The organism is Janthinobacterium sp. NFX145 (assembly GCF_049810325.1).
GTDB lineage: Bacteria > Pseudomonadota > Gammaproteobacteria > Burkholderiales > Burkholderiaceae_D > Janthinobacterium > Janthinobacterium rivuli.
Window position 1 is genome coordinate 456569 of record NZ_CP187360.1, and the last position, 230686, is coordinate 687254.

At 60.6% G+C, this 230686-nt stretch carries 205 protein-coding genes, 2 tRNA genes and 2 pseudogenes (2 of these 209 cut by a window edge); 115 read left to right on the forward strand and 94 right to left on the reverse strand.

The features are described from left to right. The 21 genes and pseudogenes from ACPJXG_RS01965 to ACPJXG_RS02065 all read left to right on the forward strand — a co-directional run. On the forward strand, positions 1-807 hold the 3' portion of the coding sequence (locus ACPJXG_RS01965) for a multidrug effflux MFS transporter (RefSeq protein WP_200880291.1). Its footprint begins 474 nt before the window's first position; 807 of the gene's 1281 nt are visible here — the last part of the coding sequence; the start codon falls outside the window, past its left edge; the stop codon is at positions 805-807. A 203-nt stretch (positions 808-1010) separates the two neighbouring features. Next, complete coding sequence (locus ACPJXG_RS01970; RefSeq protein ID WP_425253244.1) at positions 1011-3173, forward strand: HDOD domain-containing protein; 2163 nt, start codon at positions 1011-1013, stop codon at positions 3171-3173. Positions 3174-3178: 5 nt separating this feature from the next. Continuing rightward, positions 3179-5377, forward strand: a complete 2199-nt coding sequence (locus ACPJXG_RS01975) for an EAL domain-containing response regulator (protein WP_176390843.1) — start codon at positions 3179-3181, stop codon at positions 5375-5377. A gap of 2 nt (positions 5378-5379) precedes the next feature. Then, complete coding sequence (locus ACPJXG_RS01980; RefSeq protein WP_425254699.1) at positions 5380-6969, forward strand: SEL1-like repeat protein; 1590 nt, start codon at positions 5380-5382, stop codon at positions 6967-6969. 182 nt (positions 6970-7151) lie between these two features. Further along, complete coding sequence (locus tag ACPJXG_RS01985; RefSeq protein ID WP_035822663.1) at positions 7152-7853, forward strand: DUF4197 domain-containing protein; 702 nt, start codon at positions 7152-7154, stop codon at positions 7851-7853. A gap of 380 nt (positions 7854-8233) precedes the next feature. Next, the gene (locus ACPJXG_RS01990; protein ID WP_425253245.1) at positions 8234-11140 is read left to right on the forward strand and encodes a YjbH domain-containing protein; all 2907 of its coding nucleotides are present in this window, start codon (positions 8234-8236) and stop codon (positions 11138-11140) included. 55 nt (positions 11141-11195) lie between these two features. After that, positions 11196-13112 (forward strand): SLBB domain-containing protein, encoded by a 1917-nt coding sequence (locus ACPJXG_RS01995; RefSeq protein ID WP_425253246.1) that lies wholly within the window; start codon positions 11196-11198, stop codon positions 13110-13112. Positions 13113-13206: 94 nt separating this feature from the next. Further along, positions 13207-14439 (forward strand): GumC family protein, encoded by a 1233-nt coding sequence (locus ACPJXG_RS02000; RefSeq protein WP_425253247.1) that lies wholly within the window; start codon positions 13207-13209, stop codon positions 14437-14439. 51 nt (positions 14440-14490) lie between these two features. Beyond that, a complete protein-coding gene (gene rfbF / locus ACPJXG_RS02005) occupies positions 14491-15261 on the forward strand; it encodes a glucose-1-phosphate cytidylyltransferase (protein ID WP_425253248.1) in 771 nt (256 codons plus the stop codon). Further along, the gene (gene rfbG, locus ACPJXG_RS02010; protein WP_425254700.1) at positions 15261-16328 is read left to right on the forward strand and encodes a CDP-glucose 4,6-dehydratase; all 1068 of its coding nucleotides are present in this window, start codon (positions 15261-15263) and stop codon (positions 16326-16328) included. The genes rfbF and rfbG overlap by 1 nt, the downstream gene beginning before the upstream one ends. A gap of 30 nt (positions 16329-16358) precedes the next feature. Further along, positions 16359-17684 (forward strand): lipopolysaccharide biosynthesis protein RfbH, encoded by a 1326-nt coding sequence (gene rfbH, locus ACPJXG_RS02015; protein WP_425253249.1) that lies wholly within the window; start codon positions 16359-16361, stop codon positions 17682-17684. A gap of 2 nt (positions 17685-17686) precedes the next feature. Then, on the forward strand, positions 17687-18625 hold the full coding sequence (locus tag ACPJXG_RS02020) for an NAD-dependent epimerase/dehydratase family protein (RefSeq protein ID WP_425253250.1): 939 nt from the start codon (positions 17687-17689) through the stop codon (positions 18623-18625). Between the two features lie 15 nt (positions 18626-18640). Further along, entirely contained in the window at positions 18641-19978 is a 1338-nt protein-coding gene (locus ACPJXG_RS02025) for a hypothetical protein (RefSeq protein ID WP_425253251.1), read from the forward strand. Further along, positions 19950-20936: a glycosyltransferase family 2 protein gene (locus tag ACPJXG_RS02030; RefSeq protein WP_425253252.1), complete on the forward strand. Its 987-nt coding sequence runs from the start codon at positions 19950-19952 to the stop codon at positions 20934-20936. Before ACPJXG_RS02025 ends, ACPJXG_RS02030 begins: the two co-directional genes overlap by 29 nt. Positions 20937-21044: 108 nt before the next feature. Beyond that, complete coding sequence (locus tag ACPJXG_RS02035; RefSeq protein WP_425253253.1) at positions 21045-22178, forward strand: NAD-dependent epimerase/dehydratase family protein; 1134 nt, start codon at positions 21045-21047, stop codon at positions 22176-22178. Beyond that, entirely contained in the window at positions 22175-23056 is an 882-nt protein-coding gene (locus tag ACPJXG_RS02040) for a glycosyltransferase family 2 protein (protein ID WP_425253254.1), read from the forward strand. The genes ACPJXG_RS02035 and ACPJXG_RS02040 overlap by 4 nt, the downstream gene beginning before the upstream one ends. Before the next feature lie 234 nt (positions 23057-23290). After that, positions 23291-23575, forward strand: coding sequence for a glycosyltransferase (locus tag ACPJXG_RS02045; RefSeq protein WP_425253255.1), 285 nt, complete (start codon positions 23291-23293; stop codon positions 23573-23575). Then, the gene (locus tag ACPJXG_RS02050; protein ID WP_425253256.1) at positions 23550-24176 is read left to right on the forward strand and encodes a glycosyltransferase family 4 protein; all 627 of its coding nucleotides are present in this window, start codon (positions 23550-23552) and stop codon (positions 24174-24176) included. The genes ACPJXG_RS02045 and ACPJXG_RS02050 overlap by 26 nt, the downstream gene beginning before the upstream one ends. After that, complete coding sequence (locus ACPJXG_RS02055) at positions 24173-25099, forward strand: glycosyltransferase family 2 protein (protein WP_425253257.1); 927 nt, start codon at positions 24173-24175, stop codon at positions 25097-25099. Before ACPJXG_RS02050 ends, ACPJXG_RS02055 begins: the two co-directional genes overlap by 4 nt. A gap of 178 nt (positions 25100-25277) precedes the next feature. Further along, entirely contained in the window at positions 25278-26495 is a 1218-nt protein-coding gene (locus ACPJXG_RS02060; RefSeq protein WP_425253258.1) for a hypothetical protein, read from the forward strand. A 245-nt stretch (positions 26496-26740) separates the two neighbouring features. After that, positions 26741-27616: pseudogene (locus tag ACPJXG_RS02065) on the forward strand (transposase). Between the two features lie 117 nt (positions 27617-27733). Here ACPJXG_RS02065 and ACPJXG_RS02070 read toward each other — a convergent pair. From ACPJXG_RS02070 to ACPJXG_RS02080, 3 genes are read right to left on the reverse strand one after another with little or no spacing between them, the layout of a single operon-like run. Beyond that, complete coding sequence (locus ACPJXG_RS02070) at positions 27734-29122, reverse strand: hypothetical protein (RefSeq protein WP_425253259.1); 1389 nt, start codon at positions 29120-29122, stop codon at positions 27734-27736. Continuing rightward, positions 29101-30399, reverse strand: coding sequence for a hypothetical protein (locus ACPJXG_RS02075; RefSeq protein ID WP_425253260.1), 1299 nt, complete (start codon positions 30397-30399; stop codon positions 29101-29103). The genes ACPJXG_RS02070 and ACPJXG_RS02075 overlap by 22 nt, the downstream gene beginning before the upstream one ends. Further along, positions 30392-30607: a hypothetical protein gene (locus ACPJXG_RS02080; RefSeq protein ID WP_425253261.1), complete on the reverse strand. Its 216-nt coding sequence runs from the start codon at positions 30605-30607 to the stop codon at positions 30392-30394. The genes ACPJXG_RS02075 and ACPJXG_RS02080 overlap by 8 nt, the downstream gene beginning before the upstream one ends. Before the next feature lie 149 nt (positions 30608-30756). Between ACPJXG_RS02080 and ACPJXG_RS02085 the strand changes: the two genes are divergently transcribed. After that, positions 30757-30918 carry a hypothetical protein gene (locus ACPJXG_RS02085; protein ID WP_425254701.1) on the forward strand — a complete coding sequence of 54 codons (162 nt, stop codon included), beginning with the start codon at positions 30757-30759 and terminating at the stop codon, positions 30916-30918. Between the two features lie 731 nt (positions 30919-31649). Here ACPJXG_RS02085 and rfbD read toward each other — a convergent pair. The 8 genes from rfbD to ACPJXG_RS02125 all read right to left on the reverse strand — a co-directional run bounded on the left by rfbD (position 31650) and on the right by ACPJXG_RS02125 (position 39282). Beyond that, a complete protein-coding gene (gene rfbD, locus ACPJXG_RS02090) occupies positions 31650-32522 on the reverse strand; it encodes a dTDP-4-dehydrorhamnose reductase (RefSeq protein ID WP_425253262.1) in 873 nt (290 codons plus the stop codon). Between the two features lie 31 nt (positions 32523-32553). Beyond that, on the reverse strand, positions 32554-33108 hold the full coding sequence (gene rfbC, locus ACPJXG_RS02095) for a dTDP-4-dehydrorhamnose 3,5-epimerase (RefSeq protein ID WP_425253263.1): 555 nt from the start codon (positions 33106-33108) through the stop codon (positions 32554-32556). 9 nt (positions 33109-33117) lie between these two features. After that, entirely contained in the window at positions 33118-34011 is an 894-nt protein-coding gene (rfbA, locus tag ACPJXG_RS02100) for a glucose-1-phosphate thymidylyltransferase RfbA (protein ID WP_425253264.1), read from the reverse strand. Continuing rightward, positions 34011-35090, reverse strand: a complete 1080-nt coding sequence (gene rfbB / locus ACPJXG_RS02105; RefSeq protein ID WP_425253265.1) for a dTDP-glucose 4,6-dehydratase — start codon at positions 35088-35090, stop codon at positions 34011-34013. Before rfbB ends, rfbA begins: the two co-directional genes overlap by 1 nt. A 108-nt stretch (positions 35091-35198) precedes the next feature. Continuing rightward, on the reverse strand, positions 35199-36662 hold the full coding sequence (gene wbaP, locus ACPJXG_RS02110) for an undecaprenyl-phosphate galactose phosphotransferase WbaP (RefSeq protein WP_425253266.1): 1464 nt from the start codon (positions 36660-36662) through the stop codon (positions 35199-35201). A gap of 76 nt (positions 36663-36738) precedes the next feature. Further along, positions 36739-38157, reverse strand: a complete 1419-nt coding sequence (locus ACPJXG_RS02115; protein WP_425253267.1) for a mannose-1-phosphate guanylyltransferase/mannose-6-phosphate isomerase — start codon at positions 38155-38157, stop codon at positions 36739-36741. A gap of 225 nt (positions 38158-38382) precedes the next feature. Continuing rightward, complete coding sequence (locus ACPJXG_RS02120; protein WP_425253268.1) at positions 38383-38742, reverse strand: diacylglycerol kinase; 360 nt, start codon at positions 38740-38742, stop codon at positions 38383-38385. A gap of 300 nt (positions 38743-39042) precedes the next feature. Continuing rightward, positions 39043-39282: a hypothetical protein gene (locus ACPJXG_RS02125; RefSeq protein ID WP_425253269.1), complete on the reverse strand. Its 240-nt coding sequence runs from the start codon at positions 39280-39282 to the stop codon at positions 39043-39045. Between the two features lie 301 nt (positions 39283-39583). Between ACPJXG_RS02125 and ACPJXG_RS02130 the strand changes: the two genes are divergently transcribed. From ACPJXG_RS02130 to galE, 3 genes are all read left to right on the forward strand, one after another. After that, a tRNA-Gly gene (locus ACPJXG_RS02130) sits at positions 39584-39657 on the forward strand. Between the two features lie 92 nt (positions 39658-39749). Then, positions 39750-40430: a tRNA (guanosine(46)-N7)-methyltransferase TrmB gene (trmB, locus tag ACPJXG_RS02135; protein WP_035822634.1), complete on the forward strand. Its 681-nt coding sequence runs from the start codon at positions 39750-39752 to the stop codon at positions 40428-40430. A gap of 148 nt (positions 40431-40578) precedes the next feature. Beyond that, positions 40579-41598 (forward strand): UDP-glucose 4-epimerase GalE, encoded by a 1020-nt coding sequence (galE, locus tag ACPJXG_RS02140; protein WP_425253270.1) that lies wholly within the window; start codon positions 40579-40581, stop codon positions 41596-41598. Between the two features lie 183 nt (positions 41599-41781). Here the strand turns inward: galE and ACPJXG_RS02145 are convergent, their stop codons facing one another. The 7 genes from ACPJXG_RS02145 to ACPJXG_RS02175 form a co-directional block, all read right to left on the reverse strand. Continuing rightward, the gene (locus tag ACPJXG_RS02145) at positions 41782-43068 is read right to left on the reverse strand and encodes a Glu/Leu/Phe/Val family dehydrogenase (RefSeq protein WP_035822630.1); all 1287 of its coding nucleotides are present in this window, start codon (positions 43066-43068) and stop codon (positions 41782-41784) included. Positions 43069-43229: 161 nt separating this feature from the next. Further along, positions 43230-44207: a LysR family transcriptional regulator gene (locus tag ACPJXG_RS02150; protein WP_425253271.1), complete on the reverse strand. Its 978-nt coding sequence runs from the start codon at positions 44205-44207 to the stop codon at positions 43230-43232. Positions 44208-44251: 44 nt separating this feature from the next. Continuing rightward, entirely contained in the window at positions 44252-44746 is a 495-nt protein-coding gene (locus tag ACPJXG_RS02155; RefSeq protein WP_425253272.1) for a hypothetical protein, read from the reverse strand. Then, positions 44746-46569, reverse strand: coding sequence for a DNA helicase RecQ (recQ, locus tag ACPJXG_RS02160; RefSeq protein WP_035822620.1), 1824 nt, complete (start codon positions 46567-46569; stop codon positions 44746-44748). Before recQ ends, ACPJXG_RS02155 begins: the two co-directional genes overlap by 1 nt. A 6-nt stretch (positions 46570-46575) precedes the next feature. Then, positions 46576-47421 carry an undecaprenyl-diphosphate phosphatase gene (locus ACPJXG_RS02165; protein ID WP_034785863.1) on the reverse strand — a complete coding sequence of 282 codons (846 nt, stop codon included), beginning with the start codon at positions 47419-47421 and terminating at the stop codon, positions 46576-46578. A 153-nt stretch (positions 47422-47574) separates the two neighbouring features. Continuing rightward, positions 47575-48723: an MFS transporter gene (locus ACPJXG_RS02170; protein WP_425253273.1), complete on the reverse strand. Its 1149-nt coding sequence runs from the start codon at positions 48721-48723 to the stop codon at positions 47575-47577. 32 nt (positions 48724-48755) lie between these two features. Then, positions 48756-49526 carry a DeoR/GlpR family DNA-binding transcription regulator gene (locus ACPJXG_RS02175; protein WP_035822614.1) on the reverse strand — a complete coding sequence of 257 codons (771 nt, stop codon included), beginning with the start codon at positions 49524-49526 and terminating at the stop codon, positions 48756-48758. 148 nt (positions 49527-49674) lie between these two features. On the opposite strand from ACPJXG_RS02175, the gene ACPJXG_RS02180 reads away from it, so the two are divergent. Continuing rightward, a complete protein-coding gene (locus ACPJXG_RS02180; protein WP_152598787.1) occupies positions 49675-49911 on the forward strand; it encodes a hypothetical protein in 237 nt (78 codons plus the stop codon). A gap of 36 nt (positions 49912-49947) precedes the next feature. On the opposite strand, the gene ACPJXG_RS02185 is transcribed toward ACPJXG_RS02180, so the two are convergent. Both ACPJXG_RS02185 and ACPJXG_RS02190 read right to left on the reverse strand, forming a co-directional pair. After that, on the reverse strand, positions 49948-50220 hold the full coding sequence (locus tag ACPJXG_RS02185) for a YkgJ family cysteine cluster protein (RefSeq protein ID WP_425253274.1): 273 nt from the start codon (positions 50218-50220) through the stop codon (positions 49948-49950). A gap of 70 nt (positions 50221-50290) precedes the next feature. Beyond that, positions 50291-51160: a head GIN domain-containing protein gene (locus tag ACPJXG_RS02190; RefSeq protein ID WP_425253275.1), complete on the reverse strand. Its 870-nt coding sequence runs from the start codon at positions 51158-51160 to the stop codon at positions 50291-50293. Positions 51161-51479: 319 nt separating this feature from the next. Between ACPJXG_RS02190 and ACPJXG_RS02195 the strand changes: the two genes are divergently transcribed. The 4 genes from ACPJXG_RS02195 (at position 51480) to ACPJXG_RS02210 (ending at position 54768) form a co-directional block, all read left to right on the forward strand. Further along, positions 51480-52130: a TetR/AcrR family transcriptional regulator gene (locus tag ACPJXG_RS02195; RefSeq protein WP_278317179.1), complete on the forward strand. Its 651-nt coding sequence runs from the start codon at positions 51480-51482 to the stop codon at positions 52128-52130. 168 nt (positions 52131-52298) lie between these two features. After that, positions 52299-52949 carry a protein-L-isoaspartate O-methyltransferase family protein gene (locus ACPJXG_RS02200; protein ID WP_425253276.1) on the forward strand — a complete coding sequence of 217 codons (651 nt, stop codon included), beginning with the start codon at positions 52299-52301 and terminating at the stop codon, positions 52947-52949. A gap of 13 nt (positions 52950-52962) precedes the next feature. Continuing rightward, entirely contained in the window at positions 52963-53286 is a 324-nt protein-coding gene (locus ACPJXG_RS02205; protein WP_035822603.1) for a rhodanese-like domain-containing protein, read from the forward strand. A gap of 141 nt (positions 53287-53427) precedes the next feature. Further along, complete coding sequence (locus ACPJXG_RS02210; RefSeq protein WP_425253277.1) at positions 53428-54768, forward strand: TolC family outer membrane protein; 1341 nt, start codon at positions 53428-53430, stop codon at positions 54766-54768. Between the two features lie 67 nt (positions 54769-54835). Here the strand turns inward: ACPJXG_RS02210 and ACPJXG_RS02215 are convergent, their stop codons facing one another. Beyond that, the gene (locus tag ACPJXG_RS02215) at positions 54836-55303 is read right to left on the reverse strand and encodes a DMT family transporter (RefSeq protein WP_035822599.1); all 468 of its coding nucleotides are present in this window, start codon (positions 55301-55303) and stop codon (positions 54836-54838) included. A gap of 91 nt (positions 55304-55394) precedes the next feature. Here ACPJXG_RS02215 and ACPJXG_RS02220 point away from each other — a divergent pair, with 91 nt between their 5' ends. Next, complete coding sequence (locus ACPJXG_RS02220) at positions 55395-56300, forward strand: LysR substrate-binding domain-containing protein (protein WP_425253278.1); 906 nt, start codon at positions 55395-55397, stop codon at positions 56298-56300. Positions 56301-56304: 4 nt separating this feature from the next. Here ACPJXG_RS02220 and gloA read toward each other — a convergent pair whose 3' ends face one another. The 4 genes from gloA to ACPJXG_RS02240 all read right to left on the reverse strand — a co-directional run bounded on the left by gloA (position 56305) and on the right by ACPJXG_RS02240 (position 58978). Further along, positions 56305-56712, reverse strand: a complete 408-nt coding sequence (gloA, locus tag ACPJXG_RS02225; protein ID WP_071653386.1) for a lactoylglutathione lyase — start codon at positions 56710-56712, stop codon at positions 56305-56307. Positions 56713-56825: 113 nt separating this feature from the next. Further along, a complete protein-coding gene (locus tag ACPJXG_RS02230; RefSeq protein ID WP_425253279.1) occupies positions 56826-57248 on the reverse strand; it encodes an OsmC family protein in 423 nt (140 codons plus the stop codon). Between the two features lie 113 nt (positions 57249-57361). Next, complete coding sequence (locus ACPJXG_RS02235) at positions 57362-58675, reverse strand: PQQ-dependent sugar dehydrogenase (RefSeq protein WP_425253280.1); 1314 nt, start codon at positions 58673-58675, stop codon at positions 57362-57364. Positions 58676-58711: 36 nt separating this feature from the next. Then, positions 58712-58978 carry a hypothetical protein gene (locus tag ACPJXG_RS02240; protein ID WP_425253281.1) on the reverse strand — a complete coding sequence of 89 codons (267 nt, stop codon included), beginning with the start codon at positions 58976-58978 and terminating at the stop codon, positions 58712-58714. Positions 58979-59234: 256 nt separating this feature from the next. Between ACPJXG_RS02240 and ACPJXG_RS02245 the strand changes: the two genes are divergently transcribed. From ACPJXG_RS02245 to can, 7 genes are all read left to right on the forward strand, one after another. Next, positions 59235-60206, forward strand: a complete 972-nt coding sequence (locus tag ACPJXG_RS02245) for an NAD kinase (RefSeq protein WP_235211748.1) — start codon at positions 59235-59237, stop codon at positions 60204-60206. A 48-nt stretch (positions 60207-60254) separates the two neighbouring features. After that, positions 60255-61922 carry a DNA repair protein RecN gene (gene recN, locus ACPJXG_RS02250; RefSeq protein WP_425253282.1) on the forward strand — a complete coding sequence of 556 codons (1668 nt, stop codon included), beginning with the start codon at positions 60255-60257 and terminating at the stop codon, positions 61920-61922. A gap of 150 nt (positions 61923-62072) precedes the next feature. Next, positions 62073-63182, forward strand: coding sequence for a ferrochelatase (gene hemH / locus ACPJXG_RS02255; RefSeq protein WP_425253283.1), 1110 nt, complete (start codon positions 62073-62075; stop codon positions 63180-63182). A gap of 345 nt (positions 63183-63527) precedes the next feature. Beyond that, the gene (gene grpE, locus ACPJXG_RS02260) at positions 63528-64064 is read left to right on the forward strand and encodes a nucleotide exchange factor GrpE (RefSeq protein WP_034745977.1); all 537 of its coding nucleotides are present in this window, start codon (positions 63528-63530) and stop codon (positions 64062-64064) included. Between the two features lie 91 nt (positions 64065-64155). Continuing rightward, positions 64156-66099 (forward strand): molecular chaperone DnaK, encoded by a 1944-nt coding sequence (dnaK, locus tag ACPJXG_RS02265; RefSeq protein ID WP_034745982.1) that lies wholly within the window; start codon positions 64156-64158, stop codon positions 66097-66099. 162 nt (positions 66100-66261) lie between these two features. Next, a complete protein-coding gene (gene dnaJ, locus ACPJXG_RS02270) occupies positions 66262-67395 on the forward strand; it encodes a molecular chaperone DnaJ (protein ID WP_034745985.1) in 1134 nt (377 codons plus the stop codon). A 136-nt stretch (positions 67396-67531) separates the two neighbouring features. Next, the gene (can, locus tag ACPJXG_RS02275) at positions 67532-68203 is read left to right on the forward strand and encodes a carbonate dehydratase (protein ID WP_035822585.1); all 672 of its coding nucleotides are present in this window, start codon (positions 67532-67534) and stop codon (positions 68201-68203) included. 18 nt (positions 68204-68221) lie between these two features. Here can and ACPJXG_RS02280 read toward each other — a convergent pair whose 3' ends face one another. After that, entirely contained in the window at positions 68222-68707 is a 486-nt protein-coding gene (locus tag ACPJXG_RS02280; protein WP_425253284.1) for a tetratricopeptide repeat protein, read from the reverse strand. A 210-nt stretch (positions 68708-68917) separates the two neighbouring features. On the opposite strand from ACPJXG_RS02280, the gene ACPJXG_RS02285 reads away from it, so the two are divergent. Genes ACPJXG_RS02285 through ACPJXG_RS02300 form a run of 4 tightly spaced genes read left to right on the forward strand, consistent with a single transcriptional unit; the run spans position 68918 to position 72565 of the window. After that, positions 68918-69802 (forward strand): TauD/TfdA dioxygenase family protein, encoded by an 885-nt coding sequence (locus tag ACPJXG_RS02285; RefSeq protein WP_425253285.1) that lies wholly within the window; start codon positions 68918-68920, stop codon positions 69800-69802. 33 nt (positions 69803-69835) lie between these two features. Continuing rightward, positions 69836-70849: an ABC transporter substrate-binding protein gene (locus ACPJXG_RS02290; RefSeq protein ID WP_425253286.1), complete on the forward strand. Its 1014-nt coding sequence runs from the start codon at positions 69836-69838 to the stop codon at positions 70847-70849. Position 70850: 1 nt separating this feature from the next. Continuing rightward, positions 70851-71696 (forward strand): ABC transporter ATP-binding protein, encoded by an 846-nt coding sequence (locus tag ACPJXG_RS02295; RefSeq protein ID WP_099376347.1) that lies wholly within the window; start codon positions 70851-70853, stop codon positions 71694-71696. Continuing rightward, on the forward strand, positions 71693-72565 hold the full coding sequence (locus tag ACPJXG_RS02300; protein WP_425253287.1) for an ABC transporter permease: 873 nt from the start codon (positions 71693-71695) through the stop codon (positions 72563-72565). The genes ACPJXG_RS02295 and ACPJXG_RS02300 overlap by 4 nt, the downstream gene beginning before the upstream one ends. Here ACPJXG_RS02300 and ACPJXG_RS02305 read toward each other — a convergent pair whose 3' ends face one another. Next, a complete protein-coding gene (locus ACPJXG_RS02305) occupies positions 72566-73453 on the reverse strand; it encodes an HTH-type transcriptional regulator ArgP (RefSeq protein ID WP_425253288.1) in 888 nt (295 codons plus the stop codon). A 141-nt stretch (positions 73454-73594) separates the two neighbouring features. Here ACPJXG_RS02305 and ACPJXG_RS02310 point away from each other — a divergent pair, with 141 nt between their 5' ends. From ACPJXG_RS02310 to ACPJXG_RS02330, 5 genes are all read left to right on the forward strand, one after another. Then, a complete protein-coding gene (locus ACPJXG_RS02310; RefSeq protein ID WP_425253289.1) occupies positions 73595-76024 on the forward strand; it encodes a penicillin-binding protein 1A in 2430 nt (809 codons plus the stop codon). Between the two features lie 4 nt (positions 76025-76028). Next, on the forward strand, positions 76029-76652 hold the full coding sequence (locus tag ACPJXG_RS02315; RefSeq protein WP_035822575.1) for a trimeric intracellular cation channel family protein: 624 nt from the start codon (positions 76029-76031) through the stop codon (positions 76650-76652). 96 nt (positions 76653-76748) lie between these two features. Further along, positions 76749-78644, forward strand: coding sequence for a beta-propeller domain-containing protein (locus tag ACPJXG_RS02320; RefSeq protein WP_425253290.1), 1896 nt, complete (start codon positions 76749-76751; stop codon positions 78642-78644). Positions 78645-78693: 49 nt separating this feature from the next. Next, entirely contained in the window at positions 78694-79260 is a 567-nt protein-coding gene (locus ACPJXG_RS02325) for a sigma-70 family RNA polymerase sigma factor (protein ID WP_425253291.1), read from the forward strand. Beyond that, a complete protein-coding gene (locus ACPJXG_RS02330) occupies positions 79257-80069 on the forward strand; it encodes a hypothetical protein (RefSeq protein ID WP_425253292.1) in 813 nt (270 codons plus the stop codon). The genes ACPJXG_RS02325 and ACPJXG_RS02330 overlap by 4 nt, the downstream gene beginning before the upstream one ends. Before the next feature lie 6 nt (positions 80070-80075). Here ACPJXG_RS02330 and ACPJXG_RS02335 read toward each other — a convergent pair whose 3' ends face one another. Beyond that, complete coding sequence (locus tag ACPJXG_RS02335; protein WP_374106357.1) at positions 80076-81464, reverse strand: MFS transporter; 1389 nt, start codon at positions 81462-81464, stop codon at positions 80076-80078. Between the two features lie 39 nt (positions 81465-81503). Here ACPJXG_RS02335 and ACPJXG_RS02340 point away from each other — a divergent pair, with 39 nt between their 5' ends. From ACPJXG_RS02340 to ACPJXG_RS02380, 9 genes are all read left to right on the forward strand, one after another. Further along, a complete protein-coding gene (locus ACPJXG_RS02340; protein ID WP_425253293.1) occupies positions 81504-82271 on the forward strand; it encodes a gamma-glutamyl-gamma-aminobutyrate hydrolase family protein in 768 nt (255 codons plus the stop codon). Between the two features lie 67 nt (positions 82272-82338). Then, on the forward strand, positions 82339-83709 hold the full coding sequence (locus tag ACPJXG_RS02345; protein ID WP_035822563.1) for a glutamine synthetase family protein: 1371 nt from the start codon (positions 82339-82341) through the stop codon (positions 83707-83709). 12 nt (positions 83710-83721) lie between these two features. Next, the gene (locus ACPJXG_RS02350; protein WP_425253294.1) at positions 83722-85182 is read left to right on the forward strand and encodes an aspartate aminotransferase family protein; all 1461 of its coding nucleotides are present in this window, start codon (positions 83722-83724) and stop codon (positions 85180-85182) included. A 193-nt stretch (positions 85183-85375) separates the two neighbouring features. Then, the gene (locus tag ACPJXG_RS02355; RefSeq protein ID WP_425253295.1) at positions 85376-86524 is read left to right on the forward strand and encodes an ABC transporter ATP-binding protein; all 1149 of its coding nucleotides are present in this window, start codon (positions 85376-85378) and stop codon (positions 86522-86524) included. A gap of 7 nt (positions 86525-86531) precedes the next feature. Further along, complete coding sequence (locus tag ACPJXG_RS02360) at positions 86532-87461, forward strand: ABC transporter permease subunit (RefSeq protein WP_425253296.1); 930 nt, start codon at positions 86532-86534, stop codon at positions 87459-87461. Then, a complete protein-coding gene (locus ACPJXG_RS02365) occupies positions 87458-88303 on the forward strand; it encodes an ABC transporter permease (RefSeq protein WP_425253297.1) in 846 nt (281 codons plus the stop codon). The genes ACPJXG_RS02360 and ACPJXG_RS02365 overlap by 4 nt, the downstream gene beginning before the upstream one ends. 35 nt (positions 88304-88338) lie before the next feature. Continuing rightward, positions 88339-89826, forward strand: a complete 1488-nt coding sequence (locus ACPJXG_RS02370; RefSeq protein WP_425253298.1) for an aldehyde dehydrogenase — start codon at positions 88339-88341, stop codon at positions 89824-89826. Positions 89827-89973: 147 nt separating this feature from the next. Further along, positions 89974-91212 carry a type II toxin-antitoxin system HipA family toxin gene (locus ACPJXG_RS02375; protein WP_402719588.1) on the forward strand — a complete coding sequence of 413 codons (1239 nt, stop codon included), beginning with the start codon at positions 89974-89976 and terminating at the stop codon, positions 91210-91212. A gap of 1 nt (position 91213) precedes the next feature. After that, positions 91214-91540 (forward strand): helix-turn-helix transcriptional regulator, encoded by a 327-nt coding sequence (locus ACPJXG_RS02380; RefSeq protein ID WP_035822549.1) that lies wholly within the window; start codon positions 91214-91216, stop codon positions 91538-91540. Positions 91541-91705: 165 nt separating this feature from the next. On the opposite strand, the gene panB is transcribed toward ACPJXG_RS02380, so the two are convergent. The 6 genes from panB to ACPJXG_RS02410 form a co-directional block, all read right to left on the reverse strand. Then, positions 91706-92581, reverse strand: a complete 876-nt coding sequence (gene panB / locus ACPJXG_RS02385) for a 3-methyl-2-oxobutanoate hydroxymethyltransferase (protein WP_176388229.1) — start codon at positions 92579-92581, stop codon at positions 91706-91708. A 109-nt stretch (positions 92582-92690) separates the two neighbouring features. Continuing rightward, a complete protein-coding gene (folK, locus tag ACPJXG_RS02390; RefSeq protein WP_425253299.1) occupies positions 92691-93167 on the reverse strand; it encodes a 2-amino-4-hydroxy-6-hydroxymethyldihydropteridine diphosphokinase in 477 nt (158 codons plus the stop codon). Next, positions 93167-94543: a polynucleotide adenylyltransferase PcnB gene (pcnB, locus tag ACPJXG_RS02395; protein WP_099376363.1), complete on the reverse strand. Its 1377-nt coding sequence runs from the start codon at positions 94541-94543 to the stop codon at positions 93167-93169. The genes folK and pcnB overlap by 1 nt, the downstream gene beginning before the upstream one ends. Then, the gene (locus tag ACPJXG_RS02400) at positions 94536-95207 is read right to left on the reverse strand and encodes an HAD family hydrolase (protein WP_425254702.1); all 672 of its coding nucleotides are present in this window, start codon (positions 95205-95207) and stop codon (positions 94536-94538) included. Before ACPJXG_RS02400 ends, pcnB begins: the two co-directional genes overlap by 8 nt. Continuing rightward, positions 95207-95875, reverse strand: coding sequence for a DnaA regulatory inactivator Hda (gene hda / locus ACPJXG_RS02405; protein ID WP_034788687.1), 669 nt, complete (start codon positions 95873-95875; stop codon positions 95207-95209). Before hda ends, ACPJXG_RS02400 begins: the two co-directional genes overlap by 1 nt. Positions 95876-96075: 200 nt before the next feature. Continuing rightward, positions 96076-97158 (reverse strand): AI-2E family transporter, encoded by a 1083-nt coding sequence (locus ACPJXG_RS02410; protein WP_035822543.1) that lies wholly within the window; start codon positions 97156-97158, stop codon positions 96076-96078. Between the two features lie 188 nt (positions 97159-97346). On the opposite strand from ACPJXG_RS02410, the gene purM reads away from it, so the two are divergent. Then, positions 97347-98390 (forward strand): phosphoribosylformylglycinamidine cyclo-ligase, encoded by a 1044-nt coding sequence (purM, locus tag ACPJXG_RS02415; RefSeq protein WP_077408694.1) that lies wholly within the window; start codon positions 97347-97349, stop codon positions 98388-98390. Between the two features lie 65 nt (positions 98391-98455). On the opposite strand, the gene ACPJXG_RS02420 is transcribed toward purM, so the two are convergent. After that, entirely contained in the window at positions 98456-99787 is a 1332-nt protein-coding gene (locus tag ACPJXG_RS02420) for an MFS transporter (protein ID WP_425253300.1), read from the reverse strand. A gap of 127 nt (positions 99788-99914) precedes the next feature. Continuing rightward, on the reverse strand, positions 99915-101531 hold the full coding sequence (locus tag ACPJXG_RS02425; protein ID WP_425253301.1) for a GMC family oxidoreductase: 1617 nt from the start codon (positions 101529-101531) through the stop codon (positions 99915-99917). A gap of 163 nt (positions 101532-101694) precedes the next feature. Here ACPJXG_RS02425 and ACPJXG_RS02430 point away from each other — a divergent pair, with 163 nt between their 5' ends. Beyond that, positions 101695-102531 (forward strand): IclR family transcriptional regulator, encoded by an 837-nt coding sequence (locus ACPJXG_RS02430; protein ID WP_099401748.1) that lies wholly within the window; start codon positions 101695-101697, stop codon positions 102529-102531. Here the strand turns inward: ACPJXG_RS02430 and ACPJXG_RS02435 are convergent. From ACPJXG_RS02435 to ACPJXG_RS02455, 5 genes are all read right to left on the reverse strand, one after another. Continuing rightward, on the reverse strand, positions 102528-103754 hold the full coding sequence (locus ACPJXG_RS02435; protein ID WP_425253302.1) for a 6-phosphofructokinase: 1227 nt from the start codon (positions 103752-103754) through the stop codon (positions 102528-102530). The two genes, ACPJXG_RS02430 and ACPJXG_RS02435, sit on opposite strands and share 4 nt — an antisense overlap. Before the next feature lie 86 nt (positions 103755-103840). Further along, the gene (locus ACPJXG_RS02440; protein WP_425253303.1) at positions 103841-105889 is read right to left on the reverse strand and encodes a sodium:solute symporter family protein; all 2049 of its coding nucleotides are present in this window, start codon (positions 105887-105889) and stop codon (positions 103841-103843) included. After that, positions 105886-106200 (reverse strand): DUF4212 domain-containing protein, encoded by a 315-nt coding sequence (locus ACPJXG_RS02445; RefSeq protein WP_099401745.1) that lies wholly within the window; start codon positions 106198-106200, stop codon positions 105886-105888. The genes ACPJXG_RS02440 and ACPJXG_RS02445 overlap by 4 nt, the downstream gene beginning before the upstream one ends. Next, positions 106193-107725, reverse strand: a complete 1533-nt coding sequence (locus ACPJXG_RS02450; RefSeq protein ID WP_425253304.1) for a sensor histidine kinase N-terminal domain-containing protein — start codon at positions 107723-107725, stop codon at positions 106193-106195. The genes ACPJXG_RS02445 and ACPJXG_RS02450 overlap by 8 nt, the downstream gene beginning before the upstream one ends. After that, a complete protein-coding gene (locus ACPJXG_RS02455; protein ID WP_099401744.1) occupies positions 107722-108456 on the reverse strand; it encodes a response regulator in 735 nt (244 codons plus the stop codon). Before ACPJXG_RS02455 ends, ACPJXG_RS02450 begins: the two co-directional genes overlap by 4 nt. 254 nt (positions 108457-108710) lie before the next feature. On the opposite strand from ACPJXG_RS02455, the gene recA reads away from it, so the two are divergent. From recA to ACPJXG_RS02490, 7 genes are all read left to right on the forward strand, one after another. Further along, positions 108711-109814, forward strand: coding sequence for a recombinase RecA (gene recA, locus ACPJXG_RS02460; RefSeq protein WP_034746069.1), 1104 nt, complete (start codon positions 108711-108713; stop codon positions 109812-109814). Between the two features lie 203 nt (positions 109815-110017). Then, positions 110018-110473 carry a recombination regulator RecX gene (gene recX / locus ACPJXG_RS02465; protein ID WP_035822520.1) on the forward strand — a complete coding sequence of 152 codons (456 nt, stop codon included), beginning with the start codon at positions 110018-110020 and terminating at the stop codon, positions 110471-110473. 148 nt (positions 110474-110621) lie between these two features. Continuing rightward, a complete protein-coding gene (locus ACPJXG_RS02470) occupies positions 110622-112160 on the forward strand; it encodes a class I SAM-dependent methyltransferase (protein WP_425253305.1) in 1539 nt (512 codons plus the stop codon). Positions 112161-112438: 278 nt separating this feature from the next. After that, positions 112439-112999 carry a DUF2889 domain-containing protein gene (locus tag ACPJXG_RS02475; RefSeq protein ID WP_035822519.1) on the forward strand — a complete coding sequence of 187 codons (561 nt, stop codon included), beginning with the start codon at positions 112439-112441 and terminating at the stop codon, positions 112997-112999. Between the two features lie 72 nt (positions 113000-113071). Continuing rightward, on the forward strand, positions 113072-114241 hold the full coding sequence (gene sucC, locus ACPJXG_RS02480; RefSeq protein WP_034746081.1) for an ADP-forming succinate--CoA ligase subunit beta: 1170 nt from the start codon (positions 113072-113074) through the stop codon (positions 114239-114241). Positions 114242-114254: 13 nt separating this feature from the next. Beyond that, complete coding sequence (sucD, locus tag ACPJXG_RS02485) at positions 114255-115136, forward strand: succinate--CoA ligase subunit alpha (protein WP_034746085.1); 882 nt, start codon at positions 114255-114257, stop codon at positions 115134-115136. Positions 115137-115349: 213 nt separating this feature from the next. After that, positions 115350-115814, forward strand: a complete 465-nt coding sequence (locus ACPJXG_RS02490; RefSeq protein ID WP_099401742.1) for a pilin — start codon at positions 115350-115352, stop codon at positions 115812-115814. 21 nt (positions 115815-115835) lie between these two features. Here the strand turns inward: ACPJXG_RS02490 and ACPJXG_RS02495 are convergent, their stop codons facing one another. Then, complete coding sequence (locus ACPJXG_RS02495) at positions 115836-116558, reverse strand: flagellar brake protein (protein ID WP_035822515.1); 723 nt, start codon at positions 116556-116558, stop codon at positions 115836-115838. Between the two features lie 163 nt (positions 116559-116721). Here ACPJXG_RS02495 and ACPJXG_RS02500 point away from each other — a divergent pair, with 163 nt between their 5' ends. Further along, positions 116722-117102 (forward strand): DUF6713 family protein, encoded by a 381-nt coding sequence (locus tag ACPJXG_RS02500; RefSeq protein ID WP_425253306.1) that lies wholly within the window; start codon positions 116722-116724, stop codon positions 117100-117102. Here the strand turns inward: ACPJXG_RS02500 and moaC are convergent, their stop codons facing one another. Continuing rightward, positions 117103-117609 (reverse strand): cyclic pyranopterin monophosphate synthase MoaC, encoded by a 507-nt coding sequence (gene moaC, locus ACPJXG_RS02505; protein ID WP_425253307.1) that lies wholly within the window; start codon positions 117607-117609, stop codon positions 117103-117105. It lies immediately after the preceding gene. 153 nt (positions 117610-117762) lie between these two features. Between moaC and ACPJXG_RS02510 the strand changes: the two genes are divergently transcribed. After that, positions 117763-119352, forward strand: a complete 1590-nt coding sequence (locus ACPJXG_RS02510) for a M48 family metalloprotease (protein ID WP_425254703.1) — start codon at positions 117763-117765, stop codon at positions 119350-119352. On the opposite strand, the gene ACPJXG_RS02515 is transcribed toward ACPJXG_RS02510, so the two are convergent. The 4 genes from ACPJXG_RS02515 to ACPJXG_RS02530 form a co-directional block, all read right to left on the reverse strand. After that, positions 119349-119945, reverse strand: coding sequence for a DUF2946 family protein (locus ACPJXG_RS02515; RefSeq protein WP_425253308.1), 597 nt, complete (start codon positions 119943-119945; stop codon positions 119349-119351). The genes ACPJXG_RS02510 and ACPJXG_RS02515 overlap by 4 nt on opposite strands. After that, positions 119938-120963 (reverse strand): YheT family hydrolase, encoded by a 1026-nt coding sequence (locus tag ACPJXG_RS02520; RefSeq protein ID WP_425253309.1) that lies wholly within the window; start codon positions 120961-120963, stop codon positions 119938-119940. The genes ACPJXG_RS02515 and ACPJXG_RS02520 overlap by 8 nt, the downstream gene beginning before the upstream one ends. Then, a complete protein-coding gene (locus ACPJXG_RS02525) occupies positions 120963-121388 on the reverse strand; it encodes a YybH family protein (RefSeq protein WP_425253310.1) in 426 nt (141 codons plus the stop codon). The genes ACPJXG_RS02520 and ACPJXG_RS02525 overlap by 1 nt, the downstream gene beginning before the upstream one ends. 74 nt (positions 121389-121462) lie before the next feature. After that, positions 121463-121657: a zinc-finger domain-containing protein gene (locus ACPJXG_RS02530; RefSeq protein ID WP_034780619.1), complete on the reverse strand. Its 195-nt coding sequence runs from the start codon at positions 121655-121657 to the stop codon at positions 121463-121465. Positions 121658-121915: 258 nt separating this feature from the next. On the opposite strand from ACPJXG_RS02530, the gene ACPJXG_RS02535 reads away from it, so the two are divergent. The 11 genes from ACPJXG_RS02535 to ACPJXG_RS02585 all read left to right on the forward strand — a co-directional run bounded on the left by ACPJXG_RS02535 (position 121916) and on the right by ACPJXG_RS02585 (position 133145). Further along, entirely contained in the window at positions 121916-122650 is a 735-nt protein-coding gene (locus ACPJXG_RS02535; protein WP_035822502.1) for an AzlC family ABC transporter permease, read from the forward strand. Then, positions 122643-122990, forward strand: coding sequence for an AzlD domain-containing protein (locus ACPJXG_RS02540; protein WP_035822500.1), 348 nt, complete (start codon positions 122643-122645; stop codon positions 122988-122990). The genes ACPJXG_RS02535 and ACPJXG_RS02540 overlap by 8 nt, the downstream gene beginning before the upstream one ends. Before the next feature lie 80 nt (positions 122991-123070). Then, positions 123071-124282, forward strand: a complete 1212-nt coding sequence (locus ACPJXG_RS02545) for a phosphoglycerate kinase (protein WP_425253311.1) — start codon at positions 123071-123073, stop codon at positions 124280-124282. A 113-nt stretch (positions 124283-124395) separates the two neighbouring features. Then, positions 124396-125844, forward strand: coding sequence for a pyruvate kinase (gene pyk, locus ACPJXG_RS02550; RefSeq protein ID WP_425253312.1), 1449 nt, complete (start codon positions 124396-124398; stop codon positions 125842-125844). An 82-nt stretch (positions 125845-125926) separates the two neighbouring features. After that, positions 125927-126991: a class II fructose-bisphosphate aldolase gene (fba, locus tag ACPJXG_RS02555; protein ID WP_035822493.1), complete on the forward strand. Its 1065-nt coding sequence runs from the start codon at positions 125927-125929 to the stop codon at positions 126989-126991. A 104-nt stretch (positions 126992-127095) separates the two neighbouring features. Beyond that, positions 127096-127989 carry a phosphoribosylaminoimidazolesuccinocarboxamide synthase gene (locus ACPJXG_RS02560; protein WP_278317147.1) on the forward strand — a complete coding sequence of 298 codons (894 nt, stop codon included), beginning with the start codon at positions 127096-127098 and terminating at the stop codon, positions 127987-127989. 1 nt (position 127990) lies between these two features. Next, positions 127991-128488 (forward strand): 5-(carboxyamino)imidazole ribonucleotide mutase, encoded by a 498-nt coding sequence (purE, locus tag ACPJXG_RS02565; RefSeq protein WP_035822487.1) that lies wholly within the window; start codon positions 127991-127993, stop codon positions 128486-128488. 15 nt (positions 128489-128503) lie between these two features. After that, a complete protein-coding gene (locus ACPJXG_RS02570; protein ID WP_425253313.1) occupies positions 128504-129712 on the forward strand; it encodes a 5-(carboxyamino)imidazole ribonucleotide synthase in 1209 nt (402 codons plus the stop codon). Beyond that, a complete protein-coding gene (locus tag ACPJXG_RS02575) occupies positions 129709-130728 on the forward strand; it encodes an L-threonylcarbamoyladenylate synthase (RefSeq protein WP_425253314.1) in 1020 nt (339 codons plus the stop codon). Before ACPJXG_RS02570 ends, ACPJXG_RS02575 begins: the two co-directional genes overlap by 4 nt. Positions 130729-130969: 241 nt before the next feature. Further along, a complete protein-coding gene (locus ACPJXG_RS02580) occupies positions 130970-132361 on the forward strand; it encodes an SGNH/GDSL hydrolase family protein (RefSeq protein ID WP_425253315.1) in 1392 nt (463 codons plus the stop codon). A 97-nt stretch (positions 132362-132458) separates the two neighbouring features. Beyond that, entirely contained in the window at positions 132459-133145 is a 687-nt protein-coding gene (locus ACPJXG_RS02585; RefSeq protein ID WP_035822474.1) for an OmpW/AlkL family protein, read from the forward strand. A gap of 45 nt (positions 133146-133190) precedes the next feature. On the opposite strand, the gene ACPJXG_RS02590 is transcribed toward ACPJXG_RS02585, so the two are convergent. Next, positions 133191-133697: a flavin reductase family protein gene (locus ACPJXG_RS02590; protein ID WP_035822470.1), complete on the reverse strand. Its 507-nt coding sequence runs from the start codon at positions 133695-133697 to the stop codon at positions 133191-133193. 176 nt (positions 133698-133873) lie between these two features. On the opposite strand from ACPJXG_RS02590, the gene msrA reads away from it, so the two are divergent. Next, entirely contained in the window at positions 133874-134407 is a 534-nt protein-coding gene (gene msrA / locus ACPJXG_RS02595; RefSeq protein ID WP_402719574.1) for a peptide-methionine (S)-S-oxide reductase MsrA, read from the forward strand. Between the two features lie 22 nt (positions 134408-134429). Here msrA and ACPJXG_RS02600 read toward each other — a convergent pair whose 3' ends face one another. Both ACPJXG_RS02600 and pdxH read right to left on the reverse strand, forming a co-directional pair. Further along, a complete protein-coding gene (locus ACPJXG_RS02600; protein ID WP_425253316.1) occupies positions 134430-135677 on the reverse strand; it encodes a class I SAM-dependent methyltransferase in 1248 nt (415 codons plus the stop codon). Positions 135678-135804: 127 nt separating this feature from the next. After that, positions 135805-137004 carry a pyridoxamine 5'-phosphate oxidase gene (gene pdxH, locus ACPJXG_RS02605; protein ID WP_425253317.1) on the reverse strand — a complete coding sequence of 400 codons (1200 nt, stop codon included), beginning with the start codon at positions 137002-137004 and terminating at the stop codon, positions 135805-135807. 112 nt (positions 137005-137116) lie between these two features. Between pdxH and tcdA the strand changes: the two genes are divergently transcribed. Next, the gene (tcdA, locus tag ACPJXG_RS02610) at positions 137117-137962 is read left to right on the forward strand and encodes a tRNA cyclic N6-threonylcarbamoyladenosine(37) synthase TcdA (protein WP_255206137.1); all 846 of its coding nucleotides are present in this window, start codon (positions 137117-137119) and stop codon (positions 137960-137962) included. A 9-nt stretch (positions 137963-137971) separates the two neighbouring features. On the opposite strand, the gene thpR is transcribed toward tcdA, so the two are convergent. After that, positions 137972-138490 (reverse strand): RNA 2',3'-cyclic phosphodiesterase, encoded by a 519-nt coding sequence (gene thpR, locus ACPJXG_RS02615; protein WP_176388205.1) that lies wholly within the window; start codon positions 138488-138490, stop codon positions 137972-137974. Positions 138491-138585: 95 nt separating this feature from the next. Here thpR and ACPJXG_RS02620 point away from each other — a divergent pair, with 95 nt between their 5' ends. Then, positions 138586-139050, forward strand: a complete 465-nt coding sequence (locus ACPJXG_RS02620; protein ID WP_099401727.1) for an FKBP-type peptidyl-prolyl cis-trans isomerase — start codon at positions 138586-138588, stop codon at positions 139048-139050. A 99-nt stretch (positions 139051-139149) separates the two neighbouring features. Beyond that, the gene (cysK, locus tag ACPJXG_RS02625) at positions 139150-140082 is read left to right on the forward strand and encodes a cysteine synthase A (protein ID WP_046684376.1); all 933 of its coding nucleotides are present in this window, start codon (positions 139150-139152) and stop codon (positions 140080-140082) included. Here the strand turns inward: cysK and ACPJXG_RS02630 are convergent. Next, on the reverse strand, positions 140043-141335 hold the full coding sequence (locus tag ACPJXG_RS02630; RefSeq protein ID WP_425253318.1) for an SGNH/GDSL hydrolase family protein: 1293 nt from the start codon (positions 141333-141335) through the stop codon (positions 140043-140045). The two genes, cysK and ACPJXG_RS02630, sit on opposite strands and share 40 nt — an antisense overlap. Positions 141336-141434: 99 nt before the next feature. On the opposite strand from ACPJXG_RS02630, the gene ACPJXG_RS02635 reads away from it, so the two are divergent. Together ACPJXG_RS02635 and ACPJXG_RS02640 are read left to right on the forward strand one after the other, a co-directional pair. Then, the gene (locus ACPJXG_RS02635; protein WP_425253319.1) at positions 141435-142340 is read left to right on the forward strand and encodes a LysR family transcriptional regulator; all 906 of its coding nucleotides are present in this window, start codon (positions 141435-141437) and stop codon (positions 142338-142340) included. An 89-nt stretch (positions 142341-142429) separates the two neighbouring features. Then, positions 142430-142831 (forward strand): DUF2809 domain-containing protein, encoded by a 402-nt coding sequence (locus tag ACPJXG_RS02640; protein ID WP_425253320.1) that lies wholly within the window; start codon positions 142430-142432, stop codon positions 142829-142831. 6 nt (positions 142832-142837) lie between these two features. On the opposite strand, the gene ACPJXG_RS02645 is transcribed toward ACPJXG_RS02640, so the two are convergent. The 3 genes from ACPJXG_RS02645 to ACPJXG_RS02655 form a co-directional block, all read right to left on the reverse strand. After that, positions 142838-145657, reverse strand: a complete 2820-nt coding sequence (locus ACPJXG_RS02645; protein ID WP_425253321.1) for a M16 family metallopeptidase — start codon at positions 145655-145657, stop codon at positions 142838-142840. Between the two features lie 77 nt (positions 145658-145734). Continuing rightward, entirely contained in the window at positions 145735-146076 is a 342-nt protein-coding gene (locus ACPJXG_RS02650; RefSeq protein WP_199534209.1) for a hypothetical protein, read from the reverse strand. Beyond that, positions 146077-146805, reverse strand: a complete 729-nt coding sequence (locus ACPJXG_RS02655) for a hypothetical protein (protein WP_034746168.1) — start codon at positions 146803-146805, stop codon at positions 146077-146079. Positions 146806-146996: 191 nt separating this feature from the next. Here ACPJXG_RS02655 and ACPJXG_RS02660 point away from each other — a divergent pair, with 191 nt between their 5' ends. After that, positions 146997-148769: a GGDEF domain-containing protein gene (locus ACPJXG_RS02660; protein ID WP_369681709.1), complete on the forward strand. Its 1773-nt coding sequence runs from the start codon at positions 146997-146999 to the stop codon at positions 148767-148769. Here ACPJXG_RS02660 and ACPJXG_RS02665 read toward each other — a convergent pair. After that, entirely contained in the window at positions 148759-149241 is a 483-nt protein-coding gene (locus ACPJXG_RS02665) for a CinA family protein (protein ID WP_402719564.1), read from the reverse strand. The two genes, ACPJXG_RS02660 and ACPJXG_RS02665, sit on opposite strands and share 11 nt — an antisense overlap. Before the next feature lie 317 nt (positions 149242-149558). On the opposite strand from ACPJXG_RS02665, the gene ACPJXG_RS02670 reads away from it, so the two are divergent. Genes ACPJXG_RS02670 through ACPJXG_RS02680 form a run of 3 tightly spaced genes read left to right on the forward strand, consistent with a single transcriptional unit; the run spans position 149559 to position 154696 of the window. Further along, the gene (locus ACPJXG_RS02670; protein ID WP_035822448.1) at positions 149559-150080 is read left to right on the forward strand and encodes a YfiR family protein; all 522 of its coding nucleotides are present in this window, start codon (positions 149559-149561) and stop codon (positions 150078-150080) included. Then, positions 150081-152111 (forward strand): ATP-binding protein, encoded by a 2031-nt coding sequence (locus ACPJXG_RS02675; protein ID WP_099401719.1) that lies wholly within the window; start codon positions 150081-150083, stop codon positions 152109-152111. It abuts the gene before it with no gap. After that, positions 152108-154696: an EAL domain-containing protein gene (locus ACPJXG_RS02680; RefSeq protein WP_425253323.1), complete on the forward strand. Its 2589-nt coding sequence runs from the start codon at positions 152108-152110 to the stop codon at positions 154694-154696. Before ACPJXG_RS02675 ends, ACPJXG_RS02680 begins: the two co-directional genes overlap by 4 nt. 1 nt (position 154697) lies before the next feature. Here the strand turns inward: ACPJXG_RS02680 and thiL are convergent, their stop codons facing one another. Next, positions 154698-155678, reverse strand: a complete 981-nt coding sequence (gene thiL, locus ACPJXG_RS02685) for a thiamine-phosphate kinase (RefSeq protein ID WP_425253324.1) — start codon at positions 155676-155678, stop codon at positions 154698-154700. Positions 155679-155767: 89 nt separating this feature from the next. Here thiL and ACPJXG_RS02690 point away from each other — a divergent pair, with 89 nt between their 5' ends. Continuing rightward, complete coding sequence (locus ACPJXG_RS02690; RefSeq protein WP_425253325.1) at positions 155768-156376, forward strand: hypothetical protein; 609 nt, start codon at positions 155768-155770, stop codon at positions 156374-156376. Here the strand turns inward: ACPJXG_RS02690 and ACPJXG_RS02695 are convergent. After that, entirely contained in the window at positions 156373-156894 is a 522-nt protein-coding gene (locus ACPJXG_RS02695) for a MarR family winged helix-turn-helix transcriptional regulator (protein ID WP_425253326.1), read from the reverse strand. The genes ACPJXG_RS02690 and ACPJXG_RS02695 overlap by 4 nt on opposite strands. Before the next feature lie 120 nt (positions 156895-157014). On the opposite strand from ACPJXG_RS02695, the gene ACPJXG_RS02700 reads away from it, so the two are divergent. The 3 genes from ACPJXG_RS02700 (at position 157015) to ACPJXG_RS02710 (ending at position 161124) form a co-directional block, all read left to right on the forward strand. Further along, positions 157015-158217, forward strand: a complete 1203-nt coding sequence (locus ACPJXG_RS02700) for an MFS transporter (RefSeq protein WP_425253327.1) — start codon at positions 157015-157017, stop codon at positions 158215-158217. Positions 158218-158250: 33 nt separating this feature from the next. Beyond that, positions 158251-158607, forward strand: coding sequence for a hypothetical protein (locus tag ACPJXG_RS02705; RefSeq protein ID WP_217916710.1), 357 nt, complete (start codon positions 158251-158253; stop codon positions 158605-158607). A 198-nt stretch (positions 158608-158805) separates the two neighbouring features. Further along, complete coding sequence (locus tag ACPJXG_RS02710; protein ID WP_035822433.1) at positions 158806-161124, forward strand: NADP-dependent malic enzyme; 2319 nt, start codon at positions 158806-158808, stop codon at positions 161122-161124. 51 nt (positions 161125-161175) lie between these two features. On the opposite strand, the gene ACPJXG_RS02715 is transcribed toward ACPJXG_RS02710, so the two are convergent. The 4 genes from ACPJXG_RS02715 to ACPJXG_RS02730 form a co-directional block, all read right to left on the reverse strand. After that, on the reverse strand, positions 161176-162042 hold the full coding sequence (locus tag ACPJXG_RS02715; RefSeq protein ID WP_425253328.1) for a hypothetical protein: 867 nt from the start codon (positions 162040-162042) through the stop codon (positions 161176-161178). A gap of 69 nt (positions 162043-162111) precedes the next feature. Then, positions 162112-162948, reverse strand: a complete 837-nt coding sequence (locus tag ACPJXG_RS02720) for a universal stress protein (RefSeq protein ID WP_425253329.1) — start codon at positions 162946-162948, stop codon at positions 162112-162114. Between the two features lie 312 nt (positions 162949-163260). Beyond that, the gene (locus tag ACPJXG_RS02725) at positions 163261-164274 is read right to left on the reverse strand and encodes a response regulator (protein ID WP_425253330.1); all 1014 of its coding nucleotides are present in this window, start codon (positions 164272-164274) and stop codon (positions 163261-163263) included. Beyond that, positions 164271-167675, reverse strand: coding sequence for an MHYT domain-containing protein (locus ACPJXG_RS02730; RefSeq protein ID WP_425253331.1), 3405 nt, complete (start codon positions 167673-167675; stop codon positions 164271-164273). Before ACPJXG_RS02730 ends, ACPJXG_RS02725 begins: the two co-directional genes overlap by 4 nt. 238 nt (positions 167676-167913) lie before the next feature. On the opposite strand from ACPJXG_RS02730, the gene ACPJXG_RS02735 reads away from it, so the two are divergent. Continuing rightward, positions 167914-168720, forward strand: a complete 807-nt coding sequence (locus tag ACPJXG_RS02735) for a class I SAM-dependent methyltransferase (RefSeq protein ID WP_425253332.1) — start codon at positions 167914-167916, stop codon at positions 168718-168720. Between the two features lie 6 nt (positions 168721-168726). Here the strand turns inward: ACPJXG_RS02735 and ACPJXG_RS02740 are convergent, their stop codons facing one another. From ACPJXG_RS02740 to ACPJXG_RS02750, 3 genes are all read right to left on the reverse strand, one after another. Further along, positions 168727-169227, reverse strand: coding sequence for a hypothetical protein (locus ACPJXG_RS02740; protein ID WP_425253333.1), 501 nt, complete (start codon positions 169225-169227; stop codon positions 168727-168729). 64 nt (positions 169228-169291) lie between these two features. Then, positions 169292-170038 (reverse strand): M56 family metallopeptidase, encoded by a 747-nt coding sequence (locus ACPJXG_RS02745; protein ID WP_425253334.1) that lies wholly within the window; start codon positions 170036-170038, stop codon positions 169292-169294. After that, positions 170038-170454: a GNAT family N-acetyltransferase gene (locus ACPJXG_RS02750; protein WP_278317118.1), complete on the reverse strand. Its 417-nt coding sequence runs from the start codon at positions 170452-170454 to the stop codon at positions 170038-170040. Before ACPJXG_RS02750 ends, ACPJXG_RS02745 begins: the two co-directional genes overlap by 1 nt. Positions 170455-170581: 127 nt before the next feature. Here ACPJXG_RS02750 and ACPJXG_RS02755 point away from each other — a divergent pair, with 127 nt between their 5' ends. Continuing rightward, on the forward strand, positions 170582-170974 hold the full coding sequence (locus ACPJXG_RS02755; RefSeq protein ID WP_425253335.1) for an Imm10 family immunity protein: 393 nt from the start codon (positions 170582-170584) through the stop codon (positions 170972-170974). Positions 170975-171044: 70 nt separating this feature from the next. Here ACPJXG_RS02755 and ACPJXG_RS02760 read toward each other — a convergent pair whose 3' ends face one another. Continuing rightward, on the reverse strand, positions 171045-171410 hold the full coding sequence (locus ACPJXG_RS02760; protein ID WP_099401707.1) for a helix-turn-helix domain-containing protein: 366 nt from the start codon (positions 171408-171410) through the stop codon (positions 171045-171047). Between the two features lie 191 nt (positions 171411-171601). Between ACPJXG_RS02760 and ACPJXG_RS02765 the strand changes: the two genes are divergently transcribed. The 4 genes from ACPJXG_RS02765 to ACPJXG_RS02780 all read left to right on the forward strand — a co-directional run bounded on the left by ACPJXG_RS02765 (position 171602) and on the right by ACPJXG_RS02780 (position 181379). Then, positions 171602-174490: an SNF2-related protein gene (locus ACPJXG_RS02765; RefSeq protein WP_425253336.1), complete on the forward strand. Its 2889-nt coding sequence runs from the start codon at positions 171602-171604 to the stop codon at positions 174488-174490. A gap of 107 nt (positions 174491-174597) precedes the next feature. After that, positions 174598-177144, forward strand: coding sequence for a site-specific DNA-methyltransferase (locus ACPJXG_RS02770; protein ID WP_425253337.1), 2547 nt, complete (start codon positions 174598-174600; stop codon positions 177142-177144). Between the two features lie 127 nt (positions 177145-177271). After that, positions 177272-177958 (forward strand): hypothetical protein, encoded by a 687-nt coding sequence (locus ACPJXG_RS02775; RefSeq protein ID WP_425253338.1) that lies wholly within the window; start codon positions 177272-177274, stop codon positions 177956-177958. Then, the gene (locus ACPJXG_RS02780) at positions 177951-181379 is read left to right on the forward strand and encodes a DEAD/DEAH box helicase family protein (protein ID WP_425253339.1); all 3429 of its coding nucleotides are present in this window, start codon (positions 177951-177953) and stop codon (positions 181377-181379) included. The genes ACPJXG_RS02775 and ACPJXG_RS02780 overlap by 8 nt, the downstream gene beginning before the upstream one ends. 197 nt (positions 181380-181576) lie before the next feature. Here ACPJXG_RS02780 and ACPJXG_RS02785 read toward each other — a convergent pair whose 3' ends face one another. The 5 genes from ACPJXG_RS02785 to ACPJXG_RS02805 form a co-directional block, all read right to left on the reverse strand. Next, a complete protein-coding gene (locus ACPJXG_RS02785) occupies positions 181577-181873 on the reverse strand; it encodes an addiction module antidote protein (RefSeq protein WP_099401703.1) in 297 nt (98 codons plus the stop codon). Positions 181874-181882: 9 nt separating this feature from the next. Further along, positions 181883-182173 (reverse strand): type II toxin-antitoxin system RelE/ParE family toxin, encoded by a 291-nt coding sequence (locus ACPJXG_RS02790; RefSeq protein ID WP_099401702.1) that lies wholly within the window; start codon positions 182171-182173, stop codon positions 181883-181885. Between the two features lie 605 nt (positions 182174-182778). Next, positions 182779-182863, reverse strand: a tRNA-Leu gene (locus ACPJXG_RS02795). Positions 182864-182993: 130 nt separating this feature from the next. Next, positions 182994-184310 (reverse strand): enoyl ACP reductase FabMG family protein, encoded by a 1317-nt coding sequence (locus tag ACPJXG_RS02800; protein ID WP_035822410.1) that lies wholly within the window; start codon positions 184308-184310, stop codon positions 182994-182996. Between the two features lie 273 nt (positions 184311-184583). After that, positions 184584-186941, reverse strand: coding sequence for a DNA polymerase II (locus ACPJXG_RS02805; protein WP_425253340.1), 2358 nt, complete (start codon positions 186939-186941; stop codon positions 184584-184586). A 132-nt stretch (positions 186942-187073) separates the two neighbouring features. Here ACPJXG_RS02805 and ACPJXG_RS02810 point away from each other — a divergent pair, with 132 nt between their 5' ends. Continuing rightward, the gene (locus tag ACPJXG_RS02810) at positions 187074-188753 is read left to right on the forward strand and encodes an AMP-binding protein (protein ID WP_425253341.1); all 1680 of its coding nucleotides are present in this window, start codon (positions 187074-187076) and stop codon (positions 188751-188753) included. Positions 188754-188830: 77 nt separating this feature from the next. Here ACPJXG_RS02810 and ACPJXG_RS02815 read toward each other — a convergent pair whose 3' ends face one another. The 8 genes from ACPJXG_RS02815 to hutC all read right to left on the reverse strand — a co-directional run bounded on the left by ACPJXG_RS02815 (position 188831) and on the right by hutC (position 199339). Beyond that, positions 188831-189811, reverse strand: coding sequence for a choice-of-anchor A family protein (locus tag ACPJXG_RS02815; RefSeq protein ID WP_035822402.1), 981 nt, complete (start codon positions 189809-189811; stop codon positions 188831-188833). Between the two features lie 198 nt (positions 189812-190009). Continuing rightward, a complete protein-coding gene (locus tag ACPJXG_RS02820; RefSeq protein WP_035822399.1) occupies positions 190010-191734 on the reverse strand; it encodes an ArnT family glycosyltransferase in 1725 nt (574 codons plus the stop codon). A 152-nt stretch (positions 191735-191886) separates the two neighbouring features. Then, on the reverse strand, positions 191887-192156 hold the full coding sequence (locus ACPJXG_RS02825) for a type B 50S ribosomal protein L31 (RefSeq protein WP_034746247.1): 270 nt from the start codon (positions 192154-192156) through the stop codon (positions 191887-191889). A 234-nt stretch (positions 192157-192390) separates the two neighbouring features. Continuing rightward, positions 192391-193653 carry a transcription termination factor Rho gene (gene rho, locus ACPJXG_RS02830; RefSeq protein WP_034746249.1) on the reverse strand — a complete coding sequence of 421 codons (1263 nt, stop codon included), beginning with the start codon at positions 193651-193653 and terminating at the stop codon, positions 192391-192393. Between the two features lie 156 nt (positions 193654-193809). Next, positions 193810-194136 carry a thioredoxin TrxA gene (trxA, locus tag ACPJXG_RS02835; RefSeq protein WP_425253342.1) on the reverse strand — a complete coding sequence of 109 codons (327 nt, stop codon included), beginning with the start codon at positions 194134-194136 and terminating at the stop codon, positions 193810-193812. A gap of 303 nt (positions 194137-194439) precedes the next feature. Continuing rightward, positions 194440-194898 carry a response regulator gene (locus ACPJXG_RS02840; RefSeq protein ID WP_425253343.1) on the reverse strand — a complete coding sequence of 153 codons (459 nt, stop codon included), beginning with the start codon at positions 194896-194898 and terminating at the stop codon, positions 194440-194442. Between the two features lie 70 nt (positions 194899-194968). Then, a complete protein-coding gene (locus ACPJXG_RS02845; RefSeq protein ID WP_425253344.1) occupies positions 194969-198289 on the reverse strand; it encodes a PAS domain S-box protein in 3321 nt (1106 codons plus the stop codon). Between the two features lie 330 nt (positions 198290-198619). After that, positions 198620-199339 (reverse strand): histidine utilization repressor, encoded by a 720-nt coding sequence (gene hutC, locus ACPJXG_RS02850; protein ID WP_425253345.1) that lies wholly within the window; start codon positions 199337-199339, stop codon positions 198620-198622. Between the two features lie 181 nt (positions 199340-199520). On the opposite strand from hutC, the gene ada reads away from it, so the two are divergent. The 3 genes from ada to ACPJXG_RS02865 all read left to right on the forward strand — a co-directional run bounded on the left by ada (position 199521) and on the right by ACPJXG_RS02865 (position 202992). Then, positions 199521-200576 (forward strand): bifunctional DNA-binding transcriptional regulator/O6-methylguanine-DNA methyltransferase Ada, encoded by a 1056-nt coding sequence (gene ada / locus ACPJXG_RS02855; RefSeq protein ID WP_425253346.1) that lies wholly within the window; start codon positions 199521-199523, stop codon positions 200574-200576. Then, positions 200573-201262, forward strand: a complete 690-nt coding sequence (locus ACPJXG_RS02860; RefSeq protein ID WP_425253347.1) for a 2OG-Fe(II) oxygenase — start codon at positions 200573-200575, stop codon at positions 201260-201262. Before ada ends, ACPJXG_RS02860 begins: the two co-directional genes overlap by 4 nt. Positions 201263-201336: 74 nt before the next feature. Next, the gene (locus tag ACPJXG_RS02865; protein WP_425253348.1) at positions 201337-202992 is read left to right on the forward strand and encodes a mechanosensitive ion channel family protein; all 1656 of its coding nucleotides are present in this window, start codon (positions 201337-201339) and stop codon (positions 202990-202992) included. Positions 202993-203032: 40 nt separating this feature from the next. Here the strand turns inward: ACPJXG_RS02865 and ACPJXG_RS02870 are convergent, their stop codons facing one another. Genes ACPJXG_RS02870 through ACPJXG_RS02885 form a run of 4 tightly spaced genes read right to left on the reverse strand, consistent with a single transcriptional unit; the run spans position 203033 to position 205540 of the window. After that, entirely contained in the window at positions 203033-203539 is a 507-nt protein-coding gene (locus ACPJXG_RS02870; RefSeq protein WP_425253349.1) for a hypothetical protein, read from the reverse strand. 13 nt (positions 203540-203552) lie between these two features. After that, a complete protein-coding gene (locus ACPJXG_RS02875) occupies positions 203553-204089 on the reverse strand; it encodes a hypothetical protein (protein WP_425253350.1) in 537 nt (178 codons plus the stop codon). After that, positions 204064-204534 carry a hypothetical protein gene (locus tag ACPJXG_RS02880; protein ID WP_425253351.1) on the reverse strand — a complete coding sequence of 157 codons (471 nt, stop codon included), beginning with the start codon at positions 204532-204534 and terminating at the stop codon, positions 204064-204066. Before ACPJXG_RS02880 ends, ACPJXG_RS02875 begins: the two co-directional genes overlap by 26 nt. Beyond that, positions 204509-205540, reverse strand: coding sequence for a hypothetical protein (locus tag ACPJXG_RS02885; RefSeq protein ID WP_425253352.1), 1032 nt, complete (start codon positions 205538-205540; stop codon positions 204509-204511). The genes ACPJXG_RS02880 and ACPJXG_RS02885 overlap by 26 nt, the downstream gene beginning before the upstream one ends. Positions 205541-205735: 195 nt before the next feature. Here ACPJXG_RS02885 and ACPJXG_RS02890 point away from each other — a divergent pair, with 195 nt between their 5' ends. The 8 genes from ACPJXG_RS02890 to ACPJXG_RS02925 all read left to right on the forward strand — a co-directional run bounded on the left by ACPJXG_RS02890 (position 205736) and on the right by ACPJXG_RS02925 (position 216307). Continuing rightward, positions 205736-207409 carry an amidohydrolase gene (locus ACPJXG_RS02890; RefSeq protein ID WP_425253353.1) on the forward strand — a complete coding sequence of 558 codons (1674 nt, stop codon included), beginning with the start codon at positions 205736-205738 and terminating at the stop codon, positions 207407-207409. A gap of 106 nt (positions 207410-207515) precedes the next feature. Beyond that, on the forward strand, positions 207516-209225 hold the full coding sequence (gene hutU / locus ACPJXG_RS02895; RefSeq protein ID WP_099401695.1) for a urocanate hydratase: 1710 nt from the start codon (positions 207516-207518) through the stop codon (positions 209223-209225). A gap of 8 nt (positions 209226-209233) precedes the next feature. After that, positions 209234-210793 (forward strand): histidine ammonia-lyase, encoded by a 1560-nt coding sequence (gene hutH / locus ACPJXG_RS02900; RefSeq protein WP_219308202.1) that lies wholly within the window; start codon positions 209234-209236, stop codon positions 210791-210793. A gap of 20 nt (positions 210794-210813) precedes the next feature. Next, a complete protein-coding gene (hutG, locus tag ACPJXG_RS02905; RefSeq protein ID WP_425253354.1) occupies positions 210814-211617 on the forward strand; it encodes an N-formylglutamate deformylase in 804 nt (267 codons plus the stop codon). Beyond that, entirely contained in the window at positions 211602-212978 is a 1377-nt protein-coding gene (locus tag ACPJXG_RS02910) for a formimidoylglutamate deiminase (protein ID WP_425253355.1), read from the forward strand. The genes hutG and ACPJXG_RS02910 overlap by 16 nt, the downstream gene beginning before the upstream one ends. Next, positions 212978-213553 carry a HutD family protein gene (locus tag ACPJXG_RS02915; RefSeq protein ID WP_425253356.1) on the forward strand — a complete coding sequence of 192 codons (576 nt, stop codon included), beginning with the start codon at positions 212978-212980 and terminating at the stop codon, positions 213551-213553. The genes ACPJXG_RS02910 and ACPJXG_RS02915 overlap by 1 nt, the downstream gene beginning before the upstream one ends. A 12-nt stretch (positions 213554-213565) precedes the next feature. Beyond that, positions 213566-214792: an imidazolonepropionase gene (gene hutI / locus ACPJXG_RS02920; RefSeq protein WP_425253357.1), complete on the forward strand. Its 1227-nt coding sequence runs from the start codon at positions 213566-213568 to the stop codon at positions 214790-214792. 69 nt (positions 214793-214861) lie between these two features. Continuing rightward, entirely contained in the window at positions 214862-216307 is a 1446-nt protein-coding gene (locus ACPJXG_RS02925; RefSeq protein ID WP_425254704.1) for a glycine betaine ABC transporter substrate-binding protein, read from the forward strand. Between the two features lie 11 nt (positions 216308-216318). Here ACPJXG_RS02925 and ACPJXG_RS02930 read toward each other — a convergent pair whose 3' ends face one another. Further along, positions 216319-216498, reverse strand: coding sequence for a hypothetical protein (locus ACPJXG_RS02930; protein WP_034746290.1), 180 nt, complete (start codon positions 216496-216498; stop codon positions 216319-216321). A gap of 14 nt (positions 216499-216512) precedes the next feature. Between ACPJXG_RS02930 and ACPJXG_RS02935 the strand changes: the two genes are divergently transcribed. Next, positions 216513-216854, forward strand: coding sequence for a hypothetical protein (locus tag ACPJXG_RS02935; protein ID WP_425253358.1), 342 nt, complete (start codon positions 216513-216515; stop codon positions 216852-216854). Positions 216855-217075: 221 nt separating this feature from the next. Here ACPJXG_RS02935 and ACPJXG_RS02940 read toward each other — a convergent pair whose 3' ends face one another. From ACPJXG_RS02940 to ACPJXG_RS02960, 5 genes and pseudogenes are all read right to left on the reverse strand, one after another. After that, positions 217076-217582, reverse strand: coding sequence for an N-acetyltransferase family protein (locus ACPJXG_RS02940; RefSeq protein ID WP_425253359.1), 507 nt, complete (start codon positions 217580-217582; stop codon positions 217076-217078). Then, entirely contained in the window at positions 217579-218523 is a 945-nt protein-coding gene (locus tag ACPJXG_RS02945) for a DMT family transporter (RefSeq protein ID WP_425253360.1), read from the reverse strand. Before ACPJXG_RS02945 ends, ACPJXG_RS02940 begins: the two co-directional genes overlap by 4 nt. Positions 218524-218821: 298 nt before the next feature. Then, complete coding sequence (locus tag ACPJXG_RS02950) at positions 218822-219271, reverse strand: glycine zipper 2TM domain-containing protein (RefSeq protein ID WP_035822363.1); 450 nt, start codon at positions 219269-219271, stop codon at positions 218822-218824. Positions 219272-219409: 138 nt separating this feature from the next. Then, positions 219410-219838, reverse strand: a pseudogene (locus tag ACPJXG_RS02955) (DUF962 domain-containing protein). Positions 219839-220020: 182 nt separating this feature from the next. Further along, positions 220021-220968 (reverse strand): XRE family transcriptional regulator, encoded by a 948-nt coding sequence (locus ACPJXG_RS02960; RefSeq protein ID WP_425253361.1) that lies wholly within the window; start codon positions 220966-220968, stop codon positions 220021-220023. A 292-nt stretch (positions 220969-221260) separates the two neighbouring features. Between ACPJXG_RS02960 and ACPJXG_RS02965 the strand changes: the two genes are divergently transcribed. After that, positions 221261-221752 (forward strand): DNA-deoxyinosine glycosylase, encoded by a 492-nt coding sequence (locus ACPJXG_RS02965; RefSeq protein ID WP_425254705.1) that lies wholly within the window; start codon positions 221261-221263, stop codon positions 221750-221752. 2 nt (positions 221753-221754) lie between these two features. On the opposite strand, the gene ACPJXG_RS02970 is transcribed toward ACPJXG_RS02965, so the two are convergent. From ACPJXG_RS02970 to ACPJXG_RS02980, 3 genes are all read right to left on the reverse strand, one after another. Next, positions 221755-222417 (reverse strand): hypothetical protein, encoded by a 663-nt coding sequence (locus ACPJXG_RS02970; RefSeq protein WP_425253362.1) that lies wholly within the window; start codon positions 222415-222417, stop codon positions 221755-221757. A 101-nt stretch (positions 222418-222518) separates the two neighbouring features. After that, positions 222519-223727: a hypothetical protein gene (locus ACPJXG_RS02975; protein WP_425253363.1), complete on the reverse strand. Its 1209-nt coding sequence runs from the start codon at positions 223725-223727 to the stop codon at positions 222519-222521. 106 nt (positions 223728-223833) lie between these two features. After that, on the reverse strand, positions 223834-224700 hold the full coding sequence (locus tag ACPJXG_RS02980) for an HDOD domain-containing protein (RefSeq protein WP_035822356.1): 867 nt from the start codon (positions 224698-224700) through the stop codon (positions 223834-223836). 290 nt (positions 224701-224990) lie between these two features. Here ACPJXG_RS02980 and ACPJXG_RS02985 point away from each other — a divergent pair, with 290 nt between their 5' ends. Further along, on the forward strand, positions 224991-225569 hold the full coding sequence (locus tag ACPJXG_RS02985; RefSeq protein WP_425253364.1) for a DNA-3-methyladenine glycosylase: 579 nt from the start codon (positions 224991-224993) through the stop codon (positions 225567-225569). On the opposite strand, the gene ACPJXG_RS02990 is transcribed toward ACPJXG_RS02985, so the two are convergent. Both ACPJXG_RS02990 and ACPJXG_RS02995 read right to left on the reverse strand, forming a co-directional pair. After that, positions 225566-227260: a methyl-accepting chemotaxis protein gene (locus ACPJXG_RS02990; RefSeq protein ID WP_425253365.1), complete on the reverse strand. Its 1695-nt coding sequence runs from the start codon at positions 227258-227260 to the stop codon at positions 225566-225568. The genes ACPJXG_RS02985 and ACPJXG_RS02990 overlap by 4 nt on opposite strands. 68 nt (positions 227261-227328) lie before the next feature. Continuing rightward, a complete protein-coding gene (locus ACPJXG_RS02995; RefSeq protein ID WP_034780434.1) occupies positions 227329-227787 on the reverse strand; it encodes a cache domain-containing protein in 459 nt (152 codons plus the stop codon). A gap of 281 nt (positions 227788-228068) precedes the next feature. Between ACPJXG_RS02995 and ACPJXG_RS03000 the strand changes: the two genes are divergently transcribed. Together ACPJXG_RS03000 and ACPJXG_RS03005 are read left to right on the forward strand one after the other, a co-directional pair. Beyond that, entirely contained in the window at positions 228069-229433 is a 1365-nt protein-coding gene (locus tag ACPJXG_RS03000; protein WP_425253366.1) for a KamA family radical SAM protein, read from the forward strand. A gap of 2 nt (positions 229434-229435) precedes the next feature. Then, positions 229436-230686, forward strand: the 5' portion of a protein-coding gene (locus ACPJXG_RS03005; RefSeq protein ID WP_425253367.1) for an MFS transporter. The gene runs 99 nt beyond the window's last position; only the first 1251 of its 1350 coding nucleotides appear in the window; the start codon lies at positions 229436-229438; its stop codon lies off the right edge, out of view.

Below are 230686 nucleotides of genomic sequence, written 5' to 3' on the forward strand. Positions count from 1 at the left end.
TCGCTGGTGACGATGATCTTTTCCATCGCCCCGGCCGTGGCGCCGATTCTCGGCGGCTGGATCGTCATCTGGTTCGACTGGCGCTCGATTTTCCTGTTCCTCGCCTTTTACACGGTGGTGCTGCTGGCGTTCTGCTACTGGCGCCTGCCCGAAACCCTGCCGATGGAAAAGCGCCAGCCGTTCAATCCCCGTTTCCTCGCGTCGAGCTATGGCCAGATCCTGCGCTCGCCCCTGTTCCACATCAAGGCCGGCATCGTCGCCCTCAATTTCGCGGGCCTGTTCCTGTTCATCACGGCCGCGCCGGAAATGCTGCCCAAGCAGCTGGGCCTGGGGCCATCGCAATTCGCCTGGCTGTTCATTCCCTGCGTCAGCGGCATCTTCATGGGCGCCGCGGCGGCCAACCGCATCGCTGGCAAGGTCACGTTCGCGCGCCAGATCGGCATCGGCTTTGCCTTCCTGCTGTGCGCCGCCAGCGTCAACGTCGTGTATCACCTGTTCCTGCCGCCATCGCTGCCCTGGTCGGTGCTGCCCCTGTTCTTCTACACATTCGGCATGTCGCTAGTGGGGCCCGGCGCGACCCTGCTGGCGCTCGACCTGTTCCCGCATATCCGCGGCACGGTCGCTTCGTGCCAGTCGTTTGCCAGCACCTTGCTGGGCGCCGTGGTGGCCGGCGTGATCTCGCCGCTGCTGTCCGGTTCCGTGCTGTGGCTGGCGTCGGGCCAGCTGGCGTTTACGGGCCTGGCGCTGGCCCTGTGGCTGATATCGCGGCGCTTCCGCCACCGTTTGCTGGGTTCCTTCAAGGCATAAGTTTCCACTGTAGAACGCTGGATTTATTTCAACTTAATTTTCTATATTGCAAGTAATATCCGGCGCTTATGATAAGATGACTTCTTTCCCGGCATCCTCTCAGGCAATAGATTTTTTGGTTACAGGAGTGGAGGATTCCTCTGAACGTGGCCGCGCTTCGCTGCTAAGCGCTCATCCTTTTCGAACCGGCAATGCCTGATACGATGCATCAATCTGATCAAGATATTCGCAATCGCCTGCTGATTGCCCGCCTGCCGGCCATGCCGCAGATCCTCCTCAAGCTGATCGCCCACCTGCAGGCCGACGATGCCGGCATGCCGGAGCTGGCCGCCCTGATCGCCAAGGATGCGGGCATGACCAGCAAGATCCTCGGCGTGGCCAACAGCTCGGCCTACCATCGCCAGAGCAAGGTCGTCAGCCTGGAGCAATCGCTCGTGTCGCTGGGCACGGACATGATCAAGACCTTGGTCATCAGCGAATCCGTCTTCCAGACCTTCAACAGCTTCCCCCATTCCGGCAGCACGGATTTGCGCGCCTTCTGGAAAAGTTCGCTGTCGGCCGCCGTCATGGCGCGCGCGCTGGCCAAGGCCATGGCCTATCCGCACGTCGAGGAAGCGTATCTGGCCGGCTTGCTGCACAACGTGGGCCGCCTGGCCTTGCTGGCCACGGCGCCGAAGGAATACGCGTTCAATTTCACGGCGCGCGACGATGCCGCCCTGTGCGCGGTGGAGCAGCGCACCTTGCAGATCACGCATGCGGAAGCGGGCGCCTGGCTGATCGAACGCTGGCATCTCGATTCCTTCCTGGCCGACAGCGTGCTGTATCACCATGAACCGCTGGCGCGCCTGGAAGCGAGCCATCCCCTGATCCGCATCGTGCGGCTGGCGCACCTGCTGTGCTGCCATGCCGACGATGCGGACGAGGCCGAGTCCATCGCGCAGGCGGCCAGCCTGTGCGGGCTGGACGTAGCGGTGCTGGATGACCTGGCCGGCAGCGTCGCGCGCCAGGTGGCGCAGGCGGCGCAGCACTTGGGCATCGACCTGGCGGGCGCGGACGATATCGCCACGCCGCCCGCGTATGCGCCGCCCGCCCCCGATCCGGTGCAGCAGCGCTTGTCCGACGAAGTGCGCAATATGGTGCTGGTGTCCGAAGTGGGCCAGACCTTCGCCCGGCAACAGGGCGAGAGCAGCCTGCTCGAAGCCATCACGCGCTCGGCGCGCATCCTGTTCGATTTCGACACCGCCGTCATCCTGCTGCAAAACCCCACCGGCCATGCGCTGGTGGGCGTGGCGGCGGGCGAACATCAGCATCGCCTGGCCGGCTTCTCGATCCCGCTGGCCAAGGGTGGCCCCCTGGCCGCCTCGGCGCTGGAGTGCCAGCTGGCGTTCCTGAAACGCGACATGCCGGCGCTGGGCATCGTCGAGGAGCAGCTGTTCCGCATTCTCGGCACGGACAGCCTGGTTTGCGTGCCGCTGGTGACAGGCCAGCGCAGTCTGGGCGTGCTGATTGGCGGCGTGGCCGCGTGGCAGATTCCTTCTTGCCAGAAGCGCGAGGGTTTCCTGCGCGCCTATGCCAACCAGGCCGCCACGGCGCTGGAAACGGCCCTCAGCGCGCGCGGCCTGGCACGGCGCCAGCTCGATCACGTGGCCGAGGAGTACCGCGCCGCGTCGCGACGCGTCGTGCATGAGGTGAATAACCCGCTGTCCATCATCAAGAATTACCTGAGCGTGCTCGATCACAAGCTGGAGAAGCAGGAGCCGGTCATCGGCGAGATGGCTATCCTGAACGAGGAAATCGACCGGGTCGGCCAGTTGATCGGCGGCCTGGCCGATCTGCAGCCGGTGCCGGCCAGCGGCGTGACCGATTGCGCGCGCGTGGTCGACGACGTGCTGCGATTGTTCCGCGCCACCGACTTCCTGCCGCCGAAAATCGAAGTGGTCACGCGCATGCAGGATGCGCCATGCGAGGTGGAGGCCGATGCCGGCATGCTCAAGCAAATCCTGCTCAACCTGCTGAAAAACGCCGTCGAAGCCTTGCCCGACGGCGGGCGCATCGAAGTGGCGAACCGTGGCCACGTCAACCGCGACCGCCGCCTGTACCTGGAACTGTGCGTCAGCGACAATGGCGCCGGCCTGGCGCCGGAAGTGCTGGCCAATCTGTTTTCCCCTGTGCGCAGCAGCAAGCAAGGCGCGCATCACGGCCTGGGCTTGTCCATCGTGCATGACCTGGTCACGCGCCTGCATGGCGTGATCGGCTGCCGCAGCAGCAAGTCCGGCACCTCGTTTGAAATTTTACTGCCCATTCCCGTGCCGGCGAGCGCTGCAACCGCGCTGCCCGCGCCCGGCAATACCGCCTTGTCTTCGTAACGTCCATGAACTCCTCCGCCATTCCGTTTGACCTGGAAAACAGCCCGCGCATCCTGCTGGTCGACGACGAGCCCCGTTTGCTCGCCTCCCTCCACGAATTGCTGAAGGACCGCGGTTACCAGCTGTACACGGCGACCTGCGGCAGCGAGGCGCTGGCGCAGTTGTCGAAACTGCGCTTCGACCTGATCCTGCTGGACTTGCGCCTGCCCGACATGAGCGGCCATGAAATCATGGACCACATCAACCGGCGCGGCATCGAGGGCGACGTGATCGTCATGAGCGGCGACGTCGGCATCGAGGCGGCCATCGGCGCCCTGAAGCGTGGCGCCTACGATTATCTGCGCAAGCCGTACAGCCGCGAGGAGCTGCTCAAGACGGTGGAGAACGCGCTGCAAAAGCGCAAGCTGGCGCTGGAAAACGAGCGCATCGCGCTGCAGCTGGAAAACTCGGAAAAGATGTACCGCTATCTGGTCGACAGCTCGCCCGACATCATCTATACCCTGAACCATGAAGGCCGCATCACCTTCATCAACGATCGTGTGCACCAGTTGCTGGGCTTTAGCCGCGAAGAGCTGATCGGCAGCCATTATTCCATCCTCGTGCACGATGAAGACCAGGAGCGGGCGCGCTATGCCTTCAATGAGCGCCGCATCGACGAGCGTGCCTCGCGCAATGTGGAATTACGCCTGAAGTGCCATAGCGGCAGCGGCAGCGACCGTACCTTCAACAACACCTTGATGACGGTTCCGCTCAATTCGATCGGCATGCACGATCACGAAGCCCGGAAGCAGGAATACTTCGGCACCTACGGCGTGGCGCGCGACATCACCGACCGCAAGCGCGCCGAGGAAGTCATCTCGTACCAGGCCTATCACGACATTCTGACGGACCTGCCGAACCGCATGCTGTTCAAGGACCGCCTGGGGCTGGCCGTGATCCAGGCGCGGCGCAAGCTGACGGAACTGGCCGTGATGTTCATCGACCTCGATCGCTTCAAACTGGTCAACGACACCCTGGGCCACGTGAAGGGCGACGAATTGCTGCAGCAGGTGGCGCTGCGCCTGAAGGATTGTTTGCGCCGCGGCGATACCCTGGCGCGCCAGGGCGGCGATGAATTCACCATCGTGCTGCCGGAGCTGCGCGACCGCCAGGATGCGCGCCTGATCGCCGACAAATTCCTCGAATGTCTGCACCAGCCCTTCGACCTCGATGGCAACCAGGTGCATATTTCGGCCTCGATCGGCATCGCCATCTATCCGGGCGACGGCGAGACCATCGACGAGCTGCTGCGCCACGCCGACATCGCCATGTACCAGGTCAAGGCACTGGGCAAGAACGGCCACAGTTTTTATCACGAGTCCATGCTCGACGTGTCGCACCAGAAGATCGCGCTCGAGCAAAGCCTGCGCAAGGCGCTGGAACTGAACCAGCTGGAGATGTATTACCAGCCGCAGGTGGACGTGATGACGGGCCGCATCGTCGGCGCCGAAGGCCTGATGCGCTGGAACCACCCGCAACGGGGTTTGCTGACGGCCGGCGAATTTTTGCCGTTCGCCGAGGAAAACGGCTTGATGCTGCCGATCTCGGACTGGATGCTGGGCGCCCTGTGCCGCGACCTGGTGCAGTGGAACGCCGCCGGCGGAGAAGCCGTGCGCCTGTCGCTCAATCTGTCGCCGCAATACCTGGACCGGGGCGACTTTTTCGAGAAGATGCGCGGCGCGCTGACGCGCTATGGCATCGCGCCGGAAAAGATCGAAGTGGAGATCACGGAAAACATCTGCATCCGTAACCCGCAGTATGCGATCGAGCAGTTGAACAAGCTGTGCCAGCTGGGCGTGTCGGTGGCCATCGACGATTTCGGCACCGGTTATTCGTCGCTGTCGTACCTGCACCGCTTCCCCATCCACACGATCAAGATCGACCAGTCGTTTGTGAAGGAAATCCATGACGAGCACGGACACTATCCCGTCATCCTGGCCATCATCTCGATCGCGCGCGGCCTCGGCCTGCACCTGATCGCCGAGGGCGTGGAAACGGAAGGCCAGGCGCGCTACCTGCAGGACAAGGGCTGCACCACGATGCAGGGCTATCTGTATCACCGGCCCATCTCGCTGGGTAGTTTCATCGGCGTGCTGCAGGAGCAAAATCGCCTGATCGCCGATGCCGCCCCCGCGCTGCCCCATGCGCTGGCCATCGAGGCTTGACCGTGCCGCTTGCCGATCCCCGCTCCACGGCGGCTCATTACACAGCTGCTCATTACACAGCTGACTATTTGCGCCTGAAAGGCCTGGCCGAGAAGGGTAATGCGAACGCCCAGCACAGCCTGGGCTTCATGCATTTCAATGGCCAGGGCATCGAACAAAGCTATGCGCTGGCGCTGCACTGGTACGGCCTGGCCGCCGCGCAGGGGCTCGAACATGCGCAGTACAACCTGGGCGTGATGTGCCAGAAGGGGCAGGGCGTGCCCCAGGATTTTGCGCAGGCGGCGCATTGGTACCAGCAGGCGGCCGAGCAGGGTTACGCGGCGGCGCAGTACAACCTGGGTTGGCTGTATGCCAAGGGCCAGGGACTCGCGCAAGATAGCGGGCTAGCCATGCTGTGGTTCAGTCGTGCGGCGGAACAGGGCGACGCCGGTGCACAAAACAACCTGGGCATGATGTATGACAATGGCAAGGGCGTGCCGCAGGACTTCGTGCAAGCCATCAATTGGTACCGCAAGGCGGCAGAGCAGGGTTATGCGCGGGCGCAGTTCAACCTGGGCCTGCGCTACGACAATGGCCAGGGCGTGCGCCAGGATCGCCAGCAGGCGACGGCCTGGATGCGCAAGGCGGCCGAGCAGGGCTATGCGCCGGCCCAGTTCAACCTGGCGCTGCGCTATGAAAATGGCGACGTGCCGCCGCAGGACAGCAAGCAGGCGATCAGCTGGTACCGGCGCGCGGCCGAGCAGGGCCACGCCAGTTCGCAGTTCAACCTGGGGCTGATCTATGACAATGGTCAGGGCGTGCCCTGCGATAAACAGGCGGCGCTGGAATGGTATGTCAAGGCGGCGGGGCTGGGCCATGCGGCGGCCCAGCACAATCTGGGCCTGCACCATGAACATGGCGCCCACGATTACGCGCAGGCGCAAGCGTTTTACCGCCAGGCCGCCGAGCAGGGCTTTCCCGCCGCGCAGTACCAGCTGGGACTGTTGCATGAGCATGGACAGGGCACGCCTGCCGATGCGCAGGAAGCCATCTTCTGGTACCGCAAGGCGGCAGATCAGGGACATGTGCGGGCGCAGTTCGACCTGGGCCTGCGCTATGAACATGGCCAGGGCGTACCGCAGGATCTGTCGCTGGCGCTGGAATGGTACCGCCGCGCCGCCGAGCAGGACTACGCGCCGGCGCAATACATGCAGGGCGTCTTGCATGACCGCGACGACGGTCCCGCGCCCGATAGCCAGCAGGCCTGCGCCTGTTATTGCCGCGCCGCCGCGCAGGGCCACAGCCTGGCGCAGTTCGCGCTGGGGCTGCGGCATGACAATGGCCAGGACGTGCCGCAGGACTATGCCGCCGCCTGGGACTGGTATGCGCTGGCCGCGCGCCAGGGCCATGCGCGGGCGCAGATGAATCTGGGCTTGATGGCGGCCAGCGGCCAGGGTGGCCCGCTCGATTTGCAGCAGGCGTACATCTGGCTGTCGATGGCGGCGGCGGCCGGCGTGGCCGGCGCTGAAAAATCCCTGCGCCAGACGGCGGCGCGCATGCGCGAGACGGATCTGGCGCGGGTGCGCGAACAGCTGGCGGCGATAGCAGGCTGAGCTGCGATGCCCGCGTTAGCGTGCGCGGATACAACAGCAGGTGCTGTATAGTCCTTTCCCTTCGCCATCTGTGGCTCTCCTTGTTTTCCCCAAGACGCAAAAAATTGCTGCGGTATTTGCGGTTTTGATGTGCTAAGGTTCCAGCAGAAGGTGGTCTGTCTATTCTTTAGAAAAGGAAAACTATGCGCCTGAACCCTTCCACTGGCCGTTCGGCCGCCCTCCTGTGCGCGCTGGTGTTGCTGTCGTCCGGCGCCGGCGCCGGCCCCCTGGATGCCCTCAGCAACCAGGATGCGAGCAATGGCTTGAAAGCGGCGCTGGAAGCTGGATCGGCCGCCGCCGTTGCCAAGTTGGGCATCGAAAATGGTTTTCTGAACAATGATAAGGTCAAGATCAAGTTGCCCGGTATTCTGGAGCAAGCCAAGCCCTTGCTGAAAATGACGGGCCGCGGCCAGCAACTGGACGACCTGGTGGTGTCGATGAACCGTGCCGCGGAGTCGGCCGTGCCGATGGCCAAGCCCTTGCTGCTCGACGCCGTCAAATCGATGAGCGTGAGCGATGCGAAAAATATCCTCTCCGGTGGCGATACCTCCGTCACGGATTTCTTCCGCCAGAAGACCTCGGCGCCCCTGGCCGTCAAATTCCTGCCCATCGTGAAATCCGTGACCGACCGTTCCGGCCTGGCCAGCAAGTACAACAGCACCATGAGCCAGATCGGCAAGACGGGACTGGTGCCGCAGCAGCAATCGACGGTGGAAGGCTATGTCACGGACCGTGCGCTTGACGGCCTGTACCTGATGATCGGCGAGGAAGAAAAAGCCATCCGCAGCAATCCGCTCGCTTATGGCAGCAAGATTATCGGCAAAGTGTTTGGCAGTTTGAAGTGACAGTTCAAGCGTGATGCAGGGCTGCAGGCGGCGTTTGCGCTGCATGGATAGGTGTGGCGCAAGGGAAACAAGTTAAGCATTTGCTACAAGAAAACAATGTTAAAATTCTGCGAGATACATTCCTGAGGCATGGTTAAGCAACGATCAATTGCCCGGGAGTGCCCAGTTTTAGTGGCGAACTGATGCGTGGCATTGCAAGATGCCCGTCGGTTGGCCTTTTTTCGTTTCATTCACGTTTCCCCAAGCTCATTGATTTTCTGAATATATTGTCAGGAATTCCAGGTGCAGGATCTTTTAGGTAGCCGGATTTGTTAAGCGTACTCAGAAAATCAATCAAATATACCTGGTGTGGCTGTCTGGTGCTTGGCGCGCCTTCGGTGATGGCCGCGACCCCGAATCATGGTGGTCAATCCGGCTACATCAATATGCCCAGCGCCGTGGTGGAAACGGACGGCACCTTCAGCGTCGGCTACAGCTACGACAGTCCGTATGGCCAGTTGTGGGCGACGGCGAATATCCTGCCTTTCCTGCAAATGACGGGACGTTATGTGTCGATCACGGGCATTCCTGGTTTTACCAATGTGCCCGGTGAATATGGCAGTGGCTATGGCCGCTACAAGGACAAGGTCGTCGACGGTAAATTGCGCCTGTGGACGGAAACGGAGTGGATGCCGTCCGTTGCCGTCGGCATGACGGATTTGTTCGGTACCGAGTTGTTCAAGGGCCAATATGTAGTTGCCACCAAGACATTTGGCGCCAGCAAGAATATCGAAGCGAGCCTCGGCTATGCCCATAAACGCCCGGACGGCGTGTTTGCCGGCGCGCGCTGGACTCCTGCTGCGCTGCCGCGCTGGTCGGTGGTAGCCGAATACGATACAACGAATTATCTGCGCGACTTCCGCGCCAGCGAAACGAGTGCCGGCAAGCGCCGTAAAGGCGCTTCCCTGGGCCTGGAGTACCGCTGGGGCTGGCTTGCCTTGCAAGCGGCACGCAACCGTGACCAGTTCAGCGTGAACGCCTTTATCAGCATTCCATTTGGTGAGCGCGAGTTTGTCCCCAAGGTGTACGAACCGGCGTATTTCGTCGATGACAAGAATCCGCCACCGCTGCCGAGCAAGGAAGAATGGCACCGCGACCCCGTGTATGGCGCCGACCTGGTCAATGCTCTGGTAAAACAGGACTATAAAAATATCCGTGTCGAGCAAGAGGGCAATGTCCTGAGCCTGAGCCTGACCAACAGCCGGATTTCGAACATGGGCCGCGCCGTTGGCCGTGCCGCGCGCACGGCTGTCGCTTTCACGCCGAAGGGCGTGACGACCTTGCGCATCACGTATACCAAGCTGGACCAGCCAATCGCCACCTACGAATTCTTTGATTTGCCAAAACTGAACGATTATTTGGCAGGCAAGATCGACCGCAAGGCCTTCCTCGACGTCGTGCTGCTGCGTTATCCAGAGAAAAGCGATGTCATCCGGGATGATCAGCAAGGCTGGCTGCAGGAATTCCTCGACAAGCCGGCGCCCGTCGTTGCCGCCGCGCCTGCACCAACACCTGCGCCCGCGCCGGTACTTGCGGCGGCTCCCGCCGTTTCCGCACCGGCTCCCGCCAAGGCCAGCAACGTCCTCAAGGACGACGGCAAGCTGGCCGTCGGCGTTGGCGTCGATGGCGACGTGGTGCAAATCAAATCGCTGGACCGGGAGGCGAACCGTTTCAAGATCGCCCCCAAGGTGGGCTTCTTCTTCAATGACCCGAGTGGCGCCTTCCGTTATTCGATTTCGGCCGTGGCCAACTACGACCGCCGCTTGGGCGACGGCCTGTACCTGAATAGCGCCGCCAGCCTGCAGTTGCTGGAAACGGTATCGGGCGTCAAGCAGCCATCGAACAGCAATCTGCCGCACGTGCGTACCGATGTCGCGGAATATTTGCGCGGCGGGCGTTTCTCGCTGAGCCGCGTCTTGCTGAATAAATACAACAATCCTGCCGAGCGCGTGTATACCCGCATGTCGGCCGGCCTGTATGAAGACATGTTCCGCGGCGTGGGTGGCCAAGTGCTATACCTGCCGAAGGATAGCCGCTGGGCGGCCGACGTGGCCGTCGATGCCTTGCAGCAGCGTGGCTACAAGGGCTTGCTCGACTCGCGCGACTACAAGACGGTGACGGCAATCGGCTCCCTGCATTACCGCTTGCCACACGACATTACCGTGACGGCGCGCGCCGGCCGCTTCCTGGCAAAAGACACGGGCGTGCGCATGGAATTCAAGCGCCGCTTCCAGTCCGGCATCGAAGTCGGCGCCTGGTACACGCATACGAACGGTAACGACATCACCAGCCCCGGCACGCCATCGAAGCCGTACCAGGACCGTGGCATCTTCATGTCCGTGCCGCTGAACAGCATGTTGCCGATGGACACGCAATCGACGGCCGGTTTTGCCATTGCGCCATGGACGCGCGACGTGGGGCAGATGGTGGCCTCGCCGGGCGACCTGTACGACATGATCGAGCGCCCGCGCGCAGACATGCACAGCTACGATGGCCTGGGCAACTTTGCCGAGCGCCCGGACGAACAGCATCTGCCTGCCGTCAATCCGCCTGACCGGCCGTTTGTCAGCCCATGGCCCGCCATGCGCGCGCGCCTGGAGCAATCCGCATCTGCTACGCCTAGCGCCCCTGAATGGCTCAAGGCGACGGCGGTGGTCGGGGGCGTGGTGCTGGCATCAGCCCTCAGCGACAAGCCCATCGACCGTTTCGTCAAGAAGCACGAGGATTCCAAGGTCTACCGCAATTGGGATAAGCTGGGCAAGGCCATGCCGTACGCGGCAGTGGGCGCCGCTGCCGCCGCTTTTGCCCTGGGCGATGAGCGCATGCAAAATACGGGACTCATTTCCCTGCAATCGGTTGCCGCGGCTACGGGTTTGGCGGTGGCCGGCAAATATGCGTTTGGCCGCGCCCGTCCAGAGGAAGACCTCGGAACGTGGAACCGCGTCGGCAGCGGCAATTCCCGCTCGAATTCCTCATTCCCTTCCGCGCATGCCGCGATCGGCTTCGCCGCCGTGACGCCGTTTGCCAAGGAATACGATGCGCCATGGCTGTACAGCGTGGCCGCCGTCGGTTCCGCCGGCCGCGTGTTTGGCCGCAAGCACTGGGTGTCCGACACGGTCGCCGGCGGCATCCTCGGTTACGCCATGGGCAGCTGGCTGTGGCACGCGCAGCGCGACCAGAGCAAATCGGGCCTGTCGATCAACCCCGGACCGAAAGAAATCAGCGTGACCTGGCAGGGCAAATATTAAACGCGCATGGCGTCCCTTTACTTATACAACATCATTTATCCAGAAAAAGACCAGCATGAAAAAGCAACTTCGTATTCCCCCGCCTTTCGTGAAACACGTCATCTTCTCGGCTTTCCTGCTGGGCGCCACTTCCGCCTATGCCGTAGAGCAGGAACTTGGCGCGACGGACATGCCTCGCACGGATATTTCCCGTGCACAGGCAAATGAAATGGGCGGCAGCAGCCTGCCCAGCATTCGCAGTGGCCGCGGTGAGCAACGGCAAGTCAAATCTTTGCCAGGCAACACGACCACCAAACGTGGTGTTGCAGATGCCGACATACCAGTCGGTGCTTTCGAAGAGTATGTCGATGGCGTGACGGGCAAGAAGCTGAGCATCTTTGGCAAGGATCTGTTCAGTGACGTGCCGTCCACCTTTGCGCCGCTCGATGGCGTGCAAGTAAACCAGGAATATGTGATCGGCACGGGTGACGAGTTGCAGGTACGCGGCTGGGGCATGGTTGACATCGACGTCAGCGCCACGGTCGACCGCAGCGGTGCGATTTTCATTCCGCGCGTCGGTTCCATCAAGGTCAGCGGCGTGCAGTACAAGGATCTGCAGGGCTACCTGAAGAAAGCCATTAGCAAGATTTACACCAATTTTGACCTGACGGCGAGCATCGCGCAAACGCGTGCCGTGCAAGTGTACGTGGTTGGCCACGCGGTCCGTCCTGGCACCTATACCCTCAATTCCATGAGCACCTTGCTCAACGCCCTGTTTACGTCGGGCGGTCCGGACGCCACCGGCAGCATGCGCAATATCCAGCTCAAGCGCGGCAAGGACACCATCAGCACCTTTGACCTGTATGACATGCTGGTCAAAGGCGACAAGAGCCGCGACGTCACCTTGCGCGACGGCGACGTGATCTATATTCCTGAAGTCGGCCCGCTGGTGGCTTTGACCGGTAGCGTGAAGCAAGCGGCTATTTTTGAATTGAAGGGCAACGCCAGCCTGGCCGATGTCTTGAGCTGGGCCGGCGGCTTCGATTCTGCTGCGGAAACGAAGCAGGTGATCGTCGAAAAGAACATCGACAATCAATACAAGACCGTGCTGGAACTGGTGGCTGACAAAGGTGTCTCCAGCAGCCAGTTGGCCAGCGTTGCCGTCAAACCGACCGATATTTTGCGCGTATTCGCGCCAGGCGCCGTACCTGTGCAGGCACAAATTCAGAATGAATATGTGCGCGTGGCCGGCGAAGCAAAGCAGAGCGGTATCTTCCTCTTGAAAAAAGGCGAAACCCTACGCGAGCTGATCGCCCGTGTCGGCGGCGCCAATGAAAACGGCTACTTGTACGCGACACAGCTGAATCGTGAATCGGTCCGCCGCGCCCAGCAGGTCAAATTGAACCAGGTGGCCGATCGTTTCGAGCGCGACCTGGAATCGAACGCCACCCAGCGCATGGCCGCCACCGGTGACAAGGAAAGCGCGGCAAAAACCGCAGCGGAAGTCGAGCAGCAGCGCCGTATCGTGCAAAAACTGCGTACCGTCAAGGCGGAGGGCCGCATTGTCCTCGACCTGCCAGGCGTCGATACGCAAGTGAAAAACCTGCCCGACCTGCCGTTGCAGGACGGCGACTCGATCCTGATCCCGCGCCGCCCTGGCACCGTGGATGTGCTGGGTTCGGTATTCCAGCAAAACGCCTTTGTGTATCGTCCACAGCGCACGGTCAACGACTATGTGCAGCAAGCTGGTGGCATCACCGCGAATGCGGATAAATCCGAAATGTACGTGATTCGTGCTGATGGCACGGCGCAAAGCGGCCAAGGCACGGGCTGGTTCGGTGGCCTTGGTGGCACGGCGTTGAATCCCGGTGATACGGTCGTGGTGCCTGAAAAAATTGAGCGTAGTACGTTCATGCAGAGCTTGAAGGATTGGACGGCTATCTTTTATCAGTTCGGTTTGGGCGCGGCTGGTTTGAAAGTCTTGAAAGACTAATTTTCTCGTTGGCGTCGGAATTGGTTGCATTCACCATAAATGGTGTTCCTTGGTAACATTTCAAATATGTTGGATTGTCCTTTGAAAGAGCAAGATGATTGAAGAATTAAAAGATAAAGTGGATAATGTGTCGCCAGCAGTGATAAATGAAAAAGATGATGAAATCAGCTTGTTGGATATACTGATGGCGCTGGCTAGGCAAAAAAAGACAATGTTGATTGTTCCCTTAGTAACGGGGATATTGGCGATTGCCATTGCATTCCTGATAGTGCCAAAATTTTCCGCCACAGCAGTTATTTTGCCACCACAGCAGCAACAGAGTTCTGGCGTTGCAGCTATGCTTGGCCAGTTGGGTGGCTTGGCTGGAGCAGCCGGAAGTATTGCTGGTTTGAAAAACCCCAATGATTTATATGTTGGCATGCTGGAAAGTCGCACAATTGCAGATAAATTGATTGGCCGTTTCGATTTAAAGAAACGCTATGATGTTGAGACGCTTGATGAAGCGCGCAATAAGTTGAAATTATTTTCAACAGTGTCCAGTGATAAAAATGGAACCATTTCTATTTTAGTGGAAGACAGGGAAGCAAAATTTGCGGCAGAACTTGCTAATTCCTTCGTGACTGAATTGTCTTATCTGACCAAGGGTCTTGCAATCTCTGATGCTGCACAGCGCCGTCTGTTTTTCGAGAAACAGTTACTAGCGGTGAAGGATGAGCTGGCGGATGCTGAGATTGCACTGCGTAAAACCCAAGAAAGTACGGGCTTGCTTCAGCCGGATGGTCAAGTTCAAGGAATTATTCGTAGTGTTGCGCAACTGGAAGGAACCATCGCGGCGAAAGAGGTGCAATTGAATTCGATGCGCAGTTTTGCGACAAGCAACAATCCAGACCTGATGCGTCTACAAAGTGAAATTCAAGGATACCGTGCGCAACTTGAAAAATTAAAAGTTGGAAAATTATCTGGCGACGGTGATTTGATGGTGCCAACCGGAAAACTTCCGGAAGTGGGAATTGAATATATACGTAGATTGCGGAATGTAAAATATCAGGAGACGATATTTGAACTGCTTTCGAAGCAATATGAATTGGCTAAAATAGATGAGGCAAAAGAATCATCGATCATCCAGATTCTTGATGTTGCAGTTCCAGCGGAAAAAAAAGCTAAACCAAAAAGAAGCATAATTATACTGTTGGGTTTTGTTGGTGGTGTATTTTTGGGTATGCTGATCGCATTGATGCGTGATGCTTATGTTCATTCCATGAAAGACGAAAAAAACAGATATCGTCGGAGTGAATTACGGATGGCTTGGAAGAATAAAAATAATTAGTTTAAATGCCTAGAGTGGCGTGCGTTAGGACTTTGAAGAGTAAGGAAGAAAATGAAAGCTGTTATTCTGGCGGGTGGGCTGGGAACTCGTATTAGCGAAGAAACATCTACAAAGCCAAAGCCAATGGTGGAAATTGGTGGCAAGCCGATTCTGTGGCATATTATGAAGTCTTATTCTGCACATGGTGTCAATGACTTCATTATTTGCTGCGGCTACAAAGGCTATGTCATCAAGGAGTATTTTGCCAATTATTTCTTGCATACCTCGGACGTGACGTTCGACATGCAGAATAATCAGATGGAAGTGCATACGCGCAACGCTGAACCCTGGAAGGTCACTCTGGTTGACACCGGCGATGAAACCATGACCGGTGGACGACTGAAGCGTGTCAAACAGTACCTGGAAGGGGAAGAGGCGTTCTGCTTTACCTACGGCGATGGCGTCAGTGACGTCAATATCACCGAATCGATCGCCTTCCACAAGGCGCATGGCAAGCTCGGGACCTTGACGGCGACCCAGCCGCCTGGTCGCTTCGGTGCACTGAACTTGGACGGGCAGAAAATCAATAGCTTCCAGGAAAAACCACAGGGCGATGGCGCCTGGATCAATGGAGGTTATTTCGTGCTGTCGCCGAAGGTCATCGACTACATCGCCGAAGACAGCACTACCTGGGAAAAGCAGCCATTGGAGCGCTTGGCTGAAGAGGGGCAACTCGACGCCTTTTTCCATCGTGGCTTCTGGCAACCGATGGATACTTTGCGCGACAAGGTGCATCTGGAAGAATTGTGGCAATCGGGCAAGGCGCCCTGGAAGGCGGCTTGATGAATCCCGCATTCTGGCAAGGGAAGCGCGTCTTCCTCACCGGCCACACTGGTTTCAAGGGTGGCTGGCTGAGCTTGTGGCTGCAGCAGCTTGGCGCCGACGTGACCGGTTACGCACTGGAAGCGCCTACCACGCCCAGCCTGTTTGAAGTGGCCAATGTCGCGCACGGCATGCAATCGGTCATCGGCGACGTGCGCGATGGCGATGCCGTCAAACGCGCCATGGCTGCCGCGCGTCCGGACATTGTCATTCACATGGCCGCCCAGCCATTGGTACGCTACTCGTATGTGAATCCGGTGGAAACGTATTCCACCAACGTCATGGGCGTGGTGAATGTGCTCGAAGCCGTGCGTGCCACGCCTGGCGTGCGCGCAGTGGTCAACGTCACCAGCGACAAGTGCTACGAAAACCGCGAATGGCCGTGGGGCTACCGCGAAAATGAAGCCATGGGCGGTTACGACCCCTACAGCAACAGCAAGGGCTGTGCCGAACTGGTGACGGCCGGCTACCGCAGTTCCTTCTTCCATGCGGATAAATACGCCGAGCACGGCATTGCTCTGGGCAGCGGCCGCGCCGGCAATGTCATCGGCGGTGGCGATTGGGCGCTGGATCGGCTGATTCCAGACATGCTGCGCGCCATTGGCGCCGGTGAATCGGTCATGATCCGCAATCCCCACGCCATCCGCCCGTGGCAACACGTCCTCGAGCCGCTGAGCGGTTATCTGACGCTGGCGGAAAAACTGTACACGGAGGGTCCCGTGCATGCCGAGGGCTGGAACTTCGGTCCACACGATACCGACGCCAAGCCCGTCGAATGGATTATCGAGCGGATGACGCAAGAGTGGGGCGCTGGCGCCTCCTGGTCGCTCGATGGCCAGGATCATCCACACGAAGCGACCTATCTGAAGCTTGATTGCTCCAAGGCGCGCGGCCAGCTGGGCTGGCATCCGCGCTGGGACATCGGCCAGACGATCGCCAAGATCGTCGAGTGGCATAAGGCGTGCGACCAAGGGGCCGACATGCGTGCAATGACGCTGGCGCAAATTGCCACCTATCAAAATACCTAATTAATTACCTAATAAATTGAAGGCTGTATCATGAGCGAACAACTGACCCAACAACAACTCCGCGAACAGATCGCCGCCCTGGTGGCGCAATACGGCGCACTGGCCAGCGTGCCAAAACCATTCGAACCGGGCGTGACGGTGATTCCACCGGCCGGCAAAGTCGTTGGCGCGCCTGAAATGGGTCTGATGGTCGAAGCGTCGCTCGACGCTTGGCTGACCACCGGTCGCTTCAACGATGAATTCGAAAAGCGCCTGGCCAAGTTCATCGGCGTCGAATTCCTGATCACCGTCAACTCCGGCTCGTCGGCCAACCTGGTGGCCTTTTCGGCGCTGACATCGCCAAAACTGGGCGCGCGCGCCATCCAGCCCGGTGACGAAGTCATCGGCGTGGCGGCCGGTTTTCCGACTACCGTCAATCCGATCCTGCAATTTGGCGCCGTACCCGTTTTCGTCGACGTCGAGCTGGGCACCTACAATATCGACGCCAGCAAGATCGAGGCGGCCATCACCGATAAAACCAAGGCCATCATGCTGGCCCATACCCTGGGCAATCCGTTCAATCTGGAAGTCATCGTCGCGTTGTGTAAAAAGTACAATCTGTGGCTGGTGGAAGATTGCTGTGACGCCTTGGGCGCCACCTACAACGGCCAGATGTGCGGCACCTTCGGCGATATCGGCACCATGAGTTTCTACCCTGCACATCACATCACGATGGGCGAAGGCGGCGCGGTGTTTACCAATAATCCGGAACTGAAAGCGATTGCCGAATCGTTCCGTGACTGGGGCCGTGATTGCTATTGTGCGCCGGGCAAGGACAACACTTGCGGCCAGCGTTTCTGCTGCAAGCTGGGAACGCTGCCGGAAGGCTATGACCACAAGTATACGTACAGCCACCTGGGCTACAACCTGAAGATCACCGACATGCAAGCGGCATGTGGCTTGGCGCAGATGGACCGCGCGGCGGGCTTCGTTCAGGCGCGCAAGGACAATTTCGACTACATGAAAAACGGTCTGAAAAGCTGCGAGGAATTCCTGATCCTGCCGGAAGCGACACCGAACTCGGATCCATCGTGGTTCGGTTTCCCGATCACTTTGCGCCCTGAGGCTAATGTGGACCGGGTCAACCTGTTGACGTTCCTTGATCAAAACAAGATTGGCACACGCCTGCTGTTCGCTGGCAATTTGACACGCCAGCCCTACATGATTGGCCGCAACTATCGTGTTTCTGGCGAGCTGACGAATACCGACCGCATCATGCACGATACCTTGTGGATTGGCGTATTCCCTGGCTTGACCAAGGAAATGATGGACTTCTCGATCAGCAAAATTGAAGAGTTCTTCGGAGTAAATTTCTAATTATGAGAGTTCTGATTACAGGAGTGACTGGTTTCTTAGGGAGTCATCTCGCAAAATTTTTGACTGAAAATGGTCATTCCGTAATTGGAATAAAAAGGAGGACATCTTCGCTTGAGCGCTTGAATTCTATCGCGGATAATCTGGATCTCCGTGATATTGAGGATGGATTTGAGGATTTTAATTCTGAAGTAGATGCGATTATTCATACCGCCACCTGTTATGGAAATCAGGGCGAATCCGTTAGCGAGATATTGAATTCTAATGTCATATTTCCTCTTTCATTAATTGAAGCGCTGAAAAATAACGAAAAATTGGTTTTTCTTAATGCCAGCACATTCTTTTGCAAAGCTAAAGAAAACTATAGTTATCTAAAAAGTTATATCAAATCAAAAAATATCTTCCACGATATTGCGAAGGACTATTGTCAGGAGCACGAGATATTTTTTGCAAATATCAACTTGGAGCATATGTATGGTCCCGGAGATGCTGAAAATAAGTTTGTCAGCATGGTACTGCGGAAAATTGTCAGCAATGAAAATTCCGTTGCCATGACGGATGGTAAACAATTACGTGATTTTATCCATGTATTTGACGTGATATCCGCTTTTGAAAATATTCTGGTGTATGCGAAAAGAAATGCAGCTGCCGAAGATAAATATATAAATTTTGAACTCGGCACGGGTGCGGCAATTTCGGTCAGAGATTTTGTCGATACGATGCATAGGTTGGCTAAATCGAAAACAATGCTTAACTATGGTGCCTTGAAACATAGAGAAGGTGAGATTATGCATTCGGAAGCGGATATTCGATGTCTCGTAGAAAAGACAGGTTGGCATCCCAAGGTGAATTTAATTGATGGCCTTGGTAATATGATCGCGGAAATGAAATCCATATCAGGTAGTAATTGTGTTGCGCAAAAATTAAGAAATGGGAATGAGTAAAGATTATTTGAGCAGATGAAAAATTTAATATACGCAACTGGCTCAAGGGTCCTTCAAATTGTTTGTAGCGCACTGATAATAATACTGTCTGCAATTTTTCTTACAAAAAGTCACCAAGGATTATTGCTGACGCTAAATAGTATTGCAGCCGTTCAGATATTTTTTGAACTTGGATTTTCTTCAGTTATTCTACAATATGTAGGTCATGAGCGTAGATATCTGGCTTTTGATAGAGTGTCTGGATTCACCGGTCCTATTGAGAAGCTGGAACGGTTAGCAAATATATATAGGCTTGCTAGCACTTGGTTCAACTGGGGAGCAATTGGATGCAGTATATTTTTACTCATCGGTGGTAGTCTATTTTTCTATGATCATAGCAATAGTCAAGACATGCCATGGATGTTGCCGCTTATTTTCCTGTCAATTTGTGTTCCTCTCAGCTTATATTCCCAGCGCTTCTGGGTCGTCTATGAGGGTTTTGGCCATATAAATGAAGTCTATAAATTAAGACTGTGTGCATCAGTTTCAAGTTGCGTGGCCATCATAATTTTCTTTTTATATGGTTACGGTTTGTTCGCCCCAATTATTAGTCCATTTTTTAATTTTGTTTTTTCTCAAGTTTTAAGAATAAGAGAGTACAGCTTCTGGGGGCGTATTAGCGAGATAAAGTTTGCGGTAGATGCTAAAAAAATTATATTTAAAGAAATTTTGACATTGCAGTCTAAAATATCGGTATCTTGGCTATGTGGATTTTTTATGATCCAATCGATAACCCCGATTGTTTATAAATTTAGTGGTCCGGAAAGTGCTGCGGTAGTTGGAATTGGAATGTCTGCAGTATTAATAACCAGCGGCCTTTTGAGCGTGTTATTGCAAGTGAAAATTCCAGAATTGCTGGAGCTAATAAAAGGCGGAGAATTATTGGAATATTTCAGTTTTGGAAAAAAATTGGCTGTTCAAACTTTTTCTGCATCTCTTGTAGTATCGCTGATTGGTGGGATCTTTATTGCTCTGCTGAATATTTTTAATATTAATTGGTTATCGAGTAGGCTACCTGATCTGCACGCGTATACGTTTTTCATGCTGGCAGCAATTGTTAATCAAATTATAGCGACACAAGCGACCCTTACTAGACTGTTTAAAGTTGAACCATATCTCTATCATTCAATTTTAGTCGCAGTATCAACTGTGCTCGTAATAACATTTGCTGCAAAAAATAGCTCTACAGCTGGAATCGCGATCTGCTATTTTCTCATAACATTACTTGTTTCATTACCTTCATCGACATATATTTATTTGTCTGAAAAGAAAAAGAGGATTCCGAGTGCTCACAATTTGCATTCCAACTTATAATCGACCAGATAAAGTTAGGCAACGGATTATTGAATTGTTGCCGCAATTGAGTGAATTTGTAAAAATTTTAATTATTGACAATGCCTCTGTCGAGCCTGTGGTAGATATAATTGAAGATCTAATCACCGGTATTGATAAAGTGAAAGTGGTGAGAAATAAATACAATATTGGCATGTCTGCCAATATTGCAAGATGTATAGAGTATGCCGATACAGATTGGCTGTGGATATTGGGTGACGACGATTTGGTAACCTCGTCCGCGATTGATCGGATAAAGGCTGATATTGCCGCCGCAGATGAAGATGTATGTTGTCTAAAATATTCATCATATTGCAATGAAAATTCACATGATGAAGTTCTCAACATTAAAGAATTTTTATCGCACAAAGCAATGGGGTTCGATTATGTTTCCAATATTTTTCTAATATCTTCATCAATTATAAAGATAAAAAATATATCAGCATTGGATAAGATGATGGATACCATTAATAGCATGGTTCCACATGTTGTTTTGATTTTTCAATTGTTGATAAATGGTGGAAGGATATCATTTATAAAAAATAAAATTGTTGAAAAAACTGATTCTGATATATCCTGGTCCATCATGCAGCTAGAGTTTAATTTAAAACTTGCGCCTCAATTCGCTACAAATGTTGACAATGAAACGTTCAGGTTGGTTAAGAACTTTTTTTGCAATCACATTACATTTTCACCTGCAAGTATTTTTTTACGTGCACACAAAATGTCAAAAAGTAAAAGTCGGGAATATATTTGTTATTTGTATTCTGGAATCGTCTTGCAAAGTTTTTTTTCAAAATATGGATTTTTAAAATTCGTTTCACATGCTTTTTTATATTTTCTATTTCAACTTCGTGTTGATAAATTTCTTCCTATATGTTTTCGTTTGGCAGGGATGAGATTTCATCTGAAATATAATAAATTCATGACAGAAAATTAAAATCGAAATATTTTTTTGCAATGTATTTTATTCGCAAAAAAATTACAATTTTAAGTGTTTTTTAAACTTATTAAGTTGTATCGATAAATATAGCAAAGGCAGTATAAATTGAATATTTTAATTACGGGTGGATCGGGATTCATCGGGTCAAATCTTGCACTGAGCTTGATTGAGCAGGGTCATGCAGTGACGATTTTAGACAATTTATCACCACAAATTCATGGTGAAAATCCAGAGAAAACATCGCCTTTGTATCGCAGTATTAAGGACAAAACAAATTTCGTACTTGGTTCAGTTACCAGCCGGGCGGCATGGGAGTCTGTGCTGCCTGGCCAGGATGCCATTGTACATTTGGCTGCCGAAACCGGAACCGGTCAATCGATGTATGAAATATATCGGTATGTTGATGTCAATATCAGTGGTACGAGCTTGATGCTTGATTTGTTGGCGAATACAGAATATCAAGTTAAAAAAGTTGTTGTGGCGTCTTCCCGTTCTATTTATGGTGAAGGAAAATATTATTCGTCCGCATTGGGAATTATTTATCCTGGTGCGCGTAAGGATGAAGATATGCAGGTTGGGCGCTTTGAACCGCTATGTCCCAAAACAGGCGAACCATTGGAGTTGCTGGCAACGGATGAAGAGTCAAAAATTCATCCTTCTTCAGTGTATGGGATTACCAAGCAGAACCAAGAGCAGATGGTCATGACTGTATGCAGCTCGCTGGGTATTGGTGCGACTGCACTTCGCTATCAAAATGTTTATGGTCCAGGCCAGTCGTTGAGCAATCCATATACGGGGATCTTGTCAATTTTTTCGACACGTATTAAAAATGGTAATGGCTTGAGTATTTTTGAAGATGGCAAGGAAAGCCGCGATTTCGTGTTTATTGATGATATCGTTGCTGCGACGACCTTGGCGCTGACAAAGGAAGAAGCCGATGGTGAAGTATTCGGTATCGGTGCTGGTGTTGCAACCGATGTTTTGACGGTTGCACAGACACTGGTTCAGCACTATGGCATCGACGTACCGATCAAGGTTACTGGTGCTTACCGCCTCGGCGATATCCGCCACAACTATGCGGACCTGTCCAAATCGAATCGTTTACTGGGCTTCCAGCCTAAAGTGAGTTTCAGCGAAGGTATCGCACGCTTTACCGATTGGGTTAACGCACAGGCAATTCAGGCCGATACCTACGATGTCAGTATCGCCGAAATGAAGCAGCGGGGACTTTACAAATGACGGTCAAGGTTGGCCTGGTAACAGTGTTGTTCAATAGCGCTGATGTGCTGCCCGGTTTCTTCGAAAGTCTGAGCCGTCAGGATCTTAAAAATTATTGTCTGTATATTATTGACAACAGTTTGGATGACCTTTCCTATAATACATCGATTCAATTGATTGAACAATATGGCATGAAAAATGTCACCTTGATAAAAAATTCCGATAATGTTGGTGTGGCCAAAGGAAATAATCAGGGCATAGAATTGTCATTGGAAAATAACTGTGAGTATGTACTGCTATTGAACAATGATATTGAGTTCGATGATAGTTCATTAATCAGCAAGATGCTGGCGTTAGCCAAGAATCACAACGAGAAGCTGATTGTTCCAAAAATATATTTTTTTGATTCCGGCAACATCTGGTGTGCAGGCGGTGATATCAGCAATTGGAAGGGTACTACGACACATCGCGGTGAGGGCGAGCCGGATCGCGGGCAGTATGATACGGATGGGCGTGTCAACTATGCCCCGACCTGCTTCATGCTGATCCATAAATCGGTATTTGAAAAAATCGGCGTCATGGATGAAAAATATTTCGTTTATTACGATGATACCGACTTTGTCTGGCGTGCAAATCATTCGGGCTTTGGTATTTACTATTGGGCAGCGGGGGAAGTGAAGCATAAGGTCAGCAGCAGTACTGGCGGCTCCGGATCTACATTCACAACATATTATGCTCAGCGTAACCGCCTTTATTTTATTCGGAAAAATTTTGGATTTCCAATGAAAATGGTTTCATTGACATACTATTTCTTGACCCGATTGCTTAAATTCGATTTCTTTTCGAAAAAAATGCGAAAACCATTTTTTTCGGCAATAAAAGATGGCTTGAAAATGTAGAGAAAGTCTATATGAGTTCATGTACTGCTACTTTAAGTGCAAAAATATGATTTTCTTCTCATATTTTGGTAAATTCGTTTTATGCAATTATGATTGCAGATGTGAAAAGTTGAGAAATTATCATGAAATTGAGCTATGATCCGCGTTGGTTAGGGCCGACAGGTATTGGCGCTGTTGCTGCCGCTTTGATAAAAAGAAAGCCAGCAAAGGTAGAGTTAGTGCCTTTGAAATATGATGGAAAAATTTCAGATCCGCTTTCTCCCCCTGAAGCTCGGTGCAGAGTTGCGCGGTTTGAAAACAGATGTTTTTTGGTCCCCGGGTTTCATTGCTCCTTTTCATCCGAGAACTCCTGATGTTGTCACCGTACATGATTTGATACATTTGCATTATTATAGTTGGGTGCATAAAGCATATTACAATTATATATTGAAGAATCTTTATAAAAAATGCTCAAAAATAATAACCGTCTCGGAATGTACAAAAAAAGAACTGATTGCCTGGGGGGGGCTTCAATCCTGAGAAAATCGAGGTTATATATAATGCTGTCGAGAAATCGTTCAATGTTGATGTTATCCCGGTATCATTAGGTTATCCGTATATATTCTATGCCGGAAATCGAAGGGGGTATAAAAATATATCCCGGATGATAGAAGCATATGCTCTTTCAAAATTACCGTCGCTGGGTATCAAATTATTGCTTTCTGGTAAATTGGATGATGACCTGAGAAAAATGATGCAGCAGTTCGCTGTAAATGGCTTGGTGGAAACATCTGGCTTTATCCAGGATGAGGATCTACCTCGCTACTACAAGGGCGCGACGGCAATAGTCTACATTTCCCTGTATGAAGGGTTTGGCTTGCCAATTCTTGAAGGGATGGCGACCGGTGTCCCGGTGATCACCTCTGATCTCAGCTGCATGCCTGAAATTGCCGGTGGCGCGGCATTGCTGGTCGACCCGCTGGACGTTCGCGCTATTGCCACCGCAATGAACCGAATCGTCGATGACTCTGATTTGAGGGCTAACTTGATAAATGCTGGCTTAAATCGGGCAAAAGATTTTTCATGGAATCAGTCATCAGAGAAATTCTGGAATATCATTGATGAAGTTGGTAAAAAATGAATAGAATTGGTATCGTTATTCCGACTTATAACCCTGGTCCTTTATGGCAGCAGTGGTTGGAGAAAATGAAGGTACAGTCGTTGTTGCCTGATGTACGTCTTATCATCGACTCGGGCTCAAATGATGGTTCAATGACGCAGGCTACACATGACTTATTCGAATTACAGACTATTGATAAGAGTGAGTTTAATCATGGTGGCACGCGGCAGCTTGCTGTTCAGAAAATTGCGAAGCAAGTTGATATTATAATCTTCATGACGCAAGATGCTTTATTGCATGATGAACATTCTTTGCGAAATTTGGTACGGATATTTTCAGAGAATGAAAATGTTGCTGCTGCCTATGGGCGTCAATTACCACATATAGGCAGTCGTCCAAGTGAGGCGCACGCACGCATATTTAATTATGCAGAGCGAAGCCTATTGAAATCACTGGCTTCAAAAAATGAGCTGGGCTTTAAGTCTATATTCATATCCAATTCATTTTCTGCTTATCGGGTAAAAGATTTGATAAATGTAGGCGGCTTTCCTACCAATGTTATTTTAGGCGAGGATACTATAGTAGCGGCAAAACTTTTACTTTCTGGAAGGGTTGTTGCCTATGAAGCTAGTGCTGCCGTTTATCATTCGCATCATTACACCTATGCCCAGGAATTCAAACGCTATTTTGATATTGGTGTTTTACACGCACGTGAACCATGGCTGTTGAAAGAGTTCGGCCAAGTGGGCGGAGAAGGTATTCGTTATTTGCGTTCCGAGATGCAATATGTGAAAAAAAATGCATGGTATCTGATGCCATCATCCCTGATTCGGACGTTCTTTAAATACATTGGTTATAAAATAGGACGTCACGAGCAATATTTTCCTACCCGGATGAAAAAAATGCTGAGTATGTATAAAGGTTATTGGTTAAAAAATAAATAAAGTATTCGCGATAAATTAATGATAATTAAATTTATATTTAGTTATTAATTTTTATTGGGTTGAATTGTAAAATTTTCAATTTAAATTAAGTTTCAATTTAAAGATCCGCAATATTATGCATTTAATACATCCTCTGCGTTGGAGTATACCTGTGTTACCGATAAGCAGACTTAGTAAAATGGATTTTTTACTGCTGATAGGTGTGATAGGGTCAGTTTCCCTTGATTTCTTGACAAACGTCTTCGCATACGCAGGTATTCAAAGTCCGGTTGTAGCTTTGTTGAAAGGGAGCATACTCTTACTAATAGTCGCCAATTATCGAACACTGTATAGTTGGGCGATCACCTTGGCATTTGCAGGAATTTTTTTTATTCGGGAATTTTTAATTGCGACTAATTCTTTGGAATCGTATCTTATGGATGATGCGGTTTTTTTCTCGAGGATTTTTTTCTTTATTGGTTGGTTATTATTGTTTTATGAGCGACGGAATAGGAAAGAATTTTTAAACTGTGTTTTATATGTGGTTGTTGCAACTTTCATTTTGAGCGTAATTTGCCAGTTTGCAGGATATCTATTGAGCCTAAAATTTTTCAAGGCATATGGTGAGCAGCGAGGTGGATACAAAGGCCTCTTTTTCGCTGAAAATGATACTAGCGTATTTTATCTTTTTATTCTAATTTATGCGATGTATCTATGGGGAGTCGGTCGCAAGATCCTTACCTTTATTGCATTGCTGGGTTTGTTTTTTCTTGGATTGGGATCTAAAACCGCACTATTGGGTGCCTTAATTGTTCCTATAATCTATTTTTACTTTACTCATAATTTTTCTTTTCCTATAAATATAAAAAAATTTTCACTTCGGCTACGTCCGTTGATGTATATCAGTATTTTTTTAATTATTGGAATAGGTGTTGGTTATTTTTTACTATTTTATATTGGTAGTTTTCTTGTGGCCTTTAACTATGATCAACTAATCCGTGTATATGAACAAAGTGGTTTGTTGAGTAGTCTGCTATCTTTCAGGGATCTGAAAGTAGCTCTTTATTTTAATAACCTTAACAATTTAAATGATTTAATTTTTGGGCTTCAAATCAAGGAAAAAATAAAAATATTCGGTCTGGAAAGCCCAGGAACATTCATGTATGAAATCGATATTTTCGATTATTTAGGGCGTGTCGGATTGTTGGGGTTGATGTTGACGATCATGACAATTTGTCGCTGTACAGGGCTTCGCAGATGGGGCTCTGCTACACCGGAGTTGAAGACGCTTATTTTTTCTATTATTATTTTGGGGCTTACGGTCGGGCATACGCTTGTTTCAGCCATGAATGGCGTGTGGCTGGGTTTTTGGCTGATTTTATTTAGCCAATTGCGCTACCGACGTATCGAAAATTGAATTGCTGAGTACTGGCCAGAACCAAGTGCAATACCATCAGCTTGTAACGTGACGCCATGTCAGAAACCTATAAGCATTTATAGCGAACGGGAGCGTGCCATCGTCATGTAAGCGCTTCATAAACCACAGCCTTGTGACTTGATTCTGATATCCGCATGCTTGTCGTTTTAATTTTCTAATCCCTCCACCAAATGATCGCGTTTAAAAGTGGAATTTTTCAAACTCAGATTTTGTGAAATTTCTGCATGAAGAGGTCCCGTTTTACCGATAGCCAAATCATCGCCATCTTCACGAAAGCCGAAGGTGGCTCAACAGTTCCAGATCTGTGCCGCGAGCATCGCATCAGCGACGCCGCGTTTCTACAAATGGCACTCAAAGTTCGGCGGCATGGATGCCTCACTGATGGCCCGCATGAAGGAGCCGGAGGACGAGAACTGGCGCCTGAAGAAGATGTATGTCCGAGATCGGTTGACGGTTGAGATCGTTGTGGAGGCGCTGACAAGAGAATGGTAGCGCCATCTCGGCGGCAGGAGATGGCGCAATGGGCCGTAGTCCAGCGCACAGCTACTATAAGACTGTGGCCTGCCAAGCCTTTAGCATCAGTCAGACTTGCTATACGCTATCGCGCCAGGCTCGATGTGAAAAACACCATTGTGGCCGTCTTGCACCAACCAGTGCAGCTGGGATTTTGGCTTGGCAGTAACATTCGTTTGTTTAACGTGATAGACGATTACAACCGTGAGGGGCTTGGCATTGAAGTCGATTTCTCGCTGACATCCGAACGCGTTATTCGTTCTCTCGACAGGGTCATCGAATGGCATGGCAAGCCTAGGGTCATTCGCTGCGATAATGGCCCGAAGTAAATCAGCGCCGTGACGTTGGCCTGGTCCACTAAGCACGGCATTCGCATCGACTTTATCGAACCCCGGACAGCCACAACAGAATGCCTATGTTGAGTGCTAAAATCGCACTGTGCGTTACGATTGTGGCCGATCATTGTTTGAAACCCTCGATGAATCCTAAATTTTTCAATCCGCTGGCTGTGGACTTACTATCACTATAGGGCCAACATGGCAATTATCGGCATCATCCCGAAACAGAAATTCGCCTTGGCCGTTTAACCTCTATTCTTAGCGCGCTCTAAAAATGGGGGAGGGACCCTCACGTGAAAAAATTAACAGAAACGCTGAAAGCATACAAGCGAATTTTGGGTAGTCGGAAGGGAGGTGGCCGGACGCTTACTTAGAATCAAACTGGTACAAAAGATCGAATACAGCGATATTATTTTCGATCTTTAGTGGTGCCTTGCCGTTCATATTTGCAATGATAAGCGGTACTTGATTTGATATCTGTGACGAGTCAGGTTTGCACTTGAGTGTTACGTAGGTCTTGTCGGCACACCAAATTTCTGGCCGCAAGGGGTGATCGGAAAATACAATAATTCTGAAATTGTCTCCAAATACCGACTTGGCTCTTTGCGCCACCAGTCCAACTATTGAAGCACCCTCTTTAATGTTGTCAGCATATTCTACACTCAAGGTCTTCAAAGGAATCCCCATTAGCGGGTGTGGCACCTGAAGATGTGCAAATAGAATTCCTCCTTTTTGCCAGAAAGGCGCTTCCATCAGCGTTTTGCTCATGCCGTCACGTAAGGCCAGAAATGTTTTTCTGTCTGACTCGGAGGCTTCGCAATTCCAGAAATCCAGTTCGTTGACCCCAGGGAAGCTGCAGGCCAATTCTATGCCAGCTGACTTTATTGGAAAAGGAGAAAAAGAGCAGGAACGAAGACCTTGAATGGAGCAATAGCGGTGATAGAAACCCACGATGTCAATATTCTCCGAGCTAGCCTTTACTTTAGAAAAATCCAATACTTTGCTTGTACTGCAGATTTGCGTGGGCCCACAAGCCACTGATTGGTCAAAATTTGTCCTCATCCAAATTGCGGGAATAACGTTGATCGTGTTCTTTCCCGCTGGATTTATATTTTTTACTGTGACATGTAATCCGGCTGCTTGCAGTTGCTTGACAACAGGCCCGGCTGCGCTGGCACTGAGTTCGTCTAACAGCAAAACAATCGTGTTTTGCGATGGCATATTTGGAGCCGCTACTGTCGGTGGTTGATCGCTTGGGCTTGGCCAGTAGACAGTGGAGGCATTCGTGTGCGCAAGCACCACTGGGAAAAAGATGAAAATCATTCCTCCGACGATTCCAGCCAAGTACAGACGTTTCCAAGTGTCAATACTGATTTTGAGGGTTAATAAACTCGCAATGATAGCCGATGCCACTGCGAGTGTTTTTTGCAAGGCATTGCTTTGCATCGGAATCAATTCCAACTGCTTAAGGTAATTGAACCCGATAAAGGTCAACAACAGGGCTATACCGACGTTTATAAATTTTATTGTTGTGGCTTGCCCCAATCCACGGCGCAGCAGTGCAACACAAACGATAACAAAGACAACCAGCAGCCCGAAAGCGAGGGTGATTTCGCTTGCTGCGTGATGCTGAAAGTACAGGCTGCTCCAGATCCAGTCAGTCTGCCTAAGCAACAGTAGCGTGAGCAACGCCAAGGTCGCTGCATAAAGCGGCTGCCCTGCCTGTATTTCGGTCACAGTTTCTTGAGCAGACATAGCGTGCGCAGTGTATTCGGTACGGAATAGCTTGCAACCGTACTGAAATATTGACTAAAGGCCGCCATTTGTACAGCCACAGAAAACTCCTTGGGCTCGCGCTTGCGCTGGCTGCACAGGTGCAAGACCATCGGATCATTTTCATCGAGTAATTCAACGATCAGGAACTCGCGCGTAATGTGTGCCGCCATCTGCGCAATTTTCTCCATATGAATACCTTCAGATATCGCCAGGTGATGAATGAGCGCCAGCATCAACAGCATGTCGGCGCGCTGATGCAGACGAGTCATGAGCGAAGGAAATTCATCACCGCACCAACCGCGCCCGCCAACCATATCCCCCAAATTGGTGACGAGAGGGTGAATATTCGTGGCGTTGCTTTGCGAAAGCACAAGCTTTTGAATGGCGTCATGGTCCAGGTCGACGGCGATTACATCGGCGCCGGTTCCGGCCGACAGAACCGTAAATTCTCCAGTGTTGCAGCCGAGGTCCACCACCCAAGCAGGTGCGGTGTTTTTCAGCCATTCGCCTACCTTTTGAAATTTTGCAGTGGAAGCTTCGTCGGTATAGTGATGGCGCGTGTCGGTATAGTCAGCCCAATGGCTACGCGCTTGGTTGGGTTTTCCACCATTGAGCATGGATTGGCAGAAACCGTAAAGACTGCCATGTAGATGTTTACCATCTTTTGCCGGTACTTGAGTGCGAGCTTGGGATTTGTTGTTGCTTGCCACCATGAGTGGCCAGTATCGTGTCATGTATCGTTTGAGACCTAGCAAAGTACGAGCAACATCCGGTGGAATGCCATCGCGATAGGTGCTGTAAGTTTGGTGTGGCTTCAAGCCGCGCTGCTGCGACACTGCAAGTGGCAGCAGAAAATGACGAGTGAACTGACCAAACGCCCACCACTGCGGCGTAACAATCGGCTGGAACGAAAGGTGATCACAGAATATGGGTTGATTGCCCTGGAAAATTACGTTCCATGCGGAAGCGTCTTTCAGTTCATGTCCAGCACCGAGAATTTCACGCGAGATATCTAGCGTGAGTTGTGCCGCCAAATAAAGTTGTGCGTCACACCACTCAAAGGGGTAACTGACGAAAGGCAACTTAGGCGACTCGACTGTTTCGGGCGCGGTGAACTCGAACGGAATCAGCCGACCGGCTTCTACGAGCGTCGCAGCAGCTTTCGATAGAAGAAATTGCTTGGCGGTGGCGGTGGGGTGGATGCGACGAATGACTTTTTGTCCCTGAAATTCAATCGTGCCTTCAGGATCACGCATCGTTATTTTTCTTTCGACTAAACAGCTTGGCGATCATTTGCCGAGGCTTCTTGAGAAATGTTAATGCTGCACCAATGATGGCAAAAATACTCTGTAGCAGCAGGAGGGCTGAGCCGGGATCAACATAGGCATAAGCCGGGGAAGAAAAAGCTACACAGATCAGTACCGCACGCAAGACGATCTTTAAATCGATGTAAATAAATTTCATTACTTCTGTACCTTTTCAATGCATGTATCAGGAAAAATACCATTGGTGGCGTTCTCAAAAAACAAGTGCAACACCTTCTGCTGTAAGGTGCCGCCATGGCGAAAATCTAACAGCATGTCGCCATCCAAGAGCGTGCAGCCGTCATGACCATGCGCGATAACCTGTACTCCAATCGAGCCATTGTTAAACATCTTTGCCGTTCGGTCAGCACGATTTGCTACGAAATCACACACACCGCTGTCGCCAGTGACTACCATGCCAAGCGGGTACCATTCCAGTGCCGGGCCCGTCAGATTGCTCCCAGTGGTTGAGCAAACTCCAGGCCCGCAGCATCCTGCCCGAAATCGTTCGGGATCAGCGCAAGCTTCTCTGGTCACCACAGAAAATAACGTGCGAACCGCAGCTCCTATGAGATGCCAGGGTACAAAATCCTCACCGAGCGCACTGTCTTGCGATTGACTTTGCCGATCCGCAGGGCCCTTGGCAACGGGGGGAACGAGAACGCCAAAGGTCTGCGGCACTAGTACATGCCCAAAGGCACTGACTTATCGATTTACTCCCAGGGCGGATTCAACGATATTGCGCTGTCGCCCAATACGCGTGCGTCGAAGATTGGATTTGAATCGACGTTGCCCGTGTATACTCATCACATGGCATTACTGCAACATCTAGCGAATGCTTTTCATTAACCCAGTGTTGTACTTGGAGTATGAAATCGCTGGGCATCAGATATATACCAACCGTTACGTTGTAATAATATAGCGGATCCATGGTTTGAGACAGCAGTTTAAGCTATCTCGTACACATGTCGGGGATCGTTGGCCGCGATGTTGCGCCGGTGCAACCGGCTGTCCACGTGAAGCCCCGATTCGTCGGCATTGATGGAGGTCGTCCTTGTCCGTTTCGGATAGTCTCGAGAGATGGGGGCGCTTCAGTGGCATGCCGTAGCGATACGGTAAAACAGTTTCGTTTACAAGTGCTATTTGCGGCGTTTACTCAGGCTGAACAATGACTATTTTTCACTCCTGTCTATAGGTCATATTTAATTTTGACACAGCCTCAATGCGTCCCGCCAATCAGGAATACGACAAAAAGTATCCATCAAGCGCTGTGATGACAGTACAGAATTGATCGGACGCGTCGCTGGTACAGGATAGTCTTGAGCCAATATCGGTTTTAATCTTGGCTTTTTCGTAATTGAAGGATGGGCCATGATCGCTTCGGTAAAACCGAACCAGCTGGTCCTTCCTTGCGCCGTCAAATGATACAGACCGGAGCGTGGCTGCCACCACTCTTGCTGGTCGCTTGCCGTCAGGCTTTGCGCCACGATATGTGCCGTGGTATCGGCAATGGTACGACTCCACGTCGGTGCGCCGAACTGATCGGATACGATACCTAGTTCTTCTCGCTCCTTTGCCAGGCGCAGCATGGTCAACAGAAAGTTTTTGCCATGCGTGCTATAGACCCAGCTGGTGCGCAAGATCAGGTGCGGGATGCCAGCGGCCTGGATCGCCTGTTCTCCGGCCAGTTTGCTGTTGCCGTAGACATTGATCGGGCAAGTTGGATCAGTTTCGACATATGGGGCATCTTTTGATCCGTCAAACACGTAATCGGTACTGTAATGGATCATCGCGGCCCCCAGCTTTTTTGCCTCTTCCGCCATCACGCCCGGCGCTTCGCCGTTGATGCGCATTGCCAGTTCAGGCTCGCTCTCGGCCTTGTCGACTGCAGTGTAGGCGGCCGGATTAACGATCAGGGTCGGCTTGATGCGACGGATTACCTCGCGTACCTGGTCCAGATCAGCCAGGTCCATCTGGCTGCGGTCTAGCGCGATGATCTCTCCCAAACCTTGCAGGCTGCGTTCCAGTTCGTAGCCGACCTGGCCGGTTTTTCCTGTAATTAAGATACGGCTCATATTTGTTCCCGTGAATGGTGGTGCGGCTGTATTACAGTGCTTCGGCGAAGACGTCGGCATTGGTCAGCAGTGTGCCGACTTTGTCCTTGCCAGACAGTAACGGTTCGCCGTCCAGCGGCCAGTCGATACCGATCGCCGGGTCATTCCACAGGATGCTACGCTCGAACTCCGGTGCCCAATAGTCAGTTGTCTTGTACAGGAACTCGGCGCTGTCGCTGGTGACAACGAAGCCGTGCGCAAAGCCTTCCGGTATCCACAGCTGGCGTTTGTTGGCCGCGGATAAGGTCACACCTACCCAGTGGCCAAACGTCGGCGAGCTCTTGCGCAGGTCGACGGCAACGTCGAAGACTTCGCCCGCCGTCACGCGCACCAGTTTGCCTTGTGGCTGCTGGATCTGGTAGTGCAAGCCGCGCAACACGCCCTTGGCCGACTTGGAGTGATTGTCCTGTACGAAATCGCGCGTGACGCCGGTCAGTTCGGCAAAGCGCTTCTGGTTAAAGCTTTCGTAGAAAAAGCCGCGATCATCGCCAAATACGGTTGGCTCGAGGATCAGGACATCAGGTATGGCGGTGGTTTGAATTTTCATTTTCAGGCTTTAGTATATTTTCTCTTCGAGCAAGCGCATCAGGTATTGGCCGTAAGCGTTCTTTTTCAAGGGTTGTGCCAATGACTCGAGCTTGGCCGCGTCGATGTAGCCGCGACGGTAGGAGATTTCCTCTGGGCAGGCAACCTTCAAGCCCTGGCGGTTCTCGATGGTGGCGATGAATTGGCCCGCTTCAAGTAACGATTCATGCGTGCCGGTATCGAGCCATGCCATACCGCGGCCCATCAGTTCGACGTTCAGTTGGCCCCGCTCCAGATAGGTGCGGTTGACATCCGTAATTTCCAGCTCGCCACGTGGTGACGGGGCGATGCCGGCAGCGATATCGCACACCTGGCTGTCATAGAAATACAGGCCGGTGACGGCATAGTTCGATTTTGGTTTGAGTGGCTTTTCCTCGATGCTGACGGCGCGACGTTGCGCGTCGAAATCGACGACGCCATAGCGTTCCGGATCGTGTACGTGATAGGCGAACACGGTCGAGCCGCTGGTGCGTGCCGAGGCTTCGCGTAACTGCGTTTCAAAGTCATGGCCGTAATAGATGTTGTCGCCCAAGATCAGGGCCGATGGTGCATCGCCGACAAACTCTTTGCCAATGATGAACGCCTGTGCCAGGCCATCCGGGCTGGGCTGCACCGCATAAGTCAGGCTGATACCCCACTGGCTGCCATCGCCCAGCAACTCCTGGAAGCGCGGGGTATCTTGTGGTGTGGAAATGATCAGGATGTCGCGTATGCCGGCCAGCATCAGGGTGGTCAGCGGATAATAGATCATCGGCTTGTCATATACGGGCAGCAGCTGCTTCGATACGGCCATGGTGACGGGATACAGGCGCGTGCCGGAACCGCCAGCGAGGATGATGCCCTTGCGTTCGATGGTGGTTGCCATTATTGCTGCTCCTGGGCCGTGTCGCGCGCCGCGTAGTTTTTCTCTACCCACTTCAGATAGTCGCCCGACTGGACATCGCGTACCCAGGCCTGGTTGTCCAGGTACCACTGGACGGTCTTGCGGATGCCGGTGGCGAAGGTTTCGGCCGGCTTCCAGCCCAGTTCGCGCTCGATCTTGCGTGCATCGATGGCGTAGCGGCGGTCATGGCCTGGACGATCCTGTACATAGGTGATTTGTTCGCGATAGCTGCCGGATGCCTTGGGATCGAGCGTGTCGAGGATATCGCACAGGGTGTGCACGACTTCCAGGTTGGCCATTTCATTCCAGCCGCCCACGTTGTAGACCTCGCCCAGGCGTCCCGCTTCCAGGACGCGGCGAATCGCCGAGCAATGGTCGCCCACGTACAGCCAGTCGCGCACTTGCATGCCATCGCCATAGATAGGCAAGGCTTTGCCGGCACGGGCATTGCTGATGATGAGCGGAATCAGTTTTTCCGGGAAATGGAAGGAGCCATAGTTGTTCGAGCAGTTGGTGGTGAGTACCGGCATGCCGTAGGTATGAAAATAGGCGCGCACCAGATGATCGGACGCCGCTTTCGATGCCGAGTATGGGCTGTTGGGCGCATACGGCGTTGTTTCCGTGAATGGCGGGTCATTCGGTCCCAGTGTGCCATACACCTCGTCGGTCGAGACGTGCAGGAAACGGAAGCCATCCTTGGCCTCGCCTGTCAGGCCGGACCAGTAAGCGCGCGCCGCTTCGAGCAGGCTGAAGGTACCGTTGACGTTGGTCGAAATGAATTCGCCGGGGCTATGAATCGAACGATCGACATGGCTCTCTGCAGCAAAATGCACGATGGCGCGTGGCTGGTGTTCTGCCAGCAGGCGGGAGATGTGCGCGGTGTCGCAAATGTCGCCGCGTACAAAGATATGCCGCTTGTCTTGCTCCAGGCTTGCCAAATTGCTGAGATTGCCAGCATAGGTCAGTTTGTCAAAATTGATCACGGGCTCATCGTTGAGCGCCAGCCAGTCGCGTACAAAATTGGAACCGATGAAGCCGGCGCCGCCAGTCACTAAAATCATGCTGTTATCCTTTTTCTGGAACATTGCCACAATGCCCCCTCGACAAATTGTCTTGAGCGCGAAGGCAATTAAATATTCTTAAATGCAACTATTAACTTAATAACGCTACTAATATGCGCCATCTTTCTTGAAAATGACTTTAACCGTTTTCAGTAGTATGACAATGTCATTGAATAAAGACCAGTTCTTGACATACCAGGCATCCAGATAAACGCGCGTATCATAGCTGACGTCGTTCCTGCCGCTGACTTGCCATAGGCCCGTGACCCCGGGTTTCGCTTCCAGGTAATAGTCTACCTGGGGGCCATAACGTTCCAGTTCCGCATCGACAACCGGGCGCGGCCCGACCAGGCTCATTTCGCCTTTCAGCACATTCCATAGCTGCGGTAATTCATCAAGGCTGGTCCGGCGCAGGAAGTGGCCGATCGAGGTGATGCGCGGGTCGTTCTTCAGTTTGAAATCACGGTCCCATTCGGCACGGGCTTCAGGATCGCGTTCCAGTAATTCCTTGAGCAAAACGTCGGCGTTCACGGCCATGGTGCGGAACTTGTAGCAGAGAAAATGCTTGCCATTCTGGCCCACGCGTTTGTGGCCGTAGAAGATGGGACTGCCCGATGCCATGACCTTGGCCGCGATCCACAGCAAGATGGGGGCGCCGATGATCAGCACGCAGATCGAGGCCGTCAGATCAAAGCAGCGCTTAATCAGTTGTAAGCCTGGCCGCGCCAGGTTGTTGCGCATGGTCAGCAGCAAGACTTCATGTGTAAAGAAATGGTTGACCTCCATACCGTACAGGGGCAAGCCGCGTACGGCTGGCACAACTTGCATATTGGCAACGCAACGGCTGACTTGTTGGATCATGCCCTGATAGGCGTCGATGCCGCCTTGCTCCAGGGCCACAACCGTATGCGGGTTGCCCAGCAGCTTGAGCGTTTGTTCCGGGTGCTCCCCCAGCCAAATGGAGGGCACCACTTGCTTGCTGCGGTTCACATAATGATGTTCCAGGCGGTCTTGGCCTTCCGGTATCAGGAACGCAATCAGGCGATAGCCCATCAAGGCTTCCTCATCGAAGGCGCGTGCTGTTTGCAGGGCATTGTCACCCCATCCGATGATGACCATGGGGCGTATCCAGCCGCCCGCTTTCATCAGCAGGTATTTGACCATGCCGCGCAGCAGCAAGACACAGCATGGCACCAGCAGCCAGGTGGCCAACAGTGCCTCGCGCGAGGAGTCGCGCTTGTCGAGGAAGACCAGGGCCGCATCGATCAGGCCCATGACCATGGCGATCTTCAGCAGTTCCTTGATTTCATTCGAATAAGGACGGCGTTTGGCATGATGCCCCTTTAGCTTGAAGATGGCCACAGTGACCACGGATAGCAGGCTGTAACTGAGCAGGCGCGAACTATCCAGCCCGAAGCTGTTCAAGTCGCTGGCATCGAGCGTCCATTTGCCAGCAAACCAGAATGCCATGAACAGGGCAAGCGCGTCGGCAAAGGCGAGAAAATATTTTTCTGCCCTGCTGCTGCAATACCATTTTACTTCTTGTACAAAGATGCCTTCGATTGGTTTCATGATACTTGCTAAACCTTATAAACTTCAGTGTGAATTCTTGCGGTGCCGCATGCGTGGTGATGACGTATTTGCTTGGTCAAGCGCGGCCGTAGCGGTCTTCAAAGCGGACAATATCGTCTTCCCCAAGGTAGCTACCCGATTGAATTTCAATCAATTCCAGCGGTAGCTTGCCTGGGTTGGCCAGAGAATGGGCCACGCCGAGGGGAATATAAGTGGACTGGTTCTCGGTCAACAAATATTCCTTGTCGCCATTGGTGATCTGCGCCGTGCCGGAGACCACGATCCAGTGCTCGGCGCGGTGGTGATGCATTTGCAATGACAGCTTGGCGCCTGGCTTGACAGTGATCCGCTTGACCTGGAAGCGTTCGCCATTGCCGATGGAATCATAGGAGCCCCACGGACGGAAAACTTCACGGTGCATGGTGGCCTCGGGACGCTCCCTGGCGACCAGTTGCGCAACCAAGGTTTTTGTTTGTTGTGCCTGGTCCGCATCCATGACCAGCACGGCATCGGCCGTTTCCACGATCACGGTATTGCGCATGCCGATGGCGGTGACCAGGCGGCTAGTGCTGTGTACCAGGCAATCGTTGCAATCCTGAATCAGCACATCGCCATGGGCGCTATTGCTATCGGCATCTTTTTCTGCCACGTCGAGTACGGCTTTCCAAGAGCCGATATCATTCCAGCCCGCATCGAGGGCGATGGTCGAGGCATGGCTGGTGCGCTCCATGACGGCGTAGTCGACGGCGATATCGGGGCTGGCGGCGTAGGCATCCTTGTCCAGGCGAATGAAGTCGAGGTCGCTCTTTGCTGCAGTAATGGCAGCGCGGCACGCCGCCAGGACGGCGGGTTGGAAGTGCTCCAGCTCTTCCAGGTAGCGGCTGGCGCGGAACAGGAACATGCCGCTGTTCCAGAAGTAATCACCGTTGGCGATATATTGTTCTGCAAGCGCCAGGGCCGGCTTTTCCACGAATTCAAGTACGCGTTGGACTTGCCCGTTTGCAGCGCCCTCGGCGCGAATATAGCCGTATCCTGTTTCTGGACCCGTTGGCGTGATGCCGAAAGTCAGCAAATTACCTGCCTCTGCAGCAGTACGCGCCAGCGCAATGGTCCGATGGAACGCCGGGGTATCCAGAATGACGTGGTCCGATGGCAGCACCAGCAGGAGCGGATCTTCGCCGTTCTCCATCGCATGCAAGGCGGCCGAGGCGATCGCCGGCGCCGTATTGCGGCGCATGGGTTCGAGTAACAGGCGGCTATGTTCCAGGCCGATCTCACGCACTTGCTCCGCGACAATGAAGCGCGAGGATTCGTTGCATACCAGCAGTGCTGGCGACGCGTTGTCGATGTCTGCCAGGCGCTGCAGCGTTTGTTGCAGCATGCTGCCCTGGGTCGACAAGCGCAGAAACTGCTTTGGGAATGCCTCGCGCGAAAGCGGCCATAAACGTGTGCCGGAACCACCGCAAAGAATCACTGGTACGAGGGGAATAGTCATTTCTGCATCAAGGTATATTGGATGGTATTGAATAATTGCTTAGTTGGCATATTTTGAAACTCGTCCGGCTTGCATACATACATGCTAGTAAAAAATCAATGTTGTAAGCAGGGGCAGTATTTTAATAAATTACAAGAATCTTTGTACTTTCTTTTGACACTATAGAATCTGAGAGACATGCACGTTTTAGCGCGTCCCGTATTGTAGTTTGCTACCCTTGTGTTCTTATTGACGTACAACGTTTTCAAGCAAAAAAGCAACAAACACGCCCACCGCCGTCAAACTGAGGAGCAACACTGCTCCGGCCGCGCAGTCCTTGGCAATCTTGATGCTTGGATGCAGAGAAGGATGGAGGTGATCAATCAGGTGCTCCAGCGCGGTGTTAAACAATTCGGCAGCCAGGACCATTCCGCAATTGAGCAAGAGCAAGGCCCACCATATCAAGGGAGGTCGGGACCAACAAAGTACGATGATCACCGTCAGAGCAGCCAGGCATTGCAGGCGAAAGCTCGATTCCAGGCAGAGGGCAGCGCTTATGCCCTGCAGGGCAAATCCCAAGCGCTTGAAGAAAGGCTGGTTCTTCATGGCAACTGAAGTGACGGCGCGGGATATTTTACTGACATGAAGGCGGATCTCTCATGAATAGATGAGAATCGCAGGCGTTGCCTTACGATATGACATCATTCGTTCATAGCAGAAAGATTGATGCCAATCTTTTTGATGTTTGATAAAAAGTAAAAAAAGCCCATTTTCAAATGAAAAGGGCTTTTATTGCAATAGTTAAAATATTTGAGTACGTCAACTATTGCGGCACCAAGCCTTCACCTTTCGGCTTGACATCAAGCTGCAGGATGGGCTATCTGTCGCTGCTTGGGCAGCCAGATATTAATGGTGGGTTGGGGTCGTGTGCGCGGTGGTCGAATCCGAGCTAGCAGCACCAGCCACAACGGCAACTGCTGCGCCGATTGCGATCAGGGCGCTCGTGCTCAGGCCGGCAACAGTGCCGCCGGCAGCAGCGCCAGCTGCTGGTGCAGCAGCTGCTGGTGCAGGAGCTGGTGCCGATTGAGCCATGGCTTGTGCGGAAGCGAAGCACAGGATTGCCGAAGCGATCAGAATTTTCTTCATGGGATATCCTTTTAGGTTGAACAGCGGGAATGCTAAACTGTCACGCGATTGTAGCAACATTTCTCCAGCTAGTCTGTGCCACACAGTTCACGGTAACAATAATTTATTCTATTTTAGCGGTATACCAAACGATTCATCGTGTCCGGCCGGCCGCATTGTTGTGCTATATCAACAAAAACGACATGGTACCGATATGACTTTATTTGTCTTTTTTGTAAAGTATCGCGAGAATTGGCGGAAAATTCGAAAGCGACCCGCAAGTTTGCCAAGTCCTTGCCATCCCGCGTAAAATGCAGGCTTCGCGGGTGTAGCTCAATGGTAGAGCAGAAGCTTCCCAAGCTTACGACGAGGGTTCGATTCCCTTCACCCGCTCCATTTTTCGCTGGCGCCTGGCTGGATGCGGCGCAGCCACTTATTTCTCCATTCCCATGTCTTCTGATACCCCAGCAAACGGCCCGGCGCGGCCGATGATGTACGATCCGACCGAACACCGCATCCGCAGTTTCGTGACCCGCGCGGGACGGCTTTCCGTGGCGCAGGCGCGCGCGCTAGAGACCCTGGGTCCGCAGTTCCTGCTGCCTTTCGCCAAGGAATCGATGGATTTCGAGCAGGTGTTCGGCCGCAAGGCGCCTGTCATCCTGGAAATCGGCTTCGGCATGGGCGCGACGACCGCGCATATCGCCAAAGCCATGCCGGAGAAGGATTTTATTGGCGTCGAAGTGCATACGCCCGGTGTCGGCAGTCTGTTGAAGCTGATCGGCGAAGAGTCGCTGACGAATCTGCGCCTGCTGCAGCACGATGCGGTGGAAGTGCTCACGCACATGATTCCCGCCAATTCGCTGGCTGGCATCCACGTTTTCTTCCCCGATCCATGGCACAAGGCGCGCCATAACAAGCGCCGCCTGATACAGTCGCCGTTCGTCAAGCAGTTGACCGAGCGCCTGGCGCCGGGCGGCTATCTGCATTGCGCCACCGATTGGGAAGATTATGCGGTGCAAATGCTGGACGTGCTGGGCGCCGAGCCGCAATTGCGCAATAGCGCTGAGGGCTACGCGCCGCAACCGGCGTATCGTCCGCTGACCAAATTTGAAAACCGTGGCTTGAAGCTGGGCCATGGCGTGTGGGATCTGGTGTTCATCAAGAAATAACCTGGCGGTTTGCCCACCTGTGCCGTTTGCACGAGAATAAGCCTGCCGCGGCGACGCCGCAGGCTTTTTTAATACGCGCGCTAGCGTGCGCTGGCTAGGCAAGGCGGGCGAATTACGGTAGTCTTATTTTTTTGCATTGATTGATATTATGTCCAAGAAAATACTCGTGACCGGCGCATCCGGTTTCATCGGTTCGCATACTTGTGTCGAATTGCTGGCTGCCGGCTTTGATGTCGTCGCGGTGGATAATTTGTGCAACAGCGCGCGCGAAGCGATGGCGCGCGTGGAGCGCATTGCCGGTAAAAGCGTGCCCTTCTATGAAGCGGACGTGCGCGACCGCGCGGCCATGGCCGCCATCCTGCGCGAACACGCCATCGATGCCGTGATCCATTTCGCCGGCTTGAAGGCGGTGGGCGAATCCGTGGCGCAGCCGCTGATGTATATGGATAACAATGTGTCGGGCACCGTGGCCCTGCTGGAAGTGCTGGCGGCGGCGAACGTGAAGCGTTTTGTCTTCAGCTCGTCGGCCACCGTGTATGGCGATCCGGAAGCCTTGCCGATCCTGGAATCGTCGCGCCTGTCCGTGACCAACCCGTATGGCCGCTCGAAGCTGATGGTCGAGCAGATCCTGGGGGATCTCGTGCATGCTGATGCTCAATGGCAGGTCGGCGTGCTGCGCTACTTTAATCCGGTCGGCGCGCATGCCAGCGGCTTGATCGGTGAAGATCCGGCCGGCATCCCGAACAACCTGATGCCCTTCATCGCCCAGGTGGCCGTGGGCCGCCGCGAGCGCCTGGCCGTGTTCGGCAACGACTACGCTACGCCGGATGGCACGGGCGTGCGCGACTACATTCACGTGGTCGACCTGGCGCTGGGTCATGTGGCCGCGCTGAACCGCCTGTTCTCCACCGAGGGCGGCTTTACCGTCAACCTGGGTACGGGCCACGGCTACAGCGTGCTCGACACCGTACGTGCCTTCGAAGCGGCCAGCGGCCGCAAGGTGCCGTACGACATCGTGCCGCGCCGCCCCGGCGACATCGCCAGCTGCTACGCCTCGGCCGACAAGGCAAAGCAATTGCTGGGCTGGCAAGCACAGAAAAACATCGACGACATGTGCCGCGACCACTGGCGCTGGCAGCACCAGAATCCGCAAGGCTACGCAGCGTAAAAAAAGTCCGCCAGGCCAGATATAAAAAATCCCGCTCACACGTCAGTGTGGCGGGATTTTTTTTAGAGTGCCAGCAACCCAATGGCGCCTGAAAAATGTCTGGGGCTAGGCGCAAAGCCGAAGACAGTACGCTAGTACGGCGAGGCGAAGCAACAACGCCCCAGGCATTTTCTCAGGCAGCCATTATGGATACAAGCCGCGCACTTCGCGAGCTTGCAGCACGCGCGTGCATGCCAGGATGAAGGTCGCGGTACGCATCGACACTTTCTTCTCTTGCGACACTTGCCATACCGAGTCGAACGCTTCGCGCATGATGCGGGTCAGGCGGCTGTTGATTTCTTCTTCCGTCCAGAAGAAGCTCGAGAAGTTCTGCGCCCACTCGAAGTAGCTGACGGTCACGCCGCCGGCGTTGGCCAGCACGTCCGGCACGATCAAGACACCACGGTCGGTCAGGATATCGTCCGCTGCCGGCAGGGTCGGGCCATTGGCGCCTTCCAGGATGATCTTGGCGCGGATGACTTGTGCGCGTTCAGCCGTGATTTGCTGTTCCAGCGCGGCCGGGATCAGGATGTCGCAATCGATGCCCCAGAAATCTTCGCGTGGCACGAATGCCTCGGCGCCCGGGAAGCCTTCGACGCTGCCCACTTCGGCCACGTGTGCCAGCAATTGCGGGATGTTCAAGCCGCCGGCGTGCACGACGGTGGTCTTGTGGTCTTGTACCGCGACCACTTTCGAGCCGGCTTCAGCGAACATGCGGGCAGCGACGCCGCCCACGTTGCCGAAACCTTGCACGATGACTTTCGCGCCTTCGAGCGACATGCCGACCTTGGCGGCCGCATCGCAACCGACGACGAACACGCCGCGGCCCGTCGCGTCGCGGCGACCCAGGCTGCCGCCCAGCGAAATTGGTTTACCCGTCACCACGCCGGTCGACATATTGCCGCCGATCATGGCGTAGCTGTCCATCATCCACGCCATGACTTGTTCATTCGTGTTGACGTCCGGCGCCGGGATATCCTTGTTCGGTCCGATGATCATGCTGATCTCGCTCGTGTAGCGGCGGGTCAGGCGTTGCAGTTCGTTGCGCGACAGGGTTTTCGGATCGACACGGATACCGCCCTTGGCGCCGCCGTATGGCACGTTGACCGCTGCATTCTTGACCGTCATCCAGGCCGACAGGGCCATCACTTCCGACAGGGTCACGTCCTGGTGGAAGCGCACGCCGCCCTTGCCCGGACCGCGCGACAGATTGTGCTGCACGCGGTAGCCTTCGTAGTGGGCAATGGTGCCGTCATCGCGCTCGATAGGCACGTCGACCGTCAGGATGCGCTTTGGACGCTTCAGCGTTTCCACCCAGCGCGACAGGTTGCCCAGGTACGGCGTAACGCGGTCGATCTGCTCGAGGTAGACGCCCCATGGGCCCAGGTCTTCAGGATTGAGGTAGGAAGGAAGTGCGTGCTTGCTGGTCATGCTTGATAAGCTCCTGACAATACGAATACGTTAGAGGCACAGCCGAGATGCAGCTGCGCGCAGCGGAACCGCATCGTAGGCGATAGCCTCATGCCCCGGCCAATGCTTTGTGCGCATCCGGTTATGCATTTCTTGCATAGTTGTATTGTCAGGATTGCCAGTCAGGACCGAACGGCCTCGGTGGCGCGTTTGCGGCGCTTGCTGGCGCGCGCCTTGCCTTCCTGCGCCTGCACCAGGTACTGCCACAGGCTTTCGACTATCTGCTTGCCAGGGCGCAGGCTGGATGGACGCTCGCGATATAAACGGATTTCCAGCTCGATTTCCCAGCCTGGTGCGCCGCCGTCGGCGCGTGCCAGATGCTTGTATTTGACGTCGCGCATGACGGCCGATTCGGGGAGGAAAGCGATGCCGCGTCCCTCCAGCGCCATCATTTTCAAGCCTTCTGCCATGTCCGTTTCATAGCAGGTTTCCAGGAACAGCGGGGCCTTGGCATCGGCCAGCAGCAGTTCCACCATGCGTCCCAGGTAAGCGTTGCTCGTGTAGGAGAGGAAGGGCAGCGGCTCCTTGGCGCTGCCGGGCAGGACGAAGTCCGGCACCTTGTCCTGGCCGCAGCGCGCATACGCGCGCAGGGTTTCGCGGCCCATCACCAGCATGTCGTAGCGGCCCGGGTCCAGCTGCACCGGCTGGCGCGGATGGTGGTAGCACAGCAGCAAATCGCAGCCGCCGTCGACCAGTTGCAGCACGGCGTCGTGCACGTTCAGGGCCATCAGGCGGCTGTTGATCGGTGCAAAACCTTCTTCCAAGGCCGTCAGCCACTTCGGCATGAAGGTCAGCGACAGGGTATGCGGCACGGCGAAATCGACGCTCGTTTGCGTGGCGGCGCGCTTGCCGCGCAACAGCGCGCGCACGCCATTGATTTGTCCCAGCATTTCCAGCGCCTGCTCGTAGAACACGGCGCCGGCCGGCGTCAAGCGCGTGGGGTAGGACGTGCGGTCGACCAGGTCGATGCCGAGCCAGTTTTCCAGCGACTGGATGCGCCGCGAGAAGGCTGGCTGGGTGACGTGGCGCAGGGCCGCGGAACGGCTGAAATTATGCGTTTCAGCGAGCGAGATGAAGTCTTCCAGCCATTTGGTTTCCATCGCGGCAGCGTTCTCTTATCAAGGGCAGGGGCAAGGTGCAGTGCTCAGGGCGTCTCGGGCGATGCCGCCGGCTGGTACAGCGCGGCGGGCAGGCCGAAGAAGGATGGCGGCCCCAGGGTCGTGCCATCGAGCGAGCCGCCCGCGTTCAGGGCCTTGTTGATGGCCGCCAGCAGGGAGCTGCGGTCGGCCAGGTTTTGTATCAGCGCGCGCGGGCCGTTGTGGAAAGTGTGCTGGGCGATATCTGCGGCGACGACAAAGATCGGCTCGCGGCGCAGGGGAAACTCCACCCATTCGCCGTCGTCGTCCTGCGCGCAGAAGGTATCGGGCAAGGTCATGTTTTCGGCGCCGGGAAGGTGCGACGCCAGCACCAGGCCGAAGGCTTCCGGCACCACGTCGGCCAGGCGGCGCACGGTGAGGTCGTCCTGCACCAGTAAACGTACTTGCGCTTCCACCGCGTCTTCGGCGTCGGGCTGGGCGCCGAGGATTTTCACGGCCTGGTAAATCAGGTCCGGCGAGAGCGCTTCCATCAAATCTTCCATCAAATCATCTCCAGAATCATGGCGACGATTTCGTCGCCGTACGAGGCCAGTTTTTTCTCGCCCACGCCGCTTACGCCACGCATCTGCTCGAGCGAGGTAGGCTTGGCCTTGGCGATTTCGCGCAGGGTGGCGTCGACAAAAATCACGTAGGCGGGCACGTTGTGCGTGCGCGCCGTTTCCACGCGCCACCAGCGCAGCTTGTCGAAGATCGCCTGCTCGCTGGTGGACAGATCCGTCTCGACATAGCCCTTCGCCACGCTGGTGCTGCGCTTGCTGGTTTTCACCGGTTTCTGGTACTGGCGCAGCTGCACTTTCTGGCCGCCCTTGAGCACGGGGCGCGAAGCGTCCGTCAGTTTCAGCGAGCTGTATTGTTCATGGTCGACCGAGACGAGACCCAGCGCGATGGCCTGGCGCAGGATCGACTTCCATTCCGCTTCGCCCAGATCCGAGCCGATGCCAAACACCGACAGCGAATCGTGGTGCCAGGTCTTGATGCGTTCCGATTCCACGCCGCGCAGCACGTCGATCACGTGGCCGCCGGCGAAGCGCTGGTCGACGCGGTAGATGGCCGACAGCAGTTTTTGCACGGGCACGGTGCCGTCGAAGGACACGGGCGGCACTAAACAGGTATCGCAATTGCCGCACGGCGAAGCCGGTTCGCCGAAGTATTCGAGCAGGCGCATGCGGCGGCAGCTGAGCGTTTCGCACAGGCCCAACATGGCGTCGAGTTTGACGCCCAGCACGCGCTTGAAAGTGTCGTCCGCTTCCGATTCATCGATCATGCGCCGCTGCAGCACCACGTCCTGCAAACCGTACGCCATCCAGGCGTTGGCGGCCATGCCGTCGCGGCCCGCGCGCCCCGTTTCCTGGTAATAGCCCTCGATGCTTTTCGGCAGATCGAGGTGGGCGACAAAGCGCACGTCGGGCTTGTCGATGCCCATGCCGAAGGCGATGGTGGCGACCATGACGATGTTTTCTTCGCGCAGGAAGCGCGCCTGGTTGGCGCTGCGCTTGGCGTACTCCATGCCGGCGTGATACGGCAGGGCGCGGATGCCGCTCTGGTTCAGAAATTCCGCCGTCTCTTCGACCTTTTTGCGTGACAGGCAATAGACGATGCCGCAGTCGCCCGTGTGTTCCGTGTTGATGAAGTCGAGCAGCTGCTTGCGGCCATTCGCCTTTTCCACGATCTGGTAGCGGATGTTCGGGCGGTCGAAGGACGAGACGAACTGGCGCGCGTCTTCCAGCTGCAAACGCAGGGCGATTTCGGCACGCGTCTGCGGGTCGGCCGTGGCCGTGAGCGCGATGCGCGGCACGTCCGGGAACTGCTCGTGCAGCACCGACAGCTTGATGTATTCGGGACGGAAGTCGTGACCCCACTGGGCCACGCAGTGCGCCTCGTCGATGGCGAACAGGGAGATTTTCGAGGCCTGGAACAGGTCCAGGCAGCGCTGCGTCATCAGGCGCTCGGGCGCCACGTAGACGACGTCGATGCCGCCCGTGCGCACCAGGCGCTCGATGCGGCTCGCTTCTTCGTAGGTTTGCGTGGAATTGAGGAAGGCGGCGCGCACGCCGACTTCGGCCAAAGCGTCCACCTGGTCCTGCATCAGCGCGATCAATGGCGAGACGACGACGCCAACACCGTCGCGCAGCAGCGCGGGAATCTGATAGCACAGCGACTTGCCGCCGCCCGTGGGCATCAGCACCAGCGCGTCGCCGCCATGGCTGACGTGGTCGACGATGTCGGCTTGCTGGCCGCGGAAGGCCGGGTAGCCGAAAACGGTTTGCAGCAGGTGCAGCGCGCGCTGGTTAAGATCTTGATTCATAGTGCCTTATTCTGCCCAAACAACCCAGCCGTAGTGGGCGCTGGCCAACACCAGCAAGCCGAACACAATGCGGTACCAGGCAAAAAACGTGAAGTCGTGCGAACTGATATAGCGCAGCAGCCAGCGCACGCACAGGAAGGCGGAGATGAAGGCGGACACGGTGCCCAGGCCAAACAGGGGCACGTCGGTGGCCGACAGGATGTCGCGCGCTTTGTACAGTGAGTAGAAGGTGGCCGCCAGCAGGGTCGGGATGGCCAGGAAGAACGAGAATTCGGTGGCCGTCTTGCGTGACAGGCCCAGCAGCATGCCGCCGATGATGGTCGAGCCGGAGCGGCTGGTGCCGGGGATCAGCGCGAACGCCTGCGCGCAGCCCACTTTCAAGGCGTCGAACGGCGTCATTTCATCGACCGAGTTGACGCGCACGGTGACGGGATTGGTGCGCGCGCGGCGCTCCACCAGCAAAATCACGATGCCGCCGATGATGAAGGCCATGGCCACCGGTACTGGCTTGAACAGCGCATGCTTGATCATCTTGCCGATGGCCAGGCCGATGATGGCCAGGGGCAGGAAGGCGATGGCCACGTTCAGCACGAACTTGCGCGATTTGGCTTCGCTGCCGAAGGTGGTCAGCACGCTGCCGATGCGCTGGCGGTATTCCCAGCACACGGCCAGGATGGCGCCGGCCTGGATGGCGATCTCGAAGACATCCATGACCTCTTTCGAGACATCCTTGGTAAAGTCGAGCAGGCTGCCGGCCAGGATCAGGTGACCCGTGGAAGAAATCGGCAAGAATTCGGTAAAACCTTCGACCAGCCCCATGATGATGGCTTTTAACGCAAGAATGAGATCCATAGGTATAAACGGGTATAAGTGGCAGGATGGGGTGAGTGTGCGGCGCCCACAATGTGCGCGGGGTCGAAGCTTACCATGCCGCAGGCCCGCGGACCTTATTTGGGCGCAGTTGGGCGGCGCTTTTTTAGCGCCGTCCGCCAGGCGAGGGGAGGCTCAGGAAGCCTGTTTTGCCGGCGCCACCAGACGCGCGCTGGCCGCCACCAGCAGCAGGGCGGCGCCCAGCATGGCGAAAGCGATATTGAGGCTGGTGGCGTGGGCGATGAAACCGATCACGGCCGGACCGGCCAGGATGCCCGCATAGCCGATGGTGGTGATGGCTGCCACGGCAAGGCTGGCTGGCATGGCATGCTGATTGCCGGCCGCCGTAAACAGGATGGGCACGATGTTCGCCGCGCCCAGGCCGATCAGCACGAAGCCCGCCATGGCCAGGCTGGCGTGCGGCGCCATGACGGCCAGGAAGAAGCCTGCCGCTGCGCACAGGCCGCCAAAAGTAAGCACCCGCTTGCCGCCAAAGCGGCTGACCACCTTGTCGCCCGTAAATCGACCGACCGTCATGGCGATGGCGAAGGCGGCGTAGCCGAGACCGCCCTTGGCTTCTTCGAGGCCGCGCGTGGTGGTGAGGAACAGGGCGCTCCAGTCGAGGATGGCGCCTTCGGCCAGGAAGACGATAAAGCACAGCAAGCCGATGAAAATGACGGCGCCATGCGGCATGACGAACAGTGGCGTCTTTTCGCCCGAGGCGGATGCCGTCGGCAGCAGATGGCCTTGCGCCGCGCCCAGCACGCCGCACAGCAGCAGCATCACCACCACGCAGGACCAGGCCGGCGTCAGGCCCAGCCACAGCAGCAGGGCCATGCAGGCCGCGCCGGCGAAGCCGCCCACGCTGAACAGCGCGTGAAAGCCCGACATCATGGCGCCGCCGTTGGCTTTTTCGATGATCACGGCCTGGATATTGATGGCCACGTCGAAGGTGCCCATGGCCGCGCCAAACACCAGCAGCACCAGGCCCAGTTGCAGCGGCGTGGCGGCCAGCGCCAGGCCGGGCAGGATGGCGGTCAGCAGCAGGCCGGCGCCGGCGATGACCTTGCGGCAGCCGAAGCGTGCCGTGAGCATGCCCGTAAACGGCATCGCGCACAGCGAGCCGGCGCCCAGGCACAGCAGCAAAATACCGAGAGTGGCTTCATCGAGGCCCAGGCGCGACTTGGCGTAGGGGACCAGCGGTGCCCAGGCGGCCATGCCGAGGCCGGCAGCGAAGAAGACCAGGCGCGTGGCGCGTTGTTGCAGGGTGCCGGTGAGATGCATGGGGGAACTTTTCAAGGTCGGGGTGGATAAAGTCAGGCGCGGGCGCGCAACACTTGCACGCCCAGCCGTTCAAAGGCGGCGATGTGGACAGCGTCGGCATCGGCTTCCAGCACCAGGTGCTGCAGCAAGCCCGTGGCCAGCACGCCGAACGGTGCGGCCGTGCCCAGCTTGTCGCTGGTGACGGCCACCACCACCGCCTTGCTGGCGCCGGCGATGCTGCGCTTGAACTCGGCTTCATCGTAGTTGAACGCCGTCACGCCCGCGTCCGCATCGGCGCCGCAAGCGCCGAGGAAGCACAGGTCGGGATGCATGCGTTCGACCGTGCGCAAGGCTTGCGGACCCAAGCTGGCGCCGGCGCGGCGGTCGACCCGTCCGCCAGCCATGATCAGCTCGATTTCCGGGCGCTCCATCAGCGCCATGGCGATCGCGGGGGCATTCGTGATGACAGTGAGCGCCAACTCTGGCAAGGCGCTGGCGATGGCCAGGTTGGTCGAACCCGCATCAAAAAACAGCACCTGGCCGGCGCGTACGAGCGAGACGGCAGCCTGCGCCAGGCGCGCCTTGCGTTCCGGCGCTTCCTGCTTGCGCTGCGTCAAGGTACCGCCGTCGGGCGCCAGCGGCAGGGCGCCGCCGTACACGCGCTGGCACAGACCGGCGGCCGCCATCTCGCGCAGGTCGCGCCGTATCGTATCTTCGGAAACGTCGAGCTGGCGCGCCAGATCGAGTGCCAGCACGCGGCCGTCGGCATGCAGTTGTTGCTGGATCAGCGCGTGGCGTTGTTTAAGGAGCAGGGTGGCGGACATCGGTATTTGTTTGAAACGTGCAGGAATGTGCATGAATATACGCAAACGTGCAGATGGAGTCAAGCGTACGCTATGCTTCCGTCAAATATGGCCGAAAAAATATAAACTCTGTTAGTGTTGTGAAAAATGGAATGAAATAAGGGAAGCCATGTTTTCAGTTACTTCTTTCAAGGCAAGCTTGCCAGGCCGCGCCCTGCGCCGCAGTGGATGGTTGATCCTGGGCATGATGATCGTGTTGAACGCGCTGCATTACTTGCGCAATGGCACGCTGGGCTGGAGCGATGCACGCGATTCCGTGTTCCTGCTGTTAATCTATTTCGGGATTGCCACATTGCTGGAATACAAGCGCCAGCGCGACGCCGAGGAAGCGGAGGACGCGCGCTGAGCACGGGGCAGGCAGGGACGCCGTTCGTCGCGCCGCTCAGGGCGCCGTCAGCCGTTCCAGCTCGGCCAGCCAGTGCACCGCGTGTTCACGGCTGTCGCCGCACATCTCTGCCGATGGCTGCAAGCCGCCGCAAAAGGCGGGCCGCTGCGGCTGGCCAAAGATATTGCAACGGTTGTCGTCGGCCAGCTGTATGCAGCGCACGCCCGCCGGTTTTCCATCCGGCATGCCGGGAATCGGGCTGGTGATGGACGGTGCGGTGCAGCAGGCGCCGCACGAGGGACGGCATGCCAGGGTGGCGGATGGTGACATGGGATTTCAGACGGGCGGGTGAGGAGCCGACAGTATAGCAAGCCGGCTCCCATGCGTCGCCAGGGCGTGCTTAGCGCACGATGCTGACGCGCTTGCCCGACAACGTGCGGCGGGCCGGATCGCCATGCACGGTGATGCGACCGGAACCGCTGGCGCGGGCGTTGACTTCACTCTGGACGGTGACGTCGATGTCGCCGGAACCGTTGCTCGCCAGATAGGCAACGTCGCTGCGCAGGGCCGCCAGGTTGACGTCGCCCGAGCCATTCACGTTGGCGTCGAGGCGCTGCACGGCGCCGCTGGCGCTGATGCTGCCCGAGCCGTTGACGGCTACGTTGATGCGCTCGCCGCGCACGCTGCCCAGCTGGATGCTGCCCGAGCCGTTTTGCGCCGCGTCCGTATTGCCGCTGGCAAGGGCCGCCGCGTTGATGCTGCCCGAGCCACCGTTGGTCACGCCGAAGCGGCCCACCGTGCCCGACAGTTCGCTCTTCATCGAACCGCGCTGCTCCAGGCTGAAATCATCGCCATTGAGGCCACTCACCACCAGGCGGCCCGAGCCGGAAATATTGATCTTCTTCAATTGCGGCGTCGTATAGATGACGTGGATGCCATTGCTGCTGCGAATGTTCGTATCGCTCCAGAGGCGCAGGGTATTGCCGCTCACGTCGCTGTGGATCAGCGGTTGCAGATTGCTGTCCGCTTCGATCACCAGCGATGCCGCCGGGCCGACGCGCACGTCGATCTTGATGTCGATGCGCTTCATGTTGTCGATGTCGAGCGCGCTGATATTGCTGACCTGGCGCACGTCGCGGCTCACTTGCCCGTTGCCCTGGACGGCATTGCCGCTTGAGTCGGTATAGCGCACTTCGCCATCGTTGGGGTTGATGACGATGGCGCAACCGCCAAGGGCAAGGGCACAGCACAGGGCCAGCAAGGTACGCATGGTGTTTCCTTTATGATTGTTTTAGTTCAGGACAAGAAAAAAGCCGGCTGCCGCGCCGCGGCTGCCGTGCTGTCGATGAGAAGATAGCAAGGCGATACCTTGGCTTGCAGGGAAATGCGATGAACTGCGCAAAATGGGGGCTGAAACGCATTCTGCTTCACCCGGCGCCGCAGGTCCGGCGCCAGAGGGCGGTGCCGCCAACGCCGGCACGGAGGGTACAATGCCTGTGTTCTGGATGCCGGGCGATGCCCCGCGCTTGACCTTGACGGTAGACCGGTCTACCATTAATGACTCAAAAGTAAGTTACTTGGAAAGATACATGCAAGCCCCGATTGATACCAAGCCCCGCTGGGAGCGGCGCAAGGATGCCCGCCCGCAGGAATTGCTCGCCGCCGCCCTCGACCTGTTTGTCGAACGGGGCTTCGCATCGACGCGCCTGGAGGATGTGGCCAAACGGGCCGGTGTGTCGAAAGGCACCCTGTACCTGTACTTTGAGAACAAGCAAGAGCTGTTCAAGGCCGTGGTGCGCGACAATATCGTGCATTCCATCGGCGAGGCGGAAAACAGCATGGCCGCCTCGGACAGCAGCAGCGCCGAGTTGTTGCGCAGCATGATGATGCAATGGTGGGAAGAGTTTGGCGCCACCAAGCTGGCCGGTTTGACCAAGCTGATGCTGGCCGAAGCGAACAATTTCCCGGAACTGGCGCAGTTTTACAACGAAGAGGTGGTCGCGCGCGGCAATGCGCTGATCGCCACCCTGCTCGAACGGGGCATGCAGCGCGGCGAATTCCGCCAGGTCGATCCCGTGCTGGTCAGCACCATCCTCAGCGCGCCCGTCACCATGCTGATGATGTGGACGCACTCCTTCCTGCCGTGCGAGGTCAAGAACATCGATCCCGTCGCCTATATGGATGCCTTTATCGACATGAGCTTGCGCAGTCTGCAGGTGGAGGCGCCCGGGAAAAGTTGACATGCGGCGCTTGCCTCTACCGTTCAGTTGCCCCTATCCAAGGTTCGCCCCCTCAAATCTGCAGATCGTCGCAAATTTCCTCCATTCCCCGTCTTTATGGTTAACATGTGCTTTCAGCCAGTTCAACGATAAAATGGCGGATTATTACTTCACTTACCGAGTCCAAAGATGAATATCGAACAAGCCCGCTTCAATATGATCGAACAGCAGATCCGTCCATGGGACGTACTGGATATCGACGTATTGGAGCTGTTGAACGTGGTCAAGCGTGAAGATTTCGTGCCGGCCGCCTATAAAAACCTGGCCTTCGTCGATACCGAAATTCCACTGGGCGGCGGCGAATGCATGTTGACGCCGAAGCTGGAAGCGCGCATTTTGCAAGACGTAGCCGTAAAAAAGCATGAAAATGTGCTGGAAATCGGCACCGGCAGCGGCTACATGGCCGCTTTGCTGGCGCACAAGGCGCGTCATGTGACGAGCGTGGAAATCGTTCCCCAATTGAAAACTCTGGCCGAGCAGACCCTGGCCGCCAACGGCGTGACGAACGTCACCGTGGAACTGGGCGACGGCGCGCAAGGCTGGAGCAAGGGCGCACCGTATGACGTGATCGTCGTGTCCGGCGCCCTGGCCGTGTTGCCGGAAGCACTGTTGCAACAAGTGAAAGTCGGCGGCCGCATCCTGGCCATCATCGGCGAAGCGCCGATCATGTCGGCGCACCTGATTACGCGCAGCTCGGACAAGGCTTACGACACGCGCAAGCTGTTTGAAACCAATGTCACGCCGCTGCAAGCCGTGACACCGTCGCATTTCCAGTTCTGAGGCGACCGATTCGATGGAGCATTTGAGTGCACCGCAGCTGGCCGCCTGGCTGGCTGACCCTTCCCGCCCGCGTCCGCTGTTGCTGGATGTGCGGGAACAGTGGGAGTTCGACCTGTGCCACCTCGACGGGGCCACGCTGATGCAGATGAACTCGATTCCTGCGCGCATCGATGACCTCGATGAAGATGCCGAGATCGTCTGCATCTGCCATCACGGCATGCGCAGCATGCAAGTGGCGGCCTTCCTGGAGCGCAATGGTTTTGGCAAGATCAGTAATTTGACGGGCGGCGTGCATGCCTGGGCGCTGCAAGTCGACAGCGCGATGCCTACATACTAAGTTATTTTGCAGTAGATGCACCCAGGCATGTTTTCCCGCATGCCTGCGGAGGCCTGTACCCCGCTGATCCGGCGGGCGCAAGGCAAGCGGTAGCAGATTTTTGATTCCATCAACTTTTGACGACTCCAACGGAGAAATGCAATGCGGAAACCCCTTATCGCCGTGCTGATGACCAGCGCCTTTGTCTCGATGACATACTCGCTGCAAGCGCAGGCGGCCGATCTCATCCAGGTGTACCAGCAGGCGCTGGCCAATGACGCGCAGTATGCGAGTGCGCGCGCGGCCTTGTCGGCCGGGATGGAGCGGGTTCCGCAGGGGCTGGCAGGCTTGCTGCCGCAAGTTGCAGCGTCGGGCACGAATACGCGTGGCAATACCGAGCAGATCGTCCAGAACAATGGCGGCAACAAGATCACCTCGCCGTCCGTCAACATGCGCACGAATAGCTATAACCTTACCCTGACGCAGCCGCTGTTCCGCTGGGATCGTTGGGAAACCTATCAGCAAAGCAAGCTGGCGCAAGCGATTGCGGAAGCGCAATTTGCGCAAGTGCAGCAAGACCTGATCACCCGCGTGGCGCAGGCATATTTCGACGTGCTGAGCGCGCAGGACAACCTGGGCGCCACGCAGGCGCAAAAGGTCGCCACGACGGAGCAACTGGCATCGGCCAAGCGCAACTTCGAAGTGGGCACGCAAACGATTACCGACACGCACGAAGCGCAAGCGGCGTACGACCTGGTGGTGGCGCAGGAATTTGCCGCCATCAATGACCTGGCCAACAAGCGCAGCGCCTTGCAAACCATCATCGGCGAAGCGCCGACCACTCTGGCGCCGATGCGCACGGGCGTGGTCATCAGTGCGCCGGAACCGGCCGCCGTCGAGCCGTGGGTGTCATCCGCCGAAGAGCAGAACTACGGCGTCGTCACGGCCCAGTTCAACGTGGAATCGGCCAAGCGCGACATCGGCCGCAACCGCGCCGGCCATTACCCGACCCTGGACCTGATCGCCAACATGGGCCATAGCTACAGTTCCGGTGGCGGCAATGGCAATGGCAACAACAACAACGCCATCGGCGTGCAGTGGAGCATCCCGATTTTCAGCGGCTTTGCCGTCACCAGCAAGGTGCGTGAATCGATCGCGCTGGAAAACAAGGCCCGCAACGACCTGGAAACGGCACGCCGCACGGCCTCGCAAGGCGCGCGCCAGGCATTCCTCGGCGTCAACAGCGGCCTGGCGCAAGTCAAGGCGCTGGAAGCGGCGGAAGTATCGAGCAAGTCGGCGCTGGAGTCGAACCAGCTCGGCTATCAAGTGGGCGTGCGCATCAATATCGACGTCTTGAATGCGCAGAAACAATTGTTCTCCACACAAAAAGACCTGTCGAAAGCCCGCTACGACACCATCATGAACGGCTTGCGCCTGAAGGCGGCGGCCGGTACTCTGAAGGAAACGGACTTGATGCCCGTCAACGCCTTGCTCGACAAGTAAGCGCGGTCTTGCTGAATGAAAACCAGCACCGGCAACGGTGCTGGTTTTTTTTCGTCTTGAAGTGGTGTTACACGGCGCGGCTGTTGGCGAATTGGGTCAGCACGACACCGGCCACCACCAGCCCCGCGCCGGCCCAGTGCAGCGGAGAAATATGTTTGACGGCAAAGCCCAGCAAGCCGTAGCGGTCGATGGCCAGCGCGGCCAGCATTTGCCCGCCGATGACGGCCGCCATGAAGGGGCCGGAGCCCATGCGCGGCGCCAGCATCAGCGCGGCCGTAATGTAAAACACGCCGGCCGCGCCGCCCAGCCAGGACCAGCCCGGTCCCCGCATGGCGAGAGCGACATCGGGCGCCGGTACCCGCCAGACGAGCATCACGAGCGAGGCGAGCACGGCGCTGACGGCCAGCGAAGCGAGGGTGGCCCACAACGGGTGGCCCAGGTTGCGGCCCAGCGCGGCATTCGCGCCCGCCTGGAAGGGGACGACGGCGCCGGCCAGCATGGCCAGCGGGGCAAATACGGTGATCCATCCATGCATGTGACACTCCCACAGTTGAGTTGATGGGATCATCGTATTATGCTGTCATGATTAAATCCAATTCGTAATTTGCCATTCAACTATGCATCAAATGAATAATTTGCGCGCCGTCGATTTGAACTTGCTGGTGATCCTGGAAGCGCTGCTCAGCGAGCGCCATTTGTCGCGCGCAGCGGAGCGCTTGCACATGAGCCAGCCTGCCGTCAGCCATGCGCTGGCCCGCTTGCGCCACTTGCTCGGCGACCCGCTGCTGCTGCGCGGCAAGGGCGGCTTCCAGCCAACGGCGCGCGCCCTGGAGCTGGCGCGGCCGCTGGCCGAAGCCTTGCAAAGCGTGCGCTCCGTGCTCGGTGGCGCCGTCTTCGAGGCGGCCACGGCGCAGCGCGTGTTTCGCCTGGCCATGTCGGATTACGGCGCGGCGCTGATCTTGCCCCGTTTGTTGCGGCGCCTGCGCGTGGAAGCGCCCGGCATCGACCTGGCCATCAGCTATGCCAGCCGACCGGCCGTGATCGCTGGCGTGCAAGATGGCGAGATCGATCTGGCGCTGGGCGTGTTCCCGCAATTGCCCGAGCAGTTACACCGTGAAACCTTATTCGAGGAAACGTTCGTGTGCGCGCTCGATCCGGCCAGCCTGGCGGACGGTGAAACGTTGAGCCTGGAAACTTATCTGGCGCGCCCGCACGTGCTGGTGGCGTCCAGCGAAGGCGGCATGGCGGCCGAAGTCGACGCGGCCCTGGCCCAGCTGGGCAAGGCGCGCCGCATCGCCGTGCGTGTGCCTTACTGGACGGTCGCACCGGATGTCGTGCGGGGGACGGACTTGATCCTGACGGTGGCGCAGCGGGCCTTGCAGGGGAGTGTGGCGCAAGGGCTGGCGCTGTATGCTGCGCCGTTTGCCATCGCGCCGTTTGCGTTTGAAACGATACGGCACCGCCGTACGGATGGCGATGCGGGCATTGCCTGGCTGCGCGCGGCCATTGCCCAGGCCGTCGAGCCAGGCTGAGTTATTACAGGCCGCCGCCCTGGCCGTCGAACTTGCGTTCGATCAATTCGATCTTGTAGCCGTCGGGATCGGTGATGAAGGCGATGACCGTATTGCCGCCTTTCACGGGACCCGGTTCGCGCGTGACGTTGCCGCCATTTGCGCGTGCCGCATCGCACGCGGCGACGATGTCGTCGGCCGAGATGGCGATGTGGCCGTACGCCGTGCCCAGCTCGTAGCTGGTGGTGCCATAGTTATACGTCAGTTCCAGTTCCGCGTGGTCGGGGTTCGAACCATAGCCGACGAAGGCCAGCGTGTACTGGTATTCCGGATTGTCGCTGGTGCGCAGCAGCGTCATGCCCAGGACCTTGGTGTAAAAATCGATGGAGCGCTGCAGGTCGCCGACCCGTAACATGGTGTGCAAAATACGCATCGTAAATCCTTGAGGGTGTAGGGGAATGGCAGGATTTTATGCGTTTTACGGCTTTCTTGCCGAGACCGCCCCTGCCGCCCGGTGATGGAACAGCAGCGGACGGCATGCCGGCGTTACTCCAGATGGGCGTCCAGGGTGATTTCCGTCGCCAGCAACTTCGATACTGGGCAGCCGAGCTTGGCGCGCAGGGCCGCGTCCTGGAACGCTTCTTCGGCGGCGCCGGGAATGGTGGCCACCAGTGTCAGGTGGACGGCCGTGATGGCATAGCTGCCATCGATTTTTTCCAGGCTGACGTCGGCCGTGGTTTTCAGGGCCGTGGCGCGCAGGCCCACCTCGCCCAGCTGGCCGGACAGGGCCATGGTGAAGCAGGCCGCATGGGCCGCGCCGATCAGTTCTTCCGGATTGCTGCCGGGACCGTCTTCGAAGCGCGTATTAAAACCATAGGCTACATTGTCGAGCGCACCGCTTTGGGTGGAAATAAACCCTTTGCCATCTTTAAGGCCGCCACTCCAGACGGCTGATCCTGTTTTTTTCATGATGTACTCCTTGCGTGGTTCGAGCATCCATCATGCGCGAGCCTCCTTTGCCCTTCCGTTCGTTGCGCCACACAGGGGGCGCATGCAGGGGAGCACGTGCAGGGCTTAGTCACTCACGGCGCCGGCGTCACGCGCCAGATGACATTGCCCACGTCGTCCGCCACCAGCAGCGCGCCCGCCTTGTCGACGGCTACGCCGACGGGGCGGCCCTGCGCCTTGCCGTTCCCGTCCAGGAAGCCGCTGACGACGTCGTGTGGCGGCCCGCTGGGCACGCCATTGGCGAAGGGAACATAAATGACTTTATAGCCGCTGAAGGGCTTGCGGTTCCATGAGCCGTGCTGGCCGACGAAGGCACCGCCCCGGTAGCGTTCGGGCAGCAAGACGCCGTCATAAAACGCCAGGCCCAGCGAGGCCGTGTGCGCACCGAGCGCGTAGTCCGGCGCGATGGCGGTGGCCACCAGTTCGGGGCGCGGCGGCTGGACCCGCGCATCGACGTGCTGGCCGAAATAACTGTAGGGCCAGCCATAGAAGGCGCCGTCCTTGACGGACGTCATGTAGTCGGGTACCAGGTCGTTGCCCAGCTCGTCGCGTTCATTGACGGCCGTCCAGAGTGCCCCGCTGTGCGGTTGCCAGGCCAGGCCGACAGGGTTGCGCAAACCCGTCGCATACACGCGTGCCTTGCCCGTCGCGCGCGTGACTTGCCAGATGGCGGCGCGGCCATCTTCGGCCGCCATGCCGTTCTCGCCCACGTTGCTGTTCGAGCCGACGGCAACATAGAGAAATTTGCCATCGGCGCTCGCGACGACGTTCTTGGTCCAGTGGTGATTGATGGGCCCGCCCGGCAAATCGATCACCTTGACGCCCTGTGCCGTGATGGCCGTCTGTCCAGTTTTGTATGGGAAACGCAGCAGCGCATCGGCATTCGCGACATACAGATCGTTACCCACCAAGGCCATGCCAAATGGCGAGTGCAAGCCTTGCAGGAACACGCTGCGCGTTTGCGCCATGCCCTTGCTATCGATGCCGCGCAGCAAGGTGATGCGGTTGGCGCTGGGCGTGGCGGCGCCCGCTTTTTTCATCTGCATCTGCATGATGGCGCCCTTGATTCCCTTGTTGTCGTCCGGTTTCGGCGGGGCGTTCGTTTCCGCCACGAGCACGTCGCCATTCGGCAGCACGTACAGCCAGCGCGGATGGTCGAGGTCGCGCGCATACGCGTGGATGGCCAGGCCGGCCGCGGCCACGGGGCGTTGATCTGCCGTCCAGCGCTGCACGGGCGCCACGTTGACGGTGGGAATGAATTGCTTGTCCGGCGCGGGCAGGGCGGGCTGCGGACCAAAGCCCGCGAGCATGGCGAGTGGTGCCTGGGCGTGGGCGGTCGTGGCGCCGCAGGCAGCGGCCAGCAGGAATGAACAGACGTAACGGTGCATGGCGTACTCCATAGCAGCAGTGCGTGACAGTTGGAGTCAGCGCGCCTTCTTTGGTTCCAGCTGCGGGTCGGGACGCGCTTGCTGCGGTGCAGCCGGTTTGACTTTTTCCACGCCGGGCTGGGCGCGCCGGTCCGTGTCGACCAGGCCCTGTTCCAGGTCGCTGGCCGCCTGTTGCATGATCTTGCGCGGTCGCACGTCTTGCGCATCGGGCGATTCATCGCGCTCGTGCGGCAGACGGTCGACGCCGTCATTCTTGACCTTTTCGTCGGTATTGATCTTGCGTTCACTTGGTTGGGTAAGCATATGGCCTCCTGACAGTAAAGTGGAACCAGTGTCCCGCCGCGGCAGGCCGCCTGCAAGCGGATTTGTCCATGCAGGGAGCGCTGGCGCACGCATGGATGATTCTTTTTCTGCGCTACACTGCGTGCAACACCAAGAACGCCCCTTGCGGGCACACGGCAGCCGCACTATACTGTGCATATATACAGTATCATGCGATGCCGGCGTGCGACGCGACAGCCTGGGGCGGTTTGCCACCGAATTCATTACCGAGACTCTTATGCCCGTCGATACACACGCCGAACAGCGCGCCGAACAGCCAGCCGCTACCTTGCCAGCCCCGGGCGAGCGCTTCAACCTGGGCGCCAAGACCATCGCCCTGGTCGTGCGCCAGAATACGGATGGCATTGCCGAGCCCGTGAAAAGCATCGTCGATTTTCTGCAAGTGCTGGGTCACACGGTGGTCTTCGAGGCGGAGACGGCCGCGCACCTGAACCTGGCGTTTCCCGGCGTGCGCGCCATGTCGCCGGCCGAGATCGGCGCCGCCGCCGATTGCGCCATCGTCATGGGCGGCGATGGCACCATGTTGGGCATTGCGCGCCAGCTGGCGCCATTCGACGTCCCCTTGATCGGTATCAATCAAGGACGATTGGGTTTCATGACGGATATTCCGCTCGAGCGCATGCTGCCCGTGCTGGCGCAAATTCTCGGCGGCCGCTTCAAGGCCGAACGCCGCACCTTGCTCGAAGGCAGCGTGCTGCGCGACGGTGTATCGATTCACGTGGGCATGGCCGTCAACGATGTCGTCGTCTCGCGCGGCGCTGGCGCCGGCATGGCCGAATTGCGCGTCGAGGTCGATGGCCACTTCATGTACAACCAGCGGTCCGATGGCTTGATCATTTCCACGCCCACGGGCTCGACCGCGTATTCGCTGTCGGCTGGCGGCCCGCTGCTGCACCCGACCCTGGGCGGCATCGTGCTCGTGCCGATCGCCCCGCACGCGCTGTCGAACCGGCCCATCGTCCTGCCCGATTCCAGCCAGATCGTCGTGGAAATTGTGCGCGGGCGCGATATCAGCGTCAATTTCGACATGCAGACTTTTGCCAGCCTGGTGCAGCAAGACCGCATCCTCATCCGCCGTTCGCCGCATACGATTACCTTCCTGCATCCGGAAGGGTGGAGTTACTACAACACCCTGCGTGAAAAGTTGCACTGGAATGAGTACCCGTCGGGCGAGGGCAAGCTCAGCTAACATTTTTCTCCACTTCAACCCGCGGTGCGCCGCCCAACCACTGAAGCCATGCTCCATACACTGTCCATTCGCGATTTTGTCATTGTCGATACCATTGAACTGGAATTTTCCGCCGGCTTCAGCGTGCTGACGGGCGAGACGGGCGCCGGCAAGTCCATCCTCATCGATGCGCTGACCCTGGCGCTGGGCGGGCGCGGCGACGCCAGCGTGGTGCGCGAAGGCGCGGCCAAGGCCGACATCACGGCTGATTTTTCCGTCAGTGAAGTGGCGCAAGCGTGGCTGGTGGCCAATGAATTCGCCAACGACGATGGCGGCGCCCTGCTGCGCCGCGTGATCGACAATGCGGGCCGCTCGAAAGCGTACATCAACGGCATTCCCGCCACGGCGGCGCAGTTGCGCGAACTCGGTGACATGCTGGTCGACATCCACGGCCAGCACGCGCACCAGTCCTTGCTGAAAAGCGAGGCGCAGCGCGCCTTGCTCGACGGCCAGGCGACGGCGCGCGAAGCGGGCGCGGAACAGGATGCGCGGCAAGTGGCGGCCCTGCACAAGCGCTGGCGCGCCCTCGTGCGCCAGAGAGAAGAATTCGAAACGAATGCCGCCAACGTGCTGTACGAACGTGAGCGCCTGGAATGGCAAGTGGGTGAACTGGAAAAACTGGCCGCCAAGCCCGGCGAGTGGACGGAGATCACGAACGAGCACAGCCGCCTGTCGCACGCGGCCAGCCTGCTGGAAGGGGCGCAGGAAGCGCTGGCGATCATTTCCGAGCAGGAAGACCATCCGATCGTGTCGCAACTGTCGGCCCTGAACCAGAAGCTGGGCAAGCTGGTCTCCGTCGATGCGGAATTGCAGCCCATCGTCGACCTGATCGAATCGTCGCGCATTCAGCTGCAGGAATCCGTGTACGCGCTGAACAATTACCTGGACCGGGTGGAACTGGACCCGGAACGCCTGCACCAGCTCGACGCACGCATGGAAGCCATGCACAGCACGGCCCGCAAATTTCGCGTCACGCCCGAAGATTTGCCGGAGGAACACGCCAAGCTGTCGGAAAAGCTGCAGCACCTGGCCGACGCTTCCGACATCGAAGGCTTGCTGCGCCAGGAAGCGAAGATCGAGGCCGAATACCGCGCCGTGGCCGAACGGTTATCAGACACGCGCCGTGCCGCCGCCCTGGAGCTGGGGCAAGCCGTCACGCGCGCGATGCAGGAACTGAGCATGACGGGCGGCAGTTTTGAAATCGCCCTGCACCCGTGCGAGCCGGCCGCCCACGGCCTCGAGCAAGTGGAATTCCTCGTTGCCGGCCACGCAGGCACGGCGCCACGCTCCCTGGCGAAAGTGGCGTCCGGCGGCGAACTGGCGCGCATCGCGCTGGCCATTTCCGTCATCACCTCGCATGCCACCACCACGCCGACCCTGATCTTCGACGAGGTCGACAGTGGCATCGGCGGCGCCGTCGCCGAAGTCGTCGGGCGCTTGCTGAAACGCCTGGGGCAGGGACGGCAAGTGCTGTGCGTGACCCACTTGCCGCAAGTGGCCAGCCAGGCGAATCAGCATTTCCAGGTGGCAAAAAGCACCCTGGACAATGGCAAGACGGCCTCGCGCATCGACATGCTCGACGCCAAGGCCAGGGTGGAAGAAGTGGCGCGCATGCTGGGCGGCCTGGAAATCACGGCCACCACGCGCAAGCATGCGCGTGAACTGCTGGCAATTTAAACGCAGGCTTAAATCCGGGGTCAGACCCCCGGATGCGTTAGCGCTGAGCTTGACGTTAGCGGCATTGAGGGTCTGACCCCAGCACTTCGCTATTAACTCAATGCAACTATAATAACTGGCTAATCCATCCAACGCCTTCGAAGAGCCTTCATGTCATTTCAAACAGAACCTCCGTACACGCATGGCAGTATCGACCGCAGCGCCGTGGTGCTGGTCAACCTGGGCACGCCCGATGCGCCGACGTCGTCGGCCGTGCGGCGTTACCTGAAGCAATTTTTGTCGGACCCGCGCGTGGTGGAAATTCCCCGCATCGTCTGGTGGTTCATTTTGAACCTGATCATCTTGCCGTTCCGCTCCGGCCAGTCGGCCAAGAAATACGCGTCGATCTGGACGCGCGAAGGCTCGCCGCTGAAAGTGCATACGCAAAAGCAGGCCAAGTTGCTGGCCGGCGCGCTGGCCGAGCGTGGCCACGACGGCGTCACGGTGGCCATGGCCATGCGCTACGGTTCGCCTTCCTTGCCCGACGTGCTGGCCAGGCTGAAAAGCGAAGGCTGCGAGCGCATCGCCATCCTGCCGGCCTATCCGCAATATTCGGGCACGACGACCGGTTCCATCTACGACGCCGTATTTGCCCATTACGCCACCGTGCGCAATGTGCCGGAATTGCGTTTTATTAAGCAATACCACGAGCACGACACGTATATCGACGCCTTGCGCGACTCCGTGCTGAACCATTGGGACGCGCATGGCCGTCCGGAAAAACTGGTGATGAGTTTTCATGGCGTGCCCAAGCGCACCTTGCTGCTGGGCGACCCCTACCACTGCCAATGCCTGAAAACGGCGCGCCTGCTGGCGGAAAAGTTGAAATTAACGAAAGAGCAATACGTGGTGACCTTCCAGTCGCGCTTTGGCAAGGCCGAATGGCTGCAGCCGTACACGGCGCCCACCCTGGTGGCGCTGGCGCAGCAGGGCGTCAAGCGCGTCGACCTGCTGTGTCCGGGCTTTACCAGCGATTGCCTTGAAACGCTGGAGGAGATCGCCATGGAAGCCAAGCATGATTTCGAGACGGCCGGCGGCCAGCAGTTTCACTACATCGCTTGTCTGAACGAAACGCCAGCGTGGATCGCGGGCCTGGCGGAAATTGCGGAGCAGCACATGATTGGCTGGCCAACGATTAAGACGGCGGCGCAGCGCGAGGCGGACAAGAAAGCGGGCGAACAGGCGCGCGCGGCGGCCTTGGCCCTGGGCGCGACGAACTGACATTATTGAATTTTTTGCCATCTTAAAGCCGCGCTTGCGCGGCTTTGTCGCATCTGGCGCGGCCAAGAGGTTTTCCAAATAGCAACACCGCCAGTGGCGATGGTCGTGGCGGGGCTGGTAGAATGCCCGCTTTGCCGTGGGAAGCCAGGAAAATCAAGGGATGCGCGCACGGATCGCTGGCCAAAATGGATAGCGTTTTGTAATACGCTGTAACATGGATCGATGTAATTCTGGTTTTGCCATGCATACCCCTTGAAACAATAGGATATAGCCCCATCTGCCCGTTAGTGTTGTAAAGATAGTTAGACTAACTCATTTAAGTCATTGATTGTAGGAGCTTTTCAGATGCAAGATCAGGAAAACCAAGCTGTACCTAATCCGCAAGCGGACGCCGCGGCGACTGCCCCATCGACTCCCGCAGAGCCTACTTTGGAAGAGCAGCTGGCGAGTACCGAAGCGCGTCTTGCAGAGATGCACGATGCCTTCATGCGCGCCAAGGCTGATGGCGAAAATATCCGCCGCCGCGCGCAGGAAGATGTTGCTAAAGCGCACAAATTCGCAGTCGAGAGCTTTGCCGAAGCCATGGTGCCCGTCAAAGACAGCCTGGAAACGGCGCTGACGGTGGAAGCACCGACCATCGAATCGCTGAAAGAAGGCGTCGAGATGACCTTGAAGCAATTGAACGCCGCGTTCGAGCGCAACCGCCTGGTGGAAGTATTGCCAGTGCAGGGCGAGAAGCTCGATCCGATGAAACACCAGGCCGTTGCCGTGGTGCCGGCGGACCAGGAAGCCAATACCATCGTGTCAGTCCTGCAAAAGGGCTATATGATTGCGGACCGCCTGCTGCGTCCAGCCATTGTAACGACCGCGCAAGCAAAATAATCAGAGTGCGGCATCAAGCAAGCCTTGAAACCATGCCGCTTTGCCACATATAAGAACCATCTGAAATCTAGCAAATAAAAGGAAATAAATCATGGGTAGAATTATCGGTATCGATCTGGGAACCACGAATTCCTGCGTTTCCATCATGGAAAACGGTCAACCAAAGGTAATCGAAAACGCTGAAGGCGCACGCACGACGCCGTCGATTATTGCTTATCAAGAAGATGGCGAAATTCTCGTCGGCGCGCCAGCGAAACGCCAGGCCGTGACCAATCCGAAAAACACGCTGTACGCAGTCAAGCGTCTGATCGGTCGCAAGTTCGACGAAAAAGAAGTCCAAAAAGACATCGCTCTGATGCCGTACCAGATCATGAAAGCCGACAACGGCGATGCATGGATCGGTGTACGCGACAAAAAACTGGCGCCGCCGCAAATTTCGGCTGAAGTCCTGCGCAAGATGAAGAAAACGGCAGAAGACTACCTTGGTGAAGAAGTCACCGAAGCCGTCATCACCGTGCCTGCGTACTTCAACGACTCGCAGCGCCAAGCTACCAAGGATGCCGGCCGTATCGCTGGCCTGGACGTCAAGCGCATCATCAACGAGCCAACCGCGGCAGCGCTGGCGTTCGGCCTGGACAAGACCGAAAAAGGCGACCGTAAAATCGCCGTGTATGACTTGGGTGGCGGTACGTTCGACGTGTCGATCATCGAAATCGCGGATGTTGATGGCGAGAAACAATTTGAAGTGCTGTCGACCAACGGCGACACCTTCCTGGGCGGCGAAGACTTCGACCAGCGCGTCATCGATTACATCATCGACGAGTTCAAGAAGATCAATGGCATCGACCTGAAAAAAGATCCGATCGCCCTGCAGCGCATCAAGGCTTCGGCCGAGCGCGCGAAGATCGAATTGTCGTCGTCGCAGCAAACCGAGATCAACGAGCCGTACATCGCCATGGCGAACGGCGCACCGGTCCACTTGAACCTGAAGATGACCCGCGCCAAGCTGGAATCCCTGGTGGAAGAGCTGATCACGGCCACGATGGAACCATGCCGCATTGCTATCAAAGATGCTGGCGTGAAAGTGTCGGACATCGATGACATCATCCTGGTCGGCGGTATGACGCGTATGCCGAAGGTGCAGGAAAAAGTGAAGGAATTCTTCGGCAAGGATCCACGCAAGGACGTGAACCCGGACGAAGCCGTCGCCGTGGGCGCAGCGATTCAAGGTTCGGTTCTGTCGGGCGAACGCAAGGACTTGCTGTTGCTGGACGTTACTCCTCTGTCCCTGGGTATCGAAACCCTGGGCGGCGTGATGACCAAGATGATCCACAAAAACACGACGATTCCGACCAAGTTCAGCCAAGTGTTCTCGACGGCCGACGACAACCAGCCTGCGGTGACCATCAAGGTCTTCCAGGGTGAGCGCGAAATCGCCGCCGGCAACAAGGGCCTGGGCGAATTCAATCTGGAAGGCATCCCGCCAGCATCGCGCGGCACGCCACAGATCGAAGTGACCTTCGACATCGACGCCAACGGCATCTTGCATGTCGGCGCGAAAGACAAGGCCACCGGCAAGGAAAACAAGATCACGATCAAGGCCAATTCCGGCTTGACCGAGGCTGAAATCCAGAAGATGGTCAAGGATGCCGAGCTGAACGCGGAAGAAGACAAGAAGGTCAAAGAATTGGCCGAGTCGCGCAACCAGGCCGATGCTCTGGTACACTCGACCCGGAAATCCTTGACCGAATACGGCGACAAGCTGGATGCGGGCGAGAAAGAGAAGATCGAAGCGGCGATCACCGACCTGGAAGCGAGCATCAAGGCGGGCGACAAGGCTGAGATCGACGCCAAGGTGGAAGCACTGTCGAGCGCATCGCAGAAACTGGGCGAAAAAATGTATGCCGACATGCAAGCGCAGCAAGCTGCCGGCGGCGCGGAAGGTGCACAGCAAGCTGCTGGCGCATCGGACGCAGGCGCCAAGCAAGACGACGTTGTTGACGCTGACTTCAAAGAAGTCAAAGACAGCAAGTAATGTCTTGCGCTCCCATGAACTGGGGGCAGCCGGGCTGAACGCTACATCGCGGGATTAGCCGCGAAGACCGGCCGAGCCGAGTCGCTGCGCCTAGCGCAGCACTCGACTCGGCTTTTTCGTGTAATTTTTACATCAGTAGATAGACTGCAAGGTGCCGACAACATGGCAAAGCGTGATTTTTACGAGACACTCGGTGTCGCAAAAAATGCTTCGGAAGAAGAGATCAAAAAGTCTTACCGTAAACTGGCGATGAAATACCATCCGGACCGCAATCCGGATAGCAAAGAATCGGAAGAAAAGTTTAAGGAAGTCAAAGAAGCCTACGAGATGCTGACCAATCCGGAAAAGCGCGACGCGTATGACCGTTATGGTCACGCTGGCGTGGATCCGAACATGGGCGGCGGTGGCGGCTTCGGCGGCGGTGCTGGCGGCTTTGCCGACAGCTTCGGCGATATCTTCGGCGACATCTTTGGCGGTGGCGGTGGACGCAGCCGCAATGCGGGGCCACAGGTGTACCGTGGCGCCGACTTGCGCTACAACCTGGAAATTACACTGGAGCAAGCTGCTCACGGCTTCGACACGACCATCCGCGTGCCGAGCTGGGACAAGTGCGACACTTGCCACGGCAGCGGCGCCAAGCCGGGCACGTCGCCCACCACCTGCGGTACCTGCGGTGGCCACGGCCAGGTGCGCATGCAGCAAGGTTTCTTCAGCATCCAGCAAACCTGCCCGAAATGCCATGGCAGCGGCAAGGTCATCACTGACCCGTGCACGCCATGCGGCGGCGCCGGTCGCATCAAGCGCAACAAGACCCTGGAAGTGAAAATTCCAGTCGGTATCGACAACGGCATGCGTATCCGTTCGTCCGGCAACGGCGAACCGGGCACGAATGGCGGTCCGTCGGGCGACCTGTATGTGGAAATCCACATCAAGCCGCACGCCGTATTCCAGCGCGAAGGCGACGACCTGCATTGCGAAATGCCGATCTCGTTCACCAAGGCGGCTTTGGGCGGCGAAATCGAAGTGCCTACCCTGAACGGCAAAGTGTCGTTCACGATCCCGGAAGGCACCCAGTCGGGTAAAACCTTCCGCCTGAAAGGCAAGGGCATCAAGGGCGTGCGCTCCGGTTACGCGGGCGACCTGTTCTGCCACGTGGCCATCGAAACACCCGTGAAACTGACGGAAAAACAGAAAGACCTGCTGCGCGACTTTGAAAAGTCGACGACTGAGGGCGGTGCCAAGCACAGTCCGCAAAGCAAGACCTGGAAAGACAAGGTCAAGGATTTTTTTGAATAAGCACACGTAATACCATGCGCCGGGATGCTTCAACATCCCGGCGTTTTTTTCATCACGACTGAGCAATGTGCGCGCATCGCCGGCCTATGGGCGCGATCTGCCGCCAATGCAGTCGTACGTACACAATGGGAGCGATATGACCGAACAGAAAAATGGCCCGGCCCTGGCGGAACTGCTGCAGCGTAACCGCCGCTGGGCCGACTCGATGGTGGCGAAAGACCCGAACTTCTTCAAGAACCTGGAAGCGCAAACGTCGCCCGAATACCTGTGGATCGGCTGCTCCGACAGCCGCGTGCCAGCGAATGAATTGCTGGGCATGGCGCCTGGCGACGTGTTTGTGCACCGAAATATTGCCAATGTGGTCGTGCATTCCGACCTCAATTGCCTGTCCGTGCTGCAATTTGCCGTGGACGTGCTGAAAGTCAAACACGTCATCATCGTCGGGCATTACGGTTGCAAGGGCGTGCATGCGGCCATGACGGGCACGCGCATCGGCCTGGTCGACAACTGGTTGCGCCACGTGCAAGACGTGGGCCAGAAGCATGAACGCTACCTGGGCGACGTGCTGACCAGCCGCCAGCGCGGCGACCGCCTGTGCGAACTGAACGTCGTCGAACAAGTCTTGAACGTGTGCCAGACCACCGTCGTGCAAGATGCGTGGGAACGGGGCCAGGAACTCAGCGTCCATGGCTGGGTCTATGGCTTGAAGGATGGCTTGCTGAACGACCTGGAAGTGACCGTCACGGCTGGCCACGAACTGGCGCCGCGCATGGCGACGCGCCTGGCCCGCTACGAAGCCATCGCGTAATCGATGCCGGCGCCGTGCCTACGGCGCCGCATTGTCCAGGCGGTTCAGGTAATCGGTCGCCTCCCGCACGCCCTCCTGCGCCGCCTGGCGCAGCCAGGTTTTGGCCTGGGGAATGTCTTGCGGCGTGCCCCGGCCTTCGGCCAGCGCCACGCCATAGTGGTAGCGCGCCAGCCGCGCATAGGCCGCGTCATCATTCGTATGTGCGCCGCGCCGCATCAGCGCCGTCGCCTGTTGCAAGTCCTTAGTCACGCCGATGCCCGTTTCGTACAGCTGGGCCAGCCAAATCATCGAATACACATCGTTCCAGCGCCGGATGCAATCTTCAAAGATGGCGACGGCGGCCGCATGGTCGCCCGTCTTGTCGGCCGCATAGCCGTACAAACACTTGATGCGCTTGCCGCTGTGCACATAGGCTTTGTAGCTGAGATCACTTTCACCCTCGCTATCCTGGGCGTGGACGAAAGCAGGGAACAGCAAGGCGAGCAGCAGGGCGTAGGTGGGCATGGCTTTCCTGATCAACGATTGAAGCTGGTAGATAAGCAAGTTGCGTGCTAGCCTCATTCCCCGGCAAAGCCGGCGCAGCTGCGCCATTGCGTGACAGTGCCTGTTGCAGCGTGGCACAACGCGCCGCGCATATCCATATCAGAAATGCTTCGTTTGCAGGATGGGCGAGCAGGCATACAGTGGACTTCCCCAGACTCTAGGCGAGTTCCCATGTCGGCCGTCCTGAAACCCAAGTACTCCACCAGCCACTTCCGTATCGAGACGTTCGATGCGCCGCTCGGCGCGCAAGTGCTGGGGCTGGACCTGGCGCAGCCGCTGTCACTGGACGACTTCCAGCGCCTGCACCACGCCCACCTCGACCATCACGTGCTGGTGTTCCGCGACCAGCACATCACGCCGCGGCAGCAAGTCGATTTCAGCCGCCGCTTCGGCCCGCTGCAAATCCACGTGCTGCGCCAGTTCCAGTTGCCTACGCAGCCGGAAGTGCTGATCATCTCGAACATTGTCGAGGATGGCCAGCCCATCGGCCTGGGCGACGCGGGCCATTTCTGGCATTCTGACCTGTCGTATAAGGAAGTGCCCAGCCTCGGCTCCATGCTGCACGCGCAAGAGTTGCCGCAGGACGGCGGCGATACCGTGTTCGCGAATATGCACCTGGCGTGGGACAGCTTGCCTGCCGCGCTGCGCCACGCCGTGCGCGGCGCCCGTGCCGAACACAGCTACCTAAGCCAGTATGAAGAATTGCGCCGCCGCAATCCATGGCGGCCGGCCCTGACGCAGGCGCAGATCGATGAAGTCCAACCCGTCACCCATCCCGTCGTGCGCGTGCATCCGGAAACGGGACGCCGCGCCCTGTTCGTCAGCGAACATTTCACCACGCGCATCGTCGGCTTGCCCGACGATGAAAGCCGCGCCCTGCTCGACGAACTGTTTGCCCATAGCGTGCGCCCGGAGCACCTGTATGTGCACCGCTGGCAGCCGTACGACCTGGTGTTCTGGGATAACCGTTCCCTGATGCATTTGGCGACGGGTTGCCCGCCCGAGCAGCGCCGCAAACTGTATCGCACCACGATTGAAGGCGATGCGCCGTACTGATTTTTTTGAACGTAGTTGACCCAAGGAGTGTCCATGTTGCCGATCGTTAGTTTTTCCCGCCGCCTGCTTGCCGCCATCGCCGTGCTGTGTATGGCCATGCCCATGGCCCGGGCAGAAGGTCAGATCCGCATCGCGGGCCAGCATGGCATCACCTTCTTGCTGCTCAATATTGCGCAGGAACAAAAGCTGATTGAAAAGCATGGCAAGCAGCAGGGCGTCGATGTCAAAGTCGAGTGGATCACCCTGTCTGGCGGGCCGGCCATCAATGACGCTTTGTTGTCGGGCAATATCGATATCGCGGGGGCTGGGCTGGGGCCGTTGCTGACCATCTGGGACCGCACCAAAGGCCGGCAGAACGTGCGCGGCGTGGCCTCGCTGGGCAACTTCCCCTACTATTTGGTCAGCAATAATCCCAAGGTGAAAACCCTGGCGGACTTGACGGACAATGATCGCATCGCCTTGCCTGCCGTTTCCGTTTCCGTGCAGGCGCGTATCCTGCAAATGGCGGTGGCGAAGCAGTGGGGCGACAAGGAATTCGCCCGCCTCGATAAAATCACGCAAACCTTGCCACACCCGGACGCGGCGGCCGCCATCATCGCCGGCGGCACGGAGTTGACAGGCCACTTCGGCAATTCGCCGTTCCAGGAACAGGAACTGGCGCAAAACCCGAACGCCCACATCATCCTGAACTCGTACGACGTGCAAGGCGGACCCAGCTCGTCGACTCTGCTGTATGCGACGGAAAAGTACCGCAAGGACAGTCCGAAAACTTACCGCGCCTTCATCGCCGCCCTGGCGGAAGCGGCGCAGTATGCGAGCAGCAATCCGCAAGGCGCGGCCGACATCTACATCAAGGTGAATAAAAGCAAGGTGGACCGCAATCTGCTGTTGAAAATCTTTGCCAACCCGCAAGTGCAATTCAAGATCGCACCGCAAAACACTTATGGCCTGGCGCAATTCCTGCACCGCGTGAGCGCCATCCGCAACCTGCCCGACAGCTGGCGCGATTATTTCTTTGACGACCCTGCCATCACGCAAGGAGGCTGACATGAACGCACCCGCTTTTCACCTGGTACGTCCTCCGGTTGCCTTGCAGCCCTTGCTCAGCGTCAAACATGTCAGCCTGGAATACCGCACCGAGCAGCGTACCGTGCGCGCCACTCACGACGTCAGTTTCGACGTGTTCCGGGGCGACCGCTTCGTGCTGCTGGGGCCATCCGGCTGCGGCAAGTCGTCCTTGCTGAAAGCCGTGGCCGGTTTCATCGCGCCGCGCGCGGGCAGCATCGCCATGCAGGGCCAGCCCATCCATAAACCGGGGCCGGACCGTGTCGTCGTGTTCCAGGAATTCGATCAGTTGCCGCCATGGAAGACTGTGCTGGAAAATGTCATGTTCCCCTTGCTGGCCAGCAAGCGCCTGGACAAGCAGGCGGCCCGCGAGCGCGCCCATCACTGGATCGCCAAGGTGGGCCTGGCCGGCTTTGAAGATGCCCATCCGCATACCTTGTCGGGCGGCATGAAGCAGAGGGTGGCCATCGCCCGCGCGCTGGCCATGCAGCCGGAAGTGCTGCTGATGGACGAGCCGTTCGCCGCCCTCGATGCCTTGACCCGGCGCAAGATGCAGGAAGAGCTGAGCCGTCTGTGGGAAGAGCTGCGCTTTACCCTTGTGTTCGTTACGCATTCGATCGAGGAAGCTTTGGTCGTGGGCAACCGCATCCTGCTGCTGTCGCCCCATCCGGGCCGGGTACGGGCCGAACTCAACAGTCATCAATTCGGCTTGCACAGCGCGGGCAGCGCGGAATTCCAGGCCGCCAGCAGCCGCATCCATGGCTTGCTGTTCGATGAGGAAGTCGCTCCCGTCGCGCAAGCAGAGCCTGTCCACCGGGAGGCCGTATGAGCGCGCTGCTGGAGCCGCCTATCCGCCAGGAATTCGTCTACGCGGCGCCGCCGCCGGCCGGCGTCACCGTCGAGCAGCCGCTGTCGCGTTGGCAGCGTCTGAGCCAGCACGCGCTGTGGCGCAAGGCTTTCATTTTGCTCAGCCTGGCCTTGCTGTGGGAAGGCGCGGCGCGCTGGACGCAGAACGATTTACTCTTGCCCAGTTTTCTGCAGACGGCGCAGGCGTTTATCGGCGGCATCGCCAGCGGGGAATTGCTCACGCGCACGGCTGCATCCCTGGTGGTGTTGCTGCAAGGCTATGCGGTGGGCGTGCTGGCCGCCTTCGTGCTGACCTTGCTGGCCGTGTCCAGCCGCATCGGGCGCGACGTGCTGGAAACCCTGACGGCCATGTTGAATCCCTTGCCGGCGATTGCCTTGCTGCCGCTGGCTCTGCTGTGGTTCGGCCTGGGACGCGCCAGCCTGATCTTCGTCATCGTCCATTCCGTGATGTGGCCGCTGGCCCTGAACACGTATGCGGGCTTTCAGGGTGTGCCCGAAACCCTGCGCATGGCGGGCCGCAATTACGGGTTGAACGGCTTGCGCCTGGTGCTGCACATCCTCGTGCCGGGCGCCTTGCCCTCCATCGTCTCGGGCTTGAAGATAGGCTGGGCATTCGCTTGGCGCACCCTGATCGCGGCCGAGCTGGTGTTCGGCACCACGTCGGGGCAGGGCGGCCTGGGATGGTACATCTTCCAGAACCGCAACGAGCTGTACACGGACAAGGTGTTCGCCGGCCTGGCGGCCGTCATCGTGATTGGTTTGCTGGTGGAAAATATCGGTTTCCGCACTGTGGAACGCGTGACTCTCAAACGCTGGGGCATGCAAAGATAGTTATTTCAGCATGCTGCGCGCCGCCGCGATGATTTGCCGTGACAGCTGCTCCATGCGCGGCGATTGCACCTTCCACGTATGCCAGTACAGGGCCACGTCGGCCGTAGTCTTGGGCGTGAGCATTTCCACCAGTTCGCCATCCGTGTTTGCTTTCAACAGCAGCTCGGGCACCATGCCATAGCCGAGGCCATAGCGGATGGCGTTGAAGTGCGAGGTGGCGCCCGGCACATAATGGCAGGGGTAGGCGCCTTCGGGCAGCCCCAGCGCCTCTTGCAGGAACGACGATTGCAAGGTGTCCTTGCGCGTGTACGCGACGACGGGCGCCGTGCGCGCCGCCTTGCGCGTCAGCCCGTGCGCAAACCACTGCTGGCGGAACGCGGGCGTGGCCACCAGCCAGTAGCGCATCACGCCCAGCGGCTCGGCCGTGCAGCCGCGCATGGGTTTGGCTTCCGTGCTGATGCAGCCGATGGCCATGCCCGTCTCCAGCAAGGTATAGGTGTGGTCCTGGTCTTCCACGGTCAGGTCCAGCAGCACTCTTTCGCGTATCAGCACCTCGGACAGGGCGGGGAAGAACCAGGTGCCCATCGAGTCCGCATTCAGCGCCAGCACCAGGGTCAGCGGGGCATCCTGCTGCACCGCCAGTTCCGCCTGCAAGTCCGCTTCCAGCAGCTTGGCGCGTTTCAGGTACTGCATCAGGCGCTGGCCCATGCGCGTGGCGCGCGCCGGACGGCTGCGCACGATCAGCGCATTGCCCAGCTGGCTTTCCAGCGCCCGCACCCGCTGTGAAATGGCGGGCGACGTCAGGTGCAGCCGCAACGCCGCCTGCTCGAAGCTGCCCGTTTCGACGACGGCGCGAAACGCTTCCGTGTGCTTGGGATTGAGATCCATGGTCGTTCCTACATAAGAAAAATTTATCAATACTAAATAATACTTACTTTTGATAAGGATGGGTGTGTTGCAGTGCACAATGCCTCTTTGATGGAGTGCCGCGCGCCAGCGTGCGGCTTCCTGGCAGCAAGGAATACCACCATGGAAGCACAAGCGAACGACAGCAGCACCCGCAAGCCCCAGTCTAAGCTGGCGCGCAATCTGAAATTCGGCCTGGGATTGACCCTGGGCCTGGGCATGGCCGCCGCGCTGGCGGGCGGCTGGTGGCTGCGCCAGGCGTGGCAGGATTTGCCGGCCGTCGAGCACCTGGCCCAGTACAAGCCCGCACTGCCGCTGCGTATTTTCTCGAGCGAAGGCGAGCTGCTGGCCGAATACGGCGAAGAGCGCCGCGAATTTTTGCCCCTCAAGGAAATCCCCCTGCGCATGCGCCAGGCCTTGCTGGCCATCGAGGATGCGCGTTTCTACGAACACGGCGCCGTCGATTTCTATGGCTTGACGCGCGCCACCCTGGCCAACGTCGTCACGGGCCACCATGCGCAGGGCGCCAGCACCATCACCATGCAGGTGGCGCGCGACTTTTTCCTGTCGCGCGAAAAAACCGTGCAGCGCAAGCTGACGGAGATGCTGCTCGCCTACAAGCTGGAACAGCACTACGGCAAGGACAAGTTGCTGGAACTGTATATGAACCAGATTTACCTGGGCGAGCGCTCCTACGGTTTTTCTGCCGCCTCGAACATTTACTTTGACAAGCCGCTGGCCGACGTCAGCATCGCCGAAGCAGCCATGCTGGCCGGCTTGCCGAAAGCCCCATCGGCCTATAACCCCGTCGCCAACCCACAGCGCGCCACCGTGCGCCAGCATTACATCCTGCAGCGCATGCGCGAACTGGGCTACATCACGCCGGCCGAATACGATGCGGCCGTGGCGGAAAAGCTGGCCCTGAACAAGGACCGCAACAGCTCCGTGCATGCGGCCGCGTATGCGGTCGAGGAAGCGCGTCAACTGATCTTGCAAAGCTATCCCGAAGGCGCTTACAGCATGGGACTGGACGTGACGACCACCATCCGCATGGCGCCGCAGCGGGCGGCCGACAAGTCGCTGCGCGATGGGCTATTGAGCGCACAGGCGCGGCGCGGCTACCGTGGCCCGGAAGCCCGTCTGGCCGCTTCCGAAGACAGCGTGGCGCGCCAACTGGCTGCCTACCCGGACAGCGGAGAACTGCGCGCCGCCCTCGTGCGCAAGGTCGATACCGCCGGTAAGCGCCAGGTGATGGCGCAGCTGCGCAATGGCGACGAGATCGTGCTGACGGCCTCGGAAGCGCGCCTGGGCGGCAAGCTGCAATGGGATGGCAAGCGCGCCATCGTCGCGGGCAGCGTCATTCGCGTGGTGCACGACGCGGCCAAGAAGGGCTGGCTGGTGAGCCAGTTGCCCGAGATGGAAGGCGCGCTTATCTCCGTCGAGGCGCACAGCGGCGAAATCGTCGCCATGGCGGGCGGCTTCGATTTCTACCGCAACCACTACAACCACGCCATGCAAGCCTACCGCCAGCCTGGTTCCAGCTTCAAGCCCTTCGTGTATTCGGCGGCGCTGGAAAAGGGATATTTTCCCGGCACGGCCGTGGACGACACGCAGCGCTTGCTGCTGCCGCAGGAAACGGGTGCGCGTCCATGGCGCCCGCGCAATTACGGCAACAACTATGAAGGCTTCATCAGCGTGCGGCGCGGCCTCGTGCGCTCGAAAAACCTGGTGGCCGTCAGCCTGATGCAGGCGGCCGGTCCCGGCTACGTGCAGCACTACGCCACGCGCTTCGGTTTCGAGGGCGCGCGCAATCCCGTCTCCCTGCCGCTGGCGCTGGGCGCGGGCGCCGTCACGCCGCTGCAGCTGGCGCAATCGTATGCCGTGTTTGCCAATGGCGGCATGCAGATGCCGCCAAAACTGATCAAGGAAGTGCGCAGCCGCAGCGGAGAAGTGCTTTTCAGCGATGCGGCGCCACGCGCCAAGGATGCGCCGGCGCCCGGTACGCAAGTGATCTCCACGCGCAATGCCTACGTCATGGACAGCATGCTGCGCGACGTCGTCAAAAGCGGCACGGGACGCGGCGCGCTGGCGCTGGGGCGCGGCGACGCGGCCGGCAAGACGGGCACGTCGAACAACGCCTATGACGCCTGGTTCGCCGGCTATTCTTCGGGGCTCGTCTCCGTCGTGTGGCTCGGCTACGACCAGCCCAAGAGCCTGGGCAACGCCACCGGGGGAACGTTGGCGCTGCCCGTCTGGCGCGACTACATGCAGGTGGCCGTGCAGGGCCGCCGCGAACAGGTGCTGGCCGAGCCGCCCGGCCTGGCCCTGCTCGATGGCGATTACGTGTATGCCGAATACCTGGCCGGCGACTGCTTGCAGGATAACTTTGCCTTTATCCACAGCAGTGTCGGCTGCGGCAGCGGCGGTGCGGATACGCGCATGGCGCACGGTGAAGCCGGCGATGGCGGCTCCGGCACGGGCACGAACGAAGCGCGCACCTTGAACGAAGCGCGCGAACGCGAACAAATTCTCAAATCATTTTCGGAAGAATAAGAGCATGCTGCTATATACGATTTACCTGGTGGCGATCGTCGCCGAAGCGATGTCCGGCGCCATCATGGGCATGCGGCGCGGCATGGATTTGTTCGGCATTTGCATGATCGGCACCGTCACGGCGCTCGGTGGCGGCACCGTGCGCGACGTGCTGCTGGGGCACTATCCGCTGGGCTGGATCGCGCATCCCGAATACCTGCTGTTTACCATCGGCGCGGCCATCGTGACGGCCTTTGTCGCGCGCTATTTGCACCATTTGCGCGCCATCTTCCTGCTGGTCGATGGACTGGGCCTGGTGGCGTTTTGCGTTATCGGCTGCGACATCGCCATGTCGGCCAAGATGCATCCGGCCATCGTCGTGCTGGCGGGGATGATCACGGGCGTCTTCGGCGGCCTGCTGCGCGATATCCTGTGCAACCAGATCCCGCTGGTGCTGCAGCGCGAAGTGTATGCCACCGTGGCCCTGTTTACGGGCGCCCTGTATGTGGGCCTGCTGCACTTCAAGGTCGACAGCTCGGTGGCGCAGCTGGCGTCCATCGGTGCCGGCTTCCTGTTCCGCTTCCTGGCCCTGCACTTCGAGTGGCGCCTGCCGAATTTTAACGGCGACCGCATACGGGGTTTTGAGTAAGGCAGCAGCCGCGTGAATATTTTTTCTCGCGTTTAACCCCTTTTTCTGCGCTGCCGCGTTTCATGTTGGACACCCCAGCCAACCGGAGAAGAAGCGATGTCCAGCGCCCTCAAAATTACATTGATACTGTCCCTGCTGCTGTCGGCAGGCAGCCACGCCGCCGGCACGGCGCCGCGCAAGACCCTGGCGCCGTTCGCCAGCGAACAGGCCTTGAGCAGCTATCTGCAGCAGTTGCAGGCGCGCCAGGCGGCCCTGCAAAGGGAGCAGCAGAAACTGCAGCGTGCCACGGCGCAGTCCATGTCGGCGCCGCCGGCTCCTCCCGCCTCTCCCGCGCCAATGATGGCGAAATCCGCGCCGGCAGCATCGGCAGAAGCGGCGGAATCCGTCACCAATGTGCAAACGGCGGGCGTGGACGAAGGCGGCATCGTCAAGCTGCATGGCAAGCATCTGGTGATGCTCCGGCGCGGCAAGCTGTTTACCGTGCAGGTGGGGGGCAATGCCCTGCAGCCCGTGTCCTCGCTCGACGCGTTCGCGCCGGGCAGCGACCCGTCGGGCAGCTGGTATGACGAAATGCTGATCGATGGCGACACGGTCGTGGTGATCGGCTACAGCTACAGCCGCGGCGGCACGGAGATCGGGCTGTTCGACGTCAACGCCGATGGCAAGCTGGCCTACCGCTCCACCTATCACTTGCGCTCCAACGATTATTATTCCTCGCGCAATTACGCGAGCCGCCTGGTCGGCGGCAAACTGGTGTTCTACTCGCCCCTGTCGCTGAATTTGCGCCGGGGCGACCCGTTCGGCGGCTTTCCCGCGCTGCGCCGCTGGCGTCCTGACGCCGTGCCGTCCGACTTCAAGCGCATCGCCCCGGCCACGCGCATCTACCGCACCGATGAAGAACCGGAAATGGGCTTCGGCCTGACCCTGCACACGGTCACCGTGTGCGACCTGGCGCAGCGCGACATGCGCTGCGAAGCGACGGCCGTGATGGGGCCCCAAGGCCGCGTGTTTTATGTGTCGGGCGAATCCGTTTTCGTGTGGACGACGCGCCGCGGCAGCGACTCGGGCGTGTTCCGCATTCCCCTCGATGGCAGCGCGCCCAGCGCACTGAAGGTGGCCGGCGCGCCCGTCGACCAGTTCTCGTTCCTCGAAAGCCCTGACGGTCACCTGAACGTGCTGCTGCGCGCCGAAGGCCAAGGCGACGCCATGTGGGACGGCGCGCGGGGGCGCGGCGACATGGCCTTGCTGCGCGTGCCATTGGCCTCGTTTTCCGATGGCCGCGACAGCGCGCCCGCCAGCAGCTACCAGCCGCTGCCCGGTGGTGGCGGCTATGGGCTGCAAAACCGTTATGTGGGATCCTATCTGTTGTACGGCAATCCGGGCAATCCCGGACGTCGTCAGGCGGACCAGGCCTGGCCGCGCCAGCCACTGTATGCCGTGCGCTGGGCCGATGCGGGCAGCGTGCAAGCCTTGTCCCTGCCGCATGGCGTGGAGCGCATCGAGGCGCTGGGCAATGACGCCGTGGTAATCGGCGCGCAGGGCAAGGATCTGCACTTCAGCCCCATCCGCCTGGGGGCGCAGGCGGCGATTGCCACGCGCTACATCCGCGCCGACGCGGCGCAGGGCGAGTCGCGCAGCCACGGCTTTTTCTACAAGCCGCAAACGGCCAGCGAAGGTCTGATCGGCCTGCCCATCCTGGGCGCGGACGAGCGGCCTGGCCTCAACAAGTCAGCCGCCTCCGTCCTGTATCTGCGCAACAGCGGCTTGCAGTTGACGGAACTGGGCGCGCTGGCGGCGCGGCCGGGCCAAGTGCCGGACGACGGCTGCCGCGCATCGTGCGTGGACTGGTATGGCAATGCGCGTCCCTTGTTCCTGCAGGGCCGGGTCTTCGCCTTGCTTGGCTATGAAGTGGTGGAAGGGGCGCTCAAGGATGGACAGATCCGCGAAGTGCGCCGCATCAGCTATGCACCCATTGCGTCCCCTGTTCGCTGAGGGCGCTGGGAAATTGCCGCTGCCGCGTAGTTCGGCTACACTGCTCCGCATGCCCGACACCCTCATTACCGCGACGGATGAAGACCTGATGCTGCGCTACAGCGCCGGCGACCTGCCGTCGTTTCGCGAATTGTACCGGCGCCATGGCCAGGGACTGTACCGCTTCGTGGCCTGGCGTTCGCCGCGCCGCGCCTGGGTGGACGAGATCGTGCAGGATGCGTGGGCCAGCCTGCACGCGGCGCGCGCCGGCTACCAGCCGCAAGCGGCGTTTCGTACCTATCTGTACCAGATCGCGCGCAACCGCCTGATCGACCTCCTGCGCCAGCGCGAAGGACAGGAATACGATGAAGTGGGCGAATTGGCGGACGGGGGCGCATCGCCGCCGCAATCGCTGGAACAGAAACAGCAGCATGCGCTGCTGCATGCGGCCATCGCCGCGCTGCCGGTGGAGCAAAAGGAAGCGCTGGTGCTGCAGCAGTTCAGCGGCATGAGCATTCTGGAGATCGCCGTGGTGACGGGGGCGGAAGCGGAAACCGTCAAGAGCCGGCTGCGCTACGCCATGCAGAAATTGCGCGCGGGCTTGGACAGCGTCGCTGGCACGGGAGGACAGGCATGAAGACGCACGATCAAGATAACGACGATTTGCATGACGAGGAATTGAAGGCGCTGCTGGCCAGTCTGCCGCAGCCCGCGCCTTCCAGCGCGCTTGATGCGGCCATCCTGGCCGACGCGGAAAAAGCCTTGCCGCAACCAGTCGCCGCGAACGACAGCGCCGATGGCGTGCTGCGCACCCTGCCCGTCAAGAAGGCGCCCGACTACCTGCAGCGCTGGCGCGTTCCGCTGGGATTGGCCGCCGCCGTGCTGTTGACGGTGAACCTGATCGGCGTGGACTGGTTCGGTTCGAAGCCGGCGCAATTTCCCGTGGTGGGGGAACCGGTCACGCAAGAGGTGATGCGGGAAGCCGCACCGGTCATTGCACCGGCGGCCGCACCTGCGACTGAGTTTGCGCCACTACCGCCAGCACCGCGCGCCATGGTCAAGGCGGCACCGAGGCCGCCGGCGCAAGCCGAGCCAGTGCCAGCACCCGTGTCAGCACCCGTTTCTCCGCTAGCGCCACCGGCCCCGCCTCCACCTCCGGCAATGCGGGAGGCGATGGAGCAGCAAGCGGCCATGCAGGCCGAAGCCAGCCTGCAGCGCCAGGCGCCGGCACAGCGGGCGCTGGCCATGCCCGCGCCCGTCGTGGCAAAGTCGGCGCCGCTGCCACCACCGGCCAGGCTCGACGCTTCCGTGTGGCTGGTGAAGATCGACGCCCTGCTCAAGGCGGGCGAAGGTGCGCTGGCGCAGGAGGAGTGGACAGCCTTCCGGCAGGCGTATCCCGATTATCCGGTGGCCGAGGAACTGCGGCAGCGGCTGGAGAGTAAGTAAAAAACGCTAGACGATCCCCTTCCTGCGTTCCCACACGGCGCTGCCGACGAAAATGGCGGCGCACACCCACATCACGGCCGGCAGGGCGTTCACGCCCACCGATTGCATCAGGACGCCCGTCAGCAGGGGGCCGCCGCCGCTGGTGATGCCCCAGGTGGCGTTGACGATGGCGCTGGCGCTGGTCAGCGACAGGCCCGTAAACCGTTCGCCGCAAGCCACCAGCGCCAGCATGTAGATGCCGCCCGCCGCAGCGCCCAGCAACAGCAGCAAGGTCCACCACAGCCACGGCGTGCCGACGGCAAATGGCAGCAGCGGCAGCAACAGGCAGACGGCCACGCCGCAGCCCGCGTGGACTTTGGCGCGGCCGTAGCGGTCGGCCATCCATCCCAGCGCGAATTGCAGGCCCGTGTCGCCCACCAGCACCACGGTGGCCGACAGCAGGGCCAGATCCGTGCCGATACCGTGTTCCATCGCGTACAGGGGCAGCAAGCTCAATGCCAGGGTGTCGAACAGGGCGAAGAAGGCGGCGCCGAGCACGATCATCGGCATGCGCGGCAAGATCAATGTCCACTTTACGCCATGCTCTTCCGGTTCCTTTTCCGGGCCGCTGTTCGAGATCAGCATCAATCCCGGCACGGCCAGCAAAAACAGCAGGCCGCAGGCGGCGAAGCTCCAGGAAATCTTGTCATTGAACAGCGCCACGAGGGCAGGGCCGATCAGCTGGAAAAAAGTAAAACTGGTGGTGTACATGGCCACCACTCTTCCCCGCGAATTATCGGGCGCCAGCCGGTTCACCCACGCTTCGCCGATGGTAAACAGCACGCCCATGGCGCCGCCGAACAGGAAGCGCAGCACGCTCCACGCCAGCAGGTGGTCGGTACACTGCATGGCGATCGTCGCCAGCGAAGCCACCCATACGGCGCCCAGCATGGTGGCGCGCGCGCCGAAACGTCCCACCCAGCGCGAGACGAATGGCGAGGCGGCCAGGATGCCCAGGGCGCTGACGGCCGTGATCATGCCGATGATGTCCGTGCCCACGCCGCGCTGGTGCAGGGTCAGCGCCGTCAACGGCATGGTGGCGCCCAGGCCCAGGCCCACCACGCCGATGCTGACGACGAGGGCGAAGAAGTCGCGCCAAGGCATGTGCTTCATGGCTGCCCCCGCAGGGTGAAAATGGTGTTCGGGATGGCTGGAAAACGGTGTGGATGCATGGGAAAGGTAGGGACTTTGCCTGCGGCGCTGGTGTTTGGCGCCGGACGGGCATATGATGATTTTATCAAGAGCAATATTGCAAAGCCGTAGTGTAGGCGATGTGTGCCACCGCTGGCCATTCCCATCCGTGTGGCCGCTGCCTGCGGCTCTGCTGTACAGTGAAGCGAGCGGCAGCGCCGTCATGGCGCTGTCATTGGATCGTCACGCCAGCGAGGAAGCTCCATGCGCCGTCCCATCGTTCTCGTTCCCGCCTGCCAGCGCCAGCTTGGCAGCCACGCCTGGCACATGGCGCAGGACAAATACCTGCACGCCGTGCTGCGCGGCGCCGGCTGCATGCCGCTGCTGTTGCCCGCCCTGGGAGCGGACGCGGACCTGGAGGCGGCGCTGCACGTCGCCGACGGCGTCATGCTGACCGGCTCCGCCTCGAACGTCGACGCTCGCCTGTATGGCGAAGACATCCTCCATCCCGACCTGCCGCAAGACCCCGCGCGCGACGCCACCACCTTGCCCCTGATCCGCGCCGCGCTGGCGCGTCAGTTGCCCCTGCTGGCCATTTGCCGCGGCTTCCAGGAGGTCAACGTGGCCCTGGGCGGCAGCCTGCACCAGGCCGTGCATGCGGTGCCGGGCATGCAGGACCACCGTGAAAACGTGCTCGATCCCCTGGCGCGCCAGTACGCGCCTTCGCATCACATCAAGCTGATGCCCGACGGCCTGCTGTCACGGTTGCTGGGCGGCGAGAGCGAGATGATGGTCAATTCCCTGCATGGCCAGGGCATCGCCAGGCTGGCCGATGGCTTGCTGGTGGAAGCGCTGGCCGACGACGGCCTGGTGGAAGCGTATAGCGTGGCCAGCGCCGCCGGTTTTACCTTGGCCGTGCAGTGGCATCCGGAATGGCAGGTGGAAGACAATCCGCAGTCCATGCGCCTGTTCGGCGCCTTCGGCCAGGCATGCCGCGATTACCAGGAACAGCAGCATAGACAGAAAGGATGACAGGCGCGCCGCACCAGCACCATGCGGCGCTTAATCAGGAAAAGCGCAAGACCAACGAGAGGGAAACATGGCAATACGCGAAAATTTCACTTATACGGACATGGATTTGTGGCTCAATGAAAAGCGCGTCACGGAAATCGAATGCCTGGTCCCCGACTTGACGGGCGTGGCGCGGGGCAAGATCCTGCCGCGCGGGAAATTCACCCAGGAGCGCGGCATGCGCATCCCGGAAGCGGTACTGGGCATGACGGTGACGGGCAATTACCCGGTCGACGATGGCGGCTACGACCGCGCCATTTCCAGCACCGACCGCGACATGATCTTGAAGGCTGATCCCACCACCATCACCATGGTGCCGTGGGCCACGGATCCCACCGCGCAAGTCATCCACGACTGCTATTTTGCCGATGGCGCGCTGGTCGATTTCGCCCCGCGCTCCGTGCTGCGGCGCGTGCTGAAACTGTATGCGGACAAGGGCTGGAAACCCGTGGTGGCGCCGGAACTGGAGTTCTACCTGACGGCGAAGAACACGGACCCGGACTTGCCGCTGAAGCCGCCCATCGGGCGCAGCGGCCGGGCCGAGACGAGCCGCCAGGTCTACAGCATCGACGCCGTCAACGAGTTCGATCCCCTGTTCGAGGATATCTACGATTACTGCGAATTGATGAATCTTGACGTCGATACGCTGATCCACGAAATCGGCGCGGGGCAGATGGAAATCAACTTCCTGCACGGCGACCCCCTGGGCCTGGCCGACAAGGTATTTTTCTTCAAGCGCACCCTGCGCGAAGCGGCCTTGAAACACGATATGTACGCCACCTTCATGGCCAAGCCCATGGCGGGCGAACCAGGTTCCGCCATGCACGTGCACCAGAGCGTCGTCGATGCGAAGACGGGCCTGAACATCTTCAGTAACGAGGACGGTTCGGCCGCGCCCATCTTCAAGCATTACATCGCGGGCTTGCAGCGCTATATGCCATCGGCCATGGCCATCGTCGCGCCCTACGTGAATTCCTATCGCCGCATCGTGCGCCACACGGCCGCGCCGATCAATATTCAATGGGGCCTGGACAACCGCACGGTGGGTTTTCGCGTGCCCGAATCGGGCGTGCAGGACCGCCGCGTGGAAAACCGCATCATCGGCGCCGACGCCAATCCCTACCTGGCCCTGGCCGTCACTTTGGCCTGCGGCTACCTTGGCATGACGGAGCAGCTGGAAGCGACACCGATGATGGTGGGCAGCGCCTACGACATGAAGTTCGAACTGCCGCAAGGCTTGCCCGAGGCCCTGCAGTTGCTGCGCGCGGAAGACAAGCTGCGCACGGTGCTGGGCGAGCGCTTCATCGACGTGTATGCGGCCATCAAGGACCTGGAACACCAGGAGTTCATGACCGTGATCAGCCCGTGGGAGCGCGAACATCTTCTGCTCCATGTTTAAGAAAGGATATCAATGAGCACATCCAACAATCCGCTGGCGCCGAGCGCCGCTTTTGTATCCTCCGTGGCGCAGAAAAACGCGGCGCCGCAGGTGTACGATACAAACGCCATCCAGCAGATGGACTCGGCCCACTACCTGCATCCATTTACCGATTTTAAAGATCTGGCAAGCAAGGGCGCGCGCGTGATGGTGCGCGGCGACGGCGTCTATCTGTGGGATAGCCAGGGCAAGAAAATCGTCGACGGCATGTCGGGCCTGTGGTGCGTCAACGTCGGCTATGGCCGCACGTCGATCTCGCAAGCCGTGTACCGGCAGATGGAGACGCTGCCGTTCTATAACAGCTTCTTTGGCACGACGAACGTGCCGGCCGCGCAGCTGGCCGCCAAGCTGGCGCAGATATCGCCGCCGCAGTTCCAGCACGTGTTCTTCACCAGTTCAGGTTCCGAAGGCAACGACACGAATCTGCGCATGGTGCGCCGCTACTGGGATATCCTCGGCTACAAGGAGAGACATACCATCATCAGCCGCCACAACGCCTATCACGGCAGCACGGTGGCGGGAGCGTCGCTGGGGGGCATGGATGGCATGCATGCGCAGGGCGGCATGCCGATACCGGGCATCGCGCATATCGGCCAGCCCAATTACCTGGAGTCGGGCCATGGATTGACTCCCGAGGCATTCGGCCTGAAGGCGGCTGGCTGGCTGGAAGACAAAATCCTGGAAATCGGCGCCGACAAGGTGGCCGCCTTCATCGGCGAGCCGGTGCAGGGCGCGGGCGGCGTCATCATCCCGCCATCGACCTACTGGCCCGAAATCCAGCGCATCTGCGACAAGTACGGCATCTTGCTGATCGCCGATGAAGTCATCTGCGGCTTCGGCCGCCTGGGGCGCTGGTTCGGTTCCGAACTGTTCGGCATCAAGCCCGACCTGATCACGTTTGCCAAGGGCGTCACCTCGGGCTACGTGCCGCTGGGCGGCGTGCTGGTGGGCGACCGCGTCGCTAAAGTCTTGATTGAACAGGGCGGAGAGTTCACCCACGGCTTCACGTATTCCGGCCACCCCGTCGCCTGCGCGGCCGCGCTGGAAAACATCCGCATCATCGAGGAGGAACAACTGGTGGCCAAGGTGGCCGAGGATACGGGGCCGTACCTGCAGCAGTGCTTCGCCAGCCTGGGCGAACATCCGCTGGTCGGCTATGCGGACAGTTGCGGCCTGGTCGCGGGCCTGAACCTGGTGCGCAAGAAGGGCGCCACCGTGCACGAAAACGAGCTGTTCGACGAAAGCCAGGGCGTGGGCATGATTTGCCGCGGCCACATGTTCGACAACGGCGTCATCATGCGCGCCGTGGGCGAGCGCATGATCGTCGCCCCGCCGCTGGTGATGACGCGCGCGCAGATCGATGAAATGGTGGGCTTGATAAGGGTGTGCCTGGACAAGACGTATGCGGATGTGAAAGCGAAGGGCTGGATGTAGCTATCGTCGAACCCAAACGCAAGGGCCGGGGTCGTACCCTGAGGGTACGACCCCAGTCTCTGCTGTTGGGTTTTTATCGACATCTGTACAATTTTTAGACCAGATAAGCGGCAGTTCCGCTAAACTTCCATCCTGGCCGCTCTTTGTAGCGGCCAGTTTTTCATTTTGACACCCACTTACCCAAAGCACCCACATGACGATAGCAACACCCGCCGCGTCGGCCAGCGACGCCCCAGCGCCTTTCTTGCTGATTGATCAACTGGTCAAGGAATTCGATGGCGTGCGCGCCGTCAATGATATTTCCGTGACGATCAACAAGGGCGAGATCTTCGCCCTGCTGGGCAGTTCAGGTTGCGGCAAGTCGACCTTGCTGCGCATGCTGGCGGGCTTCGAGACGCCGACGTCGGGCAGGATCGCCCTGGCGGGCAACAGCATCGTCGATGTGCCGCCGCACCAGCGTCCCATCAACATGATGTTCCAGTCGTACGCGCTGTTCCCGCATTTGTCCGTGTGGGACAACATCGCCTTCGGCCTGCGCCGCGACGGCTTGCCGAAAGCGGAAGTGGCGGCGCGGGTCGAGCAGATGCTGGCGCTGGTGCAGCTGGGCCAATACGCGAAACGCAAGCCGCATCAGCTGTCGGGCGGGCAGCAGCAGCGCGTGGCGCTGGCGCGCAGCCTGGCCAAGCGGCCGCAATTGCTGCTGCTCGACGAGCCGCTGGGCGCGCTGGATAAAAAACTGCGCGAACGCACGCAGATGGAACTGGTCAACATCATCGAGCAGGTGGGCGTCACCTGCGTGATGGTCACGCACGACCAGGATGAAGCCATGAGCATGGCCACGCGCATCGCCGTCATGAGCGAAGGGCGCATCCTGCAGGTGGGCGCACCCGGCGAAATCTATGAAACGCCGAACTGCCGTTTTGTCGCCGACTTCATCGGCAGCGTCAACCTGTTCGACGGCCACATCACGCAGGACGAACCGGATCACGTGGTGATCGCCACGCCCGATGGCGAGCACTATGTTTCGCACGGTATCACGGGCAACCTGGGCATGGATGTCTCGGTGGCCGTGCGCCCCGAAAAAATCGGCATCCAGATCGCGCCACCCACTTTGGAAGAGCGCGCGTCACCAAAGGAACACGGCTACAACTGCGCCCAGGGCGTGATCGTCGCCATGGCGTATTTTGGCAATGAAACCAGCTATCACGTGCGCCTCGACAGCGGCACGGTGGTGAAAGTCTCGCGCACCAACGCGGCCCGCCACGACGCCGCGCGCCTCGAACGCGAGCAGCGCGTGTGGGTATGGTGGGATGGCGCCGACATCGTCGTGCTGACCAGCTGAGGCCATCATGACGTCCCTCCTGCAATCGCTGCGCAAGCTCGTCACCCTGCGCTGGCTTACCGGCCGCAATGCCGTCATCGCCGTGCCGTCGCTGTTCCTGACGGCCGCTTTTTTGGTACCGTTTCTGATCGTGCTGCGCATCAGCCTGTCCGACATGGACACGGCGGGCAGCCCGTTCGGCGGCTTGCTGTCGTATGTCGACGGCATCGTCGTGCTGAAGGTCAAAATCGCCAATTACCTGTTCATCGCCGCCGATGAACTGTATCTGCTCACCTATCTCAGTTCATTGAAATACGCGGCCATCACCACGGCCATCTGCCTGTTTATCGGCTACCCGTTCGCCTACTTCATGGCGCGCGCGAAACCGTCCATCCGTCCCGTGCTGATGATGCTGGTGATGCTGCCGTTCTGGACCTCGTTCCTGCTGCGCGTGTATGCGTGGAAGGGCATCCTGGCCAACCACGGCTTGCTCAACGACCTGCTGATCGCGCTGGGCGTGGTGAGCGAACCGCTGCACATGATGAACACTTCGTTCTCGCTGGTGGTCGGCATGGTGTACGCCTACCTGCCGTTCATGATTTTGCCCCTATATGCGAACCTGGTGAAAATGGACATGCGTTTCCTGGAAGCGGCGGCCGACCTGGGCGCCACGCCCTTGCAGGCGTTCTGGCGCATCACCGTGCCCCTGTCGAAATCGGGCATCATCGCCGGCGCCATGCTGGTGTTCATTCCTTCCGTGGGCGAATACGTGATTCCCGAGCTGCTGGGCGGCCCGGAAACCCTGATGATCGGCCGCGTGCTGTGGGATGAATACTTCACCAATAACGATTGGGCCATGGCGTCGTCGGTGACGGTGCTGGTGGTCTTGCTGATCCTCGTGCCGATGGCCATTTTTAACAAATACAAGACGGATCAGGACGCGGAGGAGCGCACATGAACGGACGTACTTTCCTGCAGCGCTGGTTCGGCCGCGGCTGGCTTTCGCTCGGCTATCTGTTCCTGTACCTGCCCATCATCGTGCTGATCGTCTTCTCGTTCAACAGCTCGCGCCAGGACATGGTGTGGAGCGGTTTTTCGCTGCGCTGGTACAGCGAGTTGATGAGCGATACGGAGATCATCTCGGGTTTCGGCTTGTCGCTGAAGATCGCCTTCATGTCGGCCACCTCGTCCGTCATCCTCGGCACCTTCGCCGCCTTTGCCTTGACCAGCTACCAGCGCTTCCGCGGCCGCACCGTGTTTTCCGCCATGGTCAGCGCGCCTTTGGTGATGCCGGAAGTGATCATCGGCCTGTCCTTGCTGCTGATGCTGGTGTCCATGCAAAAGGTCTTCGGTTTTCCCGAGCGGGGCGTGCTGACCATCTGGCTCGGCCACACCCTGCTGGGCATGGCGTATGCGGCCGTGGTGGTGCAGTCGCGCCTGCAGGAGATGAGTAAATCGCTGGCCGAAGCGGCCATGGACCTGGGCTGCCGCGCGCACCAGGTGTTCTTCCTCGTGACCCTGCCGAACATCACCCAGGCCCTGGCGTCCGCCTGGCTGCTGACGTTTACCCTGTCGCTGGACGATGTGGTGCTGTCGGCTTTCCTGTCCGGCCCCGGCTCGACGACGATGCCGCTGGTGATCTTCTCGCGTGCGCGCCTGGGGCTGGACCCACGCGTGAATGCCATCGCCGCGCTGACCATCCTCGTCGTGACGCTCGCCGTGATCGCGTATGCCGTGATGCTGGCGCGCGCCGACCGCAGACGCCGCAAGCAACTGTCTGCGGCGTATTTGGAAGACTAGAGTAAGCTGGCGTTTTCACCTTGCAGGAGACGACCATGACGGAAAACACCAGCTGGCATGCACGGGCCGCAGCGCTGACGATCGATGGACGCGCTGTCATCAATGGCAAGCGGACAGGTTCCATATCCGGCCAGACGTTCGATAAGCTGTCGCCCATCGACGGGCGCTTGCTGGGGCAGGTGGCCCGCTGCGACACTGCCGACGTGGATGCGGCCGTGCAGGCCGCCCGCGCCGCCTTTGACGACCGCCGCTGGGCAGGCAAGTCGCCCGCGCAGCGCAAGCGGATATTGATCAAGTTCGCCGACCTGGTGCAGAAATACGGTCCCGAGCTGGCCCTGCTGGAAACCCTGGACATGGGCAAGCCGATCAAATACAGCCAGAGCGTGGACGTGGGCTCCACGGCCAATTGCCTGCGCTGGTATGGCGAGGCGATCGACAAGGTCTACGATGAAATCGCACCGACACCCGCCAACAGCCTGGCCCTGATCACGCGCGAACCGGTGGGCGTTGTCGCCGCCATCGTGCCGTGGAATTACCCGATGATCATGGCCGCCTGGAAGATCGCGCCCGCCCTCGCGGCCGGCAACAGCGTGATATTGAAACCATCCGAAAAATCGCCGCTGACGGCCTTGCGCCTGGCCGACATCGCGCTGGAAGCGGGCGTGCCGGCGGGCGTCTTCAACGTGCTGCCCGGTTACGGCAACGAGGCCGGCGCCGCGCTGGCGCTGCACATGGATGTCGATTGCATCGGCTTTACGGGTTCCACGCGCACGGGCAAATTGATCGTGCAGATGGCGGGCCAGTCGAACCTGAAACTGGCGTGGACGGAATTGGGCGGCAAGTCCGCCAACATCGTTTGCGCCGATTGCCCGGACCTGGACAAGGCCGTGGCGGCCGCCGTCGGCTCCATCTTTTTCAACCAGGGCGAAAGCTGCAACGCACCCTCGCGGCTGTTCGTGGAAGAATCGATCAAGGATGTATTTATCGCCAAGGCGCTGGCCATGCTGCCCCGCTTCCAGCCGGGCGACCCGCTCGACGAAGCCACCGTCATGGGCGCCATCGTCGACGCCACCCAGATGCAGACGGTGATGGGCTACATCGCGGCCGGCAAGAACGAAGGCGCGCAATTGCTCGGTGGCGGCGAAGCCGTACGCCTTGATACGGGTGGCTATTACGTGCAGCCGACCATTTTCGGCGTGGACGCGGGCATGACGATCGCCCGCGAAGAGATTTTCGGGCCTGTGCTTTCCGTGCTGGGTTTTACGGATATCGCCGAGGCGGTACAGCAGGCCAACGCCACGCCGTACGGCTTGCAGGCGGCCGTGTGGACGTCCGACATCAGCAAGGCCATCCAGACGGCGCGCGCCCTGCGCGCGGGCACCGTGCACGTCAACCAGTACGACGGCGACGACATCACCGTGCCGTTTGGCGGCTACAAGCAGTCGGGCAATGGGCGTGACAAGTCATTGCACGCGCTGGACAAGTACACGGAGCTGAAGACGACTTGGATACAGGTGGGGTAGGGTGCGTCGATTATCGCGATAATTAGCTCCTATAAGATCTAATTATTGGCAAAAATATGCTAAATTAGGTGTTATAGGGACTATTTTGGGGGCGGTATGGAGTGTCATTTTCAAATCTTTCATGAGGAAGTATGGAAAGATTGTGCATTGCTTACCCTGCTCGAACCCGCCGGCGGCAACCCCCGTACTGCCACGCTGTTTGAGTACGACCTCGATTATGCCTTCGAGAAAAAAGTCGAACCCGTATCGCTGCGCTTTCCCGTCACGGCAGATATGCAGAGGTTGGCGCAATGGCCAGCCTTTGTGTTTGACCTGATCCCCCAGGGGAGTGGGCGGGCGTATCTGCTGGGGCAGCTGCAACTGGCGGATGGTCCTGCCGCCGATTTTCCGTTGATGTGCGCCGGTGCCTTCAATCCCATCGGGTGTGTCCGCGTTGCCGAGGCAGTGCAATACTATGAACAGCATCTTGCCCGCCACGAGACCGACACACCCATGCACGGGTTGTCATTGGAAGACATCATTGGACGCGGCGAGGCATTTCACGAACGCATGCTGGTACACAGCATGCTGGCAGCAGGTAGCCTCGGTGTCCAGGGCGCGGCGCCGAAATATTTGCTGACGACGGACCATGACGGAATGTGGCATGCGGATGGCGCATTGGCCGACGAGCGCGCGGCAGCGCATTTTATCGTCAAGCGGGCGCGGGGCAAGACCCCGAGCGATGACAAGGTGCTGAGAAATGAAGCGGCCTACATGCGCGTGGCGAGCGCGATGGGCTTGCGCACGGCTGGCGAGCTTCGCTACCAGGAAGATACCCTGTTCATTCCACGCTTTGACCGGATAGTCCGGGATGGCAAGGTACTTCGCCTGCATCAGGAAAGTGCGGCTTCGTTAGCCGGCATCGTTGGATTTGAAGCTTCGCCCAGCCAGTTCGAGCTGTTGCAGGCATTGCGCGCCGTCGTCAGCGACAAGACCACCGAGACCGTTGAATTCCTCAAGCGCGACATATTGAACCTGGCCATGCGCAATACCGACAATCACGCACGCAATACCGCCGTTCAAAAGATCGGTGCCAACGTGCGTCTCACGCCCTTGTTCGATTTTGCGCCCATGTATCTGGACCCGGCAGGCATTGCGCGGGCAGCGCGCTGGTACCATCCGGTCAGCAAAAAAGAGCTGCATGCATGGCCTGCCATTCTGGCCGCCATGGATATTGCCGACGTGGAGCGCAATCACATTCAGGTTGAACTTTACCGCTTCGGCCAACGACTCGTCGAGCTGGAGCGGCGCATGCTGCAGGCAGGCGTGGATGATGATATCGTCGCCTTTCTCAGGCCTCACATCGCCACGCAGATTGAACAATTGAGCGCGCTGGGGGAGCACTGAGATGGCGCGCACCCATATCGACAAGGAACAGCTCAGGCAGCGCAGGGCGGTGCTCTACGACGCCATCGCGCGCGGTGAAGTCACGCTCCAGCATGCGGTGAAGGAGATGCGCGCCATCTCGCGCATGACGCAGGCTCAATTTGCGGAACACCGAGGAGTCAGCCTGAAAACCATCAAGGAAATCGAGAACGGCAAGGGCAATCCGACCATCCAGTCACTGAACCGGATAGGGCAGTTTTTTGGACTGGAGGTGGCGTTTGTACGGACAGAAACGCTACGCGAAAAAAAAATCGCCCCGGCAAGTACCGGGGCGATATCGCCTCAATAGGCTAAGTAATCCTCAGGAAATTATTGTGAAGTTATGACGAACATAGCCGGATGCTATGCAAGGCGTCCGCCGCGACGCAGTGCGAGCACTGCGAGCGGTGGGCAACGCCGCAGAGTGCCGGTTATGGAAGTCAGAAATCACAATAATTTATGGGGGTTACTTGGATCAGAAGCAGTGTTCCAGCGCCGGGAAGCTGCCATCCTTGACGGCTTTGACGTAGCCGGTGACGGCGTCGTCGATGCTGGCCGCGCCTTCCATGAAGTTGCGCACGAAGCGCGCTTTGCGGCCTGGGAAGACGCCCAGCATGTCGTGCATGACGAGCACCTGGCCCGAGCAGTCGGGACCTGCGCCGATGCCGATGGTCGGAATCGTCAGCATGTCGGTCACTTCCTTGCCCAGTTGCGTCGGCATGGCTTCCATCAGCACGATGGCGGCGCCTGCGTTTTGCAGCACCAGCGCGTCGTTCTTCAGTTCCGCCGCGCTTTCCGTGCTCTTGCCCTGGACTTTATAGCCGCCCAGCTGGTGCACGAATTGCGGCGTCAGGCCGATGTGGGCGCAGATGGGAATGCCGCGCTCGGAGAGGAAACGCACGGTCTCGGCCAGCCAGGCGCCGCCCTCGATCTTGATCATGTGTGCGCCAGCCTGCATCAGGATGACGGCGTTGGCATAGGCTGTCTCGGGCGTGCCGTACGCGCCGAACGGCAGGTCGGCAACGATCATGGCCGACTTGCTGCCGCGCGCCACGGAAGCCGTGTGGTAAGCCAGTTCGGCCACGGTGACGGGCAAAGTGGAGCTATGGCCATTGCAGACCATGCCGAGCGAATCGCCGATCAGCAGGATCTCCACGCCGCAGCGGTCCATCAGGGACGCGAAGCTGGCGTCATAGCAGGTCAGCATGGTGATCTTTTCGCCGGCGGCGCGCAGCGTAGCCAGCGTGTGGATGGTCACGGCCTTGTTGGCGACAGGCTTGGATGGCGCCGGCGCCGGTGTGGCGGCCTTGTCTTTTGCGGCCAGATCTGTTCCTTGCAAATAAGCGGACATAGGTATTCTCTAGAGTGAAAGGGGGTGATGCGATTGCGACGCCGCTAGTGTAGTACTTTATGCGGCGTGCTGCAGGGACGGCATTGTAGTGTATGTCTGGCGCAGCGGCTCAGAGCTGGCTGATGGCCTGGTCGGCCACCGTTGCCAGGTAGGCCTGCGCCGGCCCGAGTCCGGGCACGACGATGGCGGGCGCCAGTGCCAGCAGCGGCACCAGCACGAAGGCGCGTTCGGTGAGGCGCGGATGCGGCACCGTCAGTGTGGCGCTGGCGATCTGTTCATCGCCGTACAGCAGCAAGTCCAGGTCCAGGGTGCGCGGGGCGTTGCGGTAGGGCCGTTCGCGCCCGTGCGCCGCCTCGATGGCGTGCAGGGCCTGCAGCAATTCCTCTGCCGGCAGGGTAGTCGTGATGCGCGCCACGGCGTTGATGTAGTCGTCACCGCTGGAAGCTATGGGCGCCGTGCGGTAGCTGGCCGAGGCGTCCAGCAGGCTGGCGCCGGGCAAGCGCGCCAGGCGCGCGATGGCATCTTGCACATTCGCGCGCGCGTCGCCCAGGTTGGCACCGATACCGATGTAAGCAATGACTACCATTATTCGCCGCTGCTGCTGCCGGTGGTCGAGCCGCCGCCCGTGCTGGTCTTGCTGCGCGTGCTGCGGCGTGGCGGACGCTTTTTCTTGACGGCGCCCGGTGCGGCATTGGCGCTGACGAGCAGCGCTTCGCGCGTTTCCTCGTCGCCTTCATAAAAGGCCGTCCACCATTCGCCGATGTCCATGTCGATCTCGCCCGAAGCGCAGCGCAGCAGCAGGAAGTCGTAGCCGGCGCGGAAGCGCAGGTGTTCGAGCAGTTTGTACGGCGCCTTGCCGACACGGCGCTCGAAGCGCGGCTGCATCGACCAGATGTCGCGCATGTCGGAGCCGATCTTGCGCTGCAAGGCCAGTTTTTCCGTTTGCGAATCGAGCACGTCGTCGGCCGCCAGGTGCAGCGCGGGAATGGTCGACTCGCCGGCGGCGCGGTAGGCCGTCCATTTTTCCAGCACCTGATGCCACAGCAGCGAGGCAAACAAAAAGCCCGGCGAGACGGTCTTGCCGGCCGCGATGCGCTGGTCCGTGGCGTCCAGCGCCAGGGTGACGAATTTCGCGCCCAGCGGCTGCTCCAGCACCACGTCGAGCAGCGGCAGCAGGCCGTGATGCAAGCCTTCCTTGCGCAGCTGCTGCAGGCAGGCCAGCGCGTGGCCGCTCATCAGCAGTTTCAGCATCTCGTCGAACACGCGCGGCGCCGGCACGTTGTTGATCAGCGGGGCCATGATGGGAATCGGCGCGGCCGTGTGCGGCTCGATGGTGAATTTCAGCTTGGCGGCGAAGCGCACCACGCGCAGCATGCGCACGGGGTCTTCGCGGTAGCGCTCTTCCGGTTTGCCGATCATGCGCAAGGTCTTGGCGCGGATGTCTTCCACGCCGCCGTGGTAGTCCAGCACTTCCTGCGTGGCCGGGTTGTAGTACATGGCGTTGATGGTGAAGTCGCGGCGCAGCGCGTCTTCGTGCTGCAAGCCGAAGGTGTTGTCGCGCAGGACGCGGCCATGTTCATCCTTGGGCGCGGAGTCGGCGCCGGCGCCGCGGAAGGTCGTCACTTCCAGCAAATCCTGGCCGAACATCACGTGCACGATCTGGAAGCGCTTGCCGATGATGAAGGCGCGGCGGAACAGGCGCTTGACCTGTTCCGGCGTGGCGTTGGTGGCGATGTCGAAGTCTTTCGGTTTCACGCCCAGCAGCAGATCGCGCACGGCGCCACCGACGACAAAAGCCTCGAAGCCCGCTTCCTGCAGGCTGCTGGTGACGCGGATGGCATTCGACGACACCAGTTTCGGGTCGATTCCGTGTTGCGCAGGACCGAGCACGATGGGTGCCGTGGTGTCGCGCGCTGCCTCTTTTTTAACGCCGAGGATCTTGCGGATGAATTTTTTAATCATTGAATAAGTGAAGTGATGGCCAGCCGTGGAGGGATGCGTGTGCGCTCAAAGCGGTGTTGGGGTTGGTCGCGACAGGGTGGGTCACGACCGACAGCAGGGGAATGTCGTTGTGCGAATCGCTGTAAAAATAGCTGCGCTCGAACTGCCCCAGTTCCTTGCCCATCTTTTCCAGCCAGGCGTGGGTGTGGGTCAGCTTGCCCGCGCCCAGGGTCGGCGTGCCGACCAGCTTGCCCGTGACATTGCCTGCGTCGTCATATTCGGGCATGGCGGCCAGCAGGTGCTCGACGCCCAGCACATCGGCGATGGGTTTGGTGATGAAATGGTTGGTGGCCGTGACGATGGCCAGCAGGTCGCCCGCGTCCTGGTGCTGTTTCAGCAGGGCCACGACTTCCGGGCGGATGGCCGGCATGACCACTTCGGCCATGAATTGCCGGTGCAGCGCTTCGAGGCGTTCGCGCGGGAATTGCGCCAGGGTACCGAGCGAGAATTCCAGGTATTCCACCGGATCGAGCGTGCCGGCCTGGTATTGGGCGAAAAATTCGTCGTTGCGGCGGGTGAATTCGGCGGCGTCCACGGCACCGATGCGTACCAGGAATTCGCCCCACTCGTGATCCGAGTCGATGGGCAGCAGGGTGTGGTCGAGGTCAAACAGGGCCAGATTCATCATTCTTTCGCTTCCGCCTGCAGCAACTCGCGCAACAATGGCAAGGTGATCGGGCGTTGGGTTTCAAGGGAGTAGAGGTCGAGAGAGTCCAGCATCGTCGACAGCGAACGCATGTCGCGCCGGAAATGGGACAGCAGATAGGGTAACACGCCGGGCGACAAGGTCAAGCCGCGGGTGGTGGCCGCCTGGGTCAGGGCGGCGATTTTTTCATCGTCGGTCAAGCCGTGGATCTGATAGATCAGGCCCCAGCCCATGCGCGTGCGCAAGTCTTCGCGCACGGGCAGCACGGCGGGCGGCACGGCGCCGCTGCACACCATATAGGCCTTGTTGGCGCGGATTTCATTGAACAGGGCAAAGGCGTCGATCTGCGCCAGCGGCGACAGTTTTTCGCAGTCGTCGAGCAGGTACAGGTCGACGTCGGGCGAATACACGAATTCGGACTCGATCGAGAAGGGCGAAATGTAGCGCGCGCGCTCGGTGCTGGCCAGGGCCTTGAGCAGGTGGCTCTTGCCGGCGGCCAGTTCGCCCCACAGGTAGGCAAAATGTTCGCGCGACGTGCGCGCGGCGAACTGGCGCATCAGCTGCGCCACTTCGGCATTCTGTCCCACCTCGAAGGTATCGAGGCTGTGCGCCTGGTCTGTGCCTAAATCGAGCACCAGTTGTTTCATGGCGTACGCCTTGTCCTGTTTTTCATTACTGCTTGTGCGTCGTCGTCGCTGTTGTTAGTTTAACATTTTTTGTGTCGGGTGCCTGACAGAAGCGTAGCGAGCGGCAGCGATTTGTGGCCGAGAAGCGCAACCGTACTGTAGTACGGTGAGCATCGCCGGCCGCAAAGTGCGACGCGCAGTAGCTTATGTCAGTCACCTTGTCATGCATTATAGAAGGTGCTGGACAGGTAGTGGCGTCTTAGATGCTTAAAAGCGACCATCAGCACGGCAGAAGCGGGTAAAGCGAGCAAAACGCCGACGAAACCGAACAATTGTCCGAAAGCCAATAAGGCGAAGATCACGGCCAGCGGATTTAAACCGATGCGCTCGCCCACCAGGCGCGGCGTGAGGAAAAAGCCTTCGATGACCTGGCCGCAGCCGTAGATGACGGCCACGGCGATGACGCCGCTCCAGTCGGCAAACTGCAGCAGGGCGGCGATCAGCGCCAGCATCAGTCCCAGGCCGAAGCCCAGGTAGGGGATGAACACCAGCAAGCCCGTGATGATGCCCACAGGCAATGCCACTTCAAAACCGGCGATGGCCAGCGCCACCGAGTAATACGTGGCCAGCACCAGCATGACGAGCAACTGGCCGCGCAGGTATTGCGCCAGCAGGGTGTCGACTTCCTGCGCCATGCCCACCGTGCGGCCGACCCAGCGGCGCGGCACGGCGCCGGCGATGCGCGCCAGCATCGGATGCCAGTCCAGCAACAGATAGAACAGCACGACGGGAATGAGCACCACGGTGGCCAGCCAGCCCAGCACGGCCGTGCCGCCGATGCGGGCCGAGGCGAGGACCGTGCTCCAGATTTCATCGCCGCTGGTGGCCATCTGCTGGCTCAGCATGCGTTTGATGCCCGTGCCATCGAGGCGAACGCGGATGCCCAGATCGCGCAGTTTCGGCGCCAGGAACTCGTTCGCCTTGCTGAGAAATTGGGGGATTTGCGCCTGCAGCAAGGGGATTTCCTTCTGCAACACGGGCACGACGATCAGCACGAGCGCCGTAATGGCGAGGAAAAACAACACTACGACGACCAGCACGGCCAGCGGACGGGGCACGTAAAAACGCTTGTAATGGAGGCGCTGCAAGCGGTCCACGCCGGGATTGAGCACGTAGGCGAGGATGGCGGCGGCCAGGAAGGGCGTCAGGATGGGACCGAGGCTGACGAGCAGCAGCAAAAATGCCAGCCAGACCGCGATCCAAAATGCTGTTTGCTTCTGTTCGGCGGTGATGGCGAATGGCATGTAGTTTGTGCTGTTGCGTTAAAAAAAGGCAGTTAATTACGAAATGGCGGGGCAGTTTGATAAAATAGCGACTTGATCGACCGAATTCACCCGCTGGCGTCCTGCCGCACGATGTTGAAAAACATGCTTGCGCGCGCGTGCCGGCGGGTATCCGCCTTCTATTTTACCGCCTCCGCTGCCACCACACCATGAACCAGACTTCTAATGTTTCCCTTTCCTACCGTGACGCTGGCGTCGATATCGACGCAGGCGACGCTTTAGTCGAAGCAATCAAGCCGTTTGCCAAGCGCACCCTGCGCGAAGGCGTGATGGGCGGCCTGGGCGGTTTTGGCGCCATGTTTGAAATCAGCAAGAAGTACAAGGAACCGGTGCTGGTCTCGGGTACCGACGGCGTCGGCACCAAATTGCGCCTGGCGTTCGAACTGAACCGCCATGACACGGTCGGCATCGACCTGGTCGCCATGAGCGTCAACGACATCCTGGTGCAGGGCGCCGAACCGCTGTTCTTCCTCGATTACTTCGCTTGCGGCAAGCTGGACGTGGCCATCGCCACCGACGTCATCAAGGGCATCGCCCAGGGTTGCGAACAAGCCGGCTGCGCGCTGATCGGCGGCGAAACGGCGGAAATGCCGAGCATGTACCCGGCCGGCGAATACGACCTGGCAGGTTTTGCCGTCGGCGCCGTGGAAAAATCGAAAATCATCGACGGCACCAAGATCGCCCCGGGCGACGTGGTGCTGGGCCTGGCCTCGTCGGGCGTGCACTCGAACGGTTACTCGCTGGTGCGCAAGATCATCGAAGTGGCGAAACCTGACCTGGAAGGCGACTTCCACGGCCGTAAACTGGCCGACGTGCTGATGCAGCCGACGCGCATCTACGTCAAGCCGCTGCTGGCGCTGATGGATGCCATGGAAGTCAAGGGCATGGTGCACATCACCGGTGGCGGCCTGGTGGAAAACATCCCGCGCGTGCTGCAGCCTGGCCTGGTGGCCGAGCTGGACTCGAAATCGTGGACCATGCCGCCGCTGTTCACGTGGCTGCAACAGCACGGCGGCGTGGCTGACGCCGAAATGCACCGCGTCTTCAACTGCGGCATCGGCATGACCGTCATCGTCTCGCAGGAAAACGCGGATGCCGCCATCGCCCAGCTGCAAGCGGCTGGCGAAACCGTCTCGCGCATCGGCACCATCCGCGCCCGCGTGGGTGACGAGCACCAGACCATCGTGATCTAAGTTATCACACGCATAGAAAAGGCAGGCACTCGCGAGAGGCCTGCCTTTTTTTATATCCCGATGCCTTACCTTGCGTGCGCCGGCTTCATGCGGCCATCCGGCTGCGAACCGTTCCTGCCGATCATGGCCACGCTGACGGCCGAGACGAGGGAGGCGAACAGGATGTAGCCGACGATGTGCCACGGCTCGCCATTGCCCGTTTTCAGCAGGTAGGTGGCGATGATGGGCGTCAGGCCGCTGGCGAAGATGCCGGAGAACTGGTACACGAAGGAGATGCCCGTGTAGCGTACCTTGGCATCGAACAGGTCGCAGAACAGGGCCGCTTCCGGGCCGTACACGGCCGAATACAGCACGCCCAGCGGGATGATCACGGAACACCACAGCAGCAAGGGATTGTCGGCGTGGTTAAGCATGATCCAGAAGGCGGGAATCGACGACACGCCCGTGATCAGCGAACCCCAGAAAAACACCTTGGTACGGCCGATGCGGTCCGACAGGCGGCCGAAGAAGGGGATGCAGAAGCACATCACAACAGCCGACGCCATCACGCCCATCAGCGCTTCCGTGCGGTCGATCTTGATGGTGTTGGTCAGATAGGTGATGGAAAACACGCCGAAGATATTGAAGAACACGCCGTCGATATAGCGCGCACCCATGCCCTTCAAGACATTGCCCGGATAACGTTTCAGCAGGTCGAAGAACGGGATTTGCGTCTCCGCGTTCTTCTCCTTGACGGCCTGGAATTCCGGCGTTTCCATCACGTTCAAGCGTATCCACATGCCGATGAAGACGAGGGCGGCCGACAGGATGAAGGCGACGCGCCAGCCCCAGGACAGGAACTGCGCATCGCTCAAGCTATAGGACAGGATGGCCACCACGCCGGAAGCGAGGCACAGGCCGATGGCCAGGCCAATCTGCGGCAGGCTGGCGTAGAAACCGCGCTCCTTCGGCGGTGCATATTCATACGCCATCAGCACGGCGCCGCCCCATTCGCCACCGAGGCCGATACCTTGCAGCACGCGCAGGAACAGCAGCAGGCCAGGCGCCCAGTAGCCGATATGGTCGTAGGTCGGCAGCACGCCGATCAGGAAGGTGGAGACGCCCATGATCATCAGGGTCATCACCAGCATGCTCTTGCGGCCGATCTTGTCGCCGAAGTGGCCGAAGATCACGCCGCCGATGGGGCGCGACAGAAAGCCCACGGCGAAGGTACCGTAGGCCAGCATGGTCGAGACGAGCGGATCGCCGCCCGGGAAATACAGCTTGCTGAACACGATGCCGGCCACGACGCCGTATAAAAAGAAGTCATACCATTCGATGGTGGCGCCGATCACGCTGGCCATCACGACTTTCCGTAGCTCTTTGGCCTTTTTCGGATGGTTCGTATTGTTATCCATAATATCTAGTCTCCAATCGATATCGATTATGTGTTTTTTTCTGATGCTTGGCTTGTCGCCGAGTCATTGGAGGCGGGGCCGTCTGCCCGCCGCTGGCATCCTCCTTTGAGAACGAAATGGGGGCGAGTCAGGCTGCCTTGGGCAGGCGCACGGCGTCGGCCAGGATCATGTCGGCCGCTTTTTCGGCGATCATGATGGTGGGTGCGTTCGTATTGCCCGAGACGATTTCCGGCATGATCGACGCGTCGACCACGCGCAGGTGCTGCAGGCCGTGCACACGCAGGCGGTCGTCGACGACGGCCATGGCGTCATGCCCCATCTTGCAGGTGCCGCTGGGGTGGTAGATCGACTGGCTGAAGCGCCGCGCCGCGTCCAGCAGTTCCTCGTCCGTCTCGAATTGCGGGCCGGGCACGAACTCGGAAATGATGTGCGGCGCCAGCGACGGGGCGGCGGCGATTTTTCTCGCCACGCGCAGGGCGGCGATTGCCGTTTGCTGGTCGCGCGGGTCGGACAGGTAGTTCGGGTAGATGCCCGGATACGCAAACGGATCGGCGGACTTGATCGACACGTGGCCGCGGCTGTGCGGGCGCAGCTGGCACACGGACGATGTAAACGCGGAAAACGGATGCGCGCCTTCGCCCGGCTTGTCGGCGCTCAGCGGCTGCATGTGGAACTGGATGTCGGGCCGCTCCACCTCGGGCGACGACTTGGTAAACACCGTCACCTGGCTGGCCGCCAGGGTCAATGGCCCCGAGCGGGAAAACACATATTGCATGCCCACCCACAGCTTGCCCCACAGGCTGTTGACTTCATCGTTCAGGGTTTTCAATCGCGTCTTGAAGACGAGGCGGATTTGCAGATGGTCTTGCAGGTTCTGTCCCACGCCGGGCAAGTCGTGCACCAGCGGCACGCCTACTTCATCGAGCAGGGCGCGCGGTCCGACGCCCGAGCATTGCAGGATTTGCGGCGAGCCGATGGCGCCCGCGCATAAAATCACTTCGCCGCTGGCGCGCGCCTGGCGCAGCTGGCCATCCTGCCGGAATTCGATGCCGACGGCGCGCTTGCCCTCGAATAGCACGCGGGTGATTTGCGCGCGCACTTCCACGCGCAGGTTGACGCGCTTGCGGGCCGGCCGCAGGAAGGCTTTCGCCGTGCTCCAGCGCAGGCCTTTGCTGGCCGTCTGCTGGAAGTAGCCGACGCCCTCCTGCGTGGCGCCGTTGTAATCGGCATTGAAGGGGATGCCGCTTTCCGTGGCGCCGGCAATGAAGTGTTCGGCGATGGGACGGCGCAGGCGCAGGTCCGACACTTTCAATGGACCGCCGACGCCGTGGTAATCGCTGGCGCCGCGTTCCTGGTCTTCCGATTTCTTGAAATAGGGCAGCACTTCGGCATAGCTCCAGCCTGCATTGCCCAGCTCGGCCCAGCGGTCGTAGTCTTCCTTCTGGCCACGTACGTACAGCAAGCCGTTGAGCGAGCTGGAGCCGCCCAGCACCTTGCCGCGTGGCCATTGCAGCTGGCGCCCCGCGATGCCGGCGTCCGCTTCCGTGCGGTAGCACCAGTCCAGCCTGGGGTCGTGCATGGTCTTGAAATAGCCGACCGGCACGTGTATCCAGGGATTGTTGTCCTTGCCGCCCGCTTCCAGCAGCAGCACCTGGTTGTTGCTGTCGTGCGACAGGCGGTTGGCCAGCACGCAGCCGGCGGAACCGGCGCCGACAACGATGTAATCGTAGTGTGTTTGCAACATTGCTCTTGTCTCCTGCGTTGCGGTATCTAGCTGCCTCGACGGGCATTTTTTGCGATACACTGGTCTTTATTGGTTATTTTTGGAACGTCTGGTTCCATTTATAAAAGACGTGCAGCACCGGGACAAGCGGAAACAGCCGCATACGCGAGAGGTGAAACAGAACATGCATGATGCGTTTCAAAAACGGCCGGCCGAGGCCGAAGAAGGAAACCAAGCGGGTGCTGGCACGGCGGCCAGCCATGGCGACGAGGCGCGGGGCTTGCGCGTGCTGCGCCTGATCGAGCACCTGGCCAGCGCCAGCCAGCCCTTGACCCTGTCGCAGCTGGCCGCGCGCATGCAGGTGCCCAAGGCCAGCATGATGCGCTTGCTCGATACCCTGGAACAGCATGGCTATGTGCTGCGCACGCCCGTGGGACGCGGCTATGTGCCCGGCGCGGCATCCACCAACCTGGCGCTGGCGACCCTGCGCAACAATGCCCTGATCCGCGTGAGCCGCAGCATCCTGGGCAGCCTGGTGGCCGTCACGGGCGAGACGTGCAACCTGGCCATTCCCGAAGGCAATGCAATCGTCTACGTGGACCGCGTGGAAACGCAGGAACCGCTGCGCCTGCACCTGGTGCTGGGTTCGCGCGCGCCCATGCATTGCACGGCCAGCGGAAAATTATTTCTGGCGCACATGACCCTGCTGGAGCGGCGCGAATTGCTGGCCATGCTGGGCCTGGAAGCGCGCACGCCGAAAAGCATCACTGACCCCGTGCTGCTGGAGCGCGAGATCGTGCGCATCGCCCGGCTGGGCATCGGCATCGATGACGAGGAATTCGTGCACGGCATGGTGGCCGTGGCCGTGCCCATTTGCGCGGCCGACGGGCGCATCGTGGCGGCCGTGGCCTGCCACGCGCCTGTGGCGCGCAAGTCCGTGGAGCAACTGCTGCAACACGTGCCGCAGTTAAAAGAAGCGGCCGTCAAGCTGCGGCCGCTATTGCTGGCGGAAAACAGCTAAGGTTTCAAGACCTTCGCTACTTTTGCGGCGCGCAGGCGGAACGCATCGGGCATGCCCGAACCCAGCAGCGGGCGCAGATATAACCTGAAAGCATCGGTGACGTCCGTGCCGCTGGCGCTGATGAATTCGTCTTCCATGGTGCGGGTCTTGCCCGCGACCTCGGTGAGCGGCAGCAATTCATAATCGACGGAATAAAAGCCCGTACGCTTGATGGCAACAGAGCCGTCACGGTCGCCCCACATGGCGAACTGCACCGCCTTCTCGCCCACTTCGCGCGCTTCGCGTTGATCGACATCAGAGACGCAGCCGATGAAGGAGCGCTGCAGATAGCCGAAGGTATCGCCGCGCACGCGCTTGATGCCCAGTTTGGCCTTGATTTCGTCGCACAGCAGGTCGGCCAGCGCGCCCGTGCCGGACAATTGCACATTGCCGTGCGCATCGCGTTCGACCTCATTGCCCACCTGTTTGGCCAGCAGGCTGGCGATCGGTTCGCCCGAAGCGTCGTGGATGCCTTCCGAGACGGCGATCACGCAGCGGCCATATTTTTCATAGGTCGCCTTCACGTCGGCAAGGAAGTTGTCCAGCACGAAGACACGCTCGGGCAGGTAGATCAGGTGCGGGCCATCGTCGGGGAACTTCTTGCCCAAGGCCGAGGCGGCCGTCAAGAAGCCCGCGTGGCGGCCCATTACGACGCCCACGTACACGCCGGGCAAGGCCGCGTTGTCGAGGTTGGCGCCAGCGAACGCTTGTGCGACGAAACGCGCGGCCGAGGGAAAGCCGGGCGTGTGGTCGCTGCCCACCAGGTCGTTGTCGATGGTCTTCGGGATGTGGATGCAGCGCAGCGGATAGCCGGCCTTGTGCGCTTCCTCGCTGACGATGCGCACCGTGTCGGACGAGTCATTGCCGCCGATATAAAAGAAATGTTCGATCTCGTGCGCGCGCAGCACTTCGAAGATTTGCTGGCAGTAGGCAATGTCGGGCTTGTCGCGCGTGGAACCGAGGGCCGAGGACGGCGTGGCGGCCACCAGTTCCAGGTTATGGCTGGTTTCCTGCGTCAGATCGACGAATTCTTCATTGACGATGCCGCGCACGCCATGCAGCGCGCCATACACGCGCGTGACATGCTGAAAGCGCCGCGATTCGAGCACCACGCCTACCAGCGACTGGTTGATGACGGCGGTGGGGCCGCCTCCCTGGGCAACAAGAATTTTTCCAGACGGCATGGGATTTCCTCGTAAGTGGAACGGCCCTCCAGCCTACTCCTTTTTTGCCGGGGCGCTGTCTTTTTACCCCAGGTCATGATGCGCTGTTATTCCGGCGCACGGATATGCTCGATCAGTCCCGTGCTGCGGCGTCCCGGCGCCGGCGTCAGCCAGCTGACGAGGATGGCGGCAGCCAGGCCGGCCGGCACGCCGAAGATGCCGGCGGAAATAGGTGCGATATGCATCCATTGACCGCTGGCATTACCGCCCAGCATGGTACTTGTGTGCAGCATGTAATACAGGCACACGCCAAAGCCCGTCAGCATGCCGGCCAGCGCGCCCTGGTAGTTGGCGCGTTGCCAGAACACGCCCAGTACCAGCGGCGGGAACAGGGTCGAGGCGGCCAGGGAAAAGGCCACGCCCACCAGCGATAAAATGTCCGCCGGCTTTTGCGAGGCCGCATAGGCGGCGATGAAGGCCACGGCCAGCAGCAGCAATTTTGAAATCGTCACGCGCTTTTGCGTCGAGGCGGTCGGGTCGACCACCTTGTAATACACGTCGTGCGACAGGGCGTTGGAGATGGCCAGCAGCAAGCCGTCCGCCGTCGACAGGGCGGCGGCCAGGCCGCCAGCCGCCACCAGGCCGGAGATCACGTAGGGCAGGCCGGCGATCTCGGGCGTGGCCAGCACCAGCACGTCGGCATCGATGGAAATTTCCGCCAGTTGCACGATGCCGTCGCGGTTGACGTCGACGATGCTGATCAGGGGACTGAGCTTGTCCACATTGGCCCAATACGACACCCAGGTGGGCAGGTTCGCATATTGCGTGCCCACCAGCGCCGAGTAAATGTCGTATTTGACCAGCACAGCCAGCGCGGGAATCGTGAGGTAGATCAACAAGATGAAGAACAGGGTCCAGAAGACGGAGACGCGCGTCTCGTGCACGGAGGGCGTGGTGTACGATCGCATGAGGATATGCGGCAGGGCGGCCGTGCCCAGCATCATGCAGAATACGAGGGCCAGGAAATTGTTGCGCTTGATGTCGGACTGCTCCCGGTCGGCGGCGGGAAACGGTTGCGCATGCGGAATGATCGGTTCGGCGCGTTTCTGGTTCTGCGCCTGCGCCGCCTGCCACAGCACGCGTGCCTCGTCCGGACTCTTCGGATAGGCAATCAGATAGCGTTCCGCGTTGCGGATGTCGAACAGTGAGGCATTGCGCTGGCGCAAACTATCGAGCTGGCGCTGGGCCGTCAGATGGCCTTGTTCCCAGGAAGCGGGCAAGCCGGCTATGCGCGCCTGGTAGCTGATGGCGCGCTGGTGGAAGATGGCGCGTACCTCGTTTTCTTTCGGATCCGTTTCCAGCACGTGTTCGCGCGCGCTCAGTTGCGGCAACACCTTGCCGTAGGCGATCTGCGGCACGGGATTGTCCGCATGCTTGACCGACAGCCACATGGCGGGAATCAGGAAGGCGACGAGGATGATGATGTACTGCGCCACCTGCGTCCAGGTGATGGCGCGCATGCCGCCCAGAAAGGAGCACACGAGGATGCTGGCCAGGCCCAGGAAGATGCCGACGGAAAAATCCACGCCCGTGAAGCGCGAGGCGATCAGGCCGACGGCGTAGATCTGCGCCACCACATAGGTAAACGACACGATGATGGTGGCGGCCACGGCCACCACGCGCACGCTGGCGCCCCGTTTGTCGGTGCCGCTGCCATAGCGGGCGGCGAGGAAATCGGGAATCGTATACTGGCTGAACTTGCGCAGGTAGGGGGCGATCAATAGCGCCACGAGGCAATAGCCGCCCGTCCAGCCCATGATGAAGGCCAGGCCGTCGAAACCGTTCAGGTACAGGCCGCCGGCCAGGCTGATGAAGCTGGCCGCCGAAATCCAGTCGGCGGCCGTGGCCATGCCGTTGAACATGGCCGGCACCCGGCGCCCCGCCACATAGTATTCGGTGACGTTCGAGGTGCGGCTGATGACGCCGATGGTGGCGTACAGGGTGATGGTGACGAGCATGAACAGGTAGCCGATCCACGCGCGCGGCATGCCTTCCTGTTCCAGCACGGACAAAGCCAGCAGGAAGGCGGCGAAGCCGGCCGTAAACAGCAGGTAGTAGCGGCACAGGCGCGCAAAGAAAGTGGGTTGGCCGCTCATGCTTGCTCCTCGGCATGAAAAGCCCGGTCCAGGCGCCGCATGCGCCAGGCATAGAAGGCGATGATGGCCAGGTAGACCAGCGAGGCGCCCTGGGCCGCCATATAAAAGGGCAGCGGCCAGCCGAACAGATTCAGATGCAACAGTTCGCGCGCATAAAACACGGTCAGGAAGCCCGTCAGCAGCCAGACCAGCAACAGGATGGCCGTCAGGCGCCGCGTCTTGCGCCAGTGCACATCGCGGCGCACCTGCAGTTCGGGGCTGGTCGTGCGCGCCGGCCGCGCCGGGGGAGCGCCTGGGCTTGGCTTATCCATACGTGATGTCATCCTCTTCTGGCGCCTCCGGCAACAGCAGGGCGATGCTCAGGCGCAGCAGGGTGCCCGGCAGTTTCGGCGACTGCGCGCGCGGATTGTTAAAAATATCGACTTCGGCGCCATGCTGCTGGGCAATTTCGCGCACGATGGCCAGGCCCAGGCCGCTACCGTCGACATTGCTGCCGAGAATGCGGTAAAAGCGTTCGAACACGTGGGCCCGCTCGGCCGGCGCAATGCCGGGGCCCGTATCTTCCACTTCCAGGATGGCCAGTTCCAGGGTGCTGCGCACGCGCACCGTGACGCTGCCGCCCGACGGCGTGTAGCGCAGGGCATTGTCGATCAGGTTGCTCAGCAGCTCGCGCAGCATCATGGCATTGCCGGAAATCATGATCGAATACGCGGGCTGCTCGAAGCCCAGGTCGATATGCTGGGCAAACGACGCTTGCACCCAGTCCTGCACCACGCCGCGCGCCAGTTCGCTCAGCTCGATCGGCTCGAACGCCGTGCCCGCCTGCGGCTGGTTTTCCGCGCGCGCCAGGGCCAGCAGCTGGTTGACCAGGCGCGTGGCCGCTTCCGAGCTTTTCGCCAGTTGCAGCAGCGAGCGGTGGATTTCGTCGTGGTCGGTCTGGCGCAGGGCCAGTTCCGATTGCATGCGCATGCCGGCCAGCGGCGTCTTCATCTGGTGCGCGGCATCGGCGATGAAGCGTTTCTGCATGTCGATCGACAGCGACAGCCGCGCCAGCATTTCGTTGAGGGAACCGACCAGCGGCGTGATTTCCTCGGGCACCTGGCCCGATTCGATGGGCGATAAATCGTCGGGCGGCCGGGCGCGTATGCGCTCCTGCAATTGCGCCAGCGGCGACAGGCCGCGCGCCAGGGCAAACCAGACCAGGGCCAGGATCACGGGCAGGATGATGAACTGCGGCAAAATCACGCCCTTGATGATTTCATTGGCCAGCTGGGCGCGCTTTTCCAAGGTTTCCGCCACTTGCACCAGTGCGCGGCTGGGCTCGTCGTCGTTGCTGGAAGGAATGTCGAGATAGCTGAATGCCACGCGCACGGGTGTGCCATGGATGGTGTCGTTGCGAAACAGCACCATGCCGCTGCGGTATTTGTCGGGGTCCTGCGGCGGCGGCAAATCGCGGTCGCCATCGAGGTATTCGCCGCGCGGCCCCACCACCAGGTAATACAGGGTGTCGATATCGTCGCCGCGCAGGAAGTCGCGGCCGCTACTGTTCTTTTCCGGCACGCGGCGCAGCATGGCGCCGTCGGCCTGCTTGACCTGCTGTGTGAGCACGGTCACGCTGTCTTCCAGCGCATGGTCGAACGGCTGATTGGCGATGCCCTTGGCCACCAGATAGGTGATGGCGATGCTCATCGGCCACAGCAGCAGCAAGGGCGCCAGCATCCAGTCGAGGATTTCGCCGAACAGCGAATGCTCGATGGTGTCGTCCTGTTCCGTGGTGGGCGGCTCGAACCAGTCGTCGTCTTCCGGCTCGTCCGCTGGCGCCTCGCGCGCCTTCACTTGCTGGCGGGTCCGCTGGCCGGGCTTGCCGCCTCGCCCGCTTCGGCGTTCAGGCGCGCCGCTTCCGAGTATTTTTCCAGACAATAGCCGAGGCCGCGCACGGTGGCGATGCGCACGCCGCCCACCTCGATTTTCTTGCGCAGGCGGTGCACATACACTTCGATGGCGTTGTTCGACACTTCTTCGCCCCATTCGCACAGGTGGTCGACTAGCTGCTCTTTCGAGACGAGGCGGCCGGTGCGGCCCAGCAAGATTTCCAGCAAGCCCAGTTCGCGCGCCGACAGGTCGAGCATCTGGTCGTTGATGTAGGCGCTGCGCCCCACCTGGTCGTAGCTGAGGGGGCCGTGCTTGATGATGGTGGCGCCGCCGCCGGCGCCGCGGCGCGTCAGGGCGCGCACTCTTGCCTCCAGCTCCGACAGGGCGAACGGCTTGGCCATATAATCATCGGCACCGAGGTCGAGGCCATTCACGCGTTGCTCGATGGAATCGGCGGCCGTCAGGATCAGCACGGGCAACAGCGAGGCGCGAGCGCGCAGGCGGCGCAGCACTTCCAGGCCGGACATCTTGGGCAGGCCCAGGTCGAGGATCAGCAGGTCGAATTCCTGGGTGGACAGGGCCGTATCGGCCTCTTGCCCCGTCTTGACGTAGTCGATCGCATAACCGGACTGGCGCAGCGAGCGGGTCAGGCCATCGGCCAGCACGCTGTCATCTTCGGCAAGTAAAATACGCATGGTGCACTTCCTATGCTTGCGGCGGTAGAAGTTTGTATTGTGTTTCATTTTCCGCAAGGTGGCGAGTTTTTGTGAGAAACCATGCTTGTATTGATCTGTTTCAAAACAAATCCACGTTCCGCTTGCATTGATCACTGTTTTTTTATACAGTACTGTCTGTGTAAAGAATTTAACCCACTGGCGCTATCGCAGGCTGCACGGTTCACGTAGATGCGTCACGTGAATCCGCAACTGTAGAACGGCTGAAAGAACATATGGACGATAAAAAAGCTGTAGTACCCGCATCGGAAAAAGCCAAGGCGCTCGCCGCCGCACTGGCGCAGATCGAGAAGCAGTTTGGCAAAGGTTCGGTCATGCGCATGGATGCCAGCGCACCGATCGAAGAAGTGCAAGTCGTGTCGACCGGTTCGCTCGGCCTCGATATCGCGCTGGGCGTGGGCGGCTTGCCGCGCGGCCGCGTGGTGGAGATCTACGGTCCGGAATCGTCGGGTAAAACCACCCTGACCCTGCAAACCATCGCTGAAATGCAAAAACTGGGCGGCACTTGCGCCTTTATCGATGCCGAGCACGCGCTCGACGTCGGTTACGCGCAAAAGCTGGGCGTGAACCTGCATGAGTTGCTGATCTCGCAACCGGACACGGGCGAACAGGCGCTGGAAATCTGCGACGCCCTCGTGCGTTCGGGCAGCGTCGACCTCGTCGTCATCGACTCCGTGGCCGCACTGACGCCACGCGCCGAGATCGAAGGCGACATGGGCGATTCCCTGCCAGGCCTGCAAGCGCGTCTGATGTCGCAAGCCCTGCGCAAGCTGACCGGTTCCATCAACCGCACGAATACCCTGGTCATCTTCATCAACCAGATCCGCATGAAGATCGGCGTGATGTTCGGTAGCCCGGAAACGACCACCGGCGGTAACGCCCTGAAATTCTATGCCTCCGTGCGCCTCGATATCCGCCGCACCGGCTCGATCAAGTCCGGCGATGAAGTAATCGGTAACGAAACCAAGGTCAAGGTCGTCAAGAACAAGATCGCGCCACCGTTCAAGGAAGCGCACTTCGACATCCTGTACGGCGCCGGCACCTCGCGCGAAGGCGAAATCCTGGACCTGGGTTCGGATGCCAAGATCGTGGAAAAATCCGGTTCGTGGTACAGCTACAACGGCGAACGCATCGGCCAGGGCAAGGACAACGCCCGCGCCTTCCTGCAAGAGCGTCCGGCGCTGGCCCGCGAAATCGAAAACAAGGTCCGCGCGTCGCTGGGCGTGCGCGAACTGCCGCCGCTGGCTGCTGAAAAGCCGGAAAAAGCCGATAAAGCCGCCGACAAGGCTGCCAAGGCTGCGGAAGCCAAGCCAGAGTAGGCCGGATGAGCGCGGCAAAGCCGCGCGTAATCCGACAACACCACAGACGCCAACAATGTTGTCGGATGACGGCCCAATGGGCCTGATCCGAGCTACGCATGGCTTGCTGCAAGGTAGGACCATGATCGCCGTCCCGCGCTGTTGCGCCGGGCGGCGATTGTGTTTGGGTGATGTGATCGTGGAATGAAAGACAAGGTGGGTGTATGGCCGCAGTACAACTGAGCCTGAAGGGCAGGGCGCTACGCTTTTTGTCGATGCGTGAGCACAGCCGCATGGAATTGCGGCGCAAGCTGCAGCGCCATGCGCAAGAGGGCGATGACGTGGAAGCCTTGCTCGACAGCCTGGAGCAAGCGAACTGGCTGTCGCAGGAGCGCTTTTCCGAGTCGCTGATCCACCGCCGCTCGGCCCGTTTCGGCAACAGCCGCATCATGGCGGAGTTGCAAAGCCATGGCATCGGTGGCGAGGCGCTGCAGGAACTCAAGGCGGGCCTGGCCGAAGGCGAGACCGCGCGCGCGTGCGAAGTGTGGCGCCGCAAATTTGGTGAAGTGGCGCAGGATGCCGAGCAGCGCAACAAGCAGATGCGTTTTTTGATGCAGCGCGGCTTTTCGCAGCGCGCCGTGCAGGTGGCCCTGAAGGGGCTGGACCCGGACGAGGAATAAGGCTGGCCATGGCGGTCCCGCCGTGCCGCCATGAACTGCGCTCGCAAACGCCGTCTGTTTCCCATATGGCGACGCCGCGCGATCGGGTATGCTGGCGCTCGAACGCTGTGCGATGCGCGCGGCACCACTGATCGTGACAGGATGCAAGATGAGCAACTGGAATGCCGGCTATATGGCCGAAATCGCTTATACCTATGGCTATTACGAAGAATTGAATCCCTTGCGCTTTCGGCTGCCCCTGCTAGCCGCCGGCCTTGCCTTGCCGGCCAGCGGCACGGCTTGCGAGCTGGGCTTTGGCCAGGGCATCAGCGCCAACATCCATGCGGCGGCGTCCGCCACGCGCTGGCATGGCAATGATTTCAATCCTTCCCAGGCCGCCTTTGCGCAGGAGCTGGCCAGCGCGGCCGGCGCCGGCGCGCAGTTCACGGACGAATCGTTCGCGCAGTTTTGCCGCCGCGACGACTTGCCCGATTTCGACTTCATCTGCCTGCACGGGATCTGGAGCTGGGTCTCGGCGGACAATCGCGCGCTGATCGTCGACTTCCTGCGGCGCAAGCTGAAAGTCGGCGGTGTCGTCTTCATCAGTTACAACACGCAGCCAGGCTGGGCCGCCATGATGCCGATGCGCGACCTGATGGCCGAACATAGCCGCGTCATGAGTGCCCCGGGCCAGGGCGTGCTGGACAGAGTCGCTGGCGCCATCGATTTCGTCGACAGGATGATTGCCGCGCAACCGCGCTTCCTGGAGGCCAACCCGCTCCTGGCGGACCGCATCGACAAGCTCAAGGCGATGGATGGACATTATCTTGCCCATGAGTATTTCAATGCCGACTGGCAGCCGATGGCCTTTTCCAGCGTCGCGGCCATGCTGGGCGAAGCCAAGCTCGAGTTTGCCGCGTCCGCCACCTATACCGCTCTGGTCGACATGCTGAACCTGACGGCCGAGCACCAGCAATTCCTGGCCGAGATACCCGATCCCACCTTCCGCGAGACGACGCGCGCCTTCCTCGTCAACGAGCAGTTCCGCAAGGATTACTGGGTCAAGGGCGCGCGCAGGCTGACGCCGCTCGCCCAGGCCAGCGCCTTGCGGGCCGTGCGCGTGATGCTGGCCGTGCCGCGCGACGAAGTGGTGTTGAGCGTGCATGGCGTGCTGGGCGACGCCGATATGGATGAGCGCGTGTATGCGCCCGTGCTCGATGCCATGGCCGACCATCGCGTCTATACGATAGGCGAGCTGGAGCAGCAACTGGCGGGCAGCGAAGCCAAGCTGGCCGCCTTGCTGCAGATCATGCTGGTGCTGGTCAGCAAGGGCAGCGTGCTGGCTGTCCAGGACGAGGCCGACATCGCCGTGGCGCGGCCGCAGACGGCGCGCCTGAATGCGCACTTGCTGGAACAGGCGCTGGCAAGAACCGATTTGAACATCCTCGCCAGTCCCCTGACGGGCAGCGGCGTGGCTGTACCGCATTTACAACAGCTCTTCCTGTGGGCGAAACTGCAAGGTTGTTCAACGCCGCAAGAATGGGTGCGCGCGACGTGGCCGGTGTTGCTGCGCCTGAACCAGTTGGTGACGAAGGACGGGCAGCCCTTGTTGACGGAAGAGGAAAACCTGGCCGAACTGCTGGCGCACGCACAGCATTTCGCTGCGCGTAACTTGCCCATTTTGCGCATACTGGGCGTGACAGACTGAGGCGCGGCGCGGGCCAGCTTGCCAGTGCCTGCCGACCTGCTTCCGAGTTATTTAAATTGTGAATGTTTGTCATTCATTTTGCGATTTTCATTGATAATTTGCGGCGGGCGGCCAGACCAATAAATAATTATGTTGCGGCGCAACTAGCGCCCTGTGTGCTACACTTTTAGGGTTTTTGCGGCGCCGCAGGTGCGGTTGCTGTTCGTAGAAGCTGCGAACGGCGTGCTTTATGCACATGGCTGCTTACTAATTATGGCCGCGCAAGCGGCATCGGTCTTATGCCCCTGTCAACTCCCGTATCCCGGCGCGCCCTACGGCACTCCCGCGTTATCGACGTCCAAGCGTATGTGCGCGACGACGGCCTGTGGGATATTGACGCCCGTATCACCGATATCAAAAGCTATGACGCGACCCTGGCCTCGGGCCCCCGTCCCGCCGGCGCCCCTCTGCATGACCTCCACTTGCGCATTACCGTCGATCGCGAACTGACTATTGTCGAGGCCGAAGCTGCCTCCGATGCCGTGCCCTATCCCGGTTTTTGCGATACCATCGGCCCCGCTTACCGGGCCTTGATCGGTCTGAATTTATTGAAGAATTTCCGCCGCGACTTGAAACAGCGCCTGGCGGGAATCGCTGGCTGTACCCATTTGACCGAACTGGCGCAAGTCTTGCCGACTGCGACGGTTCAGGCATTTGCCGGCGATGTCTGGTCGACCCGCGACGGTGCGAATGCTGACTTATCGCATGAAAAGCCGTTTCAACTCGACAAATGCCACGCCCTGCGCACCGATGGTGGGGCGGTGGCACAGTATTACCCGCGCTGGGTAGCCAAGCCGTGACCCCGGCGCTTTCCTGTTTTTTTTGCACCACTAACCGTATTTTTACACATCAGTATCAGAAGGGAAGCCAGCATGAAAATCCATGAGTATCAAGCCAAAGAAATCCTCCGGCAGCACGGAGTGACGGTACCACGCGGTATCCCGTGCATGTCCGTCGAAGAGGCAGTCAAGGCTGCGGAAACCCTGGGCGGCCCGGTGTGGGTCGTCAAGGCACAGATCCACGCAGGTGGCCGCGGCAAGGGCGGCGGCGTGAAAGTGGCAAAATCGATCGAGCAAGTCAAGGAATACGCTGACCAGATCATGGGCATGCAGCTGATCACGCATCAGACCAGCGCCGAAGGCCAGAAAGTCAACCGCCTGCTGGTGGAAGAAGGCGCCGACATCAAACAAGAACTGTACGTGTCGCTGGTCACCGACCGCGTTACCCAGAAAATCGTCCTGATGGCGTCGTCCGAAGGCGGCATGGACATCGAAGAAGTGGCCGAGAGCCACCCTGAGAAGATCCACCACGTCACCATCGATCCAGGCACCGGCCTGACCGATGCCCAGGCAGACGACATCGCCGCCAAAATCGGCGTGCCTGCCGGCTCCATCGCCGACGCCCGCGTCAACCTGCAAGGCCTGTACAAAGCGTACTGGGAAACCGATTGCTCGCTGGCCGAGATCAACCCGCTGATCGTTACCGGCAGCGGCAAAGTCATCGCTCTGGACGCCAAGTTCAACTTTGACCCGAACGCCCTGTTCCGTCATCCGGAAATCGTCGCCCTGCGCGATCTGGACGAAGAAGATCCAGCTGAAATCGAAGCGTCGAAATTCGACCTGGCCTACATTTCGCTCGACGGCAACATCGGTTGCCTGGTGAACGGCGCCGGCCTGGCCATGGCCACCATGGACACGATTAAACTGTTCGGCGGCGAGCCAGCCAACTTCCTGGACGTCGGCGGCGGCGCCACGGCGGAAAAAGTCACCGAAGCGTTCAAGATCATGCTGAAAAACCCAGGCCTGAAAGCCATCCTGGTGAACATTTTCGGCGGCATCATGCGTTGCGACGTGATCGCTGAAGGCGTCATCGCCGCAGTGAAAGCCGTCTCGCTGAACGTGCCACTGGTCGTGCGCATGAAGGGCACCAACGAAGACCTGGGCAAAAAGATGCTGGCCGATTCCGGTCTGCCTATCATCGCAGCCGACACCATGGAAGATGCAGCCAAGAGCGTCGTTGCCGCTGCTGCCGGTCAAGCTTAATTAAGGAATCAACATGTCCATTCTGATCAATAAAGATACCAAAGTCGTTACCCAAGGGATCACCGGCAAGACCGGCCAGTTCCACACCCGCGGTTGCCGCGACTACGCGAACGGCAAAGCTGCCTTCGTGGCAGGCGTGAACCCGAAGAAAGCCGGCGAAGATTTCGAAGGCATTCCAATTTTCGCTAACGTGACCGAAGCGAAAAAAGAAACCGGCGCCAACGTGTCCGTGATCTACGTACCGCCAGCAGGCGCGGCAGCGGCGATCTGGGAAGCTGTCGAAGCTGAAATGGATCTGGCCATTTGCATCACCGAAGGCATTCCTGTGCGTGACATGATGGCTCTGAAAGACCGCATGGCCAAAGCCAACAGCAAAACCTTGCTGCTGGGCCCTAACTGCCCAGGCCTGATCACGCCAGACGAAATCAAGATCGGCATCATGCCAGGTCACATCCACAAGAAGGGCCGTATCGGCGTGGTGTCGCGTTCGGGCACCCTGACCTATGAAGCAGTGGGTCAGCTGACCGCACTGGGCCTGGGCCAATCGTCGGCAGTCGGCATCGGCGGCGACCCGATCAACGGTCTGAAGCACATCGACATCATGAAGATGTTCAATGACGATCCAGATACCGACGCGGTCATCATGATCGGCGAAATCGGTGGTCCAGACGAAGCCAACGCGGCTTATTGGATCAAAGACAACATGAAAAAACCGGTCGTTGGCTTCATCGCTGGCGTGACCGCTCCTCCAGGCAAGCGCATGGGCCACGCCGGCGCGCTGATCTCGGGCGGTGCCGATACGGCACAAGCCAAGCTGGAAATCATGGAAGCTTGCGGCATCACCGTGACCAAAAACCCGTCGGAAATGGCGCGTCTGCTGAAAGCCATGCTGTAATTTCAGCCTGGTTACCGCAGTACAAAAAAGGAGCTTCGGCTCCTTTTTTTTGTCCGCAAGACAGGCCGATTCCCGGCCTGGGCGGACGATGCTGGTCCGAACCTGCCCAAATGTGTCGCTTTTCTTTCCATGCGTGCCGCCGCTGCCCGGGCGCGCCGCTGGCATGGCGCTTGCAACGTACCTGGCGTGAGCAATGCACCATGGGAGGATACGATGCGCGCGCAAAGCGGATTTACCCTGATAGAACTGATGATCGTGGTGGCCATCGCCGGCATCCTGGCGGCCGTGGCCATTCCCCAGTACGGCGACTACACGATGCGGGCCAAGGTCAGCAATGTGCTGGCGGCCGCTGCCCCCTTGAAAACGGCCGTGGCCCTGTGCGTGCAGGAAAACGGCGGCGAGGCGGCCGCCTGCAGCACGCCCACCCAGGCCGTGCCCAGCGCCATTCCCGTGTTCAGTGCCACGCGCGAAGTGGCCAGCGCCACGGTGAATAAGGGCGATATCGTGCTGACCCTGGCGGCCGACCTGGGCACCGGTATCGGTGGACAAACCGTGACGATGACCATGAAGCCGGGCACGAGCAGTCTGACCTGGTTCAATAGCACCACCGTGACGAATCCGGCGGCGAAGGAAGCGATTACCAAAAACAACATTCCTGACGTGACGCCGACGCTCTAGGTGACGCTTGTCAGCCCGGTATCAGACGATTTTTTGCCGGTCCGCGATCAGCGCTTCATAGGTGAGGTTTTGCAGCAGGGTGTAGTGGGTCGGTTCCAGGTCGATGAATTGCACGCCATACGTATAGATTTCCGCCACCTCGGCGGCATGGCCGTTCGACGGCTTGCCCACGCTGACGTTCTGGATGCGGGCGCGCGTATTGACGCGCATCTGGTGCTTGTTCGGCTGCACCAGCAGAGTAAAGCTTAGCGCCACGCCCTCATCGTCCGGTGTGAGCATGCCGGGCGCCTCGATCAGCGCGCCCGAGACGCTGAGGTTGACGATGAACACGGGCACGGCCGCCACGTCGCGGTAGCTCAGCTGCGCCGGAATGTCCACTTTGACGCGCATGGCCGTGCGCAGGCTGGTGCCCTGGATGGCGTCCGGAAAGCTCAGGTGCACATAGTTGAGCGGGCGGCCAAAGATGCGCAGCACGCTGCAGGAAAACGAACACACGGTGACGCCGGAAAACACGCGGATGGTCAGCTTGTCGCCCTCGTTGAGCACGATGGAAGCGCCGTTTTCCATGGGAATCTTGACGATCAGGTACTCATCTTTCACATAGCCGATCAGGGTCGAGAAATGCTGGATGGGTTTGATGGTGCGGTGCGTGATGAACTGGATGCGGCCACCCACCTGCAGATTCATGGCCTCGAAGTCGAAGTCCTGGAGCTTGGTTTCCACGGCGGGCTGCTTGCTTGTCATGCGATGCTCATCTGGATATGGACGACTCGCAGTATGCATGATTTCTTGATGAAAAAGCATTTATATCAATGAAATTCATATTGGCATCGAAAAATGCCAGGTGCACGCGCCGCCGCGCGGTGCAGGCTTTACAATTGCTTCAATATTGACGAATGTAAATCCTATGCCGCGCAGCTACTTCTGGACCATGTTGTTCCTCATCCTGCATCAAATCGACGCTGCCTACTGGAAAGAGTGGGAGATGTTCCATCTGCCGGGCGGCGTGCAGGGTTTTCTCGTGTTTAACCTGGCGGCGATTGCCGTGGTGCTGGTGGGCTATAAGCACGTGTTGCTGTCCACCGCGCGGGCACCTTTTTATGCGAGCTGCTGCGCGGCCCTGGGCGTGGCCACCTTCCTGATCCATACCGGCTTTGCGCTGGCAGGACAGGAGCAATTTCACTTGCCGCTGTCCAAGGCCATCATCGCGCTGTGCCTGTCCGGCGGCGCCTGGCTAGTGTACGATTTGCGCCGCTTCCAGGAGCAGCTGGCGCACCAGGCAAAATAACTACAGCTCGGCATGCCAATCACCCGACTTGCCGCCATGCTTTTCCAGCACGCGCACATTCGTCATGACCATGCCCCGATCGACGGCCTTGCACATGTCATAAATTGTCAGCAAGCCGATCTGCACGGAAGTGAGCGCTTCCATTTCCACGCCTGTCTTGCCCGTCGTGTCGACCTGGGCGCGGCAGTCCACGCTGTTGGCCGCTTCATCCACTTCAAAATCGACGGTGACGCGCGTGAGGGCCAGCGGGTGGCACAGGGGAATCAGGTCGCTGGTGCGCTTGGCGCCCATGATGGCGGCAATGCGGGCGATGCCCAGCACGTCGCCTTTTTTTGCATTGCCCGAAATGATCAATGCCAGGGTGGCGGGCTGCATGCGGATGGTGCCGGCGGCCACGGCGCTGCGGCGCGTGTCTTCCTTGCTGCCCACGTCGACCATATGGGCCTGGCCCGTGGCGTCGAAATGGGTCAATTCCCCGGCGGGGGCTTGCTTGTCTGCTGTTGTCATGGCATCAAAAATAGGTGAGGAGTGGGGCGCGGCACGCGTGGGAATGGGTGCCGCTAACAAGGTATGATAGCACCCGTGAATTCAAAAACTCCCCTCCAGACCGTACTTGAAAACGCCGCCGCCGCATGGCTGCGCCAGCCATGGCGTGCATCCCTGCTGGCCGCGCTGTGCTGCGCTGCCCCTTCTGCGCTGGCGCAAACCTATACCTCCGCGCCTGCGGCGCCGGCCGCCAGCGTGGCGGCCAAGCCTGCAAGCAGCTGGACGCCGCTGGCCGTGCCGCCGGCGCCAAACCTGCCGAACCTGGGCGACACCTCGCGCGAAGACCTGTCGCCGGCGATGGAGCGCAAGATCGGCGAGGAAATCATGCGCGGCATCCGCGGCGACCGCGACTACCTTGACGACGCGCCCTTGCTCGAATATCTGAATACCTTCGGCAACGCGCTTGTGGCGGCGCGTCCCAGCGTGCGCGGCGAAACGAATTACGATTATTTCTTCTTTGCCGTGCGCGATCCCCAGTTGAACGCGTTTGCCTTGCCTGGCGGCTTCATCGGCGTGCACTCGGCCCTGGTGCTGGCGGCGCAAACGGAGGCGGAACTGGCGTCCGTGTTGTCGCACGAGATCGGCCACGTGGCGCAGCGCCATATCGCGCGCATGCTGGGCCAGCAGCGCCAGGATGCCCTGATGCCGCTGGCGGCCATGCTGCTGGCGGCGCTCGCTTCGCGCGCCGGCGGCGACGTGGCCATGGGCGTGTTTGCCGCCGGCCAGGGCCTGGCCATCCAGCGCCAGCTCAATTTCGGCCGCGACGCCGAACGCGAGGCGGACCGCATCGGTTTCCAGATCATGGGCGAAGCCGGGTTCGACACCACCGGCATGGTGGCCTTCTTCGGCCGCATGCAGGCGGCCAGCCGCTCGTACAGCGACCTGATGCCCGCCTACCTGCAGACCCACCCGCTGACGACGGAACGCATCGCCGACATCCAGGCGCGCATCCGCGAGCAGCCGTACAAGCAGCGTGCGGACAGCCTGAGTTTCCACCTGGCCCGGGCCCGCGCCCGCGTGCTGCAGGATGAAAGCGTGCAAGGTTTGTTGAATGCCAAGGCCCTCTTCAATACGCAGCTGGAACAGCAAAGCCGCTTCCAGGTGACGGCCGCCCATTACGGCTTGTCCTTTGTCGCCGTCAAGCAGGGCAAGCCGGCGGAGGCGCAAAAGGAACTCGATGCGGCCAATGCGGCACTGCACCAGCCGGCCGCGCCAAATGTGCTGACGTCGGGCGGCACGTACGGTCCCAATTCCCTGCTGGCGGCGATGGCGCTGGAAGTGCTGTTGATGCCGGCGCAAAAGAAGGAAGTGGCGCAACAGGCCCTGAAGGCGGCCGACGCTGCGCGCCAGCAGTTCCCCCTCTCGCGCGGCATTGCCCACCAGTATGCGGAAGCGTTGATGGCTGCCGGCAAGCTGGAGCAATCGACCTTGTATCTGCGCGAGCAGGTGCAGCTGTACAAGGAAGAGCCGGAACTGTACGACTTGCTGGCGAAAGCTTATGCGGACCAGGGCAAGATGACCTTGCAGCACATGGCGCTGGCCGAATCGTACGTCTTGCAGGGCGCCACCATGGCCGCGCTGGACCAGCTGACGATCGCCCGCAAATCAACGGACGCGACCTTTTACGACCAGGCCGTGATCGATGCGCGCGAGCGCGAATTGCAGGAAAAGCGCCGCGAACAGATCAAGGACCAGAAGGGCTAGTCCTGATCGGCTTGCGGCACCGGCTGGAAGTCGAAGGTTTGCGGCACGGCATCGTAGCGCAGCGGCTGCACGGCAATGTGCTTGCCCGCGTGCAATAGGGTCAAGCTGCCCTGGTGCAATTCCAGCCAGTCCAGCAAGTCGTCGTTGCTGGCCACTTGGCCATCGACATGTAGCGCATCGAGCACCTGCGACAGGTCGCGGTCATCCACCTGCGCCACGATATCGCCATGGCGCAAGATCAGCATGCCGTCGTCGCACCAATACACTTGCTCGATCTGTTCCAGCGGCGCGCCCGTCTGCAAGACAAAACCGTGCTGCGGGTCGCTGCGGGCGATATACGGCGTCGCTTCCAGATTCACATACACGCGCTGCGGGCCGTTCTGAAAAAACCAGCAACCGCGTTCGTCCTGGGCGTAATTGCGATTGATGAAATTCAACAGGGCCGCGTGGGCGATCTTGTCGCCGGGCAGTTGTTGCTGTTGCGCCTGCTGGTCGCGCATGCGCCAGTGGCCGCGCGCGTCCAGGCCCAGCCAGCCGTAGCAGTGCGGTACGTTCGGCCATTTGGCCAGGGCTTGCTTAACGAGATCATCCATGTGTAGCGTTTTCCGTGTGAGTGGGCGCACCGCCAGCGTGCCAGCTTTGCGACACAGACGGCGCCATGTTGCCGTTTTCAAAAAAGGAGAGCAGCCGTTGCGGCAGCCAGCGTGTGCTTCCCGGCAACTTGCCGGCGGCAAAGCCGACGTGGCCTCCGTGGCGCGGATACTCGAGCGTAACCGTCGGCGCGGCGCTGCGCGGCAGGAAGCGTCCGGGCAGGAAAGGATCGTTTTGCGCATTCAGTACCAGGGTCGGCACGGTGATATCGTGCAAGACGTGCTTGGCGCTGGCGCGGTGCCAGTAATCGTCGGCGTCGCGGTAGCCGTGCAGGGGGGCCGTGACGACATTGTCGAAGGCGTGCAAGTCACGCGCGGCCAGCATGGCGTCGCGCGCGAACAGGCCGGGGAACTGTTCCAGCTTGGCCAGGCATTTCGGTTTCAAGGTGTTCAGGAACATGCGCGTGTAGAGCCGGTTGGCGCCCGAAGACAGGGCCTTGCCCCCTTGCGCCAGGTCCAGCGGGGCCGATACGGCCGCGGCCGCATCGATGAAATCGGCCTGGTGCTGCGACTGGCCCAGCCAGCACAGCAGGGCGTTGCCGCCCAGCGAGACGCCGGCCGCGTAAAATTTACCGGTGGCACGCGGGCGCAGCGTGCGCACGACCCAGTCCACCTCCTGTGCATCGCCTGAATGGTAGAAACGCGGGGCCAGGTTGGCTTCGCCCGAGCAGCCGCGAAAATGCGGCACGGCGCCCGACCAGCCGCGCGCGGCCACCTCGGCCATCAGGGCGCGCGCGTAATGGCTGTTCGACGAGCCTTCCAGGCCGTGGAACAGCACCACGAAGGGCTGGCCCGGCTGGCCATCGACCAGGTCGACGTCGACGAAGTCGCCATCGGGCGCTTGCCAGCGTTCGCGGCGGAAGACCACGGCCGGCTTGGCGAGGCACACGGCCGGATAAATCGTTTGCGCGTGGCCGCCAGGCAGCCACAGCGGGGCGGTGTAAGAAAGAGATAAAGCCATCAGTGCAGGATCTGTGTCCCCGCGGCATCGGCCGGTGCGCCGCCGGGGGCGATGGAGGCGTGATGCAGGACGATGCGCCAGCCGCGCGGCGTTTTTACGTACACGTTCGTGGCCAGCAGGTGCGCCGGACCGCCTTCCTCCTGGGTCACGCCTTCGATCACCGTGTGCACCGAACTCATCAGATTGTGCGTTTCATGCAGCTGCGCCGGCACGATATTCAGGCCGCCGCCGGCCAGGATGGTTTCCCACGAGGCGCGGATGGCGGCGTGGCCGATCAGGCGCGCGCCGCCCGGGTGGATGCAGACGATCTCTTCATCGTCGGCCCATAGCGCCATCAGCGCTTCGAGGTCGGCGCGGTGCAAGGCATCGTAGAACGCCGCTTCGACTTCGGCGGCGCTGCCATTGAGTTCTTTCAGACGTTTCATGACGACTCCGGCTTGATCGGTACAGCTCAGTGTGCAAATGAAAACGGCGCGCTGGGGGCGCGCCGCTGGGCAGTTTAATGGTGGCCGGCGCTGGCGCCTTCCTTCAGGGTGTAGGCCGTGCCGCAGTAAGGGCACTTGGCGATACCGTCCTTGTTGAATTCCAGGAACACACGCGGATGCGACGACCACAATGGCATGGCCGGGTTAGGGCAGTGGGCTGGCAAGTCTTTACTGTCGAGTTCGACCGCTGGCTGGGTGGTTTTTGTCATCTTGTCATGCTCCGTGAGGCTGTATGGAAGGAAGTCGGCTGCTGCCAAAAGCACGATTTTAACGGATTCAGGCAGACAGCAAAAATCATGGCTAAAATGTCGGCTCGATCATCTTCGGCTGCGGCGCGGGTTTTTGCGGAAATATGGCAGCTGCAGCGCCACACTGACTGGATTTGCCTTGCCGGTATTACCGTTGCGCCATTGCGCCCCGCGCACCATTGTTGTGCAGTTACCACACTACCTCGGCCGGAGCGCCGCGTGAACGCCGTCCCGGCCGCCAAGGACGACGCCCTGCTGAAAGACGCCTGGCGCGCCGGCCTGAACCTGGGTGCGCCCACCCTGCTGGGCATCGCCGCCTGGGGCATGGTGGTGGGCGTGGCCATGGTGAAAAGCGGGTTGACGGTTGCGCAGGCGGGGGCCATGACCCTGTTTGTCTTCGCCGGCTCGGCCCAGCTCGCATCTTTGCCCCTGCTGGCCGCGCAGGCGCCCGTGTGGGTGATCTTCGCCACGGCCCTCGTCGTCAATTTGCGTTTTGTCATCTTTTCCGTGCTGCTGGCGCCGCATTTTTCCCATCTGCCGTGGCGCCAGCGCTTTGCGCTCGGCTATGTGGCGGGCGACATCACGGTGGGCCTGTTCCTGCAGCGCTATCCCCATGAAACGCCGGACCCGGCCAAGCTGCCCTTCCTGAAAGGCTTGATTTACCCCAACTGGCTGGCCTGGCAAATCGGTTCCTTCATCGGCATCGTGCTGGGCGCCGTCGTGCCGGCCGAATGGGGGTTGGGTTTTGCGGGCACCCTGGCGATCCTGTGCGTGACGGTGCCGCTGATTCTCAGCCGCGCCGCCCTGTGCGGCGTGCTGGTGGCGGGCGCGGTGGCCGTGCTGGCCTTCAGCCTGCCGTACAAGCTGGGCTTGCTGGTCGCCGTGGTGGTGGGCATGGTCAGCGCCATGGCCGTGGAAGAATTGACCGAGAAATGGACAAAACGTCATGTTTGACGGCATCGACCTGGGCGGGAGCGACGTGTGGATCGCCATCGCCGTGCTGGTGGTGGCAACGGCCGCCACGCGCAGCACCTTTTGGCTGATCGGCCACCACGTCACCATTCCACGCCGCGTGGGCGAGATGCTGCGCTATGCGCCGGCCTGCGCGCTGGCGGCCATCATCGCGCCCGACCTGCTGATGGAGGGGCAGCAAGTGCACTTGGAATTGTCGAATTTGAAACTCTTGTCGGGGATTGCCGCCACGCTCTTTTTCGTGATCCGCCGCAATATGCTGCAAACCATCGTCTTCGGCATGCTGGTTTTCACGGGCTTGCGACTGTTGCACGTTTTTTAGTAAAGCAGGACAAATCGGGGATTTGCTCTGGTCATTGCGGTAAAATAGCGCACTTCCTTCCACTCGTCATCTGGATCGCCATGTCAGCTGTTCTCAACTTCATCCGTCTGCAAGATTTGATCGCCCAAAATGCACTGCAAGGCAAGCGCGTGTTTATCCGCGCCGACCTGAATGTCCCGCAAGATGACAGTGGCAAGATCACCGAAGATACGCGCATCCGCGCCTCGGTGCCGGCCATCCGCGCCGCCCTCGACGCTGGCGCCGCCGTCATGGTGACGTCGCACCTGGGCCGTCCGACGGAAGGCGAGTTCAAGCCTGCCGACAGCCTGGCGCCCGTGGCCGCCCGCCTGTCCGAGCTGCTGGGCCAGGAAGTTGCATTGAAACAAAATTGGGTCGATGGCGCCGGCCTGGAATCGCTGGCTGCCGGCCAGGTCGTCCTGCTGGAAAACGTGCGCGTCAACAAGGGCGAAAAGAAAAACAGCGATGAGCTGGCGCAAAAAATGGCCAAGCTGTGCGATATCTACGTCAATGACGCGTTCGGCACGGCCCACCGCGCGGAAGCCTCCACGCACGGCATCGCCAAGTTCGCCCCCGTCGCCTGCGCCGGTCCGCTGCTGGCCGCCGAACTCGATGCACTGGGGAAAGCGCTGCACGCGCCAGCCCGCCCATTGCTGGCCATCGTTGCCGGTTCGAAAGTATCGAGCAAGCTGACCATTTTGAAAGCCCTGTCCGACAAGGTCGATAACCTGATCGTCGGCGGCGGCATCGCCAACACCTTCATGAAGGCCGTCGGCTTGAACGTCGGCAAGTCGCTGGTGGAAGCGGAACTCGTCGAGGAAGCCAAGGCGATCGTCGAGATCATGGCCAAGCGCGGCGCGCAAGTGCCGATTCCCGTCGACGTCGTGTGCGCCAAGGAGTTTTCGCCCACGGCCGCCGCCACCGTCAAGGACGTGGCTGACGTGGCGGACGACGACATGATCCTCGATATCGGCCCGAAAACGGCGGCCCTGCTGGCGCAGCAGATCGCCGCGGCCGGCACCATCGTGTGGAACGGTCCGGTTGGCGTGTTCGAATTCGACCAGTTCGGCAACGGCACCAAGACTCTGGCCCTGGCCTTTGCCGAGTCGAAAGCCTTCTCGATTGCTGGCGGTGGCGACACCCTGGCGGCGATTGCCAAATACGACATTACCGATAAAATCAGCTATATCTCGACCGGCGGCGGCGCTTTCCTGGAGTTTCTGGAAGGCAAGACTTTGCCAGCCGTCGAGATCCTCATGCAGCGCGCCGCTTGAGGCGCTGCCGTTAGCCGTTCAGTACCAAGCGCAGCCTGATCGCTGCGCTTTTACCTTGCCGGGCGGCATAGCCGCCAGGTCTTGCTCACCTTCGCTCGCGCACAAGGACTCCTATGCCACGCGGTACAAAAATCGTAGCAACAATCGGCCCCGCTTCCACCGACTTCGATATCCTGGTGAAAATGATACGCGCGGGCGTCGACGTGGTGCGCTTGAATTTTTCCCACGGCAAGGCGCAAGACCATATCGACCGCGCGGCGCTGGTGCGCCTGGCGGCGGCCGAGTGCGGCCGCGAAGTGGCCATCATGGCCGACATGCAAGGGCCGAAGATTCGCGTCGGCAAGTTTGAAAATGCCCGTATCCAGCTCGAAGCGGGAGAGCGCTTCATCCTCGACGCCAAGTGGGGCGAAAACGGCGAACTGGGTAACCAGGAGCGTGTCGGCCTCGACTACAAGGCCTTGCCGCGCGACTTGCACAAGGGCGATGTGCTGCTGCTGAACGACGGCTTGATCGTGCTGATCGTCGAGCGCATCCACGGCAGCGAAATCCACACCACCGTCAAGATTGGCGGCGAGTTGTCGAACAACAAGGGCATCAACCGCCAGGGCGGCGGCCTGTCCGCGCCCGCGCTGACGGCCAAGGATATGGAAGACATCAAGACGGCCATGAGTTTCCAGGCCGACTATCTGGCCATTTCCTTCCCGAAATGCGCGACCGACATGGAAATGGCGCGCCAGCTGGCCAATATCGCCGGCGAACCGTACCACCACAAGCCGATGATGATCGCCAAGATCGAGCGCGCGGAAGCCATTCCTGCCCTGCAGGAAATTCTCGACGCGTCGGACGGCATCATGGTGGCGCGTGGCGATCTGGCCGTCGAGGTGGGCAATGCGGCCGTGCCGGCCTTGCAGAAACGCATGATCAAGATGGCGCGCGCATCGAACAAGCTGGCGATCACGGCCACGCAGATGATGGAATCGATGATCGTCAACGCCGTGCCGACCCGCGCGGAAGTGTCCGACGTGGCCAATGCCGTGCTCGACGGCACGGACGCCGTCATGACGTCGGCCGAAACGGCCTCAGGCAAGTACCCGATCGAGACGGTGGAAATGATGGCCGCCATCTGCGTCGAAGCGGAACAGTCCGAATACAACAAGCTCGACGCCGATTTCCTCAACGTCACGTTTACCCGCATCGACCAGTCGATCGCCTACGGCGCGCTGTTTACGGCCCATCACCTGCGCGTGAAAGCCATCGTGGCGCTGACGGAATCCGGTTCCACCGCCTTGTGGATGAGCCGCCACAGTATCGACACGCCGATCTACGCGCTCACGCCCAGCGTGACGACTTTGCGCAAAGCCGCGCTGTACCGCAATGTTCGGGCGTATCATCTGATGCAGAATGCCCCCAGCGCGCAAGTGCTGAAACAGGCGGAAGAGCTGCTGGTGGCGCAGGGCATCGTCCGCAAGGGCGACATGATCGTCGTTACCTGGGGCGAGCCGATGGGCCAGGTGGGCGGCACGAATGCCTTGAAGATCGTCACGGTCGGCGAATTTGAATAAGGCCCAAGAATTCAGGCGCCGCCGCGGTTATTGACCACCGCGAAGCGCCGCAACGGTTTCTATTGTTATCTGGAGTATTACCATGTCTCTCGTATCCATGCGTCAACTGCTGGACCATGCCGCCGAAAACGGTTATGGCATTCCTGCTTTCAACGTCAACAACCTGGAGCAAGTGCAAGCCATCATGGCCGCCGCCGATGCGCTGAACTCGCCGGTGATCATGCAAGCGTCCGCTGGCGCGCGCAAGTACGCCGGTGAAGCGTTCCTGCGCCACCTGATCGACGCCGCCGTCGAAGCGTATCCGCACATTCCCGTCGTCATGCACCAGGATCACGGCCAGTCGCCGGCCGTCTGCATGGCCGCCATCCGCTCGGGTTTTACTTCCGTGATGATGGACGGTTCGCTGGAAGCGGACGGCAAGTCGGTTGCCTCCTACGACTACAACGTGGAAGTGTCGCGTGAAGTGGTGAAATTCTCGCACGCCATCGGCGTGACGGTGGAAGCGGAACTGGGCGTGCTCGGTTCGCTGGAAACCATGAAGGGCGACAAGGAAGACGGCCACGGCGCGGACGGTACCATGACCCGCGAGCAACTGTTGACGGACGTGGCGCAAGCGGCCGACTTCGTGCAGCGTACCCAGTGCGACGCCCTGGCGATCGCCATCGGCACCTCGCACGGCGCCTACAAATTCACGCGCAAGCCGACGGGCGACATCCTGGCCATCGACCGCATCAAGGAAATCCATGCGCGCATCCCGAACACCCACTTGGTGATGCACGGTTCTTCGTCGGTGCCGCAGGAATTGCTGGCCATCATCCGCGAATTCGGCGGCGACATGAAGGAAACCTACGGCGTGCCAGTCGAGGAAATCCAGGAAGGCATCCGTCACGGCGTGCGCAAGATCAACATCGACACCGACATCCGCCTGGCGATGACGGCTGCCGTGCGCAAGTACCTGTTCGAGAACCCGTCGAAATTCGACCCGCGCGACTTCCTGAAGCCAGCGCGCACCGCCGCCGAGCAAATCGTGCGCGCGCGCATGCAGGCTTTCGGCTGCGAAGGCCAGGCGTCGAAAATCAAGGTCATCACGATGGAAAAAATGGCCGAGCGCTACAAGGCCGGCGAGCTGTCGCAAATTGTGAAGTAAAATTCTGTCTGGAACGGGCCGGAAGCAATGCTCCGTGCCCGATTTTCTCGACCGGCGGGCACCCCCTGCCTGCCGGTTTCGTTTCATCCAACTATTCCCCCGCTATGAACAGCCTCTATCAGACTTCCATCCATTCCCTGCCATTGCTGGGCCACGGCAAGGTCCGCGACAACTACGCCGTTGGCGACGACAAGATTCTGATCGTCACCACGGACCGCCTGTCGGCCTTCGATGTCGTCATGAACGAGCCTATCCCCGGCAAGGGCAAGGTCCTCAACCAGATGAGCGACTTCTGGTTCGAGAAACTGGGCCATATCGTGCCTAACCACCTGACCGGCGTGGCGCCGGAATCCGTGGTGGCAGCTGATGAAGTGGAGCAAGTGCAAGGCCGCGCCGTCGTGGCCAAGCGCTTGAAACCGATCATGGTCGAGGCAGTCGTGCGCGGCTACATCATTGGTTCGGGCTGGAAAGATTACCAGGACACGGGCAGCATCTGCGGCATCAAGCTGCCAGCGGGCCTGCAACAGGCGGAAAAATTGCCGGAACCGATTTTCACGCCGGCCGCCAAGGCCGAGTTGGGCGAGCATGACGAAAACATCAGCTTTGCTGAAATGGAAGAGCGCATCGGTGCCGACCTGGCCGCCAAGATGCGCGACGTGGCTATTCAACTCTACAAGACGGCCGCCGAATACGCGGCCACGCGCGGCATCATCATCGCCGACACCAAGTTCGAATTCGGCCTGGACGACAATGGCGTCATGCATCTGATGGATGAAGTACTGACGGCCGATTCGTCGCGCTTCTGGCCTGCCGATTCGTATCAGCCTGGCATTTCGCCGCCATCGTTCGACAAGCAATTCGTGCGCGACTACCTGGAAACGCTGACCTGGGGCAAGACCGCACCGGCGCCTGCGCTGCCGGCCGACGTCATCGAAAAAACCCAGGCCAAGTATTTTGAAGCCATCGAACGCCTGACGGGCGAGAAGCTGAAGGCCTGAGATGACTGAGCAAAACAAGCCGCTGGTCGGCGTCATCATGGGCTCGTCCTCGGACTGGGACGTGATGCAGAACGCGGTCGCCATCCTGAAACAGTTTGGCGTGCCGTACGAAGCGCAAGTCATTTCCGCGCACCGCATGCCCGACGAGATGTATGCGTACGCGAAAAGCGCGCGCGCGCGCGGCTTGCGCGCCATCATCGCCGGCGCCGGCGGCGCGGCCCACCTGCCTGGCATGGTGGCGGCGATGACCATCGTGCCCGTGCTGGGCGTGCCCGTGCCGTCGAAATACTTGCGCGGCGAAGATTCCATGCTGTCCATCCTGCAAATGCCCAAGGGCGTGCCGGTGGCCACCTTCGCCATCGGCGAAGCGGGCGCGGCGAATGCGGCGCTGACGGCGGTGGCGATGCTGGCCGCCAATGACGACGCCCTGGCCGAGCGCCTGGAAGCCTTCCGTGCCACGCAAACGGCCGCCGCCAAGGCCATGGTCTTGCCTGAATAATGTGTTTGAAAAATAATGAATAGTAAATCGACTTCCCCATTGCTGCCTGCCGCTAATCCATCGGCGTGGCTGGGCGTGATGGGCGGCGGCCAGCTCGGCCGCATGTTTGCCCAGGCCGCCCAGAGCATGGGCTATCAGGTTGCAGTTCTTGAACCTGTGCTGGAACCGGCCGCCACTTGCCCTGCGGGGCAGGTGGCGCAGCGCCTCATCAATGCCGGCTATGACGATGTCGCCGGCCTCGACGCCCTGGCGGCGCAATGCCTGGCCGTCACCACGGAATTCGAGAACGTGCCGGCCGACAGCCTGTCGCGCCTGGCCGAACGCGTGTTCGTGGCGCCGAATGCCCATGGCGTGTCGGTGGCGCAGGACCGCATCGCGGAAAAGCGTTTCTTTGTCGCTTGCGCGGCCAAATCGGGCGTGCTGCCGGCGCCGCACATGGTGATCGCCACGCAGCTTGACATCGACGCCATCAGCGACGACTTGCTGCCGGGTATTTTGAAAACCGTACGCATGGGCTATGACGGCAAGGGCCAGTTCCGCGTGCGCACGCGCGACGATGTGCGCGCCGCGTTCGCGGAAATGGGCGAAGTAACTTGCCTGTTGGAAAAGATGTTGCCGCTGGCGTATGAAGTGTCCGTGCTGACGGCGCGTGGCGTGGATGGCGAATCGGTCGTCTATCCGATCGCCGAGAACGTGCACCGCGACGGCGTCTTGTTTACCACCACCGTGCCGGGCCCGAACGTGTCCGACGACTGCGCCGTCAAGGCGCAGCGGGCGGCGCAAGCCATGGTGGCCGAACTCGGCTATGTCGGCGTGCTGTGCATCGAATTTTTCGTGCTGGAAGATGGCAGCCTGGTGGTCAATGAAATGGCGCCGCGTCCGCACAACAGCGGCCACTACACGATGGATGCCTGCGTCACCAGCCAGTTCGCGCAGCAGGTGCGGGCCATGGCGCGTCTGCCGCTGGGCGACGTGCGCCAGCATTCGCCGGCCGTGATGCTCAACATCCTCGGCGACGCCTGGTTTGCCGGCGACAGCGATGCTGCCTGCGAACCGGCGTGGGACCAGGTGCTGGCGCTGCCGGGCGCCTGCCTGCATCTGTATGGCAAGGATGATCCGCGCCGTGGCCGCAAGATGGGCCACCTGACCTTCATCGCCGCCACCTTGCCGGAAGCGCAGCAGCGCCTGCGCGACGCTTGCCTGATTTTGGGAATCGTGCCGTGAGCGTGTCCGCGCAAGACTTGGCAGCAGCGGCCGCCGTGCTGGAGGCGGGCGGCCTCGTCGCTTTTCCGACGGAAACCGTGTACGGCCTGGGCGCCGATGCGGAAAACCCGGCCGCCGTGGCACGCATCTATGAAGCGAAGGGCCGGCCCTCGGACCACCCCGTGATCGTGCACGTGGCGCCCGGCGCCGATCTGGCGCACTGGTCCGACGACATTCCAGTCGAGGCGCAGCAACTGGTGGCCGCTTTCTGGCCCGGTCCGCTGACTCTGATCGTCAAGCGCGCCGCGCATATTCCCGACGCCGTCTCCGGCGGCCAGGACACGGTGGGCTTGCGCTGCCCGTCGCATCCGGTGGCTATCGCCTTGCTACGCACCTTCAAGGGCGGCAAGGGCGGCCTGGCGGCGCCGTCGGCAAACAAATTCGGCAACGTCAGCCCGACCACGGCGCAGCACGTGCGCGATGAATTCGCGGCGGAACTCGCCAGTGGCTTGCTGGGCCAGGTCCTCGATGGCGGGCAGAGCGACGTGGGCATCGAGTCGACCATCGTCGACCTGTCGCGCCTGGCCACACACGGTCCCGTGCTGTTGCGTCCCGGCCATATCAGCAGCGAACAGATCGCCGCCGTCATCGGCCGCGCACCGGCAGTGGCGGACGCTGCCGCGCCGCGCGCCTCGGGCACCCTGGAATCGCATTACGCGCCGCACACGCCTGTTGCGATGCAGCACAGCGACGACGTGAGCGCCACCCTGAACCGCCTGCTCAATGACGGGCGCCGCGTGGCCCTGATCCATTACTCGGATCTGCCGCCGGCCAGCGCCAGCGTGCGCCTGGCCGCGACACCGGAAAATTACGCACATGCGCTGTATGCCTCGCTGCGCACGATGGACCAGGTCGGCGCCGAGCTGATACTCGTCGAAGCCCCACCGACCGGCCCCGCGTGGCTGGGCGTCAACGACCGTTTGCGGCGTGCCGCGTTCGGCTCAAGTGGTATCTTGCAGCAATTCCTGTCCGTCTGAAAAAAGCCCCGCAAGGGGCTTTTTCTTGATGCAGCGCAATAGCGATGCTTGCCACGAAACATAGTAAATCCGCCATAATCCATCTGATCGCCCGGCCATGACAGGGCGCCGTCAGTGTTGTTATTTCGTTGATTTTTAAAACATATTTTCTATACAAGCCTGAGGAACGATGGCATATTAGTTGGGTAGCGAATAGCACGCCCGTTCGTTTAGAAACCAGAAAAAAGACCGAGGAGACAAAATGCATCAAACCAAATTCGCGCTGGCCGTGCTGGCAGCGGCTGTCCTGGCAGGTTGCGGCGGCGCCAGTGGCGGTGATCAAGCCTTGAAAGTCAAATACACGGCGCAGGTGTCGTTCGGCGACAGCCTGTCCGATGTCGGTTCGTATGCCGTCGCCGGTGTGGCGGCGAGCGGTGGCGGCAAATTCACCATCAATGGCGACAATACCAAGATCAATCCTGAGCTGACGGGCAAGAACTGGACCGAGCACCTGGCCGCGCAATTCGGCTTGCCGGCGCCATGCGCCGCCGAAACGGGCCTGGAAGGCAGCGTACCGAGCCTGCAGGCCCCGCGCGTCAAGCATGCCGGCTGCTTCGGCTACGCCATGGGCGGTTCGCGCGTCACCAACCCCGTTGGTCCGAACAACAAGCTGGCGGGCGGTGCGCTGGGCGCCCTGACCGTGCCCGTGGTGACGCAGATCGCGAACCATCTGGCGGTTTCCGGCGGCAAGTTCAGCGGCACGGAAGTCGTTTTCGTGATGGCCGGCGGTAACGACGTGCTGTTCCTGCTGGGTCAATTGCAAGCGGGCGCGACGGACGCCGGCAAGAAGGCGGGCGCTGCCGCGGGTGCGCAAGCATTCGCCACCAATCTGACCATGGCCCTGGCGGCCGGCGCCACCAATCCCAACACGGCAGCGGCAGCCATCGGTGCGGCGGTAGCGACCGCCAGTGCGGCGCCTGGCGCGACATCGACATCGATTGTGCAGGCCGCCGTCTTCGCTGCAGCCAACCAGCCGGGCAATGCCGCCGTCGGTTCGCCCACCGTGTATGGCCCGCTGGTCGCCAAGGCGCAAGCCGATGCGACGGTGACGGGCAATGCCGCCGGCGCCAAGGCCGGTGCCGAATACGCTGCGGCCCAGGGGCCGTTGCTGGTTGCCGAGATGAAAAAAGCTGGTATCGAACTGGTGGCGCAGGTCAAGGACCAGATCATTGCCAAGGGCGCCAACAATGTGGTGGTCAACAACCTGCCGGACGTGGCCGGTACTCCATCGGGCCTGAGCAAGGATGCCAATACCAAGGCGCTCATCAATGCCATGGTCAGCACCTTCAATGGCGAGCTGAGCGCCGGCTTGAACGGCAATGCGAAAGTCTTGCTGGTCGACGTGTATGCCGTCAGCCATGACCAGGGCGTCAATCCTGGCCCGTATGGCTTGACCAACGTCACGGAAACGGCGTGCGACCTGTCGCCAGCGAAAAATTCACTGGGCAGTTCGCTGGTCTGCAATGGCACCAACCTGAAAGCGGGCGACGTCAGCCACTACTCGTATGCCGACGATGTGCACCCTACGCCGTTCAACAACCTGTTGCTGGCCCGTTACGTGGCCAAGGACATGGTCGTGCGGGGCTGGCTGTAAGGATGGCCGCGCCAGCTACGTCGACGGGACGTGGCTGGCGCTGGCAGCGACAAGTTTGGATAGCCAGGCTATCCGCACATAATGATCAGGAGACAAGATGAAGAATCGTTTGAATACCGCTGTACGCGTGCTGGCCGCGGCTGCCGCGATGGCCATGGCGACGGGCGCTTCGGCGCAAAGCGCAGGCACCTGGATGGTCAAAGCCGGCCTCAACAAGATCACGCCGCACGTGGACAGTGGCGACATTTCCGCGCCGGCACTGCCTGGCACGAAAGCCGACGTCAAGTCGGATACCAAGCCCATCCTGACCTTTGCCTACATGATCACGGACAATGTTTCCGCTGAAATGATCCTCGGCGTGCCGTACAAGCACGACCTGATCGGCGACGGTTCCATCAAGGGTACGGGCAAGCTGGGGACGGCGGAAGCCTTGCCGCCGACGGCCTTCATCCAGTACCGTTTCTTCCAGCCTAATGCGATGATCCGCCCCTACGTGGGCGCGGGCTTGACGTATGCTTATTTCCAGAAGGAAAAAGGTTCGGGCCAGATGACGGCCTTGCTGGATCCGGGTGGAAAACCAGTGACGTACCGCATGGACAACAAGCTGACCGGCAGCCTGGTGGTCGGCGGCACTGTGGCCTTCAACGAGCGCTGGTTTGCCGACGTGGCCGTGGTCAAGACCTACCTGAAAACCAGGGCGAAATTCTCGACGGGGCAGACGCAGGACATCAAGCTCGACCCGGTTGCGGTGAGTGTCAGCATCGGATACAACTTTACGCTGTAAAACAAAAAATCCGCCTCGGCGGATTTTTTTTTGTCCCGTTCCCGCTCAGGCTGGCGGGGTATTGAACTTTCCATTGTGGAAGATCAAGGGCGGCTGCGCGGCAAACGCGCATTGTTCCACTTCGCCCACGAAAATGACGTGGTCGCCTTCGGGATAGCGGCTGCGGTTGTGGCATTCGAACCAGGCCGATGCGCCTTTCAGGATGGGCTGGCCCGTGCGCGACAGTTCGTAGTCGACGTCGTCGAAGGGATTCGGCGTGCGGCGTGAAAAGCGCGTCGCCAGTTCCGCCTGGTCGGCGCCCAGCACATTGATGACGTAATGCGAGTTGCCGCTGAAAATGGGCATGCTGTTCGCCACGGAACCGAGGCTCCACAGCACCAGCGGCGGCGACAGCGAGACGGAATTGAAGGAACTGGCCGTCAAGCCACGGAAACTGCCGTCGGCCAGGCGCGTCGTGATGACCGTCACGCCGGTGGCAAACTGTGACAGTGCCTGGCGGAAATGTGTCGTATCGAATTCTTGCGCTGGCGCGCGGGGAGAGCGTGTGTTCATGGGTGACCTGTCTATTTGCTGACATTATGCCAAAAATCGGCCGCGCCAGCGCAATCGTGGCCAGCATGCCCCTATGTGCGGTGCCTAACGCGCCGTTTCAAGCGGCGCTGCAGGCCGTTGCGCTTTACGTTACAGTGGTGAAATGATACGTCGCAGAGGCGTTGCGGGAGGGCATCATGCATCAACAGACGGAAGTGGCGGTATTCGGCGGTGGCTGTTTCTGGTGCCTGGCCGCCGTGTACGGGGAAGTGCGCGGCGTGACGCGCGTCGAGGCCGGCTACACGGGCGGCAAGGTGCCTGACCCCAGCTATGAACAGGTGTGCACGGGCGAGACGGGCCACGCGGAAGTGGTGCGCCTGGAATTCGATCCCGCCATCATCAGCTACCACGACTTGCTGGAAATCTTTTTTACCTTGCACGATCCCACCACCTTGAATCGCCAGGGAAATGATGTTGGCACGCAATACCGTTCCGTCATCCATTACCAGTCGGCCGCGCAGGAAAGCGTGGCGCGCAAGGTCGTGGCCGAGATGGCCGGCGTGTGGGATGCGCCCATCGTCACGCAGCTGGCGCCTGCCGCCGTCTTTTATCCGGCCGAGGAGTGCCACCAGAATTATGTCGAGCAGCATCCCTTGCAGGGCTATTGCGCCCTGGTTGTCGTGCCGAAGGTGGAGAAATTCCGCGCCATGTATGCGGGGCGCCTGAAGTAAGCGCCCCGCATGCGTGCGTCTGTCAGGGCGTGAGCACGGGCGCCGGCCTTGTTTCCTGCGTATGCTCCTGCGCATACATGTAGTTGCGCGACCAGGGCAGCGTGGAAGAGCGCCGGCCCGCCTTCACGCAGACGATCTGGTACAGGCTGATCAAATCTTGCTCGAAGGCATAGGCGCAGCCGGCCAGGTAGACGTGCCAGATGCGGAAGCGCCGCTCGCCCGCCAGCGGACGGATCTGTTCCGCGTGGGCTTCGAAATTCTCCGTCCACAGGGCGCAGGTGCGCGCATAGTGGCGCCGCAGGTTTTCCACGTCCAGCACTTCCAGACCGCCTTGCTGCATGGTTTTCAGGACATTGCCGATGTGCGCCAGCTCGCCGTGCGGAAACACATATTTTTCGATGAATTCGCCGCCGCCATACGGCGTTTCGCCATTCTCCGGATCGGTCGAGGTGATGCCGTGGTTCATCGCCATGCCGTCCGGCGCCAGCAGCTTGTTGATGATGGAAAAGTAGTCGGGCAAGTGTTTCAGGCCCACGTGCTCGAACATGCCCACGCTGGTGATGCGGTCGAACTGGCCCGTCACATCGCGGTAATCTTGCAGGCGGATGTCGATCAGGTGCGCCAGGCCGGCCGCCGCCACGCGCTCGCGCGCCAGCGCGTACTGGTTTTCCGACAGGGTCACGCCCACGCAGCGGGCGCCATATTGCTGCGCGGCACGGATGACGAGCGCGCCCCAGCCGCAGCCGATGTCGAGCAGGGTCTGGCCCGGCTGCAGCTGGATTTTCTTCAGGATATGGTCGATCTTCTTGACTTGCGCCTGCGCCAGGGTTTCGTCGCCATGTTCGAAATAGGCGCAGGAATACACGAGGGCGCGGTCGAGAAACTGCTCATAGAAAGCGTTCGACACATCGTAGTGGTAGCGGATGGCTTCGGCATCCTTGCTCTTGTCGTGTGTAAAGCTACGCACGATGCGGGCCAGCTTGCCTTCCGGCTTCAAGGTATTGCGCGCCAGGGCATTGCAGATGGAAATCATGTCCATCGCCTTGCCCTTGACCTCGATATTGCCTTCCACATAGGCCGAGCCCAGGTTGGCCAGCGACGGGTTCAGCAGATAGCGGGCCGAGGCGACGGTCGGCAAACGGATGGTGACGCTGGGCGTTTCGCTGGACAGGTCGACGTGCTGGCCGTTCCACAATTCTATGCGTAGCGGCAAGGCGGTCTTGCTGCGGATGCTGGCAATCCAGGACTTGAGTTGGTTTTGTACAAACAAAATGGCCTCCAATGCAGCGGCCGCCGTGGCAGCCGCAAATTGAGAAACAATGTCATTTAGTAACTTCTATCCTCATAGCCTACACCGATATTGACCAGCTTGCTTTGCGCCGCCCCGCCTATCCTGCTCAAGGTTGCAAGCGTTGCATGCTCCATTGCCCGTCAGCACCACGCGTAAACACGATGCGGTCGTGGAAGCGCGAACGGCGTCCCTGCCAGAATTCGATGCGTTCCGGCTGCAAGCGGTAGCCGCCCCAGTGTGCCGGGCGCGGCGGCTGCGCGTCGCCGACGGCGGCCACCACGGCCTCATAATTGCTTTCCAGCGCGGCGCGGTCGGCGATGGGGGCGCTTTGCTGCGAGGCAATCGCAGACAGCCGGCTTTGCAGGGGGCGCACATTGAAATACTCGTCGCTCTCGGCCGCCGTGGTTTTCACCACCGTGCCTTCGATGCGCACTTGCCGCTCCAGCTCGCGCCAGAAGAACAGCAGGGCGGCGTGTGGATTGTGTTCGAGCTGCTGGCCCTTGTCGCTGTGGTAATTTGTGTACCAGGTAAAGCCCCGTTCATCGAACTGCTTGATCAGCACGATGCGCGAGCTGGGCTTGCCTTCAGGACTGACGGTGGACAAGTCCATGGCGTTCGGTTCCATCACTTGCGCGTTGACGGCCTCGGCAAACCATTTCTGGAACTGGGCGATGGGATCGGCCAGCACATCCGTCTCGCTCAGGCTCGATTGCACGTAGTCGGTGCGCATGGCGGCCAGCACGGCGGCCGGGTCCGGCACTGCGGGCACTTCCGGCGCGATGCCGCGGCGGCGCTGCATGGCCGTGCCCAGCCGCTCCATTTGTTGCGCGCTGAACAGGCGCTTTGCCATCGGTGCCAAATGCCCCTCTTCCTTAGTCATGTGGGCCTGGTAGGCGGCGACATAGGCGGCCACGCCCTCGTCGGCCAGCTGCGTGCCCGTGCCGGCCGCGATGGCGTCCAGTTCCGGACGCAGGGTCAGCCAGGCCTGGTCCATGCGCTGGTGGTCGGCGAGGATTTCCGGCACCAGGGTCGCCAGCAGGGCGGCGTCGTCGCCCGTGGCGGTCGCCTGCAGCATGGGCATCAAGTCCTGCTCTTCATCGTCATGGTGCAGATGGGCGGCTTTATTGAAATATTGCAACACCGCCTTGGCCGCCTGCTGCGCGTCCGTCGTGTTGCCGTGCTGCGCCAGATGGCCCAGCAGGTTTTGCAGGGTCGTCAGCTGCTTGCGGATCTTGTCGTGGCAATGCTTGAGCACGGCGATGGGCTGGTCAAAGCCGGGAACGGAGTCGAACAGGGGAGAGGTCATGGCGAGTTCTCGTGGTGGGTGGTGTGGGGGCGTGGCGACGGTTTGGATTGTCGCTGTGTCAATTCGGCTATTTTAGAATATCCGTCAGCGCAGTGTCCGTTAAAATGGCGCCATGCATACCTCCACCAATGAACAAATTTCCATGGACTTGACCGAGATCGATTTTGAGCGGCGTTTCGGCGGCATTGCCCGCCTGTACGGCGCCCCCGCGCTGGAGCGTTTCCGCGCCGCGCATGTGTGTGTGATCGGCGTGGGCGGCGTCGGTTCCTGGATCGTCGAAGCGCTGGCGCGCAGCGCCGTCGGCCGCCTGACCCTGATCGACCTCGATAATGTTGCCGAATCGAATATCAACCGCCAGATCCAGGCCATGAGCGACACCATCGGCCAGGCCAAGATCACGGCCCTGGCCGAACGCATCGAACTGATCAACCCGTTTTGCCAGGTCACGCAGATCGAGGATTTTATTACCCCTGATAATCTGGAGCAGTTGCTGGGCGGACGCGATTTCGACTACCTGGTCGACGCCATCGACAATGCCAAGGCGAAAGCGGCCGTGATCGCGTATTGCCGCGCGCGCAACATACCCATGCTGACCATCGGCAGCGCGGGCGGCCAGACGGACCCGACCCTGATCGCCGTGCGCGACCTGTCGAAAACGGAACAGGAACCGCTGCTCAAGCGAGTACGCAAACTGTTGCGCACTGAATATGGTTTCCCACGTGGCGTGAAAAACAAGTTCAATGTCGACGCCGTGTTTTCCATGGAACCGTTGAGCACGCCAGAAAGCGCCGAAGCGTGCGCCATCGATGGCAGCACGCCCGCCGGCGTCACGGGCCTGAACTGCGCCGGCTTCGGTTCCAGCGTGGTGGTGACGGCCAGCTTCGGCATGGTGGCGGCCGCCCATGCGCTGAAAAGCTTGCGCCAGGACAAATTAGCGGCCTTGCCGGACGCCGCCTAGCTTAGTCGCCTAGCTTAGTTTCCGGCTGGCCAGGATGCGGTAGTCGCCGCTGCTCTTGAGCGATTCCACCAGCACCAGCTCGTCCGCCAGCCAGGTGATGGGCGCGAAGTCCCCGATGGCCGGTGGCGGCGCCTGGCGCGCCAGGGTCACGTGCGGCGTAAAACGGTCGTGTTCGAAGCGGGGCGCCAGTCCCTGTTCCGCCAAGTTACGCATGCAGGCCGCGCGCAAGTCCAGCAAGGCCGGCGAAGGTTGCGCCAGCGCGGCCCAGGCCAGCGCCAGCTGCGCAAAATGGCTGGCGTGATCGAACAGCAAGGGCATGGGACGCGCCGGTGTGTGCGCCAGAATATCGAGCAGGGCCGGCAGCTCGCTGGCCGGGCGCTGGCCCAGGAAGGCCAGGGTCAGGTGCAGCTTGTCCGCGCGCACGGGTTTGCCTTCCAGGCGCGCTTGCCAGGCGGCCAGGGCCGCGCGCGTGGCCGCGTCGGGCCACAGCGCGTAAAACAGACGGGGGCAATGGGTATCGGGCGACAAGTTTTTCCTATCGTTGCGGCGGTTTGCTATTATTGGCGTTGCCTGCCCACTTGCACTGGCAGGGATCTCACCGAAACTCACTGAAAGAATACATCATGACGCGTAGCTCCGTTTTGTTTGCCCTGATCTGCTCCGTCGCCGCGTCGCTGGCGCAGGCACAGGCGCCAGCGCCTGTTCCCGCCTCCGCCGTCTCGCTGAGCCCCGGCCCTGTCGCCGATAAATTGATCATCATCGACAACAAGGTCGGCACGGGCAAGGAAGCGTCCGCTGGCAATGCCGTCACCGTGCACTACACGGGCTGGCTGTACCGTCCGCTGGCGAAAGATTCGCGCGGCAAGAAGTTCGACAGCTCCGTGGGCCGTGGCCCGTTTGACTTCCCGCTCGGCAAGGGCATGGTCATCAAGGGCTGGGACCAGGGCGTGGCTGGCATGAAAGTGGGCGGCAAGCGTACCCTGATCATTCCAGGCGAACTGGCTTACGGTCCGCGCGGCGCCGGCAATGGCGACATTCCACCGAACTCGGCACTGATCTTCGACGTGGAATTGCTGGACGTGAAGTAATTGTTCGGTTTGGCGGCGGCGCATCCCCGCGCCGCCGCCATTTACGTTCTGAAACGCGGTAGACTGGGTTCTTCTGTAATTGCTGTGGAGACCACCCCCATGAATATCGCCAACGACGTCACTGAACTGATCGGCAACACCCCACTGGTGCGCATCAACCGCATCGCCGCCGGCAGTGTGGCCACCATCCTGGCCAAACTCGAATTCTACAATCCCGCGCACAGCGTCAAGGACCGTATCGGCCTGGCCATGATCGTCGCCGCGGAAGCCGCCGGCAAGATCCATCCCGATACCGTCATCGTCGAACCGACGAGCGGTAACACGGGCATCGCGCTGGCCATGGTGTGCGCCGCGCGCGGCTACCGTTGCACCCTCGTCATGCCCGATACCATGAGCCGCGAGCGCCGCATCCTGCTGCGCGCCTACGGCGCCGAACTGGTGCTCACGCCCGGCAGCGAAGGCATGCTGGGCGCCATCCGCAAGGCCGAAGAACTGGTGGCGGCCGACCCGCGCTACCTGATGCTGCAGCAATTCAACAATCCCGCCAATCCCGCCATCCACCGCGCCACGACGGCCGAGGAAATCTGGCGCGACACGGATGGGCAAGTCGATATCGTCATCGCCGGCGTGGGCACGGGTGGCACGATCACGGGCATTGGCGAAGTGCTGAAGGAACGCAAACCCGGCCTGCAAGTGATTGCCGTGGAACCGGAAGCGTCGCCGATGCTGTCGAAAGGCACGAAAGGGCCGCACCCGATCCAGGGAATCGGCGCCGGTTTCGTGCCGCAGATACTCAACACGACCATCTACGACGAAATCATTTGCGTCAAGAACGACGATGCGTTCGCCACGGCGCGCCTGGCCGCCAGCGACGAAGGCTTGTTGGTCGGCATTTCGTCGGGCGCCGCCCTGTGGGCCGCCCTGCAAGTGGCGCGCCGTCCGGAAAACGCGGGCAAGACCATCGTCACCATCATTCCGTCGTTCGGCGAACGCTACCTGAGTACTGCCTTGTACGCGGGCCTCGGTGATTGATTTGTAAACAGTAGGGACAGGTCTATCCCTTCCGCCAGCGCGCGGTTGCCCGCGTCGCCCGGGTGCAGGTGGTCGCCCGAGTCGTAATCGGGCAGCAGGCGCGGCGGGTGCGCCGGGTCGCGCGCCAGCGCGTCGAAGTCGAGGACGGCATCAAACAGGCCGCTGGCGCGTATCCACGCATTCAATTGCTGGCGCAATGCATCTTTATCAAGCTGATAATAGTTGCTCAGGGGCGTGCCGGGCAGGGCGCCTGCGAACGGCGTCAGGGTGGCCGCGATCACGCGCACGCCGCGGCTGCGCGCCTGGGCCACCAGCTGGGCGTAGCCGTTTGTTAATTCCTCCAATGTCGGCCGTTTTTCCCGTGGCGCAAACGCCGTACCGGGCCAGCTGATGTCATTGATGCCCAACAAGACGATCACCGTGCGCACGCCAGGCTGCGCCAGCACGTCGCGCTCGAAACGCGCCAGGGCGTTATCTCCCATGCCGTCGGACAACAGTCGCCCACCGGAAATGCCCGCATTGACCACGGCCACGCCGTGCGGCGCCAGGCGTTCAGCCAGGAAATCGGGCCAGCGCGCATCCATCCCCAGGCTGGCGCTGGCGCCATCGGTGATGGAATCGCCAAGGATGGCCACTGCTTGCCCCGCCGCCGTCGCCTCCACCTGGATGGCCGTCAGTAAAAGGCGCGCCGTGGTGGCTTGCACGCCGGGCCCCTCATTGATGCGCGCCGCCTGCGTCTGGTCATGCGGCGCGATCCACGCCGTCTCGCGGCCATCCCAGTGAAACGTGGAGACGGGACTGGCTTGCGGCAAATGGATGCTCACCGTCAGGCGGGCCAGGTCCGGCACGGACAGCTCGACGGGGTCGCTGACGAGCGGTGCGCCCGGCGCCACGCTGGCCGCCGGCTGGCCGGAAAACGTCAGCGTGCGCAAGCTGCCGGGTTGGATGGAGGAACCGGACGCGGCCAGGGCCACCGTGGCCGCGCCGATGCGCAGCGGCGCCTTGCCATACGCGTTCGACAGCACGATGCGCACGCGCGGGCCGCCCACGCTGAGGCGCGCCACCTGGCGTACGGTGTGCCCGTGCAGCATGGCGGGCACATTGCTGGGAAGCAGGAAGCCGCTGCTCCACACGGCTTGCGGGCTGGCCGTCCAGCTGGCCAGCCAGGTGGGTGCGGCATTGGCGGCCTGGACCGGGCTGGTGCTGAATGCCAGGCTCAGCAAGGCGGCGGGAAAAATGGACAATCGTTGCATGGCGGCTCGCTTCATCAAGGGGAATGTGGGCATGATGAAAGCAAAGCCATTTATGCACTAGACTATCTCATCGAAGAACATTTATGAGTTGAATTCACAATGGCCAGACTGGAAGTGAACCGCTCCGGCGAGCTGGAAGTGTTTGTGCGCGTGGTCGAGCTGGGCGGCTTTTCCGCCGCCGCGCGCACCTGCGGCATGACGCCATCGGCCGTCAGCAAGCTCGTTGCGCGGCTGGAAGAGCGCCTGGGCGCGCGATTGCTGAACCGTTCCACGCGCCAGCTGCAGCTGACGGCCGAAGGCTGCGGCCTGTACGAACGGGGGCGTCACGTGCTGGCGGCGCTGGACGAGGCCGAGCGCTGCGCCGGCGTGCAGGATGTGCCGCGCGGCAAAATACGGGTCAATGCGAACGTGCCGTTCGGCCAGCATTTTTTGTTGCCGCTGGCGCCGTTGTTTCTCGAACGCTGTCCCGAGGTGACGCTCGACATCGTGCTCACGGATGAAGTCGTCGATATCCTCGAGCAGCGCACGGACGTGGCCGTGCGGGCGGGGCCATTGAAAAGTTCCAGCCTGCTGGCGCGCAAGCTGGGCCAGACGCGCATGGTGATCGTGGCCGCGCCCGCCTACCTGGCGCGGCGCGGCACGCCGCAGGCAGCGGCCGAGCTGGCGTCGCACAACTTGCTTGATGCCAATTACGCGCGCGCCCGCTCGGGCTGGCCGCTGCGCCTGCCTGACGGCGACGTCGTCGTGCCTGTCGTCGGCAATGCCCAGGCCAGCGATGGCGAAGCCTTGCGGCAACTGGCGCTGGCGGGACTGGGGCTGGCGCGCCTGGCCGCCTTCCAGGTGCGCGCCGATATCGCGGCCGGCCGTTTGCAGGCCGTGCTGGAAGCATTCAATCCGGGTGACAGCGAGGAAGTGCATGCCGTCTTCGTGGGCCAAGGCGGGCATGTGCCGTTGCGCGTGCGCGTCTTTCTCGATTTCCTGGCGCAGAACGTCAAGTTGAACTGATGCATTAGGCTACAGGCGGACACGGCCGCGCAGTACAATATCGGACGGGCCGCAATGGTTCGGCCCGTATTGTGCCTTTGAATGGAAATATGTTCCTGGTAAAACCTGAACGCCGCCGCCTGCTGCAGGTGGGCGCAACCGTGGCTGTCATCGCGCTGGGCCTGGCCTCGCGCGCCTATCCCCAATTCGTCCCCGCCGCGCTCGGCAAGTATCCGGGCGACGCCCTGTGGGCCATGATGATCGTCTTTGCGCTGGGCATCATCGCCACGCGCATGCGCACGTGGCAGCTGGCCTTGTGGTCCCTGCTGATCTGCTTTGCCGTCGAATTTGGCCAGCTGGTCCAGGCGCCGTGGATCGTCGCGTTGCGCGCGCATCCGCTGGGACACCTGGTGCTGGGTACCGCCTTCGGCTGGGTCGACTTGATCGCCTACACGGCCGGCGTGGCGATCGCGGCGCTGGTGGATAAAGCGGCGCTGTTCAAGCGCCGCTAATCCTGATCACTTCACGTTGCCTTCAGCATCGCGCAATTCCACCGGCGCCAGTTTCAGCTTGCTCAATTGCGGGGCGATCTTCGCCTTGTCGCCCACGCCGATAACGATCAGCTTTTCCGGCTGCAGGTATTTTTTCGCCACCTGCTGCACTTGCTTGTCCGTCACGCTGGCAAAGCGCTGCGGCAAGGTCGTGTAATAGTCGAGGCCCAGGCCATAGATATACGCGTTCGCCATGCTGGCGCTGATGCTGGCGTTTGTGTCGAACTGGCCCGGCAAGGACAGCACTTGCGAGTTGCGCGCATTCGCCAGTTCCTTGCCGCTCAATGGCTTGGCGATCATGGCGCGCAGTTCCCTGACGGTTTCCGACACGGCCGGGCCCGTCACGTCGGTGCGCACGCTGGCGGCAATCGAGAATGGTCCAGGCTGGTTGCGGTACTGGAATTGCGAGCGTACGCCATACGTATACCCCTTTTCTTCACGCAAGTTGGTGTTCAGGCGGCTGGTAAACAAGCCGCCCAGCGCCGCATTCATCACTTGCAGCGGCGCGTAGTCGGGCGTGGCGCGCGGCACGGCGATAGCGGACAGGCGCACGGCCGTTTGCGGCGCGCCCGGCTTGTCGACCAAAATCAACTTTGCCTTCGTCGTTTGCGGCGCGGCGGCCACGGCCGGCGCCACCGTGCCTGGCTTCCAGCTGCCGAACTTCGCTTCAGCCAGCGTCTTCAATTCCGCTTCGCCGATGTCGCCCGAGACGATCAGGGCCGCATTGTTGGGCAGATAATGCTGCTGCCAGAAACCTTGCAGGTCTGCGCGGCTGGCCGCTTTCAACGCCGCTTCCGTGCCCAGCTGGATGTAGCCATACGGGTGCTGCGGGCCATACAGGGCCGCCGCTTCCACCCGGGCCGCGACAAAGCCCGCGTTTTCACGCTGCTGCGCCAGCTGTCCGATGCGGCTGGCGCGCTGGCGCTCGACTTCTTCTTGCGGGAATTGCGGGTGCAGCACCACGTCGGCCAGCACGTCGAGCGCTTGCGGGAAGGTGGCTTTGAGCGACGTCAGCTGGGCGAACGAGGCATCCGTGCCGGAGCCGGTGCTCAGCAGGGCGCCCAGCTGCGCCACATCGTCGGCGATCTGCGGCGCCGTGCGCGTGGCCGTGCCTTCCTGCAGCAATTGCGCCGTAAAGCTCGACAAGCCCGGCTGCGCCAGCGGATTGGCGCCCGAGCCGCTCTTGATCACCAGCTGGCTGGACACGAGCGGCACGGCACCGTTGTAGTGGTGGATCACGGTCAGGCCGTTCGCCAGGGTGAACGATTTTCCTTGCGGTAAAACAATCTTCGGTGCGGGACCGGCCTTCGGCACGGCATTGCGCCATGGCTCGTCCGCATTGATGGCCGTGCCTGGCGCAGGCTTGACCTTGCCCAGCGCCGGTGTCGGCACTTCCGCGCCCAGGTCCGGCGTACCGGGCACGCCGTAGACGACCACGCGCGACTGGTTTTTCAGGTACTGGTCGACGGCGCGCTGCACGCCGGCCGCCGTCACCTGGCGGTAGCGCTCGATATCCTTGGCCAGGTAGCCGGGGTCGCCCAGGTATTGGTTGTATTCGTTGAGCAAGTTGGCCACGCCGCGCCCGCCCATTTTTTCCACCTGGCTCAGCATGTTGGTCTCGATGCTGTTGCGTGCACGCTCCAGTTCCTTCTCGGTGGGACCCTTGGCGCGCAATTGCTCCAGCTCCGCCTGCAGGGCTTGCTCGATTTCCTCGGGCTTGCGGCCCGGGCGCGCCGTCGCGTCGATGGTGAAGATGGAGGTGAGGGCGTTCGAGCCCTGGCTGGCGCCCACGTCCTGGGCGATCTGCTTGTCGTACACCAGGGACTTATATAAACGGCTGGACTTGCCGCCGGCCAGGATGTGCGCGGCCATCGACAGTTCCGCGTCATCCCTGGTGTAGGCGGACGGCGTCAGCCAGGCCATGAAGACGCGCGGCAATTCGACCCGGTCCTGCACCACGATGCGGCGTTCCTGCGTGATGGGCGGCGTCACGACATCGGGTTTCGGCACGGCCGGGCCGCTCTTGAAGCTGCCAAAATACTTGTTGACCAGTTCCTTGGTCTTCGCCTTGTCGATATCGCCGGCGATCACGAGGCTGGCGTTGTTGGGGCCATAGTATTTGCTGAAGAATTCCTTGATGTCGGCCAGTTTCGCGTTCTGGATATCCGCGTGCGAACCGATGACGCTGGCGTAATACGGGTGGGTCTTGGGAAACAGCTGGTGGTATAGCGCTTCCTGCACGATGCCGTAGGGCGCATTTTCCACGCTCTGGCGGCGTTCGTTGCGCACCACGTCCTGCTGGTTCGTCAGCGCCGTCTGGTCGAGCACGTCCAGCAGGTAGCCCATGCGGTCGGAATGCGTCCACAGGGCCAGTTCCAGCTGGTTCGACGGTACCGTGTCGAAATAATTGGTGCGGTCGAAATCCGTGCTGCCGTTCGAATCGGTGGCGCCCGCGCCTTCGAGCAACTGGTCGGCCATGCCGCGCGGCACGTGCTTGGTGGCGGCAAACATCATGTGCTCGAACAAATGCGCAAAGCCCGTCAGGCCCGGCGCTTCATTCGCGGGACCCACGTGGTACCAGATATTGACGGCCGTGACGGGCAATTTATGGTCTTCCACGAGAATCACGTCGAGGCCGTTCGGCAAGGTGTATTTTTCGTAGGCGATATGCGGCACGGACGTCGCGCCCGTCGCGACTGCCGCATCGGCGGCGTGGCTCAGGCTCAAGGGGGCGCCGTACAGCGACAGCAGCAGGGCGGGGAGGGCCAGCAGTTTGATCGGTTTCATGCATGCTTCCAGGGTAGGTGGAGAAGACGCCGCGGCTCGCTCGTGGCTGGCGCAGCGCGACGATACTACGGTCGGTGCTACAGTTTATACAGCAGGGCCGCGCCGCCCAGCACCAGCAGCGCGCAGGCGACAGAGACGATGGCCGCGGCGCCCAGCAAGCGCCATTCGCGCGGAGAAAACCAAGGGGTGGACAGGGGCGCTTCCGGCGCAGGCTGGGGCATGGCCGCAGGCAAGCCGCCCGCCGCGCGCGCCTGGGCCGCCAGCGCCTGCGTGGCAGCATCGAGCACGGCCAGCTGGCGCTCGACGGTTTCCGCCAGCACGGCTTCGTTCAGCGCCACGAGGGCGAATATCGGGTCATCGACATCGATCTTGATGCCCGTCTTGTCGAACACGTGGCTGCGCAGTTTGTGCTGGTCCATCTACCACTGCACCTTGTCGAGCTGTTCGAAGATGTCGCGGTAGACGACCTTGATGCGCTGCTTTTCCATGATGTTGAACTTGTCGTTCTGCAGCACTTCCTGCATCGTCAGGCGCGCCGTGTTCATTTTCTTGACGTCGGCGCCGAAGGTGTCGGGATTGCGCTGGCTCAAGGTGATGCTGCCTTTCACGCGCGCACGGTTGTCGCTGTACGACTGCGATTCGACGAATTGCTTGCCGGACGCCGATTGCAGCAGGCCGAAGTGTTCGTTTTGCCACAGCACCAGCGGCACCTTCGTTGACTGGGCCGTGGCGACAAAGCCCGTGGCCGTGTCGTGCAGGGTGTCGCCGCCGCCGACGATGGTGTGGATGTACACCTTGCGGCCCGATTCTTCCAGCAGCGAGAAACAGTCGTTTTCCAGCAGGTAGCCCATCAGCGGCGAAAAGGTGTTGGCGCCATTGTCGATCACGCAGTTGCCGTCCGTGTCGAGAATGTCGATCATCAGCGCGTCGAAGCGTTTCGGGTCGATGTTGCGCGCATCCGTCATCACGGGCACATGCTTGACGTTCATCGCCTTGTAGCGCGAAAAAGTCGCGTTTTCCTGGTCGGTGTCATAGCAGCGCAAAGGCGTATCGTCCTTGCCGCCTATCCACTGGGCCAGCAGGGTAGAGACGAGGGTCTTGCCGATGCCGCCCTTGCCCTGCAGGATGAAATGTACCGTGTTTTGCATTGCGACTACTCCAAGTTGTTGCGTCAGTGACAATCAAAGATCCGTGACAGCGGCGACTGGCATTTTTACCACAATCCTTTGCAAATATGCCATGCGGAACAGCGAATCTGGTTATGATGTTAATCAGGATACCATTGATACAGAGCAAGTTTTGTGTGAAAAATGCACCCCAGAGTGTGAACGAGGACGCAGTGCCGATCTCCAGTCTCGATAAAGCCGACATTGACCGTCTGAATCAGCAAGCCCTGGCTTGCCTGGTCGGCAACCGCCGCCAGGCGCGCCGGCTGGCGCAGATGGCGCTGGCGGCGGCGCAACGGCAACAGTATGCGCGCGGCGGCGCGTATGCGGAACTCAATCATTGCTGGCTCGCGTACTACGCGGGCGAGGCCGAGCCGTCGTGCGAGCGTCTGGGCGCGTATTTCCAGCACAGCGGCGACCTGGAAGGGGGCATGGAAGTGGCCGCCCTGCAGGGCGCATATGCGAGCCGGCGCGGCGATTTTGCCGATGCCGAGCAGCATTTCCTGCAGGCGCGCAGTCAGGCCGCGCAGATCCCCGATTCCTTGCACAAGTTCATGCTGTACGCGCGCCTGGGCGTCGATGCCCTGAACCGTGGCGATACGCAGGACGGCCCGCGCAATTTCCTGCTGGCGCTCGACATCGCCGAACGCTTCGGCAGCCCCGCGCACCGGGTCAACAGCCTGTCGAACCTGGCGTCGTCGCAGCATGACCTGGGCAACGATGAAGATGCGATCCCCTTGCTGGTCGAGGCGCTCGAGATCATCGGCACGCAAAAGCTCAAATACCAGCAAACCATCGTCTCGGCCAACTTGGCCATGTGTTTATTGGCCACCGGCAAGCCGGCCGAGGCGCTGGCGCTGGTGGAGCCGTTTTACGAGTGGCCGGAAGAAGACCTGGCCGTGCGCGCCTTTCTGTTCTGCATCGCCGCCCATGCGGCCATCCTGCTGCGCCAGCCCGACAGCGCCCTGCAATTGCTGTTGCGGGCCGAAGAATATGCGCGCCGCGGCCAGGACCTGGAAGAGCAGATGCATGCGTGGCTGGTGCGCGGCAAGCTGGACTTGCACGCGGGCCAGACGGCGCAGGCGCTGGCCTCGCTGACGCAGGCGCACAGCCTGCTGAGCTGGACGCGCAATCCGTTTCACCAGCAGCAGATTTTGCGCGGCTTGGCCGACATCAACGCCCAGCTGGGTGAATGGCAGGTCGCGTATGGCTATTTGCAGCAATACCAGGCCGCCTACGAGGCCAGCAGCAAATCGGCGCGCGCCTCGCGCAGCCTGATGCGCAACCTGGAAAAGGAAATGCACAGCCTGAAGGCCGAGCGCGACAAGGCGCTGGAGCTGCAGGCGGCGCGCGAGACGGAAAACGCCAAGCTCGAGCACCTGAACCGCGAACTGGCGCACCAGATCCTGCACGTCAATTCCCTGCAGGACAGCCTGAAGGAACAGGCCATGCGCGACCACCTGACGGGCCTGTACAACCGCCGCCATTTTGAAACGTGCCTCAATGCCATCCTGCACGAGGCCGATGCGGATGCACCCGTGGCCATCGCCATCATCGACCTCGATTTTTTCAAGCGCGTCAACGACACCTATGGACACAACTTCGGCGATGAAGTGCTGATCCAGTTCGCGCGCCTGGTGGAAGGCCAGTTGCGCGGCAGCGACATGGTGTGCCGTTATGGCGGCGAGGAATTCTGCCTGCTGTTGCGCGAAGCCGACAGCCTGATCGCCGCGCACAAGATCGACGATATCGCCGCGCGCTACCGCCAGCTGCTGATCCAGCAGGCGCCGCACAGCTTGACGGGCTGTACCTTTTCGGCCGGCATCGCCGAATATCCGCGCCACGGCGCCGGCCGCCACGAATTGCTGATGCGCGCCGACAGCGCCCTGTACGCGGCCAAGCAGGCGGGCCGCGACCGCGCCTGCATCGCCGACGCTACTGGATAAAGCGCAGCAGTTCGCGCAGCGCGTGCGCCACGGCCTGCTCGCGCACGGCTTGCCTGTCGCCGGCGAATACCAGCCGTTGCGTCAGCACGCGCCCGTCCATGGCCCAGCCGAAACAGACGGTGCCGACGGGTTTGCCCGGCACGCCGCCCGTGGGGCCGGCGATGCCCGTGGTCGAGACGGCCACCTGAGCTTCGCTGTGGGCCAGGGTGCCTTGCGCCATGGCGGCGGCCACTTCCTCGCTGACGGCGCCGTGTGCGGCGATCAGTTCGGCAGGTACGCCCAGCATGCTGGTCTTGGCCCCGTTGGAATAGGTGACGAAGCCCCGTTCGAACCAGGCGCTCGAGCCTGAGACGTCTGTGACGGCCTGCGCCACGCCGCCGCCCGTGCACGATTCGGCCGTGGCCAGCAGCAGTCCCTTCGCCTGCAATGCCAGGCCGACGGCGGTGGAGAGGGGGACGAGTTCCTTGCTCATGGATGACTCCTGCATGCGGTGAAAATGGTGGCAAGACTGTAGCATGGTCAACGGTAAAAGAAACTTTCCCCGGTCACAGCGAAAATGCGTACACTCTTTTATACATTTGCTACCACTTCGGGCCGGCAGGCGGGCCGCCGCTGCGCTACCCGGGTGCGCATCGCTCGAACAGGCAAGCGGCATGGTGCCGCGCCTTCGGATTGCATTATCTTTACTCGGTTGTCATGGTAATTCTGAACTGGACCTGGTGGCGTCATCCTGGCCCCCTGCGCCGCCCCGCGCGCGGCCGCCGCCTCCCTCTTCGCTGGGGCTGGCTTTTGCTGCTTTTGGGCGTGCTGTGCGCCGATGCGCGGGCACAGGTGCCGGGGGAGCTGGAACGCCAGGTCAAGGCCGGGTATCTGTACAAGTTTGCCGGCTTTGTCGAATGGCCCGACGGCAGCTTTGCCCGGCCCGACTCTCCGCTGGTGATCGGCGTGGCGGGCGCCGATGCGCTGGCCGAGCAGCTCGAACAGAGCGTGGCCGGGCATAGCGTCAACGGCCGCGCCGTGCAAGTGAAAAAAGTGCGCCGCGGCGAAACGCTGGCCGGGCTGCACGTGCTGTACCTGGGCGCGCTGGAGAAAACGGCGTTGCAGGAAATGCTGGCCGCCAGCCGTGGCCTGGCGTTGCTGACGGTATCCGATTCGGATGAGGTCTACGCGATGGGCAGCATGATCAATTTTGTGATGGCCGAAGACAAGGTCCGCTTCGACGTGGCCTTGAAACCCGTGGCGCAGGCGCATATCCGCATCAGCGCGCGCATGCTGCTGGCCGCCTACCGCGTGCAGACGGGAGGCGCCTAGATGATCAGACTGCGTTCCATCCGCCACAAGCTGATGTCGGTGGTCTTGCTGACCACCCTGGTGGCGCTCGTCATTTCGCTGGGCACCATCGTCGTCTATGACTTGCGCGCCTACCACCGCAATCTGGTGGCCGACATCAGTACCCAGGCCGAGCTGCTGGGGCACATGAGCTCGGCCGCGCTGGCCTTCGACGACGAGCGCCTGGCGCTGGAAAACCTCAACCTGATGCGCATCCGTCCGCGCGTGACGGCCGGTGCCCTGTACAAGGCCGACGGCAGTCTGTTTGCCAGCTACCGCGCGCATCAGCACGTGGGCGAGCTGCCGTCGATGGCGGGCAAGGAAGGCGTCAGCATCGCGGGCAAATCCGTCGAATTGTTCAAGCCCATCGTCGACAATGGCGAACTGCTGGGCACCGTGTATCTGCGCGCCGATTACGAACTGGCCGGCCGCACGGCCGATTACCTGGCCATCGCGCTGAGCGTGACGGTGCTGGCGCTGCTGGTGGCCTTGCTGCTGCTGCGCCGCCTCGATTTCGTCATCACGCAGCCGATCCTCGACATCGCCGACGTGGCGCGTGAAGTGATCGAGACGGGCGACTATTCGCGCCGCGCGCGCAAGCTCAGCGTCGACGAAGTGGCGCAGCTGGTCGATTCCTTCAACAAGATGCTGGCCGAGATCGAGCTGCGCACGCAGGCGCTGGAGCGCTCGAACGGCGAGCTGGCGAGCGAAGGCGAACAGCGCACCGAGGCGCAGCAGGAAGTCATGCGCCTGAACCAGGAACTGGAAGTGCGCGTGCACGAGCGCACGATGCAGCTGGAAATGACGAATGGCGAACTGGCCATGGCGATGGAAGAGGCGCGCAGCGCCAACTATGCCAAGTCGGCGTTCCTGTCGTCGATGAGCCACGAATTGCGCACGCCGCTCAACGCCATCCTGGGCTTCGCGCAAATCCTCAGTTCCGACCGTCTGCCGTCGACCCTCGAGCAAAAGAAGGAGTTCGCCGGGCATATCCTGAAATCGGGACGCCATTTGCTCACCCTGATCAATGAAATCCTCGATCTGGCGAAGGTGGAATCGGGCACGGTCAGCCTGTCGCTCGAACCCGTGGGCCTGGACGCCATCTTGCAGGAATGCCGCGACATGATCGCGCCGCTGGCCAGCCAGCGCGGCATCGGCATGGCCTTCCCCGACGCCTGCCCCCTGAACGTGCTGGCCGACCGCACGCGCCTCAAGCAAATCCTGCTGAACCTGCTGTCGAATGCGCTCAAGTACAACCGCGAGCGGGGGCAGGTGGCCATCGATTGCGCGCCGCAGGCGGGCGGGCGGGTGCGCATCAGCGTGCGCGACACGGGCGTGGGCCTCGACGGCGAACAGGTGGCGCTGCTGTTCCAGCCTTTCAACCGGCTGGGGCAGGAAGGCGGCACGGAAGAAGGCAGCGGCATCGGCCTGGTGGTCACCAAGCGCCTGGTCGAGCTGATGGATGGCAGCATCGGCGTGACCAGCGTGCCCGGCGAGGGCAGCACCTTCTGGATCGAGCTGCGCGTGGTCGACGCCTTGCCCGCACCCGACACGCTGGCCTTGCCGCGGCCGGACCTGGCCGGCGCGCTGCTCGAGCACAGCGCGCCCGTGACCTTGCTGTACGTGGAAGACAACCCCGCCAACCTGACCCTGGTCGAGGAAATCGTGCGCTACTGCCCGCAATTGCAGCTGCTGACGGCGACCGATGGCCGCCTGGGCGTGGAAATGGCACGCACGCACTTGCCGCAGCTGATCCTGATGGACATCAACCTGCCGAACGTGAACGGCACGGATGCGCTGAAACTGCTGCGCGCCGATCCGCGCACGGCGCATATCCCCGTCATCGCCCTGACGGCCAACGCCATGCCGGGCGACGTCGAGCGCAGCCTGGCGCTGGGCTTTTACCGCTACCTGACCAAGCCGATCAACCTCGATGAATTTACCGAGGCGATCAACAGCACCCTGGCCTATGTGGCGCAGCAGCGCCGGCAGAAGGGAACCGGCGCGCCATGATCAGCCAGGCCGATATCTATGCGGCGAAAATTCTCATCGTCGACGACCAGGAAGTCAATCTGCGCCTGCTCGAGCATTTACTGCACAGCGGCGGCTACACGGCCATCACCAGCACCCTCGACGCGCACGCTGTGGCCGGCCTGCACCAGCGCCACCAGTTCGACCTGATCATCCTCGACCTGGTGATGCCGGGCATGAGCGGCTACGAGGTGATGGATACCTTGCGCCCGCTGGAGCTGGAAGGCTATTTGCCCGTGCTGGTGATCGCCGCCGACCCGGACGCCAAGCTGGCGGCGCTGGAAGCGGGCGCGCGCGACTTCATCAGTAAACCGTTCGATGCGCTCGAGGTGCTCACGCGCATCCGCAACATGCTCGAAGTGCGGCTGCTGCACCGCGCCGCGCGCCACTACAACACCCTGCTCGAACGCACGGTGGGCCAGCGCACGGCGGAACTGCAGCGTTTTCGTGGCGCCATGGACGCCACCACCGACGCCATCTTTCTCGTCGACGTGGTGGGCATGACCCTGGTCGACGTCAACGACGGCGCGTGCCGTTTGCTCGGCTATGCGCGCACCGAACTGCTGGCGCTGGCCCCTGGCACCCTGCTGCCGTCGCCGCCGGCCCCGCCGCTGGCCGCGATGCCCGGCGGCCCGGCCCATCTGGCCACGGAAGTGACGGAATGCGAACTGGTGCGGCGCGACCTGAGCCTGATCCCGGTGGAGCTGGGCTGGCACTGGTATGCGCAGGCGCCCGTGGGGGGAGGCTATCCGGGCGCTGGGGCCACGGGCGGCCTGCTGCTGATCGCCGTGGCGCGCGACATCAGCGAACGGCGCCAGGCGCAGGAGCGCCTCAAGCACCTGGCCCATTACGATGGCTTGACGGGGCTGCCGAACCGCAGCCTGTTTTACCAGACCCTGGCCCAGGCCGTGGAACTGGCGCAAGAGAAAAGCTGGCGCATCGTGGTGCTGTTCATCGCGCTCGACCGTTTTAAAAGCATCAACGACACCCTGGGCGCGGCGCTGGGCGACGAATTGCTGCGCCAGTTCAGCAACCGCCTGGTCGAATGCGTGCGCCTGCGTGACACGGTGGGGCGATTGGGCAATGACGAATTCGCGTTGATACTCACCATGAGCCGCAACCAGCAGGAAGCCGTGGCCGTGGCCAACCAGGTGCGCGAAGCCTTGAGGGCGCCGTTCGATTTGCGCGGCCATGCGGCCACCCTGACGGCCAGCATCGGCATCGCCATGTATCCGGACGACGCCACCGACCCGGAAACCCTGATCAAATACGCGAATACGGCCATGGGTGGCGCCAAGCAGGCGGGACGCGACGGCTACCGCTTTTTCACGGCCGGCATGAACGTGCAGGTGCTGGCGCGCCTGGACCTGGAACTGGCGCTGCGCCATGCGCTCGAACACGAGCAGTTCATCCTCTACTACCAGCCGAAGGCGGATTTGCGCACGGGCCGCATCAGCGGCGTCGAAGCGCTGCTGCGCTGGCGCCGTCCCGGCTACGGCCTGGTGGCGCCGGCCGAATTCGTGCCGGTGCTGGAAGACACGGGGCTGATCGTGCGCGTGGGCGCCTGGGTGATCCAGGCCGCCTGCCGCCAGATCGCCGAGTGGCGCGACAGCGAAGTGGGACCCGTGCACGTGGCCGTGAATGTGTCGAGCCGCCAGTTTGCCGAAGGCGACCTGGAAGGCGAGGTGACGCGCGCGCTGGCGCAGCACAATGTAGCGCCGGAATTGCTGGAGCTGGAACTGACGGAAACGGCGCTGATGTCGAACGCCGAGCGCACCATCGTCGTGCTGGGCAAGCTGAAAAAAATCGGCGTGAAGGTGGCCATCGACGATTTCGGCACCGGTTATTCGAGCCTCGCGTATCTGCAGCGTTTCCCCATCGACAAGCTGAAAATCGACATCGCTTTCGTGCGCAACATCACCAGCAATCCGAATGACGCGGCCATCGCGCTGGCCATCGTCAGCATGGCGCACAGCCTGAAACTGAGCGTCGTGGCCGAGGGCGTGGAATCGCGTCCGCAGCTCGAATACCTGCGGCGCAACCGCTGCGACGAAATCCAGGGTTTCTATTTCAGCCGCGCCCTGCCGGCGCTGGAACTGGGACAGATGATCGTCGCCGGCGCCGGCCTGCCGCCCGGCCACGACCCGGCCGCGCAACCGGCGCAAACGCTGCTCATCGTCGACGACGACGTCAACGTGCTGTCGTCATTGCACCGCCTGTTCCGTCCCGAGGGCTACCAGATCCTCACGGCCAGCACGCCGGCCGAAGGCTTTGAAATGCTGGCCCTGCACCGGGTGCACGTGATCGTCTGCGACCAGCGCATGCCGAGCATGAGCGGCACGGAATTTCTCAGTAAAGTAAAAGAGCTGTACCCGGAAACCATCCGCATCATCCTGTCCGGCTACACGGGTCTCGAAGCCGTGCTCGACTCGATCAACCGCGGCGCCATCTACCGCTTCTATACGAAGCCGTGGGACGACACCCAGCTGCGCGACAACATCCGCCTGGCCTTCCAGCACTACTGGATGGTGAACCAGCCAGGGTTGGCGCGCGTAGCGGTGCGTTAGCTCAATCGCTGAAGTGGTCGAAAGAACTCAAGGCCAGATCCAGCGGTTGCCCCTTTGCATCCACCAGCCGCAGGCCCGCATGCGCCTCGATGCTGCCCACGCGCGTGACTGGCGTGCCGCAGCTGGCCGCCAAGGCGGCGATGGCGTCGCGCGACGTGGCGGGCGCCGTAAAACACAGTTCATAATCGTCGCCGCCGGCGGCCGTGTAGCGGCGGCGCAGGGTGGTGTCTTGCCGCGCCAGCACGGGGCCGGCGGGCAGGGCGTCGACGTCGAGGGTGGCGCCCACCTGCGACGCTTTTAATATGTGGCCCAAATCTCCCACCAGGCCGTCCGAAATGTCGATGGCCGCATGCGCGAGGCCCGCTTCGGCCAGCGCGCAGCCGAGCGCCACGCGCGGCGTCGGCGTGTGCATGCGCGCGCCGGCAGTGGCCAGGTCCTCTGGCGCCAGTTCCTGTTCCATCCGATAGCCGGCCAGCGCCAGGCGCGCGTCGCCCAGGGTGCCGCTGACCCAGATATCGTCGCCCGCCACGGCCGCGCCGCGGCGCAGGGCCTGGCCCGGCGCCAGTTCACCGAACACGGTGATGCAGATATTCAAAGGGCCCTTGGTGGTGTCGCCGCCGATGAGTTCGCAATTAAACGCGTCGGCCAGCGCAAACAGGCCGTCGGCAAAGCCGGCCAGCCAGGTGCGCTCCGCCTGCGGCAGCGCCAGGGCCAACGTGAATGCCACGGGACGCGCGCCCATGGCGGCCAGGTCGGACAAATTCACGGCCAGGCTTTTGTGACCGAGCATGCGGGCGTCGGCGCCGGCAAAGAAGTGCCGGTCCTCGACCAGCATGTCCGACGAGATGGCGATCTGCTTGCCGGCGCCGGGCGTCATCAGCGCGCAATCGTCGCCGATGCCCAGGGTGGCGCGGCCGGGGCGCTGGCGCACGAAATAGTGTTTGATCAGGTCGAATTCGGAAAGCGCGTCGTGTGGGGCCATGGCGTAGTCTGTGCGTTGAGTGAGGGTGTGGCCCGGCTATTATAGGCTGGCCTACAATAGGCGCCTTTGCCACTGCCGATCCGCTTGCCATGCCCATCCTCGATATTCACTTCTTGCTGCAATCCTGGCTCGATCATGGCTGCTTGCGCGACCCGCAAGCCGTCGGCCTGAGCACTTTCGAGGCGCAGGAGCTGGTGGCGTACGGCTTCTATCCCGTCAGCGACGTCGACCAGCTGTGCCTGTACGAGGACGAGCGCCTGTTCCGTCGCGCCGGCCGGCCCGTGCACGCATTGTTCAAGGCGTTTCTGCAGCGCGGCCAGCTGGTCGCGAATGGCCTGGGCCTCGGTGATCAGGTGCACCTGGCCGGCTTCCTGCGCGCGGCGCGGCAGCCTTTGCCGGCGTTTCGCGTGCTGCTGGAACAAGGTGGCCGCAGCGGCGCCCTGCTGTTCGAGAATGGCCTGGTGCTGCAGTTTGCCGCCAACTTGCGCGGCAAGCCACGCCATTACTATCTGACCCTCGTCGAGGGCAACGTGGCCGACGCCCATGTTCCAGACCGCCGCGACAGCGATATCGACTTGCGCGCGGCCAGCGCGCGCCATGTGCAGGCCCTGTACGACAGCCGTGACCCTGCCGAACTGCAGCGCCTGGCCCGGCGCGGCAATGCGGCGCTGCGCGAGCTGGCGCACCTGCTTTCCTAAATTTTCTTCGCCTGCGCCATGCCGTGCAGCAGCTTGGCCAGCAACTGGTCGAGCTGGCGCTGCTCGTCGGCGCTGAGCGCCGACAGCATGGCGCGCTCGTTCTCCACGTGCAGCAGCACCAGCTTTTCAATCAACTCCAACCCCTTTTGCGTCAGGGCCACCAGCACGCCGCGCCGGTCCGTCGGGTGCTTCTGGCGTTCGATCAGGCCGGCCGCTTCCAGGCGGTCGATGCGGTTGGTCATGCCGCCCGAGGACAGCATGGCCGCTTCGTACAGGGCCGTCGGCGTCAGGCTGTAGGGCGTGCCCGAGCGGCGCAAGGTCGCCAGCACGTCGAATTCGCCCGGCTGCAAGCCGTGTTCGGCGAACAGCGGGTTGAGCCAGTCGCGCGCCATCAGCTGCGCCACCGTGCCCAGTTGGCCCACCAGCTGCATGGCGCGCGTATCCATCTGCGGCAGCTCGCGCTGCCATTGTGCGGCGGCAAATTGCGCGCGCGTGTGTTCTTGCGGGGTGTCTGTCATGGGGATCCATTTATCTTGACCTCAAGATAGATTTCTATCTTCGTGTTAAGATACTTTTCATCGAGTCATATTTGATGACGCATTAAACCATGTGCCTCCCAGCGAGGCAAGGACTATCCCATGCCTTCCACACGCCCTGCCGCTTCCCCTTCTTCAACGTCTTCGGCCCTGCTGGTGGCCGCCATCATCTTGCTGGGGCTGAACCTGCGGCCCATCCTGGCCGCCATCGGCCCCTTGCTCGACAGCATCCAGGCCAGCACGGGCCTCAGCAATGCCGACGCGGGCTTGCTGACCACGGTGCCCGTGTTCGCCATGGGCGTGTGCGCGCTGGCGGGCGCGCAGTTGCAGCGCCGGCTCGGCGTGGCGCGCGGCATCGGTATCGGCATCGCCATTATCGCCGCCGCCTGCGCGTTGCGCTGGCCCTTGCATGGCAGTGGCGGCCTGATCGCCACGGCGGCCCTGGGCGGCCTGGGCATCGCGCTGGTGCAGGCGCTGCTGCCGGCCTTCATCAAGCGCCATTTTCCCGAGCGGGCCGGCCAGCTGATGGGCTTTTATACGACGGGCATCATGGGCGGCGCGGCCATTGCCGCCGCGTCCGCTTCGCCCTTGGCCCAATCGCTAGGTTGGCAGGCGCTGCTGGCCCTGTGGGCGCTGCCCGCCGTGGCCGCCGCGCTGCTGTGGCGCCGCGCATCGGCCGCGCGCGTGGAGGTGTCCGGCGGCGCGGGCGCCAGCCTGCCCGTGGGCAGTGGCCGCGCCTGGCTGCTGATGGTATTTTTCGGCATCGGCACGGGCGCCTACACGCTGGTGCTGGCCTGGCTGCCGCCGTTTTATACGGAACTGGGCTGGAGCGCGGCCGACAGCGGCTTGCTGCTCGGCGCCTTGACCCTGGTGGAAGTACTGGCGGGACTGGTGATTTCCAGCGTCATCCACCGCTTCCCCGACCGCCGCATCCTGTTATTGTCCGTATTGTTGTCCGTGCTGGCCGGCCTGGCTTGCCTGATCGTGGCGCCCGCGCAACTGGCGCTGCCCGCCGTGATATTGCTGGGCTGCGGCATCGGTTCGCTGTTCCCCCTGTCGCTGATCGTCAGCATGGACCATGTGCGGGACCCGGTCGGCGCCGGCGCGCTGCTCGGTTTTGTGCAGGGGGGCGGCTACATCATCGCCAGCAGCATGCCGTTCATTGCCGGCCTGATCCGCCAGCATTCGTCCAGCCTGGCCCAGGCGTGGATGGTGATGGCGGGCGGCGTGGTGCTGTTGCTGCTGATCGCCGTGCGCTTCGCGCCCGGTGCGCGGTTGGCGTCACCAGCGGCAAAAATCGCGTAGGCTGTCGGCTTGTCCTTGATAGAAAGATCCGCCATGGCTGACCATCCCGCCACGCCACCATCCCTGCTGCCCGCCAACCGCCGCATCGTGCTGTCCGGCGAGGATGCGCTGCGCATCCTGCGCGAGATCGAATTCCTGTTGCAGTCGCTGCATCACATCGGCCGCCATTATTATCCCGACGGCGACGATGACGGCGCCGATGCAGAGCGGCGCGCGCGGTATTGCGCGGAAACGACGCGCTTCATCGATGCGCAGCAAGCGACGACGCGTCTGGCGCTGATGCGCAGCATTTTGTCCGCGCCCTTCGACGACACCCTGGGCGCGGACGACATGGACGATATCGAGCGCGCCGTCGCCGCGCTGCCGCTGTGGCGTGCTCCCGGTCAGTGATCACAAAAACTAATTGAAATCTAAAATTTGATAGTTTTTCCTGTTCAGGACGTTTGCATCGCCGGACGGCCTTACAATGCTAGGTTATGCGTTTTCGTGATATCAGACTGTGGCTAGCGGAAAATACCTAGCTAATTGAAAGAATCGGTCTGATAAAATCCGGAACACCCGATCGACCAAACAGGAAGGCAGCACAGCATGGATTCGTCATCTGATAAAAAAGAAGAATTGCGTCAACAATTGCGCTTGGCCGCACTCGAGTATCACGAGTGCCCGCGCCCCGGCAAAATCAGCGTGACGCCGACCAAACAACTGACCAACCAGCGCGACCTGGCACTGGCCTACTCGCCAGGCGTGGCGGCACCGTGCGAAGAAATCGTCATCGATCCGGCGAATGCCTATAAATATACGGCGCGCGGCAACCTCGTGGCCGTCATCACCAACGGCACGGCCGTGCTGGGACTGGGCAACATCGGTCCGCTGGCCGCCAAGCCGGTGATGGAAGGCAAGGGCGTGCTGTTCAAGAAATTCGCCGGCATCGACGTCTTCGACATCGAGATCAACGAGATGGATCCCGATAAACTGGTCGACATCATCGCTTCGCTGGAACCGACCTTCGGCGGCGTGAACCTGGAAGACATCAAGGCGCCCGAGTGCTTCTACATCGAGCGCCAGCTGCGCGACCGCATGAAGATTCCCGTCTTCCATGACGACCAGCACGGCACCGCCATCATCGTTGGCGCGGCCATCCTGAACGGCCTGAAAGCCGTCGGCAAGAAAATCGAAGACTGCAAGCTGGTCGTGTCGGGCGCGGGCGCCGCGGCGCTGGCCTGCCTGGACCTGATCGTCGACCTGGGCTTCCCGCTCAAAAACATCTACGTCACCGACCTGGCCGGCGTCGTCTACAAGGGCCGCACGGAACTGATGGACCCGGACAAGGAACGCTTCGCGCAAGACACGCCGCTGCGCACCCTGGCCGAGATCATCCCGGACGCCGACATTTTCCTCGGCGTCTCCGCCGGCGGCGTGCTGAAACAGGACATGGTGCGCAAGATGGCGCCGAACCCCTTGATCCTGGCGCTGGCCAACCCGAATCCGGAAATCCTGCCGGAAGAAGTCAAGGCCGTGCGCAGCGACGCCATCATCGCCACGGGCCGTTCGGACTATCCGAACCAGGTCAACAACGTGCTGTGCTTCCCGTACATCTTCCGCGGCGCCCTCGATTGCGGCGCGACGACGATCACGCGCGAAATGGAAATCGCCGTGGTGCACGCGATCGCCGACCTGGCGCATGCCGAGCAGTCCGATATCGTGGCCACCACGTATGGCATCAGCAACCTGTCGTTCGGTCCTGAATACCTGATCCCGATGCCGTTCGATCCGCGCTTGCTGATCAAGATCGCGCCAGCCGTGGCCAAGGCGGCCGAGGATTCCGGCGTCGCCACGCGTCCGATCAAGGATTTGCAAGCGTACGCGGACAGCCTGCAGCAATTCGTCTACCGCAGCGGCACCTTCATGAAGCCGCTGTTCCTGATGGCCAAATCCACGCCGGCCGAACTCAAACGCATCGTCTACGCCGAAGGCGAAGAAGAGCGCGTGCTGCGCGCGGTGCAAGTGGTGGTCGATGAAAAACTGGCGCGTCCCATCCTGGTCGGCCGTCCGCCGGTGCTCGAAGCGCGCATCCAGAAGTTCGGCCTGCGCCTGAAGCAAGGCGTCGACTTCGACGTCATCAACCCGGACTTCGACGAGCGCTATCGCGATTACTGGAACACGTATTACGCGATGACGAGCCGCAAGGGCGTCACCGAGGAATACGCGAAGCTGGAAATGCGCCGCCGTCACACCCTGATCGGTTCGATGATGATCCACAAGGGCGACGCCGACGGCATGATCTGCGGCACCTTCGGCACCACCCAGCTGCACCTGAAATACATCGACCAGGTGCTGGGCAAGCGCGCCGGCAGCAACGTGTATGCCGCCATGAACGTCCTGATCATGCCGGAGCGTCAATTGGTGATGGTCGACACGCACGTCAATGAAAACCCGGACGCCGAGCAGCTGGCCGAGATCACCATCATGGCAGCCGAAGAGATGACCCGTTTCGGCCTGTCGCCGCGCGCGGCCCTGCTGTCGCACTCGAACTTCGGTTCCAGCGACAGCGCTTCGGCGCAAAAGATGCGCGCCGCCCTGGCCATCGTCAAGGAACGCGCGCCGGACCTGGAAATCGACGGCGAGATGCACGGCGATACGGCCCTCGACAGCAAGCTGCGTCAAAAACTGATGCCCAATTCGGCACTGAAGAACGACGCCAACCTGCTCGTCATGCCGAATATCGAGTCGGCCAACATCGCCTACAACCTGGTGAAAACGGCGGCCGGCAACGGCATCGCCGTGGGCCCGATCCTGCTCGGCTGCGCCAAACCCGTGCACATTCTGACGCCATCGGCCACCGTGCGCCGCATCGTCAACATGACGGCCCTGTGCGTCGTGGATGCCGTCGCCCAGCGTAAAGCCTAAGCCTTAGCAGCACATGAAAAGCCGCCCCGTCCGCAAGGAGGGGCGGCTTTTTTACATGGGTGGCACGGGCAGGGCCGTGGCCGGATGGCGGCGCAGGTAATAGTGGCGGTACAACATGATCTCGCCCCACACCAGCAGCAGCGCCGCCAGCGCGAACAGGCCCAGCGTGATCTTGAGCGAATTGAAATAGGCGCCGGCCTGGCGTTTGACGGCGTCGATGAAAATCATCGGCACTGATTTGTCGAGTTTGCTGAAGTCGGCCTGGCGCGCCACATCGGTGGTCAGGCGCACGGCCAGGTCGGTGCCCAGACTGGCCAGGTCGCCCGTCGCCTGGCCACGGAAACCGGCGCCCTTGAGCGCTTCGCCCAGCACAGTTGCCCTGGCGATCAGCTGTTCCTGCAGCACCTGCGTCAGCAGCACGCTGCCGCGGCGCAGGATGAATTCATTGATCCAGCGCGCCTTGCTGCGTTCCCAGTAACTGTCGGATGTAGGCCGGTAATACATGTCTTGCACGAAGGGTTCGATCAGGCTGCGCATGCTGATAGCCTGGCCCGGGGCGATCAGCCTGACCTGCTGTTCCAGGTAGACGCGCAGCGCCGGCATCTGCGCTTCGACCACCGGCTGCAGGTCGCGCTCAAGGGCCTGATTGACGACGCGGTGCACGCTGTGCACGGCGCCAAACCCGCCACCGAGGAGCGGCAGCGCGACGAGGATCAACACATAGCTGAGCTTGGCGGCCACATGCCAGGCGGGCGGACGGCGCACCAGCAGGCATTTTCTGGCCAGCTGGTAGCAGATGCCGAGCGCCAGCACAAAGCCGATCACGCCATACAGCAGCATCCACGGCAGGACCGTCCACAGCAGGTCGCTGCCGAACGGCGCCAGGGTGCTACTCCAATTGAGCAGTTGTTGCTTCATGTACATTGCCTTGAGGTAAGTAATAAGGCAATTATAGCTATTTAGCAAATAAACATGGCGCGCTTGACGTCAATGCGCCATCAGCACCGGTACCGTCATCTGGCGCAGCACCGTTTCCGTCACGCCGCCCAATAAAATTTCGCGGAAGCGCGCGTGGCCGTAGCCGCCCATCACCAGCAAGTCCGCATGCACTTCGGCGGCCATGGCCAGCAGCGCCGCGCCGATGTCGCCCGTGGTGGTGGCCGAACGCACTTCGACGGGCACGCCATGGCGGCTCAGGTAGGCGGCGATGTCGGCGCCCGGGTGGCGCGCCGGCTGCGCGTGGCCGGCCGGCGGGTGCAGCAGGGCCAGCACCACCAGGCGCGCCGCGCGCAAGAGGGGCAGGGCGTGGCCGATGGCGCGCGTCGCTTCCATGCTGCCATCCCAGGCCACCACGACGGTGTTGTCCACTTGCGCGAACTGGCCGCTGCGCGGCAGGATCAGCACGGGACGGGCCGCATTCAGCATCACGTAGGGCACCAGGTCGCTCATGGCGCCGGGCAGGGCTTCGCTGTCGTCGTGCTGGCTGAGCACCGTCAAGTCGCTGTAGCGGGCGCTGACGGCCATGCCGCCATCTTCATCGTCTTCGATCAGGCGCCGCTCCAGCGAGGCGGCGCCAGCCTGGCGCGCCAGCGTTTCAAACTGGTCGAGCGCCTGATCCGCCTGCCCATGCAAGGCTGAAATCTGCGCCGCCACGGCGCCGCCGCGCATGCCGCGGTTGTTTTCCACGTAAAAGCGCGACAGGCCCGTCATGGCCGCGCCGATCAGGTGCGCCTGGTGCGCGTGCGCCAGCCGCGCCGCGATGGCGATGCGCTGCGGCGCATGGCGCGACAGGTCGGCGTGGACGAGGATGGATTTATAGGCCATGGTGTCATTCGCTAGTCAGGATGGCAACAAGGCTAGAACGGCAACAGGGGCAAGTCCAGCATTGCCGTGCTGGCGGACGTTTTTCTTATGCTGGACTTGATATGGGTCAAAAAAATACGGACCATGGCCATCTGCAAGGCCACAGCCAGGAAATTGCGAGCTGTTTGATGCGCGTCAAAATGCCTGGCCCGCAGCCAGCCATAATGGGATTGAACTCCTTGCTCTTCCAGTGGTCTGCATCGGCGCCGGCGCCATCTGTCCGGCACTTGCTTGTGTGACGCAACAACGCTGGCCGTGGCGGGAGTTCCCTCTTCAAGCCGGCGCGTGGTGTTCCGCTTTCTCCGCCCAGCGCAGCCGGATGGCGTCGATGGCGGGCAATTGCTGCACAAACAGCTCGACCAGGCGCGCATCGAAATGGCTGCCTTGTTGCGCTTGCAGATAGCCCACGGCGTCCGTCACCGACCACGCGCGCTTGTACGGGCGCACCGAGGTCAGCGCGTCGAAGACGTCGGCCACGGCGACGATGCGCCCGGCCAGCGGGATCGCTTCACCCGCCAATCCGTCCGGGTAACCGCTGCCATCCCATTTTTCATGGTGCGACAGGGCGATTGCGCGCGCCAGCGCCAGCATGCCGCCTTCGGCATGTTCGCCGATGATGTCGCCGCCGATGCGCGCATGCGTCTGCATGATGGCCCATTCCTCCGCGTCGAGCTTGCCCGGCTTTTGCAGGATGCGGTCGGGGATGCCGATCTTGCCCACATCGTGCATGGGCGCCGCGTGCAGCAGGTCGTCCGCGGCGGCCTCGTCCATGCCGGCGGCCACGCCCAGCAGGCGCGCGTAATGGCTCATGCGGATCACGTGCAAGCCTGTTTCATTGTCCTTGTATTCGGCCGCCAGACCCAGGCGCTGGACGATCTGCAGCCGCGTTTCCTTCAATTCATCGATGCGCACCAGCGACAGGTGCGTGCGCACGCGGGCGCGCACGATGGCGGGGCTGAGCGGCTTGGTGATGTAATCGACGGCGCCCGCTTCAAAGCCGCTGAGTTCGTCGCGCATGTCGTTCAGGGCCGTGACGAAAATGACGGGGATGGCGGCCGTCCGCGGCGCCGCTTTCAGCTGGCGGCAGGTGTCGTGGCCGCTCATGCCGGGCATCATCACGTCGAGCAGGATCAGGGCCGGGCGTTCCTGCTGCGCCAGTGCCAGCGCCCGCGCGCCATCCTTGGCGAACAGCAGCGCGTAGTCGTTCTGCAAGATCTGGCGCAGCAGCTGCAAATTGGCCGCCTCATCGTCGACGACGAGAATCACGGGTCTGGCTGGTGCATTCATGGGGACTCCGGGGCGTAGGTGTGCAGCAAGTCGTGCAGCAGCGACTGCGCCAGGGGGAAATCAAAGTCGTCGATGGCGTGCAACAGCGGCGCCAGTGCCTCCGCTTGCGCGCCCATGGCGTGCTGCAACTGTGCTTGCGCCGCGTCATCGAGTTCGCCGCGCCGCAAGGCGTTTAATAGTGCACTGGCCGCTTGCCGGGCGGCGGGCGCGTCGATGGCTGCCGCTGCTGTCGTCGCCGGCAAGGCAGGCGGCGCCAGCCGGGCGATGGCGTCCACGGCCGCCGGCCATTGCGTCAGCAGGGCGCCCAGCGTTGCGTCGAGCTGTTGTGCCGTGGCGGGGCCGGGGCTGGCGCAGCATTGCTCCAGCGCCGCCAGGCTGGCGGCCAGTTGCTCCAGGCCGAGGTTGGCCGCCACGCCGCGCAGTTTGTGACTCTGAGGCAAGAGCGTTGCATGCTCGCGCGCCCCGATGGCGGCCAGCAGGGCCGGCGGCAGGCGGGGATGCTCGACTCCGAAACGCGCCAGCGCCGCCCGGTAGGCGCCGTCGTTGCCGGCCCAGCGCTGCAGGGCGCCCGCATGGTGCAGCACCCGTCCGCCAGCGGGCGCCGGCGCGTGGCTGGCGTCGGCCGGGTCCGCCGCCAGGCCCAGCACGCGGGCGATTTCCTGCGACAGCGCCTGCCATTCGACGGGTTTTGTCGCGAAACCGTCCATGCCGGCCGCGCGCGCCGCCTTGCGGTGCGCATCGAGCACGCTGGCCGTCATGGCGATCACGGGCACGCGCGGGCGGCCATCGCGCAGGGCGGCGGCGCGGATGGCTTGCGTGGCGGCCAGGCCATCCATGTGCGGCATTTGCAAGTCCAGCAGCAGCACGTCGAAGTCGTCCTGCTGCGCCAGTTGCAGGGCTTGCGCGCCATCGCCGGCCGTGATCACCGTGTGGCCGCGCTTGCCCAATAGCAAGCTCAGCAGCTCCAGGTTTTGCGGCACGTCGTCGGCGGCCAGCACGCGCAGCGGCGGCAGGCGCACGCTGCGGCGTTCGCTGGCGGGCAGCGCCGCCTGGCGTGCCGGCAACAAGGGCAGCATGACGTGGAACACGCTGCCGTGCGGCAAGGCGGCGTCGGCCCAGATGCGCCCCTGCATCAGGGTCACCAGCTGCCGGCTGATGGTGGTGCCCAGGCCCGTGCCGCCAAAGCGCCGCGTGGTCGAGGCGTCGGCCTGCACGAACGGATCAAAAATGGCGTCGCGCCGTTCCGCGGGGATGCCGATGCCGCTGTCCTGCACCAGCAGGTGCAGCTGGCCATCGTCGCGGCGCGCCGTCAGGCTGACGCCGCCGCCGGGCGTGAACTTGATGGCGTTGTCGAGCAGGTTGCCCAGCACTTGCCGCATGCGCAATTCGTCGCCATGCAGCACGGCCGGCAGTTGCGGGTCGTACTGCACCTCCATGCGCAAGCCTTTGGCGCGCGCGTGGATGCCATACGTGGACGCCAGTTCATCGACCAGCGCCAGCAGGCTGTAGTCGCGCAATTCCAGCGCCACGGCTCCCTTGTCCAGTTTGGCCGTGTCGAGCACTTCGTTGAGCAGGCGCAACAGCGAGCGGCCGGACTGGCGCACCGTGTCGAGGTGACGCCGCTGCTCCGGCGCCAGCGGCGAGTCGAGCAGCACATCCGTGAAACCGAGGATGGAATTCATCGGCGTGCGGATTTCATGGCTCATGTTGGCGACAAAGCTGGCCCGCGTGGCGGCCGCCAGCTCCGCTTTTTCCTTGGCCATGCGCAAGTCTTCCTCCATTTGCCGGCGTTCGCTGATGTCGAGGATGACGCCGTCGACCCAGCGCACGGCGCCGGCCGCATCGTGCACGACGGTGCCCCGCTCCCACAGCCAGCGCGCCGTGCCGTCGGCATGCAGCAAGCGGTATTCGAGCAGGTAGGGCTCGCCGCTGGCGACGCTGCGGTTGAAGACGTCGATGACGTAGGCGCGCTCTTCGCTGGCGATCAGGCCCGTGATGCTGCGGCGCGGCGCGGCGCCGAGAAAGTCGGCGGGCGGATAGCCGGTGACGGCTTCCACGCCATCGCTGATGAACAGCATGGGCTGATTTTCCGCCGTGGTGCAGCGAAAGGCGATGCCGGGAATATTGCCGATCAGCGAGCGCAATTGCTGCTCGCTTTCGCGCAGGGCGGCCAGCATGGCGCGCCGTTCGCTGATGTCCGTAATGAACAGCACATATAAATCCTGGTCGGCCAGGCGCGCGCTGGCCATTGAGCGCTGCACGGCGACCGGGGCGCCATCCTTGCGCAGGTAGACGATTTCCTCGCTGGTGTGGACCGCGTCGCCTTCGCCCGTGCGCAGGTAGTGCAGCAGGCCGTGCTGTTCCGACTGGCGCACGTCGCTGACCAGCACGCTGACATGGCGGCCGACAATTTCCGCCGAGCGCCAGCCGAGGATGCGCTCGGCGGCGCCGTTGAAGTCGACGATGTTGCCGTGGCGGTCGATGGTGATGACGCCGTCAACCGTGCTCGTCAGCAGCGAACGGGTCCAGTGTTCGCTCTGGTTCAAGTGGCGAAACAGCTCGCGGTAGCGCAAGATGCCCACGGCCGAGGCGACCAGGATGGTCAGGGCGATGGTCAGCAGGGTCACGCTGATCACCAGCATGGGCCGGTTGGCATCGGCATCATTGCCTGGGGGAATCGTCCCCACGAAGCGGGCCGCCTGCATGCCCATGTAATGCATGCCGGTAATCGCGCACCCCATGACGCAGGCGCTGATCAGCGTGCGCTGCGACGAGGGCACGCGGCTGCTCCAGCCGCGCAAGCCGAAACGTATCCACAGGGCCAGGGTGGCCAGCGCCACGGCAACGGCGAGCGACAGCGCAAACAGCAGCGGATCGTAGCGCAGCGACAGGCCCATGCGCATGGCCTGCATGCCCGTGTAATGCATGGCGCCGATGCCCAGGCCCACCAGCAGGCCGCTCCCGAGCAGCAGCGGCGCCGTGACGGCGCGCCGGCTGATGGTGGCCAGGGCGACGAATGAGGCCGCCACGCTGGGCACGATGGACAGGAGGGTCAGGCCCGGATCGTAGGCGACGCTGGTGCCCAGCTCGAAGGCCAGCATGCCGATGAAATGCATGGCCCACACGCCGCAGCCCAGCGCCAGGCTGCCGGCCAGCAGGCACAGCAGGTGCAAGCGGCGGCTGATGCTTGCCTGCGCGCGGCTGTACGCCGTCATCTGGAAAGCCATCCACGACGTGAAAATGGCGATCACGAGCGACAGCAGCACGAGTCCCGACGCATGCTGGCCATGGTGCAACTGGGCCGGATCGGCGGGAAGGTGGAACAGGTGCTGGACGCTGGCAGGTATCATCGTGGGCAAACAGGTGGCGCGTGTGGCGCTGGCGTGGGCGCCTGCCGCCACGGCGGGTGATCGATGCGGATTACCTTACCAGATTTCCGGAAACAAATATCTTAATTGTAATTATTTTCCCTGTCGTGCAAGTCATTTCCAGGGGGATGAGTGGGGCGCTCACCTTGTCGTGCCCGTGGAATGGCCGTGCTGACGAGGAAGTTGCCATCAGGAATTGTGTGGTTTTTTTGCAAGGTGCGACGCCTTGCCATGCGTCATGCTACATTCGCGTCCTGTTTTTTCTGAAAGGATGACTATGCCTTTAAGTAACAACTTCTTGCCGCATAATCAGCAAGCCTGGGATGCCCAGGCTGCACAGAACAGCCCATGGTCGCAGCCTGTCGACAGCGCCACCATCGCCGCGGCGCGTGCCGGGCAGTGGCAAATTCATTTGACGCCCGGCTCCTTGCCGGCCGGCTGGCTGGGCGAGGTGCATGGCAAGCGTATCCTGTGCCTGGCCGGCGCCGGCGGGCAGCAGGCGCCCGTGCTGGCGGCCGCCGGCGCGCACGTGACCGTGTTCGATTTGTCCGGGCAGCAACTGGCGCTGGACCGCATGGTGGCTGAACGTGACGGCTTGCAGCTGGCCACCGTGCAGGGCGACATGCGCGACCTGAGCCGCTTTGCCGATGCCAGTTTCGATGTCATCGTCCATCCTGTATCGAACCAGTACGTGCCCGACATCGGCCCCGTATGGCGCGAATGCGCGCGCGTGCTGGCCGACGGCGGCGTGCTGTTGAGCAGTTTTTTCAATCCGGCCGTGTTCATCGGCGACCGCGACCCGCAATGGGCACAGCAGGGCTTGATACGGCCCCGCTTCGTGCTGCCGTATTCGGATCTGGAGGATATGGACGCCGATGCGCTGGCATCGCGCATGGAGAAGGGCGAAGCGCTGATCTTCGGTCACGGGCTGGACAGCCAGATCGGCGGCCAGCTGGCGGCGGGCTTCGTGCTGGCGGGTTATCACGAGGAAATGCATCCCCACCCGCGCTTTGAAATTGAAAAATACTTGCCCAGCTTTATCGCCACGCGCGCCATCAGGCAGGCGCGCGCGGTGTAGTGCTTATTAGTTGTACGGCTGCAGATCGAGCCACACGGCATATGACAGGCGCTTGCCATTCCACAGGCCGCCACCGCGGATGACGGCGCCACACGAAGTCAGCTGGCCCACCAGGTCCATGCGGCCCAGGTTGCGGCGCAGGCGCAGCGCGTCGTTGTGCGACAGGTAGCCGACCAGCAGGCCATCGATGAAGACGGCGATGGCCTTGTCCTGGAACGGGTTGGCGTCGTCGCAGACGAGCAGGGCCAGGCATTTTTCTTCCGCATTGCCGGGACCGTGCTCGCCGGCCAGTTTGGCGATGGCGCTCTGGTACATCGCTTCGTTTTCCACTTCCGACGCAAAGCGTCCCTCGTCGCTCCAGTGATGCGCGGGGGCGCCCGCAGGAATCGCCGGCACGTACTGGCGCACCGAGACGAGCGGCTTGTGCAGCGGTTTGACGGGCGTGCGGCCACTGAAGACGTAGTACAGCAGGGCGATGACGATCACGATGGCAAGCAGGTAAAGCATGGTATCTCTCTGATTTCTAAGGGGGGAGCCGGGATCGCGGGCGCGCCGCGCGGCGTTGCCGCTACTATAGCAAGTTCGCCGCCCGGTTCCGCGTAAATCTGGCCATGATTTGCCGCCGGCGCCGCAGCGCCAGCGGGTCGTTCAGCACGATGGGCGAGGCGTCCGTCAGGCCCGAATAGTACTGGCCATGCTGGCGCAGGACGATGGCATAGTCGCGCGGCGCGTGGCCCTGCGCCAGCATGCGCGCGTCGCAATCGACTTCGATGGCAAAGCGCAGCCGGTGTAACTGCCACCACAGGGGCAGATTCCACGGCATGAGAATAATCAAGGCGTACGCCAGGGCCAGCAGCAGCGGATCGCACGCGGCCAGCCGGCATTGCGCGTGCGCCAGCAGCAACGCCTGTTGCTGGGGCGAAATCAGTTGCAGCCAGACGGGCATCACGATGCGCGGCCGCAGCAGCCCCGCCACGCAGGGACCGATGCCGCCGCTCAAGTACACGGGCGTGCCCAGCAACGATGTTTTCTGCCAGCGCCGCTGGTGCGACAGCAGCCAGACGCTGCGCAGCGCCAACAGCAACAGCATGCCGCTGGATAAGACAAACCAGCCCAGCTTCAGCTGCGCCTGTTCCGCCGGCATGGCCGCCAGCACGCCGGGCAGCCACGCCAGCGGCAAGATGGCGGACGCGGCGATGGCCGCCAGCCACAGCCAGCGCGTCGTGCGCCCGCGCTGCAGCAGCAGGCGCTCGGCGCGCCAGGCGGCGGCGCTCAACAGCAGCGCCAGCGCCATGCTGGCAGCCAGCCAGGCCGGCACTAGCGTACCAGCGCCATGCCGACGGAGGCGGGCGCCGTGTGCTTGAAACCGAATTGCGCATACAGTTCTTGCGCCTGGCCATCGGCGATCAGGCTGACATACGCGCTTTGCGGCACCTCCGTCTCGATGAATTGCATGATCTCGCGCATGATGCGCTTGCCCAGGCCCTTGCCCTGATGGGCCGGCAGCACGGCGATATCGGTGACCTGGAAGAAGCAGCCGCCGTCGCCGATGATGCGTCCGATCCCCACCACCTCGTCGCCATGCAGGATTTGCACGGCAAACAGGGAATTCGGCAAGCCCTTGGCCGCCGCCGCCGTGCTTTTCGCGCTCATGCCGGCGGCCACGCGCAAGTGCTGGTAGGTGGCGATGGAGGGGATGGCCAGGCGGGTGGTGTAGGGCGATGCTGCGGTCAAGGCGGTCTCCTGTGCAATATGGATGGAATGACCATTATAGGGGCACGCTTTATTCGCCGCGCGCTATGTCGTCCGCGCCGCTTTTGCGCTATGGTGGCGTCATCCATCTATTTGTTGAAAGCACGCCATGTCCGCAGGATTTACCGCCACCGAGTTGTCCGTCATTCATGAAGACGACGCCCTGATCACCACCCTGGCCGCGCCAGCCGGCAAAAGCGAGCCCGTCTACCTGATGCTGCAGCGCGCCGACGAGTATGACGAGCAGGACGTGGCCATGGGCATGGACGAACCGTACATCGAATACTGCGGCCAGGAATTTGCGTGGTACGGCCACATGCACGCCGTAATCCTGCATCCGAACCGTTTATCCGTGCAGATGGATGCCGAGGCCGCCATGCAGATGGATGACGATGGCCAGATCGACGTGCGTTTCAACCTGACGCCCGAACGCTACGCCCAGCTGCAGCAGGCGCTGCGCTCCACGTTCGAGGGCTGTGATTATTATCGCGAGGAGCGTTGAGGCATTCATGCTCGCGCTCAAAAGACAATTTTTTTATTGTCGTGCTGTAGGGGGCGGCTGACAATACGTATCAGTTGTCTTTGTGCTGTGCCTTCAGCATCACCCCAATAAAATCATTGATAAGTTGTTGATTCGATGGCGTTAGCTGCATGAATTGCGTGACTACGCATTCAAGGCGACGCGTAATCTGCTGCATTTCATCTTTATTTCCTACTATTTTATTTGAAAGACTGGTTTGTTCTGCAATCAGGTATAGCGAAGAAACCGGCAAGCCTAGCGCTTTCGAGATGCCTTCTAGCATTTCTGGGGTTGGTTGCTGTAAATCACGTTCCACCTTTGATAAATTTCCTGGGTCGGTACCTGCAGCCAATGCGATCCTCTCCAGCGTCGCGCCTTTATCTTTCCTGATTTGTCGGATAACTTGGCCAATTTTCATCAAGCAATTTTCCAGCCTTCACCGTAAGTAAGACAAAGTCCAGCAAGCAAATTTAAACACTATAATTTGCGTATAACGCAAATTATTGGTATAAGTTTGATCCTTCTCCTATTTTTTTACCTAGTCACTCATTCCGAGCGCCTAGCGCGCCAGCAAAAGATGGGATTTGCCGCCCATCATTTATAAATCAGATGTTCACCGCTTACCACGCCAAATATTACGCGCAGGAATTAGTACTAAAGCATGCTGCTGACGGGGTGGATCGATTGTCGCAAGCGCTGTTTGACGCCAATGTCGACCTGAATCCTCACCAGATTGAGGCGGCGCTATTTGCGTTAAAAAGTCCGCTTAGCAAGGGCGTGATACTGGCCGATGAAGTGGGCCTGGGCAAGACCATCGAGGCAGCTCTGGTGCTGGGGCAGTACTGGGCGGAACGTAAACGTCGTTTGCTCATCATTGGTCCAGCCAGCTTGCGCAAGCAGTGGTCGCAGGAGCTGCGTGATAAATTCAATCTTCGCAGCCTGATCCTCGATGCACCGACATTGCGAAAAATCGGCTCAGGCCAGTCTCTCGATGCTTTGTGTTCAAGGCAAATCCTAATCATGTCCTACCAATTTTCGCTGCGGATGGAGGTGGAACTGCGCAGCGTGCCATGGGATCTGGTCGTCATCGATGAGGCGCACAAACTGCGCAATGCACACCGTCGTACCAATCGCATCGGACAGGCACTTAAACGCGCATTGGCCGGTCGGCAAAAGCTGCTATTGACTGCCACGCCGCTGCAGAACTCCTTGTTGGAGTTGTATGGGCTTTCTACACTGATCGACGAGCACCAGTTTGGCGACGAAACCGTATTCCGTCGCCAGTACATGCAAAGCGGCGCCGATCTGCCCGCGTTGCGCGCCCGCCTGCAAACCTTCGTTCAGCGTTCATTGCGCAAGGACGTGCTGGAATACGTCAAATATACCGAGCGCAAGCCGCTGACGCAAAAATTCAACCCGACCGACGAGGAGCAGCAACTCTACGACGCCATCTCCGTTTTCCTGCAAAATGAAGTGTCCTACGCCTTGCCAAAAAAGCAGCGCCATTTAACCGCATTGATCCTGCGCAAGCTACTGGCATCGAGCGCGCACGCCGTCGTTGCCACCTTGCGCACCATACGCACAAGGCTGGTCAGGCTGGAGGAATGCGATGAGACGGCAGGGCAAGACGACTTGGTCGTTCAATTGATAGCAGACGAAGACCTGGAACAAGACTACCTCGACGATGCCGAAGATGATAACGGCGATGGCGATGGCGATGATGAACATAAGCCAGGTGGCGGGACGCCGGACATCATTGATGTCAACCGTGTCCGCGCCGAGATAGCCGAGATCGACAGTTTCATAGCTGCCGTCGGGGCGTTGACAACCGACACCAAGGCCCAGTCGCTGCTGCACGGACTGGCTGCAGGGATGGCAAAAATGGTCGAACTGAAGGGACCGAAGAAAGCCATCATCTTCACTGAATCTCGTCGTACTCAGGAATATCTGGCGCAATTTCTCGCAGTACATGGCTATGGCGGGCGCATCGTCACCTTCAGCGGCAGCAATAATAGCGAACAGGCCACACACATCTATCACGCTTGGCTGGCACGGTATAAAGGCACTGACCGTGTCACCGGCTCGCCGCAAGTGGACCGACGCACCGCACTGATCGATTGCTTCCGCGACGACGCCGACATCATGATCGCGACAGAAGCCGCCGCCGAAGGTGTCAACCTGCAATTTTGCGCACTGGTTATCAACTACGACCTGCCGTGGAATCCGCAGCGCATCGAGCAACGCATAGGGCGCTGCCATCGCTATGGCCAGCGCTTCGATGTCGTGGTCATGAATTTCCTCAACACCCGCAACTACGCCGACCAGCGGGTGCTGGAATTGCTGACCGAAAAATTCAGCCTGTTTTCCGGTGTCTTCGGCGCTTCTGACGAAGTGCTGGGCACCATCGAGAGCGGCATCGATTTTGAAAGGCGCATTCTGCAGATCGTCGAAAGCTGCCGCGAGCCGGAACAGATCGAGGCCGCCTTCAATGCCCTGCAAGCCGAGCTGGAGCAAGATATCAATGTCCGCATTCGTGACACCCAGACGCAACTGCTGGAACGCTTTGACGAAGACGTGCACGACCGCCTGAAATTGCGCTTGAACGAGGCCGAATCCAGGCTCGACAAGGTTGGCCGCTGGTTCTGGGGGGCGAGCCGTTACATCTTGGCCAGCCACGCGCAGTTCGACGATGCGCACTACGCTTTTTCGTTGCTGCGCCCGCCTATCGCCAGCGTCGCTGCCGGCCGCTATCAATTGCTGCGCGGCGCGCTCCAGCCCGACATGCTGGCGCATGCTTATCGTTTGACGCACCCGCTGGGTGAATGGACGCTGGCGCAGGCACTGGCCGGCGCCACGCCCCCAGCGGAAATCATCTTCGAACACAGCCGCCATCCCAGCCGCATCAGCGTGCTGGAACCACTGCGTGGCACCAGCGGCTGGCTGCGTCTGATCCGGCTGCGAGTCACCGCCTTCGATGTTTGCGAGCGCCTGATGTTCATTGCCCGCACCGATAGCGGTAGCGTGCTCGATCAAGAGACTTGCGAAAAAATGTTGATGCTCGAAGCCGCGGCCAAACCAGCGGGCATCACCGCGAGCGCGCCAGCCTGGCTTGATAGCAACGGCCAGCGCCGCGTGGAAGCTGAAGTCGCCGTCATCCTCGACACCAACCAGCGCCTGTTCCATGAGGAGCGCAACAAGTTGGAAAAATGGGCGGATGACAAATTGCTTGCAGCAGAAGAGCACTTGCGCAACACCAAGCAACAAATCGCCCAGACCAAGCGCGACAGCCGTCAGGCGCTATCGATGGAAGAGCAGGCCGGTATCCAGGTTCAGCTGCGGGCGCTGGAACAGCAGCAGCGCAAGCAACGCCAGGAAGTGTTTGAGGTGGAAGACGCCGTCCTTGAAAAGCGAGATGCGCTGATCGCGCAACTCGAACAACGGCTGACGCAAAGCGTCCACGCCGAAACCTTGTTTTCCATTCGGTGGTGGGTGCAATGAGCGAGAGCACCACCCATGCCAGCCGTCATCCCTGCGCAAGCAATACCCCATGCCGCTACCCAATCGGGCAGAACCGAACCACAGCAGAATAACCAACCAAGCTAAAAATGACACAAGCCAGTACTGCCAATAAACAACGCGACCGCTTCATCCAATTGCTGCGCGAGCTATTCCAGCTCAACCAACCCGATCTCGATTTCGGCCTGTACCGCATCATGCATGCCAAATCGGCAGAGATTGAAAAATTTCTGAGCGAAGACTTGCTCGCAGTGATCGCAACCACCTTCGGCGGCAGCGCGCAGGCGGGCATCGACACAGCCCGCGCCAGCTATGAACGGGAGCTTACCACCGCCAAAGAATACGGCGCGGTCGAGCCTGACAATCTGCCGAAAGTGCAACAAGCTCGTGCGGCATATGAAGCCGCACGCGACAGCGCCGGCGATGATGCAGAAATTTATGATCACCTGTATCGATTTTTTGAACGCTATTACGACCAGGGCGACTTTCTGTCGCGCCGTTATTACGCCCGTGAAACCCACGACCGCGCGGCGCCGTACTCGGTACCCTATGATGGCAGCGAGGTCTATCTGCACTGGGCCAACAAGGATCAGTACTACATCAAGACCAGCGAAAGTTTTAACAACTACAGTATCGACATCAGCAAGGCCGCCGGCAGCGACGGGCAAAATCCCCTGTTTGGCGATGCTGAAGCCACCGCGCCGCGCAGGCTGCACTTCAAATTGGTGGAAGCGGAAGAGGGCGAGCACAACAACGTCAAGGCCACCGCCGACAAGGACCGGTTTTTCCTGCTCGACGCCACGCCGATTGCGTGGCAAACAGGCGCGGATGATGCCGCCGAACTGGTCGTGCGCTTCCAGTACCGGGCGGATGACGAAAAGACCGGCAACACCGGCACCTGGCGCGACAAGCGCAATACGCAATCGGTAGTAGATATCCTGACTGCGCTGCAGCAACAAGCGCAGGGTGGCGATGCGCAGGCCGGCGACGCCGCCGCCTATCATCTGGCCCTGGCGCAACTGGTGAGCAAAGGCGCCAAGAAGGCTGGCGGCAAGCAGGATACCCAGCCGCTGCTGACCAAATACCTGCACCAGTACACGGCCAAGAACACGATGGATTATTTCATCCACAAAGACCTCGGTGGTTTCCTGAAACGTGAGCTGGATTTCTACATCAAGAACGAAGTCATGCGGCTTGACGATCTCGGCACCGCCAGCGCGCCACATGTCGCCAATTTTGAAAACTACCTGAGCAAGCTGCACACGCTGCGCGCCATCGCCCACAAGCTGATCGCGTTTCTGGCGCAGATTGAAGACTTCCAGAAAAAACTCTGGCTGAAGAAAAAATTCGTCATCGATACACAGTGGCTGGTCACCCTCGACAGGGTGCCGGCGACGATGTATGCGGAAGTTGCCGCGAATGCAGCACAGTGGGTGGAATGGCGGCAGCTTGGATTCTTGATCGAGCCGTCGCAGGATCTGCTGGCGAATGCGAAACCGGGCACGCTGGAATATTTGCAGGCGAACACCACGCTGGTGCTGGACACGCGGTTTTTTGATGCGGAATTTACCGCGCGCTTATTGGCGAGTATCGACAATCTGGATGACGCGACCGATGGCGTGCTGGTGCATAGCGAGAATTTCCAAGCGTTGAATTTGATGCAGGAGCGATATCGGGAACAGGTGAAGTGCATTTATATTGATCCACCGTATAACACAACTGAAAATGCTATCCCATACAAAAACACATTCAAACATTCATCATGGATTTCATTAATTCAAAATCGTTGCGAAATTGGACGAAAAATGAATTCAAAAGATGGGTCTATATTGTTTGCTATAGATGATACGGAAATGGCTAATGCTCGTCTTCTCTTGAATGGCATTTATGGAATTAATAACTATATATCAACAATTTCGGTTGAGGTAAACCCTGCTGGTCAAAATATACGTGAAAACGAACCGGCAAAAAGTCATGACTATTTTCATGCCTACGCAAAAGATATTAATTGTAGTTCAATTAATCTTCGTGGATTAACTCCAGAAGAAAAACAGAGCTTTAATCTTGTAGATGATATCAGTGCATTTTTATGGGATAATTTAAGAAGGCGCGGTGGAAATTCGCGACCAGATGATCGGCCAAATCAGTGGTATCCATTATATGTAACACTAAATCCACCCAAAGTATCATTAAAAAATTTTAGTGATGCTATAGAAATTTTTCCTCTTGACCCTCATGGTGAACGAAGAATTTGGCGAGTTAGCCCAGATGGTGCACGTAAAGATATTCTATCTGGAGATATTTCTGTATTGGAAAAAGCTGGTCGGGTTGAGGTTGTAAAAAAAACTAGAATTCCGGAGGGGAGAAAACCAAAAACAATGTGGTATGGAGGTGCGTACTCTGGAACGACGTATGGGTCGAAATTACTCAAAGATATATTAAATACGACAGAATTTTCATATCCTAAATCAGTAAATTTGGTGGAAAATGCACTTATTTATTGGGCAGATAAAAATTCACTAATTTTGGATTTTTTTGCAGGTTCAGGTACAACTGGACATGCGGTTATTTCGCAAAACAAAAAAGATAATGGTAGTAGAAAGTATCTGTTAATTGAAATGGGGGGGGTATTTTGATTCGGTATTAAAAAGAAGAGTTTCCAAAATAATTTTTTCAAGCGATTGGAAAAATGGCAAGTGCACGGGCAACGATGGTATCTCTCAACTCGTCAAAGTCATTCGTCTGGAATCCTACGAAGATACGTTGAACAATCTGCAATTGGCTGAGATGGCCCCGCGCCAGCAAGCGATCACCACCAATTCGCAATTGCGCGAGGATTATTTCCTCAACTATATGCTGGCGCTGGAAACCCGGGGTTCTCCTTCGCTGCTCAATGTTGCGGCCTTCACCGATCCGACTGCCTACCAGCTCGACGTCAAGCGGCCCGGTTCGGACGCGCATGCATTGCGCACGGTCGATCTGGTGGAGACCTTCAATTGGCTGATAGGTTTGCGCGTCGATAAGCTGCATGCGCCGCAGACCTTTGCGGCAGAGTTCGAGCAGGAAGCCGATGCTGATTTGCCGGCAGGCAGCCCAACGCGCTTGCTGGTCAAAGGCAAGCTGAAGGAAGTCGCCGTCAATGCGGAGCTGCCATCGTGGTGGTTCCGCAGTGTGGAAGGCCGTGTGCCGGGCGCGGCAGGCTCGCTGATCGATCAGCGGGTGCTTGTCGTGTGGCGCAAACTGAGCGGCAACCTGGAGCAGGATAACGCGGTGCTTGATGCCTATCTGCGCCAAGTATTGCGGCTGGATTTGTCCAATAGCCAAGATAAGAACCAGTTCGATGTGATTTACGTCAACGGCAGCCATACTTTGCCGAAACTGCCGCATTGCGATATCCGCCTGCTGGAGCAGGCTTTCCATCAGCGCATGTGGGAGTCGCAAGATGTCTGACCTTATTACACTTCCGCTGCCGGCCAGTACGACGCTCAAGAAACGTGGTAGGCCCGTCAAGGCCGCCACTGGTGGCGCGCAAGGCGTGAGTGGTACTGTCGGTGCGGAAAAGTCGGCCAAAAGCCGCAGTCTGGCCAAGGAAAACGATCATTTCCGGCACAAGCTGGTCTTGAATGCCTGGCTGATACGCGAATTTGGCGTAAACCCGCTGCTGCAGCTTACGGGTACGCCCATTTTGCCGATCCGGGCGCTGGGCGAGAGCATCCGCCACGTCGCCGAGGGCATCGGCGCGGATGGCTTGCATCATTTTTTCCATGCATTCCAGTTGTCGCCGCAAGCCGTCGTTACACGCGCCGAATTGCTGCGCTATGAAGAAAATATCGTGCGCCATACCGAGGCGATCAATGCCCAGCGCGCGCGCAAGATCAGCTGGAAATACTTTCAATGGATGACGCTATTGTTCGTCGAGCGTTACCTCGACCTGTTTTTTCATCGCAAGCATGACTTGCTGGAAGGCTTGAATCAATTTGTCCCGGCCTTCAACACTTGGCGCGGCGAGCAGGGCTTGAGCAGCCAGATCGACCTGTTCACTCTGGATGAATTGAACAAGGTGTGCCTGCAAAACGCGACCGGTAGCGGCAAGACGCTGCTGATGCACGTCAATCTGCTGCAGTTCCGCCATGCCGCAGCGCAGTCCGGCAAACTCGGCGAGTATGGCAGGGTGATCTTGCTGACGCCGGGAGCGGACTTGACCGAGCAGCATCTGCGCGAATTGGGCGCCAGCGGCATTGTGTCGGCGCGCTTTGTGGCCGGTGATTTGCTGTCGCAGACCGCACCCGAACTGACGCGTGTCGACGCGCTGGAAATGAGCAAGCTTGGCGATGAAGACAAGGAAAACATCGTCGCGGTACGCAATCTGGGCGACAGCAATTTGCTGCTGGTCGACGAGGGCCATGTCGGCCTTGGTAGCCAGAACGAAACGGGCTGGCTGGCGCGGCGCGATGCCTTGTCAGCCAAGGGTTTTGTGTTCGAGTATTCAGCGACGTTTGCGCAGGCGGTCGAGGCGGCAAAAGAAGACGTGGTAACGCAAGCCTATGCAAAGAGCGTGCTGTTCGATTACTCGTATCGCTACTTTTACGAAGATGGCTATGGCAAGGATTACCGGATATTTAACCTGTCGGGCAGCGGCCATGCGCACGATGCGACGCAACGCCTGTATTTGATGGCAAGCCTGCTGTCGTATTACCAGCAGCTGCGCTTGTTTGAAGAGCAGCGAGTGGGCTTTGGCGCTTTTAATCTGGAAAAGCCGCTATGGGTGTTTGTCGGTGCCAGCGTGACGAAGGCGATGGGCGGCACCAAAGACGATGTTGAAACGATGACGGACGTGGCGCGCATCGTGAATTTTTTTGCGGGGTTCCTGCATGAGCGCAGCCTCAGCGTGAGCGAGATCGAGGCCTTGCTGACTGGAAATGGTCAGGCGACCGGCTTGCTTGATGAGACTGGCCACGATATTTTTGCTTCGTCGTTCAAGATGCTGAAAGAAAAACGCCTGGCTGGCGAGGATGCTGCCGCGCTGTACCAGGATATCTTGACGCGGATTTTTCAGCATGCGGCCGGCGGCACCTTGACGCTGACGCGCGTCAAGGGCGAGACCGCCGAAGTGCGCTTGCAGGCGGGTACTTCCGACATTCCCTTTGGCGTGATCAATGTCGGCAACGCGCCTGCGCTGATGAAAGTGCTGGAACTGAGCTGTCCGCAGGCGATTGTGCGTGAAAGCGAATTTGCATCGGGGGCCTTGTTTGGCGATATCAGCGCTTCGACCTCGCCAGTCAATCTCTTGATTGGTTCGCGCAAATTTGTCTCGGGCTGGGATTGCTGGCGCGTTTCTACCCTGGGATTGATGCACGTCGGCAAAAGCGAAGGCGCGCAGATTATTCAATTGTTTGGCCGGGGCGTGCGATTGAAGGGGCATGCTTGGAGCCTCAAACGCAGCAGCGCCACACCATTGGTGCCACGTCCACCGAATATCGAGCTGGTGGAGACGCTGGGCGTATTCGGCGTGAAGGCCGATTATATGCAGGAATTCCGCAAGTTTCTGGAGCAGGAAGGCCTGCCTGGCAATGAAAAGAAGGAGACGCGGACGATACCCATGAACCTGACGTACGACTTCGGCAAGCAATTGATGATGTTGGGGCCGAAGACCAAAAAAACCAACGGACGCGACTACAGTTTTAAGCTCGATGGCCCGGTGCCGTCGGCGGGCGAGGTGCCAGCCAAGCTGAGGCAGAACCCGATAGTGGTCGATTGGTATCCGCGCATTGAAGCCATCGTTGCCCGGCGTGATCTGGCCGCTACCGGACAGGAGTCGGAAAAGCATAGCGGTGTGCTGGGTGCGACGCAGCTGGCCTTCATCCGTTGGGATGCGATCTGGTTTGAACTGGAAACGTACAAGCGCTTGCGCGGCTGGACCAATCTGAATATCGATCAGGGCAAGCTGGCCGCTTTGTTTGATGCCGGTTGCCAAGGCTGGTACACGCTGCTGATTCCGCAGGCGGCTTTAGCTACCAGCCACTGGGGTAATGTCGAGATTTGGCAGCGGGTGGTAACGGAGTTGTTGAAACGCTATGTCGAGGCTTTTTATAACCATTCGAAAAAGGCATTTTACGAGCCGCGTCTGGAATTGAAGCCGCTCGCAGCAGGCGACAAGAATCTTCCCGCGATTGGCGATGAGTATCAATTGATTGCCGATGCCAGCGATGAAGCATTGATTGTCGATATCAAGTTGTTGGAAGAAGAAATCAAGCAATCCGCTGGCGGCTTGATTGGCGAACACAAGGATCTGAAGGCGTACAAGCTGGGTGTGCATTTGTTTTCGCCGTTGCTGCATGTTGCGCGGGGCCGCAAGGTCAGTGTCGCGCCGGTGGCATTGAATGAAAGCGAGTTTGCCTTTGTCCGTGACCTGCACCATTTCATTGATCAACCCGGCAGCAAAACGCTGCTGGAAGGGTGCGACGTGTTTCTATTGCGTAATCGTAGCCGCGGTGGCGGGCTGGGCTTCTTCGAGGCAGGCAGTTTCTATCCCGATTTCATTTTGTGGATCGTGCGCGGTACGCATCAGTATGTTGCCTTCGTCGAGCCGCATGGCTTGATGCACGAAGGGCCAGCCAGCCAAAAAATCCTGTTCCATCGCACCATCAAGGAAATCGAACAACGTGTCCAGCGCGCCGGCAAGAAGGTCGCTCTGGAAAGCTTCATCGTCACGCCGACCCTATTGCGCAACTTGAAATGGGATGTCGGCACATTGGACGCCTTTGCGCAGCAGCATGTGTTGTTCATGGCTGATGACGCGGATGCTTATGTGCGGCGAATTTTCGAGATGACGCTGGCGGTCGATGCGGGAAAAATTCCGGTAGCGGCGTAACACCCGGTTTTGGCTTTTTTAGTGGCTGCCGGGTCAGCCACTTGGACACGACATGAACCAAGGCGCCTGGTTGGAATTTTGGTTGTTATTAATGCAACCTCAACTAATCAACATTGAGTTGGCTCAGATGTCGTCAGCTTGAGTATCGGTGCTCAAGGCTGAGAGCGTGTCGGAATGGCAGACCTGCGTACGATTTTTTAAGCTGAGAGGGCCGCGGCTCGGAATTGCAGGCCAAGAGCATGCGTTACCTTCAGTATTGTGTCGAAGCTTGGATTACCTTCGCCGGACAGGGCTTTGTACAAGCTCTCCCGTCCCAGTCCGGTATCTTTGGCGAGTTGTGTCATGCCGCGCGCCTTGGCAATATTGCCGAGCGCTTTGGCGATGAAGGATCCATCGTCGCCAGCCTCTTCAAGGCAGGCTTCGAAGTAGGCGACCATGTCCTCTTCAGTTTTGAGGTACTGGGCGCTATCCCATTTATTTAGTTTCTCTGCCATAACGACCTCCTAGAGTTCTTGTGCGAGTTGCTGTGCGGTTTTGATGTCTTTCGCCTGGGTTGACTTATCTCCACCAGCGAGCAGGATGATAATTTCCATGCCGCGTTGAGTGAAGTAGATGCGGTAACCCGGGCCGCAGTCAATTCGCATTTCCGAGACGCCGCCACCGACAGGCTTGCAATCTCCAAAGTTGCCGTCTTCGGCGCGGTCAATGCGCGCCTGGATTCGAAAAAAAGCCTTCCTGTCCTTCAGTTTACTGAACCACCCATCAAAAGTGACCGTGGTGTGGATGCTTTTCATACATACGATTGTATTATTTGGGATACATATAATCAAGCGAATTAATCAAATTTGAGCAGTTTAACCATGCCTGATGCGCTTGGTGATCTGAGCTGCAGCGGAAATGACAGCGGTGGCGCGGCGCCATGGATGAACCGTATATCGAATGTTGCTGCCAGTAATTTTCTTGGTATGGCCACATGCATGCCGTGATTTTGCATCCGAATCGCCTGTCTGTGCAGATGGATGCCAAGGCGGCCATGCAGATGGGCGACGAAGTCAGATCGATGTGCGCTTCAATCTGGCGCCGGAGCGCTACGCCCAGCTGCAGCAAGCGCTGCGCACCACTTTCGCGGGCTGCGATTATTATCGTGAAGAGCGTTGATCTGCGATGATGGCGCCGCGGCTGCCGGCGCGACCGTTTGGTTGTTGACAGAACTTAAACGATGCAAGCCGCCTTGCGTGGCCAACTGGCGACAAGGGGAATCCCATGCATCGTGTGCGTAGCGCAAAGGCTGCGCGGTGGGCCTTTGCGTTGAAATGCATGCAGTAAAAAATTCAGGAAAAACAATAGGACGAAAATGAAAAAAGCACCGACCGAAGTCAGTGCTTTTCTACTTTAATTCTGGTGCCCGAGGCCGGACTTGAACCGGCACGCCTTGCGGCGGCGGATTTTGAGTCCGCTACGTCTACCAATTCCATCACTCGGGCAGCGCGAGACGCATTATCACTTATTTGTCACAATTCGGCAAGTTTTTCGCTTGCTGTTGTCAGCCCAAAGTAGAAACGCCGCCCCGAGCGCAAGCCTGGGACGGCGTTTCTCACTGCTGCGTGGCCAGACTTAGTTATGCACGCAGTTCAGCAGACGCGCGATGATGTCGTGGTTGAGCCAGACGACCGGTGCTGGCGGTTCCGACATGGTGTGGAACATCAACGGGCCCGTGCCTTCCAGCACCAAGGAACTCAGGTGGTCGGTGATCAGTTCCTTGCGGTCCTTGTGCAGCTTGGTGATGTCGTCCGAGGTGCCGATCATGACGTCGGCCAGCTCTGGCGTGTTGTCCATCGGCCAGGCGGCGAAGTTGCGGAATTGCACGCTGGTGGCGTCGCCATTGTAGGCGGCGATACGGTCGAGCAAGTCTTGCAGCGCAACGCCGTCTTCCAGCAAGCCCTGGCAGATTTTCCATTGCTCTTCGGCCCAGGCCGCGCCGCCTTCTTTTTTCAGCGCGTCGAGCAGGGGGAACAGGGACAGTTCCACGCCGACGAAAATGTCGGACGAGTTCGTGCGGATTTCCGGGCAGTTGAAGACGGTGGCCTTGATGCCTTTGTCCCACGCGGCCTTGGCCACGTTTTCCAGGCGCATCTTCGCCAGGCCCTGGGTGTAGTTGCTGTAGGTTTGCCACTGGTACTTGCCGTCGATCAAGATCTCGGTGCCGTGGTAGCCGTAGGCGCTGTAGCGCACCTGGCCGCCCGTTTGCTCGATGCGGGCGCGGATGGCGGCGCTGCCGTCGATCAGGTGTTGCAGGGTGTTGGCCGTGACTTCGTCGAAGTTCATCAGGATCAATTTACCCAGGTCGCTGTCGAGCAGGGCGCGCGAGGACATGAAGCGCTCGCCGCGGCCTTTATAGATGCGGTTGGCGATGGCCAGGAAGACTTTGACCTTTGGAATGCCGCCAGCCATGGTGTGGGCGAAATACACATTGCTGCCGTCAGGAATCAGGCTGTCCAGCTCGGCCATGGCTTTGGCCACGGAAGCGCTGAAGCGGGCGATGCCGGCTTCGCGGCAGCGTTCGATCTGCGCCCAGTCCAGCTTGTCTTCCTGCCAGCTTTTCAGGGTCATGTCGGCCAGCAGGGCCGTCGGCGTCGGTTCGCCGGCTGGCGCGTCGAGGTCGAAACCGGCCATCAGCGGCACATTGATGATGCGGCCGCCCAGGTTGGCTTCCGCTTCGGCCAGCTCTTCCGCGTTCAGCGGACGCAGCGCCATGTTTTCATCGCGGCGGCCGACCGTCATGCCGACGATATTCATGCCCGCCTTGCGCGCTTCGTCCAGCAAGCCATTCACATAGCCGCGGCCGAACAGCTCGCCGAACAGCACAAAGGTGTCGCCCTTGCGGAAGATATTTTTTTGCGGGATGTCTCTTAAGGACGTGATCTCGGTCATGGTGTCAATTCATTCAAAAAATAGCAGGGGAGGCGCATACCGCACAGCCTGCTGGTTCAACATAGTGATAAATTATGCGCCCTTTCAGTGGCGACAATCTTCTTGCGAACGATTCTCGTCCGGAGCGGCATCTTCTTCTTTGGAACAGCTCTTATTCTTTCGCCATGGCGTATTTTACGCTGCCACGGCGCACAGCGCCCGTGGACAGGGTCAGATAAGCCCGGCAGGCGCCGATATTACCTCAGCTTGGCCGCGCAGGTAAGCAGAATTGATCTAAAACAAATCCTGCTGGCCGGACACAAGCCGTGAAAAATCGTCGCCCAGGAAGGGCAGGATCGCGTCGGCCACCGGTTGCAGCTGGCGCGTCAGGTAATGGTGGTAGTCGATGGGCGAGCGCTGCGTTTCCAGCGGTTCCGGCCCCGCCACCGTGATGACATAGCTGATCCAGCCGCCGTTCTGGTATTGCAGCGGCCGTCCCTGCGCCAGGTTGTAGGCGTCGGCCGTGCGCGCCGCGCGCACATGGGGCGGTACGTTGCGCTGGTAGTCGTCGAGCGGACGGCGCAGGCGTTTGCGGTAGACCAATAAAGCGTCGAATTCGCCGCGCACGGTGCGCGCCACGTAGTCGCGCACATAGTCCTGGTAGGCGGCGCGCTGGAAGATGCGCCGGTACAAATCCTGCTGGAATTGCTGCGCCAGCGGCGTCCAGTCGCTGCGTACGGTTTCCAGGCCCTTGTAGACCATGTCCTCGCTGCCATCCGGCTTGCCCACCAGGCCCGCGTAGCGCTTCTTGCTGCCTTCTTCCGAGCCGCGGATGGTGGGCATCAGGAAACGCCGGTAATGCGTCTCGAATTCCAGCTCCAGCGCGTTGTCCAGGCCGAATTCATCGCGCAGATAGGTATTCCACCAGGCGTTCACATGCGCCACCAGGGCGCGGCCGATCTTGCCCGCCGCTTCGTCGCTATGCGCCGTTTTCAGCCACACGAAGGTGGAATCCGTGTCGCCATAAATCACCTGATAACCCTGCCCGGTGATCAATTCTCGCGTGCGGTGCATGATGTCGTGGCCGCGCAGGGTGATCGACGAGGCCAGGCGCGGATCGAAAAAGCGGCAGCCGCTGGAACCCAGCACGCCATAAAACGCGTTCATGATGATTTTTAACGCTTGCGACAGCGGTGCATTGCGCTCGCGCTTGGCCGTCTCGCGGCCTTGCCACACCTGTTCCACGATGGCCGGCAGGCAATGCTTGATCCTTGAAAACTGCGCGCCCCGGTAGCCGGGCACGGTATCGGCTTCATCGCCGCTGGTGCCCACCACCAGGCCGACTGGGTCGATCAGGAAAGTGCGGATGATGGACGGGTACAGGCTTTTGTAGTCGAGCACGAGCACGGAGTCGTACAAGCCCGACTGCGAATCCATGACGAAGCCGCCGGGGCTGTTTTCGCCGGACACATCGCCCAGGTTGGGCGCCACGTAGCCTTGCCGGTGCATCAGCGGCAAGTACAAATGTTCGAAGGCGGCCACGGAGCCGCCGCTGCGGTCGACCGCCAGGCCCGTCACGCTGGCCCGTTCCAGCAAGAAGGTCAGCAGCTCGGTCTTGGCGAAGATGCGCGTGACCAGTTCGCAATCCTTGAGGTTGTAGCGGGCCAGCGCGGGTTTGTCTTCGCGAAAACGCCGGTCGATCTCGGCCATGCGCTGGTAGGGATTGTCGATGGACTTGCCTTCGCCCAAGAGCGTTTGCGCCACGTTTTCCAGGCTGAACGAGGAAAAATTCCACGTCGCCGACTTCAAGGCTTCGATGCCGTCGATGATCAGACGGCCCGCTGCGGCCGCAAAATAGTGTTCTTGCTTGCCGCCGTGTTCGCGCCATTCCATCACGGCGCCGCCGCGTCCCAGCTTCAACGGTATTTGGTAGCGCTCGGCGTGCTGGCGCAGCACGCGCAAGTCGAATTGCACCAGGTTCCAGCCGATGATGGCGTCCGGATCGTGGCGTTCCATCCACGTGTTCAGGCGTTCGAGGATCTGTGCGCGGCTGTCGCAGTATTCGAGGTCGAAGTCCAAGGCGTCATCGCCGCCGTTTGGCGGCCCCAGCATGTAGACCTGGCGCTGGCCGCAGCCTTCCAGGGCCAGCGAATACAGCTCGCCATGCGCCGTCGTCTCGATATCGAGCGACACCAGTTGTAATGTGGGGCGATAGCCGGGTGCCGGTTTCAGCTGCACTTCCGTTTCTCCGCTGAAGGTCACCGGCGCCGTGATGAAACGCTCCATCAGGTAGCGTTCGGGCGGGCGGATGTCGGCTTCGTAGACGTCGACGCCGTGGGCGCGCAGCTGCTTTTCCAGTTTCAGCAAATGCCGGTATTGCTTGCAGTACAGCCCCAGCACGGGGCGGTGATGAAAATCGCACAGCGACAGGGGGCGCAGCTCCGCGTGGCGCTCGCCGCGCAGCAACTGTTGCGCCTGTTCCTGTTGCTCCATGGGAAGGAAGGCGACGGCCGTTTGCACGGGCAGGCGCACGTGGCGGGGCCCGGCATCCGTTGCCAACCAGAAATCGACTTCCGTGCCGTCGCGCGTGTCGCGCCAGTGGCGGGTCAGGATGAAGCCCTGTTCGAGCGGGTGCTGCGTGTTGCCTGTCATGGTGCCGTGAGTGTCTGGTGTACTGGCCTGCACATTACAGCAAGCTGCGCAGGGCGGGGGCGGTTGCGGCTATAATTTTCTGCATCGAAGACGAAAACAAGAGCGCGTCGCGCCATACACCCTGGAGACAGCATGCAAGCAATGAGTTATGTACACGGCGCCCACGAGACGCCGTTGATCGGCGAAACGATAGGTGCCTATCTGGACGGCATTGCCGCCCGCTACGGCCAGCACGACGCCCTGATCGTGGCGCACCAGAACGTGCGCTGGACGTATCGTGAGTTTCAGCAGCGCGTGCACCGCCTGGCTGCCGGCTTGCTGAAACTGGGCTTGCAGCCGGGCGACCGGGTTGGCATCTGGTCGCAAAACTGCGCCGAATGGGTGCTGACGCAGTTTGCCACGGCGAAAGCCGGCTTGATCATGGTCAACATCAATCCCGCCTACCGTCGCTCGGAACTCGAATACGTGCTCGACAAGGTGCAATGCAGCGCGCTGATCCTGTCGCCCAGCTTCAAGTCCAGCGATTACCTGGCCATCGTGCAGGACGTGGTGCCTGAAATTGCCCGTTCGCGCGCGGGCGCCCTGCAGTCGCCGCGCCTGCCGCAATTGCGCCACGTCATCCGGCTGGGTACGGACGCCACGCCGGGCATGCACAACTTCGACGCCCTGATGGACGGCATTGCCGATGCCGACCTGGCGCGCCTGGAAGAAGTCAGCGCTGGTTTGCAGTTTGACGACGCCGTCAACATTCAGTTCACGTCCGGCACCACGGGCGCGCCGAAAGGCGCCACCTTGACGCACCACAATATCCTGAATAACGGCTTTTTCATCGGCGAAGCCATGCGCCTCACCGAACAGGACCGCCTGTGCATACCTGTGCCGCTGTACCATTGCTTCGGCATGGTGCTGGGCAACCTGGCTTGCGTCACGCATGGCGCGGCCATGGTGTTTCCTGGCGAGGGCTTCGATCCGAAGGCCGTGCTGGAAACCGTGCAGGCCGAACGCTGCACGGGGCTGCACGGCGTGCCGACGATGTTCATCGCCATCCTCGACCATCCTGACTTCAAGCAATATGATCTGTCCCAGTTGCGCACCGGCATCATGGCCGGTTCGCCCTGCCCGATGGAAGTCATGACGCGGGTTATCGAATTGATGCACATGGCGGAAATCACGATTGCATATGGCATGACGGAAACGTCGCCCGTCAGCTTCCAGACGGCGATCGAGGACCCGCGCGAAATGCGCGTGTCGTCCATCGGCCGTGTCCACCCGCACCTGGAAGTGAAAATCATCGATGCGGAAGGGCGCATCGTGCCGCGCGGCGAGAAGGGCGAATTGCTCACGCGCGGCTATTCCGTGATGCAGGGCTACTGGGGCGATCCGGAAAAAACGGCCGAGGCCATCGACGCGGCGCGCTGGATGCACACGGGCGACCTGGCCGTCATCGACGACTACGGCTTTTGCAGCATCGTCGGCCGTTCGAAGGACATGGTGATACGCGGCGGTGAAAACATCTATCCGCGCGAAGTCGAGGAATTCCTGTACCGCCACCCGAGCGTGCTCGACGTGCAATGCGTGGGCGTGCCCGATGCCAAATATGGCGAAGAGCTGTGCGCCTGCATCATCCTGCGTCCGGGCACGCAGGCCACCAGCGATGACATCCGCGCCTTTTGCGATGGGCAGATCGCGTATTACAAGATTCCCCGCTATGTACGTTTCGTCGAGGAATTCCCCATGACGGTGACGGGCAAGATCCAGAAATACCTGTTGCGCAAGCAAGTGGCGACGGATCTGGGCTTGAGCGTGGAATAGGCGCGGCGCGGCGGGCGCATAAAAAAACACCGGGACGCTCGCGCGGCCCGGTGTTTCGCATTGATTTAGCGTAAAGCTTAAGCCATCGCGGCTTGTGGTGCGCGCGCTGGTGTGCGGCGGCGCACGAAAGCGAGCAGGCCCAGGCCGGCCAGCAGCATGGCGTAGGTGCCTGGTTCCGGCACGGCCGAGACGCTCACCGTGTTGAAGCCGGCGCCGTTCATCGACACGTGGCCATAATTGATCGAGCTGACCGAATTGGCGACCAGGGTGCCGTTCATGCTGCCCGAACCGGAAAACGCGCTGTTCGGTGCGAGGATGCTGCCGTTGATGCCGACGTTGTTCAGGTTGGTGGTGGTGGCGTTGGCGAAGTTCAGCAGCGTACGGTCGGCGAAGCTGCCGAAATTGTCGAAGCCGCCGCTCATGGTGATGTTGGTGGCCGTGCCGTTGATGATGATGCTGGCCGTGCTTTTCAGCGACGATACGTCCAGGGTCAGGTTATGCAGGTCGTTCGCCGCGATGGTGAAGACGTTGACGTCGGCGTTGACATCGCCGACCAGCTTGAAGCCGCCGTATTGCGAGATCACGGTGCCGTTCGATTGCAGCTTGGCCACATCGCCCGACAGGGTCGTCAGTTGCTGCTGGGCAGCCGCAAAGTCCAGGGTGGAGGCATTGCCCTTGCTGAAGGTACCCGATGGGTACCACGATGGCGCCGTCACGCTGCCGCTGGCATTGCTCACGCCATACACGCCCGTACCATTGATGGTGCCGCCGCCGATGTTCAGGCTGTTGCCGGCGACCAGGGTGTTGACGGCGCTGCCCGGCTTCTTGTTCGAGCCGACGCTGTAGCCGTCCAGGTAGATATTGCCGCCAGCGGCCAGGCTGCCGCCGACGCTGGTAAAGCCGCTGGCGTTGCTGCTGCCGATGTTGCCGAAGATAAAGGCCGAGTAGCCGTTGGCGACGCCGAGGTCAATCACGGTCGCCTGGGCCGAAGCGCTAAAGGAGAAGGCGAACAGGGCGGCGCTGATGAGCGGCAAGGTGCGGGTAGTAAATAATTTCATGGACAATCTCATGGTGAATGGGGGGACGAATAGGGCGGGAAAGCAAGACACCGCCATCGCGCAAGCCATCATTATAATCTAAAAAACAATTTTAGTTCAATTTAGGTAATTAACTATATTTAAAAGCAACACTTTTTCTGTCGCTAGTGTTTGTCTGACGGACATGAAAAAACCGGGACTAGCCCGGTTTTTTGCTGTTTATCTGACGCGCTGGTACAGGCGGAAACGTTCCACGTCATCCGTAGGACGGCGTCCTTCCCACAGCTTGATCCAGTCCGCGCCATGGTGCTCGGGCAATTGTTCCTTGCTGTCGGGCACCTTGATGCTGTCTTGCAACAAGAATACATCGCATTGCTGTTGCCCCACCTTGGCGAACGGCAAGTGGCCGAAGTAGGCGAACGAGGCGCGCTGGGCAGCGCCGACGTTGCTGTTGATGCACTTGCTGCCCGGCGGCAGGTGGACGGAAATCTGGTGCGCCACGCTGGCGTAGCTCTTGCTGTAGTTCAGCGGTGGCAGGTACAAGGTCATGATCAGCACCCAGATCAGGATCAGGCCACCGGACGACAGCACCACGGCGCGCCACAGCACGGCCGGCTGGCGCGAGATGCGCCAGTGCACCAGCGCCACCCAGCCCGCGCTGGCGCAGGCGGCCACGAAAAAGGCCAGCAAGTCCAGCTCGGGCTTGAAGCCTGGCATGAGTTTCAGGGCGTTATGCGACGGTTTCGGCGGCCAGCCCGTCAGGATGGCGAACCAGAACACCCACAGCGCGAGGGCGCAGATGGTCAGCACCATCACGGAGAACCAGTCGATGGCGTTGATGGCGCCCCGTTTCATCGTCAGCAGGCCGAACGCGGCCATCACGGCCAGCGGCGGCAACAGCGGCAGCAGCTGGCTCGGATCCGGATCGGGATGGCACAGGCCCAGGATGGCCAGCATGGCGACAAAAGTCAGCGGCACGACGATGTGCAGCACGTGGTGCTGGCGGCGCCAGGCATACACGGCCCAGGCGGCGAACGGCCAGGCGGGCCAGAAGAACCAGATGCCGACACGCAAGAAGTATTGCAGGCTCTTCAGGCTCGGGGCGCTGAACTGGCGGCAATTCCATTCCATCCACGCTTGCAGCGGCGAATGGCCGTACGGCTGCAGCCATTCGCCCGGCAGCAGCCAGACGAGGGTCAGCGCGACGCCGATCAGGATGGCCAGCGCCAGGTGGCGTATGCTGCGCAGCAAGGGCAGGCGCAGGAAGATGGTGCACAGCAGCAGGGCGATGCTCAGCGCCGCCGGCGTGATCCAGCCGCGCGCCAGGGTCAGGCCACCCATCGCCAGGCCCAGCAGGGCCGCATTGCGCACGGACGGGCCTTCCATGTAGCGCACGGCGCGGTACAGCAAATAGGCCATCAGGGACACGTACAGCGCTTCGGCCGTGATGTCATGGCTGTGCTGCAGCAGGCCCAGGCAGCCCAGGTAGATGAGCACGGCGGCATCGGCCAGGGTGCGGCCGAAGTCGTCGGGCTCGGGCTGGCCGCCAAAGGCCAGGCGCAGCGGCTGGGCGTCGTTGCGGCGGCCCAGGTTGAAGGCGGTGTACCAGACGGACAGGGTGCTGACGACGAAGATGCCGATGGTCGACATGCGCGCGCCGAAGACGTCGCCGTCGATCCAGCCGAACAGCTTGATGAAAATGGCGCCCAGCCAGAAGGCCAGCGGGCCTTCGTCGGGCAGCGACAGACCGGCCACGTTGGGCCACAGCCAGTCGTTCAGGCCGCCATGCGCCATGGTCCACATGATGCCGAAACTGGCGGCATCATCGTTCTTCCACGGTTCGCGGCCGATCAGGCCAGGCAGGATGTACAGCAGGCCGAGCGCAAACAAGGCCCATCGTGGCAGCGCGAGTGTGGCAGCGGCGGGAAGGCGGACTGGCTTCATCGATAATCGGTATCAGAATAGTGGCAAGACGCGACGAATGGCGTCGGGTATGCGCGAGTATAAAGTAAAGCGGCCAAAGACAAAAAAGGCAGCCGTGGCTGCCTTTTCTCTGGCAGCCGAAGCTGCCCTTTTTTGCCGCAAAGCGGCAAAAATCAGCCTGCTGCGACTGCGGTTTTCGAACCAACCGAACCGAACTTCTGACGGAACTTCTCGACGCGACCAGCGGTATCGACGATTTTGTGCTTGCCCGTGAAGAATGGGTGCGATTCAGCCGAAACCTCGATCTTCACCAGTGGGTATTCTTTACCGTCGTGGGTGATTTTTTCGCGGGTCTGGATGGTCGAGCGGGTGACGAATTTGAAATCGCACGACAGATCGTGGAAAACAACTTCGCGGTATTCTGGATGGGTATCGACTTTCATGGTCTTCTCTCTAGTTTGGTAGCCAAACAGCACTTCGTCGGTCGTCCAGCTTCTTGACCCGATTGCCGATCACTTGCCAGGGTTTAAAATAATGCAACCGTCGATTATATAGCGCTTTCGGGCCGGCGGCAATAAAAAAGCCGCTCGAAAGCGGCTTTGCATCGATAACCCAAGGCAAAAACTGGGGTCGGACCCTGAGGGTCCGACCCCGGCGGTTCAAGGGTTCACACCAAATCAGCCGCCGCGGCGCATCATGTCGAAGAACTCCGCGTTATTCTTCGTGGCTTTCATCTTGTCCAGAATGAACTCCATCGCCTCGATCTCGTCCATCGAGTACAGCAACTTGCGCAGGATCCAGATTTTTTGCAGTTCGTTCGGCTTGATCAGCAGTTCTTCGCGGCGGGTACCCGATTTGTTCAGGTTGATTGCCGGGTAGACGCGTTTTTCGGCCAGACGGCGTTCCAGATGCACTTCCATATTGCCGGTACCCTTGAATTCTTCAAAGATCACGTCATCCATGCGCGAGCCCGTTTCGATCAGCGCCGTGGCGATGATGGTCAGCGAGCCGCCTTCTTCGATATTGCGCGCGGCGCCGAAGAAGCGTTTTGGACGTTGCAGCGCGTTCGCGTCGACACCACCGGTCAGGACCTTGCCCGAGGCAGGGATGACGGTGTTGTAGGCGCGCGCCAGGCGGGTGATCGAGTCGAGCAGAATCACCACGTCTTTTTTCATTTCGACCAGGCGCTTGGCTTTTTCCAGCACCATCTCGGCCACTTGCACGTGGCGCGTGGCCGGCTCGTCGAAGGTCGAGGCGACGACTTCGCCGCGCACGGAGCGTTGCATTTCCGTCACTTCTTCCGGACGTTCGTCGATCAGCAGCACGATCAGGGTGATGTCCGGGTGATTGGCCGTGATCGCATGGGCGATGTGCTGCAGGATCACGGATTTACCGGATTTCGGCGACGCCACCAGCAAGCCGCGCTGGCCTTTGCCGATCGGGGCGATCAGGTCGATGATGCGGCCGGTGATGTTTTCCTGGCCATTCATTTCACGTTCCAGGCGCAGCGGCTCGTTCGGGTGCAGCGGCGTCAGGTTTTCAAACAGGATGCGGTGTTTCGACATCTCCGGCGATTCGCCGTTGACCTTGTCGACTTTGACCAATGCGAAATAGCGTTCGCCATCTTTCGGGGTCCGTACCTCGCCTTCGATCGAATCGCCGGTGTGCAGATTGAAGCGGCGGATTTGCGAAGGGGAGATGTAAATGTCGTCGGTGGACGCCATGTAGCTGGCGTCGGGCGAGCGCAGGAAGCCGAAGCCGTCAGGCAGCACTTCCAAGGCGCCATCGCCAAAAATCTGTTCGCCGGACTTGGCGCGTTTTTTCAGGATAGCGAACATCAGCTCCTGTTTGCGCAAGCGGGCTGCGTTGTCAATGTCAAGACCGATCGCCATCTCAAGCAGGGCGGATACGTGTAGGGCCTTTAGTTCGGATAAATGCATATGTGTTGAGTGTCCCGAGACGGGATGTAAAGGTAGGGGAGGGGACTGCGTGGCGTTGATTAATTATTGGGGAAGGCTGTGCACGAATGAGGGCAAAGCCGCTTCCCGGTGGTTCCAGTCAGGCGGCGCTGCGGGCGCAGCGCTGCCCATCATACATTAAATGTTGCTGTCGACGAAAGTGGTCAACTGGCCCTTGGCCATGGCGCCCACTTTTTGAGCAGCTGCAACACCATCCTTGAACAGGATCAGGGTCGGGATGCCGCGGATGCCGAACTTGGCAGGCACTGCCTGGTTCGCGTCCACGTCCATCTTGGCGATCTGGATGCGGCCGGCGTATTCCTTGGCTACTTCTTCCAGGATCGGGGCGATGGCCTTGCAGGGACCGCACCATTCCGCCCAGAAGTCGACCAGTACTGGCAACTCGGATTGCAGGACGTCTGCTTCAAAAGATGCATCGCTAATGTGTTTGATATTTTCGCTCATATTTTCCTCAAATGAGGGTGGGATCAATAATGCCTGGAATTAACCATACGCTGGTTCGCCATCCATGCTTCCTGGAATGCAATTAGAAGATGGGGACAATGGGCACGAATTCAATGTTCTTGGAAGGTGCGACCAGAGGTATGCAGGCGGGGATGGCTGAAATAATAACCCATTTTTTCAAAGCGTGGCGATTATTGCAGAAAAACTTGAGGCATATCGTCCCTGCGCCTGCCCGAAGGGCGGCAAAGCCGCATGCCTGCTGGCCCGCAGCGCCATGCCCGCCCTCCCGGCCGGCCTGTGCGATCAGGCTTGTACGCTGGCCAGACGCGCCGTGTGCTGCAGCTGCAAGTTCACCATGAGCTGCAATTCCGCGCTTTCCATCGGCTTGCGGAAGGTGCCCAATATATGCAGGCCATTCGCCACTGCCAGGCGTTCGGCCGCCAGGCGCACGGCCGAATGCAGGCCCGACAGCAGGACCACGCCGCCGCGGAAGCCGTTTTCAGCCGCCATGCGCAAGAATTCGATGCCGTCGATGTCGGGCATGGACAGGTCGCAGATCAGCAGGTCGGGCTGGTGCTGCTTCAGGGTCGACAGCGCCTGATCGCTATGCGACTCGCAGCGGATGTCGAACTGGCCCATCTGCTCGAGCATGTCGCTGAGCACGTCGAGCATGAAAACGTCGTCGTCCAGCAGCAGCACGCGCAATGGCGCCAGACCTGCTTCGTTGTGTTCCCGGCTTGCTTGGTTTGATACAGTGTTCATCGTCATGTCTTTCTGTTGATATGCATCGCTGTCGATGCCGATACCTTGCCGCAACCCAATTTGGCGATAGCTAATCGTCATTGGCAAAGCTGGTGTTATTCATGATTTGTTCGGTAATCTGCTCCAGCAGGGGCCACAGGCGCGTGACGATGCGTCGTGCCCGCTCTGCTTCGTCGGCCGGTTCGCCCGGCGTCAGCGTTTCCAGGTTGTGGCACAGTTCGGCCAGCCCCAGGGCGCCCACGGTGCGCGCCGACGACTTGATGCGGTGCCCCAGTTCGCGCACCTGGTGCACGTCGCCGCGCGCCAGGGCCGCATCGATGTCGCCAAAGCCATCCTGCGTGGTCTGCAGGAACTTGAAGGCGAACTTGCGCACTTTTTCCGGGTTGTAACCCAGCAACTTGGCCAGGATGGACAGGTCGATCACCTGCGGGTCGCCGGCCAGAGTGGTCTTGAAGGCGGGCGCGGCGCGGCTGCGCGGCGGCGGCGGTGTTTCGTGCGCCGGCAGCCAGCTGGCGATGGTCTGGTACATCATGGCCGGCTGGATGGGCTTGGAAATGAAATCGTCCATGCCCGCCTCCAGGCAGCGCACGCGGTCTTCGCTGGTGGCCGTGGCCGTCATGGCCAGCACGCGCAGGTGCGCCAGCTGCGGGTCGGCGCGGATGTGGCGCGTCGCTTGCAAGCCATCCATCAGCGGCATCTGCACGTCCATCAGCACGCAGTCGAACTGTGTCTGGCGCAGCAGGTCGAGCGCCTCTTCGCCATTGTTGGCCAGGCAGACGGAGGCGCCCGCTTCTTCCAGCAATTCCAGTGCCACTTGCTGGTTGAAGGTGTTGTCTTCCACCAGCAGGATGCGCGCATGCTTGAGCGTGCGCATCACCAGGGCCGCGTCGGCGCTGGCGCGCATGGCGGCCGCCGTCTGCACCATGCTGTCGAGCATGGCGGGTGCTGCCTGGTCGGAAATGCCCAGGTTGGCCGTGAACCAGAAGGTGCTGCCGGCGCCGGGACGGCTGTCGACGCCTACGTCGCCGCCCATCAGCTGCGCCAGCTGCTTGCAGATAGCCAGGCCAAGGCCCGTGCCGCCATATTCGCGCGTGGTGGACGTGTCGGCTTGCTGGAAGGACTGGAAGAGCTTGCTCATTTCATCCTGCGACAGGCCGATGCCGTGGTCGCACACTTCAAAGCGCACCAGGCAGTGCTTGGCGTCCGCCACCACTCTGCGCACTTTCACGGTAATGCTGCCCTGTTCGCTGAACTTGATGGCGTTATTGGCGTAGTTGATCAGCACTTGCCCCAGGCGCAGCGGGTCGCCCACCAGCACGGCCGGCAATTGCGGGTCGATCTCGAACAGCAGTTCCAGGTTCTTGCCGGCGGCGCGCGGCGCCACCACCGTCATCAGGGTTTGCACGACGTGGTCGAAACTGAAGTTGACGCGCTCGATTTCCAGCTTGCCCGCCTCGATTTTCGAGATGTCGAGGATATCGTCGATGATGCCCAGCAAGTGCTCTCCGGCAAAGCGGATTTTTTCCAGGTAGTCGCGCTGGCGCGGTTCCAGGTCCGTTTTGAGGGCCAGATACGCCATGCCGATCACGCCATTCATCGGCGTGCGGATTTCATGGCTCATGTTGGCCAGGAACTGTCCCTTCGCCAGGCTCGCCTCTTCGGCCACCTGCTTGGCCTGGTCCAGCTGCTCCGTGCGCTGTGCCACGCGCTCTTCCAGATGTTCATTGAGTTCGCGCAAGGCGCTTTCGCTGCGCTTGTGATACGTAATGTCCGTCAGGCTGGCCACCACCATGCCCACCTTGCCGTACTCATCGCGGATGGCCTCGGTATTCACGGACAGCCATGACAGGCTGCCGTCGGGCTGCAGCACGCCCATCAGCACGTCGCGCATGGCTTCGCCCGTCGACAGGGTGATGTGTACGGGATGGCTGCGCTGGTCGAAGGCGGAGCCGTCTTCGCGGATGGCTTGCCACAGGCTGTTGCCGGCCGGACTGGCCGCCAGCATGCGCTCGGCGGCGGCATTGCTTTCCAGGATGTGACCGTGGCTGTCCTGCACCACCAGGCCATTCGTCACGGCACCGAACACGGACGCCATGCGCTGGCTCGAGTTCGACAGCGCGATCGACGCCTGGCGCCGCTCGGTGATGTCGGTGATCATCGCCAGGGTGCCGCCCGGCTCGCCATTATCCGACTGGATGCTGGTACTCGACAGCAAACCCCACAGGCTGGACTGATCCTTGCGGAAGAAGCGGAAATCGACCTGGTCCGGCTGGCTGGCCTGACTGCCGTGGCTGGCCAGGCGGCGCTGCATCAGCAGCTGGCTGTCGCGGTCCATGAAGTCAAGCAGGGGACGGCCCAGCATTTCCTGCACCGTGTAACCGAGCATGTGCGCCATCTTCGGGTTGACGAAGGTGGTCTTGCCGTTCGCATCCGTCATCCAGATGCCTTCGGCGGCTGTCTGCACGATCAGGCGGTAGCGTTCCGAACTGGCGTGCAGCGCTTCCTCGGCGCGTTGCCGCTGCGTCATGTCGCGCAGCGAGACGATGGAAAACACTTGCCCGGCCATGCGCAGCGGCGACAGGCTGACCTTGGCGGGGAAGTGCGTGCCGTCGCGACGGCGCGCCATCATTACCCGGCCAGGCAGGCTGTGCCGTCCTTGCGGGTCGCCCGCGGAGTGGCTGGTCGTGCTTTCCGGTACCAATTGCTCCAGCGACATGCCAATCAACTCGGCCAGCGGATAGCCGAAGCAGCGCGCGCCGATCTGGTTGGCGTAATGCACCTTGCCCTCGACATCGGCCACCAGCATGGCTTCGGGCGCCGCTTCCAGCATCGAGCGCATGCGCGATTGCTCGTCCTGCTTGCGCTCGCTGATGTCGCAGACGATGCCGCTGGCCTGTGTGGCGCTGCCATCCGAGGCGCGCGACAGGACGGCGCCGCGCGCCAGCAGCCAGCGCCAGTGGCCGTCGCTGTGGCGCAAACGGAATTCACAATTGAAGGTGCCAGGCGCCTGGCCGTCCAGATGCTGGCGAAAGGCCAGGCTCAGGCGCGCGCGGTCATCGCGGTGGACTTCGGCCAGCCAGTCGGCCAGTGCATGTTCGAGCCTGGCATGCTTGTCGCCCAGGACGTCCTGGTACTGGGGCGCGAACTGCAGCCGGTCGGACTGGCGCCGCCAGGTCCAGCCGGCCATGGTGGCGCCGCGCAAGGCTTGCACGGCAGCCTGTTCGGCCTGGGCCTGCGCGGGTTGGGGCTGGTGGCGCAACTGCTGGCGCAGGCGCCAGGCTTGCCAGCAAGCCAGTCCCGCCAGGGCGGTGGCGCTGGCGGCGGCATACGGCCACAGCAATGCCGGCGTCATGCCGTGCGCCGCCGCCTGCACCGGCAGCGAAAGCGTCATGCCTGCCGCCAGCATCGTACGCGCGAGCCGGCGCAGCGCAGGGCGCCGTGGGCGTGGTGCGCCGAAACTCGTGTGGCTGCAATACGACAAATGCATCCCTTTCTGGGGCGTGATTGGACTAGGCTGGCAGTACATGAGGCGCGCTCAAATAAACGCCTGCGGCGCTTTCTGGCGGCAACTATAGCATCGAATATTTACTCGGAGTATTTAAGTTCGGAAACGGCCAAAACGGGATTTTTTTTGCCCCGAAATGGCTGTTTTTTTCGCGATTTGGTGAGAATTCGTGAGAAAGTTTGCGCGAAATCATGCTACTCAATCGCGGCGATAGCCTCAGGTGAAACTGCCGGCAAACTGATAGCGGTGTCCGGGATGCCACATGGTGGCGGTCGAGGCGATCTTGCCGCCCGAGCGCGTCTGGCGGCGCAGCACCAGGCAAGGCTGCTTGGTGTCGATGGCCAGCATTTCGGCGATGTCGCGCGGCGCCGACAGCGCTTCGATGCTGTAGGTGGCGCCTTGCAGGGGCGCGGCTGCCATCAGGTATTCGTTTGGCGTGATGCTGGAAAAATCCTGCGTCATGTAGTCGGGCGCGCATTCGGGATTGACCCAGCGGTCTTCCACCTGGATCGGCACGCCGTTTTCAAAATGCACGATCAGCGAATGAAACAGCGGGTGTTCCGGCGGCAGGCCGAATTGCTTGGCCAGCAAGTCGGACGCCTTGGTGCGTTCCAGCAATTGCAAGCTGCTGCGATGGATATGTCCGCGCGCCCGCACTTCATCGGCGATACTCTTGATTTCCAACAAGGTCGCCTGGTATTTTTGCTGCGCCACATAGGTACCGGAACCCTGGCGCCGCGTCAGTACTTGCTCGCTGGTCAGTTCGCGCACGGCGCGGTTGACCGTCATGCGCGAGACGCCGAATTGTTTTACCAGTGCTTGCTCGGAGGGAATCACGTCGCCTTCCTTCCAGCGTCCGGCGGCGATGCCGGCCAGCAGAAAATCCTTGATGCGCTGGAAAATGGGCGTATTTTCTTGTGTAGTGTGGTCGTCCAATGCGGTTTCTCCGGGGCACGGGCAGGGCGCGCCGCCGGCTGGAGGCGCGATGGCCGATTTTAGCACCGAGCACGCTGCCTGCCGCCAGCCTTTTTTTGAATTCAAAAGCAAGCGCCGGAGTGTGGCGCCGGCCAGCGCTGGCTATGCTGGCTACTTGCCAATGACAAGCACGGAGTCCGACATGGATCACTCTTACACCACCGATGATGAACGCTGGGACGCCCTGCAGCGGCGCGCGCCCGACGCCGACGGCGTCTTTTATTACTCGGTACGCACGACGGGTGTGTATTGCCGCCCTTCCTGCGCCGCGCGTCCCGCCTTGCGCCGCAACGTGGCTTTCCACGCCACGTGCGAGCAGGCGGAGGCGGCCGGCTTTCGCCCCTGCCTGCGCTGCAAACCGAACTTGCCGCCGCTGGCCCAGCGCCAGGCGGCCATCGTGGCCGACATCTGCCGGCTGATCGACGCCAGCGACGAGCTGCCTGACCTGGACTCGTTGGCGCAGGCTGCCGGCATGAGCCGCTTTCACTTCCACCGCGTCTTCAAGGCGCACACGGGCATCACGCCGAAAGCGTACGCGGCGGCGCGGCGCGGCGAACGCCTGAAGGCCGGCTTGCAGGGCGCGGCGAATGTCACGGAAACCTTGTATGCGGCCGGCTTCAATTCCAGCGGCCGCCTGTATGCCGCCACGCCGGGCTTGCTGGGCATGACGCCGGGCGCCTTTCGCGCCGGCGGCAGCGGCGCCGTGATCCGCTTTGCCATCGGCGCCTGCTCGCTGGGCGCCATTCTCGTGGCCAGCACGGACAAGGGCATTTGCGCCATTCTGATCGATGACGATCCGGAAGTGCTGCTGTGCGACTTGCAGGACCGTTTTCCCCAAGCCGAGCTGCGCGGCGCGGAAGCGGACTATGAACAGACGGTGGCGCAAGTCGTCGGCCTCGTCGAGGCGCCCGCTATCGGCCTGGACTTGCCGCTCGACGTGCGCGGCACGGTGTTCCAGCAGCGCGTGTGGCAAGCCTTGCGCGAGATTCCCGCCGGCAGCACGGTCAGCTATGCGGAGCTGGCGCGGCGCATCGGCGCCCCGCAAGGCGCGCGCGCCGTGGCCGGCGCCTGCGCGGCGAACGCGCTGGCCGTCGCCATTCCCTGCCACCGCGTGGTGCGCAACGATGGCGCGCTGTCCGGCTACCGCTGGGGCGTGGAGCGTAAGCAGGCGCTGCTCGAGCGCGAGGGCGAACGGTGAGGGCGCTGGACTGGCGCCAGATCGAGGATGATCTCAATCAATACGGCTGCGCCGTCGTGCCGGGCTTGCTGGATGCGGATGCCTGCGTGGCGCTGGCGGCGCAGTATGACGACGCGTCGCGCTTTCGCAGCAAGGTGGTAATGCAGCGCCATGGTTTTGGCCAGGGTGAGTACCAGTATTGGGCGCATCCGCTGCCGGAGGTGGTGGCCGCCTTGCGCACGGGCTTGTATTCCCCCTTGGCGGCGATTGCCAACCGCTGGCACGCCGCCATGGGCATCGAGACGCGCTTTCCGTCCAGCCACGCCGATTTCCTCGCGCGCTGCCATGCGGCCGGGCAGACCCGGCCCACGCCCTTGCTGCTGCGCTACCGCGAAGGCGATTACAACTGCCTGCACCAGGACCTGTATGGCGAGCACGTGTTTCCGCTGCAACTGGCCGTGCTGCTGTCGCGCCCGCAAGACGATTTCACGGGCGGCGAGTTCGTGCTGACGGAGCAGCGTCCGCGCATGCAGTCGCGCGCCGAAGTGGTGCCGCTGGCGCAGGGCGACGCCGTCCTCTTTCCCGTCGCGCTACGCCCCGTGAATGGCACGCGCGGCACTTACCGCGTGAACATGCGCCACGGCGTGTCGCGCCTGCGTTCGGGCTTGCGTCACACCTTGGGCATCATTTTTCATGATGCGAGCTGAACGCTAGCGGCGGCACTTGAGTTTCCAGGATTACATGGCATGATGGCTACTCCCTGTCACTTTTCATTGCTGCCATGTCCGCGTTGCTCCGCCTGTTATGCCTGTTGACCATGTTTTTGTTGCCCGCAGCCCATGCGGACGAGGGCGTGCCCGCGCTCGTTGCGGAGGCCGCATCCGTCGTGGCGCCATCGCAGCTTGCTGCGGCCAGGACTGCGCCGCTGATGTTTGCCAACCGCAAGGTCTTCGTCTTCCGCGCCGCGCTGGCCGGCTATCCGCCCGATGAGCGGGCCATCGGTGCGCAGCGTCGCCTGGACAGCGTGCTGGCGAAGAATGGTCCCTTGCAGACGGGCACGCGCATGATTCCCGAAGGCACGCAAGTGCTGCTCGATGGCGTGCAACTGTTCGTCGTCGTGCCCGGCGACGTCAACCAGCTGGCCGGCGACACGACTGAAAGCGTGGCGAAAACGGCGGCCGGCGAGCTGAGCAAGGCTGTACTCGACTACCGCGAACAGGGCAGCTGGCGCTACCTGGCGATTGCCGCCGCCGTGTGTGCCGCCGCCACGCTCGTGTTCTGGCTCGTGTGGATGGGCCTGACGCGTTTGCACCATTGGGCCAAGCGCCGCAGCGGTGTGTTGCTGGCTTCGCGCCTGCGCGACGTGCGCCTGAAAAACGTGCGCGTGCTCGACGCCGAACACTACATCGCCTTCGCGTATCAACTGCTGAGCGCCGTGCTGTGGGGCTTGCGTCTGATGGCCACTTATCTGTGGGCCGCCTTCGTGCTGGGCCGTTTGCCGTACACGCGCTCGTGGGGCGAAAGCCTGAGCGGCTATTTGTTCGATGTGGCGGCCGACGTCTTCCACGCCATCATCGGCGCCTTGCCGGGGCTGGTGCTGGTCTGCGTGATTTTCGCCATCGCGCGCCTGATCGCCGCCACGGCCGCCTCGCTGTTCAAACGCGTGGAAAGCGGCGAATTGCAAATCGGCTGGCTCGACAAGGACACGGCCCTGCCGACGCGCCGCATCGCCAGCGTGGTGATCTGGCTGTTCGCGCTGGCCATGGCGTATCCATATCTGCCCGGCTCGCACACGGCCGCCTTCCAGGGCCTGTCCGTGCTGGTGGGCCTGATGGTGTCGATCGGCGCGTCGAGCATCGTGGGCCAGGGCGCCAGCGGCCTGATCCTCATGTACACGCGCGCCCTGCGCAAGGGAGAATATGTGCGCGTGGGCGACAGCGAGGGCACGGTGGTCGACGTGGGCATGTTCGAGACGCGCCTGCGCACGGGCCTGGGCGAAGAGGTCGCCTTGCCGAACGCGTGGGTGATGTCGCAAACGACAAAGAACTATTCGCGCGCCCAGCCCGGCGGCGGCTTCGTGCTCGATTCCACCGTTACCATCGGCTACGCCACGCCGTGGCGGCAAGTGCACGCCATGCTGGAACTGGCCGCCTCGCGCACGCCGGAACTGTCGACCACGCCAAAACCGTACGTGATGCAACTGGCGCTGCAGGATTACTACGTGCAATACCGCCTCGTCGCCTACGCCAGCGCCGAAGTCCCTCGCCAGCGCGCCGAAGTACTGAACCGCTTGCACCAGAACATCATCGACGTCTTCAACGAATTCGACGTGCAGATCACGTCGCCGCACTACATCGATGATCCGAAAGAGTCGCAGGTGGTGCCGCCGGAGGAATGGTTCAGGGCGCCAGCGAAGCGGGGTGAGGAAGAAAAGTAAGCTCGGACTGTTTTTGGCAAACAAGGCCTGGTGTGCCGGATTAGGGGAGTGATCGATGGACTGGGCAGATTTCAGTGCGCCACTCCTGCATATCTTTGGTGATAGCAATGATTTTTTGCCGACCTGCCGCGTCGCTGGTCAGGCAAAATTTTCCTCTATAACCACGGGTCGAATCGGAGGGATCATCCGGACGGCCATTTAAAAAGACGCTGTACATCCTGTCTGTTTTCAGCATCGTCGCGGCAGTCGATTCGGCTCCTGCCGGTACTTGGCCATACAAATAGCAGGTTTTGGCATGCATGGGTAGGGTCGTCGCTCCAGGGAGAATGAAGGACCAGACCGCTACAGGCGGCTTTATGGAGATATCGTAAACCATGAGTGCGCCAAGCATTGGCGTTCCATTGCGGCGTTCTTCTTTTTTTGAGATGGTGAAGCATGGCATACCTTTGAATGAGCTAATTTCGGCTTCGGCCATGCGCGACCACGCCGCGGCATCCATGCTCGTCAAGGTCGTCAGCAGACAAAGAATAAGGTGACGATGATTCAAGGCGTGCCTTGCGCTATGGGACAGTTTTTTTGACTGGACACGTATCATCCATCCAGGCTTGCGTATCGTTGTTGATGACGACAAGGCGTGGCTTGGCAGAGACCTGCTGGACTAGGCAGAATTTCGCCACGTACCCATAGGTTGGATCGGCAGCATCCATAGACCTGCCATTCAAAAATACTTCGTACACCCTGCCGGTCTTCAGTTCAGGAGCCGGCGCAGCTTCCGCACTGGCTGGAATTCTTCCATAAAAAATGCAATTTGCTGATGACAACGTGATTTTCTTGCCACCTGTCATGAGAAACCCCCATATTTCCGTCGTTGGCTTGACCGTCATGTCTGACACGCTCAAGGCGCCGAGGAACGGCTGGCCGTTACGCCTCTCTTCCTTTTTTGAAATGCTAAAGCAGGGCACGCCATTGATCGAGGTGACTTCGGCATCGGCCATGCGTGAGCGCGCGTCGCTGTTCATGCTCGAGAACGCGAGCAGTATGAACAGCGTTTGATGGCGCAAGGGCATGTGGCTAAGGAGGCGTTGGGCAGACTTCATCGATCCATGCCTCCATGTCGCTGTTGATGGGAATGACTTGCTGACCGCCAGCAGCCGTAGCTCTCACGCAGAATTTTCCTTGATAGCCATATGTTGGATCGGATGGATCTTTGGGGCTGCCATTCAGAAACACATGATAAAAATGCCCGGGTATCAGTTTGTCAGCGCGTATACCCGTCGCGCCGGTAGGCACATTTCCATAGCGGATACATATGCTGGCGCGGATGGGTAGCGGCATGTCTGGAGGCATGGAGAATCCCCACACTTCTTTTACTGGTTGCACGGACATGTCTGAAACCATAAGTGCGCCAAGAAATGGCAGGCCATTGCGCGCCTCTTCCTTTTTTGTAATCGAGAAGCAGGGTATGCCCCGCTCCGACTGAATAACTGCTTCTGCCATACGGGAATATGCCCATGTCTCAGGGAATATCGAATATAGGCTCATGGTCAATATCGTTGCCAGGCAAGTTTTTCGGGCTCTTACGGTCGTTAAAAAAATCATTGAGTACCTTTTTAAACAGTTCTCCGGAGTTTTTATAGCGCTGTTGGCGCATGGCGCGAGTGGAAGTTAAAAACCTCAGCACAAAGTAGTCCGCCAATAAATCACCTTGCGCTTCCATGTCATGGCTGGATAATTTCTGATTGGGGAGCAAGGTATATTTGTAGTCCAGCCCCAAGCGAATGGCTCCCCGCAGTTTTACTTGATATCCGAGTTGGTACTGCCAAACATGAACCATTTCGTGCATAAACCAGTGTTTCAGACTATCTTTTTCTTTGGAAAAGTCCTCCATGTAGTCCGACTCATGAAAATAAATCTCCCCATCCGGCGTCATGGCCACATCCTTCGGCTGCAAGCCAAACCATAGATACGGCTCCCCATGCACCTTGACCTTGCTATAGTCGATCGCATCCTGGAACAGCATCCACGCCATGTCGATCTCTCCCCTGGTTAGCGGGCGAACCTTGTTCTTGACTTTGACCTGTTTGAAGGACGAACCGACGTCCTTGTCGGTCGTCTTGATGCCTTCCAGTTGGACGATCTTGACGGCTGGTGCAGCGTGTTTTGGCGCGGCGGCGCAGCATGGCGATTTATCCGCGTGCGGCAGGAATTCGGCCTGGGTGATTTGCGCTTCCTGCTTGCTGGCCACGCGCCCCGTGCGTCCCCTGGCATCCGTCGTCCCCGTCCACGTTTCGCCATTGCTCAAGGTGAGCCGGTAGTCGGCGTGCGCCAGCGGCACCTTGTTTTGCGAGACGAATTCCAGCTGCTCGTCATAGCCGCAGCACCAGCATTCGTCGGGCTGGCCGGCCAGGCGGTGCAGTTCGCAGCCGCTTGTCGCGTTGCGCAGGGTGGCGCCCAGCACGGGCTGGCCGTCGGCGCTGAAGGTGACGATCATGCTGTCGAAGTGCGCGCCCAGGCTTTTCTTCTGGTGGGCCACGAGCTTGAAGAACACGTCGCACGCGGTGGTGCTGATGACATGGTGCCTGGCCATGGGAGCTCCGCGACAAAACGCCAGCGTAGGACAGCGGCGGCGGGAAGGTATTGACTGGGCGCAAGGCATGCGCGCCTGTGTCTGTCTGATTGACCATTTTGCCAATTTCTATACACTCGTCTTTTCATTCATTCACGAAAAGACCTGGAGATGGAAATGCCGACCCTGCCCTTGCGCCGTACCCTGCTCACGCTCGCCTGCCTGGGCGCCCTTGGCCACGTGCATGCCGACACGGTGATCGACAACGCCAACGGCTACACGCTCAACGCAGCCGGCAAGGTGGTGCGCTTCACGGCGCTGGCCTTTGACGACGCTGGCAAACTGCTCGCCGTCGGCAGCGCCGCGCAAGTGAAACGCAAGGCGGCTAAGGGCGCGAGCCACGTCGACGTGCAGGGAAAAACCGTGCTGCCTGGCCTGATCGACGCGCATGGCCACGTGTTCGGCCTGGGGACGATTGCCAGCGGCGTGATGTTGTACGGTTCGTCCTCGCTGCCGGCCGCCGTGCAGGCCGTGGGTGACTTCGCCCGCGCGCATCCGGAACGCAGCTGGATCGTCGGCAATGGCTGGAACCAGGAAATCTGGAAGCTGGGACGCTTTCCCACGGCCCTGGAGCTCGATGCGGCGGAAAGCGCGCGGCCCGTGTGGCTGCGCCGGGTCGACGGCCACGCGGGCTGGGCCAACAGCCGCGCGCTGGCGCTGGCCGGCATCACGCGCGCCACGCCAGATCCGGCCGGCGGCAAGATCGAACGCGACGCGGACGGCAACGCCACCGGCGTGCTGGTCGATAACGCCATGGACTTGATGGACGCCGTGCTGCCCAAGCCGGGCGACGTGGAAAACCGCGCCGCCCTCGATGGCGCGCTGGCGCAGCTGTCGCAAGTGGGCCTGACTAGCGTGCACGATGCGGGCATCGGCCAGATGCAGGACCGGCTGTTCCGCGACTATGCGGACCACGGCAAGCTGACGGTGCGCGTGTACGGCATGATTGCCGACACGACGGACGACTTCGACGCGCTGTCGAAAAACGGCCCTTTAAATAGTTATGCGCGCGACCTGTACGCCTTGCGCGCCGTGAAACTGCTGTCCGACGGCGCCCTGGGCAGCCGCGGCGCGGCCTTGCTGGCGCCGTACAGCGACGATCCAACCACCAGCGGCCTGCTGTTCTTCAAAGATGACGCCATGCGCGCGAAGATGGAAAAAGCCATGCGCGCCGGCTACCAGGTGAACGTGCATGCCATCGGCGACGCGGGCAACCACCAGATCCTCGACGGCTATGCCGCCTTGACCGCGCAATACCGCAGCGTGGGCCTGCGCCACCGCATGGAGCATGCGCAGGTGGTGCAATTGAGCGACATCCCCCGTTTCAAGGCGCTGGGCATCGTGCCATCGATGCAGCCGACGCACGCCACGTCCGACCAGAACATGGCGGAGCAGCGCGTGGGCCACGAGCGCATCAAGGGCGCGTATGCGTGGCGCACCTTCCTTGCGCAAGGCTCGCGCATCGCCTGCGGATCGGACTTTCCCATCGAGTCGCCGAACCCGTTCGAAGGCATCCACGCGGCCGTCACGCGGCAAAACAGCGAAGGATTCCCGGCCGGCGGCTGGTATCCCCAGCAAGCCATGACGGTCACCGAAGCGCTGCGCTGCTTCACCCTGGACGCAGCCTGGGCAGCGCACCAGGAAAAGGTCATCGGCACACTGGAAGCGGGAAAATGGGCGGACTTCATCGTCGTCGACCAGGACCTGTTCACCGTCGCGCCGGCCGCCATCGGCAAGACGCAGGTGCTGCAGACGTGGGTGGCGGGCAAGCGCGTGTACGAGAAAAAATAGGCAGTTTTCGCTTGCAAAAATCTGTTGACTTGGTTGTATAGACAACCTATGCTGGGAGCACCAGAGCGGACCACGCATGTCCGCTCGCACCCTACGAGGAGACAGCATGAACAGCACAATGGACACCGATCCACGCTTTGATGCCAGCCGTACCATCCGCGCCCCGCGCGGCACGGTCATGGCTTGCAAGAGTTGGCAGGCCGAGGCGGCCTACCGCATGTTGCAAAACAATCTGGACCCGGAAGTGGCGGAAAATCCGCAGCACCTGGTCGTCTACGGCGGCATCGGCCGCGCGGCGCGCAACTGGGCCTGCTTCGACCAGATCCTCGCTTCCTTGCGCGAACTGGAAGACGACCAGACCTTGCTGATCCAGTCCGGCAAGCCGGTGGGCGTGTTCCAGACCCACGCGGATGCGCCGCGCGTATTGATCGCGAACTCCAACCTGGTGCCGAAATGGGCCAACTGGGAACACTTCAACGAACTCGATCGGCAAGGCCTGTTCATGTACGGCCAGATGACGGCCGGCAGCTGGATCTATATCGGCACGCAGGGCATCGTGCAGGGCACGTATGAAACCTTCGCCGAGGCGGGCCGCCAGCATTTTGGCGGCGACTGGGGCGGGCGCTGGATTCTGACGGCGGGCCTGGGCGGCATGGGCGGCGCGCAGCCGCTGGCCGCCACCATGGCGGGCGCCGTCTCGCTCAATATCGAATGCCAGCAAAGCAGCATCGATTTCCGACTGCGCACGCGCTATCTGGACAAGCAGGCGGCCAGCCTGGACGAAGCCCTGGAGCTGGTCAAGTACCACACCGAACGCAAGGAAGCGATCTCCATTGGCCTCTTGGGCAACGCGGCCGAAGTGCTGCCGGAACTGGTGCGCCGCGCGAAAGCGGGCGGCCTGCTGCCCGATCTGGTGACGGATCAGACCTCCGCGCATGACCTGGTCAACGGCTATTTGCCGCGCGGCTGGAGCGTGTCGGACTGGAAGGCGGCGCAGCAGGACCCGCAGCGCCATGCGCGCCTGACGGTGGCCGCCGCCGACTCCTGCGCCGCCCACGTGCAGGCCATGCTCGATTTCCACGCCATGGGCGTGCACACCGTCGATTACGGCAACAACATCCGCCAGGTGGCGTTCGACCAGGGCGTGCAGAACGCTTTCGACTTCCCCGGTTTCGTGCCCGCGTATATCCGCCCGCAGTTTTGCGAAGGACGGGGCCCGTTCCGCTGGGTGGCCCTGTCGGGCGATCCGGAAGACATCTATAAAACGGATGCGAAGATCAAGCAGCTGTTCCCGCACCACACGCAGGTGCACCACTGGCTGGACATGGCGCGCGAGCGCATCGCCTTCCAGGGCCTGCCGGCGCGCATCTGCTGGCTGGGACTGGGCGAGCGCCACATCGCCGGCCTGGCTTTCAACGAGATGGTGCGCACGGGCGAACTGAAGGCCCCCATCGTCATCGGCCGCGACCACCTCGATACGGGCTCCGTCGCCAGCCCGAACCGCGAAACGGAAAGCATGAAGGATGGCACGGATGCCGTTTCCGACTGGCCGCTGCTCAACGCCATGCTCAACACGGCCGGCGGCGCCACCTGGGTCTCGCTGCACCATGGCGGCGGCGTGGGAATGGGGTATTCTCAGCATGCGGGCATGGTCATCGTGGCCGACGGCAGTGAAGCGGCGGCGAAACGCCTGGCCAGGGTGCTGGTCAACGACAGCGGTTCGGGCGTGATGCGCCATGCCGATGCCGGCTACGAAACAGCGGCCGCCTGCGCCAAGCGCAACAATCTGAACCTGCCGATGCTTAATACGAAGTGAAAGCAAACATGACACAGCACTCCAAAAGTTGGACCCTGAAACCGGGCGCGATGACCCTGGGCGACCTGCGCGCCGTGTGGGCCGCGCCCGCGAAACTGATCCTCGCCGCCGAGGCCTATCCCGTCATCGAGGCGTCGGCCGCCGCCGTGCAAGCCATCGTCGCCAAGGGCGATGCGGCGTATGGCATCAACACGGGCTTCGGCTTGCTGGCCAAGACGCGCATCCCCGATGAAAAGCTGGAGCAATTGCAGCGCAACCTGATCCTGTCGCACTCCGTCGGCACGGGTGAACTGCTGTCGGACGCCGTCGTGCGCCTGATCATGCTGATGAAGATCGGCAGCCTGGCGCGCGGCTATTCCGGCGTGCGCCCGTTGATCGTCGACACCCTGATCGCCCTGTACAACGCGGGCATCATGCCGGCCATTCCCGCCAAGGGTTCCGTCGGCGCCTCGGGCGACCTGGCGCCGCTGTCGCACATGACCCTGGCCATGCTGGGCGTGGGCGACGTGCGCGTCAACGGTGAATTGATGGCGGCGCCCGAAGCGCTGGCGCAGGCGGGCATCGCGCCCGTGGTGCTGGCGGCGAAAGAGGGCCTGGCGCTGATCAACGGCACGCAAGTGTCGAACGCGCTGGCGCTGCATGGCCTGTTCATGGCCGAGCGCCTGCTGGAAGCGGCCATGGTCACGGGCGCACTGTCGCTCGACGCGGCCAAGGGCAGCGACTCGCCGTTCGACGCGCGCGTGCACGCCGTGCGCGGACAGCCGGGGCAAATCCTGGCTGCGCAGATGTACCGCCAGCTGGTGGCGCACAGCGCGATTCGCGCCTCGCACCTGGAAGGCGACGAGCGCGTGCAGGACCCGTACAGCCTGCGCTGCCAGCCGCAAGTCATGGGCGCCTGCCTGGACCTGATCGGTAACGTCGGCCGCACCTTGCTGATCGAAGCCAATGCCGTCACGGACAATCCGCTGATCTTCCAGGATGGTCCCAACGGGCAGGCGGAAATCGTCTCGGGCGGTAACTTCCACGCCGAGCCGGTGGCTTTTGCCGCCGACACGCTGGCGCTGGCGATTGCTGAAATCGGCGCGCTGGCCGAGCGCCGCATCGCGCTGCTGATCGACGCCACCTTGTCCGGCCTGCCGCCCTTTCTCGTGCGCGACCCGGGCGTCAATTCCGGCTTCATGATCGCCCACGTGACGGCGGCCGCGCTGGCGTCGGAAAACAAGTCGCTCGCGCATCCGGCCAGCGTCGACAGCCTGCCGACGTCCGCCAACCAGGAAGACCATGTGAGCATGGCCACGTTCGCCGGGCGCCGCCTGGACGACATGGCGCACAACACGGCCGTCATCGTCGGCATCGAGCTGCTGGCCGCCGCGCAGGGCATCGACTTCCACCGTCCGCTGAAAACCTCGCCGCACCTCGAGCATGTACACCAGCAGCTGCGCCAGAAAGTGCCGTTCTTCGACGCCGACCGCTTCTTCGCGCCGGACATCGAAGCGGCCAAGCAGATGGTGCTGCAGGGTGAGTTGAGCAGCACGTGCAAGAATTTGTTCGCCCCGCTGTACGCCTGAGCGGGCGCAAGGAGACAAGCATGGATTTCCGCTTCAACGAAGGCAGCATCCCGCTGCTCGTGTCGATGCCCCACGTGGGCACCGACATACCCGACGATATCGCCGCGCGCATGACGCCGCAGGCCCTGATCAAGGCCGACACGGACTGGCATTTGCGCGAGCTGTATGGCTTTTTGCAGGAGATGGACGCGTCCGTGCTGTCGGCGCGTTGGTCGCGCTACACCATCGACTTGAACCGCCCGCAGGAAGACACGAATCTGTATCCGGGCCAGGATACGACGGGCTTGCTGCCCAGCGATACCTTTCACCGCGAGCCGCTGTACCTGGCTGGCAAGGAGCCCGATGCGCAGGACGTGCAGCAGCGCCTGCGGCGCTACTGGGCGCCGTATCATGCGCAGCTGCGCGCGGAACTGGACCGGCTGCTGCGCGTGCATGGTGCCGTGGTGCTGTGGGATGCCCACTCCATTGCCTCGCATGTGCCGCGCTTCTTTGACGGCAAGCTGCCCGACCTGAATTTCGGCACGGCTGATGGTGCCAGCTGCGATGCGGGCCTGACGTCCGCCGTGGTCGATATCGCGCGCGCGCAGGATGCATTTACCGTGGCGCTGAATGGCCGCTTCAAAGGGGGGCACATCACACGCCATTACGGCCAGCCGGCCGGCCGCGTGCATGCGATCCAGCTGGAGATGTGCCAGTGCCTGTACATGAATGAACCTGGCATGGATGACGCGGCGCCATTCGGCTACCGGCCCGACCTGGCGGCACAGGTGCAGCCGCTGCTGCGCCAGATGATGGCAGCGGCCGTGGCATGGGTGGCGCGTTGAGCGGCTGTCTGTTCGCGCGCCATGCGCTGCTGCCGCAAGGCTGGCGCCGCGACGTGCTGCTGGAGTGGGATGCGGCAGGCGATCTGACGGCGGTGACCGACAATGCCGCGCCGCCGCCCGGCGTGGAGGTGGCCGAATATGTATTGCCCGGCATGGTCAACCTGCATTCGCATGCCTTCCAGCGGGCGCTGGGCGGCATGACGGAAGTCGCCGGTGACGGGCCGGATAGTTTCTGGACCTGGCGCGAGCTGATGTACCGTTTCGCGCGCCACATCACGCCGCAGCAGATGGAAACCATCGCCGCCCAGTTGTTTGTGGAATGCCTGCGCCATGGCTACACGGCCGTGTGCGAATTCCACTACCTGCAGCGCGATATGGCCGGCGCGCTGTATGCGCGCCCCGCCGAAACGGCGGAACGGGTGCTGGCCGCGGCGCGCCTCAGCGGCATCGGCGTGACCATGCTGCCCGTGCTGTACGGCCATGCGGGCTTTGGCGAGCAAGCCTTGAAAGAGGAACAGGCGCGCTTTCGCACCAATGCAGATGACGTGCTGCGCATCGTCGAGGCGCTGGCGCCGCAGCGCGGTGGGCAGGTGGAGGTGGGCTTTGCGCCCCACTCGCTGCGCGCGGCCGGCGTGGCGCAGATTCGCGAAGTGGCGCAAGCGCTGCCCGCGGAGCGTCCCATCCACATCCACATCGCCGAGCAGCAGGGTGAGGTGCGCCAGTGTCTGGACTACAGCGGCCGGCGCCCGGTGCAGTATCTGTACGATCAGATCGACGTCGATGCGCGCTGGTGCCTCGTGCATGCGACGCATGTGCAGCCCGATGAAGTGGCGCTGATGGCGGCCAGCGGCGCCGTGGCGGGCCTGTGTCCGACGACGGAAGCGAACCTGGGCGACGGCTTGTTTCCGCTGGCCGAATTCATCGCCGCCGGCGGGCGTTTTGGCGTCGGCAGCGACAGCCACGTGTCGCAGTCGCCGGTGGAAGAATTGCGCTGGCTCGAATATGGCCAGCGCCTGCAACGGCAGCAACGCAATGTGGCCGCCACGGCAGATGAACGCCACGTGGGAGATTACCTGTGGCAAACGGCCCTGCAGGGCGGCGCGCAGGCGTCCGGCCGCAAGCTCGGTGCGCTGGCGCCCGGCTGCCGCGCCGACTTGCTGGTGCTCGACGACGCGCATGTGAACCTGTGCGGCGTGGCCATCTCCGATGTGCTGGGCAGCGTACTTTTCTGCGGCAACGACAAGCTGGTGCGCGACGTGCTGTGCGGCGGCCAATGGCAGGTGCGCGATGGGCGCCACGTGGCGCAGGACGCCATCGCCGCCGCCTACAAGCGCACCCTGGCGCAACTGAGGGCGCTCTGATGGCGACCTTCATCCCGCAGGAATGCCTGCGCGCCGCGCCGTGGAAAAACGGCGGCGGCAGCACGACGGAAATCGCCATTGCTCCCCCCGGCGCCGGCTTCGATGATTTCGACTGGCGTATCAGCCTGGCGACGATCACGGCCAGCGGACCGTTTTCCAGCTTTCCCGGTATCGACCGCAGCCTGATGCTGGTCGATGGCGACAGCGTGCAACTGACGTTCGACGGCACGCGCAAGGTGGTCTTGAACGCTACGCAGCCGATGCTGTGGTTTCCCGGCGAGGCGGCCGTGGAGGCGCAGGTCAAGGGGACGACGACGGATTTCAATGTGATGACGCGGCGCGACCGCTGCCGCCACCAGCTGGAAAAAATCACGGCCCCGTGCAGGCTGGTACGGCGCAGCGCGGCGACCTTGCTGTTTGTCGCCGGCGAAGGCCACGTGCTGGCGCGCGGCGCGGAACAGCAGTTCGCGCTGGCCCGTTATGACGCGCTGCTGCTCGATGCCGACGATGCGTCGGAGTGGCGTCTCGACGCCTTGCAGCGTTCGGCCGTGTTGTGCGTTGACCTGTTCACCTAGGAGAGAAAAGCCATGCAAGACTGGGATATGGTCATCCATAACGTCCACCTGACCACCATGGAACACGGCTATGGCGAATTGCTCGACGCGGCCATCGCCGTCAAGGATGGCCGCATCGCGTGGTTCGGCCCCGGCGACGAGCTGCCGGCCAGCGGCGCGGTGCTGCACGATGGTCAGGGCTGCTGGCTCACGCCCGGCCTGATCGACTGCCACACGCACATCGTCCACGCGGGCAACCGCAGCGACGAATTCGAGGCGCGCCTGAATGGCGCCAGCTATGAAGACATCAGCCGCGCCGGTGGCGGCATCATGTCCACCGTGCGCGCCACGCGCGCGGCCAGCGATGAGGGGTTGCTGCGGCAAAGCCTGCCCCGCGTGCTGGCGCTGCTGGCCGAGGGCGTGACGACCCTGGAGATCAAGTCCGGTTATGGTCTCGACGCGGACAGCGAGGCGAAGATGCTGCGCGTGGCGCGCAGGATAGGGCAACAGCTGCCCGTATCTGTGCGCACCACCTTCCTCGGCGCGCACGCGCTGCCGCCCGAATATGCGGGCCAGGCCGATGCGTATATCGACCTGTTGTGCGCGCAGATGCTGCCGCAGCTGGCGGGCGATGGACTGGTCGACGCCGTCGATGCATTTTGCGAGCGCATCGGCTTTACGCCGGCGCAAACGCAGCGGGTGTTCGAGGCGGCGCGCGCCTTGAATCTGCCCGTGAAACTGCATGCGGAGCAGCTGTCGGACCTGGGCGGCGCGGCGCTGGTGGCCCGTTACGATGGCCTGTCAGCCGATCACCTGGAATTCCTGTCGGAAGAGGGTGTGGCCGCCATGGCGCAACATGGCACGGTGGCTGTGCTGCTGCCGGGCGCGTATTACTTTTTGCGCGAAACGCAGCCGCCGCCGGTGGCGGCGTTGCGCGCGGCCGGCGTGCCGATGGCCGTGTCCACCGATTGCAATCCGGGCACGTCGCCGATGACGTCCCTGCTGCTGGCGATGAACATGGCGTGCACCCTGTGGCGCCTGACGCCGCAGGAAGCGCTGGCCGGCTGCACGCTGCATGCGGCGCGCGCGCTGGGCTTGCAGCATGAAACGGGCAGCCTGGCGGTGGGCAAGCGTGCCGATTTCGCCCTGTGGCGCATCGCGCGCCCGGCCGACCTGGCGTATGCGCTGGGCCTGAACCCGTGCGCGGGCGTGGTGCATGGCGGTGTCTGGCGCGCGCCGGTGGTAAGCTTGCCGGATTGATCATCCGTCCTGGAGCGCCGCGTGCGTGTTGTTTACCTGTTGTTGTTGCTGGTCTTCGCCGCCGCACCCATGTCCTCCCTTGCCATGGATGGCGGCACCCTGAAGGTGGGTTCGAAGCGCTTTACGGAATCGTACATCCTCGGTGAAATCGTCAAGCAGAGCGCCGCGCCGCACGTCAAGGCGCAGCACCGCCAGGGCCTGGGCAACACGGCCATCGTGCTCGCTGCGCTGCAGGCGGGCAGCATCGACGTGTATGCCGAATACATGGGCACCATCGGCAGCGAAATCCTCAAGCACGACAAGGCCATCGACCTGGAACAGATGCGGCGCGAACTGGCGGCGCTGGGCCTGGGCGTGGCCGTGCCGCTGGGCTTTAACAATACCTATGCGCTGGCCATGCGCAGCGATGAAAAAACCATCGCCAGCCTGGCGCAGCTGGCGCAACACCCCGCCCTGACATTCGGCCTGTCGCATGAGTTCATCGGCCGGGTCGATGGCTGGCCGGGCCTGGCCGCCCGCTATGGCTTGCCGCAGCGCCCGCGCGGACTCGATCACGGCATCGCCTATGAGGCGCTGGCGCAGCGCCAGGTGGACGTGATCGACATCTATTCGACGGACGCGAAGATACGCCAGTACGGCTTGCGCGTGCTGGCCGACACGCAGCAGTATTTTCCCCGCTACGACGCCATGCTCTTGTACCGGCTCGACGTGCCGCAGCGTTTTCCCGCCGCCTGGCTGGCGCTGCAAGGCTTGCAGGGGCGTATCAGCGAGAGCGACATGATCGCCATGAATGCGGCCGTGGAAATCGATGGCAAGACTTTTTCCGACGTGGCGCGCCAGTGGCTGGCCTCCGGCACGCAGGCGAACAAACCGGGCGCCACGCGCAGCAAGCTGCTCGATAAAATCATCGGCGACGATTTGTGGACCCTGACGCGCCAGCATCTGACCTTGGTGCTGCTGTCGGTGGCATTGGCGTGCGTGATCGGCATTCCGCTGGGCGTGCTGGCGGCGTTTTCGGCGCCGCTGCGGCAAACGGTGCTGGCCTTCGTCGGCGTGCTGCAGACGGTGCCGTCGCTGGCCCTGCTGGCGATATTGATCCCCTTGCTGGGCATGATCGGCACGGTGCCGGCGCTGGTGGCCCTATTCGTGTATGCCTTGCTGCCCATCGTGCGCAACACGTGCACGGGCATCTTGCAGGTGCCGCAAGGCTTGCGCATGGCGGCGCTGGCGCTGGGCTTGAACAAGCGCGACCGCTTGCTGCACGTGGACTTGCCGCTGGCCTTGCCCGTCATGCTGGCGGGCGTGAAAACGGCAGCCGTGATGAGCGTGGGCACGGCCACCATTGCCGCCTTCATCGGCGCGGGCGGTTATGGCGAACGCATCACCATCGGCCTGGCGTTGAACGACAACGACATGCTGCTGGCCGGCGCGATCCCCGCAGCCGTGCTGGCCCTGCTGACGCAAGGTTTGTTTGAACTGGTGGAGCGCTGGGCCGTGGCCGGCCGGCAGCACTGACGGCATCACGGTTACAGCGAGTGCAGTTTGGAGCGCACCGAGACGACGGCTTGGTGCAGGATGCGTTCAGCCTGGAAGTCGTTCTCGCGCTGTTCGGCGATGGCTTGCAAGTCGCGCGTGTAGCGTTCCAGGCGGGAGCGCAGGTAGGCGCGGTAGATTTTCATGACGAGCGGTTTGGCAGAAACATTCATGATGTGGCTCCCAGGTGCGTAATGATGCGTTCATTTTGTGTGAGCGGAATGCCGCCACTTTGCGCCATATCAAATGCCATGACCCCGTCAAATTGGCGTGTTTGACATTGCACAATGCCCGCCAGGGCGAAGATGCCACACTGAATCTTCCCTGCTCGCCTGGTCATCATCAGCCGCTGCGGGCCCTGATTCCTTCAAGCATATTCAAGGAGCGTCGCATGGTCATTTTTGCCGTGGTTGCTGGCTGCATCGCCTGCCTGACAGTGTACCAAATCTATAAAAATGCGCAGGGTGGCGGTGGGGTTGCGCAACAACATATCGGCTTGCACGGCACATTGATTGAACCACGGAAATAATCAGTGTCATTCAAGCGACACTTGGTGAAACTTGGTTAGCAGATTTAAGTCAAATGTAAGGCCCGGTAAGCAAATGTAAAGGTCTGCGCCATCGCAAGCGACAGCGTTTATATTGATAACCGTTGATTGCATTCTCCCCCTCCCACTTGACAATGGGTTCTACCCCGCGGTGCCGCTAGCCCGCGGGGATTTTTTTGGAACTTACGCTTACAGTTCCCCCATCAGGCCGATATCGGCGTGCCTGCCGACAATTGCGTCAAGGCATCTCCAGCGACCCGGCAGATGCGCCAGTCCGGCATCACGTCCGCGCCCATGCCCTTGTAGAAATTGATCGCGTTTTCATTCCAGTCCAGCACCGACCATTCGAAGCGGCCGCAATCGCGTTCGACGGCCAGTTGCGCCAGCGCTACCAGCATCTGCTTGCCATAACCTTTGCCGCGCACCGATTGCTTCACATACAGGTCTTCCAGGTACAAGCCCTTGCGGCACAGGAAGGTGGAAAAATTGTGGAAGAACAGGGCAAAGGTCACCACTTCGCCATTTTCCTCGCCCACCAGCGCTTCGCATGCGGGATGGGCGCCGAACAGGCTGTCGTGCAGCATGGATTCCCTGGCGATCATCATGTGTTCGAGTTTTTCAAACACGGCCAGTTCGTGGATCATGCCAAAGATGGCGGCCACGTCGGATACGGTCGCGGGACGGATGGCGAGGGAGGAAGAGGTGCTCATGTTGCCTTTGTGGATGGAGTGGTGGAAAGGGAAGCGATGGTACTCGTCTTGCGCGCCCCCGACGTCAGGGCCCAGGCCACGCTGGACAGGCACAGCACCATGCCCACCCATTCGATGGCGGCGGGCCGGTAGTGTTCGAACTGCACCGACAGCAGGACGGAAATGACGGGCGTGACGACGCCGATGTACACGGTCTTTTGCGTGCCGATGCGGGCGATTAACGTGAAATAGGCGCTGAAGGCGATCACCGAACCGAAGATGGCCAGGTACACCAATCCCATCCAGTAACTGGGGCGCGTGGGCAATTGCCAGGACTGTTCCGTGGCGACGGCCCAGACGGCCACCATCAAGGTGCCCCACAGCATGGTCCAGGCCATGGTCAGCATCACGTTGCCCGAATGTTCGCGCACTTTCATGACGAGGGCGTTGCCTGCAGTGCTCGACACGGTTGCCACCAGCGCCAGGATAAAGCCGAGCAGGAAATGACCATTGCCGCCGCCCAGAATATCTTGCAGCGCCGCGCCGATGGACTGGTAAAACAGCAGCACGATGCCGCAGATGGCGACGAATGCGGCGCAGCAGGTGCTCCAGGTGATGGGTGTGCCGAAAGCGATGCGGTTGAGCAACGGCGTCCAGAACACCATCAGCGCAAACAGCACGCTGACAAGGGCCGAGACCAGGTATTGCTCCGAACTGTAGGTGCACACATAGCTGAGGGCGAACGAGGCCAGTCCCTGCAGCAGCATCCATTTTTGCGCGCGCCAGGGCAGGCGCAGGCGGTCGCCGCGCACGGCGCACCAGGCAAACAGGGTGGCGGACGCGAGGCCGAAGCGGTAGACCACGGAAACGGCGGGGGCGACGTCGCCCAGCTGCAAGGTGATGGCCCAGAAGGTGGAGCCCCAGATCAGGCAGGCAATGATGAACAGGAGAGGAGAGGACATCGCGCAAGTATACGGGCATCGCGCGTCCCGGTCGAGTTTGGCAAATGCGCAGGCAGGCATTGAGCCAGCGCAGTGCTTCTGGAAAATGTTGAATTTATGAAAATATTTACTTTATTATCAAGTAAATATTTTCTGAATTGCATTTTTGAAGGGGACCGCCATGCCAGCATCACTGCAGATCAAAGTATGGAGCGTGCTTGTGTATGTGGTCGTGACGGCTGTGATTGCCATCTGGCTGCACCCCTCCGCCTTGCTCGCTGCCGGCGCATTCGGCTGAGCGCATGCGCCGGCAAGCGGATCAATGCGTGACGCGGGTCTTGCGGCCATCGGACAGCAGGCGCACGCGCTCGCCCGGGCGGAACAGCTCGTCGGCGTCTTGCACGATGGCGCGCATGTCGCCATTGTCCAGGCGCACGGTGATTTCCAGGCCCGCTTTGTTCGAGGCATTCGCTTCGATGCTCTTGCCGGCCATGCCGCCGGCGACGGCGCCGAGGATGCTGGCCGCGATGGCGCCCTTGCCGCCGCCGATAGTCGAGCCGGCCACGCCGCCCAGCGCCGCGCCAGCCAGCACGCCCGTGCCCGTTTCACCCTTGTCGATGGTTACCTGGCGCACGGATTCAACCGTACCCATGCGAACCGATTGTTCGTTCTGCGCCTGGCGCGCATTGTAGACATTTGCCGAGTTCGGTTGTACGGCGCAGCCGGCCAGGGTGGCAAGCAATGCCACTGCAATAATTGGTGCTTTCATGTGGGACTCCCTTGGACAAAAGTTGCTTGCCGATTGCGTCGACCGGCAGATGGTGACTTATCATAAAGGACACTTGCCTCAGATAACTAGTTACGAATGGTAAAAATCTGTTACCAACTTCGCGTAAGCGCTTGCCGCTCAATACGCCAGCCGCAGGCGCCGGTATAAAAATCCCAGCACGAACAGCGGCCCCACCAGCAAAAAGCGCAAGTCGTCGAGGAACGACGGTTTCTTGCCTTCGATCTGATGGCCGATGAACTGGCCTATCTAGGCCAGCACGAACAGCGCCAGCGACACGGGCAGGATGGTCAGCGCCGGCATGAGCAGAAGCAGGCCCAGCATGGCGGCCAGCATCGCCAGCATGCCCGCAGCAAACGGGCGCGACAGCTTGTAATAATAGTATAAGGCCAGAATACTGCCGAGCAGCGCCACGCTGGGATGCACGCTCCACAACAGCCCCAGCAGGCTGAAAACGATCAGCGGCACGCACACGATGTGCACCCATTCATTGACGTGATTGCGGTGGCTTTCGCCATACTGGGCCAGCAGGGTATCGATGGTGCGCATGGGCGGTCTCTTGTCTAGGGATGGTTGTGCGGGAATTCTACACCGTTGTGTTAGCGAGAATGTTGGTAGCATGGTTGGTTAAAATGATCCATTTCCTTCCGTAGCCATAAATCTCACTTCGAGCAGAGTTTTACAATGCAGAGGTGATTATAGTTTTTTCGATGCTCCATAAGGTACTCGGTTTAGCGAATATGAAAATCTTCTTCATTTAGTTGAAATGTCTCATCTATTCCTAACTTTTTCATTATTGCTGGTAGAACTTGATGAATTGCTCTCATTCCCACTAAAAGTTCGTTCATATAGATGTCCGGATGTAGCTTGGACGAGTTGAAGCCAAGGCTCTCTGCCTCAGCATCGTGTCCCAGTTCATCCGCTGAGCGATGAATCAAGTCAAGAAGTTCAGCCTTTAATGGGATGCCCGCACGAAAAGCATGATTCTTCACTATTGTGAGCCATTCCTCATAATCTTTTTTTACTTTGTAATGAAATTCTTTAATATTTTGAGTGAATTTCTTATCGCTTTCTATCTTGCAAGCTGCAAGTAATATAAGCGATGGGCAAATATTAATTGCTGGTGTTGAAAATAAATCTAATTCGTCATCGGATAATAAATATTCTACGTATGCAATATAAAAACCATACACATCATTGAATGATTTGTAAATTTTGTAGATTAGAGAAGAATATGGGTTTTCATATATCAATTCCCAGATATCGAGGTCTTCGTCATCGTAGTCCACATCCAAAGCTTGAGGAAAATCATCTGGATCTTCCACTCCCATTTCCTTGAGAGTATAAATTGTTTGTTCACATAAATTATCAATATCCTCCACGAGTGGTGCAGTGTCGTAACCCGTCTCAGCACTGTCATACGCAATTTCTCCTAGGTAACAGATCAGCCGTTCCCATTTGTTTGCAGCTTCGTTAGAGCCTGCCCAGAGTACAAAAGTTGGATTTTTTTTTCCAATGCCCACGATGTCTCGAAATTTTTGCTCCATTTCGTTAGACATGTGTTCACCCTTTTTCCATTTGCTGACTTGGGTTGGAGAAACACGTAGGTGAATTGCCAGATCCTTTTGGTTGCAGGCCATGGTATCCAGAGCAAGTTGTACGAGAGCTTCGCTATACATTTTTGGCGCACCTTTTTAATTTAGTAAATTTTACAAAAAAAACAGTAAATTAAGTGTAGCACAGGTTTAGTAAATATTGATTTTTTTTAGTAAATACTTGATTTGGCGCAGATGATGCCGGAGAGTGGTACGGATTAGTGTGTACTTTTCCAGTATTTCAGCCATGCAGTCCTCTACAAACTGGAACGCTGCAAATTGCTGTGAGTGCAAGTCTCATGGCCGGGTAAAATGACGCGTCCCTTCAGCCTTTCCAGGAAATTCCTTGAGCCGTCTGTGTACTTTTTCCGTCAACATGACCGACCCGCGCAAGCGCTGTTTCGATCCCGTCGTCGACGCCGATACGCGCCTGCTGATACTGGGCAGCCTGCCCGGAGAAAAATCGCTGGCCCACAGCCAGTACTATGCGCATCCGCAAAACAGGTTCTGGATGCTGCTGGGCGAGGTACTGGGCGTTGAATTGAAGAGCCTGCCCTATGAAGAGCGCCTGGCGACCTTATTGGCGCACGGCGTCGGTCTGTGGGACGTGGTGGCGCAGGCCCAACGCACGGGCAGCCTGGACAGCAACATCCGCGAACGCGACGACAACGACCTGGTGGCCCTGGCCGCCAGCCTGCCGCAGCTGCGCACGATCGCTTTCAACGGCGGCACGGCCGCGAAGCTGGGCATCAAGGTGCTGGGTGAACATGCGCAGCGCTACCGCATCGTCAGCTTGCCGTCGAGCAGTCCCGCCTACACCTTGGCGTATGCGCAGAAATTGCAGGCGTGGCTGGCTTTGCGTGGCTGATGTCAGGCGGCAAGCCTGTGCATGAGGCGCTGCGCCCGTTCTTGCCGGTACTGGCGCCGCCAGAACCAAGCGATGCAAATCAAGCCCAGCAGGGATGGCGCCAACTGCGTCCAAGGCTGGCCCATGCGCAGCAGGTTGCCGGCGGCGGCGGAAAGCATGGCGAACAGCGAGGCGAGCAGCTTGTAGATATGTTCATAGCGCCACAATATGCCATGCCAGCGGCGGGGAAAGGCCCAGCGCACGCCGTCGTAGACGAGGATGGTGGCCAGGCCGCCCAGCGATGACAGCACGACGATGGCTTGCTGTCCGGAAGCATCGTGCTGCAGGCGCAACAGGATCAACCCGCCCGCTATCAACGCGGCTGCCGTCATCGCGCCATCGACGGCTTGCGGACCGGCATCGCGCGTGTAGACGGCGCGCCAGCCGCTCAGCAGCTGGTACAGCACCAGCACTGTCAGCACGGCAAAGACGGGACGATAGTCAAACAGCAGATTGCCGATGGCGGCCGTGGCGCAGACCAGCAAGGTCAGCCACGCGAACAGCCGGCCGCGGCGGCGGTGCCGCGGCGTGCCCTTGGCTGTCGCCAGCAGGAAGAGCCCCAGCCCGATGGCGGCGCTGCCGGCCAGCACATGGGTGGCAATATTGATCAGTTGCGGCTGGGGCATGCGCATCTCCGGAAGGTGCGCCAGGCTGGTCGCACGCTAACGGGAGATGGTATCTTGATAACTGCCGCTTGTCGAGATGACGGGCGGCGTGAGGACAGAATTTACGCCGGCGCGTACGGCTGCGCTTCCAGCGGCTGTCCCTTGGCATCGAATTTCAGCGCCACGGACAGTTGCGTCACGCCGATGGTGGCCAGCGCATCGCAGATGTCGTCGACTTCGTCCTGCAGGTCGGCGGCCAGGTCCAGCGGCTTGTCGGCGCTGTGCAGCAGCTGGCCGTTCGCCGTGCTGACATTGACCCGTAGCAGCATTTCGCCATGCTCATCGGCCGGGCCGACAACGACGGATACATCGCCGGCGTCCACTTTGTTTTCCGCCAAGGCATGGTTGATGCCGGACATCATCTGCAGCATCGCGTATTCACTCATGCCTTGTTCCTTGCCGCCATGGAACAGATCCTGATACAGGAAGCTCACTTCCAGCGCGCTGCCGGCCGGCGCCAGGCAGCGTTTCACCAGCTCGCCCACTTCCGTCGTCCATTGCTGGTAGCGGGCCATGCGCGCGTCGAACCAGGCGTCGAGCGCCGCTTCGTCCTTCGGTTCCGCATAGAACGGGTCGTCCACGCGTTTCAAGGCAAAGCCCAGCAGGAAGCGCAGTTCGACGGCCGTGTCCTGCGGGCCGAAAGCCGTTTCGCTCCAGCCGACGATGCTGCTTTCCAGGCCCGGCGTGGCGACGATTTTCTTGTCCGTCATCGAGCTATACGCATCGCGCACCATTTCGTGCAAATGGCTATACGTGATGCGGTCAATTTCATCGAGGTCGTAGGCATGGCTCATCAGGACTACCTTGGCCTTGGCGCTTTCCAGTTCTGCCTGCTGGAAACTTTTCACCAGTGCTTCGAAAGCGTCCTGGTCCTGGAAACCGTCCGCTTCCTTCAGGCCGCCCGTGCTTTGCACCAGCAGGGGCACGACGAAGGCGTTGATTTCCATCGCCGGTGCGTTGTCGCGGCGGATCACGGAAATGGACGCCGCTTCCTCGATGTGGCTGCGCAGGTACTGGTAGGCGCCCACGTCTTCGTATTTCGAACGCTCGATGGCGTCGTACAGGATTTCATCCTTCTTTTGATTCAGGGCCTTGCGGATCAGGCGGCCAAATTCCACGGCTTGCTCGGCCAGTACCGTGCCCTGCGATTCGCTGTCTTCCTGCTCCGCCAGGTTCAGGGCCATCGTGCACAGCATGCGCGTGACGGACTCGTCCTTGTCTTCAGGCGTGTTGGCGGATTTACGGGGGACAGGGCGCTTATTTTTGGGCATGGCGATCAACAGGTTAAGAAAGACGGGTCAGGCAAACGGAAACAGGCGCCAAGGCTTTGCCAGGCGCCGGGACAGATCATACAGGCGGACGCGGCCGCCTGATACATCAATGGTCGGTATCGAACATCTCGTGCAATTCGTCGAGCAGGTCGGCGGCTTCTTCCTGAGACAGGCCGAGATGCTGGCAGGCAAGCTCGCCGCCCTTGTCCCACTCGAGCGAGGTACTGTTGCCATGGTAGCGCTGAATGCCCTTTTCGGCCAGCAGCGACAGGGCGACGAGCGAGCGGATGGCGTCGTCCGTGGACGGGTCCGCCAGCACCGTGTAGTCGTGGTGATGCAAAATGGCCCAGGAGACATCGGAGGACAGGCCCCAATTGCGCGCCAGCAAGCAGCCGATGGCCGCATGGTTGGTCTGGTGGCGCGCGTCTTCCAGTGCCGTAAAACAATTGTTCGCATCGTTGGCCGCCGCCGCATACGTGTTGACGTAGTCGGGAAAGCGGTTCATCAGCAGGGGCACGCCGATATCGCAGAACAGGCCGAAGGTGTGGGCGATGTCGGGCGGGGCGATGCGCAGCTTGCGCGAGGTAAATACCAGGGCGCGCGCGCGTTTGGCCGACACGTCCCAGAAGTTGGTCAGTTCCACGCCTTCCGCTTCCAGCGCCTGGCGTGCCAGCAAGCCCGTCATCATGGCGCTGCACTGGTTGATGCCAAGAAAATTGATGCCTTGCTCGACGGACTTGGCTTTGCGCGCGGCGCCATAGAACGGCGAGTTGGCCAGTTTCAGCAGGGCGCCGGACATGCCGACGTCATCGGCGATGATGCGCGCGATGCGGCGCGGCGACGGGTCCTGTTCCGCCAGTTCGCGCTGCAAGTCGACCAGCAGGCTGGGACGCGGCGGGATGCGGATGGAACGCATCAGGGCGTCAACCGGATCTTCCTGCACTACCTGCTTTTGCGCTGCCGCTCTCATCATCACGCTTTCATCATCATTTTTGTGCCCGGTGCTTATTCTGTCGTGCGCTGCCGCTGCCCGCCTCATGAGCGTCTGGCGCAGTGCCCGACGATTATCGCTGTTTATGCATGGCAATAGTTCATCTCTGCAATATATTCTCGCAAAAATCCCTGTTTTGGCCTGCTCCAGCCCCGATTTTCGTCATTTTACGACGCTGCCCATGAAGATGATCATGATGAAAAGAGCAAGTTTCATTTGTTTTCAAGGCGGGGCAGGGCGTGCGGCGGGATGCGCGGCGGTACAATTGCCGGATGAAAAAAATCCTCGCGGGTATCGATTTTGCGGACGATTCCAGCAGCGTGGCGCGCCAGCTGATCGGCGTGACGGTGCTGGTCGACGGCGTGGGCGGGCGCATCGTGGAAACGGAAGCGTATGACCGGCTGGACCCCGCTTCGCACACGTATGGCGGCATGACGCCACGCAATGCGGCCATGTTCGGCCCGCCCGCGCACGCCTATGTCTACCGCTCGTACGGCATCCACTGGTGCCTGAACTTTGTGTGCCGCGAAGCGGGCCATGGCGCGGGCGTGCTGATCCGCGCCATCGAACCCTTGGAGGGCCTCGACATCATGCGCGAGCGGCGCGGCGTCGACGATGCGCGGCTGCTGTGCTCGGGGCCGGGCAAGGTGTGCCAGGCGCTCGGTGTCACGCACATGCACAACCGGCTGGCGCTTGATGCGCCGCCGTACATGCTGTTGCCCCGCGAACAAGAGGTGACGGTGCAGGCGGGTTTGCGCATCGGCATTTCCAAGGCGATGGACACGCCGTGGCGTTTCGTGCTGGCCGGCTCGCGCTATCTAAGCAAACCGATGCGCGCGCCAGCCGCCTAGCTGCGCCGGCGCTGCGGCGTTGTGTTTGTGCCTGGCAAGGCGGACTTGCCGCGCAATGGGCTGTGCAGTGCGCGCCGGTCCTGCTGCGCACTGGCCGGATGCCGGAACGCTTCTTCTTCGGTGTGGCCGCTCGGCGCGGCGGGGCGCTGGTCCAGGGTGAACACGCTGACTGCCGCCGACAATTTGACGGCCTGGTCCTGCAAACTGGCCGCCGCTGCCGCCGCCTGCTCCACCAGGGCCGCATTTTGCTGGGTGACATCATCCATTTGCGTGACGGCCTGATTTACTTCCGTGATGCCCGACGCCTGCTCCGCGCTGGCTTCTTTCACGCGCTGGATGATTTCATTGACTTGCTGCACCGAAGCCACGATGGCGCCCATGCTGTCGCCCGCTTGCTGCACGGCCACGCTGCCGCCATCGATGGTGGTCACCGAGGTGGCGATCAGGGTCTTGATTTCCTTGGCCGCCTGCGCCGAGCGCTGCGCCAGGGTGCGCACTTCGGACGCCACCACGGCAAAGCCGCGGCCTTGCTCGCCCGCGCGCGCCGCTTCCACCGCCGCGTTCAGCGCGAGGATATTGGTCTGGAAGGAAATACCGTCGATCACACCGATAATATCCACGATCTGGCGCGAATTGGCGCGTATCGTCGCCATCGTCGTCACCGCCTGCTGCATCGACGCTCCCCCTTGCACAGCCAGGGTGGATGCTTGTCCCGCCAGCTCGCAAGCCAGCTGGGCATTGTCGGCGTTGTCATTGACGGCTTGCGTCAGCGCTTCCATGGCGCTTGACGTTTCTTCCAGCGAACTGGCCTGCATTTCCGTGCGCGCCGATAAATCCAGGTTGCCGGTGGCAATTTCGTGCGAGGCCGTGTCGATCGATTGCACGGCATCCATGATGGTGCGCAAGGTCTGGTTCAGGTGGGCAATGGTCTGGTCCAGCACGCGCGAGGTGGCGGCGATTTCGTCATTGCCCTGCTTGGGCGCGCCGGCCGTCAGCTTGCCCGCCGCCAGGTCTTGCACGGCGTCGGCAATGCCGCGGATTTCCACCAGCATGGCGCGCCGCACCAGCATGGTCACGACGATGGAGACGAGGATGGACAGCAGCACCGTCAGCAGCAGGCTCCAGCCCAGGGTGCGAAACTCGGCGCTGGCCGTCGCATGGGCCTGGCTGCTGAGGGTCGTTTCCAGGGCCGATAGTTGCGCCAGCTGCGTATTGAACTGGCCGAATTGGGTTTCCGCCTTGAGCATGGAATTGGTGGCGATCGATTGATCCATCTGCGCCATTTCCATGGTTTCCAGCACGGCCTTGCGATAGCCGGCCAGCGCCGCGATGGCCGCATCGACCAAAGTGCGCTCGGCGCCCGTGGCTGTGGAACGCAGCGTGGTCAGCTGGGTGCCGATGGCCGCGTGGCGCGCCTTGATCTGTTGTTCAAGTGCATCGAGGCGGGCCTTGGCGAAGCTGCCATTCGTCCATGACAGCAACTGGTACATATTGCCATGCACCTGCCTGGCCTCGCCGAGTACATCGGCGGCCGCCTTCAAATGCGTGATGCGCACCCGCACCATGTTTTCCAGTGAGGCATTTTGCCGCACCATGCCATACCATGCGCCGGTCGAGCTGAGTATCAGCAACAGCAAGACCAGTATGGGCGCCAGCAATAATTTTGGTCCGATGCGTAATTGATTGAGCATGCTTGACTCCTGGCTATGGCTGTTCACACCGCAGGCGGCGCGCGGTGTGCATGCGCGCCGCCCCCGCCTTATTTTTTGTAGATCCCCGCTTCCAGCACCACATCGTTGACGCGCAGGATGTATGTGGTCTTCGGTTCGATCTTGCCGCTGGTGGGATTCTTGTACTGGTAATCGACCCAGCCCTTGCCTTGTTTTTGCGCCAGTTCAATGATTTCACGGCGATATTTCTTGCCATTCGCATCGGGCACATCCGTCAAATCCTTGCCCACGATGGAAGGATTGATGGGGTGGGCCAGCACGATGCCCGTCTTGATGTCGCGCATGTCCACGTATAGCGAGCCCTGCACGAAGTCCGGGTCTTTCGCCGTGATTTTCTTCATCATTTCTTCCTTGCCATGCGCCTTCATGAAGGCGGCGCCCCGTTCGGCCATGGCGATGGCGTCTTTTTCCGTTGGTTCGACGGCGGCACTGACGCTGCCGCCGGCAAATGCCAGGCACAGCAGGCTACCCGTGAATAAGCGTTTCATGAAAGCTCCTTGTGATATCGAGGGATATGTTGCCAAGTCGTAATTTACGTCGCCGACGCTTCCCTCAAATTGCGATGGAACAAACTAAGGTGTTGCTTGTAGGCAGCATGCAACGTATCGACGGCTTGTTGATATGTAGCAATTTGGTTCCGAGCGGCAAGAATTATGATGACTTTCACAGCATGCCGGGCGGGTCTGGTATGAGGGGGAAGAGGCTGGAATTGGACGATGTAGGGCTGATTTCATGCAAGTTATCGCTATTTACAGGCAAGGAGCTTATCGTGTCCGCACCCATTACCGAGCCGTTTTCACCCAAGTTCAAGCCGTATACGCGGCAGACCATTCAACAGGCGCGGCAGTGGGAATGGCTGCCGGAAGAGCAGCGTGTAGCCGTGCAAGTGGTGTCGCACGTCTTGCCGTTTCGCACCAATGAATATGTGCTCGATCAGCTGATCGACTGGAACAACATTCCTGACGACCCCATCTATCGCCTCGTCTTTCCGCACCGCGACATGCTGCCGCCCGAGCAGTACGCGCACTTGCGCGACCTGGTGCTGGTCAAGCAGGACAAGGCGGCCATCGATGCGTATGTGCATGGCTTGCGCCTGGGTATGAATCCCCATCCGGCCGGCCAGATGACGCACAACGTGCCCCGCGTCAACGATGCGCCCGTGCGCGGCCTGCAGCATAAATATGCGCAGACGGTGCTGTTCTTCCCCAGCGCGGGCCAGACCTGCCACGCGTATTGCACTTTCTGTTTCCGCTGGCCCCAGTTCGTCGGCATGGACGACATGAAGTTCGATGCGCGCGAATCGCATGAGCTGGCCGCCTACCTGAAACTGCATCCGGAAGTGACGGACGTGCTGATCACGGGCGGCGACCCGATGATCATGAATACGCGGCAACTGGCCGCCTACCTGGAGCCGCTGCTGGCGCCGGGCCTGGAACATATCCAGAACATTCGCATCGGCACCAAGGCGGTGGCGTATTGGCCGCAGCGCTTTGTCTCGGACCGCGATGCGGACGACTTGATGCGCCTGTTCGAGCGCATCGTCAAGGCGGGCAAGAACCTGGCCGTGATGGGCCATTACAGTCATGCCGTCGAGTTACGCCAGGACATCGCCCAGCAAGCCGTGAAACGCATCGTCTCCACGGGCGCCACCTTGCGCATGCAGGGGCCGCTGATCCGCCACATCAATGAAGATCCGGCAAGCTGGGCCGAGTTGTGGCAGACGGGCACGCGCCTGGGGGCGATTCCGTATTACATGTTCGTCGAGCGCGACACGGGGCCGCGCGGCTATTTCGAGCTGCCCTTGGCGAAGGCGCACGAGATTTTCCAGGCCGCCTACCAGATGGTGTCGGGCCTGTCGCGCACGGTGCGTGGGCCGTCCATGAGTGCGTTTCCAGGCAAGATCGTGATCGACGGCATCGTCACCATCAATGGCGAAAAACTGTTTGCCCTGCAGTTTTTGCAGGCGCGCAATCCGGATTGGGTGCGGCGGCCGTTTTATGCGAAATTCGATGCGGAAGCGACGTGGATGGACGATCTGAAGCCGGCCTTTGGCCACGACAAGTTTTTCTTTGAAACGGATGAGCCTGTGCCGCACGTGCCGCATAAAGTCATCCGTCTGGCAAAGGCCGCCTGAGCATGCACGGCGCCGGCGCTTCTTCCCGCTCCGGCGTGGCCGTGTTTTGCCTCGTGTTCCTGCCGTTCGCGCTCGGGCATTACCTGTCGTGCCTGCTACGCGGCGTGAATGCCGTGCTGACGGCCGAGTTGCTGGGCGCCATCGCCCTGACGCCAGCCCAGCTGGGCCTGCTGACCAGCGCTTTTTTTCTCGCCTTTGCGCTGGTGCAATTGCCGGTTGGCATGGCGCTGGACCGCTACGGCCCCCGCACGGTGCAACTGTGGCTGCTGGCGCTGGCGGCCCTGGGCGTGTGGCTGTTCAGCCGGGGCCACAGCTTTGCCGAGCTGATGTGGGCGCGCGCCTTGATGGGGGCGGGCCTGGGCGGCTGTTTCATGGCCGCCGTGAAAGCGATCTCGTGCGCCATCGCGCCAGCGCGCCTGCCTTCCGTGCATGGCTACCTGATCGCCGTGGGCGGGCTGGGCGCGGCCACGGCCACCATGCCCGTCAAGCTGGCCCTGCACTATACGGACTGGCGCGGCGTTTTCCTGGGCCTGGCGCTGGCGGCGCTGGCCATCGGCTTGCTGATCCGCCTGCTGTCGCCGGCCATGTTCGCGCCTGCCGTAACCATGAACAAGGTGAACAAGGTCAGCGTGTGGAGTGTCTATCGTGACCCGGCCTTTCGCCGCACCATCGCGCTGATCCTGCTGCCGCACACGGTGTTCTTTGGCGTGCAGGGTTTATGGATAGGCCGCTGGCTGGCTGACGTGGGCGGCTTGTCCGACGACAATGTGGCGTATCTGCTGTACCTGGGCATGGCGGCCGTCATCTTCGGCGCCATCGGCATGGGCATGCTGACGGAATGGGCCGGGCGGCGCGCGATTGAACCCATGCAAGTGGCGGGCGCCGGCATCGTCCTGTTTGTCGCCGTGCAAGTGGCGATGGCATGCAATGTGGTGCCCAGCCTGCCGTTGCTGTCCGTGCTGTTTACCTTGCTGGGCACGGTGACGGGCCTCGAATATGCGATCGTCGCGCAAAGCATGCCGGCCAGCTTGACGGGCAGGGCGGCCACCTGCCTCAATCTGCTCATTTTCACGGGCGCCTTCCTGGTACAGGCGGGCTTTGGCCTGATCCTCGGCTGCTGGCCCCTGAACAGCCAGCAGCAGTATCCGCCGCAGGCCTACCAGGTGGCGTTTGGCGTGCTGGCGGCCTTGCAACTGCCGGGACTTGCGATGTTTTTCATTCACCGCTGCAGGCGTGCCGGACCATCCGGTAAA

What these genes read in the sequence shown, in the direction of transcription:
- ACPJXG_RS01970 (WP_425253244.1), top strand. Translation starts at nt 1,011, where the DNA reads ATGCATCAATCTGATCAAGATATTCGCAATCGCCTGCTGATTGCCCGC.
- ACPJXG_RS01975 (WP_176390843.1), top strand. Translation starts at nt 3,179, where the DNA reads ATGAACTCCTCCGCCATTCCGTTTGACCTGGAAAACAGCCCGCGCATC.
- ACPJXG_RS01985 (WP_035822663.1), top strand. Translation starts at nt 7,152, where the DNA reads ATGCGCCTGAACCCTTCCACTGGCCGTTCGGCCGCCCTCCTGTGCGCG.
- ACPJXG_RS01990 (WP_425253245.1), top strand. Translation starts at nt 8,234, where the DNA reads ATGGCCGCGACCCCGAATCATGGTGGTCAATCCGGCTACATCAATATG.
- ACPJXG_RS01995 (WP_425253246.1), top strand. Translation starts at nt 11,196, where the DNA reads ATGAAAAAGCAACTTCGTATTCCCCCGCCTTTCGTGAAACACGTCATC.
- ACPJXG_RS02000 (WP_425253247.1), top strand. Translation starts at nt 13,207, where the DNA reads ATGATTGAAGAATTAAAAGATAAAGTGGATAATGTGTCGCCAGCAGTG.
- rfbF (WP_425253248.1), top strand. Translation starts at nt 14,491, where the DNA reads ATGAAAGCTGTTATTCTGGCGGGTGGGCTGGGAACTCGTATTAGCGAA.
- rfbG (WP_425254700.1), top strand. Translation starts at nt 15,261, where the DNA reads ATGAATCCCGCATTCTGGCAAGGGAAGCGCGTCTTCCTCACCGGCCAC.
- rfbH (WP_425253249.1), top strand. Translation starts at nt 16,359, where the DNA reads ATGAGCGAACAACTGACCCAACAACAACTCCGCGAACAGATCGCCGCC.
- ACPJXG_RS02020 (WP_425253250.1), top strand. Translation starts at nt 17,687, where the DNA reads ATGAGAGTTCTGATTACAGGAGTGACTGGTTTCTTAGGGAGTCATCTC.
- ACPJXG_RS02025 (WP_425253251.1), top strand. Translation starts at nt 18,641, where the DNA reads ATGAAAAATTTAATATACGCAACTGGCTCAAGGGTCCTTCAAATTGTT.
- ACPJXG_RS02040 (WP_425253254.1), top strand. Translation starts at nt 22,175, where the DNA reads ATGACGGTCAAGGTTGGCCTGGTAACAGTGTTGTTCAATAGCGCTGAT.
- ACPJXG_RS02045 (WP_425253255.1), top strand. Translation starts at nt 23,291, where the DNA reads ATGGAAAAATTTCAGATCCGCTTTCTCCCCCTGAAGCTCGGTGCAGAG.
- ACPJXG_RS02055 (WP_425253257.1), top strand. Translation starts at nt 24,173, where the DNA reads ATGAATAGAATTGGTATCGTTATTCCGACTTATAACCCTGGTCCTTTA.
- ACPJXG_RS02060 (WP_425253258.1), top strand. Translation starts at nt 25,278, where the DNA reads ATGGATTTTTTACTGCTGATAGGTGTGATAGGGTCAGTTTCCCTTGAT.
- ACPJXG_RS02070 (WP_425253259.1), bottom strand. Translation starts at nt 29,122, where the DNA reads ATGTCTGCTCAAGAAACTGTGACCGAAATACAGGCAGGGCAGCCGCTT.
- ACPJXG_RS02075 (WP_425253260.1), bottom strand. Translation starts at nt 30,399, where the DNA reads ATGCGTGATCCTGAAGGCACGATTGAATTTCAGGGACAAAAAGTCATT.
- ACPJXG_RS02080 (WP_425253261.1), bottom strand. Translation starts at nt 30,607, where the DNA reads ATGAAATTTATTTACATCGATTTAAAGATCGTCTTGCGTGCGGTACTG.
- ACPJXG_RS02085 (WP_425254701.1), top strand. Translation starts at nt 30,757, where the DNA reads ATGCGCGATAACCTGTACTCCAATCGAGCCATTGTTAAACATCTTTGC.
- rfbD (WP_425253262.1), bottom strand. Translation starts at nt 32,522, where the DNA reads ATGAGCCGTATCTTAATTACAGGAAAAACCGGCCAGGTCGGCTACGAA.
- rfbC (WP_425253263.1), bottom strand. Translation starts at nt 33,108, where the DNA reads ATGAAAATTCAAACCACCGCCATACCTGATGTCCTGATCCTCGAGCCA.
- rfbA (WP_425253264.1), bottom strand. Translation starts at nt 34,011, where the DNA reads ATGGCAACCACCATCGAACGCAAGGGCATCATCCTCGCTGGCGGTTCC.
- rfbB (WP_425253265.1), bottom strand. Translation starts at nt 35,090, where the DNA reads ATGATTTTAGTGACTGGCGGCGCCGGCTTCATCGGTTCCAATTTTGTA.
- wbaP (WP_425253266.1), bottom strand. Translation starts at nt 36,662, where the DNA reads ATGAAACCAATCGAAGGCATCTTTGTACAAGAAGTAAAATGGTATTGC.
- ACPJXG_RS02115 (WP_425253267.1), bottom strand. Translation starts at nt 38,157, where the DNA reads ATGACTATTCCCCTCGTACCAGTGATTCTTTGCGGTGGTTCCGGCACA.
- ACPJXG_RS02120 (WP_425253268.1), bottom strand. Translation starts at nt 38,742, where the DNA reads ATGAAGAACCAGCCTTTCTTCAAGCGCTTGGGATTTGCCCTGCAGGGC.
- ACPJXG_RS02125 (WP_425253269.1), bottom strand. Translation starts at nt 39,282, where the DNA reads ATGAAGAAAATTCTGATCGCTTCGGCAATCCTGTGCTTCGCTTCCGCA.
- trmB (WP_035822634.1), top strand. Translation starts at nt 39,750, where the DNA reads ATGATGTACGATCCGACCGAACACCGCATCCGCAGTTTCGTGACCCGC.
- galE (WP_425253270.1), top strand. Translation starts at nt 40,579, where the DNA reads ATGTCCAAGAAAATACTCGTGACCGGCGCATCCGGTTTCATCGGTTCG.
- ACPJXG_RS02145 (WP_035822630.1), bottom strand. Translation starts at nt 43,068, where the DNA reads ATGACCAGCAAGCACGCACTTCCTTCCTACCTCAATCCTGAAGACCTG.
- ACPJXG_RS02150 (WP_425253271.1), bottom strand. Translation starts at nt 44,207, where the DNA reads ATGGAAACCAAATGGCTGGAAGACTTCATCTCGCTCGCTGAAACGCAT.
- ACPJXG_RS02155 (WP_425253272.1), bottom strand. Translation starts at nt 44,746, where the DNA reads ATGGAAGATTTGATGGAAGCGCTCTCGCCGGACCTGATTTACCAGGCC.
- recQ (WP_035822620.1), bottom strand. Translation starts at nt 46,569, where the DNA reads ATGAATCAAGATCTTAACCAGCGCGCGCTGCACCTGCTGCAAACCGTT.
- ACPJXG_RS02165 (WP_034785863.1), bottom strand. Translation starts at nt 47,421, where the DNA reads ATGGATCTCATTCTTGCGTTAAAAGCCATCATCATGGGGCTGGTCGAA.
- ACPJXG_RS02170 (WP_425253273.1), bottom strand. Translation starts at nt 48,723, where the DNA reads ATGCATCTCACCGGCACCCTGCAACAACGCGCCACGCGCCTGGTCTTC.
- ACPJXG_RS02175 (WP_035822614.1), bottom strand. Translation starts at nt 49,526, where the DNA reads ATGTCCGCCACCCTGCTCCTTAAACAACGCCACGCGCTGATCCAGCAA.
- ACPJXG_RS02180 (WP_152598787.1), top strand. Translation starts at nt 49,675, where the DNA reads ATGTTTTCAGTTACTTCTTTCAAGGCAAGCTTGCCAGGCCGCGCCCTG.
- ACPJXG_RS02185 (WP_425253274.1), bottom strand. Translation starts at nt 50,220, where the DNA reads ATGTCACCATCCGCCACCCTGGCATGCCGTCCCTCGTGCGGCGCCTGC.
- ACPJXG_RS02190 (WP_425253275.1), bottom strand. Translation starts at nt 51,160, where the DNA reads ATGCGTACCTTGCTGGCCCTGTGCTGTGCCCTTGCCCTTGGCGGTTGC.
- ACPJXG_RS02195 (WP_278317179.1), top strand. Translation starts at nt 51,480, where the DNA reads ATGCAAGCCCCGATTGATACCAAGCCCCGCTGGGAGCGGCGCAAGGAT.
- ACPJXG_RS02200 (WP_425253276.1), top strand. Translation starts at nt 52,299, where the DNA reads ATGAATATCGAACAAGCCCGCTTCAATATGATCGAACAGCAGATCCGT.
- ACPJXG_RS02205 (WP_035822603.1), top strand. Translation starts at nt 52,963, where the DNA reads ATGGAGCATTTGAGTGCACCGCAGCTGGCCGCCTGGCTGGCTGACCCT.
- ACPJXG_RS02210 (WP_425253277.1), top strand. Translation starts at nt 53,428, where the DNA reads ATGCGGAAACCCCTTATCGCCGTGCTGATGACCAGCGCCTTTGTCTCG.
- ACPJXG_RS02215 (WP_035822599.1), bottom strand. Translation starts at nt 55,303, where the DNA reads ATGCATGGATGGATCACCGTATTTGCCCCGCTGGCCATGCTGGCCGGC.
- ACPJXG_RS02220 (WP_425253278.1), top strand. Translation starts at nt 55,395, where the DNA reads ATGAATAATTTGCGCGCCGTCGATTTGAACTTGCTGGTGATCCTGGAA.
- gloA (WP_071653386.1), bottom strand. Translation starts at nt 56,712, where the DNA reads ATGCGTATTTTGCACACCATGTTACGGGTCGGCGACCTGCAGCGCTCC.
- ACPJXG_RS02230 (WP_425253279.1), bottom strand. Translation starts at nt 57,248, where the DNA reads ATGAAAAAAACAGGATCAGCCGTCTGGAGTGGCGGCCTTAAAGATGGC.
- ACPJXG_RS02235 (WP_425253280.1), bottom strand. Translation starts at nt 58,675, where the DNA reads ATGCACCGTTACGTCTGTTCATTCCTGCTGGCCGCTGCCTGCGGCGCC.
- ACPJXG_RS02240 (WP_425253281.1), bottom strand. Translation starts at nt 58,978, where the DNA reads ATGCTTACCCAACCAAGTGAACGCAAGATCAATACCGACGAAAAGGTC.
- ACPJXG_RS02245 (WP_235211748.1), top strand. Translation starts at nt 59,235, where the DNA reads ATGCCCGTCGATACACACGCCGAACAGCGCGCCGAACAGCCAGCCGCT.
- recN (WP_425253282.1), top strand. Translation starts at nt 60,255, where the DNA reads ATGCTCCATACACTGTCCATTCGCGATTTTGTCATTGTCGATACCATT.
- hemH (WP_425253283.1), top strand. Translation starts at nt 62,073, where the DNA reads ATGTCATTTCAAACAGAACCTCCGTACACGCATGGCAGTATCGACCGC.
- grpE (WP_034745977.1), top strand. Translation starts at nt 63,528, where the DNA reads ATGCAAGATCAGGAAAACCAAGCTGTACCTAATCCGCAAGCGGACGCC.
- dnaK (WP_034745982.1), top strand. Translation starts at nt 64,156, where the DNA reads ATGGGTAGAATTATCGGTATCGATCTGGGAACCACGAATTCCTGCGTT.
- dnaJ (WP_034745985.1), top strand. Translation starts at nt 66,262, where the DNA reads ATGGCAAAGCGTGATTTTTACGAGACACTCGGTGTCGCAAAAAATGCT.
- can (WP_035822585.1), top strand. Translation starts at nt 67,532, where the DNA reads ATGACCGAACAGAAAAATGGCCCGGCCCTGGCGGAACTGCTGCAGCGT.
- ACPJXG_RS02280 (WP_425253284.1), bottom strand. Translation starts at nt 68,707, where the DNA reads ATGCCCACCTACGCCCTGCTGCTCGCCTTGCTGTTCCCTGCTTTCGTC.
- ACPJXG_RS02285 (WP_425253285.1), top strand. Translation starts at nt 68,918, where the DNA reads ATGTCGGCCGTCCTGAAACCCAAGTACTCCACCAGCCACTTCCGTATC.
- ACPJXG_RS02290 (WP_425253286.1), top strand. Translation starts at nt 69,836, where the DNA reads ATGTTGCCGATCGTTAGTTTTTCCCGCCGCCTGCTTGCCGCCATCGCC.
- ACPJXG_RS02295 (WP_099376347.1), top strand. Translation starts at nt 70,851, where the DNA reads ATGAACGCACCCGCTTTTCACCTGGTACGTCCTCCGGTTGCCTTGCAG.
- ACPJXG_RS02300 (WP_425253287.1), top strand. Translation starts at nt 71,693, where the DNA reads ATGAGCGCGCTGCTGGAGCCGCCTATCCGCCAGGAATTCGTCTACGCG.
- ACPJXG_RS02305 (WP_425253288.1), bottom strand. Translation starts at nt 73,453, where the DNA reads ATGGATCTCAATCCCAAGCACACGGAAGCGTTTCGCGCCGTCGTCGAA.
- ACPJXG_RS02310 (WP_425253289.1), top strand. Translation starts at nt 73,595, where the DNA reads ATGGAAGCACAAGCGAACGACAGCAGCACCCGCAAGCCCCAGTCTAAG.
- ACPJXG_RS02315 (WP_035822575.1), top strand. Translation starts at nt 76,029, where the DNA reads ATGCTGCTATATACGATTTACCTGGTGGCGATCGTCGCCGAAGCGATG.
- ACPJXG_RS02320 (WP_425253290.1), top strand. Translation starts at nt 76,749, where the DNA reads ATGTCCAGCGCCCTCAAAATTACATTGATACTGTCCCTGCTGCTGTCG.
- ACPJXG_RS02325 (WP_425253291.1), top strand. Translation starts at nt 78,694, where the DNA reads ATGCCCGACACCCTCATTACCGCGACGGATGAAGACCTGATGCTGCGC.
- ACPJXG_RS02330 (WP_425253292.1), top strand. Translation starts at nt 79,257, where the DNA reads ATGAAGACGCACGATCAAGATAACGACGATTTGCATGACGAGGAATTG.
- ACPJXG_RS02335 (WP_374106357.1), bottom strand. Translation starts at nt 81,464, where the DNA reads ATGACGGCGCTGCCGCTCGCTTCACTGTACAGCAGAGCCGCAGGCAGC.
- ACPJXG_RS02340 (WP_425253293.1), top strand. Translation starts at nt 81,504, where the DNA reads ATGCGCCGTCCCATCGTTCTCGTTCCCGCCTGCCAGCGCCAGCTTGGC.
- ACPJXG_RS02345 (WP_035822563.1), top strand. Translation starts at nt 82,339, where the DNA reads ATGGCAATACGCGAAAATTTCACTTATACGGACATGGATTTGTGGCTC.
- ACPJXG_RS02350 (WP_425253294.1), top strand. Translation starts at nt 83,722, where the DNA reads ATGAGCACATCCAACAATCCGCTGGCGCCGAGCGCCGCTTTTGTATCC.
- ACPJXG_RS02355 (WP_425253295.1), top strand. Translation starts at nt 85,376, where the DNA reads ATGACGATAGCAACACCCGCCGCGTCGGCCAGCGACGCCCCAGCGCCT.
- ACPJXG_RS02360 (WP_425253296.1), top strand. Translation starts at nt 86,532, where the DNA reads ATGACGTCCCTCCTGCAATCGCTGCGCAAGCTCGTCACCCTGCGCTGG.
- ACPJXG_RS02365 (WP_425253297.1), top strand. Translation starts at nt 87,458, where the DNA reads ATGAACGGACGTACTTTCCTGCAGCGCTGGTTCGGCCGCGGCTGGCTT.
- ACPJXG_RS02370 (WP_425253298.1), top strand. Translation starts at nt 88,339, where the DNA reads ATGACGGAAAACACCAGCTGGCATGCACGGGCCGCAGCGCTGACGATC.
- ACPJXG_RS02380 (WP_035822549.1), top strand. Translation starts at nt 91,214, where the DNA reads ATGGCGCGCACCCATATCGACAAGGAACAGCTCAGGCAGCGCAGGGCG.
- panB (WP_176388229.1), bottom strand. Translation starts at nt 92,581, where the DNA reads ATGTCCGCTTATTTGCAAGGAACAGATCTGGCCGCAAAAGACAAGGCC.
- folK (WP_425253299.1), bottom strand. Translation starts at nt 93,167, where the DNA reads ATGGTAGTCATTGCTTACATCGGTATCGGTGCCAACCTGGGCGACGCG.
- pcnB (WP_099376363.1), bottom strand. Translation starts at nt 94,543, where the DNA reads ATGATTAAAAAATTCATCCGCAAGATCCTCGGCGTTAAAAAAGAGGCA.
- ACPJXG_RS02400 (WP_425254702.1), bottom strand. Translation starts at nt 95,207, where the DNA reads ATGAATCTGGCCCTGTTTGACCTCGACCACACCCTGCTGCCCATCGAC.
- hda (WP_034788687.1), bottom strand. Translation starts at nt 95,875, where the DNA reads ATGAAACAACTGGTGCTCGATTTAGGCACAGACCAGGCGCACAGCCTC.
- ACPJXG_RS02410 (WP_035822543.1), bottom strand. Translation starts at nt 97,158, where the DNA reads ATGCCATTCGCCATCACCGCCGAACAGAAGCAAACAGCATTTTGGATC.
- purM (WP_077408694.1), top strand. Translation starts at nt 97,347, where the DNA reads ATGAACCAGACTTCTAATGTTTCCCTTTCCTACCGTGACGCTGGCGTC.
- ACPJXG_RS02420 (WP_425253300.1), bottom strand. Translation starts at nt 99,787, where the DNA reads ATGGATAACAATACGAACCATCCGAAAAAGGCCAAAGAGCTACGGAAA.
- ACPJXG_RS02425 (WP_425253301.1), bottom strand. Translation starts at nt 101,531, where the DNA reads ATGTTGCAAACACACTACGATTACATCGTTGTCGGCGCCGGTTCCGCC.
- ACPJXG_RS02430 (WP_099401748.1), top strand. Translation starts at nt 101,695, where the DNA reads ATGCATGATGCGTTTCAAAAACGGCCGGCCGAGGCCGAAGAAGGAAAC.
- ACPJXG_RS02435 (WP_425253302.1), bottom strand. Translation starts at nt 103,754, where the DNA reads ATGCCGTCTGGAAAAATTCTTGTTGCCCAGGGAGGCGGCCCCACCGCC.
- ACPJXG_RS02440 (WP_425253303.1), bottom strand. Translation starts at nt 105,889, where the DNA reads ATGAGCGGCCAACCCACTTTCTTTGCGCGCCTGTGCCGCTACTACCTG.
- ACPJXG_RS02445 (WP_099401745.1), bottom strand. Translation starts at nt 106,200, where the DNA reads ATGGATAAGCCAAGCCCAGGCGCTCCCCCGGCGCGGCCGGCGCGCACG.
- ACPJXG_RS02455 (WP_099401744.1), bottom strand. Translation starts at nt 108,456, where the DNA reads ATGCGTATTTTACTTGCCGAAGATGACAGCGTGCTGGCCGATGGCCTG.
- recA (WP_034746069.1), top strand. Translation starts at nt 108,711, where the DNA reads ATGGACGATAAAAAAGCTGTAGTACCCGCATCGGAAAAAGCCAAGGCG.
- recX (WP_035822520.1), top strand. Translation starts at nt 110,018, where the DNA reads ATGGCCGCAGTACAACTGAGCCTGAAGGGCAGGGCGCTACGCTTTTTG.
- ACPJXG_RS02470 (WP_425253305.1), top strand. Translation starts at nt 110,622, where the DNA reads ATGAGCAACTGGAATGCCGGCTATATGGCCGAAATCGCTTATACCTAT.
- ACPJXG_RS02475 (WP_035822519.1), top strand. Translation starts at nt 112,439, where the DNA reads ATGCCCCTGTCAACTCCCGTATCCCGGCGCGCCCTACGGCACTCCCGC.
- sucC (WP_034746081.1), top strand. Translation starts at nt 113,072, where the DNA reads ATGAAAATCCATGAGTATCAAGCCAAAGAAATCCTCCGGCAGCACGGA.
- sucD (WP_034746085.1), top strand. Translation starts at nt 114,255, where the DNA reads ATGTCCATTCTGATCAATAAAGATACCAAAGTCGTTACCCAAGGGATC.
- ACPJXG_RS02490 (WP_099401742.1), top strand. Translation starts at nt 115,350, where the DNA reads ATGCGCGCGCAAAGCGGATTTACCCTGATAGAACTGATGATCGTGGTG.
- ACPJXG_RS02495 (WP_035822515.1), bottom strand. Translation starts at nt 116,558, where the DNA reads ATGACAAGCAAGCAGCCCGCCGTGGAAACCAAGCTCCAGGACTTCGAC.
- ACPJXG_RS02500 (WP_425253306.1), top strand. Translation starts at nt 116,722, where the DNA reads ATGCCGCGCAGCTACTTCTGGACCATGTTGTTCCTCATCCTGCATCAA.
- moaC (WP_425253307.1), bottom strand. Translation starts at nt 117,609, where the DNA reads ATGACAACAGCAGACAAGCAAGCCCCCGCCGGGGAATTGACCCATTTC.
- ACPJXG_RS02515 (WP_425253308.1), bottom strand. Translation starts at nt 119,945, where the DNA reads ATGGATGATCTCGTTAAGCAAGCCCTGGCCAAATGGCCGAACGTACCG.
- ACPJXG_RS02520 (WP_425253309.1), bottom strand. Translation starts at nt 120,963, where the DNA reads ATGGCTTTATCTCTTTCTTACACCGCCCCGCTGTGGCTGCCTGGCGGC.
- ACPJXG_RS02525 (WP_425253310.1), bottom strand. Translation starts at nt 121,388, where the DNA reads ATGAAACGTCTGAAAGAACTCAATGGCAGCGCCGCCGAAGTCGAAGCG.
- ACPJXG_RS02530 (WP_034780619.1), bottom strand. Translation starts at nt 121,657, where the DNA reads ATGACAAAAACCACCCAGCCAGCGGTCGAACTCGACAGTAAAGACTTG.
- ACPJXG_RS02540 (WP_035822500.1), top strand. Translation starts at nt 122,643, where the DNA reads ATGTTTGACGGCATCGACCTGGGCGGGAGCGACGTGTGGATCGCCATC.
- ACPJXG_RS02545 (WP_425253311.1), top strand. Translation starts at nt 123,071, where the DNA reads ATGTCAGCTGTTCTCAACTTCATCCGTCTGCAAGATTTGATCGCCCAA.
- pyk (WP_425253312.1), top strand. Translation starts at nt 124,396, where the DNA reads ATGCCACGCGGTACAAAAATCGTAGCAACAATCGGCCCCGCTTCCACC.
- fba (WP_035822493.1), top strand. Translation starts at nt 125,927, where the DNA reads ATGTCTCTCGTATCCATGCGTCAACTGCTGGACCATGCCGCCGAAAAC.
- ACPJXG_RS02560 (WP_278317147.1), top strand. Translation starts at nt 127,096, where the DNA reads ATGAACAGCCTCTATCAGACTTCCATCCATTCCCTGCCATTGCTGGGC.
- purE (WP_035822487.1), top strand. Translation starts at nt 127,991, where the DNA reads ATGACTGAGCAAAACAAGCCGCTGGTCGGCGTCATCATGGGCTCGTCC.
- ACPJXG_RS02570 (WP_425253313.1), top strand. Translation starts at nt 128,504, where the DNA reads ATGAATAGTAAATCGACTTCCCCATTGCTGCCTGCCGCTAATCCATCG.
- ACPJXG_RS02580 (WP_425253315.1), top strand. Translation starts at nt 130,970, where the DNA reads ATGCATCAAACCAAATTCGCGCTGGCCGTGCTGGCAGCGGCTGTCCTG.
- ACPJXG_RS02585 (WP_035822474.1), top strand. Translation starts at nt 132,459, where the DNA reads ATGAAGAATCGTTTGAATACCGCTGTACGCGTGCTGGCCGCGGCTGCC.
- ACPJXG_RS02590 (WP_035822470.1), bottom strand. Translation starts at nt 133,697, where the DNA reads ATGAACACACGCTCTCCCCGCGCGCCAGCGCAAGAATTCGATACGACA.
- msrA (WP_402719574.1), top strand. Translation starts at nt 133,874, where the DNA reads ATGCATCAACAGACGGAAGTGGCGGTATTCGGCGGTGGCTGTTTCTGG.
- pdxH (WP_425253317.1), bottom strand. Translation starts at nt 137,004, where the DNA reads ATGACCTCTCCCCTGTTCGACTCCGTTCCCGGCTTTGACCAGCCCATC.
- tcdA (WP_255206137.1), top strand. Translation starts at nt 137,117, where the DNA reads ATGCATACCTCCACCAATGAACAAATTTCCATGGACTTGACCGAGATC.
- ACPJXG_RS02620 (WP_099401727.1), top strand. Translation starts at nt 138,586, where the DNA reads ATGACGCGTAGCTCCGTTTTGTTTGCCCTGATCTGCTCCGTCGCCGCG.
- cysK (WP_046684376.1), top strand. Translation starts at nt 139,150, where the DNA reads ATGAATATCGCCAACGACGTCACTGAACTGATCGGCAACACCCCACTG.
- ACPJXG_RS02630 (WP_425253318.1), bottom strand. Translation starts at nt 141,335, where the DNA reads ATGCAACGATTGTCCATTTTTCCCGCCGCCTTGCTGAGCCTGGCATTC.
- ACPJXG_RS02635 (WP_425253319.1), top strand. Translation starts at nt 141,435, where the DNA reads ATGGCCAGACTGGAAGTGAACCGCTCCGGCGAGCTGGAAGTGTTTGTG.
- ACPJXG_RS02640 (WP_425253320.1), top strand. Translation starts at nt 142,430, where the DNA reads ATGTTCCTGGTAAAACCTGAACGCCGCCGCCTGCTGCAGGTGGGCGCA.
- ACPJXG_RS02645 (WP_425253321.1), bottom strand. Translation starts at nt 145,657, where the DNA reads ATGAAACCGATCAAACTGCTGGCCCTCCCCGCCCTGCTGCTGTCGCTG.
- ACPJXG_RS02650 (WP_199534209.1), bottom strand. Translation starts at nt 146,076, where the DNA reads ATGGACCAGCACAAACTGCGCAGCCACGTGTTCGACAAGACGGGCATC.
- ACPJXG_RS02655 (WP_034746168.1), bottom strand. Translation starts at nt 146,805, where the DNA reads ATGCAAAACACGGTACATTTCATCCTGCAGGGCAAGGGCGGCATCGGC.
- ACPJXG_RS02665 (WP_402719564.1), bottom strand. Translation starts at nt 149,241, where the DNA reads ATGAGCAAGGAACTCGTCCCCCTCTCCACCGCCGTCGGCCTGGCATTG.
- ACPJXG_RS02675 (WP_099401719.1), top strand. Translation starts at nt 150,081, where the DNA reads ATGATCAGACTGCGTTCCATCCGCCACAAGCTGATGTCGGTGGTCTTG.
- ACPJXG_RS02680 (WP_425253323.1), top strand. Translation starts at nt 152,108, where the DNA reads ATGATCAGCCAGGCCGATATCTATGCGGCGAAAATTCTCATCGTCGAC.
- thiL (WP_425253324.1), bottom strand. Translation starts at nt 155,678, where the DNA reads ATGGCCCCACACGACGCGCTTTCCGAATTCGACCTGATCAAACACTAT.
- ACPJXG_RS02690 (WP_425253325.1), top strand. Translation starts at nt 155,768, where the DNA reads ATGCCCATCCTCGATATTCACTTCTTGCTGCAATCCTGGCTCGATCAT.
- ACPJXG_RS02695 (WP_425253326.1), bottom strand. Translation starts at nt 156,894, where the DNA reads ATGACAGACACCCCGCAAGAACACACGCGCGCGCAATTTGCCGCCGCA.
- ACPJXG_RS02700 (WP_425253327.1), top strand. Translation starts at nt 157,015, where the DNA reads ATGCCTTCCACACGCCCTGCCGCTTCCCCTTCTTCAACGTCTTCGGCC.
- ACPJXG_RS02705 (WP_217916710.1), top strand. Translation starts at nt 158,251, where the DNA reads ATGGCTGACCATCCCGCCACGCCACCATCCCTGCTGCCCGCCAACCGC.
- ACPJXG_RS02710 (WP_035822433.1), top strand. Translation starts at nt 158,806, where the DNA reads ATGGATTCGTCATCTGATAAAAAAGAAGAATTGCGTCAACAATTGCGC.
- ACPJXG_RS02715 (WP_425253328.1), bottom strand. Translation starts at nt 162,042, where the DNA reads ATGAAGCAACAACTGCTCAATTGGAGTAGCACCCTGGCGCCGTTCGGC.
- ACPJXG_RS02720 (WP_425253329.1), bottom strand. Translation starts at nt 162,948, where the DNA reads ATGGCCTATAAATCCATCCTCGTCCACGCCGACCTGTCGCGCCATGCG.
- ACPJXG_RS02725 (WP_425253330.1), bottom strand. Translation starts at nt 164,274, where the DNA reads ATGAATGCACCAGCCAGACCCGTGATTCTCGTCGTCGACGATGAGGCG.
- ACPJXG_RS02735 (WP_425253332.1), top strand. Translation starts at nt 167,914, where the DNA reads ATGACTATGCCTTTAAGTAACAACTTCTTGCCGCATAATCAGCAAGCC.
- ACPJXG_RS02740 (WP_425253333.1), bottom strand. Translation starts at nt 169,227, where the DNA reads ATGCTTTACCTGCTTGCCATCGTGATCGTCATCGCCCTGCTGTACTAC.
- ACPJXG_RS02755 (WP_425253335.1), top strand. Translation starts at nt 170,582, where the DNA reads ATGTCCGCAGGATTTACCGCCACCGAGTTGTCCGTCATTCATGAAGAC.
- ACPJXG_RS02760 (WP_099401707.1), bottom strand. Translation starts at nt 171,410, where the DNA reads ATGAAAATTGGCCAAGTTATCCGACAAATCAGGAAAGATAAAGGCGCG.
- ACPJXG_RS02765 (WP_425253336.1), top strand. Translation starts at nt 171,602, where the DNA reads ATGTTCACCGCTTACCACGCCAAATATTACGCGCAGGAATTAGTACTA.
- ACPJXG_RS02770 (WP_425253337.1), top strand. Translation starts at nt 174,598, where the DNA reads ATGACACAAGCCAGTACTGCCAATAAACAACGCGACCGCTTCATCCAA.
- ACPJXG_RS02780 (WP_425253339.1), top strand. Translation starts at nt 177,951, where the DNA reads ATGTCTGACCTTATTACACTTCCGCTGCCGGCCAGTACGACGCTCAAG.
- ACPJXG_RS02785 (WP_099401703.1), bottom strand. Translation starts at nt 181,873, where the DNA reads ATGGCAGAGAAACTAAATAAATGGGATAGCGCCCAGTACCTCAAAACT.
- ACPJXG_RS02790 (WP_099401702.1), bottom strand. Translation starts at nt 182,173, where the DNA reads ATGAAAAGCATCCACACCACGGTCACTTTTGATGGGTGGTTCAGTAAA.
- ACPJXG_RS02800 (WP_035822410.1), bottom strand. Translation starts at nt 184,310, where the DNA reads ATGACCGAGATCACGTCCTTAAGAGACATCCCGCAAAAAAATATCTTC.
- ACPJXG_RS02805 (WP_425253340.1), bottom strand. Translation starts at nt 186,941, where the DNA reads ATGACAGGCAACACGCAGCACCCGCTCGAACAGGGCTTCATCCTGACC.
- ACPJXG_RS02810 (WP_425253341.1), top strand. Translation starts at nt 187,074, where the DNA reads ATGCAAGCAATGAGTTATGTACACGGCGCCCACGAGACGCCGTTGATC.
- ACPJXG_RS02815 (WP_035822402.1), bottom strand. Translation starts at nt 189,811, where the DNA reads ATGAAATTATTTACTACCCGCACCTTGCCGCTCATCAGCGCCGCCCTG.
- ACPJXG_RS02820 (WP_035822399.1), bottom strand. Translation starts at nt 191,734, where the DNA reads ATGAAGCCAGTCCGCCTTCCCGCCGCTGCCACACTCGCGCTGCCACGA.
- ACPJXG_RS02825 (WP_034746247.1), bottom strand. Translation starts at nt 192,156, where the DNA reads ATGAAAGTCGATACCCATCCAGAATACCGCGAAGTTGTTTTCCACGAT.
- rho (WP_034746249.1), bottom strand. Translation starts at nt 193,653, where the DNA reads ATGCATTTATCCGAACTAAAGGCCCTACACGTATCCGCCCTGCTTGAG.
- trxA (WP_425253342.1), bottom strand. Translation starts at nt 194,136, where the DNA reads ATGAGCGAAAATATCAAACACATTAGCGATGCATCTTTTGAAGCAGAC.
- ACPJXG_RS02840 (WP_425253343.1), bottom strand. Translation starts at nt 194,898, where the DNA reads ATGAACACTGTATCAAACCAAGCAAGCCGGGAACACAACGAAGCAGGT.
- ACPJXG_RS02845 (WP_425253344.1), bottom strand. Translation starts at nt 198,289, where the DNA reads ATGACGCTTTCGCTGCCGGTGCAGGCGGCGGCGCACGGCATGACGCCG.
- ada (WP_425253346.1), top strand. Translation starts at nt 199,521, where the DNA reads ATGGATCACTCTTACACCACCGATGATGAACGCTGGGACGCCCTGCAG.
- ACPJXG_RS02865 (WP_425253348.1), top strand. Translation starts at nt 201,337, where the DNA reads ATGTCCGCGTTGCTCCGCCTGTTATGCCTGTTGACCATGTTTTTGTTG.
- ACPJXG_RS02875 (WP_425253350.1), bottom strand. Translation starts at nt 204,089, where the DNA reads ATGAAGTCTGCCCAACGCCTCCTTAGCCACATGCCCTTGCGCCATCAA.
- ACPJXG_RS02880 (WP_425253351.1), bottom strand. Translation starts at nt 204,534, where the DNA reads ATGAGCCTATATTCGATATTCCCTGAGACATGGGCATATTCCCGTATG.
- ACPJXG_RS02890 (WP_425253353.1), top strand. Translation starts at nt 205,736, where the DNA reads ATGCCGACCCTGCCCTTGCGCCGTACCCTGCTCACGCTCGCCTGCCTG.
- hutU (WP_099401695.1), top strand. Translation starts at nt 207,516, where the DNA reads ATGAACAGCACAATGGACACCGATCCACGCTTTGATGCCAGCCGTACC.
- hutH (WP_219308202.1), top strand. Translation starts at nt 209,234, where the DNA reads ATGACACAGCACTCCAAAAGTTGGACCCTGAAACCGGGCGCGATGACC.
- hutG (WP_425253354.1), top strand. Translation starts at nt 210,814, where the DNA reads ATGGATTTCCGCTTCAACGAAGGCAGCATCCCGCTGCTCGTGTCGATG.
- ACPJXG_RS02910 (WP_425253355.1), top strand. Translation starts at nt 211,602, where the DNA reads ATGGGTGGCGCGTTGAGCGGCTGTCTGTTCGCGCGCCATGCGCTGCTG.
- ACPJXG_RS02915 (WP_425253356.1), top strand. Translation starts at nt 212,978, where the DNA reads ATGGCGACCTTCATCCCGCAGGAATGCCTGCGCGCCGCGCCGTGGAAA.
- hutI (WP_425253357.1), top strand. Translation starts at nt 213,566, where the DNA reads ATGCAAGACTGGGATATGGTCATCCATAACGTCCACCTGACCACCATG.
- ACPJXG_RS02925 (WP_425254704.1), top strand. Translation starts at nt 214,862, where the DNA reads ATGTCCTCCCTTGCCATGGATGGCGGCACCCTGAAGGTGGGTTCGAAG.
- ACPJXG_RS02930 (WP_034746290.1), bottom strand. Translation starts at nt 216,498, where the DNA reads ATGAATGTTTCTGCCAAACCGCTCGTCATGAAAATCTACCGCGCCTAC.
- ACPJXG_RS02940 (WP_425253359.1), bottom strand. Translation starts at nt 217,582, where the DNA reads ATGAGCACCTCTTCCTCCCTCGCCATCCGTCCCGCGACCGTATCCGAC.
- ACPJXG_RS02945 (WP_425253360.1), bottom strand. Translation starts at nt 218,523, where the DNA reads ATGTCCTCTCCTCTCCTGTTCATCATTGCCTGCCTGATCTGGGGCTCC.
- ACPJXG_RS02950 (WP_035822363.1), bottom strand. Translation starts at nt 219,271, where the DNA reads ATGAAAGCACCAATTATTGCAGTGGCATTGCTTGCCACCCTGGCCGGC.
- ACPJXG_RS02960 (WP_425253361.1), bottom strand. Translation starts at nt 220,968, where the DNA reads ATGTATAGCGAAGCTCTCGTACAACTTGCTCTGGATACCATGGCCTGC.
- ACPJXG_RS02965 (WP_425254705.1), top strand. Translation starts at nt 221,261, where the DNA reads ATGACCGACCCGCGCAAGCGCTGTTTCGATCCCGTCGTCGACGCCGAT.
- ACPJXG_RS02970 (WP_425253362.1), bottom strand. Translation starts at nt 222,417, where the DNA reads ATGCCCCAGCCGCAACTGATCAATATTGCCACCCATGTGCTGGCCGGC.
- ACPJXG_RS02975 (WP_425253363.1), bottom strand. Translation starts at nt 223,727, where the DNA reads ATGCCCAAAAATAAGCGCCCTGTCCCCCGTAAATCCGCCAACACGCCT.
- ACPJXG_RS02980 (WP_035822356.1), bottom strand. Translation starts at nt 224,700, where the DNA reads ATGATGAGAGCGGCAGCGCAAAAGCAGGTAGTGCAGGAAGATCCGGTT.
- ACPJXG_RS02985 (WP_425253364.1), top strand. Translation starts at nt 224,991, where the DNA reads ATGAAAAAAATCCTCGCGGGTATCGATTTTGCGGACGATTCCAGCAGC.
- ACPJXG_RS02990 (WP_425253365.1), bottom strand. Translation starts at nt 227,260, where the DNA reads ATGCTCAATCAATTACGCATCGGACCAAAATTATTGCTGGCGCCCATA.
- ACPJXG_RS02995 (WP_034780434.1), bottom strand. Translation starts at nt 227,787, where the DNA reads ATGAAACGCTTATTCACGGGTAGCCTGCTGTGCCTGGCATTTGCCGGC.